This window comes from Nonomuraea purpurea, assembly GCF_042650645.1.
Classification (GTDB): Bacteria; Actinomycetota; Actinomycetes; order Streptosporangiales; family Streptosporangiaceae; genus Nonomuraea; species Nonomuraea purpurea.
Genome location: NZ_JBHSBI010000011.1, coordinates 110,757 through 336,570, shown reverse-complemented (window position 1 = coordinate 336,570; position 225,814 = coordinate 110,757). Strand labels below are relative to the sequence as shown.

The 225,814-nt window shown below is 69.6% G+C and carries 208 protein-coding genes and 3 pseudogenes (1 of these 211 running past the window's edge); 111 read left to right on the top strand and 100 right to left on the bottom strand.

The features are described from left to right. A partial coding sequence (locus ACFOY2_RS23620; RefSeq protein WP_379530252.1) for an ATP-binding protein occupies positions 1-395 on the top strand: 395 nt, incomplete at its 5' end. 349 nt (positions 396-744) lie between these two features. Here ACFOY2_RS23620 and ACFOY2_RS23615 read toward each other — a convergent pair. The 6 genes from ACFOY2_RS23615 to ACFOY2_RS23590 all read right to left on the bottom strand — a co-directional run bounded on the left by ACFOY2_RS23615 (position 745) and on the right by ACFOY2_RS23590 (position 8,765). Next, positions 745-1,908: a hypothetical protein gene (locus ACFOY2_RS23615; protein ID WP_379530251.1), complete on the bottom strand. Its 1,164-nt coding sequence runs from the start codon at positions 1,906-1,908 to the stop codon at positions 745-747. 15 nt (positions 1,909-1,923) lie between these two features. Further along, positions 1,924-3,969: a methyltransferase, FxLD system gene (fxlM, locus tag ACFOY2_RS23610; protein WP_379530250.1), complete on the bottom strand. Its 2,046-nt coding sequence runs from the start codon at positions 3,967-3,969 to the stop codon at positions 1,924-1,926. 45 nt (positions 3,970-4,014) lie between these two features. Next, complete coding sequence (locus ACFOY2_RS23605) at positions 4,015-5,076, bottom strand: lanthionine synthetase C family protein (protein WP_379530249.1); 1,062 nt, start codon at positions 5,074-5,076, stop codon at positions 4,015-4,017. Continuing rightward, on the bottom strand, positions 5,073-7,103 hold the full coding sequence (locus ACFOY2_RS23600; protein WP_379530258.1) for a lantibiotic dehydratase family protein: 2,031 nt from the start codon (positions 7,101-7,103) through the stop codon (positions 5,073-5,075). The genes ACFOY2_RS23605 and ACFOY2_RS23600 overlap by 4 nt, the downstream gene beginning before the upstream one ends. Positions 7,104-7,167: 64 nt before the next feature. Continuing rightward, positions 7,168-7,323 (bottom strand): FxLD family lanthipeptide, encoded by a 156-nt coding sequence (locus tag ACFOY2_RS23595; protein ID WP_379530248.1) that lies wholly within the window; start codon positions 7,321-7,323, stop codon positions 7,168-7,170. A 668-nt stretch (positions 7,324-7,991) separates the two neighbouring features. Then, positions 7,992-8,765, bottom strand: coding sequence for a TauD/TfdA family dioxygenase (locus ACFOY2_RS23590; RefSeq protein ID WP_379530247.1), 774 nt, complete (start codon positions 8,763-8,765; stop codon positions 7,992-7,994). A 155-nt stretch (positions 8,766-8,920) separates the two neighbouring features. Between ACFOY2_RS23590 and ACFOY2_RS23585 the strand changes: the two genes are divergently transcribed. From ACFOY2_RS23585 to ACFOY2_RS23565, 5 genes are all read left to right on the top strand, one after another. Further along, positions 8,921-9,334, top strand: a complete 414-nt coding sequence (locus tag ACFOY2_RS23585) for an NUDIX hydrolase (RefSeq protein ID WP_379530246.1) — start codon at positions 8,921-8,923, stop codon at positions 9,332-9,334. Between the two features lie 102 nt (positions 9,335-9,436). Beyond that, positions 9,437-10,579: a helix-turn-helix transcriptional regulator gene (locus ACFOY2_RS23580; RefSeq protein ID WP_379530245.1), complete on the top strand. Its 1,143-nt coding sequence runs from the start codon at positions 9,437-9,439 to the stop codon at positions 10,577-10,579. 121 nt (positions 10,580-10,700) lie between these two features. Then, the gene (locus ACFOY2_RS23575) at positions 10,701-11,429 is read left to right on the top strand and encodes an AAA family ATPase (RefSeq protein ID WP_379530244.1); all 729 of its coding nucleotides are present in this window, start codon (positions 10,701-10,703) and stop codon (positions 11,427-11,429) included. Between the two features lie 5 nt (positions 11,430-11,434). Further along, a complete protein-coding gene (locus ACFOY2_RS23570) occupies positions 11,435-11,617 on the top strand; it encodes a hypothetical protein (RefSeq protein ID WP_379530243.1) in 183 nt (60 codons plus the stop codon). Positions 11,618-11,623: 6 nt separating this feature from the next. Next, positions 11,624-12,169 (top strand): NUDIX hydrolase, encoded by a 546-nt coding sequence (locus ACFOY2_RS23565; RefSeq protein ID WP_379530242.1) that lies wholly within the window; start codon positions 11,624-11,626, stop codon positions 12,167-12,169. Between the two features lie 210 nt (positions 12,170-12,379). Here the strand turns inward: ACFOY2_RS23565 and ACFOY2_RS23560 are convergent, their stop codons facing one another. Then, positions 12,380-12,787 (bottom strand): PPOX class F420-dependent oxidoreductase, encoded by a 408-nt coding sequence (locus ACFOY2_RS23560; protein ID WP_379530241.1) that lies wholly within the window; start codon positions 12,785-12,787, stop codon positions 12,380-12,382. A gap of 364 nt (positions 12,788-13,151) precedes the next feature. On the opposite strand from ACFOY2_RS23560, the gene ACFOY2_RS23555 reads away from it, so the two are divergent. Continuing rightward, complete coding sequence (locus ACFOY2_RS23555) at positions 13,152-13,535, top strand: hypothetical protein (protein WP_379530240.1); 384 nt, start codon at positions 13,152-13,154, stop codon at positions 13,533-13,535. A 6-nt stretch (positions 13,536-13,541) separates the two neighbouring features. Further along, a complete protein-coding gene (locus tag ACFOY2_RS23550) occupies positions 13,542-13,841 on the top strand; it encodes a hypothetical protein (RefSeq protein WP_379530239.1) in 300 nt (99 codons plus the stop codon). 31 nt (positions 13,842-13,872) lie between these two features. On the opposite strand, the gene ACFOY2_RS23545 is transcribed toward ACFOY2_RS23550, so the two are convergent. After that, complete coding sequence (locus ACFOY2_RS23545) at positions 13,873-14,889, bottom strand: LacI family DNA-binding transcriptional regulator (protein ID WP_379530238.1); 1,017 nt, start codon at positions 14,887-14,889, stop codon at positions 13,873-13,875. Between the two features lie 189 nt (positions 14,890-15,078). On the opposite strand from ACFOY2_RS23545, the gene ACFOY2_RS23540 reads away from it, so the two are divergent. The 6 genes from ACFOY2_RS23540 (at position 15,079) to ACFOY2_RS23515 (ending at position 21,342) form a co-directional block, all read left to right on the top strand. Next, the gene (locus ACFOY2_RS23540) at positions 15,079-15,981 is read left to right on the top strand and encodes a carbohydrate ABC transporter permease (protein WP_379530237.1); all 903 of its coding nucleotides are present in this window, start codon (positions 15,079-15,081) and stop codon (positions 15,979-15,981) included. Beyond that, positions 15,978-16,787 (top strand): carbohydrate ABC transporter permease, encoded by an 810-nt coding sequence (locus tag ACFOY2_RS23535; protein ID WP_379530236.1) that lies wholly within the window; start codon positions 15,978-15,980, stop codon positions 16,785-16,787. Before ACFOY2_RS23540 ends, ACFOY2_RS23535 begins: the two co-directional genes overlap by 4 nt. After that, on the top strand, positions 16,784-18,199 hold the full coding sequence (locus ACFOY2_RS23530; protein WP_379530235.1) for a glycoside hydrolase family 43 protein: 1,416 nt from the start codon (positions 16,784-16,786) through the stop codon (positions 18,197-18,199). The genes ACFOY2_RS23535 and ACFOY2_RS23530 overlap by 4 nt, the downstream gene beginning before the upstream one ends. Next, complete coding sequence (locus tag ACFOY2_RS23525; RefSeq protein ID WP_379530234.1) at positions 18,196-19,479, top strand: ABC transporter substrate-binding protein; 1,284 nt, start codon at positions 18,196-18,198, stop codon at positions 19,477-19,479. The genes ACFOY2_RS23530 and ACFOY2_RS23525 overlap by 4 nt, the downstream gene beginning before the upstream one ends. A gap of 115 nt (positions 19,480-19,594) precedes the next feature. Then, complete coding sequence (locus tag ACFOY2_RS23520; protein WP_379530233.1) at positions 19,595-20,986, top strand: hypothetical protein; 1,392 nt, start codon at positions 19,595-19,597, stop codon at positions 20,984-20,986. A gap of 107 nt (positions 20,987-21,093) precedes the next feature. Further along, positions 21,094-21,342: a hypothetical protein gene (locus tag ACFOY2_RS23515; RefSeq protein WP_379530232.1), complete on the top strand. Its 249-nt coding sequence runs from the start codon at positions 21,094-21,096 to the stop codon at positions 21,340-21,342. A gap of 2 nt (positions 21,343-21,344) precedes the next feature. Here ACFOY2_RS23515 and ACFOY2_RS23510 read toward each other — a convergent pair whose 3' ends face one another. Next, a complete protein-coding gene (locus tag ACFOY2_RS23510) occupies positions 21,345-22,577 on the bottom strand; it encodes a S1C family serine protease (protein WP_379530231.1) in 1,233 nt (410 codons plus the stop codon). Positions 22,578-22,736: 159 nt separating this feature from the next. Next, positions 22,737-22,859, bottom strand: coding sequence for a hypothetical protein (locus ACFOY2_RS23505; protein ID WP_379530230.1), 123 nt, complete (start codon positions 22,857-22,859; stop codon positions 22,737-22,739). A 74-nt stretch (positions 22,860-22,933) separates the two neighbouring features. On the opposite strand from ACFOY2_RS23505, the gene ACFOY2_RS23500 reads away from it, so the two are divergent. Continuing rightward, the gene (locus tag ACFOY2_RS23500) at positions 22,934-23,413 is read left to right on the top strand and encodes a GbsR/MarR family transcriptional regulator (RefSeq protein ID WP_379530229.1); all 480 of its coding nucleotides are present in this window, start codon (positions 22,934-22,936) and stop codon (positions 23,411-23,413) included. Between the two features lie 12 nt (positions 23,414-23,425). Here ACFOY2_RS23500 and ACFOY2_RS23495 read toward each other — a convergent pair. Then, positions 23,426-23,605: pseudogene (locus ACFOY2_RS23495) on the bottom strand (response regulator transcription factor); the annotation flags it as partial. 214 nt (positions 23,606-23,819) lie between these two features. Here ACFOY2_RS23495 and ACFOY2_RS23490 point away from each other — a divergent pair. After that, the gene (locus ACFOY2_RS23490; RefSeq protein ID WP_379530228.1) at positions 23,820-25,052 is read left to right on the top strand and encodes a serine hydrolase domain-containing protein; all 1,233 of its coding nucleotides are present in this window, start codon (positions 23,820-23,822) and stop codon (positions 25,050-25,052) included. A gap of 123 nt (positions 25,053-25,175) precedes the next feature. Continuing rightward, positions 25,176-26,222, top strand: a complete 1,047-nt coding sequence (locus ACFOY2_RS23485) for a trypsin-like serine peptidase (RefSeq protein ID WP_379530227.1) — start codon at positions 25,176-25,178, stop codon at positions 26,220-26,222. An 82-nt stretch (positions 26,223-26,304) separates the two neighbouring features. On the opposite strand, the gene ACFOY2_RS23480 is transcribed toward ACFOY2_RS23485, so the two are convergent. From ACFOY2_RS23480 to ACFOY2_RS23465, 4 genes are read right to left on the bottom strand one after another with little or no spacing between them, the layout of a single operon-like run. Further along, complete coding sequence (locus ACFOY2_RS23480) at positions 26,305-27,150, bottom strand: carbohydrate ABC transporter permease (RefSeq protein ID WP_379530226.1); 846 nt, start codon at positions 27,148-27,150, stop codon at positions 26,305-26,307. After that, positions 27,143-28,183, bottom strand: a complete 1,041-nt coding sequence (locus tag ACFOY2_RS23475) for a carbohydrate ABC transporter permease (RefSeq protein WP_379530225.1) — start codon at positions 28,181-28,183, stop codon at positions 27,143-27,145. The genes ACFOY2_RS23480 and ACFOY2_RS23475 overlap by 8 nt, the downstream gene beginning before the upstream one ends. 40 nt (positions 28,184-28,223) lie before the next feature. Then, positions 28,224-29,471 (bottom strand): sugar ABC transporter substrate-binding protein, encoded by a 1,248-nt coding sequence (locus ACFOY2_RS23470; protein WP_379530224.1) that lies wholly within the window; start codon positions 29,469-29,471, stop codon positions 28,224-28,226. A 32-nt stretch (positions 29,472-29,503) separates the two neighbouring features. Next, the gene (locus tag ACFOY2_RS23465) at positions 29,504-30,556 is read right to left on the bottom strand and encodes a LacI family DNA-binding transcriptional regulator (RefSeq protein ID WP_379530223.1); all 1,053 of its coding nucleotides are present in this window, start codon (positions 30,554-30,556) and stop codon (positions 29,504-29,506) included. A 138-nt stretch (positions 30,557-30,694) separates the two neighbouring features. Here ACFOY2_RS23465 and ACFOY2_RS23460 point away from each other — a divergent pair, with 138 nt between their 5' ends. Then, a complete protein-coding gene (locus ACFOY2_RS23460; RefSeq protein WP_379530222.1) occupies positions 30,695-32,737 on the top strand; it encodes an amylo-alpha-1,6-glucosidase in 2,043 nt (680 codons plus the stop codon). Between the two features lie 8 nt (positions 32,738-32,745). Here ACFOY2_RS23460 and ACFOY2_RS23455 read toward each other — a convergent pair whose 3' ends face one another. From ACFOY2_RS23455 to ACFOY2_RS23425, 7 genes are all read right to left on the bottom strand, one after another. Further along, on the bottom strand, positions 32,746-33,288 hold the full coding sequence (locus ACFOY2_RS23455) for a hypothetical protein (RefSeq protein WP_379530221.1): 543 nt from the start codon (positions 33,286-33,288) through the stop codon (positions 32,746-32,748). Then, entirely contained in the window at positions 33,281-33,805 is a 525-nt protein-coding gene (locus ACFOY2_RS23450; RefSeq protein ID WP_379530220.1) for a hypothetical protein, read from the bottom strand. Before ACFOY2_RS23450 ends, ACFOY2_RS23455 begins: the two co-directional genes overlap by 8 nt. A 28-nt stretch (positions 33,806-33,833) precedes the next feature. Continuing rightward, complete coding sequence (locus ACFOY2_RS23445; protein WP_379530219.1) at positions 33,834-44,099, bottom strand: WXG100-like domain-containing protein; 10,266 nt, start codon at positions 44,097-44,099, stop codon at positions 33,834-33,836. A 10-nt stretch (positions 44,100-44,109) separates the two neighbouring features. Further along, positions 44,110-44,454, bottom strand: a complete 345-nt coding sequence (locus tag ACFOY2_RS23440; protein ID WP_379530218.1) for a hypothetical protein — start codon at positions 44,452-44,454, stop codon at positions 44,110-44,112. Next, positions 44,451-44,855, bottom strand: a complete 405-nt coding sequence (locus tag ACFOY2_RS23435; RefSeq protein WP_379530217.1) for a YbaB/EbfC family nucleoid-associated protein — start codon at positions 44,853-44,855, stop codon at positions 44,451-44,453. Before ACFOY2_RS23435 ends, ACFOY2_RS23440 begins: the two co-directional genes overlap by 4 nt. Positions 44,856-44,963: 108 nt before the next feature. Further along, entirely contained in the window at positions 44,964-45,359 is a 396-nt protein-coding gene (locus ACFOY2_RS23430) for a hypothetical protein (protein ID WP_379530216.1), read from the bottom strand. Continuing rightward, the gene (locus ACFOY2_RS23425; RefSeq protein ID WP_379530215.1) at positions 45,356-46,246 is read right to left on the bottom strand and encodes an SseB family protein; all 891 of its coding nucleotides are present in this window, start codon (positions 46,244-46,246) and stop codon (positions 45,356-45,358) included. The genes ACFOY2_RS23430 and ACFOY2_RS23425 overlap by 4 nt, the downstream gene beginning before the upstream one ends. Before the next feature lie 104 nt (positions 46,247-46,350). Here ACFOY2_RS23425 and sigJ point away from each other — a divergent pair, with 104 nt between their 5' ends. Both sigJ and qcrB read left to right on the top strand, forming a co-directional pair. After that, entirely contained in the window at positions 46,351-47,265 is a 915-nt protein-coding gene (sigJ, locus tag ACFOY2_RS23420) for an RNA polymerase sigma factor SigJ (RefSeq protein WP_379530214.1), read from the top strand. Beyond that, on the top strand, positions 47,262-48,905 hold the full coding sequence (gene qcrB / locus ACFOY2_RS23415) for a cytochrome bc1 complex cytochrome b subunit (protein WP_379530213.1): 1,644 nt from the start codon (positions 47,262-47,264) through the stop codon (positions 48,903-48,905). Before sigJ ends, qcrB begins: the two co-directional genes overlap by 4 nt. Before the next feature lie 57 nt (positions 48,906-48,962). On the opposite strand, the gene ACFOY2_RS23410 is transcribed toward qcrB, so the two are convergent. Then, complete coding sequence (locus ACFOY2_RS23410; RefSeq protein ID WP_379530212.1) at positions 48,963-49,481, bottom strand: hypothetical protein; 519 nt, start codon at positions 49,479-49,481, stop codon at positions 48,963-48,965. A gap of 414 nt (positions 49,482-49,895) precedes the next feature. On the opposite strand from ACFOY2_RS23410, the gene ACFOY2_RS23405 reads away from it, so the two are divergent. After that, positions 49,896-50,501, top strand: a complete 606-nt coding sequence (locus tag ACFOY2_RS23405) for a sigma factor-like helix-turn-helix DNA-binding protein (protein WP_379530211.1) — start codon at positions 49,896-49,898, stop codon at positions 50,499-50,501. Between the two features lie 58 nt (positions 50,502-50,559). Here ACFOY2_RS23405 and ACFOY2_RS23400 read toward each other — a convergent pair whose 3' ends face one another. The 3 genes from ACFOY2_RS23400 to ACFOY2_RS23390 all read right to left on the bottom strand — a co-directional run bounded on the left by ACFOY2_RS23400 (position 50,560) and on the right by ACFOY2_RS23390 (position 52,685). After that, on the bottom strand, positions 50,560-50,949 hold the full coding sequence (locus ACFOY2_RS23400; RefSeq protein ID WP_379530210.1) for a VOC family protein: 390 nt from the start codon (positions 50,947-50,949) through the stop codon (positions 50,560-50,562). Next, on the bottom strand, positions 50,949-51,833 hold the full coding sequence (locus ACFOY2_RS23395; RefSeq protein ID WP_379530209.1) for a sigma-70 family RNA polymerase sigma factor: 885 nt from the start codon (positions 51,831-51,833) through the stop codon (positions 50,949-50,951). Before ACFOY2_RS23395 ends, ACFOY2_RS23400 begins: the two co-directional genes overlap by 1 nt. Positions 51,834-52,523: 690 nt before the next feature. Continuing rightward, entirely contained in the window at positions 52,524-52,685 is a 162-nt protein-coding gene (locus tag ACFOY2_RS23390) for a hypothetical protein (RefSeq protein ID WP_379530208.1), read from the bottom strand. Positions 52,686-52,694: 9 nt separating this feature from the next. Here ACFOY2_RS23390 and ACFOY2_RS23385 point away from each other — a divergent pair, with 9 nt between their 5' ends. The 10 genes from ACFOY2_RS23385 (at position 52,695) to ACFOY2_RS23340 (ending at position 62,938) form a co-directional block, all read left to right on the top strand. Then, positions 52,695-53,504: a chromosome partitioning protein ParB gene (locus ACFOY2_RS23385; RefSeq protein ID WP_379530207.1), complete on the top strand. Its 810-nt coding sequence runs from the start codon at positions 52,695-52,697 to the stop codon at positions 53,502-53,504. A 94-nt stretch (positions 53,505-53,598) separates the two neighbouring features. Beyond that, entirely contained in the window at positions 53,599-54,087 is a 489-nt protein-coding gene (locus ACFOY2_RS23380; protein WP_379530257.1) for a PhzA/PhzB family protein, read from the top strand. A 65-nt stretch (positions 54,088-54,152) separates the two neighbouring features. Continuing rightward, entirely contained in the window at positions 54,153-55,325 is a 1,173-nt protein-coding gene (locus ACFOY2_RS23375) for a 3-deoxy-7-phosphoheptulonate synthase (RefSeq protein ID WP_379530206.1), read from the top strand. A 29-nt stretch (positions 55,326-55,354) separates the two neighbouring features. Next, the gene (locus ACFOY2_RS23370) at positions 55,355-55,978 is read left to right on the top strand and encodes an isochorismatase family protein (RefSeq protein WP_379530205.1); all 624 of its coding nucleotides are present in this window, start codon (positions 55,355-55,357) and stop codon (positions 55,976-55,978) included. A 59-nt stretch (positions 55,979-56,037) separates the two neighbouring features. Further along, positions 56,038-57,897: an anthranilate synthase family protein gene (locus tag ACFOY2_RS23365; RefSeq protein ID WP_379530204.1), complete on the top strand. Its 1,860-nt coding sequence runs from the start codon at positions 56,038-56,040 to the stop codon at positions 57,895-57,897. Continuing rightward, positions 57,894-58,745 (top strand): PhzF family phenazine biosynthesis protein, encoded by an 852-nt coding sequence (locus ACFOY2_RS23360; RefSeq protein WP_379530203.1) that lies wholly within the window; start codon positions 57,894-57,896, stop codon positions 58,743-58,745. The genes ACFOY2_RS23365 and ACFOY2_RS23360 overlap by 4 nt, the downstream gene beginning before the upstream one ends. 13 nt (positions 58,746-58,758) lie before the next feature. Beyond that, the gene (gene phzG, locus ACFOY2_RS23355) at positions 58,759-59,394 is read left to right on the top strand and encodes a phenazine biosynthesis FMN-dependent oxidase PhzG (protein ID WP_379530202.1); all 636 of its coding nucleotides are present in this window, start codon (positions 58,759-58,761) and stop codon (positions 59,392-59,394) included. 21 nt (positions 59,395-59,415) lie between these two features. Beyond that, positions 59,416-61,038: a flavin-containing monooxygenase gene (locus tag ACFOY2_RS23350; RefSeq protein ID WP_379530201.1), complete on the top strand. Its 1,623-nt coding sequence runs from the start codon at positions 59,416-59,418 to the stop codon at positions 61,036-61,038. Between the two features lie 248 nt (positions 61,039-61,286). After that, positions 61,287-61,613 carry an antibiotic biosynthesis monooxygenase family protein gene (locus tag ACFOY2_RS23345; protein WP_379530200.1) on the top strand — a complete coding sequence of 109 codons (327 nt, stop codon included), beginning with the start codon at positions 61,287-61,289 and terminating at the stop codon, positions 61,611-61,613. Positions 61,614-61,717: 104 nt separating this feature from the next. After that, positions 61,718-62,938 carry an FAD-dependent monooxygenase gene (locus ACFOY2_RS23340; protein WP_379530199.1) on the top strand — a complete coding sequence of 407 codons (1,221 nt, stop codon included), beginning with the start codon at positions 61,718-61,720 and terminating at the stop codon, positions 62,936-62,938. Here the strand turns inward: ACFOY2_RS23340 and ACFOY2_RS23335 are convergent. Next, positions 62,899-63,351: a phosphotransferase gene (locus tag ACFOY2_RS23335; RefSeq protein ID WP_379530198.1), complete on the bottom strand. Its 453-nt coding sequence runs from the start codon at positions 63,349-63,351 to the stop codon at positions 62,899-62,901. The genes ACFOY2_RS23340 and ACFOY2_RS23335 overlap by 40 nt on opposite strands. Positions 63,352-63,385: 34 nt before the next feature. Further along, entirely contained in the window at positions 63,386-64,564 is a 1,179-nt protein-coding gene (locus tag ACFOY2_RS23330; protein ID WP_379530197.1) for an ROK family protein, read from the bottom strand. On the opposite strand from ACFOY2_RS23330, the gene ACFOY2_RS23325 reads away from it, so the two are divergent. The 3 genes from ACFOY2_RS23325 (at position 64,517) to ACFOY2_RS23315 (ending at position 66,565) form a co-directional block, all read left to right on the top strand. Beyond that, positions 64,517-65,131 (top strand): TIM barrel protein, encoded by a 615-nt coding sequence (locus ACFOY2_RS23325; RefSeq protein ID WP_379530196.1) that lies wholly within the window; start codon positions 64,517-64,519, stop codon positions 65,129-65,131. The two genes, ACFOY2_RS23330 and ACFOY2_RS23325, sit on opposite strands and share 48 nt — an antisense overlap. Beyond that, positions 65,128-65,760: a nucleoside/nucleotide kinase family protein gene (locus ACFOY2_RS23320; protein WP_379530195.1), complete on the top strand. Its 633-nt coding sequence runs from the start codon at positions 65,128-65,130 to the stop codon at positions 65,758-65,760. The genes ACFOY2_RS23325 and ACFOY2_RS23320 overlap by 4 nt, the downstream gene beginning before the upstream one ends. 163 nt (positions 65,761-65,923) lie before the next feature. Then, entirely contained in the window at positions 65,924-66,565 is a 642-nt protein-coding gene (locus ACFOY2_RS23315; protein WP_379530194.1) for a TetR/AcrR family transcriptional regulator, read from the top strand. A 160-nt stretch (positions 66,566-66,725) separates the two neighbouring features. On the opposite strand, the gene ACFOY2_RS23310 is transcribed toward ACFOY2_RS23315, so the two are convergent. Together ACFOY2_RS23310 and ACFOY2_RS23305 are read right to left on the bottom strand one after the other, a co-directional pair. After that, positions 66,726-67,475 carry a class I SAM-dependent methyltransferase gene (locus tag ACFOY2_RS23310; protein ID WP_379530193.1) on the bottom strand — a complete coding sequence of 250 codons (750 nt, stop codon included), beginning with the start codon at positions 67,473-67,475 and terminating at the stop codon, positions 66,726-66,728. 49 nt (positions 67,476-67,524) lie between these two features. Next, positions 67,525-68,598 carry a 3-deoxy-7-phosphoheptulonate synthase gene (locus ACFOY2_RS23305; protein ID WP_379530192.1) on the bottom strand — a complete coding sequence of 358 codons (1,074 nt, stop codon included), beginning with the start codon at positions 68,596-68,598 and terminating at the stop codon, positions 67,525-67,527. Between the two features lie 438 nt (positions 68,599-69,036). On the opposite strand from ACFOY2_RS23305, the gene ACFOY2_RS23300 reads away from it, so the two are divergent. Both ACFOY2_RS23300 and ACFOY2_RS23295 read left to right on the top strand, forming a co-directional pair. Further along, the gene (locus ACFOY2_RS23300) at positions 69,037-71,130 is read left to right on the top strand and encodes a PQQ-dependent sugar dehydrogenase (RefSeq protein WP_379530191.1); all 2,094 of its coding nucleotides are present in this window, start codon (positions 69,037-69,039) and stop codon (positions 71,128-71,130) included. Positions 71,131-71,140: 10 nt separating this feature from the next. Further along, positions 71,141-72,037 carry a sugar phosphate isomerase/epimerase family protein gene (locus ACFOY2_RS23295; protein WP_379530190.1) on the top strand — a complete coding sequence of 299 codons (897 nt, stop codon included), beginning with the start codon at positions 71,141-71,143 and terminating at the stop codon, positions 72,035-72,037. 48 nt (positions 72,038-72,085) lie between these two features. Here the strand turns inward: ACFOY2_RS23295 and ACFOY2_RS23290 are convergent, their stop codons facing one another. The 4 genes from ACFOY2_RS23290 to ACFOY2_RS23275 all read right to left on the bottom strand — a co-directional run bounded on the left by ACFOY2_RS23290 (position 72,086) and on the right by ACFOY2_RS23275 (position 75,695). Beyond that, complete coding sequence (locus ACFOY2_RS23290; protein ID WP_379530189.1) at positions 72,086-72,613, bottom strand: hypothetical protein; 528 nt, start codon at positions 72,611-72,613, stop codon at positions 72,086-72,088. Between the two features lie 276 nt (positions 72,614-72,889). Then, positions 72,890-73,735, bottom strand: coding sequence for a protein phosphatase 2C domain-containing protein (locus ACFOY2_RS23285; protein WP_379530188.1), 846 nt, complete (start codon positions 73,733-73,735; stop codon positions 72,890-72,892). 44 nt (positions 73,736-73,779) lie between these two features. Next, complete coding sequence (locus ACFOY2_RS23280; protein ID WP_379530187.1) at positions 73,780-74,763, bottom strand: trypsin-like serine peptidase; 984 nt, start codon at positions 74,761-74,763, stop codon at positions 73,780-73,782. Between the two features lie 71 nt (positions 74,764-74,834). Continuing rightward, positions 74,835-75,695, bottom strand: a complete 861-nt coding sequence (locus ACFOY2_RS23275; protein ID WP_379530186.1) for a helix-turn-helix domain-containing protein — start codon at positions 75,693-75,695, stop codon at positions 74,835-74,837. Positions 75,696-75,945: 250 nt separating this feature from the next. Between ACFOY2_RS23275 and ACFOY2_RS23270 the strand changes: the two genes are divergently transcribed. Continuing rightward, on the top strand, positions 75,946-76,350 hold the full coding sequence (locus ACFOY2_RS23270; RefSeq protein ID WP_379530185.1) for a hypothetical protein: 405 nt from the start codon (positions 75,946-75,948) through the stop codon (positions 76,348-76,350). A gap of 34 nt (positions 76,351-76,384) precedes the next feature. On the opposite strand, the gene ACFOY2_RS23265 is transcribed toward ACFOY2_RS23270, so the two are convergent. Beyond that, on the bottom strand, positions 76,385-77,467 hold the full coding sequence (locus tag ACFOY2_RS23265) for a hypothetical protein (protein WP_379530184.1): 1,083 nt from the start codon (positions 77,465-77,467) through the stop codon (positions 76,385-76,387). 206 nt (positions 77,468-77,673) lie between these two features. Between ACFOY2_RS23265 and ACFOY2_RS23260 the strand changes: the two genes are divergently transcribed. From ACFOY2_RS23260 to ACFOY2_RS23245, 4 genes are all read left to right on the top strand, one after another. After that, the gene (locus tag ACFOY2_RS23260; protein ID WP_379530183.1) at positions 77,674-78,306 is read left to right on the top strand and encodes a class I SAM-dependent methyltransferase; all 633 of its coding nucleotides are present in this window, start codon (positions 77,674-77,676) and stop codon (positions 78,304-78,306) included. 206 nt (positions 78,307-78,512) lie between these two features. Continuing rightward, positions 78,513-79,619 (top strand): hypothetical protein, encoded by a 1,107-nt coding sequence (locus tag ACFOY2_RS23255; protein WP_379530182.1) that lies wholly within the window; start codon positions 78,513-78,515, stop codon positions 79,617-79,619. A gap of 106 nt (positions 79,620-79,725) precedes the next feature. Then, entirely contained in the window at positions 79,726-80,283 is a 558-nt protein-coding gene (locus tag ACFOY2_RS23250) for an RNA polymerase sigma factor (RefSeq protein WP_379530181.1), read from the top strand. Beyond that, positions 80,280-81,347, top strand: coding sequence for a CU044_5270 family protein (locus ACFOY2_RS23245; RefSeq protein WP_379530180.1), 1,068 nt, complete (start codon positions 80,280-80,282; stop codon positions 81,345-81,347). The genes ACFOY2_RS23250 and ACFOY2_RS23245 overlap by 4 nt, the downstream gene beginning before the upstream one ends. Positions 81,348-81,352: 5 nt before the next feature. Here the strand turns inward: ACFOY2_RS23245 and ACFOY2_RS23240 are convergent, their stop codons facing one another. Continuing rightward, a complete protein-coding gene (locus tag ACFOY2_RS23240; protein WP_379530179.1) occupies positions 81,353-82,063 on the bottom strand; it encodes a helix-turn-helix domain-containing protein in 711 nt (236 codons plus the stop codon). A 213-nt stretch (positions 82,064-82,276) separates the two neighbouring features. On the opposite strand from ACFOY2_RS23240, the gene ACFOY2_RS23235 reads away from it, so the two are divergent. The 3 genes from ACFOY2_RS23235 to ACFOY2_RS23225 all read left to right on the top strand — a co-directional run bounded on the left by ACFOY2_RS23235 (position 82,277) and on the right by ACFOY2_RS23225 (position 85,698). After that, on the top strand, positions 82,277-83,113 hold the full coding sequence (locus ACFOY2_RS23235) for an oxidoreductase (RefSeq protein WP_379530178.1): 837 nt from the start codon (positions 82,277-82,279) through the stop codon (positions 83,111-83,113). A 93-nt stretch (positions 83,114-83,206) separates the two neighbouring features. Then, complete coding sequence (locus ACFOY2_RS23230) at positions 83,207-84,100, top strand: ABC transporter ATP-binding protein (protein ID WP_379530177.1); 894 nt, start codon at positions 83,207-83,209, stop codon at positions 84,098-84,100. After that, complete coding sequence (locus ACFOY2_RS23225; RefSeq protein ID WP_379530176.1) at positions 84,097-85,698, top strand: ABC transporter permease; 1,602 nt, start codon at positions 84,097-84,099, stop codon at positions 85,696-85,698. Before ACFOY2_RS23230 ends, ACFOY2_RS23225 begins: the two co-directional genes overlap by 4 nt. Positions 85,699-85,716: 18 nt before the next feature. On the opposite strand, the gene ACFOY2_RS23220 is transcribed toward ACFOY2_RS23225, so the two are convergent. After that, entirely contained in the window at positions 85,717-86,718 is a 1,002-nt protein-coding gene (locus tag ACFOY2_RS23220; protein ID WP_379530175.1) for an NAD-dependent epimerase/dehydratase family protein, read from the bottom strand. A gap of 71 nt (positions 86,719-86,789) precedes the next feature. Then, on the bottom strand, positions 86,790-88,361 hold the full coding sequence (locus ACFOY2_RS23215; protein ID WP_379530174.1) for a choice-of-anchor I family protein: 1,572 nt from the start codon (positions 88,359-88,361) through the stop codon (positions 86,790-86,792). A 178-nt stretch (positions 88,362-88,539) separates the two neighbouring features. On the opposite strand from ACFOY2_RS23215, the gene ACFOY2_RS23210 reads away from it, so the two are divergent. Both ACFOY2_RS23210 and ACFOY2_RS23205 read left to right on the top strand, forming a co-directional pair. After that, positions 88,540-89,013, top strand: coding sequence for a GNAT family N-acetyltransferase (locus tag ACFOY2_RS23210; RefSeq protein ID WP_379530173.1), 474 nt, complete (start codon positions 88,540-88,542; stop codon positions 89,011-89,013). A gap of 13 nt (positions 89,014-89,026) precedes the next feature. Beyond that, positions 89,027-89,965 carry a GNAT family N-acetyltransferase gene (locus ACFOY2_RS23205; protein ID WP_379530172.1) on the top strand — a complete coding sequence of 313 codons (939 nt, stop codon included), beginning with the start codon at positions 89,027-89,029 and terminating at the stop codon, positions 89,963-89,965. Here the strand turns inward: ACFOY2_RS23205 and ACFOY2_RS23200 are convergent. The 4 genes from ACFOY2_RS23200 to ACFOY2_RS23185 form a co-directional block, all read right to left on the bottom strand. Then, positions 89,947-91,563, bottom strand: coding sequence for an alpha-amylase family glycosyl hydrolase (locus ACFOY2_RS23200; protein WP_379530171.1), 1,617 nt, complete (start codon positions 91,561-91,563; stop codon positions 89,947-89,949). The two genes, ACFOY2_RS23205 and ACFOY2_RS23200, sit on opposite strands and share 19 nt — an antisense overlap. Further along, positions 91,560-92,420: a carbohydrate ABC transporter permease gene (locus tag ACFOY2_RS23195; RefSeq protein WP_379530170.1), complete on the bottom strand. Its 861-nt coding sequence runs from the start codon at positions 92,418-92,420 to the stop codon at positions 91,560-91,562. Before ACFOY2_RS23195 ends, ACFOY2_RS23200 begins: the two co-directional genes overlap by 4 nt. Beyond that, positions 92,417-93,277, bottom strand: coding sequence for a carbohydrate ABC transporter permease (locus tag ACFOY2_RS23190; protein ID WP_379530169.1), 861 nt, complete (start codon positions 93,275-93,277; stop codon positions 92,417-92,419). The genes ACFOY2_RS23195 and ACFOY2_RS23190 overlap by 4 nt, the downstream gene beginning before the upstream one ends. 68 nt (positions 93,278-93,345) lie before the next feature. Next, positions 93,346-94,635, bottom strand: a complete 1,290-nt coding sequence (locus ACFOY2_RS23185; RefSeq protein WP_379530256.1) for an ABC transporter substrate-binding protein — start codon at positions 94,633-94,635, stop codon at positions 93,346-93,348. Positions 94,636-94,773: 138 nt separating this feature from the next. Between ACFOY2_RS23185 and ACFOY2_RS23180 the strand changes: the two genes are divergently transcribed. The 5 genes from ACFOY2_RS23180 (at position 94,774) to ACFOY2_RS23160 (ending at position 98,782) form a co-directional block, all read left to right on the top strand. Further along, entirely contained in the window at positions 94,774-95,490 is a 717-nt protein-coding gene (locus ACFOY2_RS23180) for a FadR/GntR family transcriptional regulator (RefSeq protein ID WP_379530168.1), read from the top strand. A 37-nt stretch (positions 95,491-95,527) separates the two neighbouring features. Then, the gene (locus tag ACFOY2_RS23175; RefSeq protein ID WP_379530167.1) at positions 95,528-96,586 is read left to right on the top strand and encodes a D-2-hydroxyacid dehydrogenase; all 1,059 of its coding nucleotides are present in this window, start codon (positions 95,528-95,530) and stop codon (positions 96,584-96,586) included. Positions 96,587-96,600: 14 nt separating this feature from the next. Further along, entirely contained in the window at positions 96,601-97,107 is a 507-nt protein-coding gene (locus ACFOY2_RS23170; protein WP_379530166.1) for a gluconokinase, read from the top strand. A gap of 112 nt (positions 97,108-97,219) precedes the next feature. Next, the gene (locus ACFOY2_RS23165; protein WP_379530165.1) at positions 97,220-97,516 is read left to right on the top strand and encodes a hypothetical protein; all 297 of its coding nucleotides are present in this window, start codon (positions 97,220-97,222) and stop codon (positions 97,514-97,516) included. Between the two features lie 81 nt (positions 97,517-97,597). Continuing rightward, complete coding sequence (locus ACFOY2_RS23160; protein ID WP_379530164.1) at positions 97,598-98,782, top strand: cytochrome P450 family protein; 1,185 nt, start codon at positions 97,598-97,600, stop codon at positions 98,780-98,782. Positions 98,783-98,793: 11 nt separating this feature from the next. Here the strand turns inward: ACFOY2_RS23160 and ACFOY2_RS23155 are convergent, their stop codons facing one another. The 4 genes from ACFOY2_RS23155 to ACFOY2_RS23140 all read right to left on the bottom strand — a co-directional run bounded on the left by ACFOY2_RS23155 (position 98,794) and on the right by ACFOY2_RS23140 (position 102,968). Next, positions 98,794-100,059 (bottom strand): GEVED domain-containing protein, encoded by a 1,266-nt coding sequence (locus tag ACFOY2_RS23155; protein WP_379530163.1) that lies wholly within the window; start codon positions 100,057-100,059, stop codon positions 98,794-98,796. Positions 100,060-100,095: 36 nt separating this feature from the next. Continuing rightward, a complete protein-coding gene (locus ACFOY2_RS23150; protein WP_379530162.1) occupies positions 100,096-101,295 on the bottom strand; it encodes an NAD(P)-binding domain-containing protein in 1,200 nt (399 codons plus the stop codon). 2 nt (positions 101,296-101,297) lie between these two features. After that, positions 101,298-102,458: a carboxylate--amine ligase gene (locus tag ACFOY2_RS23145; protein WP_379530161.1), complete on the bottom strand. Its 1,161-nt coding sequence runs from the start codon at positions 102,456-102,458 to the stop codon at positions 101,298-101,300. Between the two features lie 321 nt (positions 102,459-102,779). Beyond that, complete coding sequence (locus ACFOY2_RS23140) at positions 102,780-102,968, bottom strand: hypothetical protein (RefSeq protein ID WP_379530261.1); 189 nt, start codon at positions 102,966-102,968, stop codon at positions 102,780-102,782. Here ACFOY2_RS23140 and ACFOY2_RS23135 point away from each other — a divergent pair. Beyond that, positions 102,892-103,200: pseudogene (locus ACFOY2_RS23135) on the top strand (glycosyl hydrolase family 26); the annotation flags it as partial. The gene ACFOY2_RS23140 and the pseudogene ACFOY2_RS23135 sit on opposite strands and share 77 nt — an antisense overlap. Positions 103,201-103,466: 266 nt before the next feature. On the opposite strand, the gene ACFOY2_RS23130 reads toward ACFOY2_RS23135, so the two are convergent. The 9 genes from ACFOY2_RS23130 to ACFOY2_RS23090 form a co-directional block, all read right to left on the bottom strand. Then, on the bottom strand, positions 103,467-104,678 hold the full coding sequence (locus tag ACFOY2_RS23130) for a glycosyltransferase (RefSeq protein WP_379530160.1): 1,212 nt from the start codon (positions 104,676-104,678) through the stop codon (positions 103,467-103,469). Next, on the bottom strand, positions 104,669-105,793 hold the full coding sequence (locus ACFOY2_RS23125) for a GNAT family N-acetyltransferase (RefSeq protein ID WP_379530159.1): 1,125 nt from the start codon (positions 105,791-105,793) through the stop codon (positions 104,669-104,671). Before ACFOY2_RS23125 ends, ACFOY2_RS23130 begins: the two co-directional genes overlap by 10 nt. After that, entirely contained in the window at positions 105,790-106,365 is a 576-nt protein-coding gene (locus tag ACFOY2_RS23120) for a hypothetical protein (RefSeq protein ID WP_379530158.1), read from the bottom strand. The genes ACFOY2_RS23125 and ACFOY2_RS23120 overlap by 4 nt, the downstream gene beginning before the upstream one ends. Positions 106,366-106,367: 2 nt before the next feature. Next, positions 106,368-107,447, bottom strand: a complete 1,080-nt coding sequence (locus tag ACFOY2_RS23115) for a glycosyltransferase (protein ID WP_379530157.1) — start codon at positions 107,445-107,447, stop codon at positions 106,368-106,370. 11 nt (positions 107,448-107,458) lie between these two features. Beyond that, complete coding sequence (locus ACFOY2_RS23110; protein ID WP_379530156.1) at positions 107,459-108,160, bottom strand: polysaccharide deacetylase family protein; 702 nt, start codon at positions 108,158-108,160, stop codon at positions 107,459-107,461. After that, positions 108,157-109,632: a lipid II flippase MurJ gene (locus ACFOY2_RS23105; RefSeq protein WP_379530155.1), complete on the bottom strand. Its 1,476-nt coding sequence runs from the start codon at positions 109,630-109,632 to the stop codon at positions 108,157-108,159. The genes ACFOY2_RS23110 and ACFOY2_RS23105 overlap by 4 nt, the downstream gene beginning before the upstream one ends. After that, complete coding sequence (locus ACFOY2_RS23100) at positions 109,629-110,885, bottom strand: O-antigen ligase family protein (protein WP_379530154.1); 1,257 nt, start codon at positions 110,883-110,885, stop codon at positions 109,629-109,631. Before ACFOY2_RS23100 ends, ACFOY2_RS23105 begins: the two co-directional genes overlap by 4 nt. 2 nt (positions 110,886-110,887) lie before the next feature. Beyond that, positions 110,888-112,123: a sugar transferase gene (locus tag ACFOY2_RS23095; protein WP_379530153.1), complete on the bottom strand. Its 1,236-nt coding sequence runs from the start codon at positions 112,121-112,123 to the stop codon at positions 110,888-110,890. Between the two features lie 525 nt (positions 112,124-112,648). Next, positions 112,649-113,950, bottom strand: a complete 1,302-nt coding sequence (locus tag ACFOY2_RS23090; RefSeq protein WP_379530152.1) for an acyltransferase family protein — start codon at positions 113,948-113,950, stop codon at positions 112,649-112,651. Positions 113,951-114,205: 255 nt separating this feature from the next. On the opposite strand from ACFOY2_RS23090, the gene ACFOY2_RS23085 reads away from it, so the two are divergent. The 6 genes and pseudogenes from ACFOY2_RS23085 (at position 114,206) to ACFOY2_RS23060 (ending at position 117,957) form a co-directional block, all read left to right on the top strand. Continuing rightward, positions 114,206-114,328, top strand: coding sequence for a hypothetical protein (locus ACFOY2_RS23085; protein ID WP_379530151.1), 123 nt, complete (start codon positions 114,206-114,208; stop codon positions 114,326-114,328). A gap of 94 nt (positions 114,329-114,422) precedes the next feature. After that, positions 114,423-114,596 (top strand): annotated as a pseudogene (locus tag ACFOY2_RS23080) (LysR family transcriptional regulator); the annotation flags it as partial. Positions 114,597-114,807: 211 nt separating this feature from the next. Further along, on the top strand, positions 114,808-115,122 hold the full coding sequence (locus ACFOY2_RS23075; RefSeq protein ID WP_379530260.1) for a hypothetical protein: 315 nt from the start codon (positions 114,808-114,810) through the stop codon (positions 115,120-115,122). Between the two features lie 68 nt (positions 115,123-115,190). After that, complete coding sequence (locus tag ACFOY2_RS23070) at positions 115,191-115,586, top strand: hypothetical protein (protein WP_379530259.1); 396 nt, start codon at positions 115,191-115,193, stop codon at positions 115,584-115,586. Then, on the top strand, positions 115,583-116,764 hold the full coding sequence (locus ACFOY2_RS23065) for a hypothetical protein (protein WP_379530150.1): 1,182 nt from the start codon (positions 115,583-115,585) through the stop codon (positions 116,762-116,764). Before ACFOY2_RS23070 ends, ACFOY2_RS23065 begins: the two co-directional genes overlap by 4 nt. Next, the gene (locus tag ACFOY2_RS23060; protein WP_379530149.1) at positions 116,761-117,957 is read left to right on the top strand and encodes a hypothetical protein; all 1,197 of its coding nucleotides are present in this window, start codon (positions 116,761-116,763) and stop codon (positions 117,955-117,957) included. Before ACFOY2_RS23065 ends, ACFOY2_RS23060 begins: the two co-directional genes overlap by 4 nt. A gap of 60 nt (positions 117,958-118,017) precedes the next feature. On the opposite strand, the gene ACFOY2_RS23055 is transcribed toward ACFOY2_RS23060, so the two are convergent. From ACFOY2_RS23055 to ACFOY2_RS23035, 5 genes are all read right to left on the bottom strand, one after another. After that, entirely contained in the window at positions 118,018-118,341 is a 324-nt protein-coding gene (locus ACFOY2_RS23055) for a hypothetical protein (protein WP_379530148.1), read from the bottom strand. A 26-nt stretch (positions 118,342-118,367) separates the two neighbouring features. Further along, positions 118,368-118,745 carry a hypothetical protein gene (locus ACFOY2_RS23050; RefSeq protein ID WP_379530147.1) on the bottom strand — a complete coding sequence of 126 codons (378 nt, stop codon included), beginning with the start codon at positions 118,743-118,745 and terminating at the stop codon, positions 118,368-118,370. A 144-nt stretch (positions 118,746-118,889) separates the two neighbouring features. Continuing rightward, on the bottom strand, positions 118,890-120,386 hold the full coding sequence (locus tag ACFOY2_RS23045) for a PH domain-containing protein (RefSeq protein ID WP_379530146.1): 1,497 nt from the start codon (positions 120,384-120,386) through the stop codon (positions 118,890-118,892). Continuing rightward, complete coding sequence (locus tag ACFOY2_RS23040) at positions 120,383-120,862, bottom strand: PH domain-containing protein (RefSeq protein WP_379530255.1); 480 nt, start codon at positions 120,860-120,862, stop codon at positions 120,383-120,385. Before ACFOY2_RS23040 ends, ACFOY2_RS23045 begins: the two co-directional genes overlap by 4 nt. Before the next feature lie 8 nt (positions 120,863-120,870). Beyond that, positions 120,871-121,398 (bottom strand): hypothetical protein, encoded by a 528-nt coding sequence (locus tag ACFOY2_RS23035; RefSeq protein WP_379530145.1) that lies wholly within the window; start codon positions 121,396-121,398, stop codon positions 120,871-120,873. Positions 121,399-121,547: 149 nt separating this feature from the next. Between ACFOY2_RS23035 and ACFOY2_RS23030 the strand changes: the two genes are divergently transcribed. Together ACFOY2_RS23030 and ACFOY2_RS23025 are read left to right on the top strand one after the other, a co-directional pair. Beyond that, positions 121,548-122,780, top strand: coding sequence for a sensor histidine kinase (locus ACFOY2_RS23030; RefSeq protein WP_379530144.1), 1,233 nt, complete (start codon positions 121,548-121,550; stop codon positions 122,778-122,780). After that, positions 122,773-123,396 carry a response regulator gene (locus tag ACFOY2_RS23025; RefSeq protein ID WP_379530143.1) on the top strand — a complete coding sequence of 208 codons (624 nt, stop codon included), beginning with the start codon at positions 122,773-122,775 and terminating at the stop codon, positions 123,394-123,396. The genes ACFOY2_RS23030 and ACFOY2_RS23025 overlap by 8 nt, the downstream gene beginning before the upstream one ends. Before the next feature lie 46 nt (positions 123,397-123,442). Here ACFOY2_RS23025 and ACFOY2_RS23020 read toward each other — a convergent pair whose 3' ends face one another. Continuing rightward, positions 123,443-124,129, bottom strand: coding sequence for an SDR family oxidoreductase (locus ACFOY2_RS23020; protein ID WP_379530142.1), 687 nt, complete (start codon positions 124,127-124,129; stop codon positions 123,443-123,445). Positions 124,130-124,197: 68 nt separating this feature from the next. On the opposite strand from ACFOY2_RS23020, the gene ACFOY2_RS23015 reads away from it, so the two are divergent. The 7 genes from ACFOY2_RS23015 (at position 124,198) to ACFOY2_RS22985 (ending at position 131,411) form a co-directional block, all read left to right on the top strand. After that, positions 124,198-124,770 (top strand): TetR/AcrR family transcriptional regulator, encoded by a 573-nt coding sequence (locus ACFOY2_RS23015; RefSeq protein ID WP_379530141.1) that lies wholly within the window; start codon positions 124,198-124,200, stop codon positions 124,768-124,770. 125 nt (positions 124,771-124,895) lie between these two features. Further along, positions 124,896-125,291 carry a YciI family protein gene (locus ACFOY2_RS23010; protein WP_379530140.1) on the top strand — a complete coding sequence of 132 codons (396 nt, stop codon included), beginning with the start codon at positions 124,896-124,898 and terminating at the stop codon, positions 125,289-125,291. Positions 125,292-125,591: 300 nt separating this feature from the next. Continuing rightward, positions 125,592-127,094 carry an ABC transporter substrate-binding protein gene (locus ACFOY2_RS23005; protein ID WP_379530139.1) on the top strand — a complete coding sequence of 501 codons (1,503 nt, stop codon included), beginning with the start codon at positions 125,592-125,594 and terminating at the stop codon, positions 127,092-127,094. Then, complete coding sequence (locus tag ACFOY2_RS23000) at positions 127,091-128,035, top strand: ABC transporter permease (protein WP_379530138.1); 945 nt, start codon at positions 127,091-127,093, stop codon at positions 128,033-128,035. The genes ACFOY2_RS23005 and ACFOY2_RS23000 overlap by 4 nt, the downstream gene beginning before the upstream one ends. Before the next feature lie 2 nt (positions 128,036-128,037). After that, on the top strand, positions 128,038-128,907 hold the full coding sequence (locus tag ACFOY2_RS22995) for an ABC transporter permease (protein ID WP_379530137.1): 870 nt from the start codon (positions 128,038-128,040) through the stop codon (positions 128,905-128,907). A gap of 13 nt (positions 128,908-128,920) precedes the next feature. Next, entirely contained in the window at positions 128,921-129,718 is a 798-nt protein-coding gene (locus ACFOY2_RS22990; RefSeq protein ID WP_379530136.1) for a creatininase family protein, read from the top strand. Between the two features lie 25 nt (positions 129,719-129,743). Then, positions 129,744-131,411, top strand: a complete 1,668-nt coding sequence (locus tag ACFOY2_RS22985) for an ABC transporter ATP-binding protein (RefSeq protein WP_379530135.1) — start codon at positions 129,744-129,746, stop codon at positions 131,409-131,411. On the opposite strand, the gene ACFOY2_RS22980 is transcribed toward ACFOY2_RS22985, so the two are convergent. After that, positions 131,412-132,092: a GntR family transcriptional regulator gene (locus ACFOY2_RS22980; protein ID WP_379530134.1), complete on the bottom strand. Its 681-nt coding sequence runs from the start codon at positions 132,090-132,092 to the stop codon at positions 131,412-131,414. It abuts the gene before it with no gap. Positions 132,093-132,150: 58 nt separating this feature from the next. Between ACFOY2_RS22980 and ACFOY2_RS22975 the strand changes: the two genes are divergently transcribed. From ACFOY2_RS22975 to ACFOY2_RS22965, 3 genes are all read left to right on the top strand, one after another. Then, a complete protein-coding gene (locus tag ACFOY2_RS22975) occupies positions 132,151-132,894 on the top strand; it encodes an HpcH/HpaI aldolase family protein (protein ID WP_379530133.1) in 744 nt (247 codons plus the stop codon). A 9-nt stretch (positions 132,895-132,903) separates the two neighbouring features. Next, positions 132,904-133,713, top strand: a complete 810-nt coding sequence (gene nshR, locus ACFOY2_RS22970) for an NshR/TsnR family 23S rRNA methyltransferase (protein WP_379530132.1) — start codon at positions 132,904-132,906, stop codon at positions 133,711-133,713. Between the two features lie 322 nt (positions 133,714-134,035). Beyond that, the gene (locus ACFOY2_RS22965; protein WP_379530131.1) at positions 134,036-135,919 is read left to right on the top strand and encodes an exo-alpha-sialidase; all 1,884 of its coding nucleotides are present in this window, start codon (positions 134,036-134,038) and stop codon (positions 135,917-135,919) included. Between the two features lie 78 nt (positions 135,920-135,997). Here the strand turns inward: ACFOY2_RS22965 and ACFOY2_RS22960 are convergent, their stop codons facing one another. After that, positions 135,998-136,924 (bottom strand): dihydrodipicolinate synthase family protein, encoded by a 927-nt coding sequence (locus ACFOY2_RS22960; RefSeq protein WP_379530130.1) that lies wholly within the window; start codon positions 136,922-136,924, stop codon positions 135,998-136,000. A 176-nt stretch (positions 136,925-137,100) separates the two neighbouring features. On the opposite strand from ACFOY2_RS22960, the gene ACFOY2_RS22955 reads away from it, so the two are divergent. The 5 genes from ACFOY2_RS22955 to ACFOY2_RS22935 all read left to right on the top strand — a co-directional run bounded on the left by ACFOY2_RS22955 (position 137,101) and on the right by ACFOY2_RS22935 (position 141,186). Next, positions 137,101-137,787, top strand: coding sequence for a FadR/GntR family transcriptional regulator (locus ACFOY2_RS22955; protein WP_379530129.1), 687 nt, complete (start codon positions 137,101-137,103; stop codon positions 137,785-137,787). Between the two features lie 66 nt (positions 137,788-137,853). Continuing rightward, complete coding sequence (locus tag ACFOY2_RS22950; protein WP_379530128.1) at positions 137,854-138,360, top strand: PadR family transcriptional regulator; 507 nt, start codon at positions 137,854-137,856, stop codon at positions 138,358-138,360. Beyond that, positions 138,353-139,018: an ABC transporter ATP-binding protein gene (locus tag ACFOY2_RS22945; RefSeq protein ID WP_379530127.1), complete on the top strand. Its 666-nt coding sequence runs from the start codon at positions 138,353-138,355 to the stop codon at positions 139,016-139,018. The genes ACFOY2_RS22950 and ACFOY2_RS22945 overlap by 8 nt, the downstream gene beginning before the upstream one ends. Continuing rightward, positions 139,015-140,241: a hypothetical protein gene (locus tag ACFOY2_RS22940; RefSeq protein ID WP_379530126.1), complete on the top strand. Its 1,227-nt coding sequence runs from the start codon at positions 139,015-139,017 to the stop codon at positions 140,239-140,241. The genes ACFOY2_RS22945 and ACFOY2_RS22940 overlap by 4 nt, the downstream gene beginning before the upstream one ends. A gap of 180 nt (positions 140,242-140,421) precedes the next feature. Then, the gene (locus tag ACFOY2_RS22935) at positions 140,422-141,186 is read left to right on the top strand and encodes an SAM-dependent methyltransferase (RefSeq protein WP_379530125.1); all 765 of its coding nucleotides are present in this window, start codon (positions 140,422-140,424) and stop codon (positions 141,184-141,186) included. Here ACFOY2_RS22935 and ACFOY2_RS22930 read toward each other — a convergent pair. Genes ACFOY2_RS22930 through ACFOY2_RS22915 form a run of 4 tightly spaced genes read right to left on the bottom strand, consistent with a single transcriptional unit; the run spans position 141,162 to position 144,946 of the window. Further along, on the bottom strand, positions 141,162-141,812 hold the full coding sequence (locus ACFOY2_RS22930) for a GntR family transcriptional regulator (protein ID WP_379530124.1): 651 nt from the start codon (positions 141,810-141,812) through the stop codon (positions 141,162-141,164). The two genes, ACFOY2_RS22935 and ACFOY2_RS22930, sit on opposite strands and share 25 nt — an antisense overlap. Before the next feature lie 33 nt (positions 141,813-141,845). Continuing rightward, entirely contained in the window at positions 141,846-143,375 is a 1,530-nt protein-coding gene (locus tag ACFOY2_RS22925; RefSeq protein WP_379530123.1) for a tripartite tricarboxylate transporter permease, read from the bottom strand. A gap of 1 nt (position 143,376) precedes the next feature. Then, on the bottom strand, positions 143,377-143,883 hold the full coding sequence (locus ACFOY2_RS22920) for a tripartite tricarboxylate transporter TctB family protein (RefSeq protein ID WP_379530122.1): 507 nt from the start codon (positions 143,881-143,883) through the stop codon (positions 143,377-143,379). 58 nt (positions 143,884-143,941) lie between these two features. Continuing rightward, the gene (locus ACFOY2_RS22915) at positions 143,942-144,946 is read right to left on the bottom strand and encodes a Bug family tripartite tricarboxylate transporter substrate binding protein (RefSeq protein WP_379530121.1); all 1,005 of its coding nucleotides are present in this window, start codon (positions 144,944-144,946) and stop codon (positions 143,942-143,944) included. Between the two features lie 92 nt (positions 144,947-145,038). Between ACFOY2_RS22915 and tcuA the strand changes: the two genes are divergently transcribed. Together tcuA and ACFOY2_RS22905 are read left to right on the top strand one after the other, a co-directional pair. Then, entirely contained in the window at positions 145,039-146,532 is a 1,494-nt protein-coding gene (tcuA, locus tag ACFOY2_RS22910; RefSeq protein WP_379530120.1) for an FAD-dependent tricarballylate dehydrogenase TcuA, read from the top strand. A gap of 50 nt (positions 146,533-146,582) precedes the next feature. Continuing rightward, a complete protein-coding gene (locus tag ACFOY2_RS22905; protein ID WP_379530119.1) occupies positions 146,583-148,091 on the top strand; it encodes an MFS transporter in 1,509 nt (502 codons plus the stop codon). Here the strand turns inward: ACFOY2_RS22905 and ACFOY2_RS22900 are convergent. Then, positions 148,073-148,564 (bottom strand): SPW repeat protein, encoded by a 492-nt coding sequence (locus tag ACFOY2_RS22900; RefSeq protein WP_379530118.1) that lies wholly within the window; start codon positions 148,562-148,564, stop codon positions 148,073-148,075. The genes ACFOY2_RS22905 and ACFOY2_RS22900 overlap by 19 nt on opposite strands. Before the next feature lie 203 nt (positions 148,565-148,767). Between ACFOY2_RS22900 and ACFOY2_RS22895 the strand changes: the two genes are divergently transcribed. After that, positions 148,768-149,658, top strand: a complete 891-nt coding sequence (locus ACFOY2_RS22895; RefSeq protein ID WP_379530117.1) for a DMT family transporter — start codon at positions 148,768-148,770, stop codon at positions 149,656-149,658. Here ACFOY2_RS22895 and ctaD read toward each other — a convergent pair whose 3' ends face one another. Then, entirely contained in the window at positions 149,659-151,326 is a 1,668-nt protein-coding gene (ctaD, locus tag ACFOY2_RS22890; protein ID WP_379530116.1) for an aa3-type cytochrome oxidase subunit I, read from the bottom strand. Between the two features lie 101 nt (positions 151,327-151,427). Beyond that, positions 151,428-153,221: a thiamine pyrophosphate-requiring protein gene (locus ACFOY2_RS22885; protein WP_379530115.1), complete on the bottom strand. Its 1,794-nt coding sequence runs from the start codon at positions 153,219-153,221 to the stop codon at positions 151,428-151,430. Between the two features lie 120 nt (positions 153,222-153,341). On the opposite strand from ACFOY2_RS22885, the gene ACFOY2_RS22880 reads away from it, so the two are divergent. Continuing rightward, on the top strand, positions 153,342-154,418 hold the full coding sequence (locus ACFOY2_RS22880; RefSeq protein WP_379530114.1) for an enolase C-terminal domain-like protein: 1,077 nt from the start codon (positions 153,342-153,344) through the stop codon (positions 154,416-154,418). A 30-nt stretch (positions 154,419-154,448) separates the two neighbouring features. Here ACFOY2_RS22880 and ACFOY2_RS22875 read toward each other — a convergent pair whose 3' ends face one another. Continuing rightward, entirely contained in the window at positions 154,449-155,552 is a 1,104-nt protein-coding gene (locus ACFOY2_RS22875; protein WP_379530113.1) for a hypothetical protein, read from the bottom strand. Between the two features lie 305 nt (positions 155,553-155,857). Here ACFOY2_RS22875 and ACFOY2_RS22870 point away from each other — a divergent pair, with 305 nt between their 5' ends. Continuing rightward, positions 155,858-156,916 (top strand): hypothetical protein, encoded by a 1,059-nt coding sequence (locus ACFOY2_RS22870; protein ID WP_379530112.1) that lies wholly within the window; start codon positions 155,858-155,860, stop codon positions 156,914-156,916. Between the two features lie 39 nt (positions 156,917-156,955). Next, positions 156,956-158,656 carry an outer membrane protein assembly factor BamB family protein gene (locus tag ACFOY2_RS22865; RefSeq protein ID WP_379530111.1) on the top strand — a complete coding sequence of 567 codons (1,701 nt, stop codon included), beginning with the start codon at positions 156,956-156,958 and terminating at the stop codon, positions 158,654-158,656. A 34-nt stretch (positions 158,657-158,690) separates the two neighbouring features. Here the strand turns inward: ACFOY2_RS22865 and asnB are convergent, their stop codons facing one another. Beyond that, on the bottom strand, positions 158,691-160,541 hold the full coding sequence (asnB, locus tag ACFOY2_RS22860; protein ID WP_379530110.1) for an asparagine synthase (glutamine-hydrolyzing): 1,851 nt from the start codon (positions 160,539-160,541) through the stop codon (positions 158,691-158,693). 144 nt (positions 160,542-160,685) lie between these two features. On the opposite strand from asnB, the gene ACFOY2_RS22855 reads away from it, so the two are divergent. After that, entirely contained in the window at positions 160,686-161,912 is a 1,227-nt protein-coding gene (locus ACFOY2_RS22855) for an MFS transporter (protein WP_379530109.1), read from the top strand. Between the two features lie 8 nt (positions 161,913-161,920). On the opposite strand, the gene ACFOY2_RS22850 is transcribed toward ACFOY2_RS22855, so the two are convergent. Beyond that, positions 161,921-162,844, bottom strand: a complete 924-nt coding sequence (locus ACFOY2_RS22850; RefSeq protein WP_379530108.1) for an RNA polymerase sigma-70 factor — start codon at positions 162,842-162,844, stop codon at positions 161,921-161,923. A 231-nt stretch (positions 162,845-163,075) separates the two neighbouring features. Here ACFOY2_RS22850 and ACFOY2_RS22845 point away from each other — a divergent pair, with 231 nt between their 5' ends. After that, positions 163,076-163,816: an SDR family NAD(P)-dependent oxidoreductase gene (locus ACFOY2_RS22845; RefSeq protein WP_379530107.1), complete on the top strand. Its 741-nt coding sequence runs from the start codon at positions 163,076-163,078 to the stop codon at positions 163,814-163,816. Positions 163,817-163,852: 36 nt separating this feature from the next. On the opposite strand, the gene ACFOY2_RS22840 is transcribed toward ACFOY2_RS22845, so the two are convergent. Continuing rightward, positions 163,853-164,314 (bottom strand): nitroreductase/quinone reductase family protein, encoded by a 462-nt coding sequence (locus ACFOY2_RS22840; protein WP_379530106.1) that lies wholly within the window; start codon positions 164,312-164,314, stop codon positions 163,853-163,855. Positions 164,315-164,495: 181 nt separating this feature from the next. Between ACFOY2_RS22840 and ACFOY2_RS22835 the strand changes: the two genes are divergently transcribed. Continuing rightward, complete coding sequence (locus ACFOY2_RS22835) at positions 164,496-164,993, top strand: MarR family winged helix-turn-helix transcriptional regulator (protein WP_379530105.1); 498 nt, start codon at positions 164,496-164,498, stop codon at positions 164,991-164,993. A gap of 17 nt (positions 164,994-165,010) precedes the next feature. Here the strand turns inward: ACFOY2_RS22835 and ACFOY2_RS22830 are convergent, their stop codons facing one another. After that, a complete protein-coding gene (locus tag ACFOY2_RS22830) occupies positions 165,011-166,471 on the bottom strand; it encodes a class II fumarate hydratase (RefSeq protein ID WP_379530104.1) in 1,461 nt (486 codons plus the stop codon). Then, complete coding sequence (locus ACFOY2_RS22825) at positions 166,468-168,204, bottom strand: NAD-dependent malic enzyme (protein ID WP_379530103.1); 1,737 nt, start codon at positions 168,202-168,204, stop codon at positions 166,468-166,470. Before ACFOY2_RS22825 ends, ACFOY2_RS22830 begins: the two co-directional genes overlap by 4 nt. A 239-nt stretch (positions 168,205-168,443) precedes the next feature. Here ACFOY2_RS22825 and ACFOY2_RS22820 point away from each other — a divergent pair, with 239 nt between their 5' ends. Next, complete coding sequence (locus tag ACFOY2_RS22820) at positions 168,444-169,796, top strand: sensor histidine kinase (protein ID WP_379530102.1); 1,353 nt, start codon at positions 168,444-168,446, stop codon at positions 169,794-169,796. A gap of 13 nt (positions 169,797-169,809) precedes the next feature. Here the strand turns inward: ACFOY2_RS22820 and ACFOY2_RS22815 are convergent, their stop codons facing one another. The 3 genes from ACFOY2_RS22815 to ACFOY2_RS22805 all read right to left on the bottom strand — a co-directional run bounded on the left by ACFOY2_RS22815 (position 169,810) and on the right by ACFOY2_RS22805 (position 172,611). Further along, positions 169,810-171,069 (bottom strand): S8 family serine peptidase, encoded by a 1,260-nt coding sequence (locus tag ACFOY2_RS22815; RefSeq protein ID WP_379530101.1) that lies wholly within the window; start codon positions 171,067-171,069, stop codon positions 169,810-169,812. Beyond that, positions 171,066-171,926, bottom strand: a complete 861-nt coding sequence (locus ACFOY2_RS22810; RefSeq protein ID WP_379530100.1) for a hypothetical protein — start codon at positions 171,924-171,926, stop codon at positions 171,066-171,068. Before ACFOY2_RS22810 ends, ACFOY2_RS22815 begins: the two co-directional genes overlap by 4 nt. A gap of 76 nt (positions 171,927-172,002) precedes the next feature. Continuing rightward, positions 172,003-172,611 carry a TetR/AcrR family transcriptional regulator gene (locus ACFOY2_RS22805; protein ID WP_379530099.1) on the bottom strand — a complete coding sequence of 203 codons (609 nt, stop codon included), beginning with the start codon at positions 172,609-172,611 and terminating at the stop codon, positions 172,003-172,005. A 114-nt stretch (positions 172,612-172,725) separates the two neighbouring features. Between ACFOY2_RS22805 and ACFOY2_RS22800 the strand changes: the two genes are divergently transcribed. The 3 genes from ACFOY2_RS22800 (at position 172,726) to ACFOY2_RS22790 (ending at position 174,895) form a co-directional block, all read left to right on the top strand. Further along, a complete protein-coding gene (locus ACFOY2_RS22800; RefSeq protein ID WP_379530098.1) occupies positions 172,726-173,541 on the top strand; it encodes an SDR family NAD(P)-dependent oxidoreductase in 816 nt (271 codons plus the stop codon). 262 nt (positions 173,542-173,803) lie between these two features. Further along, entirely contained in the window at positions 173,804-174,304 is a 501-nt protein-coding gene (locus ACFOY2_RS22795) for a hypothetical protein (RefSeq protein WP_379530097.1), read from the top strand. A gap of 90 nt (positions 174,305-174,394) precedes the next feature. Continuing rightward, complete coding sequence (locus tag ACFOY2_RS22790) at positions 174,395-174,895, top strand: hypothetical protein (protein WP_379530096.1); 501 nt, start codon at positions 174,395-174,397, stop codon at positions 174,893-174,895. 8 nt (positions 174,896-174,903) lie between these two features. Here the strand turns inward: ACFOY2_RS22790 and ACFOY2_RS22785 are convergent, their stop codons facing one another. From ACFOY2_RS22785 to ACFOY2_RS22775, 3 genes are read right to left on the bottom strand one after another with little or no spacing between them, the layout of a single operon-like run. Next, entirely contained in the window at positions 174,904-175,563 is a 660-nt protein-coding gene (locus ACFOY2_RS22785) for a response regulator (protein WP_379530095.1), read from the bottom strand. Continuing rightward, the gene (locus tag ACFOY2_RS22780; RefSeq protein ID WP_379530094.1) at positions 175,560-176,714 is read right to left on the bottom strand and encodes a sensor histidine kinase; all 1,155 of its coding nucleotides are present in this window, start codon (positions 176,712-176,714) and stop codon (positions 175,560-175,562) included. The genes ACFOY2_RS22785 and ACFOY2_RS22780 overlap by 4 nt, the downstream gene beginning before the upstream one ends. Then, positions 176,711-176,860: a hypothetical protein gene (locus ACFOY2_RS22775; protein WP_379530093.1), complete on the bottom strand. Its 150-nt coding sequence runs from the start codon at positions 176,858-176,860 to the stop codon at positions 176,711-176,713. The genes ACFOY2_RS22780 and ACFOY2_RS22775 overlap by 4 nt, the downstream gene beginning before the upstream one ends. Before the next feature lie 381 nt (positions 176,861-177,241). Between ACFOY2_RS22775 and ACFOY2_RS22770 the strand changes: the two genes are divergently transcribed. After that, complete coding sequence (locus ACFOY2_RS22770; protein WP_379530092.1) at positions 177,242-178,156, top strand: alpha/beta fold hydrolase; 915 nt, start codon at positions 177,242-177,244, stop codon at positions 178,154-178,156. 407 nt (positions 178,157-178,563) lie between these two features. Continuing rightward, positions 178,564-179,067 (top strand): inclusion body family protein, encoded by a 504-nt coding sequence (locus ACFOY2_RS22765; RefSeq protein WP_379530091.1) that lies wholly within the window; start codon positions 178,564-178,566, stop codon positions 179,065-179,067. A gap of 144 nt (positions 179,068-179,211) precedes the next feature. On the opposite strand, the gene ACFOY2_RS22760 is transcribed toward ACFOY2_RS22765, so the two are convergent. The 4 genes from ACFOY2_RS22760 to ACFOY2_RS22745 form a co-directional block, all read right to left on the bottom strand. Then, complete coding sequence (locus ACFOY2_RS22760; protein ID WP_379530090.1) at positions 179,212-179,691, bottom strand: hypothetical protein; 480 nt, start codon at positions 179,689-179,691, stop codon at positions 179,212-179,214. Between the two features lie 272 nt (positions 179,692-179,963). Then, complete coding sequence (locus tag ACFOY2_RS22755) at positions 179,964-180,170, bottom strand: cold-shock protein (RefSeq protein WP_349447250.1); 207 nt, start codon at positions 180,168-180,170, stop codon at positions 179,964-179,966. 746 nt (positions 180,171-180,916) lie between these two features. Then, a complete protein-coding gene (locus tag ACFOY2_RS22750) occupies positions 180,917-181,255 on the bottom strand; it encodes an effector-associated constant component EACC1 (protein ID WP_379530089.1) in 339 nt (112 codons plus the stop codon). Positions 181,256-181,570: 315 nt separating this feature from the next. After that, positions 181,571-182,575, bottom strand: coding sequence for a LacI family DNA-binding transcriptional regulator (locus tag ACFOY2_RS22745; RefSeq protein WP_379530088.1), 1,005 nt, complete (start codon positions 182,573-182,575; stop codon positions 181,571-181,573). 246 nt (positions 182,576-182,821) lie between these two features. Here ACFOY2_RS22745 and ACFOY2_RS22740 point away from each other — a divergent pair, with 246 nt between their 5' ends. The 8 genes from ACFOY2_RS22740 (at position 182,822) to ACFOY2_RS22705 (ending at position 194,486) form a co-directional block, all read left to right on the top strand. Next, positions 182,822-186,022 carry a sugar-binding protein gene (locus ACFOY2_RS22740; protein ID WP_379530087.1) on the top strand — a complete coding sequence of 1,067 codons (3,201 nt, stop codon included), beginning with the start codon at positions 182,822-182,824 and terminating at the stop codon, positions 186,020-186,022. Between the two features lie 177 nt (positions 186,023-186,199). Continuing rightward, complete coding sequence (locus ACFOY2_RS22735) at positions 186,200-187,117, top strand: NAD-dependent epimerase/dehydratase family protein (RefSeq protein ID WP_379530086.1); 918 nt, start codon at positions 186,200-186,202, stop codon at positions 187,115-187,117. Next, complete coding sequence (locus ACFOY2_RS22730) at positions 187,114-188,379, top strand: enolase C-terminal domain-like protein (RefSeq protein WP_379530085.1); 1,266 nt, start codon at positions 187,114-187,116, stop codon at positions 188,377-188,379. The genes ACFOY2_RS22735 and ACFOY2_RS22730 overlap by 4 nt, the downstream gene beginning before the upstream one ends. Before the next feature lie 144 nt (positions 188,380-188,523). Next, the gene (locus tag ACFOY2_RS22725; RefSeq protein ID WP_379530084.1) at positions 188,524-189,780 is read left to right on the top strand and encodes an extracellular solute-binding protein; all 1,257 of its coding nucleotides are present in this window, start codon (positions 188,524-188,526) and stop codon (positions 189,778-189,780) included. A 76-nt stretch (positions 189,781-189,856) separates the two neighbouring features. Beyond that, positions 189,857-190,777, top strand: a complete 921-nt coding sequence (locus ACFOY2_RS22720) for a carbohydrate ABC transporter permease (protein WP_379530083.1) — start codon at positions 189,857-189,859, stop codon at positions 190,775-190,777. Beyond that, positions 190,774-191,694 carry a carbohydrate ABC transporter permease gene (locus ACFOY2_RS22715; RefSeq protein ID WP_379530082.1) on the top strand — a complete coding sequence of 307 codons (921 nt, stop codon included), beginning with the start codon at positions 190,774-190,776 and terminating at the stop codon, positions 191,692-191,694. Before ACFOY2_RS22720 ends, ACFOY2_RS22715 begins: the two co-directional genes overlap by 4 nt. Before the next feature lie 24 nt (positions 191,695-191,718). After that, entirely contained in the window at positions 191,719-192,876 is a 1,158-nt protein-coding gene (locus ACFOY2_RS22710; protein ID WP_379530081.1) for a glycoside hydrolase 5 family protein, read from the top strand. Continuing rightward, positions 192,873-194,486 carry an FAD-dependent oxidoreductase gene (locus ACFOY2_RS22705; protein ID WP_379530080.1) on the top strand — a complete coding sequence of 538 codons (1,614 nt, stop codon included), beginning with the start codon at positions 192,873-192,875 and terminating at the stop codon, positions 194,484-194,486. Before ACFOY2_RS22710 ends, ACFOY2_RS22705 begins: the two co-directional genes overlap by 4 nt. Positions 194,487-194,532: 46 nt before the next feature. On the opposite strand, the gene ACFOY2_RS22700 is transcribed toward ACFOY2_RS22705, so the two are convergent. After that, entirely contained in the window at positions 194,533-196,119 is a 1,587-nt protein-coding gene (locus ACFOY2_RS22700; protein WP_379530079.1) for an FAD-dependent oxidoreductase, read from the bottom strand. Positions 196,120-196,366: 247 nt separating this feature from the next. Between ACFOY2_RS22700 and ACFOY2_RS22695 the strand changes: the two genes are divergently transcribed. Together ACFOY2_RS22695 and ACFOY2_RS22690 are read left to right on the top strand one after the other, a co-directional pair. Beyond that, positions 196,367-197,086 carry a helix-turn-helix transcriptional regulator gene (locus tag ACFOY2_RS22695; protein ID WP_379530078.1) on the top strand — a complete coding sequence of 240 codons (720 nt, stop codon included), beginning with the start codon at positions 196,367-196,369 and terminating at the stop codon, positions 197,084-197,086. A gap of 237 nt (positions 197,087-197,323) precedes the next feature. Beyond that, entirely contained in the window at positions 197,324-198,283 is a 960-nt protein-coding gene (locus tag ACFOY2_RS22690) for a hypothetical protein (RefSeq protein WP_379530077.1), read from the top strand. Between the two features lie 9 nt (positions 198,284-198,292). On the opposite strand, the gene ACFOY2_RS22685 is transcribed toward ACFOY2_RS22690, so the two are convergent. After that, positions 198,293-198,886, bottom strand: coding sequence for an exonuclease domain-containing protein (locus ACFOY2_RS22685; RefSeq protein WP_379530076.1), 594 nt, complete (start codon positions 198,884-198,886; stop codon positions 198,293-198,295). Between the two features lie 208 nt (positions 198,887-199,094). Here ACFOY2_RS22685 and ACFOY2_RS22680 point away from each other — a divergent pair, with 208 nt between their 5' ends. The 8 genes from ACFOY2_RS22680 to ACFOY2_RS22645 all read left to right on the top strand — a co-directional run bounded on the left by ACFOY2_RS22680 (position 199,095) and on the right by ACFOY2_RS22645 (position 207,873). Further along, complete coding sequence (locus ACFOY2_RS22680; protein WP_357807616.1) at positions 199,095-199,418, top strand: CU044_2847 family protein; 324 nt, start codon at positions 199,095-199,097, stop codon at positions 199,416-199,418. Between the two features lie 70 nt (positions 199,419-199,488). Next, the gene (locus tag ACFOY2_RS22675) at positions 199,489-203,667 is read left to right on the top strand and encodes an nSTAND1 domain-containing NTPase (protein WP_379530075.1); all 4,179 of its coding nucleotides are present in this window, start codon (positions 199,489-199,491) and stop codon (positions 203,665-203,667) included. A gap of 192 nt (positions 203,668-203,859) precedes the next feature. Beyond that, positions 203,860-204,021, top strand: coding sequence for a hypothetical protein (locus ACFOY2_RS22670; protein ID WP_379530074.1), 162 nt, complete (start codon positions 203,860-203,862; stop codon positions 204,019-204,021). Positions 204,022-204,433: 412 nt separating this feature from the next. Further along, a complete protein-coding gene (locus ACFOY2_RS22665; RefSeq protein WP_379530073.1) occupies positions 204,434-204,595 on the top strand; it encodes a hypothetical protein in 162 nt (53 codons plus the stop codon). A gap of 77 nt (positions 204,596-204,672) precedes the next feature. Then, the gene (locus ACFOY2_RS22660; protein ID WP_379530072.1) at positions 204,673-205,188 is read left to right on the top strand and encodes a MauE/DoxX family redox-associated membrane protein; all 516 of its coding nucleotides are present in this window, start codon (positions 204,673-204,675) and stop codon (positions 205,186-205,188) included. Then, entirely contained in the window at positions 205,185-205,736 is a 552-nt protein-coding gene (locus ACFOY2_RS22655; RefSeq protein ID WP_379530071.1) for a TlpA family protein disulfide reductase, read from the top strand. The genes ACFOY2_RS22660 and ACFOY2_RS22655 overlap by 4 nt, the downstream gene beginning before the upstream one ends. Next, entirely contained in the window at positions 205,733-207,532 is a 1,800-nt protein-coding gene (locus ACFOY2_RS22650; RefSeq protein WP_379530070.1) for an ABC transporter ATP-binding protein, read from the top strand. The genes ACFOY2_RS22655 and ACFOY2_RS22650 overlap by 4 nt, the downstream gene beginning before the upstream one ends. Beyond that, positions 207,529-207,873 carry a S26 family signal peptidase gene (locus ACFOY2_RS22645; protein WP_379530069.1) on the top strand — a complete coding sequence of 115 codons (345 nt, stop codon included), beginning with the start codon at positions 207,529-207,531 and terminating at the stop codon, positions 207,871-207,873. Before ACFOY2_RS22650 ends, ACFOY2_RS22645 begins: the two co-directional genes overlap by 4 nt. Positions 207,874-207,879: 6 nt before the next feature. Here the strand turns inward: ACFOY2_RS22645 and ACFOY2_RS22640 are convergent, their stop codons facing one another. From ACFOY2_RS22640 to ACFOY2_RS22615, 6 genes are read right to left on the bottom strand one after another with little or no spacing between them, the layout of a single operon-like run. Further along, positions 207,880-209,919, bottom strand: coding sequence for a glycoside hydrolase family 6 protein (locus tag ACFOY2_RS22640; protein ID WP_379530068.1), 2,040 nt, complete (start codon positions 209,917-209,919; stop codon positions 207,880-207,882). Positions 209,920-209,953: 34 nt separating this feature from the next. Beyond that, the gene (locus ACFOY2_RS22635) at positions 209,954-211,120 is read right to left on the bottom strand and encodes a M20 metallopeptidase family protein (RefSeq protein ID WP_379530067.1); all 1,167 of its coding nucleotides are present in this window, start codon (positions 211,118-211,120) and stop codon (positions 209,954-209,956) included. Further along, positions 211,117-212,265 (bottom strand): amidohydrolase family protein, encoded by a 1,149-nt coding sequence (locus tag ACFOY2_RS22630; protein WP_379530066.1) that lies wholly within the window; start codon positions 212,263-212,265, stop codon positions 211,117-211,119. Before ACFOY2_RS22630 ends, ACFOY2_RS22635 begins: the two co-directional genes overlap by 4 nt. After that, a complete protein-coding gene (locus ACFOY2_RS22625; protein WP_379530065.1) occupies positions 212,255-213,550 on the bottom strand; it encodes a glutamine synthetase family protein in 1,296 nt (431 codons plus the stop codon). The genes ACFOY2_RS22630 and ACFOY2_RS22625 overlap by 11 nt, the downstream gene beginning before the upstream one ends. Before the next feature lie 29 nt (positions 213,551-213,579). Beyond that, positions 213,580-214,398 carry a carbon-nitrogen hydrolase family protein gene (locus tag ACFOY2_RS22620; RefSeq protein WP_379530064.1) on the bottom strand — a complete coding sequence of 273 codons (819 nt, stop codon included), beginning with the start codon at positions 214,396-214,398 and terminating at the stop codon, positions 213,580-213,582. Next, positions 214,395-217,289: an FAD-binding and (Fe-S)-binding domain-containing protein gene (locus tag ACFOY2_RS22615; RefSeq protein ID WP_379530063.1), complete on the bottom strand. Its 2,895-nt coding sequence runs from the start codon at positions 217,287-217,289 to the stop codon at positions 214,395-214,397. The genes ACFOY2_RS22620 and ACFOY2_RS22615 overlap by 4 nt, the downstream gene beginning before the upstream one ends. A gap of 137 nt (positions 217,290-217,426) precedes the next feature. Here ACFOY2_RS22615 and ACFOY2_RS22610 point away from each other — a divergent pair, with 137 nt between their 5' ends. Then, complete coding sequence (locus ACFOY2_RS22610) at positions 217,427-218,785, top strand: MFS transporter (protein WP_379530062.1); 1,359 nt, start codon at positions 217,427-217,429, stop codon at positions 218,783-218,785. Positions 218,786-218,828: 43 nt separating this feature from the next. After that, positions 218,829-219,503, top strand: coding sequence for a GntR family transcriptional regulator (locus tag ACFOY2_RS22605; RefSeq protein ID WP_379530061.1), 675 nt, complete (start codon positions 218,829-218,831; stop codon positions 219,501-219,503). A gap of 39 nt (positions 219,504-219,542) precedes the next feature. Here ACFOY2_RS22605 and ACFOY2_RS22600 read toward each other — a convergent pair whose 3' ends face one another. The 3 genes from ACFOY2_RS22600 to ACFOY2_RS22590 form a co-directional block, all read right to left on the bottom strand. Beyond that, on the bottom strand, positions 219,543-220,166 hold the full coding sequence (locus tag ACFOY2_RS22600; RefSeq protein WP_379530060.1) for a vitamin K epoxide reductase family protein: 624 nt from the start codon (positions 220,164-220,166) through the stop codon (positions 219,543-219,545). Next, entirely contained in the window at positions 220,147-220,887 is a 741-nt protein-coding gene (locus ACFOY2_RS22595) for a DsbA family protein (RefSeq protein ID WP_379530059.1), read from the bottom strand. The genes ACFOY2_RS22600 and ACFOY2_RS22595 overlap by 20 nt, the downstream gene beginning before the upstream one ends. Before the next feature lie 172 nt (positions 220,888-221,059). After that, the gene (locus ACFOY2_RS22590; protein WP_379530058.1) at positions 221,060-221,410 is read right to left on the bottom strand and encodes a hypothetical protein; all 351 of its coding nucleotides are present in this window, start codon (positions 221,408-221,410) and stop codon (positions 221,060-221,062) included. Between the two features lie 536 nt (positions 221,411-221,946). Between ACFOY2_RS22590 and ACFOY2_RS22585 the strand changes: the two genes are divergently transcribed. Further along, positions 221,947-222,711: a glycerophosphodiester phosphodiesterase gene (locus ACFOY2_RS22585; RefSeq protein ID WP_379530057.1), complete on the top strand. Its 765-nt coding sequence runs from the start codon at positions 221,947-221,949 to the stop codon at positions 222,709-222,711. Here the strand turns inward: ACFOY2_RS22585 and ACFOY2_RS22580 are convergent. The 3 genes from ACFOY2_RS22580 to ACFOY2_RS22570 all read right to left on the bottom strand — a co-directional run. Beyond that, positions 222,681-224,099, bottom strand: coding sequence for a hypothetical protein (locus ACFOY2_RS22580; RefSeq protein WP_379530056.1), 1,419 nt, complete (start codon positions 224,097-224,099; stop codon positions 222,681-222,683). The two genes, ACFOY2_RS22585 and ACFOY2_RS22580, sit on opposite strands and share 31 nt — an antisense overlap. A 184-nt stretch (positions 224,100-224,283) precedes the next feature. Continuing rightward, entirely contained in the window at positions 224,284-224,967 is a 684-nt protein-coding gene (locus ACFOY2_RS22575; protein WP_379530254.1) for a response regulator, read from the bottom strand. Further along, positions 224,960-225,814 carry the 3' portion of a sensor histidine kinase gene (locus tag ACFOY2_RS22570; RefSeq protein ID WP_379530055.1) on the bottom strand. The gene runs 327 nt beyond the window's last position, so the window shows 855 of its 1,182 coding nt (coding positions 328-1,182); the start codon falls outside the window, past its right edge; its stop codon occupies positions 224,960-224,962. Before ACFOY2_RS22570 ends, ACFOY2_RS22575 begins: the two co-directional genes overlap by 8 nt.

The window sequence follows — 225,814 nt, the reverse complement described above, 5'->3', positions numbered from 1 at the left end:
AGCCCGCTGCATTGAAAGGTGCACGGCGGGTTCGGGCCGGGGGCCACTGGAAAAGGACCTGCACCAGCAGACACCTCGCCAGTGGCCTACCGGTACTCGTGCACACCCGGTCAGGGCGGCCGGGCGGCCTGGTCACCGTGGAAGTGACGGCGATCAGCGACGCCCTGGCCCGTATCGAGGTGACCGATGAAGGAGCACCGACTGTTCCTCGCCCCCGCATGCCTGGTGACGATGACTGTCATGGGCGTGGGTTGAACATCGTCGAGTACGTGGCGATGAGGTGGGGGATGCGTCCGGAACCCCTCGGCTGGATGACGGTATGGGTCGAAGTGCTCACCACTGAGGAAGCCCCAATCCCGGTCATGGATGTCCCGCTCCTTGAATTGGAGGCGTGATGCCGCTAAGCCAGGAGGCCGCAAAGGCCGGAGGGGGCAGCCGAGGCGGCAAGCCGTCTCGTTGCGTCGGGCTTCATCCGGATCCACCGAAGCCCGCCTGTGATCGGTTGGAGTGGACTGTTCCGAATCGGGCTGTGGATGACGGCTGTGTCGTCATGCGGACTTGCTGCTGCGAAGGGATCTCGTACGAGTTGCGTCAAGCGGGCTGCTCGCAGTTCATACGTCGAGAGCGGACAGGGCGGCTCTCGATGATTGAGGACAGTGAACGCTGGCACGCCGGAGTCGCCATGGTGGGGTGGCGAGCCCTGCTGACGGGGGCATCTGCGATGAGGCGAGCACTGGTGACCTGTCAACGGGCAGAGCGACGGCGCGCATCTGGTTCCGACCGGCCATGAGCTGTCACCGAGGCCTGCGTGCCGAGCATGGCGCGCAAGCTGTCCTCGCCTTGACGGACTGCGGTGGTGAGGGTGTCCAAGTGAGCTGCTGGGAGGCTTCCTGCGCCGAGCCCCGAAGCGGCGAGCACGTCGGCGACTTGCTGTTCCTGCTGTGAGGTCAGGCGGGAGCGCACCCCGTGGTGTCCGAGGACGTCTCGGGCAGCGTAGGCGTCCGAGCAGGCCACGCCAATGACAGCGGACCGCAGGTCGGAGTCGTGTGCTGTGGGCCGGTCGGCAGTCAGATCGAGCGCGGTCAAGCTGAGCCGAACCCGGAAGGCCGCGGTCGTCGGTTCTGGGTCGGCGATCAGCGCAAGTACTTCCCGCACCGCGGGGTCCAGTGTGTTCTGTGATGTTGTCGAGGTCGGCGGTCGGCAGTAGATGCGCAAGATGGCGGCGACTGCGTTCTCCCAGGGCTCCGCGGGGATACTGGCGTCGATCATGTCGGCTGCTTGCTGGGGGAGGTTCTGTTCTACCAGCGACATGATCGTGATCTGGCGACCGTCGAGGAGTCGCTGACCGACGCCGCGGTGCGCGGCCATGGATTCGGCAGCCTCGGTCCAACGGCCAAGGCCGGCGAGGGCTCTGGCGCCGTCGACCAGCAGGGTAACCCACAGCTCCGTGCAGATCTTGCGGTGGTCTGCGGCGGTCTGGATCAATGGTGACAGGTCCACGTCGTGATCACGGATGACGGTGGTGCCGCGCTGCTGGGCGGCGCGGTACAACCGCTGAAGCACCGCGAAGGCGCCACCGCCGTCACCTTCGCGGATCAGGAGCCTGGCGATGTTGACCAGCGGCATCAGCGACATCACGGCGATGTCTTGGGTGAGGTTGCCTGCTTCGGTGAAGATCTTGTACTGCCGCCAGCACAGTTTGGCGGCCAGGTCGGGCATCCCGCTGTCGGAGGCGATGAGCGCGGCGAAGTTGAGGACGCCGCAGGCGCGGGCCACCCGCTGGGGGTGGTCCCCACCGGGCGTTTCGACGGTCAGCGCGGTGAGCTCTGCAATGCGCCTGTCCAGTGGAAGTCCGGGAGGTTTAGGTCGGCAGACCAGCGGGATACGACGGGCGATCGCAGGGTTCATCACGCTGCTCCCGTTCTACGGCCAGTCGATGACGAGTCGGCTGTTGGGCTTGTCGATGATGAAGCGTGGGTCGGCGGCCTTCACCAGGTCGCGGTGGTCGGCCGTGGCCATCCGGAAGCCGGGGGCGGGGGCGTCGTTGCCGTAGTCGCGATCCCATTCCTGGATTGCGGCGACGACCTGCTCGGCGAGGGAGGTGGCGCGCGGGCCGTGTCCGATGACGCCGATCTCCCAGAACCGGCCCTCGGCGTCATCGCCCTCGCGGATGGTGAGGTAGGCCAGGCTGTCGCCGTCGAGCGCGGCCATGGAACCCCACGCGAAGTGCGGGGTGAACCCGGGTCGCTGGCCGGGCATGCGGGACAGGCCGTTGGTCAGGACGCATGCCAGCCACAGGTAGACCCACTCCCAGGGCGAGCCCTGCCGGAACTTCACGCCCGTGTAGAGCTTGTGGGAGGGCTCGTCCAAGACGGTCCGCATCGCTTCCCGGTCGACGAGCTGCTCGCTGTAGGTCTCCAACCGGACGTTGCCCTCCCCGGCCATGGAGATCAGGGTGCGGACGTCGTCGCAGATGCCCTTGCGCAGCGGGACGAACGTGGCCATCTCGCAGGAGACGGTCTTCCAGGTCTGGCCGTCGCGCTCGAAGGCGAAAGAGCGGGAGATGCTGCCGCGGATCCGCATTGGGATGACCAGGCGGCCGCCCGGGGCCAGTTGCTCCAGCACGGGGAGGGGGACGTCGCCGGCGCCCACGGTGAACTGGATCCGGTCGAACGGGGCCTGCTCGGGGAGCCCGGCCGCGCCATCGGCCAGCAGCACGGTCACGTTCGACGCGTCAGCGGCCTGCAGGTGCTTGGTGGCGGTGTTGACGAGGTCGGTGTCGACGTCCACGGTCCACACGTGCCCGCGGGGGGCTACGAGCCGCGCGAGGAGGGCGGCGTTGTAGCCGGTGGCTGCTCCGGCCTCCAGAATCTTGTGGCCGGGCTGTGCGCCCAGTTGCTCCAGTTGGATGGCGACGATGGACGGCGCGGAGATACAGGAGATCATCTCTCCGTCCTGGTCGCGCTTGATCGACACGGCGTCATCGACGTAGGCCGCCTCGACGTCGGCGTCAGGGATGAACCGGTGGCGCTCGACTTCCCGGAAGGCGTTGATGATCGCGGGGGTGCGCAGGTGGTCGGAGCCGGTGAACGTTTCCACCATGGCATTGCGCAGGTCGGCGGGGCCGGTGGTCGTAGTGATGATGCTCTCCATCCTCTGGAAGGTAGGGGTTGCCGGTGCGGACTGGCTGGTAGACACGGCGGTCGGCTGGTCGTCTCCGAAGGCGACGTGCCAGCCCAGCCAGGCTGTGGCGGCCTGCTCGGCCACGGGTATGGCGGCGCGGTTGAAAGCGAAGATCGCGTGGTGGGCGAGGATGGCGCGCAGCCCTCGCCGGAGCTGTCCGCTGGTTGCGAGCCGGGCCAGGCGGCGGCCGGCTTCCTCGAAGGCGGCGACGCGGTCGCGCCAGCCAGGTTCGGTGGTGTCCCGCTTGGTGGCGTCGGCGTTCATGAGGCGCCGCATGGCGGCGATAGCCGACGCCTGGTGGGCCGTTTCGGGCGGGTTGACCGGCGGGCGGAGGCCCGCGATCTTCGCCCACACGTCGCCGATCTCGAACGGGTCGAGACCGGCCGCGCGGTGCATGGCGGACAGCAGCAGGATGCACCGCTCGCGGGCGTGCGGGCTGCCGGTCTCGGCCAAGGCCGCACGGCTGTCGGCGCAGAACACCTCATGGGCGATATCCATGCCTTCGGGGCCGCCGAACGCATCGGTCTCCGGCTCATAAATGCCGCCTGTCCACCCGGTCACCACCTGGTCGGCGACGAGCTGGTCGAGCAGGTCAGCGGCAGGCCAACCGGTGCGCAGCCGGAGCGTTCCTTCCTTGCGCAAGAAGTGGAAACGCTGCCCGGACAGCGCGAACGTCAGCGCGGCCGCGGCTTCCGGGCTCACGCCGGCATCGCCGGGAAAGCGGACGGTGGCGTGCCACCATTCCAGCTCACCGGGAAGCGGCAGGTCCTCGTCCTCGGAGTTCATTGTTCTCGTGTTCGCTCCTGCTCGGTCGAAGGTCGTGATGGCGGGTCAGTGGATTAACAAGGCGCGGGTCCAGCCCGTCATGTTGGAGCCCTCCAGCGCCAGGACCGCCCCGGCCCTCCCTTCCAAGAAGCCCGGCTTCGGTAGCGCGGCGATCCCCGCAGCCAGCCGCTGGTGGGTCTGCCAGATGGGTTCGGCGAACCGGCCGGGGGTGGGGCTGTCGGCTGCGATGGCGGTCGTGACGGTCAGCAGCCCGGCCCAGCCGTGGCAGAGGGAGGCGTCGGTGACTCGGCTCAGGCGGGCCGGGTCGGTGAGGGCGGCGATGGCGAGATCCTCGGCCTTCTGCCTGCGGGCGTCGTCGCCGAGCGCGAGCGCGGCCAGTTGCAGAGTGCGGGCGATGCCGGCGTATCCGTAGCACCAGGAGGGACGGAGGGGCGGCGGCTGCGGCTCGTCGGTGAGCAGGTGGCCCAGGGTGATCCAGTAGAAGGAGCCGAACTCCTCCAGCCAGGTCACGAACGCCTCGATCGCGGCGGCCTGGCCTTCCACCAGGATGCCGTGTCGGGTGGCGAGGGAGAGCAGTGCCAACGGGCCGGCGATGCCGTGTGCCACGCCGTTGTTCGCGTGGCCACCGGCGATCTCCTCATGCGAAGGGCTGTCCGGGGACCACCATCCGGGCAGGACCCGGGAATCGGCTGCGGCTGGGTCTGCCAGCGTCACCAGGTGGGCCAGCACCTCCGACAGCAGCGGCGACGGCGAGCCTGCGCGGGCAAGCAGCAGCGCTCCCAGCCCGGTGAGCCCCCGGATGAGGTCGATCTCCGCCAGCGTCGGAAGTTGCGCCGACTCTCGCCGCTGGCGGGCTGCTGCGAGGCGGGTGGTCACGACCTGGTCGACGGCTGCCTGGACGGTCCGGTTGGCGTGCCCGGCGCGGCCGAGCACGAACTCCAGCGCCGGAGCGCCGTGGAACAGGCAGGCGTTGGAGCCGGTGCTGACGCCGCCGGCGACCGCCTCGGTCAGTAGGGGCCGCGCTGCGGCGAGGTTGCCGCGCTCGATGTGCAGCAGCGCCCTCCCGAGCGCGCCCTCGGCCAGTGCCTGCGTCCTGGGCGGGCTCATCGGCTCGCCCTCACCGCGACGACGATGCTGTGTGCCCGCCCGCCGATCCACCCGTCCGCGTCCGGCGGCGGCGCGTCGTAGAGCACCGCGACGGGGGAGCTGCCCAGGCGCGTACGGAGCAGGTCCATGTCCATGTTCTGGGTGAGGTCCAGCAGCAGATGCTGATCGTCCATGGCCAGGAGCACACGGTCGGGCACCCCGGCTCGGTCGCGCCAGGCGTGCAGCCGCATCGCCCACTCATCCAGGGAGGCCGTCCGGCCGGGCAGGGTGCGGGCTCGTAGCTGCCAGCGGGTGGCGAGGAGGATGCTGCGCCGGTAGTGCAGCGCCGGGGTGAACGGCAGCGTCCACGCGGCGCCCCAGTCGAACCAGGTCACCTGCGGAGTCGCGGCACGGCTGATCTCGGCCAAGAACCGGACCAGCGGCGGCGTGAAGTTGTTCCACACGAAATTGATCGCTGTCGTCGTGAGCAGTTCCAGACGCTCCCCTGTGGCGGCCACCGCGAGGTAGAGGTGGCTGCCGCGCAGGCCCACGACCAGGTCGGAAGGGAAGAGCACCGTGTTGTCGCCGCCGCGGAACTCACCGACACTGACCAGCCTCGGTAGCACCTGCGGTGTGCGCGTGAGCAGGTCGGCCTCGATGCGGGAGGGATGGAACGACAACTGGGCCAGTGCCGCCACGGGATCAACAGTGGGAAGAGTCGCGTGTCCGGATGCGGTCTGCGGGAGCAGGTGCAGGAAGCGTCCTGTCATTGTGCCGGCCGCGCGTGAGACGGTGTGAACGCGGACGCGGAAGTCGCCCTGGTCGAGCGCTGGCAGCGAGCGGGCTTGGACCTGTGCGCACACCTCGAAGTGCGGAGCCAGGACGGTGGGCGGCTCGCCCGCGGCGGCCTCCAGCTCCTCGATGAGCGTCTCGGACAGGACCGCAGTTCGGCGGCCTTCGGTGGCGGCGTTCCCGGCGAGCTCCAGCAGCAGCCGATCGCGCCGCGACATCGGCCGTGGCGGCTCGGACACCGAACCGAACCCGTCAGGCAGGCCCAACCCGTTGTCGGGATCAACGAGCTGCTCCAGACCGACCTCGGCGCCCTCGCCCCACCGGGCGGCGAACTGCTCGACGTAGCGCCGCCATGCCCCGGTCCCGGCCGGACTGGTTGCGAGTCTGGCCAGTACGGTCGCCGCGGTTTCCATCTCGACCGCGACCGCATTCGGCAGGCAGACCTCCGCGTCCAGCCGTACATCCACGGACGCTGCCCGCTCGCGGGCACCCAAGGTGCCGGCGGGCAGGGCATCTGCCGGGTCGACGATCGTGGCGGCGGCACGCAGCGCCGACCGCAGCAGGCGTAGGCGCAGCAACTCCGAGAGGAACGCCGTCTGGCGGCGTTCCTCCACTTCCGGGAACTCTGCGGCGAGTTTGGCCACCAGCGCCGCGTGCCGGATGGGGGACTTGGCTGTGTGGAGCACGAGTGCCAACGCGGGAGTCAGCGCGAGGGAGAACTCCGACGAGCCCTCGGACGGGATGAATACGCGGCCACCGCGCACGTGCGCCAGGTTGTTGACGCACACCTCGACGTCCGCCATCAAGGCGCCGTCCGCCTCCCGCGCGCTGATCACCTTGTCCAGCGCGCGGGGGTCGGCTCGGGTGATGACCTCGTGCTCCTCCCGGACGAGCACGGCGGACGTCTCACCGAAGTCGACGAGGCAGACACCTGCGAACAGGCCGAACGGTGTGGACCGGTGCTCATACCTGATGGCGTACCGGGCGAGTGCGAGCGCGGCGCGACGCGCCCGGCGGGCGTTCGTCGATCGACCATCCAGGACTGCCTCCACCTGGCGGGCCAGGTCCGGGCTGGCATTGGAGACCGTGCGCCGGAAGGTGTCATCGGTCCAGATCGGGTCGAGCCAGGAACGCCACTGCTTGGTGGGTGCGTTGGGTCCTGGCCATTGCGGGAGGGCGGGGGCGGAAAGGTTCACCGCCGCGCGGAGCATCCCGGCGCCGGTGCGCCGGTACAGAGTCCGCCGTGACCGCGTCATCACGCACGCTCCGTTCCTGGGGGATGAGGAGGGCGCGGACCCGGGTGGGCCCGCGCCGCGCGGACTAGGAGGTCGTGCAGGCGCTCGGGCAGGAACTCCCACAGGTGTCGCCGGTGCTGCACAACAGCACCGTCTCCGCCGCCGGGGTGTTCTCGATGAAGGTGATGTCGAGGTCGAACGGGTCAACCGTGACGGTCTGCTCGATGGGCGGAGTGCTCATTTCCTGCTCCTTGTCCTGCGTTGGGGTTTCCTGACGTTGGGTTGCACACCGGCGGCCTTGGCCATGCGGGTTAGCCGCGCCGTCCTCTCCGTCTGAGGAAGGTGACGGGCTCCGGCCTCTCCCCGCCGCAGGTGCCCCGCGTAGTGCGACGGGGTGTTGAACGCCCCCTGGCGGCCCGGGGAAGACGGACAAGGGCACATCGAGGTGTTCGCATTCCCGGCCCAGCCGCCCAACCACGGCGAATCGGCCAGATTCGCGCAGTGGGAAGAGGACGACCGAGAAGTGGATCTCGCGGCCCACGGCCGGGTTGGTCCCCGTACGCGGGCCGCGAGATGAGTCGGCGCAGGCCCGAGGGAACGGAGAGTTCGGATGGTCGGCCCGCGCCGGAGTGCACGACCGTGGATGGCCTCGGCTACGGCCGGTCGCGCTGGGATGGCCTCGGCTACGGCCGGTAGCAGTCCCTGATCGACCGGCGAGGACGTTGCGCCACAGCTCGCGGAGGATGCTGCCCGTTACCGGGGCGTCCATGTCGTACGCCGGGAACGCCCTTAACTTCTGACTCCAGGGCTCCCACATCACCTGCCGGCGGTCGCCCCACGACTCCTGCAACTGCGCGGCCAGGAGTTGGTCTTTCTCCTCGCTCAGCACCTCGGTGGGGTTGTGGATCGTCATGCTGCTGCCCTCGCGTTGGGAGGCTGGAAGCCGAGCGGGAAATCATGGTCGGCCACGAGGTCGCCAAGGATCCGGTACATCAGTCGAGGTCCTTGGAAGCTTCGGCGTCCGTGCAGCATGCGCCAGTTGTCGAGCAGATAGCCTTGCCCACGCCGCAGCGGCAATTCCCGCACGTGTTTACTGATCACAGCGCGGAGGAGAGGTACGGCCTCAGCCGCAGGCTCAGTGAAATGTTCCAGGCCGTCTAGGCGAAGTCGAATCCTTATCCGCCCATCCAAGGTTGGCTCGAAAACCGACCCCCAATACCCAGGGTTACCGAACCGGACTGTGGCGGGCTCTTGCAGTGCTTGCAGCAGCCTCGGTGAGTGGGCGGCGAGATCCGAGTAGATGGCGGCCCCGTCCACTACGTAGGACTCGCCCCCGTGATCGGCGGGCAGGGCACACACCAGCATCAGGAACCTGGGTGGTTGGGCCAGCGCGGACGACTCGGTGTGTGGCTCCAGCTCCGCGGCCCCGAATCCAGCGTAGCCAAGCTGGCCAGCGACGGAACCGCGTTCGCTGATGATCGTGACACCGTCGGCGTCGGCGTCTCGATGCTCCCGTGGGGACAGCAGCCGACCGGCAAGGCTGACGACGGACTCGCGATCGTGGACACCATCGAAGGTGACCAGGCCGTCGCGCGCCAGGATCGCGGTAGCTCGCGTCACGGCAAGACCACTCGCCATGTTCACGTAGTGGCTGGCAAGAAAGGCATGGGTATTCAACGTCACCTCCGAATTCTCGGCCCGAAACTCGGCTTCAGCGTGAGGTAGGCCGCCCGGCGAGGGCAAGTGACAGATTGTCAACCCGGGAAAGCCGCACCGATCGTGGTTGGCAACCGTGTTAAGTTCCAGGCACAGACATCAACGGAAAGAGGTCACATCTGATGAGTTACCGCCCGCACGCATTCCCAGTGTCGGTGAAAGGCGTAATTGTCCGTGATGGCAAGGTTCTGCTTCTACGTAACGAACGTGATGAATGGGAGCTGCCCGGCGGAAAGCTTGAGCTCGGTGAAGATCCGCCCGCCCGTCTCGTGCGTGAGATCAGCGAAGAGGCCGGGTGGGATGCTCAGATCGGGCCGATCTTGGACTCCTGGCAGTACCACATCCGCGAAGGGGTCGATGTGTTGATCGTGACCTACGGCGCCACAGTCGATACCGACAAGCCGCCTGTGCTGAGCAATGAGCACAAGCAGGTCGGCATGTTCAGCGAACATGAGGTGGAGGGGCTGACGATGCCGCAAGGCTACAAGCGGTCGATCGCTGACTGGTTCTCCAGGCTGCGCGAATCTGTGAGGTAGCCCATGCTGTGTGCCTCGTGCGCGACGGTCGTCGATGACGGATGGAACGCCTCCAGGTTGTGCCCAGCCTGCCACGCCATCAGCGGCGCCCCGTTGCCCAGCATGACCGTTGTCGGCTCGCCTCTTTGGCTGTGGACCTCTCGGGCGGTGAGTTCGGCCGTGGCGTCGGGCAACCTTGCGGTCATCCTGAAGGCGTACCGAAGCGAGGCGGGGCTCACGCAGGCTGCACTGGCGTCCGTGTTGGGATATGACACGACCTACATCTCGATGCTCGAGAACGGACGTCGAGTCATTACCGACGTGCCGACCCTTCGGCGGGTGGCCTACCACCTTGGGCTTCCTCCCCATGTTCTCGGTGTCACTGATCACTCCGATGCCGACTTCATCTCCATGATCAAGTTCGCAGAGTCCACCATTCGTCTGGCTTCTGTGGCGCGCGAGTCAGGACACAGCGCAGAGGCCATCAACGAACTCTGGCCCCTCGTATGGCGGTTGGAAGCACGCCTTGCGCAGGGGCACGCTGACCATGCCGCCGTTCGGCTTCTCGGGCAAGCTCGCGCCATGCTCGGGGTGGCCCTTGGCGACGTCCTTCCTGAAGAGAACCTTGCCTCGGCGGCGCGATGGACCGGCCGTGCACTCGCCCTCGCCACCCGCCTCGACGACATCGATCTCCTCGTCCGCGCCCTTCGAGTACACGGCAATGAGCTCCGCAAGATCGGAAAGAAGCCGGCGGCGACTGTTCGACTTCAACGGGCCGCCGACGTCGCTCCAGCATCTGAACGCGGCGCGGTTCTCATCCCTCTTGCTCGTACGCTCGCCGAACTCGGCGACGTGGAGCAATTCGACATCGCGATTATCGGTCTACAACGCTTTGTGGACTCCAATCACGGCACTCCGCTGGTCAATTCCTTCGTCATGCGTGAAGTTCATCTGCGCGGCTTGCTTGTCACGGGCCGACTGCATGAGGCAATTCGCCTGGCAGAAGCGGACGTACCTGATGCAACAGGTGTCGCACCGCAATGGCAGACGATCGAACGGGTTACCGTCGCGGAGGTCTTCCGTGCGAGCGGCGACCAGGCGGCAGCATCTGAAGCTCTACTTCAGTCGATCGCCACCGCAGAGAGCACGCGTCTTCCTCATCAGATTCAACGAGCCATGCGAGCGGCGAGAGGGTCCCTCCCCGAAATTGAGGCTGCTGGCGCAGCAGCGCTCCGCCGCCTGCACCTCACGCTTCCAGCGGCCTGACGCTCTCGGCGGCTGCGCATATCCTCGACCGCGCCACCCGGAGCAATGACTACCCAGAGCTTGCCGACCCGGTACGCGCCCACGCTGCCCGGCTGATTCAGCCCGCAGGAAGGCCCTAGCAATGCTGCTCACTCATCTGACCGCCCGCCATCTTCCGACGGGATGGCCCGCCACTCTGGCTCCCATTCGCCATCTGGCAGAGCAACGCCTGAGGTTGACTGCCCCCGTTTCCTTCCTCGTCGGAGAGAACGGCTCGGGCAAGTCCACCATCATGGAAGCGATTGCCGATGTGGCCGGTGTCAACTCCACAGGCGGCAAGGCCGGCACCAAATACTCCAGCGCCGGACCCATGACCCCGCTGGGCGAGGTTCTCGATGTCGAACTCACCACGGCGGGGCTGCGTCTGCTCCACGGCCCGCGTCTCAAGCGGCGCGCGTTCTTCTTCCGTGCCGAAACGCTGTTCAACCTCGGGCAGAACGTGTCGGGCAGGTACGGATTCTGGGAAGAGGACCTGACAGAGCAGTCCCATGGTGAGGGGTTTTTCACGGTTCTTGAGCGCATGGTGAACGGGCCGGGGCTCTACCTGATGGACGAACCTGAAGCCGCGCTGTCGTTCCTGTCATGCGTACGCCTGATCGGCTTGATGCATCGCGTTGCGGACGAGGGCGGGCAGATCATTTGCGCCACCCATTCACCGATTCTTGCCAGTTTGCCGGGCGCGCAGATTATCGAACTCGGCGACCACGGTATGCGCACGACCGATTGGGAGAACCTGCAGTTGGTTGATCACTGGAGGCGCTTCCTGGCAAAACCGGATTTCTACCTGCGGCACGCATTGGATGACGACTGAGCGTCTTGCGCGACGTGACCCCCCGCCAGGTCGTCAAGGTCCTGCACGGCGCGTCGGTCGGCTCGTTCATCCTGCTGGTCCAGGCTGAAATCCTGGTCGCCCTCGCGTTGCTCGCCAGCAAAGCGCACGACCCGGGCATGTGGGAGGTTCCGCGAGAAGTCCGCCACCTGGCTTACCTACTTCCATGAGGGGCCATGACAGTGACCCGTGCGGAGATCAGCGCCGTCCTGGCGCGCTATCTCGCCGCCCATCCCGACCGCACCACCGACGTCCTCTCACTGACCGAGGCTCTCGAAACCACACACGCTCTGGCCTCACGCAAGACCTTTTCGCTGCATGTCACCTGCAGCGCTGCCGCCATCGACGCTGCCGGACGCGTCCTGATGATCCATCATCGGGCGCTGGACCGCTGGCTGTTGCCGGGTGGTCATATCGAACCCGAGGACCATTCCCTCTACGGCGCCGCCCTGCGCGAACTGGAGGAGGAGACCGGTATTCCCTGGCAACACGCTGTCTCCCCGCCCACACACGACGTCATCCCCGTGGACATCGACGTTCACGAGATCCCCGCCAACCCTGCCAAAGACGAGCCCGCCCATCTGCACGCCGACTTCCGGTTCGCCTTCTGGGTGAAGGACAGCGAGATTTCGCTCCAACTCGACGAGGTAACCGCGTTCGCCTGGCGTCCACCTGCCGATCTGCCGACCCCAAGGCTCGCGGCCGGCGTCGCCGCAGTCTGAGACTCGGGAGGGGCTGGCAGTTCACGGGTGGAGCGGTAGGACCGGCCGCAGCTGAGGCTTGCCTCGGTCTGTAGTCACCGCCGTCCCGACCAACCCCATCTCCTAACTGCCGGCCAGTCAAGGATGGTGTCGTGTTCCCCGCACCGCCTTTCCCGGTTGCCCACGTGCACGACTATCCTTGGCAGGCTGACATGCCCTCAGCGTTCCGTCTCAGGACGCGCTGCCCGCCGCCTTGTGCGGCGTCAGCCGGATTACCACCCGGACCACCTCCGCGGGCAGCGCCAGGTAATCTTCCCCAGCCCCCTCGCCTTCGTACTTCTCCGCCAACTTGACCGCCACCCGCCGCCCCACGTCCTCGCTCACAGTGGCCGTCCCCCGGAGCTCGACGTACTGCAAGGGGTCGGTGAGATCGAAGACGCACAAGCTCGCACGCGCGTCCCTGCTCAGGTTCCGCTCCTTACGCCGCCCGGCCTGGGAGGAGATGACCACTTCATCTCCCTCCCTGCCCACCCAGACGGCTGAGGTCTGGGGGCTCCCGTCGGGATTGATGGTGGCCAGGATGCCGACGTTGGGCGCGTCAAGAATCCTGCGCGCCGCCTCACTCAGAGAAACGCTCATGATCGCCACCTTCAATTTCCACCGACCCTGCTCATCCCTTCATGATCTACTAAAAGATCGTTTGGGAGTCTAGCCCGTGTGGCGCCGGGAAGACCAGCGAAGCCGGCGCACTATAAGGGGGCGGTGCTGGAGCGGATGATCAGGGTTGTGGGGAGTTCGGTGCGTGCGTGGGGCTTGTCGGCGAGCAGGGCGGCGCGAGGAGTCATCGTCGTGTTCGGCACGCGCACCATGCGCCGCTACAACCGGAAGTAGCGACGCGTTTTTTGCGCCGAGTTATCGTGACCCTTTCGAAGGCTTTCCATGATGACCCGCCATCCGGTGCTACCTTTCAGTGGATCATGTCGCGAGAATGGTGGGAAACGCATTGAAGGCATTCGTACGGATCGTCGCCGGCGTGGCGGTCGGGTGCTGCGTGCTGGCCCCGACCAGCGCGTCCGCCGCGCCGCCACCCAGCGAGAGTTCTCTGCTCACCGACTTGTTCGGCGCGGACCTCGGGACGGCGCTCAAGGCCCTTCCCGGCGTTTTCTGCGGCAATCGCCTGTTCGCCTACAACTCGCCGGCGCCCAATTCGCCGGTCAAGTGCGTGAATGGCGCGGAGAACAGCGGAAACTCCACCAACAGCGGGAACTACCACAATGAGGGAAATCCCATCAACAGTGGTAACTTCTCGAACAGCAACGGCTCGACCGACAGCAACAACGTCAACGGCGGCAACACCGCCAACGGCTCCCAGACTGTTTCCCGGTGACCGGCGATGAGGACCTTCAGGCGGCGAACCGGAGTGGTCACGGCGCAGCTCGTGCTGACGTTGTCGCTGGCACCGGCCTTTCCCGCGCCTGCGCACGCGATCCCCACGGACAACGGCAACTCCTGGAACAGCGGCAACTACCGCAGCAAGGGCCGGCAGGTGAACAGCGGCAACTTCGAGAACGCCAACGGCTCCGTGAACAGCGGCAACACCAGCGGCGGTAACAACGCCAACGGACCCCAATGCGTCGTCGAACGCAAGGCTTTCCTCAAGGGAGCCTGCTGGCGGAGGTGGCCGTTCAGGTAGAGGCCCCGAGGGCACGTCCCCGTGAAAGGTGTTACAAGGCCGCGGTGCTGGAGCGGACGATCAGGGTTGTGGGGAGTTCGGTGCGTGCGGGGGGCTCGTCGGCGAGCAGCGCGGCCAGGGCGGCGGCCCCCAGTTCGGGCCAGGGCTGACGAACCGTGGTCAGCACGGGTGTGAGGTGGGCCGCCGCCCACGAGTCGTCGTAGCCGACCACGCTGACGTCGTCGGGCACGCGTCGGCCGCGTTCGGCGAGCGCCTGGTAGACGCCCACCGCCATGGCGTCGGAGCAGGCGAAGACGGCGGTCGGCGGGTTGGGGAGTGCGGCGAACAGCGCCCGGGTGGCTCGCAGGGCGCTGTCCTTCTGGAAGTAGCCGCACACCTCCCACCGGGGGTCGACCCGCAGTCCGGCGGCGGCCATGGCCTGGCGGTAGCCGGTCAGCCGTTCGGCCGCGCACGGCACCCCAGGACGCCCGGTGACGATGGCGATGCGTTCGTGGCCGAGTCCGATGAGGTGGTCGGTGGCGGCCCTGGCGCCGGCCAGGTTGGCGGAGACGACCACGGGGAGTTCGCGGGGCGGTTTGCGGCGCGGGTCCACGGTCACGAAGGGGATCCCGTGGTCGGCCAGCCAGGTCCGCTGCGTGGCGGTCGGCGAGGTGCGGACGAGCAGGACGCCTGCGCTCTCGCGGGCGCCGATCCGGTCCAGCCATGCGGGTGGCGGCTGGCCGTTCTTGGTGCGGTCGACCACGGCGGAGACGACCAGGTCCACGCCCAGTCGCCAGGCCGCGTCCTCGACGCCGCCGAGGATGGCCAGCGCGTAGGGCGAGTCGAGCCCTTGCAGCATGACGTCCACCATGCTGCCCCGGGTGGGTTTGACCCGCTGACGGGGATAGCCGCGCCGTTCCAGCACTTCGGCGACCAGGCGGCGGGTGTGCGCGGAGACGTCGGAGCGGCCGTTGAGCGTCTTGGAAACGGTTGCAACCGACACGCCGGCCTCACGGGCGATCACCGCCAGTTTGGGCAGCGGCTGGGGCGGCGGCTCTGCGGCGGTCATGTCCCCACTTAACTCCGCCTGGCCAGGAAAAGACCAGGCCATAGCCTCGAAAATTTCGAAATTTCGGTGTTTGCCCTGATAGTGACGCTTGTCTCGTTCGCATGCCATTGACGTTGCGTTCGTGCTACCGCAACGTTTCCTGCAACCGATTGCAGGCTGCAACACGTACCACGCAGAGGAGTCGCCCACGTGGCCGTCGCTTCGGCGCATCCACCCCGCCGCAGACCGCGCTTGACGCCCTACCTGCTGATCGCCCCGTCATTGATCGCCATGCTCGGGTTCCTCGTCTACCCGATGGCCAGCGTCCTGTACTACAGCCTCCAGCACTACAACGTGACCAAGCCCTGGGACAACGGCTTCGCCGGCCTCGACAACTTCCGCAGGCTGCTGTTCGAGGACCCGATCTTCTGGCAGAGCCTCGGCTTCACCGCCCGCTGGGTGGTCGTCGAGGTCGTGCTGCAGTTGGTGCTGGGGCTGGCGCTCGCGTTGATCGTCAACGAGAGCTTCGTCGGCCGCGCGCTGTCGCGGGCGCTGGTCTTCTCGCCGTGGGCGGTCTCGGGCGTGCTGACCACCGCGATCTGGGTCCTGCTCTACAACCCGTTCACGGGGGTGTCGCGCTACCTCGCCGACCTGGGCCTCATCGAGTACGGGGCGGCACCGCTGGCCAACCCGGACACCGTCTTCTGGGCCGCGGTGCTGGCCGAGCTCTGGCGCGGGGTGCCGTTCTTCGCGATCCTGCTCCTGGCCGACCTGCAGTCGGTGTCGAAGGACCTGTACGAGGCCGCCGCCGTGGACGGCGCGAGCCGCCTGCGCAGGTTCTTCCACATCACCCTGCCCCACCTGAGGGACGCCATCATCCTGTCCACGCTGCTGCGCTCGGTGTGGGAGTTCAACAACGTGGACCTGCTCTACACCCTCACCGGCGGCGGCCCGGCCCACCAGACCACCACGCTCCCGCTGTACGTGGCCTCGCTGGCCGCCCAGTCGCACGACTTCGGCTACGCCACGGCGCTGACCACGGTGGCGTTCGGGGTCCTGACCTTCTTCTCCATCGTCTACCTGCGGCTGAGCAAGTTCGGGAGCAAGCCATGAGGGGCGCGAGCAGGTGGCAGATCTACCTTCCGCTGGCCCTGTACCTGCTGTTCACGCTGGTGCCGTTCTACTGGATGCTGGTCTTCGCGCTGCGGCCCAGGGGGTCGACGTCGATCGTCCCGTGGCCGATCACGTTCGAGCACTTCGACACGGTCTGGAATGGGATGGGGTTCGCTGTCTTCTTCCAGAACAGCCTGCTCGTCGGCATCGCCTCGCTGATCGCGACCACGGTCGTGGCGCTGGCCGGCGGGTACGCGCTGGCCCGCTACAGCTTCCGCGGCAAGGGCGCGTTCATGGTCGGGATGCTCTGCACGCAGTTCATCCCCGGCGCCCTCATGATCATCCCGCTGTTCGAGATCTTCAGGACGTTGTCGCTCACGAACTCGCTCTGGAGCCTCGTCGTCGCCGAGACGGTCTTCCAGCTCCCGCTCTCCCTGATCCTCATCAGCGGCTTCATCAGGAACATCCCGCAGGAGCTTGAGCAGGCGGCCTGGGTGGACGGCTGCGGCCGGCTGCGCGGCTTCCTGGCGATCGTGCTGCCGCTGCTGCGCCCGGCACTCGTCGCGGTCGGCTCGTTCGCCTTCATCCACAGCTGGAACAACTTCCTTTTCGCCCTCATGTTCATCAACGACCAGGAGAAATTCACCGTGCCCGTGGGCCTTGCCTACAACCTCGGCGAGAACAGCGTCGACTTCGGCGCCCTCGCCGCCGGCGGCGTCGTCGCCGCGCTGCCCGTCGTGATCGTCTTCGCCTTCATCCAGCGCTACCTCGTCCAGGGGATGTCGGCCGGGGCGGTGAAGGGATGAGCACCTACCGCAACCCCGTGCTGAACGCCGACTGGTCCGACCCCGACGTGATCCGCGTCGGCGAGGACTTCTACCTGACCGTCTCCACCTTCACCAAGGTGCCGGGGCTGCCGATCCTGCACTCGCGCGACCTGGTCAACTGGACGATCATCGGCCACGCCGTGACCAGCGGCTACGACGACGTGCGGCCGGGCTGCGGGGTGTGGGCGCCGTCGCTGCGCCACCACGACGGCCGGTTCTGGATCTTCTACGGCGACCCCGACGTCGGCATCTGCCAGGTCAGCGCCGCCGACCCTCGGGGCCCGTGGACGGCGCCGCACGTCGTCAAGCCTGGCCTGGGGCTCATCGACCCGTGCCCGCTGTGGGACGACGACGGGCAGGCGTACCTGGTGCACGGCTGGGCCAAGAGCCGCGCGGGCATCAACAACCGGCTCACCCTGCACCGCATGGCGCCGGACGCGAGCGCGGTGCTGGACGAGGGCGCGCTGGTCATCGACGCCGACCTGCTGCCGGGCTACCGCACGCTGGAGGGGCCCAAGCTGTACAAGCGCGACGGCACGTACTGGATCTTCGCGCCCGCGGGCGGCGTCGAGCAGGGCTGGCAGTCGGTGTTCCGGGCGGAGTCGATCTTCGGCCCGTACGAGGACCGGATCGTGCTGGAGCAGGGCGGCACCGACGTCAACGGCCCGCACCAGGGCGGCTGGGTGGACACCCCGTCAGGCGAGCACTGGTTCATGCACTTCCAGGACCGCGGACCCTACGGCAGGGTCGTCCACCTGCAGCCGATGGTGTGGAAGGACGGCTGGCCGGTGATGGGAGACGACGGCGAGCCTGTGGCCGAAGGCCCGGTGCCCGTCCCCGGTGGCGCGCCGGGCGAGCCCGCGACCTCCGACGACTTCGCCGGTCCCGGGCTCGGGCTGCAGTGGAGCTGGCAGGCCAACCCCGACAAGTCCTGGTGGGAACTGCGGGACGGGACGCTCCGCCTGACCTGTGTTCCCGGGCCGGAGGACCTCAGGGAGCGCGCGGCCGTGCTCGGTCAGCGGCTGCCCGGCGAGCCCTGCACGCTCACCACGACGCTCACCCTCGACGGCGACGGCCGCGCGGGAGTGGCCGTGATCGGCTTCACCGCGGCGAGCGTCGGGCTGGAGAGCACACCGGACGGGACCGTGCTGGTGTGCGGCGAGGCGGACCCGGTGCCCGTCGACGGGCCCGTCACCGTCGGCGCGCGGATCGGCGCGGGCGCGCTGGTCACCTTCCTGGCCGACACCGGGAGGGGCCTGCGCGAGATCGGCGCGCCCTTCCAGGCCACGCAGGGCCGGTGGGTCGGGGCGGTGCTCGGCCTGTTCGCCGCGGGGAGCGGAACCGGCCAGGCGATCTTCGACGGGTTCACCGTGCAGAAAGGAAGCCAATGAGACGACGTGTGCCCGCGCTGCTCCTGGCCGCCGCCGTACTGGCGGGATGCGGCTCGGACGCGGGCTCTGACGGCAGGACCGAAATCACCTTCTGGGACACCAACGCGGGCCCGGCCCGCACCCCCGTCTGGCAGCACGCCATCGCCGAGTTCGAGAAGGCGAACCCGACCATCAAGGTCAACTACGTCGGCGTGCCGATCGCGCAGGCGCCGCAGAAGATCGACACGGCCATCGCCGGCGGCGGCACCCCGGACGTGGCCGACGTCTCCACCTCGACGCTGGGCAAGCTGGTCGCCCAGAAGGCGCTCGAACCCGTGGACGAGCGCATCGCCGCCAGCCCGGCGCTGAACGGCAAGTTCAACCAGGCGCTCATGACGACGATCAAGAACGTGGTGCCGGACGGCAGGGCGTACATCGTCCCGACCTCCACCAACGCCGGCGCGTTCTGGTACCGCAAGGACTGGTTCGCGCAGGCGAAACTGGAGCCGCCCAGGACGTGGAGCGCGTTCTTCGCGGCCGTGGACAAGCTGACCGCGCCCGGTGAGAACCGTTTCGGCTTCACCATCCGCGGCGGCTCCGGCTCGATCGCCCAGATGCTGGAGGTCGTCTACGGCCAGTCGGGGATCACGGAGTTCTTCGACGCCTCGGGCAGGGCCACGATCAACGACCCGCGTAACGTGACGGCGTTGGAGAAGTACGCCGGGCTGTACAAGAAGAACACCCCGGAAGCCGATCTGCAGAACGACTACGTCAAGATGGTCGCCCAGTTCGACACGGCGGGCAGCATCGCCGTCATGCAGCACAACCTGGGCTCCTACCAGGACCACATCAAGGCGCTCGGCCCGGACAAGGTCGCCTCGTTCTCGGTGCCCAAGCCCGACGACGGGGCGCAGACCGTGCTGTCCAACCCGGTCGGCGGCGTCGGCGTCTTCTCGGCCAGTGAGCAGAAGGAGGCCGCGTTCAAGCTCGCCGAGTTCTTCGCCGCCAAGGACATGAACGGCTACATCGCCGAACAGACCGGGGTCATCCCTGCCAACGTCGATGTGCCGCCGTCCAAGGCGGCGCACATCACCGAGGCGCAGCGGGTGCTGAACGATCCGGCGACCAAGGTCGTGCAGATGCCCTACCACCTGCCGGAGTTCAACGAGATCACCAAGACGTGGTCGGAGCCGCTGTTCCAGAAGGTGCTGCTCGGTGAGCTGAGCGCCAAGGACTTCCTGGACCAGTTCGCGGCCAGGCTCACCGAGGCGCAGGCGGCGTACAAGAAGAGGCACGGCTGAGGGGGGGTCTGCCCCTTAGTAGCCGCTTCGCTACTAAGAGTTAGTATAGGTCAGGTTCGTGCATATACGCACATTGGCGGCCGCATGGCCGCCGATCACGCCAGGGGGCTGGAAAATGACCGACGAGACCCAGATTGACAAGACAGACCTCACCACGGTGGGCGGCGAGGACACCCTGCTGCACGCGCAGGACGATCCGGTGGCCGCCGCCGCGGTCGACTACGCCGTCGAGATCGAGCTGCTGGACGACTCCGCGCTGGTCGACTCCGGATGGACGGCGGCCAAGCGGGAGAGCGAGCGCCAGATCGCCGGGCTGCCCGCCGAGGAGCAGGAGCGCGTCCGCGCCCACCAGCGCGACCTGCGCGCCCAGGGCGCCGAGATCTGGCCGGTCCGCCGGTGGTGGGGTTTCGAGATCCACCTCAACGAGGCCGCCGCGCAGCGGACCGGAGAGCTCGCGCAGATCGTCGCCGAGACGGCGGGCGCCGTGCTGGGCACGTGGCTCACCCCGGTCATCGAGCGGTCGGTACGCGCCAAGTCCGGCTGGATCGCCTCCATCGCCCGCCCGTACGGCGTCCGCCTGGTCTCCCCCTGGACCGCGCCCGCCATGCTCGTCCCGACCCGCGAGGCCGGCAGGCCGGTCGGCGACGCCCGCCTCTACTGGGCGGTCTACGAGCCGGGCGAGGGCTGGAGCCAGGACCAGAGTTTCGTCGACCACTTCAGCGCCTCCAGCCCGGCCGTCACCGAGTTCCAGGGCAAGCTCTTCGTCGCCCACCGGGGCAACGTCGACGACGCCAGTCTGTGGTGGACGCTCTACGACGCCCAGGAGGGGTGGAGCGAGGACCAGCGCTTCCCCAAGCACTTCAGCCGCTCGGGCCCGGCGCTGGCGGTGTACGACGGCCAGCTCTTCTGCGTCCACCGCGGCAGCGGCGACGACGCCCTGTGGTGGACCCGGTGGGACGGCTCGTCCTGGAGCGCCGACTTCAGGCTGCCCCAGCACTTCAGCGCCGCCGCCCCGGCCCTGGCCGCCTACGACGGGCAGCTCTTCTGCGTGCACCGCGGCAGCGCCGGCGACGAGTCGCTGTGGTGGTCACGCTGGAACGGGCTGAGCTGGAGCTCTGACCAGCGCTTCCCGAGCCACTTCAGCCGTTCGGCGCCGGCGCTGGCCGCCTACCGGGGCCACCTCTACTGCGTGCACCGAGGCAGCGGCGACGACACCGCCCTGTGGTGGACGCGCTGGGACGGCTCGTCCTGGAGCCCCGACCAGAAGCTGCCCGGCCACTACAGCGCCGAGGGCCCCGCGCTGGCCGTCTTCAAGGACCAGCTCTTCTGCCTCCACCGAGGCGCCGTCGACCAGAGCCTATGGTGGACCAGCTTCGACGGCGTGAACTGGAGCCAGGACATGCGGCTGCCCGGCCACTTCAGCGCCGAGAGCCCCGCGATCATCGCCTACCGCGACAGGAACGCCACCCGCGACCAGCTTCTGTGCGTGCACCGGGGAGTGCGCTAACGGAACGAGGGGTGCCGGCCGGAGGGCCGGCACCCCTCGTGGTTTGGGGGCAGTCGCGCGGGTAGGGGAGCGGAGGCCACAGGACGACGTGGACGCAAGGAGCAGGAATGTCCCTCATCGACCGTGAATGCGTGCGTCAACTGCTGGCCTCACGACACCCCGACGCCACCCTGGTCTTCGTCCGCGGCGACTGCATCGTGATCCCGGCGGCCGAGGTGGACGACGCCCACAGGCGACTGGTCATCGCCCGCCGCGACGAGGTGGCGGCCCGCCTTCCCAAGGGCGATCTGACCGACCAGATCCTGGACGACCTGGCCAATCGGCTGGACAACGTCGCCAGGGACCTGGGCGGCTGACCTTACTTCTTCTCCAGCATGGTGACGGTCACGGTGTTCGTCTTGCCGTCGCGCATGTAGGTCACCTGCACCTGCTGGCCGACCTTGTACCCGCGTACCTGTCCGACGACGGTGTCGCCGCCCCCGACCGGCGTGTTGCCGAGCTTGGTGATCAGGTCGCCCTGCTTCAGCCCGGCCTTCTCGGCGGGGCTGCCCGCGGTCACCTGGCGGATCAGCGCGCCCGGCACGTCCCCGGCGGCGTCGGTGACGCTCACCCCGAGGAAGGCGTGGCTCACCTTCCCCTTGCTGATGAGCTGGTCGGAGACCTGCTTGGCGGTGTTCACCGGGATGGCGAAGCCGAGGTTGACGCCGTCGGCCGCGATCGCGCTGTTGATGCCGACCAGTTCGCCGGCGGCGTTGACCAGGGCGCCGCCTGAGTTGCCCGGGTTGATCGCCGCGTCGGTCTGGATCATGCCGCCGAGCGTGGTCGTCTCGGGCGCCTGCTCCTGTCTGCCGCCCCAGCCCGGCGGGAGCTGCTGCTGGTTCGGGCCGCCGCCGGCGGTCACGGTGCGGTCGAGCGCGCTGATGATGCCCGACGTCACCGTCCCGTCCAGGCCGAGCGGGCTGCCGATGGCCAGCACGTCGTCACCGACCTTGAGCCCGTCACTGTCGCCCAGCGTCACCTTGGCCAGCCCCGACACCCCTTCCGTCTTGATGACGGCCAGGTCGGTGGCCGGGTCGGTGCCCACCACGGTCGCCTTGGCCGTCTTGCCGTCGTTGAACTTCACCGTCAACTGGCCGTTCTGCCCGGCCACCACGTGGTTGTTGGTGAGGATCAGACCGTCCTCCGACAGCACCACGCCCGAGCCCTCGCCGCTCTGCCCCTGGATCATCACGACCGACGGCTGCACCTTCTCCGCCACCTGCGCGACCGTGAGCTGGTCGGACGCCGTCCTGAACACCGGGCTGGGCGTGCTCGCGGTGGCGGTGACCGCCGGCGCCGGGCTGCCCGCACCCGCCAGGTACGCGCCCATGGCCCCGCCGCCCAGCGCCGCCACCGACAGGGCGGCCACGGCGGCCAGCGCGAGCCCGGTGATCGCCTTCTTGGTCAGCAGGAAGCCCGTCCGCGGCGGCGGGGGCGGCGGAGGGGGCGTGATCGTCGGGAGCGGCCGGGTGAAGCCTCCGGCGCTGGGCGGGGTGTCGCCGAACTGGCTCCAGCCGCCGGCGTTCTGCTCGCGAGGCTCGTTGGCGTCCATGTCATCTCCTGGTGTTCGCGGTGACACCAGAGTGGTCAACCGGAGGTAAATCCCGGCTAAGCCCGAGGTCCTCGCACCCCGCACCCGCTGACACCGGCCTTATCACCCCTGGAAGAGCCCGATCATGGTGAGAAAAATTCGCTGAAGGCGAACAAGGATCTACGGCCGGGGATCCCCATCCTCCAGGTAGCGCAGGACGGCGGCGACGCGGCGGTCCCACTCGTCGGCGCCGGGTTCGGGCTGATCGCGCTGGGCTGCGCGGCCGCCCTGGTCAGCCGGCACTACCGCGCGCGTAATTCGGATGGGCAGATGACCTCAATCTCTCACAAATGAGCTACGCTACGTCAACTACATACTTGACGGAGTTGGCGGTGATGGGGCCGAAGGAGAGCGAGTTCGTCGACCGGATGGGGCTGTACTATGAGCGGCTCGGCGGCACACGGACGATGGGGCGCATGTACGCCTGGCTGATGATCTGCGATCCGCCCCACCAGTCGCTCACCGAGCTGGCCGGCGAGCTCGGGGTGAGCAAGACCGCGATCAGCACGGTAGCCAGGCAACTGGAGTCCGGCGGGATGATCGAGCGCGTCCCCGCGCCGGGCCGCCAGCACCACTACCGCATCGTCTCCGGCGGATGGGCGCAGGTTCTGCAGGTTCGGCTCGTGGAGGTGCGCAACCTCGTCGAGACGCTCGACCTCGGGCTGGCGGTCCTCGACGACAGCCTGCCCGAACAGCGGGCGCGGCTGGAGGAGACGAGAGACTTCTTCGCCTTCTCCAACCTCGACGGCATGGAACTGCTCAAACGCTGGGAGGAGCACCGCAAGAACCAGGACTGACCCGCCCGAACTCTACTGTCCAGGCACGGTCAGGCCGCTCTCGTAGGCGGCGATCACCGCCTGGACCCGGTCGCGGAGCCCGAGCTTGCTCAGCACGTTGCTGACGTGGGTCTTGACGGTGTGCTCGCTGACCACCATGGCCCGCGCGATCTCGGCGTTGGACAGGCCGCGCGCGATCAGCCGCAGCGTCTGAGACGAGCGCGGGGGCGGCGATGAAGGCGACGCGGGAGTCCATGGGGGACATCGTCGGGCTCGGGAGAGGCGCGGGACATCGCCGGTACGGGTGATCTCCGGACTCGCTCGCGAGAACGAGAAGAAATCGGTCGCAACGGCGATCCGCCGGACGGAAGGCGATCGCCACGATGGTGCATCGTCCGATCGACCGGCTCCCATCTGGAGACCTCTCATGAAACCGACCCTGGCCTGTCTCGCCCTCGCCGTCACCATGGTGATCACGCCTTCGACCGCCGCGCCCGCCAAGGCCCGCACACTCACCCCGGCGCCCACCCCCGCCTCCTGCCCGCCCCCGCAGGGCGTCAAGCCGGATCCCGACGCGCCGATCCCGCCGATCAACGAGGCGGCGCTGGAGAAGTCCATCGCGAAGCTGCCGGCGGCCGACGCCACCGCCGCGCTCGTCCGCGTGGGCGGGAGCAAGGGCTCGTGGCGGGGCGTGACCGGCGTGGCCGACCTCACCACCCAGCGCAAGGCCTCCGAGGACGTACGCTTCCGCGCGGGCAGCGTGACCAAGATCTTCACCACCGCGGTCGTGCTGCAACTCGTCGCCGAGGGCGAGCTCTCGCTCGACGACACCGTCCAGGACCACCTGCCGAACCTGCTGCCCGACACCTACCCGAAGGTCCGCGTCGGCCAGCTGCTGAACCACACCAGCGGCCTCCCGTCGCCCGGCCTGCCGAACTCGTTCGAGTATGCCTACAGGACCCGGTTCAAGGTCTGGACGCCACGCGAGTACGTCGCGCTGGCCGTGGAGGAGAACCCGATCGAGTTCACGCCCGGCACCGAACAGCAGTACCTGAACATCAACACGTTCGTGGCCGGCCTGTTGATCGAGAAGGTCACGGGGCGTTCGTACGAGCAGGAGGTCACCACCAGGATCCTGCGCCCGGCCGGCATGAGTGACAGCTACCTGCCCGGCCGGTCGACGCGCGCCCGGGGGCCGCACCACAAGGGCTACCAGTCGGTGCCCGCCGGGTTCGACAACGCCATCCCCTATGGCGAGGGCCACGTGGTGGACATGACCGACTCCAGCGTCACCTCCACCTGGGCCTCGGGCGACCTCATCTCGACGGCCGCCGACCTGGAGAAGTTCGTCAAGGCGCTGTTCTCCGGCAAGGTCGTGCCGTCCGCGCAGCTCGAAGCGATGTTCACCGTCCCCGACGTGATGATGCACGACGAGTGCGGCAACCAGCCGGCTGTCTACACTTCTGGCCTGAGCCGGATGGTGCTGCCCGGCGGGATCGTCGCCTTCGGCAAGACCGGCGCCCGCTACGGGTACGCGGCCGGCGTGGGGGTCACCCGCGACCTGAGCAGGACGCTGGTGTACTCCGTCAACTCCACCGACGCCAAGGCCTCCGGTCAGAACCAGCGCACCCTGGGCATCGCGCTGGCCGCCTTCTCCTGACGTTTCCCCAGGGTGAACGGGGTGAGGCTCGGTCCCGCCATATCAGTATTCGCATGAATTGAGGAAGAAGGACATCCCCGTACGTACCTCTCAACGGCAGATTCCGGTATCGGGAGGTAGTAAATGCACCGCAGAGTCGCCCTGATCCCCGCCGTCGCGCTCGCCGTGGCGGGCGCCCTGGTCTCCCCTTCGGGCCCCGCCCAGGCCAGCGCGTGGAACGGTCTCGACCCCAGGCCCGTCGGGTGGTCGGCCACCGACTCCTGGTCGCAACGGAGAACGGTCTCGAACTACTGGACGTCGCAGCGCATGCTGGCGGCGCAACCGCTGTCGGTGCCTCGGCCGAGACGCACCGCCCAGTCGGCGCCGAGCCGGGGCAACCCGTGGGCCGTCCGCGGCGCCTCGTTCACCAGACAGAGCCAGGGCACCGCGTGGTCGGCCCGGCCCACCAAACCCAGCACGTCCCTGCAGGCGGTGGTGCCCAACAGCCCCGGCCTGCGCTGGACGGACGGCGGCGCCGTCGTGCGCACCGCCGGGCGCGTGTTCTTCACCACCGCGGAGGGCGGCAACGCCTCCTGTTCGGGCACGGCCGTGACCAGCGCCAACGAGAGCGTCGTGATCACCGCGGGGCACTGCGTGAAGCTGAACGGCGCCTCCCACCGCAACTGGGTGTTCGTGCCCGGCTTCGACAACGGCCAGCGGCCGTTCGGCACCTGGGTGGCCACCCGGCTGCTGACCACGCAGCAGTGGAACGCCAACGAGGACATCAACTTCGACATCGCCGCCGCCGTGGTCGCGCCGCTGCAGGGCAGGACGCTGACCGACGTCGTCGGCGGGCAGGGAGTGGCCTTCAACCAGCCCAGACGGGCGCAGATGTTCTCCTTCGGCTATCCGGCGGCCGAGCCGTTCGACGGTTCGCGGCTGATCTACTGCAGCGGGCAGACCTTCGACGACACCCTGATGAGCAGGGACCTGGGGCTGCGCTGCAACATGACCGGCGGGTCCAGCGGCGGCCCGTGGTTCCAGGGTTTCGACGAGTCCACCGGCATGGGCTGGGTGAACTCGGTCAACAGCTTCAAGTACGACCAGGACCAGCGGTTCATGTTCGGCCCGTTCTTCGGCAACGACGCGATGGCCGTCTTCAGGGCCGCCCAGAACGCCGACGCGGCCTGACCCTCTCCACGAGACGCCCCATCGCCCATGCCTCGGCCGGCTACCACCTGCGCCAGCCCGCCGAGGCACGGAGCGTACGGGCTCAGCCCTTCTCGGAGCCCTCGTTGGCGCCGCGGACGAAATAGCGCTGGAACACCACGAACATGACCGCCACCGGGATCGTGGCCAGCACCGCGGCCCCCAGCTTGAGCGGATACTGCGTGCCCTTGCCGAGCGACCCGCTCACCAGGTCAGCCAGCCCGCGCGGCAGCGTGAACAGCGCCGGGTCCTGCACCGCCACGAGGCTGTGCGGGAACTCGTTCCAGGAGCTCTGGAAGGAGATGATGGTGAGCGTCAGCAGCGCGGGCCGGGCCATCGGCAGCACCACGGACCAGTACGTACGGAAGACGCCCGCGCCGTCGATCCGCGCGGCCTCCTCGACGCTGACCGGCACCGACTCGAAGAACTGCTTCATGATGAAGACCCCGGCGGCGTCGGCGATCACCGGCAGGATCAGCGCGGTGTAGCTGTCGTAGATCCCGAGCTGGTTCAGCACCAGGAACTTCGGGATGAACAGCACCACGCCCGGCACCGCGATGATCGCCACGATCGCCGAGAAGAGCGCCCGCCGCCCGGCGAAGCGCAGCCGGGCCAGCGCGTAGCCCGCCATCGAGTCGAGCAGCACCCGGCCGACCGTGATGATCACGGTCACCAGCAGTGAGTTGCCCAGCCACAGCGGCAGGTCGGTGCCGAGGAACACCTGCTCGTAGCCGCCGAGGGAGACCGGGTCGGGGATGGGCGACAGGGGGTTGGCCGCCGCGTTCGGCTCGGTCTTGAACGAGGTCGCGATCTGGATCACGAACGGATACAGGAAGACCAGCGCGAAGAAGACCAGCACGAAGTAGCCGGCGAACGTGGAGGCCAAGGATCGGGGGTCGTTCCTAGCCATGGCGGAGCCTCCTCCCGTTCCTTTCCCGCATCACCCACCGCTGGATCAGGGTCAGCACCATGATGATGGCGAACAACACGAACGAGATCGCGGTGCCGGAGCCGTACTCGAAGCTGCGGAACGCGGTCTGGTACGACAGGAACGCCGGCGTGAGCGTGGTCTTGGCCGGGTTGCCCTGGCTCATCACGTACACCTGGTCGAACACATGCCAGGTCGAGATGATCCCCAGCGTGAGCACCAGGAAGAGTGCGGGCTTGAGCAGTGGCAGCGTCACGTGGCGGAAGACCTGCCGGCGGCCCGCCCCGTCCAGCATGGCGGCCTCCTCCAGCGTGACGGGGATGTCCTGCAGCGCGGCCAGGAACATGATCATGAACGTGCCCGACGTCGTCCAGACGATCAGGGCGATGATCGTCATCATCGCCACGCTCGGGCCCGACAGCCACTCCCACCACGACAACCCGAACGGCCCGCCGCCGGTCAGCAGGTCGGGCGGCGCCTCGGGATCGACCAGGCCGACCGAGCCGAGCAGCAGGTGCAGGACGCCCCGCGAGTCGGCGAACCACTGCGGCCCGTCGATCCCGAACAGGTTCAGCAGCCCGTTCACCGTGCCGGAGTTGGCGAAGACGAACAGGAACACCACGCTGACCGCGACCGAGCTGGTCACCGAGGGGAAGAAGAACGCGGCGCGGAAGAACGTCCTGCCCCGCAGCAGCCTGGCGTTGACGATCAACGCCAGGCCGAGCGCCAGCACGGTCTGGGCGGGCACCACGATGGCCACGAAGTAGATGTTGTTGCGGACGCTGGTCATGAAGTCCTGCCTGGCCAGCCCCTCCTCGGTGAACAGGCGGGTGTAGTTGTCCACGCCCACGAACGGCACGTCGCCTTTGAACGGGCTGCCCTGCCCGTTCCAGTCGGTCAGGCTCACCCAGAACGCCATGAGGATCGGCGCCAGCACGAACAGCCCGAGGACGATCACGACGGGCGCCACGAACAGCCAGCCGGCGACGTTCTGGCGTGATTCGCGCCCGCTCATGAACCCTCCTTCGTCGGGCTCATGACTTCGACTAGCTCGGTCATGATGTGCCGAGCGCGGCCTGGATGTTCTTCTGCGTGCGCTGCAGCAAAGTCTTGGGCGCGGTCGAGCTCAGCTTCTGCAGACTCGTGTCGAGGTCGACCAGGACGCTGTCCATCTTGGGGGCGTTCACCGGGCCCTGGGCGTAGTCGGCGCCGTTGACGAAGGGCACGTCGTCGGGGAACGCGCCGGTGTAGGCGCTCTTGGCCGACTGGCGCGAGGGCATGACGCCGAACGCCTTGGCGAACGTCATCTGCTGGTCCGCCTTCGTCATCGCCTCGACGAAGGAGATCGCCTGCTCCTTGTTGCGGCTCTTGGCCGAGATGCCCCAGCAGTTCGTGAACGACAACGTCCCCTTGCCCTTGGGCCCCGCGGGCAGCTCGTGGACGGTGTACTTGACGTCGGGGAAGTCGGCCTGGAGCGCGCCCTTGATCCAGTTGCCCTCGATGGTCATCGCGGCCTTGCCCTTGCCGAACGCCTCGCCGCCCCATTCCGCGTCGAGCTGGTTGGGGAACTTGGCCAGCCCGGCCGTCACCAGCGAGCGCACATAGTCGAGGGCCGCCAGGTTCTCCGGGCTGTCGGCGGTGGCCTGCTTGCCGTCGGGGCTGGTCAGCCAGCCTCCGGCCTGGACCATGAACACGCCCATGCGGTCGCGGGTCGGGCCGATCGCCAGCGGCGTGACGTCCTTGCCCTTGAGCTTCTCGCTCACGGCCTTGAGCTCGTCCCACGTGGTCGGCACGTCGGCCTCGCTCAGCCCGGCCTTGGTCCACAGCTCCTGGTTGACGATCAGGGCCAGCGTGGAGAAGTCCTTGGGGGCGCAGTAGAACTTGCCGTCGTAGGTGAACGCGGTGCGCAGGCTCGGGTAGAAGTCGTCGGGCTGGCTGATCTTGTCGCCATACGGTTCCAGCGCGCCGACGCTGGCGTAGTCGGCCAGGCGGGAGGCGTCCACGTAGAAGACGTCCGGCGGGTTGTCGCCGGCGAAGGCCTGGCCGAGCTGCTGGGCCAGGTCCTGCGCGGGCGTCACCGTCGCGCCCGCGCCCGACTGCGCGGACCACGTCTGGGCGGCCTGCTTGACCGCGGCGGTCTCCGCTTCGCCGGAGGAGCCGATGAGGATCTGCAGGGTGACCTGGCCGCCGCTCTGCTGAGGCGGTGCGGCGTTGTCGTCGAACCCGCTGCCGCAGGCCGACAGCAGGAGAGAGGTGGAGACGAGGGAGCTGAGTGCCGCGACGCGGCGGGTTCGTGACGTCATGGGAGTGGTCCTGTTCTCGCGTTGGGGGGTGGTTATGCCGACTGGCGGATGGTGAGTGAGGGGGGCAGTAGCACGTGCGCCTGCTCGGAAGGGCTGCCCTCGGCGTCAGGGCTTCGCATGGCGTCGGGGTTCTCCAAGGCGCGGGCGAGCAGGTCGACGCAGGCCGCGGCGGCTTCGGCGAGCGGCTGGTGCACGCTGGTCAGGCCGGCGGCCGTGGCGGCAGGGGTGTCATCGAAGCCGATCACGGCGACGGGCCGCTCGCCCTCATGAGAGCGGGCCGCCTGCAGAGCGCCCAGGGCGAGGGAGTCGCTCGCGCACACCAGGGCGGTCGGGGCGGCGGTGCGCAGCAGGTCACGGGCGGCGCTCTCCCCGGACTCGATGCCGTCCTCGACCGAACGCAGCAGCGCGTCGAGATCGCCCGCGCCGCCGGTCTCCGAGCCGAGGGCCGTGAACGTGCGGGCCCAGCCCGCGCGCCGGTCGTCGCCCACACCGGAGCCGGACGGCCAGCCGATGAAGCCGATCCGCCGGTGCCCGGCGGCGAGCAGGTGGCGGGTGGCCGCCTCCGTGCCCGAGGCTCCGTCCACGTCCACCCACGGATGGCGGGCGTCGGGCAGGTGGCTCCAGGGGCGGCCGAAGGCGACGAAGGGCAGCCCGCGCTCCAGCAGCCAGGACGTGCGGATGTCGTCGTGGTGCGTGGCGGTCAGGACGAAGGCGTCCGGCTTGTACGAGCCGAGCAGATCCTCGTATGTCGCGATCTCCGCACGGTCGTCGGCGGCGGTGTAGAGCAGGACCCGGTACCCCTCGTGGGCCGCCGTCTCGGTCAGGCCGTGCAGGAACCGGTCGAGCACCGACCCGCTGATGCCGTCGCCGCCGGGGTCGATGCGGATGGCGATCAGACGGGAGCGGCCGGTGCGCATCTGGCGGGCGGCCTGGTTGGCGCGGTAGCCGAGCCGCTCGATCACTTCCAGGACGTGCCGGCGAGTCTCCTCGCGGACGACTTCTGGGCTGTTGAGCGTGTTGGACACCGTCTGCCGTGACACGCCCGCGGCTCTTGCTACGTCGGTGATCGTCACCTTGTCCGCCATGCATGCCTTTCGTGGGGGTTGAACGTTCAAAGTCTGGTAGGGCATGATTTGATCGTTCAAAGTAAATGAAGTGTTTCAAAACCTGCACCTCCGGCCTCGTCCTGTCAAGACCCGGCGGTGTGACAAGAGGAGGTCGTTGTGCTTCAGCCGCTGTTGCACGATCTGGTCAGCACCGTGATGGCGCCGGCCGCTGCGCTGAGCGACGCCGACGGCCAGATCCGCCCGGCCGGCGTGCAGGGGTTGTTCTGCGCGGACCGTCGGGTGTTGTCACAGGCCCGGCTACTGGTCGACGGGCGCGAACCGGAGGCCGTGGGACACGCGCCCGTCGAGGCGGGCCGAGACAGGTTCGTGTCGCTGGCCCGCTGGCTCGGCGACCGCTCGGCCGATCCCACCGTCCGGCTTGATCGCCTTCGCGAGCTGAGCCCGTACGGGATGCGCGAGCACCTGGAGATCATCTCCACCGCCTCCGCCACGGTGACGGCCACGGTCACGCTGGAGCTGGCCTGCGACTTCGCGGAGATCGAAGCCGTCAAGGGTGGCAACTCCGCCACCCCCATCACGCCCACCGCCCCCGCTCCCGGGGAGCTGGTCTGGAGCTCGGGTCCCACCCACGTGACCGTCACCTCGGCACCGGCCGCCGCGGAAGTGGAGGCCGGGGGCGGGCGGTTGAGGTGGCAGGTGAGCCTGCCCCCGCGCGGCCGGGTGAGGTTGTCATGGGACGTGGCGGTCTCCGACTCCGCCACCGTCGTCGTCCCGCCCTCGGCCCCGCTCGAATGGAGCACCCCGCGCGTCACCGCGGACGACCGCCGCATCAACAGGCTGATGGAGCGTTCCCTGGAGGATCTTCGTTCGCTGCGCCTGGCCGAGCCGGCCGAGCCGGGCGACACGTTCCTCGGCGCGGGCGCCCCCTGGTTCCTGACCCTGTTCGGCCGCGACAGCATCTGGGCGGCACGCATGCTGCTCCCCCTGGGCACCCGGCTGGCCGCGGGCACCCTGCGCGTCCTGGCCCGCCGCCAGGGCAGCCGCCTCGACCCGCACACCGGCGAGGCCCCGGGCAAGATCATGCACGAGCTGCGGCGCAGCGCGTTCGACCTGGCGGGTCAGGATCGCCGGCTGCCCGCCGCCTACTACGGCACCATCGACGCCACCCTCCTGTGGATCAGCCTGCTGCACGACGCCTGGCGCTGGGGCCTGCCCGCCTCAGAGGTGGCGCCGCTGCTTCCCAACCTGGAGGCCGCGCTGGGCTGGCTCGCCGACCACGCCGACCCGGACGGGGACGGGTTCATCGAGTACATCGACACCGACGGCCGCGGCCTGGCGAACCAGGGCTGGAAGGACTCGGGCGACTCGGTCCGCTTCCACGACGGCCGCCTGGCCGAGCCGCCGATCGCGCTGGTGGAGGTGCAGGGCTATGCCCACCAGGCCGCCCTGCACGGGGCCGCGCTGCTGGACGCCTTCGACCGGCCGGGCGCCGCCCGCTGGCGCGAGTACGCAGGTGCGCTGGCCGAACGTTTCCGCGCCGCGTTCTGGGTCGAGGGGCCTCAAGGAGGGTTTCCCGCGCTCGCCCTCGACCGCGACAAACGCCCCGTGAACTCTCTGACCAGCAACATCGGCCACCTGCTCGGCACCGGCCTGCTGTCGAAGGAGGAGTCGGCCCAGATCGCCGCCCTGCTGGCGGCACCGGACATGGCGGAGGGCTTCGGGCTGCGGACGATGTCGTCACGCGAGGGCGGCTTCAGCCCGCTGTCCTACCACTGCGGCTCCGTCTGGCCGCACGACACGGCCATCGTGATCGCGGGGCTGGCCAGGGAGGGCTTCGACGAGCAGGCGGCGACCCTCGCGGAAGGGCTGCTGGCGGCGGCGGAATCGTTCGGTTACCGGCTTCCCGAGCTGTATGCGGGTGACGCCCGCGACCACATGAGCCGCACGGTGGCCTACCCCGCCGCCTGCCGCCCCCAAGCCTGGTCGGCCGCCGCCGCGGTCACCATCGCCCAGGCCGCCCTCGGCGTCTACCCGGACGTCCCCGCGGGCCATGTCGAGCTGCGTCCCCTGGCGGGCGCGCCCCTGGGGGCGCTGACGGTGGGCGGGCTGCGGGTGGCCGGCACGGAGATCGAGGCGAGCGTCGACCACGATGGTGCTGCCACGCTCACGGGCCTCCCGGAGGGCCTGCGCCCGCGCTGAGCGGCGGGTTAAGAGTCGCTGTGGAGGCGCAGGAAGTCGTCGAGTCCGCGGCGGTACAGGGCGAGGTCGTTTTCCAGCTTCGCCCTGGTGAGCCGCTCGGGCTCCGACTCCCGCAGAGACCTGCCCATCTCGCTCCAGAACGCGTCAGGGGGCAGCTCGGCGTAGTCGGGGGAGAAGAACTTCAGCGCCTCCGCCACGGCATCGGCGGCGAAGCGCCAGTCGGCCGCGACGCCCTCGAACCGCTCGGCGTCGGAGTGCTCTTGCGCAGCGTAGAACAGTCCGCCCTCCAGCGCCCTGTTCGCGTACGTGGCGGCGATGAGCACCCACTGCCCAGGGTCGATCAGCTCGGACAGGCCGGTGCCGAAGACGACCCCCTCCTCCTGCGCCGCGACCTCCGCCTCGTAGGGGACGAGGACCTGCGAGCCGCGAAGGCTCACCAGCCAGCCGTCCTGCTCCCGCGTGACCTCCGCATCGCCCGAGGCGCCCTCCGCCACCAGGTCGAAGTGGACGAACGCCTCCACCATCGAACGGGCCAGACCGCGCTCAGACATGCCGGGCCGCCAGATCCTGGTAGGTGTCCCTGACGATCAGCAGCCGGGCGAGATCGAAGCGGCCGGGCTCATCGGCCCGCATCCGCTGCCCCACCTCGGACCAGAACCCGTCGTCGGGCACCGTGTCCGCCCCCGGCGGCACGAACTTGACGGCCTCCTCGACGGCCGCGGTCGCCACGTTCAGCGCGCGCTTGGCCTCGGCCTGGTCGTCCACCGGCACGTTGCCCGCCGTCAGGTCGGCCACCTGCAACCACTCGCCGGCGTCGAGCAACTCGGACGGCTCCGCCCCGCCGAACGTCGGATAGCCCGCGGGCGCCACGGGACGTTCGGGCAGCCCGAACACGAACTCCCTGTCTTTCCCGCAGTCGTCGCAGGCGCCGAAGTAGCGGTTGACCAGCTCACCCTCCACGCTGACCAGCCCGCTCCTCCAGGTCGTCTCCGCCGACCCGCAGGCGCACGGGTGCAGGTCGAGATAGAGATGCGCCTCGTCCCTCGTCCGCGCCACCGCGAATGCCATAGTCGTCCACTCCCCTCAGAACTCCCCATCATGCCGGAACGCGCAACCCCGCACCCGGTTGCCGTTCCTCGCCTCGGCCACACCGGCACGGCTCGTCGGCCGGGCACCGGCACTCCTCCGGCGGGAACCAGCCGGTCGTGTTCGCCTGGTCGCGCAGGCGCTTGAAGATCGCGGGCCAGTCGCGGGGGCGGTGGCCGTTCGCGAGCGTGGTGAGCTCGGCGGCCACCGGCTGCGGGATGAGCGGCCACACCTCGGGGCCGGCGGTGGTGAGCAGGTCGAACAGCACGCCGAGCCGCGCGGGCCGCTGCGTCGCGGTGGCCGAACGCACCTGGCGCATCGCCTCGTTCAGCTCGGCCAGCCTCTCGTGGGGGGCGCTCGGCGTGCCCAGCGCCTCGGCGACCGCCCGCGCGGCCGTGGCGGCGGCGGCCCGCTCGTTCGCGCCGATTGTGCGGCGGCCGTCCACCTCGAAGGTCAGCATGCCCGGCGAGGCGGGCCCGGCCTGGTCCGCCCGCACCTCGACGGGGATGGGAGCGCGGCCGGGAAGCACGATGTCCATGAGGCCCGCCCCGTACGCGTGGACCCTGGCGCCCATGAGCGCCGCGCCGCGTTCGAACGCCGTGGCGGCGGCGGCCTCCGGCAGCGTCGCCCAGCCGCGGATCGCGGTGACCTCGGCGGGGGAGAGCTCCCCCGCCCTGGCCAACGCCAGCAACTTCGCCGCCGACCCGGCCTGACCGGGCGCCAGCCCGGCCCGCTCGGCCACGACCCGCAACGCGTCCCCGTCGGTTCGTGTGGCGATCAGGCCGCGCAGCCGCGCGAGTGTCGCCGCGTCGGATGTCTCAGGCCCGGACAGCCGGTCCGCCAGGGTCGCCGCGTGTGCGGCGATCTGCTCGGCCACCGCGATCATCGCCTCGGTCCCGCCGCTCACGGGGACGTTGAGCGCGAGGCGGCCCCGCTCACGCGAGCCGACCGTCACCCCCGCCCCGTCGGGGCCCTCGGACAGCGCCAGCGTGAACGCCACGCCGCCCCTGCTCACCGTGAACTCCCGCGCGGCCCCCGGCACCGGGGTCACCTCGGCGACACCGGCGACGTCCGCCAGCCTGTCGAGCCCGGCCGCCGACGTGTCCAGCCCCGCGGAGGGGCTGCCGCTGAGCAACCGCGCGAGCCGGCTCTGCGGCTGTTCGGGGGCCGGCGCGCGCGGGCCGGTGCCCCATGGGGGCGGCGGCGGGGTGTGGCCGCGCCGCTCGATGTCGGAGGCGATGGCGTCGATCGCGTCCGCCAGGCGTGCCCTGGTGGCCTGGTCGCCGGCCGCGCGCCACTTGCGTGACAGGTGGGCGTGCTCGTTCAGACGGGGCATCAGGCAGTGGTCGGTGCCCTCGGAGACGGACGGCCTGATCACGCCCTGCGGCGCGCCGGCCGCCGTCGCGACCGCGGCCTGCGTGGCGTGCGAGAGCTCGTGCACCATGACCGAGGAGACGACGTCCGGATGCGTACGCCCCCAGATCCGCAGCAGGTGCGGGTCGTCGGGCGTGCCCGCCCGGATCTCGGTGGCGGCGTTGAGCCCGTCGCCGGGGTCCTCGATGAGCACCCGGAGGTGCTGGTCGGGCGCGCCGGGAACCTGGAGCGTCAGCGCGTTCCCCTTGCCCCAGGCCATGTGCGCGGCGGCGCCGCCCAGGTCGGCGGCGGAGACGTCCTGGGCGCGCAGCTCGTCCAAGGTCAGGTCGGAAACCTCGGCGGGCCGCCCCGACCTGCTGAAAGGCGTCCCCTCGATCGCGGGGGAGGGCGCGGAGGTCGTGGTGCCCTGAGCGACGCTGCCGCCCACTGTCGGGATCGCCTGCTGCTGCTCGGCGGGCCAGGCCGGCTTGCCGGGGTCCACCGTGTTGGGGCCAAGCTCGGCCGTGACCTGGTCGGTGAACGTGCCGGGCACGCCGGAGTTCATGAAGACGTCGCGCAGGTCGAGGCCGGCCTGCTCGGCCGCGTCGAGCAGGCCGGGGGGCAGGGTGGCGAACGCCTCGGCGAACCCGCCGTCGATTTCCTCGCTGCGCAGGGACCCGTCAGGGGCGGCCAGGAAACGGTGGACGCCGTCCGCCTCGCGCACCGCCACCCGGGCCACCACGCCCTTTTCGCGCGCGGCCAGGAGCGCGTCCCGCAGGATCTGGATCAAGCCCTGGCGCCCACGGGCGGGGGCGAAGGCGACCGTCGGCCAGGCGGGGTCGCTCGGGGGAGCGAGCCGCACGTTCGCCTCCATCCGCGACTTCAGCTCCTCGATCTCCTCGGCGAAGAGCGTCACGTCCACCTCGCCGCTGGTCGCGTTCAGCATGCGGACGGGGTCGCCGACGGGGTGCTCGTTGCCGTCGCGCAGCCGCGCCACATGCTGGAAGGTGAGGTCGTAGTCCACCCGGAGCCGGACGGTGTAGGCCTTGCCCTTCTCGAGCTTGGTGAGTTCGCGGCGCGCTCCGTGGTGGTCGGTCACGCTCCCGCCCGTCTGCTCGCCGATGCGCACGCCGGCGTCAATGCCGAGTTCGGTGCTCTTGTAACTGCCGCCCGCGCCGACGGGCAGCGTGCGGCTTCGTGAGACGGTCGTGTTCTGCGCGTCGGACTTCCTGTCGACCTCGCCCTTCTCCGCCTCGAACGGCCCGGCCACGATCGTCAGGTCCGACAGCCGGGCCTTGATGCCGACCTCGGTGCCCTGGTCCTTGAACTTCTGCCTGGCCGCCCGCACGACGACTTCGCCGGTCGGCGTCGCCATCCGCTCGAAGGCGGTCAGCAGGGCCGACGCGGACAGTCGTTTGACCAGCTCGGCCCGGCGCTCCTGGACCGCGTGCGCGCCCAGCATCTTCGTGAGCTGAGCGGTGACGATCTCGTAGAGGCTGGGCCTGTCCGCGTGCTCCCACAGCGACTCGGGGAAGTGGCCGGGGTGCAGCTCGACCTGCCGGTGGTCGGGCACGGTCTGGACGGGCCCGGGATCCTCGCCGACGGGCCGGATCATGCCGGTCGGGATGCGCCGGATGAGCTCGGCACGGTATTCGACCCGCGTGACGGACCGGGATCTGTGCCGTATCGCGTGGACCAGGCCCGGGACCCTCCCCCCGCGCACCGGCCTGCGCTCGACCTCGATGACCAGCCTCGGGGTCTGCTGGACCCGGTTGAGGCCGTTGAACACCGCCAGCCGCTGCAGCCGCGTCCCCTGCCGGTTGACCGAGCCGGAGAACCCCCGCCCCCGGTCGGTGGACACGCCTCCTCCGCCGCCGTACTCCTGGCCGGCGCCGCTGTAGTCCAGGCCCGCCGAGTAGGAGCCGTTGTAGGACTCGGAGTGGGAACGATCGTTGTAGCGGTAGTGCTGGACGATGACTCCGGCCTGCGAGGTGTGCGTCAGGAACGTGCCCATGCGCGAGTCCGCGGGGTCGTCGTACTCCAGCCGCGCCCTGACGATCACCTCCTCGGCCTGCGACCCCTGCGGACCGGCCTGCACGTGGTACGACTTCTCGTAGCCGCGCGCCGACCACATGTCGACGACGTGGATCTTCGCGGCGTCGTCGGAGAAGTCGACGTCCAGCTCGTCCGCCAGGGTCGGGCTGGCGGTCAGGGCGTCGGGCGCCGCGGCGCGCACGGCGTTCGTCACGGCGTCGATCACGTCGACGTCGTTTCCCTGGTTGTCGGTCAGGGTGAGCGACTCTATCGAGCTGATGCTCCCGCCCCGGTCGTACGACGGCGCCAGAACGACCTGCCTGGCCCTGTCGAGCAGTTCGCTCGCCTTGGTCAGCGTCCTGGCGAGGTGCAGGCCCGCGGGTTCGTGCGGGCCGGTGGCGGGCCTGCCGCCGAGCCCGGTCACCTCCTTGAGCTTTTCGAGCAGGACCTCCGGGGTGTGCCGGGCGGCGTACCCGGCGTTCTTGCCCGCCTGGGCCACGTCCTTGAGGTACTGCTGGACCAGGGGGACCGCCAGGCTGGCGTCGAGGGTCAGGCTGCCGTTGACGAAGCGTTCGATCGCGTCCGCCACCAGGGGGCCGGGCAGTTTGATCTCGCCCTGGGAGTACATCAGCAGCGCGTCGTACTCGGGCAGCGCGAACAGCGCGGTACCCTGCGCCGAGTCGGGCCTGCCCTCACCGGTGGAGATGCGCGCCCCGACCGGCGGCGTCCCCCACTTGCTGCCTTCCGCGCCGGTGAGCAGGAGGTCCACGGGGGCGCGCAGGATGTACTGGCGGCCGTGCTCGATCGTCAACTCCTCGGTGCCCCAGATGTCGAGGATCGAGGTGGACTCCGAGCTGCTGCCCGACCGGGACGGCAGAGAGAGCGAGCCACCGTCGGTGCTCGTTCCGCCGTCGTCGAGGTCGGTGACGTTCATGGAGGCGCCGACGGACACGCCACTCGAGCCGCCCCAGGACACGCCGGCGCTGCCGAGCCCGAACAGGATGTTGCCGTTGACCTGGTCGACGATCCCGAGCACCTCGGCCTCGCCCACCTCGCCCCGAACAGACAGCTCCGACCGGCCGGGCCGCATGCCCTCGGCGCTGATCGCGAGCTTGCTGGTGAACAGCTTCCGCAGCAGCTTGGGGTGGGCGACGAGGTTGCGCACGCTCAGGAACGCCGCGAGCGCCGCGTACGCCGTGGAGCCTTGCTTCATCCCTCTCGGCAGGATCTTTTCTGCTTTGGGGAGGAGGCCGTTCATGTCCATGTGCAGGAGCCGGGCCCTGGACAGGAGCTTCTTGGACATCTTGCCCAAGGGTTCCGGCTGGCTCAGGAGCGCCGACGAGCTGTCCGGCGGCAGGAAGTCGGCGGCGAACAGCAGCTTCGCCGACTGCTTCGCCGACCCCTTGTCGGACGTCAGTCGCGTGGTCTCGCCGTTGTGGAGGAGATCGACCCGCAGGACGTGGGAGACCGAGAAGATCGCGACCGGGCCGGTGCTCTCCTGCAGCGTCACCACGTTGACGGTGCCGCCGACGCTGGAGCCTGCCGTACGGGTACGGTTGCCGCCGCCGTTGACGCCGGCCTCGTGCGACAGGCCGTCGTTGCCTTCGTCGGGGCCGTCGCTCTCGCTCACCGACGCGTTGCCGCCGTACGTCCTCGACCTGCCGATGCCCCGGGCCGAGGTGTCGGAGCCGATGTCGAGGTTGACCACCGTCTTGCTGGTGCTGTGCCCGATGTAGCGGGGGTTCGTGAAGTCCTGCTCCAGCGATATGCGCAGGGTGTAGTGCTCGGGGGCACGGTTGCGGCCCTGCACCGTGAGGTCGAGGGGGATGCCCTCCTGCGCCAGCGTGTCGTAGGCGGACCTGATGCGGTGCTCCGAGAGCTGCTCGGTGACCTCCTGCAGGTTGAGGATCTGGCTGGCCCTGGTCAGCGGGTCGGAGGAGTACTGCGGGACGCCGTTGACGGTCGTCGGGATGATGCCGCGCTCCGCCAGCCCGTCCAGCACCTGCCGCCGGACGTCGTCGAGCCCCGCGATCTCATCGACCAGAGCGGGTCCCGCGCCGCGCATCTGGCCGGGGCCGTCGCCGAGCCACACGGGCAGCTCGGCCTTGCGCCCCGGCGGCGGGCCGGGGTCGGGGTCGCCGCGCAGCACCTGATTCCCGTCGGCGTCGAGCAGCGGCTGACCGTTCTTCTCGATCAGCGCGGCGCGGTCGACGTCCAGGCCGAAGCGGTAGGCGTCCGACTCCCGCATGTCGGCCATCGCTTCGCTGCGGATGGGCGCCAGCGTGACGGGAGACTTGCCGATGATCTCCACGGTGTACGTGGTCTCCAGGACGAGCCGGTAGCTCTGCTGGTGGCCCGTCTGCCTGTGCACGCTCGGGTGGATGGCCTGCTTGTTGGCGGTGGCCGCATACGACCGCGACGCCGACCTGGAGCCCTTGACCCGAGGGCCGATATTGGGCGCGTAGTCGCCCGGCCCGTTCACCCCCGCCAGCATGGGAGCGTTGACCCCGGCCGAGACGTTCAGCTCCGCCGATCCCGACGTCGAGGCACCGCCCGGCATCGCGGCGACGTCGACCAGCACCTCCTCTCCCCACACGTCGGCCGTCGGCGCGCCCTGCGGCGTGCTCTCCTCGAGCACGACCCTGGTCTTGGCGCTGACCCGCGCGTGCGGCCGGCCGTCCTTGAGGATGACGCGTGTGATGCCCTCGTTGACCGCGGCGCGCATCCGGTGGGGGTGCTCGTCGGTGACGAACTTGCGTAGCTGGTCCCGCGGCACCGAGCCGATCTGCGTGTACTCCGCGCCGAGCTCCCGCGCGAGCGTGTCGAGCGCCTCCTCAAGGCCGGTCATGCCGGTGAGGACGTGGTTGGGCATCTCGGGGTTGCGCTTGTCGGCGGCGATCCGGACCAGATCGTTCGGCGCGGCGTCGGTGAAGGCGTGCGAGATCCACACCCGCTGCCCCGAGACGTCGCCGGGCGTGCCCGAGTTCACCGTGGTCTCCTGCTGCCAGCCCTCGGCCCGCCGTGTGCGGATGTCGACGGTCCACGTCGCGGCGGCGTCGAACAGCAGCGACTCGCTGCGGTTGTCGGTGACCGAGCCGCCCTGCGCGTACATGCCGCCCCCGCCGGTGGCCGAGGAGTTGCGTCCGCTGGCGATGCCGATGCCCACCCCCAGCAGCTCCATGGCCGCCCTGCTCATCCCACCCTCGGCCAGGAACTGGGCCAGCACGCCGGTGTTGAACCCGCGCGACCTGCCGAAGCTGCCGGACTCGGTGGCGGTGGCCGAACGGCCCGTCGTGAAGAACGTGCCGATCATCATCTCCGACGCCTTGACGGCCGGGTCGAGCACCTCGACCAGGTCGGAGAGGGAGAGCCTGATCCGCAGCTCCGCCGCCGAGCTCCCCTCGCCGACCCGCAGCACGACGCCGTCAGGGGCCACGACCTTGTGGAAGTCGCCCCGCAGGGCCCGCTCCAGCTCCTCGGCGGTGAACCTGTACGGGACCTCGTTGTTTTCCAGGATGCCGTTGACGGTGTCGGTGAGCCTGTTCAGGTGGGCGAGCCGGCCCGTCGGCATGGTCGTGGACAGGATGATGTCCTGCGGCAGCACCTCTTTCAGCGCCTTCAGGTACGCCTCGTGGCGCTGCCTGGCGCGGTCCACCAGCGACGCGGCGATGGAGGCCATGCTGACCTCGCCGTACTGGGCAGGCCGGCCGGCCTGCCGCATCGCCGCGAGCAGCCGCTCGTACGCCTCCCGCGCCTGCGTCGCCTGCGGCTTCACGGCCTCGTAGGCGTCGGCGATCCTGGTGTGCCGCGCCTGCGTGTCGGCATGCTTGCGGACGTCCTCCCGGGCCTTGCGGGCCCGCTCCGAACTGCCCTGGTCGTGCTGGCCCTGCGCCTTGTCGGCCGCCTCCTCCGCCGTGCGGGCCTCGTCGGCCGCCGCCTGCGCGCCGGCCCGCTTCGAGGCGACCTGCGCGTCGATGGCCTGCTCCGCCCGCCGGAGGGCCTCGATGATCGTCTCCACCTGCTCGGCGGTCGGCGGGCCTGTAGGGACGGGAGGGGCGTGGGCGGGGCGTACGGCCTGGGTGGGCACCCAGGGCGGCAGCGGCGGGGTCTGGCCGCGTTTGCGCAACTGACGGGACAGGCCGTCGATGTCGATGGCGAGCAGGCGCTTTTCCTGCATCGTCTGGGCCCGGCGCCAGTTGTCCGCCAGGTACGCCATCTCGTTCACCTGGGCGGCCACACACGCGTCCTGCGTGGCCCGCCTGCTGTTCCGCCTGCGCCGCAGGAACCCCTGCGGCGCGTCCCCGGCGGTGGCCGCCAGCTCCTGCAGGGCATGGCTGATCTCGTGCAGCCACACCCTGGTGAGCTGGTCGTCGGCGACGCGCGGGTTGAAGTGCACCAGGTGGGCGTTGTCCGGGTCCGCGCCCGTCCTGAGATCGGTCTTGCCCATCAGGTTCGAGGACAGGCCGCCGACGACCGGGCGGAAGTGGTGGGTGCCGTTCGTCTTCGTGCGCACGATCAGCGTGCCGTCCGCCTTCGACCAGGTGAGGTCGGTGACCTCCCCGTAGATGAAGTGGTCGGGGCTCAGCCCGGCCACCGCGTTCTGCAACGCGTCGAGCGCCACATCGGAGCCCTGGCGGCCGTCGGTCACGTACCGGGTCCCGGGGACCGGGTTGGAGGTGACCGTGCCGGGCCTGCTCGTGTGCGCGGGGGGCCGGTCGGGCGCCGTGCCCGTCTGGGAGACCAGCAGCATGGCGGTCGCCTCCGCCCGCAGGTTCGCGACATTCTGGACCTGCATGGCGCGGGTGATCAGCGCCGCGCGGATGCGGGCCATCCTGGCCGCCGTGATCGTGTGCACGGAGCGGCCGGAGACGATGAGGACGTCGCCTTTCGAGCCGATCACCGAATCAGGGAAGTCCGTGGACAGCGCGGCGATCAGCGCGTCGCGGGCACGGGTGACGGCGGTCGCCGGGTCCGCTGCCGGGGCGGTGGACATGGTCGGCGAGGTGGCGATCGAGGTCCTGGTGGCGTCGTCGGGGGCCGTCGCCTGGTCGGCGGTGGCACTTGGGCGGTCGGGGGCGTCGGCGCGGTCCTGCGTCCCGTTCTGGTCGCCCTGCTGCCCCTGATCCGGCGGCGTAGTGCTGTCGTCGGGCCGTGTGGCGCTGCCGTCGGGCTGCGTGGCGGTGTCGTCGGCGCGGGTGCGGTCCGGTTGTGTGGTGGGGTCGTTCGGCTGTGTGGCGGTGTCGTCCGTGCGGGTGCCGTCTGGTTGTGCGGTGGGGTCGTTTGGTTGCGTGGTCGTGTCGTCCGTGCGGGTGGCGTTCGGTTGTGCGGCGGGGGTGTCGTCCGTGCGGGTGGCGTTCGGTTGTGTGGCGGGGGTGTCGTCCGCGCGGTTGTCGTCGGGCTGGGTGGTGGGCCGGTCGGGGCGCCTGGTCGTACCCGGATCGTCGCCAGAAGGAGCCGGTGTGGCATCCTGCTCGGGTCTTGGGGACGCGTCGTCGGGCTGCCGGTTCTGGTCGTCGCGGTTCGGTGAGCCGGTGCCGCGTCGCTGCGACGAGTCGATGTCCGGTACGCCGCCCCCGGTGCGGTTCGTCCCGGAGGCTCCCGAGGAGGACGTTCCGCCGCCGGTTCGCGCGGGCTCCGGTACCCGCGTGGATGCCGCCGACTGCCCGCCGTCGCCGTTCGGGCCGCCGCCGGACGGGTTCTGGCCCGTCGTGTTCGGGGGCGGGTCGCCTCCCGCCCGTCCTGCGTCGGTACGCGCGGCGGCGTCGTACGCGCCGGCGAGCGAGGAGACCGGATGGCGCAGCGCGCTGTAGACGTCGGGACTGAACGGGCTGATCGACCCGGTGCGCCCGGCACCGCCCATGAACCCGCCCAGCATGGAGTCGACCGTGAACGGGTTCTGCCACTGGCCGTAGACCACGCCGTTGGCGATGAAGCTGCCGGCAGGGGAGGCGATCATGTTGGTCGTGCCGGTGGTCAGGGCCCGGCCCGCGAATCCGGGCACCCGGCTGGTGATCCGCGACACGGGCCCGGCGAGCTGGGTGCCGATGACCGCGCCCGTGCCCGCGCCGATGATCGCGGCCCCGGACTTCTGCCAGTCCCACTCCTGCCGGGTGCCCATCTTGATCTGCTGGTACTGGGCGTAGGCGTCGATGAAGAACTCTTCGCCGATCTCCTCGATGAGCTCCCGCCCGATCGACGAGCCCAGCAGCCGTGCGATGGCGCCGCGCCCGGTGGCCCCGCTGAGGGCGGTCACCCTGGCCAGCTGGGTCGCCCCGAGCTGTCTGCCCCCCAACGTCATGAGCCTGACGAGGATGCGGGTGATGGCCGCGCGGGCGGCCGCCGCGTACGGGCCGATGATCGCGGTCGAGGACCCGGCGGTGAAGAAGGAGACGAGCAGCGCGATGGAGATGGCGATGACCGTGATCCAGAAGGCCACGTTGATGGCGATCTTGGAGTACTGGGTCTCGACGGCGAAGTCGTTGGCCTGCTGCGAGTAGGCCTGGGCGTTGCCGGACACGCCGGTGATCCCGCCCTCCTGGCCGTACAGCAGCCTGGCCCTGTTGACGAACTCGCCCGCGGGGGGCGAGTTCCAGCCGGTCACGAGGACGCGCGCGGCCGCGCCCGCGCGCGGCGTGGAGTCGCTCGCGCCCGCGGCCAGCGCCTGGTACGCGACCGCCAGGCCCGACAGGCCGCTCTCGCTGGCCTCGGGCCATTTCTGCCCGGCCGACAACATCGGGATCAGCCACCGCTCGACCCAGTCGGGCATGGCCTCGGTCGCCCAGGCCGGGAGCTCGTCGAAGTCGATGACGACCGCGGGCTGCGCGCTCGCCTGGCCGCCGGCAGGCTGGTCGGTGACCCCGTGGACGCCGGAACCGCCGGTGATCGTCACGCTTCGGGCCTCACCCCTGTCCCGGCCACATGGCTCTGAACTGGGCGGTCATGTCGGCGTCCGTCTGCAGGGTGTTGTCGACGGACTGGCGTACTCGGTCGCCCGCGTCGATGATCTCCTTGGCGAGCTGGGCGCACTGGGTGAGCATCTGGTTCGGGCCGTCGTCGCGGAAGTGGGCGTTGTAGAAGGCGCTCCCCTCGGCGCCGGTGCCCCATGGCGCGGTCGCCAGCGCCTCCTCGACCCGGGCGATCAGCGTCGCCGAGTCTCGATCGAGGTCATCCGCCATCACGGACCATTGGGAGATGCCCCGGTCCACGATGGGCTTGATGATCTCCGTACCGTCCCAGAGTCTCATCCGTTGCCCTCCATCCGGTTGGCGAGCTGTTCCAGCACGGCGTCGATGTCGCCGTCGAGGTGTGCCTGGAGTTCCGCACGGGGGACCACCGGCTCGAAGATCTCCAGGACGCGTTGCTGAGCCTTGGCCGTCGCCCGCTGGGCTGTGTCGGTGATGACGTCCGCGAGGTGCCGTGCGTCGGGCCGCCGGTAGATGCGCGGGTCGAGGTCGAGCCTGACGAGTTCGCCGCGCGCGCTGACCGTCACCGACACCAGGCCGTCACGCGAGGTCTCGGTGATCTGGACCGTTCTGGCCTGCGCGTAGAGTTCGGGGCCTCGGTCCTGGATCTCGCGGAACATGTCGCGCAGCTCGTCGGTGTATGCCCTCATCGCCGCCGCGTCGGGCCGGTCGGGCGATTCCATGACATACCACTCCCAGAAGCTGTCGCGCCTGCCTCTTACGCCACTTCCGTGTTACTAGCTAGTTTCTGTCACATGAACGGCAGTAGACAAGAGGGTGGTTCAAAGTTGTTATTTCCCGACATGTGCAGATACGGAGTGTTCACGTAGATCGTTTGCCTCTGTCCGCGGTACCCAGATGCGGTACACACCCCGCTCGACCCGCTCCAGCCCGAGCTCGGTCGCGGTGAGCGCCGAGGCGCCCAGATATTCGAGCAGCAGGTGCCCGTCGCGCTCGTCGTGCACCTGGAACCGTTCGCCCCGCCAGTCGCACACCGTCGTCACGAAGTCCAGGGCCGCGCACTCCTCCGCGGGAACCGTACGGACGTGGCAGCCCGGCTCGACCTCCTCGAAACCGTCCGCCGGCTCGGGGCGGCGCAGCCGTACCCACAGCTCAAGGGAGTGCGGCTCGGGGCTGGCCACATAGTCCGCGCCCTGCCAGCGCGCCCGGTAGAAATGCAGGCTCATGCGGACCGCCTTTCGACCAGCAGCCAGCGCCGCAGGTCGCCGTGGTAGATCGCGCGCCGGTGCTCGGCGCCCTCGATGGTGAGCTCCCAGATCTCCGCACCGTGCGGCAGGCTCACGCCGTACACCTTGTACTCGCGGATGACGTGGTCGACGTTCGGCACCAGGCCCAGCCCGACGAACGGCGGCTCCTCGATCACCCACCCCGCCACCGCCGCCCGGCTCTCCTCGTCGACCCCGCCGTAGGGGGTGCGGTAGAGGTCGAGGCCGACGGGACGCCAGCGCAGGATGTTCAGCGAGCCGCTCTCAGCGATCATGTCCGGCTGACCGAGCGCCGCCGCCAGGACGGCGGGCGTGGCGATGTGCGAAACGTCCAGGGCGTGGTGGCAGTAGCCGGACACCCTCGGCTCGCCACCGGTCAGCAGGTCGCTCACGGCGGTGGGGGAGAGCAGCTTCTGCACCGCCGGCACCCCCGACTCGGGGTCGAGCACGAGGTCCACCGTCAGGGTGGGCACCGCCAGCCTGGCCACCGTCCCCGACTCCAGCATGAACGCCGTCGCCAGCCCCGGATTGATCGCCAGCCCCCAACGCGGGTCCGGCCATCCGGCGGCCAGCTCCACCAGGGAAGCGATGCGGCAGTGCGTGGCGACACCGCCCGTGGACAGCCGCATCGCCTCGACGGAGGTGAAGGCGAGCAGCCAGGTCCGCTCGGAGTCGCCGGCCGTCGCCCACGCGGGCGCCTCCGTCCCCGCGGCCGCCGCGGCGGTGATCGGCAGCGACAGGTCGGCGTGGCGCAACAGGCTCAGTCCCCAGGACTCCTGGCCATCCGCACGGGCCGCGCACAACCGCTCCTCGAACGGCGTGGCCGGATGTTGATCACTCAATGTCATCCGCTCAGTCTGCCCCCTCTCCCCGGCCCTCACCGTGCGGGATGTCACGTCTCGGTCGTGGAGGACGTCTCTATTAGGGAGGGGAGACGACAAGGAGGGCGGATATGCCGGCAGCGACCGAAGCGGAGGCCATGGAGGTCGCGGATTTCGAAAAGCACCGCGAGCTGATGTTCGGAGTGGCGTACCGGGTGCTCGGCAGTGTGGCCGACGCCGAGGACGTCGTTCAGGAGTCATGGCTGAGGTGGAGCCGCGTCGACCACGACTGGGTCGTCGACCCGCAGTCCTTTCTCGTCCAGGTGGTGACCAGGCTCTCGCTCGACCGGCTGCGCCGGGCCAAAGCGAGGAGGGAGGCGTACGTGGGTCCTTGGCTCCCCGAGCCGTTGCCGACCGGGCTCGAACTGGAGGAGGGCGCCGAGCTGGCCGACTCGGTGTCGATGGCGATGATGGTGGTGCTGGAGACGCTTTCGCCGCTGGAACGGGTGGTGTTCGTGCTGCGGGAGGCGTTCCAGTTCTCCTTCGCCGAGATCGCCGGCATTCTCGGCCGTTCCGAGACGGCGGTGCGACAGCTCGCCCGCCGTGCCCGATCGCACGTACGCGACCGCCGCCTCCGTTTCCACCAGGACCGAAGGGTCTGCAGGCAGGTGACGGAGCGGTTTCTGGCGGCCTGCCTGGGCGCCGACCTCGACGGGCTGCTCAACCTGCTCGCCCCCGACGTGACGGTGTGGGTCGACGGGAACGGCCGCCGCGGCGCGGCCAAGACCCCCGTCCAGGGCGCGGCCAAGGTCAGCCGCCTGCTGGTGCACGGACTGCGCCGGGTGCTGGGGCCGCAGGCCGCCGGGCTGGGCGGCGGGACGATCGCCGAGGTCAACGGCGGGCCGGCGGCGCTGATCGTCGCCGAGGGCAAGCTGCTCGCCGTGCTCGTGGTCGACGTCGATCGTGTCAGCGATCGGGTGTCGAAGGTCTGGATCATCGCGAACGAGGACAAGCTCGGGAGCGTCGAAGAAGGGGGACGTGCGTGAGTCAGCTGACCGAGGTCCCGAAGGCCGTCGCCCGGCCGTCGAGCTTCCTGGATCAGCGTCTGGGCGGGGCGAACTTTCTCAAGCGCAACATGCGCAAGATCTTTCCCGACCATTGGTCGTTCCTGCTGGGCGAGATCGCGCTCTACTCGTTCATCATCCTTTTGCTGACGGGAACGTTCCTAACGTTATGGTTCAAGCCGAGCATGGGGGAGATTGCGTACGACGGCTCGTACGCGCCGTTGAACGGCGTCATGATGTCGGAGGCCTACGCGTCGTCGCTGGAGATCAGCTTCGACGTGCGCGGCGGCCTGTTGGTCCGGCAGATGCACCACTGGGCGGCCCTGCTGTTCATCGCCGGGATGATGGCCCACTCGCTGCGGGTGTTCTTCACCGGCGCCTACCGCAAGCCACGCGAGCTCAACTGGCTCATCGGCGTCCTGCTGCTCACGCTGGCGCTGTTCGAGGGCCTGACCGGCTATTCGCTGCCCGACGACCTGCTGTCCGGCGCCGGCCTGCGGGTCACCGAGGGTGTGGTGATCTCGCTGCCGCTGGTGGGCTCGTACATCAGGTTCTTCCTGTTCGGCGGGGAGTATCCGGGCGATGAGGTGATCTCCCGCTTCTACTCGATCCACATCCTGCTCCTGCCCGGCATCATCCTGGCGCTGGTGTTGGCGCACCTGGTGCTCATGTGGGTGCAGAAGCACACGCAGATGCCCGGAAAGGGGCGTACTAATAAGAACGTTGTGGGCGGGCCGTTCTACCCGGCCTTCATGGCCAAGGCGGGCGCGTTCTTCCTGTTCACGCTGGGCGTCGTCGCGGGGCTGGCCACGTTCACGCAGATCAACCCGATCTGGCTGTACGGGCCCTACACGCCCGCGGACATCTCCGCCGGCTCCCAGCCCGACTTCTACCTGGCCTTCCTCGAAGGCGCGCTGCGCATCATGCCGTCGTGGGAGATCAACCTCTTCGGCACCGGTCACGCGGGTACCCTGCCGCTGAGCGTGATCATCCCGGCCCTGGTGCCGCTGGGGATCATCGTGGTGGGCATGGCGCTCTACCCGTTCGCCGAACGCTGGATCACCGGCGACAACCGCGAGCACCACATCGCCGACCGGCCGCGCAACAACCCCCACCGCACCTCGATCGGCATGTCGGCCATCGTGTTCTACGGCGTGCTGTGGCTGTTCGGCGCCAACGACGAACTCTCCACGACCTTCCACATCAGCCTGAACGTCACCACGTACGCGGGCCGGGTGCTGATCTTCCTGGCACCGTCGCTGGCCTACATCATCACCTACCGTGTCTGCCTCGGGCTTCAGCGCAGCGACACCCGGCTCGTGGCGCACGGGGTGGAGACCGGCGTGATCAAGCGGCTGCCGCACGGCGAGTTCGTCGAGGTGCACGCGCCGATGGCGGAGGACATCGAGGCCCACATCCGAGGCAAGGAGCCCGTGCCGATGCTCGCGAACGGCGACAACGGCTCGGGCGTTCCGCCGAAGGGTGTGCGCGGGCCGCTGGGCCGGCTGCGGGGCCGCATGGCCAGGGCCTACGGGGGAGAGAAGGTCCCACTCGAACCCGTCTCCGCAGAGGAGGACGTGCCTGTCGGCGCGGGCGGCGAGGGACGCCGTCTGACGCCCTGAGGGGGTGGCGCCGGCGGGCCTTCGGACCCCGGCCCGCCGGTGCCGCGCCCAGGAGCCTCAGTGCGGCGGCTCCTGGTCAGTGGCGGGCGGCGTCACGGCCACCGGGCGGATCTCGCTGAACAGCGTGAGCGTCGCAGGCCGCAGGCGCCGCCGTGCGTGCTCCGGCCAGCGCAGGCGTACGGACGGGAACACCGACTCCAGCACGATCTTGAGGTAGCGCACGGACCGCCCGGAGGGGACCTTCGCGCAGAGACCGGACACGGGCGCCATGGTGTGCCGCCGTCCGAGCCGCAGCCGGGCGGACCCGCTGACGTACGACCCGTCGTGGTCGAGGTCCACCGACTCCCACACCAGCGCGGGCTCCTCCTCCGCACGCAGCCAGGCGGGTGGGACGGTCAGGGGGAGCCGCAGCCTGAACCCGGCCAGCGACCCGCCCGCGCCCAGGTAGAACGAACCCTCGAACGAGGACAGCTCGTGCAGCGCCAGGGCGCGCGTCGACACCAGCGCCTCGCTGGCGCTCATGTCGATGCGCCAGGCGTGCGGATCGGTGGAGGAGGCGTTCGGCAGGGGTGCCAAGAGAACTCACCTCATGCGTGTGAAGTCCGGTCTCTGTAAGGAAGACGCACCGTGCGCCGCGGACGTGACATCGAGGATGTGACGCGGCACATGTCACATTCGCCGGGCGGGGCGCGTCTTCCCTACAGGAGCGGTGCTCGGGCGTCTGTGCCCGCGGGCACCGGCGGTGTTACATTTCGATCGATGAGGAGCACGTGGAAACCATCCACGTTGAGCACCCGCCCGGGCTCCCCTCTCCGAATCCCGGCGATCCACCGGGCGGCAGAGCACACCGCGAGCATGTCGACAAGATGCCGGCGCCCCGATGTCACGGGCGGGGAGCGTACGAGGCAACATCACTGCTCCAGTGCGGCCGCCTGGCGGCACGCATCCATCGCAGGTCATCGGATCGGAGACACACCAGCGGGAGGGCGCATGGGGGTAGGGGATCCTTCGGACCGGACGGGCGAGGAATGGCGGGGGCAGGACGACGAGGACGACGCGGCCGCGCAGGCCTTCCGTCAGCACGAGAACCTGCTGTACTCGATGGCCCACAGCATGCTCGGCGACCACGACGAGGCCCAGGCGGTCGTACGCGAGACACGCGCCCACTGGCTGGCCCAGTCGAGCGCCCACCCGTCCAGGTCGCCCACCGGGCTGGTCCGCCTGGCCACCGTGCTGGCGCTGGCCCGCCTGCGTACCGCTCAGTCCAACGGCGAGTCGCACCTCGGCCCGTGGCTGCCGGAACCGCTCAGGGACGAGCCCGAGCTGGTCCTGGCCGAATCGGTGTCGGCGGGCATCTCCGCGGTGTTCGACGTCCTCGACGCCGACAAGCGCATCGTGTTCCTGCTACGCCATGCCTTCGGGCTTCCTTACGCCGACATCGCCGCGATGATCGGCCGCCCGGAGCGCAACGTACGGCAGCTCGACACCGAGGCCCAGGCCCGGGTCCGCTGCGAGGTGTGGCCCCCGAGGTACGGCCAGCCGCCCAGGAAACGGCGGGCCCACCGGCGGCCGGGGTCGCCCGCGGAAGAGTCGTGAGCCGCCCGCTCGGGGCCCCGTGCAACTGTGGAACGCGCCCAGTTGCACGCCTTCGTCGTCAGCGCTCCGTCAGGCCGTACAGGTTGCCGTCGGCGTCGGCGATCTGCGCCCACCTGCTGCCCTCGCGCCACGGCGTGGCCTGCGGCGCCACGACGATCTCGACGCCGCGGGCGCGCAGGCCGGCACACGTGCCGTCGAGGTCGTCGCAGTCGAACCAGCCGTGGGTCATCCGGCCGGCCCGCTCGCGCAGCATCTCCAGCAGGGCGGGTTCGACGGCGGCCAGCGCGACGCAGGTCTCGGCGCCCGGCGGCCGGACCTCGACCCAGCGCCGGTCCGCGCCGTAGGGCAGGTCGGCCGTCAGCTCGAAGCCGAGCGCCTCGGTCAGGAATTCCAGGGTCCTGCTCTGGTCGCTGACGTAGAGCACCGACAGCCTGGGGTTGGTGATCATCACGCTCCTTCCGGTAGGGCGAGTTCGAGACCGCGCAGGCGGGCCGGCTCGCCGATGACCTCGATGGCGGTGATGCGATCGTCGTCGATGGTGAGGCGCAGCACCAGCCGTAGCCGTCCGAGTGGCGCGACGGCGATGGCGAGGGCGCCGTCGACGAGGATCGGCCGCGCGAAGTGGGCCCGGCCGGAGTTGGCCAGCGTCTCCTGCGTGAGGCGGTGGGCGCCGCGGATCTCCAGCTCTTCCCCCGGGCGGGTGGAGACGTCGCTTCTGCGGACCACGTCGGGGGCGAGCACCGCCAGCAGCCCCTCCAGGTCGCCGGCGCGGGAGGCGGCGAGGAAGGCGTCGACGACCTCGCGCCGGCGGGTGAAGTCGGCGGCCGAGACGACGGCCGTGCCGTGGACGCGCTGACGGGCGCGGCTGGCGAGCTTCTTGGTGGCGGCCGTCGAGCGTTCGACGATCTCGGCGATCTCCTCGAACGGCACCGCGAACAGGTCGTGCAGGACGAAGGCGACGCGCTCGGCGGGCGCCAGCGTGTCGAGGACGACGAGCAGGGCGAGCCCCACGGAGTCGGCCAGCACCGCCTCGTCGGCCGGGTCGGTCGCCGGGTCGGGCGGCGCGAGCTTGTCGAGTTCGGCCAGGTCGGCGAATTCCTCGCCACGTCGTCGCTGTGAACGCAGCATGTCGAGGCAGATTCGTGAGACGATCTTCGTGAGCCATGCGTTCAGATTGGTCACGCCCTCGGCGCCGGCCCTGCTGGCGCGCAACCATGCCTCCTGCACTGCGTCTTCCGCCTCGTCGGCCGAGCCGAGCATGCGGTACGCGACGTCGCGCAGCCTGCCGCGGGAGCGGTCGAAGCGTTGGGCCAACTCGGCCTGAGTGTCCATCGGTCACCTTTCGTCGAGGCCGTACGTCCTATCTGTAGGGCGCGAACCGACAGAGGATTGACAAGGGGACGGGCATGTCCGTACTCATAGGTAGCCACATGGCCAACGACGGCGCTATCGAGACGGTGTTTGCGCCCGTGAAGACGGAGCAACCGGGGGACCTTCGATATGCATACTATCGTCGCACCGCCCGCACCACGCGACCACTTGACCGGCGTGGTCACCACGGTGTCCGCGCGTGAGCCTGCCCTGCCCGCGACCTGGCACGCCCACCGGGCGTTGATCAGAAGGGCCCGAGGCCAGGCGCCGGTGGCGCGTCCTCCGCCGATGCGCGGTGATCCAGGACCTCCGCCGTCAACCAGCCAGACCGGCTCACCGTCCAGGCCGCAAGAGGGATCACTCACCCCACGGCCCGCGACTCTTCTTCTGCCATTGACCTTTTCAATGGCTGTTCTTCATGATTCCTCGGCAGAATCCGCCGCATCCGGCCCGGGTCATGAACGTTTTTCGCCCGGCGCGCCCCCCATCGACATCCGAGCCATTCGCTCTGGAACTCGATGCGATTCGGAATCTAAGCTGACGCTCGACGCCTCCCCGTGAAGAATTCACCCCTGTCCTTATTCCTTTGTTAAGGAAGGCTCTGCTGTGACGCTTCACACCGCCGCCGAAGCTGATCGAAATGTCGCGACTTCACTGCCCGGTGCGGTTGACCTGCTGCACGAATTGCCGCAGGAAGTCGTTCCCATTCGGGATCTTTTTCCCGCACTCTCCCCGCGTGAGAGGCGTGAGGACCCGGCGCACGTCCGCCTGCTGGCGGAAAATGAGGCGAGTGCCGAACCGCTGCTCGTGCACCGTCCGACGATGAGAGTGATCGACGGCATGCACCGCTTACGCGCGGCCGTGCTGCGGGGCCGGACAGCCGTCTGCGTGCGGTTCTTCGACGGCACCGAGGCCGACGCTTTCGTGCTCTCGGTCCAGCTCAACGTCCGGCACGGGCTGCCGTTGACGCTGGACGAGCGCAAGGCCGCGGCCCAGCGGATCATCGGCTCGCATCCGCACTGGTCGGACCGGGCGATCGCCGAGCGCACCGGGCTGAGCGCCAAGACCGTGGGCAAGGTGCGCAGGCTGGCCGGCCAGGCCTCGCACCTGCCCAGCAGGCTCGGGCGCGACGGCAGGTCCAGGCCGGTCAGCAGCATCGACGCCCGCCGCAGCGCGGCCGCCATGCTGGCCGCCAACTCCGAGATCTCCCTGCGTGAGCTGTCACGCAAGACCGGCCTGTCCGTCGGCACCGTCAGGGACGTCCGCGACAGGGTCGGCCGAGGCCAGGACCCCGTTCCTGAACGGCTGCGCGGCGAGGAGGACCCCGCACCGCAGGCCCGGCGGCGCGCGGAGGCCCACCGGCCGCAGCACGACGCCGCCGCCGTGGCGGAGACGTCGTTGCTGATCAGGAAGCTCACCCGCGACCCGTCGCTGCGCGCCACGGAGACCGGACGGCTGCTGCTGCGCATGCTGCTGACCACCGAGGTGGCCGCGGCCCACCGCGCGCAGATCGCCGAGGCGGTGCCCACGCATTGCGCGCCGCTCATTCGCGCCGCCCTGCTCAGATTCTGCGAGGACCTGAAAGGTCTCGCGCACATGATGCCGCCACAGCGCGAACAATCCCTGCGCTAGTCGTTTATCAACGCAAATCCACGGCAGAGTTTCTTCTGCCTGCACCGGGACGTGGAATATCGTGCACCAGTCCGTAAGCAACGGAGGGTTCGTGATGGAAGACACCGAGCACTACCCCGGAAACAGCACGGACGCCGCGCTCAGAAAGAAGAACCGAGCGACGGTGGAAAAGTACATGAACACCAGGGGACAAGAACGCCTGCGGCGGCACCTGCTCTTCACCGAGGACGGCGTCGGCGGCCTCTGGACGAATGACACCGGCCGGCCGATCGCCATTCGCGGCCGCGACCGGCTCGGCGAGCACGCGGTCTGGTCGCTGCAGTGCTTCCCCGACTGGGTCTGGTACAACATCGAGATCTTCGAGACCCAGGACCCGAACGTCTTCTGGGTCGAGTGCGACGGCACGGGCCTCATCCGCTTCCCCGGATACCCCGAGGGCCACTACCACAACCACTTCCTGCACTCCTTCCACCTGGAGGACGGCCAGATCAAGCTGCAGCGGGAGTTCATGAACCCGAACGAGCAGCTACGCGCGCTGGGGATCCCGATCCCGGAGATCAAGCGCGAGGGAATCCCGACCTGATCCAGGCGGGCGCCCGAGGACGGCACCCGGGCGATGACCATAGACGCCTAACCAATGGAGAGATCGTGGACTACGTCATGCCCGACATCCGGCTGAGCACCGCCGTTCAGCAGCCGGAATGGAGCGACCTGGAACAGGTGGAGCGCGTGGGCAGGGTGCTCGCCTCGCGCCCCGCGCTGGTACGCGCCGCCGACGTGCGGACCCTGCGCTCCCTCCTCGCCGAGGTCGCGGCGGGGAAGTCCCTGGTCGTGCAGGCAGGGGACTGCGCGGAGAACCCGGAGGACTGCACGCAGGAGCACGTCAGCCGCAAGACGGCGGCGCTCGACATATTCGCGGGCGCGCTCAAGATGGTCACCCGCAAACCGGTGCTCAGGGTGGGGCGCATCGGCGGCCAGTTCGCCAAGCCGCGCTCCAACCCCACGGAGAAGGTCGGCGACCTGACCCTCCCGGTGTTCCGCGGTCACCTGGTCAACGGCCCCGAGCCGACGCAGGAGAGCAGGCAGGCCGATCCGCTGCGCATCCTCACCGGTTACATGGCGGCCGGCGACATCATGGAGCACCTGGGCTGGCGCGGCGCGTTCAGCCGGCCGGCCGGCGACCCGCCGGTGTGGACCAGCCATGAGGCGCTGCTGCTCGACTACGAGGTGCCCATGCTGCGGCGGGACCCGACGGGGACGCTCATCCTCGGCTCCACCCACTGGCCGTGGATCGGCGAGCGCACCAGGCAGGTGAACGGCGCGCACGTCACCATGCTGGCCGAGGTCGCCAACCCGGTCGCCTGCAAGGTGGGCCCGAAGATGACCAAGGACGAGCTGCTCGCCCTGTGCGATCGGCTCGACCCGGAACGCGAGCCCGGCCGGCTCACCCTGATCGCCAGGATGGGCGCGGACACGGTGGGCTACGCGCTGCCGCCGCTGGTCGAGACCGTGCGCTCGGAGGGGCACCCGGTCATCTGGCTGTGCGACCCGATGCACGCCAACACGGTCGTCACCCCAGACGGCCACAAGACCCGCCTGGTGCCGGCCGTCATGCGGGAGGTACGCGAGTTCGTGGCCGCGGTCGAGTCGGCCTCCGGCGTGGCCGGCGGCCTGCACCTGGAGACCACGCCGGACGACGTCACCGAGTGCGCCACGGACGAGAGCGACTTCGCCCAGGTGGGCGAGCGCTACACGAGTTTCTGCGACCCGCGGCTCACCCTGTGGCAGGCGGTCTCCGTGATCTCCGCCTGGGGCGGCTGACCCGCATCACCCGACCAGAAAGGACGGCCATGCCCGGCATCCCGGCAATCGAGCCGTATTCGCTCTTCACCGCGGGCGACCTGCCGCGCAACACCGCTCAATGGACCCCCGACCCCGATCGCGCGGTCCTGCTCATCCACGACATGCAGCGTTACTTCGTCGGCTTCTTCCCCGAGGCGATGCGCGAGGAGCTCGTCGGCAACGTCGCGCACGTCCGCGGGCGTGCCGCCGCGCTCGGCGTCCCGGTGGGCTACACGGCCCAGCCCGGCGACATGACCCCCGAGGAACGGGGCCTGCTCAAGGACTTCTGGGGGCCGGGCATGCGCCGCGCCCCCGCCGACCGGCTGGTGGTCGACGAGCTGGCCCCCGCGCCCGGCGACTGGATGTTCACCAAGTGGCGCTACAGCGCGTTCTTCCGCTCCGACCTGCTGGAGCGCATCCGGGCGAGCGGGCGCGACCAGCTCGTCGTGTGCGGCGTGTACGCGCACGTCGGCGTCCTGATGACGGCGATCGACGCGTTCACTAACGACCTGGAGACCTTCCTGGTCGCCGACGCCGTCGCCGACTTCACCCCGGCCTACCACCGGCTGGCCCTCGAATACGCGGCCGAGCGCTGCGCCCTCCTCGTCACCGCCAAGGAGGTGTTCCCATGACCGAGCTTGTCGAGGTCATCAGTAAGCAGGGGGAACATGAGCCCGACGAAGGAGGGCTCATGATCGATCTGTTAGGGGAGGTGCTGGAGTTACGCCCGGCGGCGTTCGCGCTGCTGCACCGCCCGGAGGTCACCGGCCCCGACACGCTGGACGTCGTGGTCGGAGAGGTCTCCCACGTGAGCGAGCTTGCGGACCTGCCGCTCCCCGACCGGGAGGGCGCCGGGCACGACCTGCTGGCGATCATCCCGTACCGGCAGATCCGCGAGCGCGGCTTCGTCTACGCCGACGAGGACGCCCCGCTGATCGCGATGACGATCACCGCACAGCAGACGATCCCCGTGCGGGAGGCCGTGGCCAGGATCCCCGACCAGGCCATCACGGTCTCTGACGGGCACTTCGACGTCGGAGACGACGACTACGCCGAGATCGTCCGCAGGGTGATCAAGGAGGCGATCGGCGAGGGGGAGGGCGCCAACTTCGTCATCAAGCGCTCCTTCGTCACCGACATCAGCGACTACACGCCGCGCCGCGCGCTGGCCTTCTTCCGGCGGCTGCTGGAGATCGAGTCGAGCGCGTACTGGACGTTCGTCATCCACACCGGGGAGCGCACGTTCGTCGGGGCCACGCCGGAGCGGCACATCACGCTGCGCGACGGCCTGGCGACCATGAACCCGATCAGCGGCACCTACCGCTACCCGCCCTCGGGCCCCGCGCTGCCCGACGTCATGGACTTCCTCGCCGACCGCAAGGAGTCGGAGGAGCTCTACATGGTCCTGGACGAAGAGCTCAAGATGATGACCAGGATCTGCGAGCTGGGCGTGCGGGTGCAGGGGCCGAGGCTGAAGGAGATGGCGCGACTGGCCCACACCGAGTACTTCATCGAGGGCGACACCGACTGGGACGTACGCGACATCCTGCGCGAGACGATGTTCGCCCCGACGGTCACCGGCAGCCCGCTGGAGAACGCCTGCCGCGTCATCGCCCGGCACGAGCCGCACGGGCGCGGCTACTACAGCGGTGTCGCCGCCCTCATCGGACGCGACGCGTCGGGCGGGCGCACCCTCGACTCCTCCATCCTCATCCGCACGGCCGACATCGACGCCTCGGGCAGGACCCGCATCGGCGTCGGCGCGACCCTCGTCCGTCACTCCGACCCGGCCTCGGAGGTCGCCGAGACCCACGCCAAGGCCGCCGGCCTGCTCGCGGCGCTGGAGACGCCGTCCACCACCAGGCTGGGCACGCACCCTCGGGTACGCGACGCGCTGAGCAGGCGCAACGCCACCATCGCGGGCTTCTGGCTGGGCGAGGGCCAGGACAGCGCGGCGGCGCGGCCCGCGCTGGCGGGCTGCCGCACGCTGATCGTCGACGCCGAGGACACCTTCACCTCGATGCTCGACCACCAGCTCCGCACCATGGACATGCGGGTGACCGTTCGCCGCTACGACGAGGTGTCCTCCCTCGACGGCTACGACTTCGTGGTGCTCGGCCCAGGCCCCGGCGATCCGCGCGACCTCCGGCACACGAAGATCGCCTATCTGCGGTCGGCCGCCGACACCCTGCTGGCCGCGCGCCGCCCGTTCCTGGCGGTCTGCCTGAGCCACCAGGTGCTGTCCACGCGGCTCGGGTTCGAGCTGCGCCGCAAGGAGGAGCCGAACCAGGGCGTCCAGAAGGAGATCGACCTGTTCGGCAGGGCCGAACGGGTGGGCTTCTACAACACCTTCGCCGCCCGCGCCGCCGCCGGCGCGAGCGTCGTGGACGGCGTGGGCGAGGTGGAGATCTGCCACGACCCGGCGACGGGGGAGGTGCACGCGCTGCGCGGGCCGCGCTTCTCCTCCATCCAGTTCCACGCCGAGTCGGTGCTCACCCAGAACGGCCCGCGCATTCTCGCCTCCCTCATCGAAAGGGCGCTGGCCGCATGATCACCATGGACGCCACGCACGAGTACGTGGTGGTCGACTCCTTCACCGACACGCCGCTGCGCGGCAACCCGGTCGCGGTCTTCTTCGAGGCCGACGACCTGGACGCCGAGCGCATGCAGAGCATCGGCAAGGAGATGAACCTGTCGGAGGTCACGTTCGTCCTGCGGCCCAAGCTCGGGGGAGAGGCGCACATCCGCATCTTCACGCCGGTCAACGAGCTGCCGTTCGCCGGGCACCCGCTGCTGGGCACCGCGATCGCGCTCGGCGAGCGGCTCGGCAGGGACCGGCTGCGGCTGGAGACCGCGATGGGCGTCATCGACTTCGAGGTGACGCGCGCGGGCGGGCGGGTCGCGGCCCGGATGGAGCAGCCGATCCCGACCTGGGAGCGGTTCGGGCGGGCGGAGGAGCTGCTGGCCGCGCTCGGCATCGAGGGCTCCGAGCTGCCCGTGGAGATCTACACCAACGGCCCCAGGCACGTGTTCGTGGGGCTGGAGAGCCTGGAGGCGCTCTCCCGGGTCAACCCCGACCACCGGGCACTGGCCGCCTTCCCCGACATGGCGACCAACTGCATTGCGGGGTCGGGGACGAACTGGCGCAACCGCATGTTCTCGCCCGCCTATGGCGTGACCGAGGACGCGGCGACGGGCTCGGCCGCCGGTCCGATCGCCGTCCACCTCGCCCGTCACGGGCGTGCCGAGTACGGCCAGTGGATCGACATCCTCCAGGGCGTCGAGATGGGCCGTCCCTCGCTGATGCGGGCCCGCGCCGAAGGAGCCCGCGACCGCGTCACGTCCGTGCGCGTCGAGGGCGCGGGCGTCACCGTCGCCCGCGGCGTGATCTACGTCTGACGGAGGCCCCGACGTGAGCAGCAGATTCGAAAGCCTGACCGGCCTGACGGACCGGTCGTTCCCCGAGTACGACACCCCGCCCGCGGAGCCGCTCGGCCTGGTGCGCGCCTGGATCAAGGCGGCCACCGAGGCCGGCGTGCGTGAGCCGCTGGCGCTCGCGCTGGCCACGGCCGACAGGCGCGGGCACGCCTCCACCCGCATGGTCGCCGTCGTGGACGTCTCCGCGCGCGGCGTGATCTTCACCACCCACAGCACCAGCCAGAAGGGAAGGGAGATCGCCGAGACCGGCTGGGGCTCCGGCGTCCTGTACTGGCGCGAGACCGGCCAGCAGCTCATCGTGTCGGGGCCCGTCGGGCAGCTGCCCGAGCCGGAGTCCGACCTGCTGTGGGCCGCCCGCCCCACGCCGCTGCACGCCATGACGACGGTGTCACGGCAGAGCGAGCCCCTGCGCGACCCCGGCGGGCTGCTGAGCGAGGCCGAACTGCTCGCGGCCGACGAGGTGCCGCTGCCCCGCCCCGTCCGCTTCGCCGGCTACTGCCTGGAGCCGGCCTCGGTGGAGTTCTGGTCGGCGGCGGCCAGCAGGCTGCACCGCCGGCTGCGTTACGACAAGACCGCCACGGGCTGGCGAACCACCCGCCTGCAGCCCTGAAGAAACGCGAAGGAGTCACTTGTGACCGGCAAGCGCACGATCGATTTCGACGCCATCGTCATCGGAGCCGGCATCGCCGGCATCTACATGCTCCACAAGCTCCGCAACGAGCTCGGGCTGACGGTCCGGGCGTTCGACAAGGCCGCGGGCATCGGCGGCACCTGGTACTGGAACCGCTACCCGGGCGCCATGTCGGACGTCGAGGGCTTCGTCTACCGGTATTCGTTCGACAAGGAGATGCTCCAGGAGTACGGCTGGAACACCAAGTACATCCCGCAGAAGCAGATCCTGGCCTACCTGCAGGCCGTGGTCGACCGGCACGACCTGGGCCGCGACATCCAGCTCGACACGGCCATCGAGTCGGCCGTCCACGACGAGGACACCGGCACCTGGACCGTCGTCACCGGCGACGGCGAGCGGTTCACCGCCCGCTACCTGGTCACCGCGCTCGGCCCGCTGTCGTCGCGCACCTTCCCCGACATCAAGGGCCGCGACGACTTCCGTGGCCGGCTCGTCCACACCGGCGCCTGGCCCGACGATCTGGACATCACCGGCAAGCGGGTCGGCGTCATCGGCACCGGCTCGACCGGCACCCAGTTCATCTGCACCGCCGCCAAGCTGGCCGGGCACCTGACGGTGTTCCAGCGCTCCGCGCAGTACTGCGTGCCGTCCGGCAACGGCCCGCTGAGCGACGAGCACCTCGCCGAAATCCGCGCGAACTACGACAAGATCTGGGACCAGGCCCGCCACTCGCGGGTCGCGTGTGGCTTCGAGGAGAGCGACACCCCCGCGATGAGCGTCTCCCCCGAGGAGCGCCGCCGGTTATTCCAGGCGGCCTGGGACCGTGGCAACGGCTTCCGCTTCATGTTCGGGACGTTCTCCGACATCGCCACCGACCCGGCCGCCAACGAGGCCGCCTCCGACTTCATCAAGTCGAAGATCAAGGAAATCGTGAAGGATCCGGAGACGGCGCGCAAGCTCATGCCGACGGAGCTGTACGCCAAGCGCCCCATCTGCAACGAGGGCTACTACGAGAGCTACAACCGCGACAACGTCACCCTGGTCAGCATCAAGGAGAACCCGATCAGGGAGATGACCCCGACCGGCGTGGTCACCGAGGACGGCGTGGAGCACGAACTGGACGTCCTGGTGTTCGCGACCGGGTTCGAGGCCGTGGACGGCAGCTACAAGGTGATGGACATCCGCGGGCGCGACGGCCGCGGGCTCGGCGAGTGCTGGAAGGACGGGGCCACCGCCTACCTCGGCGTGGCCACCCCCGGCTTCCCCAACCTGTTCATGGTCCTCGGCCCGAACAGCGCCTTCAGCAACCTGCCGCCGTGCATCGAGACCCAGGTCGAGTGGATCGGCGAGCTCATCGGGGCGGCGGAGGCCGGCGGCACGGTGGCCGTCGAGGCGACCAAGGAGGCCGAGGAGGAGTGGACGGCGCTCTGCCGGAGCCTGGCCGACTACACCCTGTTCCCGAAGGTCGCCTCCTGGATCTTCGGGGCCAACATCCCCGGCAAGAAGAGCACGGTCATGTTCTACTTCGCCGGCCTGGGGGCCTACCGGGAGAAGCTGCGCGAGGTGGCCGACGCCGGCTATGACGGCTTCGTCCTGCGCCAGGGGTCGTCCGCCGCGGCCTGATGTCACCTTTGCCGCGCCCGCGGCGTCTTAATGAGTGAGGGGCGTGTCGCGGCCCGCGATAAAGCGCGCCCCTCACCGTTATTTCGCCGATGGCGGCGTTTTTCGCTGCCTCAAGCCGGGCGCGTTTGCGCAGGTCAGCCTGCCGACGTGCTATTTGGCGCGCAAAAAAGAATGTCATCTAACATATCTCGAATAGCTTCACCGAAATGCTTGACTATTTTGCGCTCAAGCTGGATAGCATGAGCGACATGACTGATACTGTGATTCGCGTCGAAGACCAGATCGCCACTGTGATCAACGTCTTCGACGTCGACCCGGCCAAGCAGCAGGAGCTCGTCGAAATCCTCAAGGAGGGCGCGGAAAAGGTCTTCAAGGGCCGGCCCGGCTTCATCTCGGTCAACCTTCTCGCCAGCGCCGACGGCACCAGAGTCGTCAATTACGCGCAGTGGCGCAGCCCGGACGACGTCAAGGCCACACTGGCCGACCCCGAGGCGCAGATTTACGCGAAGAAGGCCGGCGAAATCGCCAAGGCGTCGCCGCACCCGTACCGGGTGGTCGCCACCTACCACGCCTGAGCCGGCAGGCGGAAAGACAACAGACCTCGCCCCGCTGACCTCGATCAGCGGGGCGGAATCCCGCAAGGCACGGACGCGCACGGCAAGGAAGCAGGACAGTCGCCATGACCAGTGCCACCACCGCAGACATCGTGATCGCCGGAGCCGGGATCGGCGGACTCAGCGCCGCCCTGGCCCTGCACGCCCGTGGGATCAAGTCGACCGTGCTGGAAGCCGCCGGCGAGATCCGGCCTCTCGGGGTCGGCATCAACATCCAGCCGGCGGCGATCGCCTGCCTGACCGGGCTCGGGCTCGGCCAGGCGCTGGCGGCCACCGGCATCCCCACCCGCGAGCACCGCTACCTCGACCACCTCGGCGCCACGTTATGGACAGAGTCGAGGGGCATCGCGGCCGGGCACCCGTTCCCGCAGTACTCCATCCACCGAGGCGAACTGCAACTGCTGCTGCTCGACGCGGTCCGCACCCGCCTCGGGGCCGGCGCGGTCCGCACCGGCACCCGGCTGCACACCTACGAGCAGAGCCGCGACGGCGTCCGCGTCCACGCGCACGACCGCGACAGCGGCTCCAGTGTCACCTTCCACGCCGCCGCCCTGATAGGCGCGGACGGCCTGCACTCGGCCGTGCGCTCACGCCTGCACCCCGGCAAGGCCGGGCTGAACGGGGCGGGCGTGCAGATGTGGCGCGGCCTGACCGAACTGGACGGCTTCCTCGACGGCCGCACCATGATCCTGGCCAACGACGAGAACGCCACCCGCCTGGTCGCCTACCCCATCTCGGCCCGGTACGCCGAACGCGGCAAGGCCCTGCTCAACTGGGTGCTGCTGGTCTCCATGGGCTCGCCGGGCCCGGCCGCCGAGGCCGCCTGGGACCTGCCGGGCGTCATCGACGACATCCTCCCGTACCTGGCCGACTGGGACTTCGGCTGGTTCGACGTCCGCGACGCGCTCGCGCGCAGCGGCCAGATCCTGCGTTACCCGATGGTCGACCGCGAGCCTCTGGAGCACTGGGGGCAGGGGCGCGTCACCCTGCTCGGCGACGCCGCCCACCTCATGTACCCGATCGGGGCCAACGGCGCCTCCCAGGCCATCATCGACGCCGCCGCCCTGGCCGACGCGCTCGACGGAAGCGCCGACGTGGCGGACGCGCTGGAGCGCTACGAGAACGTCCGACGGCCGGCCACGAACGCGATCGTGCAGGCCAACAGGAAGATGGACAGCGCGGAACGGGTCGCGGCAGCCGGGGCCGAGACCGACAGGACGACCGCCCTGGCCACCATCACCGCCGACTACCGCGCCACCGTAGAACACCGCCCCACCCCCGCCTGACGAGCACCCCCCTCGCCTTCCGCCCGCTGCAGGCGTCCCGGTGGAAGGCCGGTCCGCCGGTGACGTGATCGGCCGGCCCCCGTGGCCAGCAGTTCGGCGTACCGCGCCGCCACCGCCTCGGCCGTGGCGACGTCCGCGAACGCCTCCAGCGGCTCTCCAGGAACCCGGCTGAGCACCAGGTACTCCTCGCCGCCCGACTCCAACGGCCGGGGGACGGGGACGCCGAGATCGCCGAGCCCGGCCAGCAGCCGCAGCACGGCCGCCCGCTCCGGCAGCCGGGTCGCCGCCGCGGGGGTGCGCGGCAGGCACACGACCCGATCCGGGCCGACCACCACCTGGTGGAACTGCCCACGGCGGACGGCGAGCCGCTCGGGCTCGACGTCCGGGAACCACCGATCCAGGATGTTCCTCACCTCACCAGCATGGCGGTGGTGCCGGGGACGATCGTCATCTTTGAGCGCGGCCCCTGATCAGGCCGTCGATCCGGTCCGGGGCGAAGACGGTGTCGGTGACGAGCCTGGCGAGCCCGTGCACGCCGGCCCGGTCCCCAAGGGTGCTCGGCACGATGCTGAGGTTGCGGGTGGCCAGCGGCAGCGAACGCCCGTACACCGACTGCCGGACGCTGGCGAACAGCACGTCGTCGATGGCCGCGAGCTGCCCGCCGACGACGACCTTGCGCGGGTTGAGGATGTTGACGATGTCGCTGATCGCGGTGCCGACGATCCCCGCGGCCCGCTTCACGACGCGGATGGTGTCGGGGTTGCCGGCGTGCGCCTGGCGGACGACGTCGTTGACGGAGCGCACCTCGTGCCCCAGTTCGCGCAGGTCGCGCACCATGGCCCAGCCGCCCGCGTACGCCTCCACGCACCCGGTGTTGCCGCACCGGCACACGGGCGGGTCGCTCACCCCTGCGGCGGCGAGCGGGATGTGTCCCACGTCGCCGGCAGCGCCGTCGGAGCCCCGGTAGATGCGCCCGTCCACGATGAGGCCTGTGCCGATGCCGGTGCCGATCTTCACGAACACGATGTTGGGCGTCTCGGGGTGGGTGAGCCGGTGCTCGCCGAACGCCATCGCGTTGACGTCCTTGTCGACGACGACGGGGCAGTCGTAACGGCCGGCGAAGTGGCCGGCGATGTCGAAGTCGTGCCAGCCGGTCATGATGGGCGGGTTCACCGCGCGCCCGCTGGCGGCGTCCACCGGGCCGGGCACGCTGAGGCCGATGCCCAGCACCTCGGAGCGCGGGTGGCCGGCCAGCAGTTCGGCGAAGCGGTCGGTCACCTGGTCGAGCACCTTGACGGGGCCGTCGGTGATGTCGATGGGGACGTGCCGCTCGTCCAGGACGCCCGCGACGGCGTCGGCGAGCGCGACCCGCATGCCGGTCGCGCCGGTGTCGGCGACCAGGACGACGCCGCGGTGCCGGTTGACGTCGAAGCGGTCGGCGGGCCGGCCGCCCGTGTTGGCGTCCTGGGAGGACGGGACGATCAGCGCGTGGCCGAGCAGCGCCTCGACGCGCTGGTTGACGGCGGTGCGGGACAGCCCGGCCAGCCGGGCCACCTCCGTCTTGGTGAGCCCGTCGGGATGCGACCGGAACAGCGCGAACACCGCCCCAGGACTGTCCTTCGACACCCGACCGACCTCCCCTTCCTGTACAGCGCCCTGGGCAAGTACGGGCGCCCCGTCTCCACGCGCGGCCGGGCGAACGCCGTGTCCGTGCTGCGCCGCCTGGCGGAGCACGCCGCCGCGCAGGGGGTCACGCTGGGCCTGGAGGTGTGCAATCGTTACGAGACGAACGTGGTCAACACCGCGCGCGAGGCGCTCCGGCTGGCCGACGACGTCGGCGCCGACAACGTGGTCGTGCACCTCGACACGTACCACATGAACATCGAGGAGGACGATCTGATCAGGCCGGTCCTGGAGGTGGGCGAGCGGCTCGGCTACGTGCACGTCGGCGAGAACCACCGCGGCTTCCTCGGCTCGGGTCACCTCGACCTCACCGGCTTCTTCCACGCCCTGGCCGACGTCGGCTACCGGGGCCCCGTCACGTTCGAGTCCTTCTCCTCCGCGGTGGTCGCGCCGGGGCTCTCCGGCGATCTGGCCATCTGGCGCGACCTGTGGACCGACGGCGCCGCGCTCGCCGACCACGCCCGGCGCTACCTGACCGCCGCGCTCGCCGTCAGCGGGGGCGTCAGGTGAGCGGAGACGAGCTGCTCCAGCGCGTCCGGGGGCTGGCCGCGACCGGCGAACGGGTCGTGGTCGGCATCGCGGGCTGTCCGGGTGCGGGCAAGTCGACGCTGGCCGGATGGCTGGTCGAGCGCCTGAGCGCGGCGGGGCTGCCGGCCGTGTGGGTGCCGATGGACGGCTTCCACCTGGCCGACGTCGAGCTCGAACGCCTCGGCAGGCTGGGGCGCAAGGGCGCCATCGACACCTTCGACGCCCACGGCTACCTGGCGCTGCTGCGCCGCCTGCGCGCCGAGACCGCCACCGTCGTCTACGCGCCCTCCTTCGACCGCGACATCGAGCAGCCGATCGCGGGCGCCATCGCCGTGCCGCCGGCCGCGCGGGTCGTCGTCAGCGAGGGAAACTACCTGCTGGCCGCCGACGAACCGTGGCGGCAGGTCAGGCAGGCCATGACCGAGGTCTGGTACGCCGAGGTCGACGACCGCGTCCGGCTGGAGCGCCTCACCAGGCGGCACGTCGAGTTCGGCAAGAGCCCCGATCAGGCCGCGCGCTGGGTCGCCGAGGTCGACGAGCCCAACGCCGTGGCCATCCGCGCCACCCGGGCGGGCGCCGACCTGCTGGTCGACCTGGACCGGCGCCGGTGAGCGGCATCCCGGCCGGGACCAGGACCAGGTTGACGCCCACGATCGTGGTCGCGAAGCCGATGGCGGCGATGCCGCTGATCCGGGAGAAGCGCATGGTGGTGCCTCCAATGCTTTTACGAGCCATATATTCATTATAAGTAGCGTAAGCACTTAGAGTACAACCATGGGTGCTGAGGTGAGCCGGCGCCGTTACGACTCGTTGCGCCGTACGACGCAGGCGCTGGAGACGCGGGCCGAGATCGCCCGCGCCGCGCGCCGGCTCTTCGTCGAGCGCGGCTGGGCGGCGACGACCGTGCGCGACGTGGCGCGCGAGGCCGGGGTCTCCGTGCCGACGGTCTACTCGGTGTACGGGAACAAGACCGGCCTGACCAGGGCGCTGGCCGACGCCGCCGACCTGTCGGCCGACCCGGCGCAGCAGCTCGCCGAGCTGGAGTCGGCCGAGGCCGACCCCGGACGGCAGCTCGCCGCGATGGCCGGCTTCGACCGGCGGCTGTACGAGCGCGCCGGAGATGTCATCACGCTGCTGCGCGAGGCCGCCCGCAGCGAACCCGAGCTGGCCTCCGTCTACCGCGAGGGCCGCAGGCGGGCCGACGAGACCCGCGTGGCGGTCTTCTCCTCCTGGCCCGACGGCACCCTGCGCCCGGGGCTCGACGTGCCCGGCGCGGTCGACGTGTACGCGGGGCTGTGCAGCATCGACGTCTACACCACGTTCACGGCCGAGCGCGGCTGGCCGCCCGAGCGCGTCGAACAGTGGTGGAGCCAGGCCCTGGCCCGCGAACTGCTGGGCTGCGACCCTTCCCGTTGATCGGGCGGGCCGGCCGGTCGGCTCGATAGCGTGATCACGCGGGGAGGTTGTGGTGCACGAGATCGACTTCCGGCTGCTCGGGCCTGTCTGCGTCCGGCGGGACGGCAGGTCTCTGGGGCCGGCCACCGCTCAGCAGCGTTCCGTCCTGGCCATGCCAGATCTAGTCCGCCCGGCGGGCGAGGGTGAGTTCGGTGGTGAAGGTCATGTCCACGCCGTCGCCCAGCAGGGAGGCCAGGTCGCGCAGCAGCGCCTCGCGCGCGTCGTGGTCCATGATCCGGTAGGCGGAGACGGAGCGGACCAGATCCAGGTAGCGGTCTGCTTCGTACCGGTCGGTGTGGGTGTAGAGGCGGGTCTCCAGGTCGGTGAAGCGGGGGTCGCCGGCCAGTTCGTCCGCGGGAGGCTCGGGCCGACCAGGCTTGGGCCGGTGCAGGCTGGAGCTCGACACGCCGTAGCGGCCGTCCACGTCGGCGAGGGCGGTGAGCAGTTCGGGGTCGGTGACGCCGTAGTTGTTCCAGAAGAGCGCCACGGCCCCCGAGGGCGTCAGGGCGGCGTGGGCCAGGTCCCAGCGCCTGTCCCGGTCCACCCAGTGCCAGGCCTGGGCGCAATAGAGCAGGGCGAACGCCCGGTCGGGCACGTAGTCCTCGAAAATCCCGCTCTCGACCCTGACTTCCGGGCACTTCGCCCGCAGTGTGGCGGCCATCCTGGCGTCGGGCTCGACGCAGGTCAGGTCCACGCCGCGGGCCGCGAAACCCGCCGTGGCCTTGCCCGTCCCCGCGCCGACCTCCAGCACCGGGCCGGAGGGCGCGTAACCGAGCACGTCGGTGACGAGCTGATCAGGGTAGCCGGGCCGGGCCGACTCGTACTGATCGACTGCCTCTCCGAACACCACGTTTCTGCGGCGGTCCACCATTTCGTCTCCTCCACCTGGTCAGGGCGCCCGGCCGCCCACCTTCAGCTTGCTAGCCGTTCGCCTGCCGCTCGTTGTCCCGCCTCGACCGTACGGCCGTCGCCAGGACGTCGAGCAGTCGTTCCGTCTCGTCCCAGCCCACGCAGGCGTCGGTGATGCTCTGCCCGTAGGTCAGGCCCGCGCGCGGCCCCGGCTCCTGCCGGCCGGGCACCAGGAAACTCTCCAGCATCAGCCCGGCGATGCCGGTCTCGCCGCCGGCGATGCGGGCAGCCACCTCGTCGACCACCGCCGCCTGCCGGACGTGGTCCTTGCCGCTGTTGCCGTGGCTGGCGTCCACGATCAGCCGCCGCGGCCGCTCGGCCTTGGCCAGCAGGGTGAGGGCGTCGCGGACGGAGTCGGGGTCGTAGTTGGGGCCGCGCCGGCCGCCGCGCAGGATCACGTGACAGTCGGGGTTGCCCGTGGTCGTCACCACCGAGGCGCGGCCTTCGTCGTCGATGCCGAAGAAGACCTGCGGGTGGGAGGAGGCCATCACCCCGTCGATCGCGACCTGCACGTCGCCGTCCGTGGCGTTCTTGAACCCGACCGGCATGGACAGGCCCGAGGTGAGCTGGCGGTGCACCTGGCTCTCCGGCGTGCGCGCGCCGATCGCGCCCCAGGTGACGGCGTCGGCGATGTACTGCGGGCTGGTGGGTTCGAGGAACTCGCAGCCGACGGGCAGGCCCGTGCTCAGCACGTCGAGGAGCACGGTACGCGCCATGCGCAGGCCGCGCCGCACGTCGTGGCCGCCGTCGATGTCGGGGTCGTTGATCAGGCCCTTCCAGCCGATGGTCGTGCGCGGCTTTTCGAAGTAGACCCGCATGACCACCAGCAGGGCGTCACCCAGGTCGCGGGTGGCCTCGGCCAGGCGGCGGGCGTAATCGAGGGCCGCCTCCGGGTCGTGCACGGAGCACGGCCCGACGACGAGCAGCAGCCGGTCGTCGTCTCCGGTCAGCACGTCGCGTACGGCGCGGCGGCTCGCGGCCACCAGCGCCTCGCGTTCCTCCCCGAGCGGCTGCTCATTGCGCAGATCGATCGGCGTGGGCAGGGCTTCGAAGGAGGTGATGCGCAGATCGCCAGTCGCGGTCATGGGCTCGTGTGTCCTTTGCGTTCAGCGGCGGTACGGCCCACGCCCAGACAATCCGGAGCCGCCCGCCTAAATGACGAAAAGCAGAGACGGATCGTCTCTGCTTTGTGGCTCCGGATGATCAGGAAGTCAGCGCATGTGACCCTCGGCCCCACCCGGAGCCTGCACATAGCGCCAAAATCGACTGATCAGCATGATGCGGACGTTATCAGGCGGACGGCCACTTCTCCAAATCCGGCCCCCGTTCGAGCTCCGCCGTTCAGTGATCCCGGCCGCGTACGCCTCGGGCCCGAGCGGGCGACGGACGACCTCACTTAGTCCGATCATCCGCGAAAGATGCTCGATCAACCGTGATTAGGCCCTCCTCGATCGGCGTAACTCGGGTTACATTCACGTTACTTTGCCCTCTCTTATCCCCCCGAGTAGACCGAAGGGAGAGGCATGAGAGCGCGAACCGCAATCGTGGCCTTGACCGTCGCGGCGATCCTCATGCCGGCGGCCGTCGCACAGGCATCCGAGACGGCCGCCCCGCCGCCCGAAAGTGACTTCCAGAAGGTGACGCTCAACGACAACCCGGGCGAGCCCATGGACCTGGCGGTGTTACCGGATTCAAGGGTCCTGCACACCACCCGCAAGGGCGAGGTCTGGCTGCACGACCCGAAGACCGGCCTCAACACCCTGGCCGCCCGGCTGAACGTCTACCAGCACGACGAGGAGGGCCTGCAGAGCATCGCCCTCAGCCCCGGCTTCGGCAAGGGCCCCAAGAAGGACGACTGGGTCTACCTCTACTACTCCCCGCCGCTCAACACCCCCGTCGACGACCCGGCGACGCCCGACGTCAACGAGGGCGACGCCCCGTTGACCGGCACCCCGCAGGACTTCGCGCCCTTCAAGGGGCTGATCAGGCTCTCGCGGTTCCGCCTGACGGGAAACACCATCGACCTGCGGACCGAGCAGCGCGTCCTCGACGTGCCGGTCGACCGGGGCATCTGCTGCCACGTCGGCGGCGACATCGTCTTCGACGCCGCGGGCAACCTCTACCTGTCGACCGGCGACGACACCAACCCGTTCTCCTCCGACGGCTTCACCCCCATCGACGAGCGGACCGACAGGAACCCGGCGTTCGACGCCCAGCGCAGCGCCGGCAACACCAACGACCTGCGCGGCAAGATCCTGCGCGTCAACGTGCGGGCCGACGGGTCCTACTCGATCCCGCGCGGCAACCTCTTCCCACCAGGCACGCAGGGAACCCGGCCGGAGATCTACGCGATGGGCCTGCGCAACCCGTTCCGCATCGAGATCAAGCGGTCCACCGGGGAGCTCTACGTCGGAGACTACTCGCCCGACGCGCGCGAGGCCGACCCGCAGCGCGGTCCTTCGGGCACCGGCAAGTGGACGGTCGTCCGCAAGGCGGGCAACTACGGCTGGCCGTACTGCGCGACGGCGCGGCTCCCGTACGTCGACTACGACTTCGCGACCAGTACGTCGGGCCAGGCGTTCGACTGCGCCGCGCCCGTCAACGACTCGCCGCACAACACCGGCCGGCGCGCGCTGCCACCGGTCGTCCAGCCGGACGTGTGGTACTCCTACGGGCAGTCGGCGGAGTTCCCGCAGCTCGGCACCGGCGGCATCGGCCCGATGGGCGGCCCCGCCTACTCCTACGACCCGCGTAACGCCCACGCCCGGGGCTCCGTGGCCTGGCCCAAGTACTACGACGGCGTCCCGCTCTTCTACGAGTGGACCCGCGACTACGTCAAGGCGTTCCGCCGCGACGGGCAGATCGAGGACGTGCTGCCCTCCTTCGTCTTCGACAACCCGATGGACATGGAGTTCGGCCCTGACGGCGCGCTCTACGTGCTGGAGTACGGCGACGGCTTCTTCCAGGAGAACCCGGACGCCCAGCTCTCGCGGATCGACTACATCGGCAACACCGGCAACCACACGCCCATCCCGGCCGCCGCGGCGTCGGTGACCGCCGGGCACGCGCCGCTCACCGTCCGGTTCACCAGCACGGGAACCACCGACCCCGACGGCGACAGGATCCGCTACGCCTGGGACTTCGACGCCGACGGCCGGGTCGACTCCCGCAGCCCCGAGGCGACCTACACCTTCCAGCGCAACGGCCTCTACAACGCCACGCTGCGCGTCACCGACGACGACGGCAAGTCCGCGGCGACGTCGGTGCGGGTCGTGGTCGGCAACGCCGCACCCGTCGTCGAACTGGTCAAGCCCGCGCAAGGGCAGGCGTTCTCCTTCGGGGACGTCGTCGAGTTCGAGGTACGCATCACCGACGACCAGCCGGTGAACTGCGCCAACGTGACCGTGGACTACGTGCTCGGCCACGACGAGCACGGCCATCCGCAGACCACCGCCCGCGGCTGCACGGGCTCCATCCAGACCACCGAGCCCAGCGGACACGACCCGGACACCGACAACCTCAGCGGCGTCTTCGTCGCCACCTACACCGACCCCGGCGCCGCCGACCTGCCGCCGCTGAGCGGCAGCGACGAGGTCGCGCTCAAGCCCACCCGATAGGAGAACCCCCATGTGTTACGGCTACGGCCCCAGCAGGCGCTCCCTGCTCGCCGCGGGCCTCGGCCTGGGCGCGGCCGCCATCGCCGCCGCGTCCCCCGCCGCGGCCGCCGCCACGCCGCACCACCCAGGCAAGAAGCGCATCCCGCGCGACCAGATCAGCATCCAGATCTACTCGGTACGCGACGACCTCGCCCAGAACTACGACGCCACCCTCTCCTACCTCGCCGAGATCGGCTACCCGAAGGTCGAGCTGGCGCTCGGCTACTTCGGCCGCACCGCGCAGCAACTGCGGGCCTTCCTCGACGGGCTCGGCATCCGCTCCACCTCCAGCCACGACGGCATCAGCCCCGACGACGCCGCCCTGGACACGAAGATCTCCAACGCGCTGACCCTCGGACAGTCCTACATCGTCGTCCCCTACCTCAACTCCACCAGCCTCGACGAGTGGAAGGGCTGGGCCGAGCGGATGAACGTCGAGGCCGCCGCCGCCCGCTCCGCCGGGCTCCGGTACGGCTACCACAACCACGCCCACGAGTTCACCACCGACCTCGGCGGCGGCAAGACGCCCTGGGACGTGCTGACGTCCGAGCTGGACCCGCGCCTGGTCCACCTGGAGATCGACCTCTACTGGGCGGTCACCGGCGGCGTCGGCCGCGGCGCCTCCGACCCGGTGGGCTTCGCGCTCAACGTCATCCGCCGGGCGCCGCAGCGCGTCCTGCAGTTCCACGTCAAGGACCGCCACCTCGACGGCGACATGGCCGACCTCGGAACCGGAACCATCGACTTCCGGCGGATCTTCGACAAACACCAGGTCAAGGAGTACATCGTCGAGAACGACACCCCCGACGTGACGCCCAGGCGCACGGCGGAGGTCGGCTACAGCTACCTGCGCAAACTGCGCTACTGAGCCCCGCACCGCCGCTCCCGGCCCCTCCTCCCAGGGCCGGGAGCGTGCTCAGGCCGGGCGCGCCACCACGGTTCGCCAGCCGAAGGCGACGGCGCCGGTCAGGAGAACCAGACCCGACAGCACGCCGCTGATGATCGGCACCCAGGCCACGGCGGACGTCGAGGCCAGGACGAGCCCGGCGGTCCCGAGCAGGGTGAGGACCACGCCCGGGACGGCGATGCTGCGGTCCTTCCAGATCGGCGCCAGCGCGATGAAGTGCACACCGACCACGAACGCCACCCAGGCCACGTTGGTCTGCTCGGGGCGTCCCCAGGCGGTCAGCAGCCGGATGCCGCCGAAGAGCAGGAGCGCCTCGGCGGCGACCACGACGAGGTAGCCGCGGCTGAACATGGCCGGTCGCGCACCCTCGGCCTGCCCCTGTTCGCGGGCGGTGAAGAACCACATGGCGACGACGCCCGCGGCGGCCAGGCAGGCGGCTGCCCGCAGAAGGAGAACGGTCGTGGTGTTCAGCGGGCTCTGGGCGTTGAGGACGACGAAGACCGCGCCGAAGACCGCGCCGACCAGCAATCCAGTCATTCGTTGCGCGCAACTCGCGGCCCGCGCGGGCGGCCTGCGCGATCTGCTGCCTGACGTGGTCGCTGTCCTCCAGCCGTTCGACGTCGACGGGGAGGCCGCGCAGCTCGCTCACCACCTCTTCCAGCCGATGGGCAAGCCGGGCCAACGACACGCTCTCGTCCACACGCCTCCTTCGCCGGCTCCGCACCCCGCAGCTTACGATGCGGTGGTCGTGAGGCGCGTGTGCAGGTGGCGGCCTGGCGGACCAGTTCGGTTTCGCGGGGCCTGCCCGCGCGATCACAGCTCCACGTACACGCCCGCCACGTCGTCGTGCCGCTTGCCGCGGGGGAACTCCTCGCCCTCGGGGTCGGCGTGCTCGCTCGCCCGCACCTGCGCGAGCAGCGTGTTCAGCCCCTCCTCCCGAACCAGGGAGAGCAACGCGGGAAAGTCGCCCAATCCGAAGACTTCCGTCCATCGGGTGGCCCCGTCGGTCAGCGCCGCGGCGTCGGTGACGTCGGCGCGCGGGGTGAGGCCCGTGACGGCCCGGCCGGCCACGTCCGGGTCGGCGGCCACGGTGAAGAAGCCGCCCTCCGCGTTGCGCAGCGCGGTCACCGCCCCGACGTAGGCGTGTACGGCCGCCTCGGACTCCGCGGTGCCCGGGGCCAGGGCTTTCACCCGCTCGCGCAGCGCCCGCAGGTCAGGGCGGAGCCGGAGTACGGTCAGCCGGGTGTCAAGGACGGGGGTGATCGTGCCGTCCTTGCCGCCGAGCAGGATGGCGGCGTCGGAGAGCACCAGGTGTTCGACCCGCTCCTCGTCCCAGCGCAGCAGCGCCGCCGTGGCCTGGGGTGTGCGTTTGTGCGACAGGTCGCAGCCTGGCCCGTGGGCGGCGGCCGTACGCGTGATCGCCTCGGACAGACAGGCGGCCAGGTCCCACTCCCGGCGTGACCCGGCCAGCTCCACGAGCGCGCCGCCGAGCCGCGCGGTGAACCACGGCACGTCGTGCGCGCATCCGGTGTCGCCGTCGGCCGGGGGCGTGACGCCGTCGAGCACCACGGCCACGCCCCCGTCCGCCAGAACCACGGCCGCGTAGTCCTCGTTGGGATCTTCCTGCGACGCCGGCCTGGCGACGATGTCGATGCGCATGATCCCCAGTATGCAATCCCGCGCTTGACGGACCCCGAGCCGGCTCAGGCGGCCTCGGCCGCGCGGAAGGTCTTGAGCGCCTCGGGGCCGAAGTAGGCGCCGTAGCTGGTCGTGGAGTTGCGCAGCGCGTGGGTGGAGATCACGTGCCCTGAGCCGACGCGCTTGTCGAAGTCCTGGAACCACGGCCCGCCGCTGGAGCCGCCGCCCATGTCGCACACCAGCGCGTACTTCATGCCGTACGCCGGGGTCGCCGGCTTGCCGCCGCAGTACTGCAGGGTCTTGCCGCCGTTGCCGTTGTTCGGGTAGCCGAGCAGCAGGTTGGCCGTGCCCTCGGCGCGGGAGTTGAACCTGATGCCCTGCCCGCCCACGGCCTGCAGAGGGGTCTTGCCGTTCACCGGCTTGACGACCAGCATGCCGAAGTCGAGCGGCGGCTGGTGGGCGCCGTCCTTGTAGTAGCCGGACCAGATGAAGGAGGTGCGCGCCACGAACTTGCCGTACGGCGCCGTGCCGTTCTTGTAGGCGGGCACGAAGGCCAGGTTGCTGCTCCAGCGGCCGTCGTTGTCGATCAACGCGTGCCCGACGGTCACGATGACGTCCCCGCCGGCGCTGGTCACGACGGTTCCCGAGGCCACGAAGTCCTGGCCGTTGCCGCCCGTCCCGAACACCTTGCCCGCCGTCTTGGCGATGAGACCACCGCCGTTCCAGGTCTGCTGTTCGGCCACAGCAGGGCCGAACGGGACTCGCGCCGGGTAAGTTGCCGGGGTGGGGGCGATGTTCACCTGATTGCCGATCGCGTACGGCGTCGCCTTCTTGGTCGTGGCGTCCGCAGTGTCGGCGGGGGCGGTCAGCGGCTGCGCGGCGCGCATCCGCTCCGGCGTCCAGTAGTCGCCGCCGGCGGCGAACTTCGCCGGGACGTGGTGCGCCAGCGGCCGGTCCTGCGCCGTCTCGCCCGGCGGCTCGGCGGTGGCGGCGTGGGCGCCCAGCCCGAGCGTCAGAGTGGTCAAGCCGGCGATGGCCAGGATACGCATGAAACCTCCGTGACAAATGTGGCGGAAGATGACTTACCACACATATGGCCAAAGGAGGCAATCGCGGCCGTTCAGGCGCAGACGGGCAAGCTCGGATGGTCGTTCGTACGGACGGCGGGGAGCCACGCGTGACCGCCGGGCACGTCGTGGAGCAGCACCCGGAACCAGCGGGTCGTGCCCACACCCGTCTCGTCCTCGACACGGTCGCCGTCGTAGAGGACGCAGTCGGCCTTCAGGACGTCGCCGTGCCACACACGATGCTCCACGACGTTGCCGGCGGCGTACTTCTGCCGTGGATCGCGGGCCAGGCCCAGGCTGCAGGCGGGCGGCCGTTCCGCACGGCTCCCGCAGTCGCCCTCGACGTTGTGGACGCGTACCGAGGCCACGGTCGCGGCACCGGGTTCGTTCTCCACGATGGACGGGGGCTGCTCGGAGTCCGATCTGAGAAGGGCGAAGGCCGTGGCGCCCGCGACGGCGAGAACGGCGGCGGCCACGGCGGCCACCAGGCCCCTCCGACGCGGCCGGCCGTCCGCCACGGGAGGAGGCTCAGGCACATCGGCGACCGACCCCGCACCAGACGGGCTCCCATCAGACGGGTTCTCGCCGGACGGGCTTCTCGCGGGCGGGTGCTCATCGGACGGGGCTTCGTCGTCCTGTTCTTCAGGGGGCGTGGCGGGGTCGGACCGGGCGACGTCGGCCAGCGCCCACAGCCGGTGCAGCTCGCGTAACTCCTCACCGGTGGCGCCGCACGCCTTGGCGAAGGTGTGCACCGCCCCGTACGTGGCCGGCACCTTGGCCCCGGAACAGTAGCGGTGCAGGCTCGAACGGCTGATCCCGGTCTGCGCGGCCAGCGCCTCGTAACTCGTCCCCGCGCGTTCTTTCAGCATCCGCAACCGGGCCGCGAACCGTTCGATCTCATCTGTCTGCGTCATGACTTCCCTCGCCGCTCGGTCATGAGCCGCCCGCCCAGCCGGCACCGCCGCCACCACACGCATCCCACCCGCGTCCCAGCAGCTCAGTCAGACGTGCAGCTCGCAATGGACAGTCGTCTCCCAGCATCCCATCGAAGCCGGATTCCTTGCCACCGGCGGCGGCCCCTTGCCAGCGTCGTGCCTGTCGCCGGCGCGGCACCGAGCCACGGGGGCCGGTGCCGCCGGGACGTTCATCCCAGAGGGGGAATCCATGCCAGGAAAGACCAGAGCGGGCATCGTGTCGGCGGTGCTCGTCGCGGCCATGGCGGTGCCCGTGGTCGCGATGACGACGGCGCCCGCCCAGGCCACCACGGCCATGGCGTGCGAGTTGCACCTCGGCAAGACGAGCAAGAGCGGCAAGTCCATCGTCGGCTTCGGCAGCCAGTCGCGTGACTGCGGGACGCGCGGCAAGTCCACGCTGGTCATCCAGCGCAGCCGCTGGTACGGGTGGGAGGATCTGGCCAGTAAGACGGTGACCGGGTCGGGGTACGACGGCTACGTCCGCTACAACTGCTCGGGCGCGGGCACCCACACCTACCGCACCATCCACGTCGGCCGGACGATCGGCGGCAGCCCCAAGTTCAAGGAGTCGAACCGGATCCGCGTCTCCTGCTGACCCGCGGGCCCCTCAGCCTGACCGCTCCGCTCTCTCAAGGCAGTCGCTCGCCGTGAACGGTCGCCTCGTGCCGGATCTCCGCGAGGAACTCTTCGGTGAGGTGTTGCCGCCGCGGATCCTCCACGTACAGGAGCCAGCACCCGCGGATGCCGCACAGCAGGTTCTCGAGGAGGTCGAGAGCGGGACGGGCGGGGTTGAGCGGGGTGATGGGGAGGAAGACGGAGTCGAGATCGAGGTCGGGATCATCGGCGTGGGCCGTCGCGATGATCTGCTCTAAGGCGCTGATGCGGTGTTTGGTCTCCGTGATGCCGCGCAGATGTCCGTCGGCGATGTGAAGGGCGTGCCGGATCATCGGCATGACCGCCTGGCGGGGCCGGACGCCCGCGACCATCGCCGTGATGACCTGGCTGAGGCTTTCGTGCGCGTGCGGTTTGGCGTTCTCGGCCTGGGCCACGACCTGCGCGGGGGCAAGTCCGGTACGGCGTGAGGTGGCGATGGCCGCCGCGTGCAGCCAGTGCGCGGCGGCGATGGCGGCCGCGGCCGGGTCGAACTCGGTGAACAGCGTCCGCGCGCCGAAGGGGTTCTGACGGAGCTGGACGTCCGCCTGGGCGGTGTGGAGGGGAGAGGCGTCCTCGCGGCTGAGGGTGACGGCCTGCTGGGCGCGTTCTGTCAGATCGCCGCGTTCGGCCCGTTCGACGGCGGCCAGCTCGGCGTCCACGTCGACGGAGATGCGGGCGGTGAGCTCGGGCGCGCCGAGGTCGTGCAGGGCGCGGCCGACGCGGTGGGCGTAGTCCTCGACCATGGTGTCGCAGGTGGTGAGCGAGCCGTTCGCGGGCAGGTGCGGGGCGATCAGGGCGTCGGCGACGACGATGAACGCATCACGCTCCCGCTGCCGCCGCATCCCGATCCTGCTCGCCCCGCCGCTCTGGTCGACGGAGCTGGCGGGGTGGGTGTAGCAGCGCCAGCAGGCATGGGACAGATCAGTCAGGGTGGTGGCCAGCCGCATGGAGTCGGGTGAACGGGGCAGCTCGGCCACATCGGTGGCGATGTCACCGAACCCTGTGCCCCAGTTGGCCATGAGCACGTTGCGGGCTTGATCGACGGCATACCGTGTCACAGAGGCTCCTTGGCAGGGGGTAGGGAGCGCGGTGCGCATGCTCAGGATGCTGGATCCACGGCCCGCGTGGAGCCCTTTTGGTTTAGTTGCGCGTCCCCTGATCAGCGCTTTCGCCGGAATTGCGAGGTAATTTCGCCCCCCGGAGTTCCCGTCGGGAACCGTCTGCGGCGCTTGACGCGCGCGGGGCCGCGCATCAACATCGTCGAATGCCCTTCAACCACAACGACCACTACCACGGCCAGTTACTGCGGCAGGTCCCGAACGGCTGCCGCAAGGCGCTGGACGTCGGCTGTGGCACCGGGGAGTTCGCCCGACGGCTCGCCGCGAAGGGGATCGACGTCGACGCCATCGACGCCTCGGAAGAAGCCCTCGAAACGGCGCGGGCTCGATCCGCCGGCCACACCGTCGACTACCGCCACGCGGACGTCACCACCATCGACCTGCCCGGCGGTCACTACGACTACATCTCGTGTCTGGCCAGCATCCACCACGTGCCGTTCGAGACGGTCGCCGCGCTGCGGGAGGCCCTGTCGCCCGACGGCGTCCTGGCGATCCTCGGCTGCTACCGCGAAAGCTGGCCCGCCGACCTCCCGGTGAGCCTGGCCGCCGTTCCCGCGAACGCGGCCGCGCGGCTCGCCGTCGCCGCGTGGGAAAAGGGCTCGGCGGCGGCCGGCGCAGGTCGGACGCGGCTTCATGGGCCGATGGACGCCCCGGCCATGGGACCCTCCATGACGCTCGCCGAGGTCAGGAGGGAAGCGGCCCGGCTGCTCCCGGGATGCGGCGTCCGTCGCCGGCTCTTCTGGCGCTACCTCCTCGTGTACCGAAACAGCCCGATCTGAGTGGTCGGCGCGGGAACTTGGCCGGACGAGGATGGTGAATACGTTTCATTTGCCGACAAAGCGCTGGTCAGCGGGCTGAGAACTCCGTCAAAAAGCCTCCACACGGGCTGAGGATCCAGCATTCTGAGCATGGCCGTCCTCCACGCGTGGCCACGGCCTGAGCATGGCTTTCACCTGCTCATTCCCCCCCCGTTGAAGGAGTCTGCGTGACTCGCTATGCCATAGACCGCGCCGGCAACACCCTCATCGCTCAGTGGAGCACCGGCAGCGGCAACAGTGCGGCCATCGTGGCCGACCTCCCACGGCATCTTCTCCTTCGCGAAGTGATGCCCCTGGCCGCCAGTCTGACCGAACTGTCCCAGGTCTGCTGGCGCTGCTACACCCACCCCGCCAGCGCCGCCGACCACTACGGACCGGACAGCCTGCGCTCACAGCGAGAGCGAGAGCGCGAACGCGAGGCCCTCGTCCACGTCCTCCCCGCCATGACCACCTCCAGGGGAGCGGCCAAGGGGTTCACGACCAACGTCGAACGGGCCGCCCACGCCACCGGCCACATCCTGCGCACGCTCGACGCCCCCGAACTCACCGTTGACGTCGTCACCGAGGTCGGCATCGAACTGGCCGCCATCGAACAGGCCGAACTCGGCGACCTGTCCGAACGCGCCCAGCAGGCCGTGGTCCTCACCCGTGAGGACGTCTCGCCCCTCCAGCTCTCCCAGGCCGACACCCTGCTGCGCCGCCAGCCTCTCGGCAGCCCGGAGCTGTTCACCCAGATCGATCCGACGGCCGCCGCCATCGCCGCCGCCCACTGGCTGCACGCCGCGGTCACCATCGCCGCACAGCGCACCGGCACGCATCCCGCCCAGGTCGTGGCCGCGGCCGACCGGCACGACAAACCCCATGTCGTAACGTGCCTCACCGACCTCATGGGGGCCATCACCGCCGGCGGCCGGCCCCGGGATGCCGTCATGTCCCTGATCCGGCACGCCCTGGACGTCGCCGAGGGGCACACGCGCGGCATCGACGACCTCCGCCACCGCATCACCACGGCCGAGAAGACCATTGAGAAGGCCCGCGTCGACCACCCCGACCTCGGCCTCACCCCCGACACCGTCGACATCTCCCTCACTCCGCTCGACCCGTCCCGCCCCGCCCCCGACCTCCTCGAAAACCTGCTGAACGGCATCCAGAGTTGCTGGCGCCTCTACCGGCAGCACGACGGCGGCGGCGACACCCGCCAGGATGAACTCCGCGAAACATTCCTGACCGCGCTCCGGCAGGAGGCCGCCACCCGCCACGACCACCTGCTGTAGCACCCGGATCACGATTTTCCTTCACACGATTTTCCTTCAAAGGTGTAAGAATCAGCGCCCTCCGCTCACTTCCCTCCTGAAAGTGCACATAGGGGAAGGAAGGACTGTGATCAAACCTGATCCCCGTGACCGGTTCACCGCCTTGTACGACTCCAGCTATTCGAGTGTGTACGCGTACGCGGTCAGCCGGGTGGGGCGGCAGCTCGCGGAGGAGGTGGCGAGTGAGACGTTCTGTGTCGCGTGGCGGCGCATCGGCGACGTGCCGGACAACGCGCTTCCGTGGCTGCTCGGCGTCGCCCGCAACGTCCTGCGCGAGTCGTACAGGGAAGAGGCGCGGCGCCGGTCGCTGGAGAGCGAGCTGGCGTCCTGGGGCGCGGGCGAGGAGTTCGTGGCGGGCGACATCGCCGAGTCGGTGACCGAGAGGCTGGCCATCCTGCGGGGGCTCGCCACGTTGTCCGACGCCGATCGTGAAGTGCTCACGCTGGTCTCCTGGCACGGCCTGCGGGCCGCCGACGCGGCAGAGGTCGTCGGTTGCTCCACCGCCGCCTTCTTCGTCCGGCTGCATCGTGCCCGGCGCAGGTTGGAACGCGCGATGACGGCAGAGCGCGAAGAGAGCACCGGCGTCGTCCGACCACCGATCCCAGCAGAGGAGTCCGTACGATGAAGTCTGACCTGATGAAGACGCTGGCCGAGGCCCGCCCCGCGTCGCTCGAACCCGCCGACGACCCGGACCGGATGGAACGGATCATCGCCGCCGCGACCGCGCGGCCGTCCGAGGCCATGCCCCCTCGCCGAAGCAGCCGGAGCCGTCGGAGCCGCATGAGGACGGTTTGGGTGATGGGAGCGGTGGCCGCGGGTGTCGTGGCGGCCGTGACCCTGATCCCGGACGGCGGCCGGTCCGCCGATCCGGCGGCGCGCGGCCTGCTGCTCGCCGCCGCCGAGCAGACGATCAACGAGCCCGCCTCGACGGGCCGGTATTGGCACACCAAGGGAGTGAACGTGGGCGGCTTCCGGCCGAGCGACAGGTCTCATGGCGTGTGCCGCGACGAGACCTGGGTGGCGCGGTCGCCGCAGGACCCGAGCTGGTGGGTCGTCAACGACTGGACCAGGATGGACGCCGTCAAGGGCGCCCCACCTCCCCCGAAGGGCGGTTTCAGCTCGGATCAGGCCCACTTCGCGTGTAACCGGGGAACGAAGGGGATCAGCAACGACAAGAACACCACCCCGTACGCCGTGCGGCTGAACAACTTCGCCGAACCGGGGTCGAGCTGGCCGAACGTCAACGGCAAACCGGTCTCCGTCGAGGACATCGAACGCCTGCCGACCGAGCCTGAGGAGTTGAAGGAGACCCTGATCCGCTGGCAGGTCCCTTCGGCCAAGCAGGACGAGATCCTGTTCGACCAGGCGGCCGAGCTGCTGCTGGACCTGCCGACCCCCGCCCCGGTCCGGGCCGCGCTGTTCCGGCTGCTGGCCGACCTGCCGGGGGTGCGCTCGCTCGGAGACGTACGCGATCCGCTGGGCCGTGCCGCGACCGGGGTCGCGCTGCGTGAGTGCGAGTCCCGCTACGGCGCCGAGTCGCGGATCCTGTTCGACAAGGGCACCGGGCGACTGCTGTCGCTCGCCAAGTCCGTCGGGGAGCAGGGGTGCGCGGACCTTCGACCGGCGGGTTGGAGCGCCGTTCTGACCTCCGGTTGGACCGACGAAACCCCCAAGGTCCCCGCGGACTGACCGGATCAGGGGCCCTCGTCGTTGGCGTAGAAGGCCCGGCGGTAGTGTTCTGCCGCCGCGGCCATGTCGGAGCTGAGCAGGTCGAAGAAACGGCTGGCGGTCTTGAGCCGGACGCCGGCCGGGCTCTGGCGCCCCACGGTGTCGACGCCTTCGCGGATGATGTCCGCCCACAGCGCCATCGACTGGGTGCCCACGATCCACGCCCGGTACCAGACCTCGTCGTCGACGAGGTAGCGTTCGCGGCGGTTGTCGCGTTCGCGTCTGACGAGCCCGACCCGTTCGAGCCAGCCGACGCCCTTGGAGACCGACGCTGGGCTGACCTGCAGCCGCTCGGTCAGGTCGGCGACGGTCAGGTTGCCGGTGTCGCTGGTGAACAGGCAGAACAGCACCCGTGAGGCCATCGTCGGCAGCCCGGGCGACATGAACTCGGTGAACCTGCGCTCGAACTCGCGCATGGCCAGGGGGTCACGCCCGACGACGTCCTCGGTGGCGGGCGCGCCCGGCAGCGCGCTCGGGCGTCGGCGGGCGCGCCAGCCGGCCGCCTGCTGCGCCCTGGCCGCGCGATAGCCGTGCGGGCCGCCGTTGCGGGCGATCTCGCGGCCGATGGTCGACCTCGGCCGCTCAAGACGGCGGGCGATCTCGGCATAGGTGAGACCCTCCGCCAGCCCTTCGGCGATCTTGCGGCGGTCGTCGTACGTCAGGTGGCCTCCCGGCATGCGCCCTCCCTCGTCGCGCACGCATCAGTATGCCGCCGGGCGTCGTCAATTGCGACAGGCAGGCGGAGCTTGTTGCATTTGCCAGCACGGTCGTTGCGCCAGTTTATCCACTTCTACCTGCGGAAACAGATTCTTCTCCTTGCCGAATCCGTGAACGCATCCGTAGCGTTTCCTGACGCGTGAACGAAGAGCGCTCACGCGGAGGGAACCGAAATGACCCAGCCAACTGACATGGCCGCCAAAGTATGCCTCGTCACCGGCGCCTCATCCGGCATCGGCCACGCCACCGCGCTTGAACTCCTGCGCGCGGGACACATCGTGTACGGCGTCGCGCGGCGCACGCACCTGATGGAGGCGATCCGCGAAGCGGGCGGTCACGCCCTGCCGATGGACGTGACCGTGGAAGAGGACCTCCAGCGGGTCGTCCGTACCATCCTGGAGGCACACCAGCGGATCGACGTCCTGGTGAACAACGCGGGAGCCGTCGTGCACGGCTCGGTCGAGGAAACGCCGCTGCGGATGGCGCGGGACGAGTTCGAGGTCAACCTGTTCGCACCGGCCCGGCTGGTCCAGCTCGTCCTGCCGGGGATGCGGGAGCGGCGCTCGGGCACGATCGTCAACGTGTCCTCGATCGGCGGCGAGCTCGCCTTCCCGCTCGGCGCCTGGTACTACGCCTCCAAGCACGCCCTGGAGGCGTTCTCCGACACGCTGCGCATGGAGACCGGGCAGTTCGGCATCGACGTCGTCGTCATCCAGCCCGGCATCATCAAGACAGATTTCGAGGCGGGGACCGCCCGGCAACTGCGGGAGATCTCCGGAAGCGGGCCGTACGGGAAGATGGCCGAGGCCATGGCGGGCGCGGCCGAGACGCCGGCGGACGACAGCCCGGCCTCCGACCCCGGCGTCGTCGCGACGGCGATCAGGCAGGCCGTCGAGTCTGACCGGCCGCAGACCCGCTACGTCGTGGGCCGGCAGGCCGAAGCCCTCCTGCGGCTCAACGACTCCCTCACCGACCGCGAGTGGGACGCGCGGATCACCGGCCTGGCGTGAGCCGTCCGCGCGTCGCCGCCTCAACCCGTCGAGGAGATCCAGGGTCGTCTCCTCGCCGTGCCCAATGAGACCCGCAGCACTTCGGAGAAACCCATGACCCCTGCAATCGCCATTTCCGGGCTCGTCAAGGCCTACGGGCCGGCGCGTGCCCTCGACGGACTCGACCTGACCGTGGCCGCCGGACAGGTGCACGGCTTTCTCGGCCCGAACGGGGCGGGCAAGAGCACCACCATCCGCGTCCTGCTCGGTCTGATCCGGGCCACCTCCGGCAGCGCCAGGTTGCTGGGCGGCGACCCGTGGGCCGACGCCGTCGCGTTGCACCGGCGGCTGGCGTACGTGCCGGGCGACGTGGAGCTGTGGCCCAACCTCACCGGCGGCGAGTCCATCGACGTGCTCGGCCGGTTGCGCGGCGGGCTCGACGCCAGGCGCAAGAGCGAGCTGATCGAGCGTTTCGAGCTCGATCCGAAGAAGAAGGCGCGAACCTACTCCAAGGGCAACCGCCAGAAGGTCGCCCTGGTCGCGGCCCTGTCCGCCGACGTGGAGCTGCTGATCCTCGACGAGCCCACGAGCGGGCTCGACCCGCTGATGGAGGCGGTGTTCCAGCAGGTCGTGGCCGAGGCCAAGGCCGACGGCCGGACCATCCTGCTGTCCAGCCACATCCTCGCCCAGGTCGAAACCCTCGCCGACCGGATCACCATCATCAGGGACGGAAAGGCCGTGGAGTCGGGGACGCTGGCGCAGATGCGGCACCTGACCAGGACCACGATCGTGGCCGAGACCGTCACCCCGGTCACCGGCCTCGACCAGTTGCCCGGGGTCCACAACGTGAAGGAAGAGCGTGGCGGCGTGCGGTTCGGCGTGGACGCCGAACACCTCGACGCCGCCGTCAGGCACCTCACCAGGTTCGGCATCCATTCGCTGGTCAGCCACCCGCCGACGCTGGAGGAGCTCATGCTCCGCCACTACACGCGCCAGGAGGCGGCGTGATCCGCGACTTGTCGAGATTGGCGGCGGGCCATCTGACCGGCACCGGCGCCATGGTGCGGCTGGCGCTGCGTCGCGACCGGATCAAGCTCACCATCTGGCTGGTCGCCATCGCGGCCCTCGTCCCGCGTTTCTACAGCGCGGCCGTGACGTCGGTCGTCCCGACGCCCCAGGCCCTGGCCGACGCCTCGCAGATGATCCAGGTCTCCTTCATGCGGGTGCTCGCCGGGCCGCTGTTCGGCGAGGTCGACACGCGCAGCTACTTCCTGGCCGCCTACTGGGTCGAATTCCTGCTCGCCGCCGCGATCATGAACATTCTGCTCGTCACCCGGCACACCCGGGCGGAAGAGCAGACGGGCCGGGCCGAGCTCATCAGGGCGGCCGTCGTGGGCCGGCACGCCCAGCTCACGGCGGCGCTGATCGTCGCCCTGATCGGCAATGCCGCGCTCGCGGTCCTCACCGCCGCCGCGTCGCTCGGCATCGGGTTCCCCGCAGGCGGCGCGCTGCTGTTCGGCGTCTCGCTCGCCGCGATCGGGATGGTGTTCGCCGCGGTCACCGCGGTCACCGCCCAGGTCACCGAGCACACCAGGGGGGCCAGCGGGCTCGCGGGCATCGTGCTCACCGTGGCGTGGCTGCTTCGTGGCGCGGGAGCGTTGCAGGGGCACGAGGGCGGTCCGTTGTTCTGGTTGTCCCCGATCGGCTGGTCACAGCAGACCCGGGTGCTGGCCGACGAGCGCTGGTGGCCGCTCGGCCTGTCCGTGCTGTTCGCCGGGCTGCTGGTCGTGGGGGCCTACTCCCTGGCGAGCCGGAGGGATCTCGGCGCCTCGTTGGTGGCCCCGCGTCCAGGCCCGGCCGCGGCGCCCTCGTGGTTGCGTTCGCCGTACACGCTCGCGCTGCGGCTGCAGCGGGGGGCGATCGCGGGGTGGGGAGCCGCGTTCCTGGCCATCGGCCTCGTCCTGGGCGGCATGACCGGCGGAATGGAGAACGTCGATCTGCCCATCTTCTCCGCCGACGCGGACTTCGGGCGGGCCTGGCTCAGCCTCATGGTGTTCACCGGGTCGCTCTACACCGGCGTCTTCGCGGTCCTGGCCGTCATGCGGCTCAGGGCGGAGGAGGTGCGCGGCAGGATCGGTCCCGTGCTGGCGGGGCCGACGGGCAGACCGGCGTGGTTCTGGTCGTCGCTGCTGGTCATCGCGCTCGCCGTGGTCGTCCTGCCGGCGGTGTATGGCGCGGGGCTCGGCCTCGGCGCCGCCGCGTCGACCGGCGACCTCGGCCTCCTGGGTGAGGTCATCTGGTCCAGCCTGCTGCGCGTCCCGGAGGTGCTGGTGCTGCTCGCCGTCCCCGCCGCGCTGTTCGGGCTCGCCCCGCGGGCCATGGGCGCGGGCTGGGCCGTGCTCGTCTACGGCGGGATGGTCCAGATCCTGGGGCCCAACCTGGGCCTGCCGGGATGGCTGATCAACACCTCGGTGCTGTCCCACCTGCCCTGGCACCCGTTGGGGAGCTTCGCCCCTGTGGCCACGGCGGTGCTGTCGGCCATCGCCGCGGTGCTGACGATCCTCGGTCTGTACGGCCTGCGCCGCCGCGACCTCGCCACCGGCTGACTCGTGATTCCCGCGTCGTCAACGGGGGCGGCGCGGGCCGAGGGCGTCGAGCAGTTCGTGCTCGCGCTGGGCGCTGAGGCCGGCCCGCCGGGCCCGGTCCAGGCCCTGTTCGCGTTCCCAGCGCAGCGTGTCGGCCAGCAGCTCCGCACGGGGGCGGTGGCGGAGCCCGGCGGCGCGCGCCGCGGACCCGTTCCTGGCCGAGAACCCCTCCCAGCCCGGTTCGACCAGCCACATCGGCAGCGACTCCTGGCCCATGTAACCGGCGACGCCGTTGGCCAGCAGCCAGTCCGAGCCGGCGGCGACCACCGGTCCGGTGTGCCCGCCGGCGGTGCGGGACGACTCGATCCACTCTCCCAGCGAAACGACCGGGCCGACGGCGTCGTAGGTGCCGGTGTTCCCCTTCTCCGCGGCGTCGAGCAGCCAGGCGGCGAGGTCGCGTACGTCGACGGCCTGCGTCGGCATGGCCGGTGCGTCGGGTACCAGCATCGGCCCGTGCGGGTCACGTGCGGCGCGGGCCACCCAGTAGCCGGAGCGCCCGCTGTGATCACCTGGGCCGCCGATGAGACCGGCGCGGGCGATGAGCAGGCGGTCGCCGACGACGGCCGTCGACGCCTGCTCGCAGGCGACCTTGGCCTCTCCGTACGACGTTCGGTCGACCTCGCTGAGGCCGGTCGGAGCGAGGAGCGCGCCGGACTCGTCCGCGTCCGGCGTCGCGTGGGAGGCGTAGGCGCTGACGGAGGAGACGTACGTCCAGTGCCCGGCCCTGCCGCCCAGCGCGTCGAGCGCCCCGCGCACGAAACCGGGCTGCCACGACACCTCGACGACCGCGTCCCATTCGCGATCGAGCAGCGGTTCGTAGGCCGAAGGAGCGCGCCGGTCGGCGGCCACCAGCCGCGCCCCGTCCGCGACCTGCCCGCTTTCGCCGCGGGCGAGGCACGTCACCCGATGGCCGCGCTCAATCGCCTGCCGGGACACCTCGCGACCCAGCCACGCGGTCCCGCCCAGCACCAAAACGTCCATTTCACCACTCAAGCACGCGAACGCCGCGAATCCGGCCAGGTTCGCTCACGGTGGACCTGGCCGGACGCGGATCAGCGGACCTCGTAGATGGCGGTGGTCCCGCTCACCTCGTTGCCCACGATCAGCAGCGGCTTGTGCGTCGGGCTGTCGCCCGCGGGCACGAAGAAGACGCCCTCGGGGCCGACGTCGCCCGCGGTCCCCTTCTCGACCGAGCCCGCGAAGTCACGGGTGTTGAGGTAGTCGGCCAGGACCGGGCGACGAGGGTCGGTCACGTCGTAGGCGACCACGCCGCCGACCCGCTCGAGTCCGGCGAAGGCGTACGTCCGCCCGCGCACCTGACCCACCGTGACGCCCTCGGGCTCGGGGCCCTTGTTGTCGCTGCGGCTGTCGAAGGAGTCGTTCTCCTCGTGGTCGGCGTTGAACTGCTTGGGCAGCTCACGGGCGATCAACCGCTCCAGCTCGTCGCCCGAGTCCCAGACCAGCGCGCCCGTCGCGGAGCGCACGGAGATCGAACGGCCGCCGAAGGCGTGCAGCTCCGTGTAGGCGCCCGAGGCGTCCTTCGGCGAGTCCGTGGCCACGGTGAGGCGGCCCAGCTCGGCGTCCTTCTTCAGCTCTGCGGCGTTCGGGAACGCCTCGGACGACAGGGTCAGGTCCTTCACCCGCGCCTCGTCGCTGTAGCAGTCCCAGTCACGGCCGTCGCCCTCGTTGGCGGTCACCAGGTACGTCTGCCCGCGCGAGCGGAAGTGCGCGATCCCGTCGGGCATGTACATGCCCTTGACGCCAGTACGCGGACGGATGTCGATTTTTCCGTCCTTGTCGGAGGCGTCCATGCCCACCTTGCCGAAGTCCTTCAACCCCAGCGGCACGATCCGCTCGACCTTGGCCCGATCGAGATCGACGATCGCCACCGCGTTGTTCTCCTGCAGCGTCACCCACGCCGTGTCGCCGGACACGGTGACGTACTCCGGCTCCAGGTCGCGCGACACCGGCGCGTCAGGACCGGAGAGCCGCACACCCGCCGCCCGCAGCTCGTCGGCCCGGTCGTCGAACGCCCGGAAGTCGGCGGTGCGCACGGTGCCGCGCGCCACGTCGATGATGCTCACCGACCCCTCCGGGTCGTCGACGGCGCCCGCGCAGTACGACTCGGGCTCGCCCTCGTTCGCGACGACCAGCCGGCGCCCGTCCTCGGTGAAGGTCACCATGTCGGGCAGCGCCCCGACGCGGAACTCCTTGAGCTTCTTGCCGGAACGCGCCTGGAAGAGCGAGACCTTGCCCTGGTCGCTCTTCTTGGCCGCCTGCTCGGCGACGGCCACCAGGCCCTTGCTCACGGCGACGCTGTTCGCCCCGGGGGCGGCCAGGGAGGTGACGCGCCTGGGCTTGCGCGGGTCGCGGATGTCGAGGACGTCCACCGTCCCGGCCTGCGCGTTGACCACGAAGGCCCGCTTGGTGGCGGGGTCGTACGAAGCGATCTCCGAGGCGCCGGTGCCGACGGAGCCGGTCGAGAACCGGCCGAGGAAGGCCAGGCTGACTCCCTTGTTCCCGTTGCCCTGCGACGTCGCCGCCTGGGCGGGGGTGGCGAGCAGGGCGACTGAGAGAGCGGCGCAGGCGGCCGCGGTTACTCGGAAGGCTTGTGAGTGGTGCATGCGCCGATCGTGGCCGTATCCAGTGACCATTTAAGCTCCGGAAGGTGGATATATGGTGAATTGCACCTGGTAAGACCCTCGTCCGCGCAGCTCAGAGCCAACGAGCAAACGCTTGGTGGATTGAGTGTAATCGGCCCCTGATCGCCCGCGCACCCCCTGACGTCCTACGGTGGGCCTCGTGGAACGCATCGAGACCCCGGACGTCGTCCTCGTGCCGTTACGGGTGGAGCACGCCGCTGAGATGGCCGGCGTACTGTCCGACCCGGCCCTGCACACCTTCACCGGCGGCGCCCCGCTCACCCCGGAGGAGTTGCGCGCCCGCTACGAACGTCTGGTGGCCGGGCCACCGGGCTGGCGCAACTGGGTCGTCAGGGTGCGCGAGGAGGATCGTCTGGTCGGCTACGTGCAGGCCACGATCGACGGCGAGGTCGCCGAGGTCGCGTGGGTGATCGGGACGCCGTGGCAGGGGCGCGGGCTGGCCACCGCGTCGGCCAGGGCCCTGGTCGGGTGGCTCACGAGCCAGGGCATCGCGACGATCCGCGCCCACGTCCACCCCGACCACACCGCATCGGCCGCCGTCGCCGCCGCGGCCGGCCTGCGACCCACGAACATCCGGCACGACGGCGAGGTGCGCTGGGAAACCGTCGCATGAGCAGGAGTAGATCATGAACGTGAACTGGGGGCCGCTCACCGCGCACGACGCGTCGGCCTGGGCCGAGTTTGCCGCCGCCGTCGAGACCGGCAGGCGCGTCACCGTGGAGCAGATGGCGGAGCGCCTGGCCAATCCGCTGCTCGACCTGCCGGAGGGCACGCTCGCCGCCAGGCAGGGCGATCGGATCGTCGCGCTCGGGCTGGTCCCGGTCAGGCCGATGGCGGATCCCGTCCACGTGATGGAACTGTGGGGCGGCGGCGTGCACCCCGGTCACCGCAGGCGTGGGTACGGCAGGCGGATCCTCGACTGGTCGCTCAGAACCGCGCCCGCGATGCACGAAAGGCACTATCCAGGCAAGCCTCTCCATCTTCACCTGCACGTCGAAGCCGGCAACCACGACCTGGCCAAGCTCGCCGACGAGACGGGGTTCACACCCGCCCGCGTCTTCCAACAGATGCGGCGCGATTTGACCGTCCCCGTCCCGCCGCCGAGGGTTCCCGCCAGGGTCGCGATCGTCCCCTGGACGCCGGAGCTCGACGAACGGGTTCGCGCGGTGCGCAACGCCGCCTTCCTCAACCACTGGGGCAGCACGCGGCAGACCCCGGAGAGCTGGCAGCGCCTCATCACCGGCACGGCCGCCTTCCGCCCCGAGGGCTCGTTCCTGGCGATGGCGGAAGGGAACGCCGTGGGCTGCCTGGTGACCCACCACACGCAGACGGCGGCCGGCGTGGACGAGGCCTGGATCCAGATCGTCGCGACGCTGGGGGAGTGGCGCGGCAAGGGCGTGGCGAGCGCACTGATCGCACACGCTCTGACCACGTTCAGGACCCAGGGGTACGGGACGGCGGCGCTCAGCGTCGACGTCGAGAACGGGACCGGCGCGGTCGCGGTCTACGAGCGTGCCGGATTCGTTACCTTCAAGTCCGTCGCTACCTACGTGAACGTCCTCTGAGCATCGCCAACCAGGAGTCGTGCTTCGAAGGGTGCGAGGGTGACCGTGCCCGTCAGCCGGTCTCGTTCGGTTGAATGCGACGACCAGCGCGTACTCCTGGAACCGTCGAACTCGATCGTCTGGTCGTGGTCGGAAAGGTTCACCGCCACGAGAACGGAGTCCTCGCCGTCGCCGCGCAGGTAGGTCAGATGGTCCGGATGCGCGGAGAGCACGGTGGTGCCGCCCTGGCGCAGGGCGGCGAGCTCTCGCCGGAGCGTCAGGAGTTCTTTGACGAGGCGGAGCACCGAGCGCGGGTCGCGTTCTTGGCGTTCGACGCTGAACCGTCCCGCCCACGCGGGTATCGGAAGCCAGGGTTCGACGTCGTCGGCGCAGAATCCGGCGTGCGCCGGTTTTTCGCACCATGGCATGGGCATCCGCTGCGGGTCGCGGCCGAGTCCGAGGCCGGGGGCGCGTAGTTCGGCGCAGTCGCGGGCGTGCGCGCTGTCGACCGGGGCGTCGGGGAGACCGAGTTCGTCGCCGTAGTAGAGCGTCGGCGTCCCTTGGAGCGTGAGCAGCAGTGCCAACGCGCCGGGAACGCGTTCCGCCCCGATTCTGCTGGCGAGACGGGACCTGTCGTGGTTGCTCAGCACCCAGTTGGGGTGCGAGCGGGACGGGAGCGCGGCGTGGTAGCGCCGGATGAGGTCCGCCAGATCGACGCCGTTCCATGGGGCGTCGATGAGGGAGAAGTTCATCGCGATGTCCAGCCCGCGCTCGCCGAGGGCGGCGACGCGTTCGAGCTTGAGATGGAGTTCGCCCATCAGCATCCGGTCGTCGTACTCCTCGGCGACCGTGTGCATTTTCGCCAGGAGGCCCGGTAGTTCGGGTTGGTCGGCGGTGTACTTCTGGACCTGCCGGACGGTCGTGTGGGCGGCCGCGCCGCCGATCTCGAACGACTCGCCGCCGTCGTCCATCGGGTTGTCGCGCAGCCGCGCGTCCTTGATGAGCCGCCACACCGCGTCCACGCGGAATCCGTCGACGCCGCGGTCGAGCCAGAACCTCATCACGTCGAACATCGCCTGCTGGACGTCCGGGTTGCGCCAGTTCAGGCTCGGCTGTTCCGGCAGATGGGCGTGGTAGTAGTACTGTCCGGTCGGCTCGTGGAAGGTCCAGGAGGGGCCGCCGAAGGCGGAGGCCCAGTTGTTGGGCGGGCCGCCGCCGGGCTTCGGATCGTGCCAGAGGTACCAGTCGCGGTGCGCGCTGTCACGACCCGACAGCGCGTCGCGGAACCACGGGTGCTCGCTGGAGGTGTGCTGGGGCACGTAGTCGAGCACGACGCGGAGCCCTCGCGCGTGCGCCCCCCGGACGACCCGGTCGAAGGTGGCCAGATCACCGAACGGCGCCCCGATCTCGGTGTAGCCGGACACGTCGTAACCGAAGTCCAGCAGCGGTGAGGCGTAGACCGGGCTCAGCCAGATCGCGGTCACGCCGAGTGCCGCGATGTAGTCCAGGCGCCGCTCCACGCCCCGCAGGTCGCCGAATCCATCGGCGTCCCCGTCCTGGAACGACGGCACGTACACCTGGTAGAAAACGCCTTCGCGCCACCACTGTCCGGTGCTCATCCCTTCACCGCCCCTGCCGTGAGGCCGGACACGATCTTCTTCTGGAAGATCAGGACCAGCAGGATGAGCGGGATCGAGATGATCACGGATGCGGCGCTGATCGTGCCGAGCGGCTGTTCGTACTCGCTCGCGCCCGTGAAGAAGGCGATGGCGACGGGGACGGTGCGGGCCTCGGGGCCGTACGTCAGCGTGGCCGCGAGCAGGAACTCGTTCCACGCGAAAATGAACGCCAGGATGCCCACGGTGGCGATGCCGGGCGCGGCGAGCGGGAGGATGACCTTGTAATAAGCCTGGAACGGCGACGTGCCGTCGATGTAGGCCGCCTCTTCGAGCTCCACGGGGATCTCTTTGAAGAAGGACACGAGGGTGTAGATCGACAACGGCAGCGTGAACGTCAGGTAGGGGATGATCAGCCCGACGAGCGTGTTGTAGAGCCCGAGGTCGTTCCAGAGCGAGAACATCGGCGCGGCGATCGCGATGCCGGGGAAAGTCGTCACCGACAGCACGATGCTCAGGATGAGGAACTTGCCGCGCATCTTGAGCCGCGCCAGCGGATAGGCGGCGAACGAGGCGACGGCGAGCGCGAGAATGGTCGTCGTCGCCGCCACGATGAGGGAATTACCGAGGGCCTGCAGGAAGTCGCCGTCGCTGAGGACCGCCTGGTAGTTCTCGAAAGTGGGGTTCGGCGGGGTGAGACTCGCCTTCGACAGATCGGGCCCGGTCTTCAACGAGGTGTTGATGAGCCAGTAAAGCGGCACGAGCGAGAACACCATGACGACGGCGACGGCACACCAGACCAGCGGGTTGTGCTCCGCGCCGCGCCGGGGTCGCCGCCGGCCGGCGGCCGCGTTCCTCATCGCGAACCTCCCTTGACGACCGATCGGATATTGCCGCCGGCGAAGCGGATATAGAGAAAGGACACGAACATGACGAAGACGAACGTGAGGATCGACACCGCCGACCCCTCACCGATCAACTGGTTGCCGCGCAGGGTCTGGTAGGCCAGCACGGACATCGTCTCCGTTCCGTACGCGCCACGGGTCAGCACGAACGGCAGGTCGAAAACGCGCAGCGCGTCGAGCGTGCGGAAAATCATCGCCAGCGCGATCGCGGGCCAGAGCAGCGGCAGCGTGATGCTCCTGAAGTGACGGAAAGCACCGGCGCCGTCGATCTGCGAGGCCTCGCGCAACTCCGCGGGAATGACCTGGAGCCCGGCGAGCACCAGAAGCGAGACGAACGGCGCCGTCTTCCAGACGTCCGCCAGGATCACCACCGTCATCGCGTATCCGCTCTGCCCCAGCCAGACCACACCGGTGTCGGTGAGGCCGAGCGAGCTGAGCATCGTGGAGACGAGACCCAGGTCAGGGTCGAAGATGGTCCGCCACGTGATGGCGCTCACGACCGTCAGAATCGCGTAGGGGAGCAACACGACACTGCGCAGCAGCGTCCTGAACCTGAACGCGATGTTCAGCAGGAGTGCCATTCCGATGCCGATGAGCAATTCCAGCGGGACCGAGATGGCGGTGAACAGGAAGGTGTTTCCCACGGCTTCCCACCACGCCGGCGAGGTGAGCTGCTCGATGTAATTGTTCAGGCCGACAGAGCGGGAGAGCCCGGGGGTGATGACGCTGTACTGGTGCAGCGAAAGCCAGATCGCGTACAGCACGGGATATCCGGCGACGCCGGCCATGAGGATCAGGGCGGGGGCTACCATCCGCCCTGCGAGGCGGCTCTCGCTAGACGCGGAGTGCCGCCTCGAGGATCGGAGAAACGACATCGGTATCAGAACGTCCTCAGGGCGTTGGCGACCTTGTCGGCCATCTGCGTCGCCCCTGCCTGCGGAGCCACCTCTCCGGAGAGCACCTTTCCGACGGTCTGGTAGATCGCCTGCGAGATCTGCGGGTAGACGGGTGACACCGGCCGGGACTTCGCGCTGGTCAGCGCCTTCAACAGCTCCTGCGAGAACGGCATGGCCTTCTTGACCGCCTCGGAGTCGTAGGCCGCGGCCACGGCGGGGGCGAGCGCGTTGTCGGCGGCGATCCGCTCCTGCCAGGCGTCGCCGGTCATGAAGTCGACCATCGCCAGGGCGCCCGCCTGGTTCTTGGAGAACGTGCTGACGGCGACGTTGCTGCCGCCGAGCACGCCGACGCCGTTGCCCGCCGTCTTCCAACCGGGGAGCGGCATCACGGCGAACTTGTCGGCGATGTCCGACTTCTGGCCGGCGGCGTAGGCGTAGGGGTAGTTCCGCATCGTCGAACCGGCGCCGGACTCGAAGGCGAGACGGGTGGCGTCCTCGTCGTACGTCAGCACCGCCTTCGGCGCGGCGCCCTTGTCGATGCCGTTGCGCATGAACGTCAGCACCTCGACCGTCGTGGGTGAGTTGACGGCGACCTCGCCCTTGTCGTTCAGCACTTGGCCGCCCGCGCTGTAGAGCAGTTCGAGGAAGCTGACGGTGAGCGACTCGCTCTGCGAGGCCTGGTAGAGGAATCCCTTCTTGGCGTCCGTCTCACCGTAGGAGTAGAGCTGCTGCCAGGTCTGCGGCGGCTTTGTCTGGTCGGTGCGGTAGTAGAGCAGACCCGTGTTCGAGTAGAACGGGACGCCCCAGTATTTGTCCTTGTAGAGCAGCGTTTCCGCGGTGGACGGGATGAGCTTGCCGAGCTTGGCGTCGATGACTTTGCTCATGTCCGCGAGCCAGCCCTGGGCGGCCAGTTGCGCCGTCCAGACCACGTCCAGCCGGAAAACGTCGCACTGGTTTGACTTCGTCTGCATGCGCTGCGTGATCTGCTGCAGTTGGTCGTCGGCCGACGCGCCCAGTTCCACGTAATTGGCCGTCGTCCCCGGGTGCGCCTTATTGAAGGCCGCCATCGTCGCCTTCCAGACGCCCGACGAGTCGGTCGGCCCGCAAACCGTGATATTGCCCTTCGCCGACTTGGCCAGCGCGGGATCGAGTGGCGCACTACTGGCGACGGTGTCCGAGTTCTGGGCGTCGGAACACGCAGTAAGCGCTACGGCCAGCGCCGATACCGCGCCGATTACCGTGACGGCACGGAGCAGACGTCGTTGTGTCAACATCATTGCCGCTTTCTCTGGTTGCTTCTGGGCTATGTCGTCGTTGCGCCACGAATCGAGTAGGCCCGGGGGTTTGCTGCTGCGGCGAATTCTCGCTAGAATCCGAATAATCCTATTTGTAGGATGAATGGAGTAGATCACATGATCGAACCTCGTGTCAAGGTGACCAGGAGGAACCTGTCGGCCTCGATCGCCGACGACCTGCTGTTCAAGATCAAGAGCGGCCAGTATCCGCCGGGCTCGAAGGTCCCCGGCGAGAAGGAGCTCATGGCCGCTTACGGGGTCGGCCGCAACACCGTGCGCGAGGCCGTCCAGTCGCTTGTGACCATGGGGTATCTCGACGTCCGCCCCCGCGTCGGAGCGAGGGTCACCTCTGTCCCCGTCGAGGCGGCGGTCGAGGCGGCGGCCATCTCGGCATTACTGGCGGGGGAGGCCGTTGGAGACATCTATGAGTTGCGCCGTGTGCTGGAAACCGAGATCGCCGAACGTGCGGCGACCGAGGCGACCCCCGCCGACCTTGACGCGATCAGGCTCGCCCTCGAAGACTATGAACGCGCCCACCGCGACGGCCACGGCGCCTACCGCGCCGACGTGGCCTTTCACGCGGCCCTGGCGGTCGCGAGCCACAACGTGGCCTTCCGCAACGTGCTCGAAGGCGTGGGCGATCTGCTGCTGAACGCGCGTCAGGTGACCGACCGCCTGCCCGGCGCGATCTCGCTGGCGCTGAAGGAACACACCGAGATTCTGCGCGCGGTCGAACAGCGCGACCCCGAGAAGGCGCGTCACGCGATGAAGGTTCACATGGTGACTTCCGTGGAGGCGTGGAAACGTGCGCAGCGGCTCTTCGTCGAGAGCTGATTCGAGTGATGACGAGAAAACGACTGAGGAACAATTCTTGCCCGGCCAGAAAAACCTTCGCGTAGCTGTCGCCAACCCTCTTCACGAGGAGTCCCGCCGGCTCATCACAGAACGCGAACCGCGAATCACCCTGCTGAACGACCCCTCGCTGCTCCCGCCCGCACGGCACATCGCGGACTTCTCCGGCGATCCCGAATTCCGCCGGAGCCCTGAACAGCAGAGAAAATTCGAAGCCCTTCTCGATTCGGCCGACGCGCTGCTCGGCATCCCCGACGTCGATCCCGCGGCATTGGCCAGAACGGTGCGGTCGAATCCGCGTCTGCGCTGGGTGCACACGACCTCCGCCGGCGGCGGTCAACAGGTCGGGAAAGCCGGGCTGAGCCCGTCGGAACTCCGACGGGTCACCTTCACCACCTCCGCCGGGGTGCACGGGGCGTCGCTGTCGGAGTTCGTGCTGCTGGGCATTCTCTGCGGCGCCAAAGACCTCCCCCTGCTGTTGCGGCTGAAAAGCCGGCGCCAATGGAGCCAACGGTGGATGTCGCGTCAGGTCTCCCGGCAGAAGGCGCTGATCCTCGGCTTCGGCGGGATCGGCAGGGCCGTCGCCCGCTCTCTTACGGCGCTCGGCATGCACGTCACGGCCACCTCGCGCCACGCCGACGCCAAACACCCCGACGTCGACCGGTTCGTGAGCCTCGATGAACTGCCCGAGGTCATCGGCGAGATGGACGCGGTCGTGTGCGCGCTGCCGGGCACCGACCTGACGAGAGGCATCGTCGACGGACGACTGCTCGCCCAGGTCAAACCCGGTGCCACCTTCGTCAACGTGGGCCGAGGCAGCGTGGTCGACGAAGCGGCTCTCGTCGCGGCGCTGGAGGACGGGCGCATCGGTTTCGCGGCACTCGACGTGTTCGAGGTCGAACCGCTGCCCGAGGCGAGCCCGCTCTGGACGTTGCCGAACGTCCTGATCAGCCCGCACACCGCGGCCCTCGCCGTCGACGAGGAGACGGCCGTCGCCGAGCTGTTCGCCGACAACGCCACCCGCCTGCTCGACGGGGAGCCGCTCATGAACGTCGTCGACACCGTCGAGTTCTACTAGACCGAGGAGGCGGATTGCGACCGCTGGTTGTCGTGATGGGTGTGTCCGGATCAGGGAAGTCCACCGTCGGCCGCCTGCTCGCCGAGCGGCTGCGGGTGGACTTCATCGACGGCGACGACCTTCATCCGCCCGCCAACGTGGCCAAGATGGCGTCGGGCGTCCCGCTCACGGACGACGACCGTCTGCCGTGGCTCGTGGCGGTCGGAGGCGTCCTGGCCGACTCGCGAACGCAAGGGGCGGTGGTCGCGTGCTCGGCACTCAAACGGAAGTACCGCGAGACCATCCTCGCCGCGGCTCCGGGCGCGTTGTTCGTCGAACTCCACGCCGCCCCCGGCCTCATCGCCCGCCGCATGGAGGCACGCACAGGACACTTCATGCCGGGGGCCCTGCTCGACTCCCAGATGCGCACCCTCGAACCCCTGGCGGCCGACGAACCGGGGTTCCGCGTGGACAACACCCGTGAGCCGGAGAAACTGGTGCCGGAAATCCTGTCGCTGCTGGCACCGCGGAACGGCCGCTGATCAGGGCGTGGAACGATGCGTGTTCGTCCGGCGGTAAGGGGATGCTTCCTTGACCGCCAGGACGGCCCGGGTGTGATGTCGGTGTGGAAAGCATGGACCTCGGGAGGTACCCGTGATGCGTCTACCCGCGCCCGGCGAACCCCTGCCGCACACCTACACCAGGTTCCGCGACGCGGGGCCGGTGGTCCCCGTGGCACTTCCCCGCGGCGTCAGAGCCTGGGCGGTGACCACCGACGCCCTGGTACGCGAGGTCCTGAGCGGCGACGGCAAGGCGAACGTAGCCCTGTCCAGGCTCTTCGGGCGGCTGCCCGGGATCAGGGCGGCGCTCTCCCTCGACGACGTCCCGTACTCGCCGTCCTTCCTCAGTTACGGCCCTCTGTCGATCCCGGTCCTGCTCGGCATTCGGTGAGGTCATCCTGAGCGACTCGCGCGTTGCCGCGCGCGCTCGAATCGGGATACTGTGACCATCCGAATGATGGGAGCATTTGAAATGGCAGGAATTCCGGAGATCGACCTCACGGACATGGCTGTGATCACTGACCCCTTCACCGCATACGGCGCGGTCAGGGAGCAGTCGCCGCTGGCACGGATCACGGCCCCCGGCATACCGCCCATGTGGGTGCTGACCAGGAACGAAGGGGCCAGAGCGCTGCTCGGCGACCCCAGGTTCGAGATCAGGTCGGACAGCTTCATGCGCCCGGACGTGCCCGAGGACTACCGGCCGTACCTGAAGACCATGTCCGAGATGGAAGGGCGCGAGCACCTGCGGCTGCGCAGGCTGGTGGCCCCGGCTTTCACACCGCGTCACCTCGCGCGTTTCCGCCCGCGCATCGAGGCGATCGTGGACCGGCTGCTCGACGACCTCCCCGACGGCGACCCCGTCGACCTCCTTGAGCACCTCGCGCGCCCGCTTCCTATCGACGTGATCTGCGAACTCGTCGGCATCCCGGAAAGCAGCCGGCCGCGCTGGCGTGAGTCAGGCCCCGCCGTACTCGCCCTGGCGGGAGACGAGTTCGCCAAGGCGATGACCGGCATCGTGAACGACGCCAAGGAGACGGTGGCGCAGCGCCGCGCGGAGCCGGCCGACGACCTGCTGTCCGACCTGGTCCGCACCCACGACGAGGACGGCGACAGGCTCAGCGACACCGAACTGGTCACGATGGTCTGGCTGCTGGTGCTGGCGGGGCAGACGCCGGTCAACTTCATCGCCAACGCCGTGCACGCGCTGCTCACCCACCCCGACCAGCTCGCCATCCTGCGCGCCGACCCGTCACTCGCGCCGCGCGCCGTCGAGGAACTGCTGCGCTGGTGCGGCCCCGGGCTGCTGGCGATCCCGCGCTACGCCGTCCAGGACGCCGAGCTCTACGGCACGCGCATCCCGGCGGGCGACCGCGTCACGGTCTCGCTGGCGGCGGCCAACAGGGATCCCCGGGCCTTCCCCGACCCCGGCACGCTCGACCTCACCCGCGAGCCGGGCCCCCACCTCGCCTTCGCCCACGGCCCGCACTTCTGCCTGGGCGCCATGACCGCGCGGGCGCAGACCGAGGTGGCGCTCACGGCGCTGCTCGACCGCTTCCCAGACCTCGCGCTCGCCGCGGACCCCGAGGAGATCCGCGCCCCCGACCCCGGCACCTGGCGGCTGACCGCGCTCCCCCTGACCCGCGGTCATGGCTGACCTGCCACCGTTCAGCTCGCGGGCTTGACCGTGCTCTCCGCCTGGACGAGCTGGACAAGCTGGACCTGATGGTCTTCGACCTCGCCGCTGTCAGCCCATCCCGTCGGCAAAGCCGTCCCATTCGCGTCGGCGGCGAGGCGAAGCCGCATCCAGGTGGGCCCGGTCTGCAGCGTCTGCGGCACCGGCCAGTTCAGCTCGACGGTGGAGGCGTCCTTGGCGACGTTGGCGACGCTTCGCTCGGTGGCGTCGAAGCGCCCGTTGCGGTCGAAGTCAATCCAGCCGGCGACAGAGGCCGCCGATCCGGCCGTGACGGGTATCTTCACCGTGAAGTTCCCGCCGGCGCTGGTGATCGGCACCGGCGAGCCGGTCAGCGCGTCGTCGTCATCGGTGTCGGAGGGGAGCGCGCGCGGCGTCAGGCTGACCGCGTAGCGATGGTCGGCGGTCACGGACTTGCCCAGGTAGGAGTCGCTGATCGCGTGGGAGGCCGCGCCGTACGTGGCGGGCGCGTCGGAGTCGTCCTCGGTCAGAGACAGCTTGACCGCGGCCCACAGTTGCGGGCTCATCCCGATGATCCCGTGACGCACGTCGCGCGCCCGCAGTTTGACGGTGAACGAGGTGACGGTGCCGTTCACCTTGGCCGTGCCGCAGGTGTAAACGACCCCGCAGGTGGTGGTTTTGGCGAGGTAGACCCGTTCCGGCTCGATCGAGTCGGCCGTGACCCGGTAGCCGGGGAAGCCGGCCGCCGCGGAGAAGGCGGGCTTGGCGGGTGTCCCGCTGACCAGGTCGATGGCGGGCCAGAAGTCGTCGCGGCGGCCCGTCGCGTCTCCCGACGAGCCGCCCATGCCGAAGATGTGAAGAAGCGGATCACGGACCGGCCTGGTGAAGGTGAACGTGAGCGTGGCGACGTCGCCCCAGCCGCCGGGCTTGACGGTGAAGTTCTCGTACAGGTCGACGAATCCCGCCGTCACTTTGGCGTTGGCGGGAAAAAGATACTCGTCGTCGGGCGCCAGCGGGTTGGCGGGCAGCACGGCGGCGGAGGCCACGCGTGACTTTCCGAGCATCGTCTTGCTGACGGTCACGCTCACGCCGGACGGAGTCAGCCCCACGGCCGTCGCCGCCGAGTTGGTGAAGGCCGACGACCCGCCGTCCGCGGGCGCGGCGAGCCCGGGAAGCCCGGCGGACGCCGGCGACTCGCCGTCGGCACGTGCGGTGAGCACGAGCCCGGGAACGCTGGCGGACGCCAGCGCCGTGCAGACCAGTATTTTGCGAAAAGCCATTCTTGCTGCCCCCGAAGTTGGTTTGCCGAGTCCAGGTCAGGATCGGCGCAGGCGGCCCACGAGCCCCCTCGTCACGCGGCGCGCGGCGAAGTCGCAGCCGAACACGAACCGCATGGCGGGTCCGAACGTCGGCGCCGCCGCGAGCCCGACCAGGTGAAGCCCAGGGACGGACGTCTCGAAGGTGCGGCTGAGCCGTGGCCTGGGGCCGGAGGCCGCCACCGCGCGCCGCAGGTTCTCGTGAAGCACCCCGATCCGCCCCACGTCCACCCGGTAGCCGGTCGCCGCGATGACATGCTCGGTCTCCAGCGTCGTCGTCGATCCTGAGCCGTCCCGCAGGTGCAGCCGGACCCCGTCGCGGTACTCGGAGGCCGTCAGCCGAGTGCCCAGGGTCACCGCGACGGAGCCGTGGAACCGTTCCCTCAGCCACCAGGACCCGGCGGGGCCGAGGGTGGTGCGCACGATGTGGCTGCGGGCCGCCTTCGGCAGGTATCTGACCGCGCCCGGTATCCGTGACCACGCCACCGACGGCCAGCCGGTGCCGAGCCCTGAGCGGGGGGCGAGCATGCGGGACATGACCGGGCGGCGTTCGACAGGAACGGTGTTCCAGGCCAGCGCGTTCGCGCGGGCGACGACCCGGACGCTCGCCCCCGCCTCCGCCAGCAGTGTCGCCGTCTCCAGCGCGGACTGCCCCGCGCCCACCACGGTCACGTCCCGTCCGGAGAAGCCGCTCAGTTCGTGGTGGTCGCAGCTGTGCGTGGCCGCCTCGGGCGGCAACCCCGCCAGGGCGCCGGGACGATGCGAGAACGGCAGGAAGCCCAGCGCGAGCACGGCCGTCCTGGCCAGGACGCAGGCCCCTGACGCCAGCGTGAGCGCGAACATCCCGTCTTCCATGCCGATGTTCGTCACCTCCGACTCGTCCAGAGCCGGGCCGACCGCTCGCATGTGGAACCACTTGCCGTAGGCGACGAACTTCTCGACGGGCACCGGCTCCCCATACGCATATCGATGGAAGGCGTCGAGGCCGTGCCGCCGGTCCGGGTCGCCGATATGGGACGCGTCCGGTTCCGATTTCAGCAGCATTCCTTGGGGCATGTGGTATTCCCACGCGCGCATCGGTTTGCCGAATATCCGTGTGTCCAGGCCGGCGTCCAACGCGTGAGCCGCGACGGAGAGCCCGTAGGGGCCGGCGCCGACAATCGCCACATCAATGACCGGGGTATGCAAATTTTCCTCCATTGTCAGACCCGTGGCCGGGTCAGTCGGGTAAAAGCGCGTTTTATCGTTTGCCCGGCCATGGCCAGGAAAGGGCCGGGGTCGTCGGCCGACAACCAGGCGAGTTCGTCGGCGGTGCACAGGGCGCGCAGGCTCTTCGGGCCCGAGGTGAGAAGGTCGTAGTTCTCCACCACGTACGTCCTGCCGTGGCCGGCTCGCCCCCGTACCGCCCGCCGGCCTGACAGGTGCAGGTGCGCGGCCCGCACCAGGTCCATGCCGCTGCCGTCGCTGAAGAGCCGGAACTGGGCGCCGAGCCTGGGGTTGAAGTCGAGCAGGTAGTAGGCGTCCTTGGCCGCGTCGTGGCGGAAGTCGATGTCCAGCACCCCGCTGTATCCCAGCGTCGCCGCCAGTTCGCGTGCCGTGCTCTCCACCACGGGGTTGGGCAGCCATCGTCCGTAGGTGGTGAGCCCGCTGCCCCGCGGGTAGGCACGTTCCTTGCGTCCCGCCCCGTCGTACAGGCAGCGCGAGTTCTCGTCGAAGTAGCCGTGGAAGAACCAGTCAGAGCGCCGCCCGCCGGGCACGAACCGCTGGAACAGCAGGTCGCCGGCCTCCACGTGCCGGAGCAGGTGGGTCACCTGGTGGGCCTGCCGCACCATGCTGGTGTTGCGCAGCCCGATGCCGGCGGGCAGGAGCCAGGGCTGCGCCCACTTGGCGACCAGGGGCAGCCCGAAGTCGGCCACCGCGTCCCTGGCGTCGCCTTCACTGGTGATCAGGCGGGTCTCCGGCTGGGCGATCCCGAGCGAGGAGCACAGGTGCGACAGCAGGTGCTTGTCGGCGAGCGTACGCGGCAGTTCTGGCGCTTGGTCGGGTATGAGGTAGTACGGGCGTAGATCAGTGGCATGCTCCGCTATGGCGATGGCGCCCGCGTCGTCCAGCGCCAGCAGGACCGCCGGGCGGCCGATGCTCTCGGCCACCTGGATAAGGGCCTTGACGACGTCCCGATCGCGGGGCCAGGCGTGGTTCCGCGTCAGGTATTTGGAATGGGACGTCGGCTCGTGCCCGCCCTCGATAAGACCGTGCACCTCCACGCCGGCCCTGCCGAGTGAACGAATGGCGCCGAGCGTCCCGTGGTGAAAGATATTGGAGTCCAGCCGCAGCACGAGCGCCGGGACCGTGCAATCGAGCATGATTTTACGTCCTACTCCTTCGCGGAACCCTATGAATCAGGCAAGTCGCGAGTCGCATGTCAGGATTGCCGTCGTCCGGGTATAGGAAGTGGGGAAAAGCGGCACTTGGGGATATGCGATGGTGGCGAGAAAAACCTTTCTGCACTGTTCGCTCGCGGTGGCCACCGGTTCGGTGGCGGCGTTGCTCGGCCTCAGCGATCAGCTCTACGTCCCGCGTCAGGACGCGGCGCTGGGCGTTTTCCTCGCCTCGGACTGGCGCGGACCCTGGCACATGCCGAGCTTCGAGTCGTGGCTCAGCGGCGAGGTGACGGTGGGGCGCACCTACCTGCCCGGTGACAACTGGGAGTCGGTCCAGGGAAGCGCGTTCATCCTCGACCCCTGGACGCGCTGGCGATCCGCCCACCCGGGCCGGATCCTGGCGTTGAACGTGCCGATGGTCGCCCCGAACGAGGGCGGAATGCCCGACGACGCCGTGTCCCAGCAGCTCAGCGCGGGCGCGAGCGGCGCCAACGACCACCACTACCGGCAACTCGCCTCGAAGCTGGTCTCCTCCGGAGCCGGCGACACGATCATCGTGCTCGGCTGGGAGATGAACGGCACGACCTACTCCAGCCGGTGCGCGCCCAACCCCGAGGCGTGGAAGCAGTACTGGCGGCGCATCGTGACGGTCATGCGCGACACGCCCGGCCAGCGTTTCCTGTTCGACTTCGCCCCCAACCGGGGACTCGACGCCATTCCCTGGACGCAGTGCTACCCGGGCGACGACGCGGTCGACATCATCGGCATGGACAGCTACGACCAGGGGCCGGGGCACGAGTTCTCCGACTACGTCGACCAGCCGTACGGCCTGCGGGCCCAGGCCGACTTCGCGACCGTGCACGGCAAACCCATGTCCTTCCCGGAATGGGGGCTCTTCCGCAACGGCGACCGTCCCGCCTTCGTGCGCGAGATGCTCGACTGGATCGGCAGTCACAACGTGCTCTATCACTCGATCTCCGATTACTGTCCTCATGGCGTCTGGCAGTGCCCGTCGAATCCGCGTTCGTCGGAGATGTTCCGCAAACGGCTGCGTGCGCACGAGCCCCCGGCCACGACGCCCCTGCCCGTCCCGTTCGCGCCGCCCAGCAGCTCAAGCGTCTGCTCGGCCAGCGCGTCCAGCGCGTCGCCCACGTCCAGCGAGCCCGCCAGCGCGGCGGCGGCCGCGCCTTCCGCGGCGGCCAGCCCGGGTTGCCCGAGCCTGAGCAGCAGCGCCTCGGCCAGCGCGGCGCCGTCTTCCGGCGCGACGACCGCGCCGACGTCCGAGGTCACCAGTTCGGTGATCCCCGAGACCGCGCAGGCGACCAGCGACCTGCCGGTGGCCAGCGCCTCCAGCGCGGTGAGCGGCAACCCCTCCCAGCGCGAGGGCAACACCACCACGTCGGAGGCGACGTACCAGGACCGGACGTCGGCCACGGCGCCGGCGAAGTGAACGCCCGGCACGGCGCGGGCCCGCAACGCGGGCAGCATCGGGCCGTCGCCGACGACGACCAGCCGGGCCCGCGCGTTACGGGCGGCGACCCGTTCCCACGCCGACAGCAGCACGTCCTGGCCCTTCTGGCGGGTGACCCTGCCGACGCAGACGGCCAGCGGAGTCGTCTCCTCGACGCCGTGCCCGGCGCGGGCCGCCGCGCGCTCCTCCGGCCCCGCGGGGGTGAAGCGGCGCAGGTCCACGCCGTTGCGCACCACCACGAGGGCGCCTGACACGCCGTGCCGTCCCGCCAGCGCGGCCTCGCCCTCGCCGACGCAGATCACCCGGTCGGCCCAGCGCGCGGCCAGCCGTTCCCAGGCCAGCGCCGCCACGGCGACGGGGCCGCGGGCGGCCAGCCAGGACCAGCCGTGCGGCTGGAAGATCGTGGGCACGCCTCCTCTGAGCGCGAGCCGGCCCGCGAGCCCGGCCTTGGAGGAGTGCAGGTGCACCACGTCCGGGCCGAAATCGCGGACGATCCGCCGCAGCCGTGCCGCCCGTCCGACGTCGGCGACCCCCGGCGCGCGGCCGGCCGTCCAGTCGAGCCGGGGCACGCCCAGGCGCTCCAGCTCATCGGCCAGCGGGCCGGTGCGCGGGCAGGCGACCGCGACCCGCCAGCCTCGCCGAGCCTGATCGGCGGCGGCCGTGGCCACGTACGCCCCCACGCCGCCGTCCACCGGCTGCGTGACGTGCAGGACACTCGGCGTCAACGCCATGCCGAAACCCTCTCCACCAGATGCGGGAAGCGCCGCTTCACCAGCTCCCGGCCGGCGGCGCGCATGCTCTCGCCGGTCGCGTAGACGGCGGCTCTGGCACCGCGCCCGAGCATCACGCGCTGGTTCACGACGGCCTCGCATCCGTACTTCGTCTTGTACGGCTCGTCCCCGCGCAGCATGCTGAGCACGGGTTTGCCCAGCCGGTGGGCCTCGGCGAGGTTCTGCCGCAACATCATGGTCAGAACGTCGACCTCGGTGCGCAGATCCGGATGGACCCCGTACAGGTAGCCGCCCACGAAGTCCTTGCCGATCAGCGAGAAGTCGCACGCCAGCAGCCGCCCGCGCAGGCGGTACTCCCACAACACCGCGTGCTTCTGGCCCACCAGCCACTGCGCGGCTCTGGCCAGGTGCTCCATGAATCGCGGCTGCGTGTGATGGACGTTGATGGCCCGGCTCTGCCACTGCATGGCGTGCAGGCGCAGCAGCTCGGCCACCGCGCGTTCGACTCCGTCGGCGTCGACGGCCACCACTGACAGGTCAACCGTGTCGAGCTTGCGCATCCCCGTGCGCAGCCGGCGTGCCCGAGGCCCGTGGAGTTCGGCGAGCACCTGCTCAAGGGGCCGGCCGGGCAGTTGGAGACAGGTGGAGGAGGGCCGGGTCCAGGCCAGGCCGTCCCAGAGGTCGGCCAGCCGGCGGACCGCCGAGCCGGGCCGCGCCTCGGGCAGGTCGATCACGTCCCAGCCCGGCTGGGCGAGCATTCTGGCCCGCAGCTCGCGCAGGCCCGCGTCCCCCTCGGAGTCGTCCACCACGATGTCCGTGAAGTCCGACTGGTCCCCGCCGACGGGTGTCAGCACCCGGCAGCCCAGCCGGTGCTCCAGCCTGAACGGCGCGGCCGCGACCAGCCGCCCGTCCCGGCGTGCCAGGAACACGCGCAGCCGTCCCGGGGTTCCGTAGCCGTGCCACCAGGAGCAGATCCAGCCGTACGACTGGAACGGGGTGGCGATCGAGCTGCGCGCGTACAGATCCGCCCATTCCGCCGACAGCGCGGCCAGTTCCTCGCTCTTCTTGGCGACCCGCAGAGTGAGCCGCGAGGAGCGTGAGGTGGTGGTGCTCACGCCTGCGCCCCGCTCAACGCGGGCGCCGATTCGCGCCGGGTTTCCTGGCGGGCCGGCGTCGCGGCCAGGCGGATGATGCCGGCCACCAGGGCCGCTCCGCCGGCGCCGAGGGCCATGCTGAGCGGCAGCGCGGGCGTCGCGGGATACATCGGCGGCGCCGCGCTGGCGAAGGAGGCCAGCCGGACGCGAGTGTCGGTGGTGTGGGCGTTGGCGTAGGCGATGAGCGTGCCTGCCGCCCGGTTGACGCGGTCGGCCGCCTGCCATCCGTTGGCTCCCGTGGAGCTGAGCCGCAGCAGCGGAGTGTCCGGCGAGGCCGCCACGCTCAAGGCGTCCTGCTCGGCCTTCTCACTGGAGAGCAGGCCGGGATGGGCGGAGATGCGGGCGTAGGCGGCGGCGAAGTCGGCCGCCTGCGCCGGGTCGCCGCCCGCCACCACCACGACGTAGGCGTCGGCGGCGTAGACGACATCCCTGGTCAGCGTCCACACGATCCCGGCGGACATGCCGAGCGTCAGCGACAACGGCAGCCACCAGCGTATGAGCAGGCCGGTGATCCGGGTCCATGTCCATGTCATCGTTACTTCTCCATGGGTGCGGCGCCCAGCAGGCGCGTGTAGAGCGACTCCAGTTGCTCCGCCTGACGGCGGATGTCATAGACGCGGACGGCGTCGGGAGGAGGCAGCCGGCCGGGCGGACGGGCGGCCAGGACCTCCAGCTCGTCGGCGAGCCCGTCCTGCGTGACCCGTCGTGCTCCCGGAGCCGACCCCGGCGGCAGGTCGTCGATGGCCGGGCAGGTGCCGTACAGGACCGGCAGGCCGCAGGCCAGCGCCTCGACGACGGCCAGGCCGAACGTCTCCTCCACCGAGGGCGCGGCCAGCACGTCCATCGCCGACAGCAGGCCCCGCACGTCGAGCGACTCGCCCACGAAGATCACCTGGCGTTCCACGCCCAGCGAGCGGGCCAGCTCCCGCAGGCGAGGCTCGCACGAACCCGAGCCCACCAGCAGCAAAGCCGCGCCTTCGAGCCGTGGCAGCGTCTCGACCAGCAGGTCGAAGCGCTTGCCCGGCTCCAGGCGGCCGACCCCGCCGATCACGAACGCGTCCTCGGCCAGGCCCAGCCGCTCCCGGGTGGAGCGGCGCAGGGCGGGGTCGAAGCCGAACGCCGCCCGGTCGACGCCGTTGGGGATCACCACGATGCGGTCACGGGGGATGCCCCATTTCGACAGCCGGTCGGCGACGGACGGCGAGACCGCCACGGTGAGGTCTCCGAGCAGCTCACTGGCCAGGTACAGCGCCCTGATGGGGCGGGACAGGCGGCGTCCCTCGATGTGCTCGTGCCCGATCGAGTGTTCGGTCGCCACTATCGCCGGCACATTCGCCAGCCGCGCCGCCAGCCTGCCGTACACGCAGGCCCGGTACAGGTGGGCGTGCACCACCTCGTAGCGGTGCTTGCGCATGAGCCGGGCCAGCCGGCCGACGGCGCGCAGGTCCCTGTTGCCGCGCATGCCGATGTGGTGGATGGGCACGCCCGTGCGCTCGATGGCGTCCGCGACCACGCCGTGCCCGGTGAGCACCGCCACCTCGCATCGGGCCCGCAGATGCGGCAGCAGGCAGCGCAACTGCTGCTCCGCGCCGCCCGCCGCCAGACCGGTGATCACGTGAAGAACCCTCACCGAGCCCACCGGACCCGGTGACGCGTCCACTTGGCGCGCAGCCGCAGCGGGCCGTCGCGGTCGCCGACGTAGGTACGCGGCAGCGCGTGAGTGCCGCTGTGCTCGGACTTCCAGATCGCGCAGGCGTAGGAGTAGCCCGCCCGGCGGACGGCGGCCACCTCACGGGCGGCGGCGTGCCCGTACGGGTAGCAGAATCCGCTCACCTGCTCGCCGAGCACGTTCTCCAGCGTCGCCTTGCTGGTGGCCGCCTCGTGCCAGAGCTCGGCCTCGCTCAGCTCGACCAGCGAGCGGTGCCCGGCCGAGTGGGAGCCGATCTCCATGCCCTGCTCGGCGGCCCAGCGTAGGCCGTCGGCGTCCATGAGCGGCTTGCGCGGCGCGTCGGCGTCCCAGACGTTGTGCTCGCCGAGCAGCTCGGAGACCACGAAGACCGTCGCCGTGAACCGGTGCCGCAGCAGGGCGGGCACGACCTCGGTGATGAAGTCGTCGTACCCGTCGTCGAAGGTGAGCCCGACCAGGCCGCGGGTGCCGCCCTCGGCCTGGGCGCGCAGGAGTTCGCGCATCGAGACACCGGTCAGGCCGCGTTCGGCCAGCCAGCGGAGCTGCTGGGCGAAGCGGCCGGGGGAGACGGTGATCTGGAACGGGTCGTCGTCGTACTTGTCCACGGAGTGGTACATGAGCACGAGAGGCATGGCGGTCATGCGCGAGCTCGCATCCTGATGGTTCCCTTCCACGCCGCGACGGCGCAGAATGTGGCGGCGATCGCGGTGCCGGCCAGCGCCAGCCGGACGGGCTCCGGCAGGTTCGCCGTCAGCGTCCGCGTTCCCCATCCGGCTCCGGCGGAGGCCGTGGCCGCCAGCAGCAGAGCCCCGAGCGGCGCGCTCGTCGCGCGCAGCGGCAGGGCGATGACCCGCCTGCGCAGCCCGGCGAGCAGCATCGCGGCGGTCAGCGTGATCCCGGCCGCGTTGGCGGCGGCGATCCCGATGACCCCCCACGACGGGCGGGCCAGCAGGACCGTCGCGGCCAGCCCGGCGGCCATCGCGAGGGTCGGGTACCAGGAGGCGCGGGCGTCGCAGAAGAAGACGCGGCACACCACCCCGACCACGGCCTGGCCGAGCAGCCCCAGCGCGTACACCCGCATGATCCGCGCGGTGGCGACGGTGTCGGCCTCGGTGAAGGCGCCGTACTGCAGCAGGACGGCCACGACGTCCTGAGCACAGACGAGCAGCGCCGCGGTGGCGAGCAGCACGATCGCCGAGGCGCTGACGAGGTCGTCGGCCATCCTCCTGCGTGCCTGCTCGGCCTCGCCGGCGGCGACGGCGCGGGCCAGATGCGGGAAGCTCACCGTCGCCACGACCAGCGACAGGACCATCGGCACCTGGGCGATCTTCTGGGCGTAGTTGAGGTGGGAGATCGACCCCTCGGCCAGCGACGAGCCGACGTGCCTTTCGACGAAGACCTGGCACTGGCGGGCCAGGGTGAAGACCGCGACCGGCAGGAACACGCCCACCGCCGGCGACACGCCGCGCCCAGGCCGGCGGGGCGGCCAGAAGCGCCGCAGGAACGCCGGGGCCTGGACGAGTACCATGCCGACGCCGCCGGCGGCCACCCCCACGGCCGCCGCGTAGGCGCCCTGGTCCCGCAGCGCCCACACGCAGGTGATGATCCCCAGGTTGTAGGCGATGTAGATGGCGGCCGGCGGCGCGAAAGCCTGGTGAGCGCGTAGCGCCGCGCTCAGGTAGCCGGCCACCCCGAACGTCAGGATCGTGACCGAGGCCACGCGCATGCAATCGACGGCGAGGTCGCCCTTCGGGATGCCGGGGGCGAGCACGTCGACCAGCCACGGCGCGCCGGCGGCGGTCAGCGCGCTCACCGTCACGAGCGTGAGGCACAGGTACGGCATCGTCGACGACACCAGGGCCCGAGGGTCGTCCCCGGCCTCCATCGCCCGGCTGAACAGCGGGACCAGCACGAAGGCCATCGCCCCTTCGATCAGCAGGGGCGCGGCGGTCTCCGGGATCGTCCAGGCGACGAGGAAGGCGTCGGTGCTGGCGTCCGCGCCGAACAGCCTGCCCAGCAGCAGATCGCGGCAGAAACCGAGCAGCGAGCCGAGCGCGATGAGCACGGCGGTGACGCTGATGGCCTTGGACGTGGGCGAGGTGGCCGTGGTCATCGCAGCGCTCCCCGGAGGGGGGTGGGCGCCAGCACTTCGGGCCGGGCGACCAGCGTCAGCACCAGCCCCAGGACGACGGACATGACCGGCGTCGCGGGGCCGCCGATGTCGCCGTAGGCGAAGGCGATGATCTGCCAGGTCAGCAGCCCGACCGCGGTCAGCGTGCGGCCCCGCACGGCCCACCGGGCCATGCACGCCAGGAACGTTCCAAAAGCCGCCAGCCCGAGCAGGCCCTGCTCGCTCAGCGTCAGCAGGTACATGTTGTGCGGGGAAAGCAGCGGCTGGCGCCGGTAGCCGTTGACCGGGTCGTCGGTGTCGCTGCCGGTCGACAGGCCGATGGGCGCGTACGTGTCGCGCAACCGCGCGAACCTGCGCGGGCCGACCCCGGTCAGCGGACGGTCCAGCCACATGTTCGTGGCAGCGAGCCACAGGTGGTACCGGTCGTTCACCGACTGATCGGGCTGCGTGGCGGCGGAGGTGATCGAGGTCACCCGCCGCTCCAGCAGGTCCGACCCCGTGCCAGGGCCGAGGGCCAGCGCGACGGCCGCGACGGCGCCGAGCAGGACCACCCGGGCGGCGAGCGCGCGGTTGCGCAGGAACAGCACGGCCAGTGACGCGCCGAGCAGCGCGAGCCAGGCGCCGCGGCTGAGCGACAGGGCGAGCGGGACGCAGAGCAGGGCGGCGCCTCCGAGCGCGGCGGCACGGGCCCGCCCCCGCAGGGCCAGGCCGACGCTCAGCAGGATGATCGTTCCGTAGCCGACGACGTTCGCCATGCCCATGACGTCGAGCGCGCCGAACGTGCCGACGGCCCGTACCGGCTCGCCCGCGTAGGACGCGCCGTTGCCGGTGAGCACCTGAACGCAGCCGACCAGTCCCTGCAGCGCCGCCACCCCGACGAGCGACCCACCCACGATCAGGATGTCGGTACGGTCGCGCACCGTCGCCAGGACGGCCAGCGGAACGAGCACGAACACCTGGACGTACCTGACGTAGCCCGGCAGGCTGACCAGCGCGTCAGGCGAGGCCAGCGTCGCGATGGCGACCGCGCCCGCGACAGGCGCGAGCACCAGGACGCGGGCGGGCAGCGTGGCCGGCTTGACGATCAGGACGGCGATCGCGACCAGCACGACCGAGGCGAGGTCGGCGGCCGTCACCTGCACTGCGGCCGACAGGTCCCCACGTACCGAAGGAACGCAGGAGAGCAGCACCGTGAGGGCGGCCGCCAGGCTGGGCCGCGGATTCAGTACGCGCATGTCTATCTGCCGCCCAGCCGGAGCAGCGCCCCCAACGTCCGCAACATGATCTTGAGGTCCGTCCGAAGAGTCCAGTCGTCGATGTAGTGGTTGTCGAAGCGGGCGCGGTCCTGTATCGAGGTGTCGCCGCGCAGCCCGTGGATCTGGGCCCAGCCGGTGATCCCGATCGGCATGCGGTGCCGCAGGGCGTAGCCGGGAATGGTCCTGGAGAACTTCTTCACGAAGTGCGGGCGTTCCGGGCGCGGGCCGACGATGCTCATGCCGCCCTTGAGAACGTTCCAAAACTGCGGAAGCTCGTCGAGCGACGTCTTGCGCAGCAGCCTGCCGACCGGGCCGACCCGGTTGTCGTGGGCGATGCTCCACAAGGTCGCGGACTCGTGCGCGTCGGCGGGCTTCAGCGTCCTGATTTTGATCACCTCGATCGACTGGCCCAGGTAGCCCACGCGGCGCTGCCTGAACAGCGCCCCCGAGCCGACCTCGTGGCGGATCAGCATCGCGCAGATCGCCAGGATCGGGGCGGTGAGGACGAGGCCGGTCAGCGCGACCGAGATGTCGAGCGCCCGCTTCAACGGCCAGGAGATCCTGCTCTGCGCCTCGGGGCGCATCCGCAGGAGCGGGAAGCTGCGGACGTGCTCGCGCAGCGTGACGAAGTCGACGATCACCTCGCCCAGGTCGGGTGCGAGGAACACCTCGCAGCCCAGCGCCCGCGCCGTTCTCGCGACCGACTGCTGCCCCTGCCCGGTGATGACCACCGCGCGCACCCCGTGTGACTGGACGACGTGGGCGACGTCTTCGACGCGGCCCAGAACGGGCAGGAACAACTGCTCGTCGTCGGCCTCGTCGAGAAAGCCCAAGGGAAGCAGGCCGTACTCGGGATAGCTGAGCAGGTTCGTGGCCAGTTCGCGGCCGTGGGCGCAGGCGCTGATCACCAGCGCGGGCGCCGCTCGTCCGCGCCGGCGTGCCCTGCGCAGCGCGTAGTAGAGGACGCTCCTGCAGCATACGGCGAGAAAGGTGAACAACACCGCGCTCAGCGCGACCACGGCGAGCGACGCCGCTTCCCAGAACGCGGCGAGCGCGGCCACGAGGCCGGACCCGGCGAGCCAGAACCCGCGATCCAGGCTGGAAGGCAGGACTCGTGGGGTGTACACGCGGCCGAGGCCGTTGACCGCGACGACCAGGACCGCTGCGAGCCCGATTCGCGGTATTTCCTGTCCAGCACTGGCCGCAGTGAACGTCATGCACATGAGGTCGACGCCGACCAGGCTGAAGGGCTGGACCGCCCCCCAGAGTCTCGACCCCTGGTGACCTGACCGCCTGCTGACCTGGCGGTCGTCCCTAACACTTACAGCCACTGTTTCTCCGGATAGAGCTAGTTTGACCAGACGCGCTGATCTGGCCCATCTAAACAGTCGATAGTCACCTTTCCGGCAATTTTTCTCTGTATAGACGTAAGGCGGCGCTATTCCTACGTAATACGCGAACAACTACCCCAACGAAACCTTGATCGTAGCTGTGCGTCCTACGGAAATCGAGAACATGCAGGGTTGAAGTCTTGCGTGGCCACGCAAGATTTCATTGGTCGGTCATTGGTGATGTGAATGCCGTTCCCGGGTTTGGGTTCGGATTCGGGTGCGGAGCGCAGGAAGCCGCAATTGGGCACGATCTCCATAAGGCCGATCGCGTCCCGGGGACGATCGTCGCATCGGGGGCCGGTTCGACCCGGGGGCGATCATGCGCAGATCGCCCGTCCGGAACGATTCGGGTCAGACGGTTGCCTCGCGCCGGCTTCGAGAGACCGAGCGAGCCAGGCGGCGGCCGAGGTCCTGGGCCGGCCGCTCGATGAACCGGTAGGTCAGGGCGGAGGAGGCGACCACCACGGCCAGCAGCGCCGCGTACCACGCGATTCGCGCGGGAAGGGAGACCAAGGCGGGGTCGGGGACTATCCGGCGCAGGACCTGGATCGCGAGGGGGTGCAGCAGATAGACGGAGTAGCTGATCAGCCCGAGGCGTACGAGGAAGCCCGGCATGGCGGCTGAACGCAGCAGGCGGCCGGCCACGAAGGTCAGCCAGGCCAGCGCCACGGCGGCCGACCAGCTCCACCTGAACGCCAGCGCCTGCTCCTCGGACATGCCCCAGCCGGGGCCGAACCAGATCGCGGCGCCGATCGACACGACGGGCACCAGGCCGATCATCCAGCTCGCCGTCCTCCGGCGGAGCTGCCCCTGGTCCAGCCGGTAGAGCGCCGTCCCGGCGAACATGGTGGACAGGATGGCAAGACTTTGCCACGCGCCTATCCGGCTGTTGACCGCAAGCAACACGATCGCCAGGACGGCCACGGCGGCCGCGCCGCACAGCCGTACCCGATGACCGCCGAGGAGGATGGCAGCCAGCCCTGCGACCAGCACGACGGTCGTGACCAGCACGACGACGTCACCGCCGAACGCACGCGACAGGGCGCCGGCCGGAAGCGCACCGCCCACCAGCACACCCGCCATCGCCAAGGTGAGCGTCCCGGTGGTGCTCACGCGGCGCGGCCACAGAACGAAGATCGCGGTCACCAGCAGGTAGAAGATCATCTCGTACGACAGCGTCCAGAACACGTTGACGACGCTGACCACCTGAAGGAAGTCCTGGAGCATCGTCAGATGGGCGATGCCCGACACGACGGGGTTGTCGCTCAACTGGCCGGGCAGCGTCAGGTACACCTGAACGAGCCCGAACACGGTGGCGGTGATCGCCACCACGATCCACAGGGGATAGATGCGGAACAGGCGGCTGATCCAGAAGCCGGAGACGCTGCCGCGCCGTTCGAGTGAGGCGGGGACCACGTAGCCGCTGACGATGAAGAACACCATGACGCCGTACTGGCCGAAGTCGAACCATGGGCTGACGCTTGTGCGGACCTCGGGGAAGAGCGGATCCAGCAGGTGCTCGAACAGCACGGCGAGCACCGCGACGCCACGCAGGGCGTCCAGCCAGGTATGTCGGCCGGCAGGCGCGGACGCCTGCCTTGGAACCTCGGCCTGCGGCCCGCCGCCTTCCCGTGCGGCCAGGTGGATAGACATATTTGTCACGCTATGGGGTCAACCTGAGTGAACGCTTAGAGTAAACCCAGCCGGACCACGCGGACGACCCACCGACTCTTCCTGCGGGCGACCCCGGACGTCAACCGACTTGGTGAAGAAACCACCCGCTGTTCACCCGCCATGAAGGCAGCGAGGGACGGGTGCGCGTGCGTTCCCGGAGGCCGACCCGGAGCCGAGGGCGGCGCTTCACGACCGATTACGGGCCGCGCCGGCCGTGGCGAACCCGGCGCCCGCATGGTGGCGCTCGTCTCGCTGCTGGCCGCCCTCGATCCGGTGGGCGAACTCGTGGCGAGGGCGTTCAAGCAGGCTGCCGGACAGGGCGTCGCCAGGTCGGCGGGTGGCGCGGCCTGGCAATGAGAAAGTCGGCTTTTTATGACAAAGCACCGTATATAAAGAATGACTCCCACGCTCGGCTCCGATATCGGACGATGGAGCAAGGGAGGGGGCGTTCATGGAGCTAAGGCATTTTCGCTATTTCGTAGCGGTGGCCGAGGAGGGGAGCTTCACCCGGGCGGCGGTCCGTCTGCACGTGTCGCAACCCACACTGAGCCAGCAGGTGCGGGAGCTGGAGCAGCGGGTGGGCGCGACGCTGCTCGTCCGCGATCCGGCGGGCACCCGGCTCACCGCCGCGGGCGAAGCGTTCTACGACCGGATCAAGACCGTGCTGAACGCGGTGGAGGAGGCGGCCAGGACGGCCAGGCACGTGGCGGGGGCAGAGGAGGGCGCCTTTCGGGTCGGGGTCTCCTTACCTCTCCCTGACGAACTGCATTTCTCGGTGCTCAGCGCCTTCGCCGCGGCGTATCCGAGGGTGCGGACGAGCTGGCGGCAGGTGGGCCGTGCCCGAGCGGGTCATGCGCTGGTGGCACATGCACGAGCAGCGCCATGGAGAGGGGCCCCGCCTGTCCGGCGAGCCTGGCGGCACCCCCGACGAGCTGCTGATCGCCGTACGCATGAACCGCGTGCTCTGCCCGGGCCCCTACAACTACAAGGACACCCCACTGCCTTCGGGCATCCGCATGGTCGAGGTCACCGGCCTGTCCTCGGCGACGGTCGTCGCGGTACGGCGGATTCACGACAACGGCGGGCTGGCCGAGGCGTTCTGCCGGCTTGCCGCGCGCACCGCCGGCGAGGTCGCGTTCCTGCGCCGATAGGCGTGGCCAATAGGCGTATTGGCAATGGGACTTCGACAGGTGCCGCACGGCGACCCGATGCTGAGGACGTGGATCCGTTCATGGTGGCCGCCGGCTCGGCGGTGGTGGGGGCGATGGCCTCCGAGGGGTGGAACGACGCGCGGACAGCCATTGCCGCGCTCTGGCGCAAGGCACACCCCGAGCGGGTGCCCGCGATCGAGGCGGACCTCGAAGAGGTGCGCGCGGAGGTGCTGGCCGCGCGGAAGGCCGAGGATCGGCAGACGGAGGAGGAACTGGCCGTGGAGTGGCGCCGTCGCCTTGGGCGTCTGATCGCGGCCGATCCGAAGGCGGCGGAAGAGCTGCGTCGCATCGTGGACGGGCTCACCCCGCCGACCGGCGGCGCTCCCACCGTCATGATCGCCAACGCGTCGGGCCGTGCCAGGCTGTTCCAGTCGGGCGGGGACATCAACGTCCGCGGGCGATGACCGCACCCTCCAACGCGCCGAGGGACGAGCCGCGGACGGAACTGAAGCTGGAAGCCAGGGCCTCCGGCTGGGCGCGGATCTACCAGGCGGCACGCGACCTGTACGTCACCGTCGTCAACCTGCCCCGCAGCCTCACCGTCTCGCTGGTCACGTTGATCGTCGGGTCGATGGTGGCGGGCGTGGCCTGGTTCGTCGTGGGCGTGGTCCTTCCGCAGTACGCGCCGACGTACAAGACGCAGTTCCTGATCGACGCGACCACCGCCCCGGCCGACATCGCCAAGTCGCTCATGACCGTCATGGGCTCCGCCGGCGACCGGGACGCGCTGGCGCTGCGCAGCTTCGGCGGCCGGTGCGGCGCGGAGGACAACACGGCGCAGCTCGTGTCCTTCGGCACCGGCAACCGGCGGGAGATCGAGGCGGCGGCGGGCAAAGTACGGGCCGGGGGCGAGAACACGCTGCTGCGCGGCATCGTCGCGGCGGTCGAGGATTTCACCACGCCCTTCGCGCAGCGCGCCAAGCAGGTCAACCGCGTCATCGTGATCAGTAACCACGGCGCCGACGCCTGCGACACCGACACCGCCTTCGTGGAGCGCGAGATCCGCGAGCGGGTCGCGTCGGCGGGGCTGAGCATCCAGTTCCGCGTGGTCGGCTACCAGGTTCCCCGAGGCCGGCGCGGAGGGCTGGAGGGCATCGCGGCCGCCTCCGGCGCCCCGGCGCCGCTGTACGCGAGCACGCGGGCGCAGCTGGACGCCGCCCTCGACTGGTTCGCCAACGTCGAGCCCGTGCTGGACAACGCTACGCGCACCATCAACACGCTCAACGCCAACGTCGCCAGGATCGAGACCGCGCTGAAAGCCGTCCGGGACGGCAGGCAGGACGTCGCCGCACGCGAGCTCAACCAGGCGGGAACGGCCGACGTCGACACCGAACTGGACGACCTCGCGGGCCGCGCCAAGACCCCCGCCGCCCGCGACCTCCACACGCGGGCCGCTGACCTGCGCACTCACCAGAAGCGCCTGCTCGACGGCGCCCTGCGGGTGCTGGACGCCGCGCGCTCAGGCTCGCCGCCCACGCTCGCCCCGCTCGAAAGAGCCACCACGGACTACAACGACAAGGTCAGGCGCATGAACGACGCACTCACGGCGCTGCGCGCCACGGCCCCGGCGAGCAGCTCATGACCACGACGGCCAAGCCCCGCAAGTCCCGCAGGACGGCGGTCGTGGTCGTCGTGCTCCTGCTCGTCCTGGCCGGGATCGCTTACTACGTCTATCTCGCCATTCCCGAGCAGCGCACGGCGTTCCTCGTGGACACCTCGCAGAGCAAGGTCGCCGTCGGCGAGATCGCCTCCTCGGTCGGATCGGCCGCGCGGAACGCCGGTGACCGCGACGCCGTCTCGTTGCGCAGGTTCGGCGGCAGCTGCGGGGCCGCCGACAACACGGCCGAACTCGTGAGCAGCGCCACGGGGAGCGGCGCGCAGGTCGCCTCGGCGGCGCGGACGTTGTCGTCGGCGGGCAAGGCCACCCTGGAGAGCGGCGTGCTCGCGACCATCGACGACTTCTCCGGCTTCTACCCCTTCCGAGGTCTGCGCCGTAACCGCATCGTCGTGGTGACCAGCCACGGCACCGACGGCTGCGCCCGCGACCAGAGCGCCGCCATGAAGGCGATCCGCGAGCGCGTGGCCGCCGCCGGACTGACGCTGGAGTTCCGTTTCGTCGGGTTCCACGTTCCCGACGAGCAGCGTGACGAACTCCAGGCGTTGGCCGGCGCCACCGGCGCGCCCGAGCCGCGCTTCGTCCGCTCTCCTGAAGAGTTGAACGTGGCCCTTCGTGAGCTGGTGATCCCCGACTTCGGCCTGGCCAAGCCCGTGCAACTCCCCTCGGAGCCGGAGCCGACGCCGACCAAGAAGGCCAAGGAGCACGAGTTCGTGGTCGCCCTCATGACGGGCTGGGGCGTCGCGGTCACCGGCGCGCCGGTCGAGTGCGCCACCACGACCGGCGCGACCCCGCACCAGTGCCGCTTCCGCCTGGCCGAAGGCGACCACGTCAGCCTCGTCGCCAAGATCTCGGGCCCCGACCCCAACCCGATGCGCGGCCAGAACAACCCCAACTACCGGCCGAACAACACACCCTTCTGGTACGGCTGCGACGAGGGGCCGAGGTCACGCACCTGCACGGTGACCATGAACCGCGAACGCCTGGCGAAGGCCGCGGCCACGTCCGGCGACGCGCCCTCGACCTCGATGGTGGCCTGCGTGACCACCCAGGACCCGGCCGCCGCCGCGCTCGCGATGACGTGCGCCGGCGTCACCGGCGCGCCCCCGCCGCCGATCCCCACGGTCACCTACGCCGACGGCTCCGTCGGCGACGGCTGATCGCGGGCGGCGGGGTCCCCCGTCGCCTCAGTCGTCCCTCTTCGTCCTCGTCATCCCACCTCAGGCGCTGCCGCCGCCCTGCTTGCCCCAGCCCGTCAGGGTGTCGGTGAGCGGGCATGCGACCTGCGCGGTGGAGCCCGCGCTGGTCCAGGGTGATTCGAACCATTTGTCCTTGTACCACTTGCTGGTGCAGAGGGCGATCGCCTTGAACGGTCCGGTCGTGCGGCAGTGAACATGCACCTCGGCCGGTCGCCAGTCGGTGTGCGGGGTGATGGTGCAGTCGGCGGCGGCCACCGTGGACGCCTGAGCCGCGGTGAGCGGTGCGGCGCCGAGCATGATGGCGGCCCCCGTCAGCGCCACCACCTTTGTCGCCAGTTTCATCATCGTCAGACCCTTCGTGAATGGGGAAGTCACCAGCGAAGACCCAGCCGCGCCCATCCGCCGATCGCCCGCCCCGCGTCGAGCGTGGGCACACCGGCCCGGACGTTCCTGCACACCCACGACCGAGGCGGGTCACTGTGGACGAATTCCGCCGAGCAGACCTTGCCGCCGTCGATGTAGAGGTTCCAGCGGCTGAGAACGGGCGTGGTCCCGCTCACGTCGACGTCGATCGAGATCGTTCCGCCGGGGAAGCGGGTCGGGTAGAGGTCCATCGTGCACCACGGCTCGCCGCCACTGGTCGAGGGGCAGTACTTCGTCCCTCCGGCGGCCTGGGCCGGCGCGGCCAGAGTGGCCACGACGGCGGTGCCCGCCACGGCGGTCGTCACCAACCTGCGTAGGAGTCGCATACGGCGGTCTCCTTTCTGAAAACCGTTTGCCGAACAGCCTGAGTATGGCAATCGCATTCAGTCCGAAAACAGGTCGGCAACCGGGCATTCATAGGGCATTCAACGGCTTCGGAAAAGGCCATTGATGCGACGCGGTTCGAATCTTTACCGCTCCCACTCGACGAACGGCGCGAGCAGCCGGGGGACCGCGGTCTCGGCCAGCGTCAGCCCCTGGGCGACGGACACGTCGCGGACCCTGTAGACGCCGTCTCCCGCGGACGTGGTGGCTCCGAGGGTGAGCAGGCCGGCGCGGCGCTGGAACGGCGAGCGGGTGATGGTCCAGCCGATGATCCCATCCCGCCGCAGGACGACAGTGCGGCGGGCGAAGGCCCCGTACGTGGCGGTGAGATAGCGGCCGCGCATTCCGTGACCGAGCGCGCGGTAGGCCCCGTACGCGAAGGCCGTGAGGATCGGCACGAGCACCAGGCCGGTGACCCAGCCGGTGGTGACGAGCGCGGGGCCGAGCCACAGTCCGAGGGCGGCGGGGACGGCGGCGATCAGGACCGCCGCCGTCAGCGCCCGGCTGACCCTCCTGCGCAGGGCGGCACGGGGATGCGACGCCAGACCGTCCCCGGCGAGCAGTTCCCCCTCCTGCAGCACGTCGGCGGCGACCATCAGGGCTTCTGAACGCGGGACCGGCGGGGTCAGGGCGCGACGCCTGCGGTTCTCCTCACGATCGCCCAGACCGCTGGTGACGGCGTTCAGCCTGGCGCCCCTGGCCCAGCGCAGCGGGATCGGCTCGACCAGTTCGACGCCGCGCAGCCGGCTCTCCTCCATGCTCACCGAGCGGGTGGCCAGCAGGCCGCGGCGGATCCGCAGGACCCCGCCCTCCCCGCGACGCAACTCGTATCCACTCCAGCTCTCGATGAAGGCGGCCGTCGAGCAGACCACACCGAGGGCGACGAGGGAGAGCACGGCCAGCAGAACGCCGTACCAGAGCGGGACGGAACCGAAGCGGTGGATCAGGTCCTTGACGACGCCGAGTTCGAGAGGGTCGATCTTCATCTCGCGCAGCACACGGTAGACGGTGCCCGCCGCGGCCAGAACGCCGCCGACTCCCCAGACGGTGAGCGGGGCGTACCGCAACCAGGAGCGGTCGAGCGCGCTGATGAGGCCGTCGCTGTCCGGTACGGCGGGAGACGTCCCGCGCGCTTCGATGATCCGGCGGCGCAACTCGGCGGCGTCCGCCGTGGTGATGCCGTCCAGCCGGAGCCCACGGACGGCGGAGCCGCCCTGTCCACCCGTGTCGATCCTGAGCGTGGTGAGCCCGAAGACGCGATGCAGCGGATTGGCGGTCAGGTCGACGCTGCGGACGCGGGCGATCGGCACCGAGTGCCGGCTGCGGAAGAGCAGGCCCGAGCTGAGCTCGAACCGGCCGTCCGTGATGCGGTAGCGGGTGGTCACGAACCGCGACACCCCGAGGCCGCCGACGACCAGGCAGGTGAAGAACAGCGAAGCGAGGGTGATGAGAACCTGGAGGTTCGTCTCGCCACCGGTGACGAGCAGGCTGACCAGGAACATGGCCAGCGGGGCGGCCAGCACGCCCAGGTTGACGATGACGAGCCGGCCGCTCAGCCGCCCCGCGGTGCTTCGGGACGTCATGCGGCGTCCCCCGGTACGGCCTGGGTGCGATGCGTCAGGTACGCCACCAACTCGTCGCCGACCTTGTGGTCGAGCCCTTTGATGTGGACCGCGGAGGAGGAGGCGGTGGTGACGGTGATGCCGGAGAGCCCGAACATCTGCTGCAACGGGCCGCGCAGCGTGTCGACGGTCTGGACGCGCGAGAGCGGAACGACCCGCCACTGCTGCCAGAGCCAGCCGGAGGCCGCGTAGACCGCCTCGTCGGTGACCTCCCAGCGGTGCACCCGGTAGCGCCAGGACGGCATGACGGCCATGTAGAGCAGGCCGGGGACGAGAGAGATCAGGGTGAACCACATGAACAGCTCACGGGTGGGCGGGATCGAGGCCCACAGGATCGCGAAGGTGAGGGGCAGGGGGAGGGCGAACACCGCGGACTGCGCGGTCCACCAGCCGATCGCGCGGTTGCCGACACGATTGCGGGGCGGCCGAAGCCTCATCGTGTTGTTCACCGGGCCACCTCGGTCCTGCCGGCCGCCGACGTGAGCTTGCGCATCTTGGACATGAGCACGGTGGTCCGGGTCAGAACCATGGCCAGCGCCATGAAGACGAAGGTGTTGGCGTAGGTGTCCGGCCCGCTGATCTTGTAGTCGATGGAGAAACGGACCAGGTCTTCGGTGAACCAGTGCTCGGCGCCGTACGCGAACACGACACGTCCGGCCGACACCACGATCCACACCAGCGCGTAGCCGATCCCGCCGGTCGTGAAGATCTCACCCGACTCACGACGCTGGGCGGGCAGCAACGCACCGGCGATCAGCCCGCAGATCAACCCGGTGCCGATTCCCACGAGTTGCAACGACAGGTCATTTCCCTGCGTCGGCAGGGAATGGACGAAGATTGCGATGACGACGGCCACGGCGAACACCGACCGCAACATGCGCATCGTGGTGACGCGGCGGTGTCCGAGATCGGTTGCCAGAATGACGAGCAGAATGGTTCCGCTCGCGATGAGGGCAGCAACGAACTGACTCATTCGGGGGATTCTCCACATCGTTTTTCGCGCGTTTTTCTTGCTGCTTGAAACGCTAGGGAAACGGCGCGCGTGGCGAGACGACCGAATGGCTGGTCCTGGTTGTCAACCGATCAGTGGACACGGTGTGCGAGGGTGGTACGACTGTTGGCGTGCGAGAACGACCTCAGGCAGACGAGGGGCAGGCCGGAGCCGAGCCGCGTACCGGCTGGTTCGGCCTGTGGGACGGCTTCTTCGCCGTCTCCTACCTGCTCACATCGGTGCTGCTGTTCATCTCCGACGACTCCCAGATCTCCCACTCCATCGCGATCGGCGCGCTGACGCTGATCGTGCCGTGGTACGCCGGGCTCGGCCGCCGCTTGATGATCAACCACCTGTACGGGCCGAGGAATGTGGTCTTCGCGCTCGGGCTGGTGCTGCTGTTCTGCCTCACCACGGCGTTCGGCCTCATCGGCGCCTTCGCGTTGTTCGCCGTGGCCCCCATGCTGATCATGAGCCTGCCGCTGACGCGGGCGGTCGTCCTGCTGGCGCTGGTCCACCTGTTCCCGCTGGTGGTGGTGTGGGTCAGGAGCGAGGAGTTCGGGAGCGGCGGCTGGGGCGCGGTGCCCATCTCGTTGCTGAGCTTCGCGCTGACGATCCTGCTCGGACTGTGGATCAAACGGGTGACCCGCCAGAGCAAGGAGCGCGGCGAGCTCATCGAGGAGCTGCGGCGCAGCAGGGAACGCGTGGCCAGGCTCTCCCACGAGGCGGGCATCTCGGCCGAGCGGGAACGGCTCTCCCAGGAGATCCACGACACCCTCGCCCAGAGCCTGACCAGCATCATCAGCCTGGTCCAGGCGGCGGAGTCGAACGTGCGCGACGCGCCGGACCAGGCGACCAAACATCTGGCGCGAGCCGGGCAGGTGGCCAGGGAGTCTCTGGCCGAGGCCCGTGGCTTCGTCGCGGCCCTGGCCCCGCCCACCCTGCGCGAGGGCTCTCTGATTCAGGCCGTCCGCAGGCAGGCCGACGGCCTGGTCGCCGAGACGGGGCTGGACGTGCGGACCTCGATTCACGGCGAAGAGGAACCCCTGCCGATGCCCGTCAACGTCGTCCTGCTGCGGTCGGTGCAGGAGGCGATCGCCAACGTGCGCAAGCACGCCGCGCGGGCTCGAACGGTGGACGTGGAGGTGACCTTCGAGGAGGAGACCGTGCGCCTGCTGATCCGTGACGACGGCGAGGGGTTCACGCCCGACGACACGCACAAAGGGTACGGATTACGTGGCATGCGCGCCCGGGTGGCGGAGATCAACGGGACCGTGACCGTCGACAGCCGCCCGGGCCAGGGCACCGTCGTCGAGGTGCACGTTCCCGTGGCGGTCGCGAGCAAGGAGGCGGCGGGTGGCTGAGATCAAGGTGCTGCTGGCCGACGACCACCCGGTCGTCCGTGAGGGCCTCATCGCCATGCTGGAGTCGGCCGACGACATCACCGTCGTCGGGGAGGCCGGCTCGGGGGAGGAGGCGGTCGTCCAGGCGGGGGCGCTGCGGCCGGACATCATCCTGCTCGACCTGCGCATGGGCGGCATGGACGGCGTCACGGCCACCGAACACATCCTGCGCCGGCTGCCGGGCAGCAAAGTCATCATCGTGACCACGTACGAGGACGACACCGACATCCTGCGCGCGGTGGAGGCGGGCGCGGCCGGCTACCTGCTGAAAGGCAGTTCGCGGCAGGAGTTGATCGGCGCGGTCAGGAGCGCCGCCCGAGGGGAGACCGTGCTCACCCCGTCCCTGGCCGGCAAACTCTTCCGCGCCAGGGGTTCCGGGCAGCCGGCTCTGTCCGAGCGCGAGTGCGAGGTGCTCCGCCTGGTCAGCCGGGGGCTGACCAATGCGGAGATCGGCAGCCGGCTGTTCATCAGCGAGGCCACCGTCAAGACCTATCTGCTCCGCTCCTTCAAGAAACTCGGTGTCTCGGATCGCACGGCGGCGGTGATGACGGCGATCGAACGCGGCCTGCTGTCCTGACGTGGGCTGATGGCCCGGCCACCGTGGGTGGGTGGCCGGGCGTCTGTCAGGCGACGGTGAACCCGCCGTCCACCGGCAGGATCGAGCCGGTGACGTACGAGGCCCCGATCAGGTACGAGATGGCCTGGGCCACGTCCTGCCCGCGTCCGACGCGACCGGCCGGGATCATCCCCGAGAGCGAGGCGAACTGGGCCTGCCGCTGCTCCTCCGGCAGGAACGACCACCAGGCCGTGTCCACCACGCCGGGCGAGACGGCGTTGACCCGCACGGGGGCGAGTTCGGCGGCCAGCGGCGACACGATCCGCTCGATCGCCCCGTTCACGGCGGCCAAGGTGAACGTTCCCGGGAGACCGGCGCGCGCGCTCGACGCGGAGACCATGGTGACGGAGCCGGTCACGCCGGCGCGCTGAACGGCGAACAGGTACGGGAACAGCTTGCCGTCGAACGCCGCACGCACGTCGGCCAGATCGGTGTCCGCGAGCGGCCCGATGCCGACGGCGCCGGGGCTGAAGGCGAGCACCAGGTGGTCGAACTCGCCGATCCGGCCGAAGAAGGCGGCCACCTCCTCCTGCGAGGTGGCGTCCACCTGCTCGGCCGCCGCCACGCCGCTCTTGGCCGCAGCCAGCTTCTCCGGGTCGCGTCCGGTGACGATCACCTCGGCGCCCTCGTCGGTCAGCAGGCGCGCGGTGGCCAGGCCGATGCCGGACGTGCCACCCATGATCACAACACGCATGTCCATCCTCTTTCTAGACGTTTGGTCTCGTTTTTATCCGAGACGTCGAGTCTTGTAAAGTGGCTTACATGACGGACGACCGGCGGCTGGGACGGCCCCGCAGCGAGGCCACACGCAAGGCGATCCTCGTCGCGGCCCTGGAGGAACTGGACGAACGCGGCTATGCCGCCCTGACGATCGACGGCATCGCGCGCCGCGCCGGATGCGGCAAGCAGACCATCTACCGCTGGTGGCCGTCCAAGGCCGACGTCGTCCTCGAAGCCCTGCTCGAACGGGCCGACACGACCATCGCGATCCCGGACGAAGGCTCGCTCTCCGACGACCTGCTGGCATTCCTGACCGCCACGTTCCGCCAGCGCGGGCAGCGTCCCACCCTGATCGGCCTCATGGCGCACGCACTGCTCGACCCGGTCTTCGCGACGGAGTTCAAGGAGAAGTTCCTGTTCAAGCGGCGCGCCGCCCTGCGGGTCATCCTGGACCGGGCGGCGGCCCGCGGCGAGATCGCCGCCGACGCGGACATCGAACTGCTCATGGACGTGGTCTACGGCGTACTGTGGTACCGCCTGCTGCTCGATCACGCCCCCCTGGACGAACCAGCCGGGAACCGGCTCGCGACACTCCTCGTCCGGGCGGCCCGTTAGCTTCTTCCTCGGTTTGTTCGGCGCCATCGCGAGCGGACCGACCTGACGTTCGTCGCCGGGATCGTGGCGATTTGGAGCTTGCTGTCGCTACTGTCGCTGAATCTGTGCCGTCGCACGTTCCGCCGGTGAAGAAAGGCATTGTCACGATGCGCTATCTGGTCACGCTCAAGGTCACCGCCCAGCCTGACGGCCCGCCGCCGGCCGACCTCATGGAGGCCATCTTCAAGCTGGGCCAGGAGGCCACGGAGGCCGGGGCACTGCTCGACAACAGCGGCCTGGCCCCCAGTTCCGAGGGCGCGCGGATCGAGGTGAGCGGCGGCGGGCTGACCGTCAGCGACGGCCCGTTCTCCGAGGCCAAGGAACTGATCAGCTACGCACTGTATGAGGTCAGGACCAAGGAGGAGGCCATCGAGTGGGCCTCCCGCTTCGTCAAACTGCACCGCGACCTGTGGCCGGGCTGGGAGGGCGAGACCGACGTGCTGCGCCTGTTCGGTCCCGAGGACTTCGCCCCACCGGCCTGACCGTCACCACATCCGGCCGGACACCGCGTTCGGCGCACGAGGCGGAAACGACCACATGACGAACCACCGCATTTTTGTCGGGCGTATATCTTAAATTCGGCTGGGCCGCAACCGTTGACCCCTGGTGTGAACCCCATGTATACATGCGCCATACCTGATGGATCCCCGATGCGAAGTCTCAGTGCCAGGCCCTGACGAGGCGGAGATGTCATGGCAGTGATCAGCAGGCGAGGTTTTCTCGCCGGAAGCGTAGCCACGCTGGGGGCCTCGGCCCTGACGGCCTGTGGCAGCCCAGCGACCTTGCCCGAATCGATGCAGGCCATCCGCCCGGGCGGCGGTGGCCCGAACCGTGGTGGCGTCCTGTATTTCGGCCTGTCCACTGACCCGGCCAACCTGGACCCGCACCTGACCAGCGGCAGCGCCTCCGACTATCTGCGCCAGCTCGCCTACAACGGGCTGGTCCAGTACGACGGAGCCGGAGAGATCATCGGCGACCTCGCGACCGAGTTCGGCTGGGCCGACGAGCTGACGTACCGGGTCAAGCTGCGCTCGGGGGTCAGCTTCCACGACGGGTCCACGATGACGGCCGACGACGTGGTCTTCTCCTTCCGCCGCATGATGGACAAGGCGACCGCGGCGGCGTCGGCGCCGCTGCTCGACCAGGTGGCCTCCGTCGAGGCGCCCGACGCCACCACCGTGGTGTTCAGGTTCAAGCAGCCCGACGTGGCCTTCCCCTTCGCCCTGGCCGCGCCCACCACCAACATCGTCTCCAGGAAGTGGATCGAGTCGGGGGCCAACACCAAGACGCAGGTCATGGGGACGGGCCCGTTCAAGTTCGTGGAGCGCATCCCTGGGGTGAGCACCACGTTCGTCCGGTTCGAGAACTACTTCGAGTCCGGCCTGCCGTACCTGAACGGGATCGTCTTCCAGCCGATGGGCGACGACTACGCCCGCGTGACGGCGCTGCGCACGGCGACCGTGGACATGATCGACTACGTCCCCGCCACCCACGTCGGCGTCATCTCCGAGAACCCGAGGTTGCGGTTCGTCTCCGACAAGACCTTCGGGTTCGGCTTCGTCGGCTTCGTGACCAGCCGGCGTCCCTTCGACGACGTACGCGTCCGCAAGGCCATCGCGATGTCGATCAACCGGCAGTCGGTCCTGGACACCGCGTTGCTCGGGCACGGCAGCCCGATGGACGGCGCGATGATGTCGGAGACGTTCGCCCCGTACGCGCCCCAGCTCGCCGGCTCCATGCCCTACGACCCGGAACAGGCCAGATTCCTGCTCAAACAGGCCGGGCAGGAGGGCCTGACGCTGCCGGTGGTGACCACCAGCTCGTACTCGGTCATCGCCAGGCCCGCGCAGGCGATGCTGCCCGGCCTGCGCGCGGCCGGCATCAACGTGAACCTCACCCAGCAGGAGTGGCTGACCTTCCGCTCCAGCGTGTCGACCAAGGTCTTCCCCGTCCACTCCTGGGGGACGGCGCCCAAGTTCGGCGATCCCGCCTCGCTCGGCGACTTCATCAGCAGCACCGGCACCTTCGCCAAGAACCTCGACTTCGCCGACGACAAGATCGACGAGCTGCTGACCCAGGCACGCAGGAGCTCCGACCAGAGCCTGCGTAACGAGATCTACCTCGACGTCGAGAAACGGGCCCTGGAGCTGGTCCCGATGACCTACACCATCCGCCGCGAACAGGGCGAGGCCCACTACAACCACGTCAAGGGCTACGAGCACCCCCCGAAGGGCGCCTGGACCGCCACAGCCCTGCGCCGGACCTGGATGGAGAAGACGACGTGAGGCGTTTCCTGGCCAAGCGGTTCGCCCAGGCGATCCTGCAACTGCTCCTCGTCGGAACCATCGTGTTCTTCCTGGTCCGGCTCATCCCCGGCGATCCGGCCAGGGCGGTGCTCGGCGACGCGGCCACCGACGAGCAGATCGCCGCCACCCGGGCCGCGATGCACCTCGAAGAGCCGTTCTTCAGCCAGTTCATCGGGTTCTGGACCCGGTTGTTCCAGGGCGACCTCGGCACCTCGCTGATCAGCGGCCGCCCGGTCATGCAGGACCTGCCGTCCCGGATCGGCAACTCGCTGGAGCTCGTGCTCATCGCGCTGGCGATCTCGCTGGTGGTCGGCATCGTCCTGGGCAGGATCGCCGCCACGCGCGCCGACAAGCCGGCGGACCACGCGCTGGTCGCCGGGTCGATCTTCGGGATCTCCCTGCCCGTGTTCGTGATCGGCACCCTGCTGCTGCTGGTGTTCGCGTTCGTCATCCCGATCCTGCCGCCGCGCCGGTTCGCCTCGCCGTTCGAGGATCCGCTCGCCCACCTGCAGATCCTCATCCTGCCCGTGGCCACGTTGACGGCGGCCTCGTGCGCGGTGGTGACGAGGATGACCAGGGCGTCGATGCTGGAAACGCTCAACGCCGACTACGTCCGCACGGCACGGGCGAAGGGCCTGGTCGAAAAGCGCGTCATCAACCGGCACGCGCTGCGCACGGCGCTGCTCGCCGTCGTCTCCGCGACGACGGTCGAACTGACGACGCTGATCGGGAGTACGGTCCTGGTCGAGACCATCTTCGGGTGGCCGGGGATGAGCTCCCTGCTCATGAACGCCGTGGGACAGCGTGACTATCCCGTCATCCAGGCCGTCGTCCTCGCCGCGGCCACCATCGTCATCCTGGTCAACCTGGTCGGAGACCTGGTCGTCAGGGCACTCGACCCCCGGGCGGAGGACAACTGATCATGGCCACCGTGTTGTCAGACGCGCCTGCGATCAAGAGCACCGACAAGAGGACCTTCCTGCGGCGCATGCTGGCCAACCGCAGGACGTCCATCGCGGGCGCCTTCCTGCTGCTGGTCGCGCTCGTCACCGTGTTCGCCAGGCTCATCGCGCCCCACGACTATCGCGACATCGTCGGCAAGCCGCTGACCTCGGCCTCGACGCTCGGCATCGACGACTTCGGGCGCGACGTCCTGTCGCGCCTGCTGGTCGGGCTGCAGGTCTCGCTCGGGGTGGCGCTGTCGGCGGTGCTGGTGGCGGCGGTCATCGGGGTCGCGCTCGGGCTCGTGGCCGGGTACGTCGGCCGCTGGGCCTCGACGATCATCATGCGCGGCATCGACGTCCTGCTGAGCTTCCCGCCGATCGTGCTGGCCATCGCCGTCGTGGCGATCATGGGCCCTGCCCTGGTGAACGTCGTCCTGGTGATCGGCGTCCTGTACATCCCGAGGTTCACCAGGATCGTCTACACCCAGGTGCTGGCCATCAGGAACCTGGAGTACGTCGAAGCCTCGAAGATCATGGGCGCGCGGCCCGCGGGAATCCTCGCCGGGACGATCCTGCCGAACGTGGCGGCGCCCATCATCGTCCAGTTGAGCCTGTCGGTGAGCTTCGCCATCCAGATGGAGGCCGGGCTGAGCTTCCTCGGTCTCGGCGCGCAGCCGCCGCTGCCCTCGCTCGGGACGATGGTCGGCGCGGGCCGCGACTTCCTGGAGGTCCAGCCGACGCTGCTGCTCTACCCGTCCGTGCTCATCATCCTCGTCGTCCTCGCGCTCAACGTGTTCGGGGACGGCATGCGCGACCTGCTTGACCCGCGCCGCCGTGGCACCAACTGAAAGGAACGCATTCATGACCCTCCCTTCCACCCACAGGCTCGGCGAGCTGTCCTGGACCCAGGTCAAGGAGCTGGCGGAACGGGACCCGATCATCCTGTTGCCGATCGGCGCGGTCGAGCAGCACGGCCCGCACCTGCCGATCCACGAGGACTCCATCGTGGCGGAATGGGTGGCCGACAAGCTGGCCAAGGAGAACGGGTGCTATGTCGCGCCCGCCCTCAACTACGGGCACTCCGGTGTCTTCCGCGGCTTCAACGGCAACCTGTCCCTGAGCCAGGCGACGCTGCGCGCCGTCACGTACGAGATCATCGAGGCGCTGGTGCAGTCCGGCTTCCGGCGCGTCATCATCGTCAACAACAACGGCGGCAACGTCGGGCCCGTCATCGACGCCGGCCTGCAGGCACGCCGTGACCTGGGCGTGCTCGTCGGCCACCTGTATCCGTGGCAGCTCGGCTACGCCCTCATGCGGGATGTGTACGAGGACCCGGCCAAGGCGTACGGCCACGGCGCGGAGCCCGAGCACTCCGCGATGCTCGCGATCTTCCCCGACCAGGTGCAGAGCGATCTGGCCGCCCCGGGCGGCCTGGAGTCGAGCAGCGGCTGGACGCCGACGAGCTACACGGAGGCCGCCATTCCCGGGCACGACGTGCGCGGCACCGTGCTGTGGGACTTCTCCGAGGTGAGCCCGACCGGCTGCACCGGCGACGTGAGCCTCGGCAGCGCGAAGACGGGCGAGATCTGGATCGAGCGGGTGATCGGATTCTGCTCCGCCTACATACAGGAATACGACAGGAACACCTCGGCTGAGTGACCCTGCGGCAGCATTGGGGAGACGCATGACAACCGGCACGAGTCCCGCGGAGCCGATCCTCTCGGTCGATCAGCTCTCGGTGGACTTCCAGATCGGGGGCGAGTGGGTCCCCGCCGTGAAAGACGTCAGTTTCACGGTCGCCAAGGGTGAGGTGGTGGCGCTCGTCGGGGAATCCGGCTCGGGCAAGTCCGTCAGCTCGATGTCGGTGCTCGGGCTGCTGGCGAAGAACTCGCGCCGCCGTGGCAGCATCCGGTACGGCGACACCGAGCTGCTCGGCCTCGGCGAGGAGGCCCTGCGCGCCATCCGCGGTAAGCGGATCGCGATGATCTTCCAGGAGCCGATGACCGCGCTGAACCCGGTCTACACCATCGGCGAGCAGATCATCGAGGCGATCCAGTGCCACGAGCGCGTGCCGGCCGCCGAGGCCCGCGCGCGCACGCTGGAGCTGCTGAAGAAGGTCGGCATCCCCGATCCGGAGTCGCGGATCGGCAGCTACCCGCACCAGCTCTCCGGCGGCCAGCGGCAGCGGGCGATGATCGCGATGGCGATCTCCGGCTCGCCTGAGATCATCATCGCCGACGAGCCGACCACGGCCCTCGACGTCACGGTGCAGGCGGAGATCCTGGAACTGCTGCGCCGCCTGCAGAAGGACCTCGGCTCGGCGGCCGTGGTCATCACCCATGACATGGGCGTGGTCGCCGACCTGGCCGACCGGGTGGTGGTGATGCGGCAGGGCGAGGTCGTGGAGGAGGCCCCGGTCGCCCGGCTGTTCGCAGACCCGCAGCACGAGTACACCCGCAAGCTGCTGTCCGCGGTGCCCCGTCGCGGGCAGGCCGAACCGGCGCCGTCCGGCACGGCCGCCGACACGACGCAGGAACCCACGCTCCGGGTCACCGGCCTCCAGGTCGAGTACCCGGGACGGCTCGGCCGCAAAGGGTTCAAAGCCGTGCACGACATCAGCTTCGACATCGGCAAGGGCAAGGTCCTCGGCCTGGTGGGCGAGTCGGGCTCGGGCAAGTCCACGATCGGCAGGGCCATCGTCGGGCTGGTGCGCGCCACGTCCGGCACGATCGAGATCTGCGGACGTGAGGTGACCGGGCTGGGCGCCAAAGAGCTGCGCGGGTTCCGCAGGAAGTACTCGATGGTCTTCCAGGACCCGGGCTCCTCGCTCGACCCGCGCCGGTCCATCGGCGACTCGATCGCCGCCCCGATGATCATCAACCGGTACGCGGAACGCGCCGTCGTCCGCAAGCGGGTGCTGGAGCTGCTTGAGCAGGTCGAGCTGCCAGGGAACTGGGCCGACAGGTTCCCGCACGAGTTGTCGGGCGGTCAGCGGCAGCGCGTCGGGATCGCCCGCGCGCTGGCGCTGGAGCCCGAGCTGCTCATCGCCGACGAGCCCACCTCGGCGCTGGACGTCTCCGTGCAGGCCACCGTGCTGCGGCTGTTCCAGGAGCTGCAGGACAGGCTCGGTTTCTCCTGTCTGTTCATCAGCCACGACCTGGGCGTGGTCGAGCTGCTCTCGCACGACGTCGCCGTCCTGCAGCACGGGCGGATGGTCGAACACGGCCCGGCCCGCGAGGTGCTGAACGACCCCCAGACCGACTACACCAGGAGGCTGGTCGCGGCGGCGCCGGTGCCCGACCCCGTTGAGCAGGCCGAGCGCCGCGAGCTGTGGCGGGCGATCTCCAGGTGATCACCTCAGGTGGGAGATCACCCGCTGGTCGGGCCGCAGATGGTTGCGCAGGGTGCGCTCGGCGGTGTCGAAGTCGTGCATGGTCAAGGCGGCGAGCAGGGCGCGGTGTTCGGGGTTGATGACCGCCAGCCGGTCGGGGCGCGCCGCCACGGCGCTGACCCCGATCCGCTGGTGCCGCGGCTGGAGGCTGCTGAACAGGTCGATCAGGACGGTGTTGCCCGTCGCCCTGATGAACGCGAAGTGGAAGAAGAAGTCCATCTTGGCGTGCTCGGCGATCGCGTCGCGGTCGCCCGCTCTGCACCGCGCCACCATGTCAGGGGCCTCCATGAGGTCCAGATGCGCGGACAGCTCCTGCGGGATGTCGGTCTTCTTATCGCACAGGATGCCGAAGCCGTGGATTTCGAGAACCTGCCGCATCTCGTACGTCTCGAACAACTCGGCCGCCGTCACGCCGCGCACCTGGGCGCCGCGCCTGGGCAGCAGGTCGATGTACTTCTCCGCCGCCAGACGCTGGAACGCCTCGCGGACGGGAGTGCGCGACACGCCGGCCTCGTCGCAGACCAGCTTCTCCTCCAGGAAGGATCCCTCGGGAAACCGGCCGCCGAGAATCGCCTCCCGCGTCCAGCGATAGGCACGCTCTCCGGCGGTCGCCGCCGGCGAGGTGTCCGGTTCCCAGCTCATGCCACCCCTCACATCGTATGTATACACAGTGTATACTAATACCTAGAAGGAGTATCCCTTGCAGGACAAGCGAGACCGTCGGTACGCAGCCTGGTTGTCCGGTCCGAGTTTCGCCACCGCCGAGATCGTGGCCGACCTCGGCTACGGCGCGGTGGTCCTCGACATCGAACACGGCTCGTTCGACCTGGCCGACCTTGAGCGCTTCATCCCGTTCCTGCGCGGCCTCGGCCTGGAGGTGCTGGCCAAGGTGCTCGGGCCCGAGCGGGGCCCGATCCAGCAGGCCCTCGACTTCGGCGCCACCGCCGTCGTCGTGCCCCACATCGAGAGCGCCGCGCACGCCGCCGCCATCTGCGCCTTCGGAAAGTTCCCCCCGCTGGGCGACAGGAGCTTCGCGGGCGGACGGACGGCACGGTACGGCGGATTCGACGACGAGTGGGTCGCCCGCCAGGATCGCGAAACCCGCGTCTACCCCATGATCGAGGACGCCGGGGCCATCGAGCAGATCGACGACATCCTCGCCCTGCCCACGGTCGACGGCGTCTTCATCGGCCCCAGCGACCTGTCCATCCGCCGCGGCCGGGGCGCCTACACGCGCTCGGCGGAGGACTTCGCCGACCTCAGGATCGTGGCGGACGCGGCCCGCGCCGCGGGCAAGCCCTGGGTGCTGCCCGCGTGGTCGCCGCAGGAGAAGGCGTTCGCGCTGGAGAACGGCGCCGACCAACTCGTCCTGACCATGGAGCACGGTGCCATCATGGCCGGTTTCAAGGCCGCGCTCGACCAGACCCGCGAACTCGGCCGCTAGAATCGACCCATGACAGAGTTGGACACTATCGTAAATATCTCTGATCCTGCGGTGCAAAGAATTATCGATGTCACCAGGAGTTCGAGGTCCAGCATAAAGACCGTACTGATTGAGGACGTCGAGCCTCTCACGCAGTGCATCAGGGTCGGGGTGGATTTCGTCGAGATATACAGTAGTTCGGAAAGTCCAATCTCTGATGAACTGCTCGCGTTGTGCAGGAGCCGCGACATACCGGTCCGTCTCATGGACTCGTCGATCGTCAACCAGTTGTTCAAGGGAGAGCGGAAGGCCAAGACGTTCGGCATCGCGCGCGTCCCCCGCCCGGCCAAGTTCGGCGACATCGCGGACGGGGGCGGTGACGTCGTCATTCTTGACGGAGTGAAGATCGTCGGCAACATCGGCGCGATCGTGCGGACCTCGCTCGCCCTCGGAGCTTCGGGAATCATCCTCGTCGACAGCGACCTCACCAGCATCGCCGACCGGCGTTTGCTGAGAGCCAGCCGAGGCTATGTCTTCTCACTTCCCATCGTCCTGTCCAGCCGCGAGAACGCAATGGCCTTCATTCGCGACCGCGGCATGCCGCTGATGGTGCTCGAAGCCGACGGCGAACTCGAAGTCAAAGACCTCGGCGACAACGACGACCAGTTGGCCCTGCTGTTCGGCAGCGAAAAAGGCGGCCCTTCCGACCTGTTCAGGGAGGCGTCCTCGACCTCGGTTTCCATTCCGATGATCAGCTCAACCGAATCCCTTAATGTCTCGGTTTCCGTAGGCATCGCGCTGCATGCGCGAATTCGCAGAAACTTCGCAGTCAAGCGGTGAATTGCTCGCGCCCCCGGCTCCAGGGGGAGACGCGAGGCCGGCCCGCGTGATGCCGTGCCGGCTCGTCTGGGTCAGGCCCTCGACGCGGGCTGCAAACACCCGATCCAAGCCCTTGACGGGGCTTCAGCACGTGCGCGCCCCGGAGGCGGCGTGCCGGCGACAGCCGAGCCTGGAGGGCCAGGTCGCCTGCCCCGCACCGGTTCTGGCACCGGGAAAGACTGCTCCAAGTCGGGCAAACATTCTACGTTCACCATCTATTTAACATAGGACGTTGGACGTAGGATGTCCCCTCGTAATCTTCTCCTGCAGGAAGGGCGAGGACATGCACGATGGTCATCCCCCGGAGGGCCGTGCCCGGCGCCGCCGGGTGGGCGTCGTACTGGCGTTCGCCGGCTTACTCGTCAGCGTGCTCGGCGCGCCGGCGACGGCGGAAACCTTCGAAGCCGCACCGTTCGTGGACGAGCAGGTGCTCTACAAACAGGGCGACTTCGGATACGGCTGCTTCCGGATCCCCGCCGTGGTGCGGGCCACGAACGGCATGCTCCTGGCCTTCGCCGAGGGACGGGTGAAGGATTGCGGCGACGACGAGGACATCGACCTCGTGCTGCGCCGCTCCGCCGACGGCGGGCGGACCTGGGGACCGCTGCAGGTGGTCTCGGAGGGCAACGGCACGACTCACGGCAACCCGGTGCCGATCGTCGACGAGAGTTCCGGCCGGGTCGTGCTGGTGAGCACCCGCAACGGTGCGGAGCCGTGCCCGAACGGTTGTGACCGCGACCCCTGGGTGCAGTTCAGTGACGACCACGGGGGGACCTGGTCGGCCGCCAGGGAGATGACCGAGGGCAAGCGTCCTGAGTGGAACTTCTGGTACGCCACCGGCCCGATGCACGGCATCCAGCTCAAGCAGGGCCCGAACGCCGGCCGGCTGGTCGTCGGGGCGAGTTTCGAAAGCTGGGATCGGGTCGGCAAGCACGTCTACGGCACGCACCTGCTCTACAGCGACGACAGCGGGGTGACCTGGAACATCGGCGCCGAGACGTCCCGCGACGACGGCACGGTCATCGCCCAGGAGGTCACCGTCGTCGAGCTGACCGACGGGCGCATCTACGCCTCGGCCCGCGAGCGCGGCACCGACGAGGGCAGCCGGGCGTACGCGACCAGCAGCGACGGCGGCCAGACGTGGGACGAGCCGTTCCGTACCATGCCGGCGCTGGCGACGACCGATATCCAGGCGTCGCTGCTGCGCTTCAGCGAAGAGCGCCTCCTTTTCTCCGCGCCGATGCACCCGGGCGCCCGGGAGGCGATGGGGATCCGGTCGTCCTACGACGAGGGGGACCGCTTCGAGACCTGGGAGGAGGGCAAGGTCTTCTACTGGGGGCCGTCGGCGTACTCGGACATGGTGCGTCTGGACGGCGACGAGGCGGCCCTGATGTACGAGGCCGGCACCATCACGCCGTATGAGCAGATCAGGTTCGCGCGGTTCAACGAGGCGTACCTGGAGACGCCGAACGGCACTCCGCCCGGCATCCCAGGACCTCCGGCGCCCGGCCCGACGACGCCGGACAGTTCGCCGTATCGCAACCAGGCGTATGTCCGCGGCGGCGCGCAGACCACCGACGGGCGGTTCGGCAACGGGCTGGCCCTGGACCGGGTGGACGACCGGGTGGAGGTGCCGTTCAACGACTCCATCGACCTCGGCGCGAAGGACTTCACGCTGACCTCCTGGTTCCGGTACTCGGACCGGGCCGGGGCGCACACGATCCTCTGGTTCCACCGGGTGAACAGGGGCACCAACCCGCCGGCGCTGTGGCTACGGGCCGAACCGGCCAGCAACCGCATCCGGGCGGTCCTGTCCGTCGACCGGTACAACGTGACCGTGCAGTCGCCGAGCGCATACAACGACGGGCAGTGGCACTTCGTGACGCTCCAGCGGGTACGCGGCGAACTGCGGCTCCTGGTGGACGGCGTGCAGGTCTCGGCGGCGGCGGCGCCGGCCGGTTCGGTGACCCTCGGCAAGGAGTTCGGGCTCGAGGGAATCCACGTCGGGCAGCGGATGGACGGTGTGGACCGCTTCCGCGGGACGCTGGACGAGGTCCGCGTCTACCGGCGCGCCCTCACCGACGCCGAGCTGAACCTGGTCCGAGAGCGGAACCTCCCGATCGGCGGACAGCTCGCGCTGCGGCTGCCGTTCGACCGCGTCAGCTGAGGAGATATGGACCGCCATGCGATGGCGCTCGCGGGCGCCATCGCATGGATCACCGGCAGGCCAAGGACGTCCTACGTCCTACGGGAAAAGCTCGGGCAGTTGTGTTCGGGCCACTGGCCTGAGCCGGACGGCGAGCGAAGCGTCGACCGAGTCGTACGGCCACCGGACCCGGGTGCCGATGTCGGCCCAGCCGCCGAGATGGGCCAGGAACTTGTCCAGCGCGGCGTTGGCGTACCCGCCGCGCTGGAGCGGCTGGACATGCGCGGCGAAGAACTCGTGGATCCGCCGCTCCACGTCGAGCGCGGCATCGGGTCGCGCGACCATCATCCGCTGCCAGGCCATGGCGCCGGCCGGGCTGAGAGCGGCGATGTTCGAGTAGGAGCCGGCGGCGCCGTGCCGCCGTCCTGTCGCCAGGTCGTGACCGGCGACGAAGACGGCGAGGTCGGCCGCGTGGCGCCGCATCTCCGCGTACCACGGCGCGTCACCGCCGGCGACCTTGATCCCGATGACCGAGGGAACCTCGCGGCTGATCACCGGATACAGGTCGGCCGGCACCTGCGTCTTGGCGTGCGGCGGGTTGTACAGCACGAGCGGCACCGGGTCGGCGGCGGCCGCGACGCGGGCCAGGAAACTCACCACCTCGCCGCGCGACAGCGGCAACCAGTCCGGCAGCGTCACCTGGATCGCGCCGGGACGGAGCGCCCGCGCGCGGGTCACCCTGGCCAGGCAGGTCTGCGCGCTCATGTGAGCCGCGCCGATCTGGAACGGCAGCCCGTGCCGTTCGCACCGCTCGGCCAGCAACGCGTTGACACGGTCGTACTCGTCCTCGCCGAGCGTGTGGAACTCGCCCGCGGTGCCGTGCGCGTACAGGCCGTCGAGCCCAACGGCGACGAGCACGTCCAGCGCCGCCTCAAGACGTGCCCAGTCGATCGAGTCGTCGTCCCGGATGGGCAGCAGGACCGTGCCCCAGGTGCCGCCGAGCGCCCCCGGCGTTAATGTCTCCATGCCGTCCCACCATCCGATCGGTACACGTAGGACATCCTATGTCGGCGGGCGAACAAGCGATGTCGGCCCGGTGGGCCGTCTGTGTCCTCGGCGTAAACTTTCCTTCCCTCGGCTGGCCTTCCTGGACAGAGAGGTGGGATGTTTGAAGCAAGGTCTTCGAGGAGTCTGGAGGCGGCATGCGTACAGGTGACGGCGCGTCGCTTCGGGAGCGCATCGTCGCCCTGATCCACGAGCGCGGGCTGGTCCCCGGGTCGCCGATGCCGACCGAAGTGCAGTTGATGGAGCTGCTCGGGGCGAGCCGCAACAGCGTCCGCGAAGCCATACGGGCTCTGCAGGCGCTGGGCATCGTCGAGATCCGGCACGGACATGGGACGTTCGTCGGGCACGCGCCGCTCGACGCACTGACCCCGTCGTTCGCCTTCCGGGTGCGTTCCGGGCCGGGCGGGATCCGCGCGCTGCACGATCTGGTCGAGGTCCGCGAGCTGCTCGAGAGCGGGCTGATCGGCCAGGTGGCCCAGAACACCAGCGGCCCCCGGCTCGCCGCGTTGGAGGCCCTGGCCCATGGCATGGATCGGGACCCGGAAGCCGATCGGGCCTTCCACGCGCTGCTGTACGAGTCGTGCGGCAACGAACTGGTGCTGCAGCTGATCGGCCTGTTCTGGGACGTCTACCACGAGGTCGAGCCGACGCTCGGCCCGCCGGAGGAACGAACCGCGGAGATCACCGTCAACCACCGCCGGATCGTGGCGGCGCTTCGCGCTCGGGACGCCGAGGCCGCCCAAGAGGCGATGCGCCTGCACTTCCGCGACGTCAAGGCGCGCATCGCGCGCGCGGCGGCCCGGCCGTCCCCCGCGCCGACCTGACCGACGGCAGCGAGGCTTTCTGGACGCCGTTGTCCGCGACTATTCATTGAATGTATAGTCGCGATCATGTCAACCGGTCATGTGCTGCTCGGCTTCCTCGCCGAGCGCCCGAAGCACGGCTACGAGCTCAAGAAAGAGCACGATCACCGTCTCGCCGGGGCCAAGCCGCTGGCGTACGGACAGGTCTATGCCACCCTGCAACGCCTGGAGCGCGACGGCCTGGCGGAGGCGGCCGAGACGCAGCAGGAGGGCGGCCCCGAGCGCACCCTGTACGCGATCACCGACGGCGGCCGGGCGGAGCTGGAGCGGTGGCTGAACACCGTCGAGCCGTCGGCGCCGTACGTCGCCAGCCCCTTGTTCGCCCGGGTCGCCGTCGCGGGGAAGGCCGCCGACGGCTATCTCGTACGGCAACGCGAGGCGCACCTGACCCGCATGCGGGAGCTGACCGCCGAGAAGGCGTCCGGCGCGCCCGCCCAGGTGCTGGCGGCCGACTACGCGCTCCAGCACCTTGACGCCGACCTGCGCTGGATCGAGACCGCGCTCGCGCGGATGAAGGAGGACAACAATGCTTGAGGCCAGGGGCCTGGGCAAGTCGTTCGGCCAGACCAGGGTACTGAACGAGGTCTCCCTGGAGATCGCGGAGGGCGAGATCGTCGCTGTCACGGGGCCGAGCGGCGCGGGCAAGTCGACGTTGCTGCACTGCCTGGCCGGGGTGATCCGGCCGGAGTCCGGCGAGGTCGTCCTGGACGGCAGGCGGATCGACACGCTGCCCGAGGCGGAGTTGACCAAACTGCGGCGCGAGAACTTCGGTGTCGTCTTCCAGTTCGGCGAGCTGGTGCCCGAGCTGACCGCGGCGGAGAACGTCGCGCTGCCGATGCTGTTCAACCGGCACGGCAGGCAGGAGGCGATGAGCGTCGCGGCGGAGTGGCTGGCCCGGCTGGAGGTGTCCGACTGCGCCGACCAGCGCACTGGTGAGCTGTCCGGGGGGCAGCGGCAGCGGGTGGCCGTCGCGCGGGCGCTGGTGAGCGGTCCGCGCGTGGTCTTCGCCGACGAACCCACCGGAGCACTGGACACGCTCGGCGGCGAGCAGGTGATGAACGCGCTGCTCGGCGCGGCCCGCAGCAGCCGTACCGCCGTCGTCCTGGTCACCCACGACAACCGGGTGGCCGCCTACGCCGACCGGGAGATCGCCCTGCGCGACGGAGCGGTGCTGGCAGGGGTGGACCGGTGATCGCCGTGCTGCGGATGCTGAACAGGGGACGCTCGCGGGCCGAGCGGGTACGCGCCCGGCTGGTCGCCGCGGGCGCGGCGGTGGCGACGTTCCTGGTCTGCACGGCCGTCAGCCTGGCGGACTACAAGGACGAGGGCGGCTCGCTGACGGGGCTCGGCCTGGCCCTGCTGGCCGTGCCGATCGGCGGCCTGGTCCACCAGGCCAACCGGCTGGCCTCGGCCACCAGGGAGCGGCGGCTGGCCGCCCTGCGACTGGCGGGGGCGACGCCGGGTGACGTGCGGCGGCTGGGGGCCATGGAAGGAGGCTCGCTGGCAGTGGGCGGCTCGTTGGGCGGCGGCGCGCTCTACGTGGTCACCCATCTCGCAGGGCCGCTGCCGCAGGTGCCGGTGGTCGTGGCTTTGGTGACGCTCGGCGGGGTCCTGTCGGGGGCACGCGCCGGGCGGCACGTCGTCGCCTCGCCACTGGGTGTGGCTCGCCGTGCACGCGTGCGGGGGCCGCGTGTGCGGGACCTGCTCCTGCTCGCGGCGGGTGTCGGCCTCTTCGTTCTCGGAGCCGTGAAGAAGGGCGATTTCCCGCTCGCCGGTCCGTACGGGTCCGCGGTGTCCGTGGCGGCCGGCCTGGTCCTGCTGCTGTTCGGCGTGACCCTGACCACGACCTGGATGATCAGGGGGTACGCCCGCTGGGCCGGTCGGCGGGCCCGGTCGGCGGAGGCGCTGCTGGCCGCGCGGCTGGTCGAGGCGGATCCGCGGGCGTGGGCCAGGGCCCTGGCAGTGGTGAGCCTGACGGTGTTCTTCGGCGCGGCGGCCGGGGCCCAGCAGGCAGGTGTCGGCTACTCCCAGGGGCACGCGCTGTTGGACGTCGCGCTCCTGGTGGCCCTGGCGACCTCGGCGGTCGCTCTGGTGGTGCACCAGGCGGAGGAACTGATCGACCTTCGCCGCTCGTTCGCCGCGCTGGCCGCTTCCGGGGTGCCGGAGCGGGCGCTGGGCGGGGTGCTCGTGCGGCAGGCGGTCATCGCCGCGCTGCCGGTCTGCGTGGTGGCGGCCGTCTCGGGGGTTGCGGTGGTGGTCCTGACCCTGACGGACGTCTACCAAGTCCAGTGGCTCGGTTGGGCGGTTGCCAGGGCTGTGGCCATGGCGGGCGTCGGGGTGCTCGCCGCGGTGCTCGTCGCCCTGGCGGCACGTCCCCTGTTGCGTGGCGCACTCGTTTTCGAGACGCGGGCATGACCACGGTCAGAACCAGATGATCATCTGCCCGTGTGAGCGGGTCCAGGCGAGCGGCTTCCCGTCGTAGATCTCGGCGATGGTCATGGTTCAAGCAGTACCAATCCGTCAGCTCGGGCGGTAGCCGAGGGCCGAGTGATATTGGGTGGACCCGGGGGCCGTGCCGTTGCCAGGATGAGGCCTATGTCATTGCGCTATCACGAGATCGCCGAGGCCAATCATCGGATACTCAACCCGCTGACCGATCCCAAACTGGACCTTCTCGGCCAGGTGACGAGGTTGCGGCCGGGCATGCGGCTGCTGGACCTCGCGTGCGGCAAGGGGGAGATGTTGTGCCGGTGGGCACGTGACCACGGGATCGAGGGCGTCGGGGTGGACCTCAGCGAGGTGTTCCTCACAGCCGCAGGGGAGAGGGCTGCGGAACTGGGGGTCGGCGAGCGGGTGCGGTTCGAGCGCGGCGAGGCGGCCGCGTTCGCGAAGGAGCAGGCCGGGTCCGGATACGACGTGGTGTCGTGCCTCGGGGCCACGTGGATCGGCGACGGTCTGCGCGGCACGATCGAGTTGATGCTTCCCGCGCTGCGGGAGGGCGGCGTGCTGCTGGTCGGCGAGCCGTACTGGATCTCGGAGCCGCCGCGGGAGGCCTTCGACGTGCTGGGGTTCGGACGCGAGGAGTTCGGCACGCTCGGCGAGACGCTGGAGCGGCTGGAGTCGTGCGGGGTCGAACTGGTCGAGATGGTGATGGCCGACCACGACTCCTGGGACCGTTACATGGCCTCCCAGTGGTGGACCCTCAGCGACTGGCTGGCGGCCAATCCCGGGGACGCGGAGGCGGCCGAGATCCGTGCGTTTCTCGACCGTTCGCGCAGGTCGCACCTCATGTACGGCAGGCAGTACCTCGGCTCGGGGGTGTTCGTGCTGCGCCGTCAGGCGGTCGTGTCGTCCCCGTAGATGCGCAGCCGGAGCTCGCGCGCCTTGGTCATGTGCTCGCGGGCCAGCTCGTACGCGCGGTCGGCGTCGCGGTTCTCGATCGCGTCGATGATCTGCGCGTGTTCGGCGATGGCTTCTTCCCAGCGTCCCGGCATCGACAGCGTCGTCCAGGGGTAGCGGGTGAGATGGCTGTTGAGCCGGGTGAGCAGGTCGACGATGGTGCCGTTGTGGCTGGCCGCCCAGATCGCCTCGTGCACCGCCCGGTTGGCCTCGGCCATCGCCGCGGGGTCAGAGGTCGGCGTGGCGGTCATCGCCTTCTGCGCACGGTTGAGGCGAACGAGGTCGAAGTCGGTGCGGCGCTGGGCCGCGCCTGCGGCTGCCGTGGCCTCGAGCGCGATCCGCGCCTCGTAGATCTCCAGGATCTCCTCGGGGCTGCGGGTGCGCACCCGCATGCCGCGGTCCGCGCGCTCGACCAGGCCGTCCTGCTGGAGCCGGCGCAGCGCTTCCCTGACGGGGGTACGGCTGGTGCCGTATCGCTCGGCGAGCGTGATCTCCACGAGGGCCGCCCCCGGCGCCAGGGTGCCGTCGACGATCTCGGCGCGTAGCCGGTCGTAGACCTCGGACAGGGAGTCCTCCTCACATCGCATCCGCTCGGGAGCCGAGCATACCGTTGTATGCAGTCACTTGGACTCCGAACCGTCCGTCGTGGCGGTGCCCGCGAGCGTGCTGCGGCGTTTGCGTACCACCGGCAGCAGCACCGGGACGACCAGCGACAACACCGCCACGACCCAGAGAACGACGGTGATCGGGCCGGAGACCAGGATGGACAGGTCGCCCTCGGACAGGACGAGGGCGCGGCGCAGTTGCTGCTCGGCGATCGGCCCGAGGATCAGCCCCACCACGGCGGGGGCCAGGGGGATGCCCGCCTCCCGCATGAGCAGTCCGAGCAGCCCGAGGACGCACAGGACGATCAGGTCCGTCGTGGTGCCACCTGCGGCGTAGGCGCCGAGGGCGGCGAACATGAGCACGGCGGCGTAGATCGCGTAGGGCGGGATGGTGAGCAACCTGGCCCACACCTTCGCCAGCGGCAGGTTGAGCAGCAGCAACATCACGTTGCCGACATACAGGCTGGCGATCAGCGTCCACACCAGCGGCCCGGACTCCTCGAACAGCGCGGGCCCGGGTTGCAGGCCGTAGGACTGGAACGCGGTGAGGATCACCGCCGCGGTGGCCGAGGTCGGCAGCCCGATCGTCAGCAGCGGCACGAGCACCCCGGCCGCGGCCGCGTTGTTGGCGGCCTCGGGCCCGGCGACCCCCTCGATCGCGCCCCGTCCGAACTCGTGACGGTGCCGCGACAGCCGTTTCTCCGTCGTGTAGCTGAGGAACGTCGGGATCTCGGCGCCGCCCGCCGGCAGGCTGCCGATCGGGAAGCCGAGCGCGGTGCCGCGCAGCCAGGCCGGCCAGGACCGGCGCAGGTCCGAGCGGGACAGCAGGGCCCGCCCGCGCACCGGCTGCACGGTGGAGTGCCCGATTCCGGTCATGACGCGGGAGAAGGTCTCGCCCAGCGCGAACAGGGCGACCACGACGATGACCACGTCGATGCCGTCGAGCAGGGAGTCCACACCGAACGTCAACCTGGGCTGCCCGGTCTGGGAGTCGATGCCGATCAACCCGATGGTCAGGCCCACCAGGAGCCCGGCCATGCCCTTGAGCAGGTTCGGCCCCAGCAGCGCGCTCACCGTGGTGAAGGCGACCGCCATCAGGGCGACGTACTCGGGCGGCCCGAAGCTGGTGGCGAAGCCGGCGACGGCCGGAGCCAGGAACGTCAGGCCGACGGTGCCGATCGTGCCGGCCACGAAGCTGCCGATCGCGGCCGTGGCCAGCGCCGAGGCCGCACGTCCCGCCCGTGCCATCTTGTTCCCCTCGATCGCCGCGATGATCGAGGCGCTCTCTCCGGGGGTGTTGAGCAGAATCGAGGTGGTCGACCCGCCGTACATGCCGCCGTAGTAGATGCCGGCGAACAGGATGAGCGCGCTGGAGGCCTCCAGCCGGAACGTGATCGGCAGCAGCAGCGCCACGGTGAGAGCGGGACCGATGCCGGGCAGCACGCCGACCGCCGTCCCGATGGTGACCCCGATCAGCGCCCACAGCAGGTGCATCGGGGTCAGCGCACCGGCGAAGCCCTCCAGGAGGAGCGTGATCTGCTCCATGTCAGAACCCCCAAGGTCCGGTGGGCAGGGTGAGCCCGATGAGCCGGTCGAAGGTCACGAAGGCGAGCGCCGCGAGCGACCATCCGCAGGCGTAGAGCCGCCAGCCGTGCGGCGCCCCGAGCAGCAGGGCCGTGGCGACGAAGAGGACGGCCGAGCCGACCACGTAGCCGACGACCGGCAGCAGCAGGGCGAAGGCCACGAGGACGCCGGCCAGCGCCCCCACCTTCAGTGCGGCACGGCCGCGCATCGCTCGTTCGCGGGTCGCCGACGTAGAGCGCAGTTCCCGCAAGGAGCGCAGCACCAGCCAGAATCCGGTGAGCCCGAGCAGTACGCCCAGCGCGAGCGGCGCCGCCGCGGGGCCCATCGCTCCGGCGTCGGGCAGCCCGCGCGCGTCCACGATCATCACCGGCCCGGCCACCACCATGAGGCCGCCGAAGATCAATGAGCTCAGCGCGGCCCTTCGGTCACGGCCCGGATCCGGCTCATGCTCAGCGGAGTCAACAGTCATGAGGCCTCCTTCGTCGGCCTCATGTTTCCTTGTTCACTGATGACCTCGACAAGCTCGGTCATGACCGTCCCAATCCGATCTCCTTGAGAATCTGCGCCACCCGGCTCTGCTCCGACCGGATGAACTCCTCGAACTCCGGACCGGCCAGGGTGGCATCGCCCCAGCCTCGGTCGGCGAGCGCCGCCTTCCACTCCTTCGTGCGCGTCATGTCGAGCAGCATCTGCTCCAGCGCGCTCTCCTGCTCGGGAGTGATCCCTTTCGGCGCGACGACGCCGCGCCAGTTCTGCAACTCCACATCGAGTCCCGTCTCGCGCAGCGTCGGCACGTCCGGCAGCGCGGGCAGCCGGCTGGGGCTGGACACCGCCAGCGCCCGGACCTGCCCGGACCTGATCTGCGGCATGATCTCGGAGACCCCGGAGATGCCGATGGTCGAGCGGCCGGAGAGCAGGGTGGTCAGGGCCTCGCCGCCACCGGAGTGGGCCACGTAGCTCACCTTGGCCGGGTCGACGCCGACGGCCTTCGCCGTCAGCCCGGCGAGGATCTGCTCGACCCCGCCGGCCGAGCCGCCGGAGATCGACACGGCGGGCAGATCGTCCCGCATCGCCTCGGCCACCGCTTTCATGTCTTTGAGCGGGGAGTTCGCGGCGGCGACCACGACCTGATAGTCGGTCGTGAGCCGGATCAGCGGGACGGTCTCGTCGAGCGAGTGCGGCGACTCGTTGGTCTCGATCGCGCCGATCATGATGAGGCCGGTCGCCATGAGCTGGCTGGGGTCGCCCTGCAGCCGTACGAACTGGCTGAGGCCGATCGTGCCACCCGCGCCGGCGACGTTGTACACCTCGCTGCGGCCGACCAGGTCGCGCAGCGCCGCCTGCATCTCCCGCGCGGTCTGGTCCCATCCGCCGCCCGGTGCCGCGGGCGCCATGATCCGCAACTGCCTGCCGTCGAGGGCTTGGGCGACCAAGGTGTCGGCGCGTTCGTCGTCCGCCGGAGCGGTCACGATGAGCGCGCCGGTGGAGAGCAGTGCGGCCACCAGCGCGGCCCACCGCCTGATTGCAGTCATCGAATCCTCACCGCTCCCCGGATCCCGTTGTCAGGCCATGTGGTGTACGACTGTATACACTCACATGCAATTGAGAACAAGACCTGGAGGGCATGATGCGACGCGACAGTCGGGCAGCAGAAGACGATGTCTACGACGTGGTGGTGGTCGGCGGCGGCAACGCCGGGTTCAGCGCCGCGCACGCCGCCGCCGAGCGCGGCCGCCGCGTTCTGCTGCTGGAGAGGGGCCCGGCGGAGGAGGCGGGCGGGAACAGCTACTACACTGCGGGAGCGTTCCGCGTCGCGCACGACGGCCTCGGCGATCTCGCGGACCTCCTCGACCCCGACGCGCGGCATGCCGCCACCGTGCTCCCCTCCTACCCGGCAGCGGACTTCGCGGTCGACATGGCCAGGGTCACCGATGATCGCAACGACAAGGCGCTCACCGAGGTGCTGATCGGCGAGAGCGCCGGGACACTGCGCTGGCTGCACGGCAAGGGACTGCGGTTCCGGCTGATGTACGAGCGGCAGGCCTACCCCGACGGCGAGGACCGGCACGTCTTCTGGGGCGGGCTGGCCGTCGGCAGCACCGGCGGCGGCAAAGGACTGATCGAACAGCACACCCGGGCGGCACGGCAGGCCGGGGTGGAGCTCCGCTACGGCGTGCGGGCACGCGAGCTCACGCTCGACGAGGGACGCCTGTCCGGGGTGAGGTGGCAGGACGTGGAGGGCCGCGACGGCGCGGTCCGCGCGGAATCGGTGGTGCTGGCGGCCGGCGGCTTCGAGGCCGACGCGGACATGCGCCGCGACCACCTGGGCGAGGGCTGGCAGCGGGCGAAGGTCCGCGGCACGCCGTACAACACCGGCGACATGCTCGCCGCGGCGATCGCCGTCGGCGCGGGGACGCACGGCGACTGGAGCACCTGCCACAGCGTCGCCTGGGACGCCTGGCACGAAGACAACCAGAGCAATCGCGAGCTCACCAACCAGCTCACCCGTGGCGGCTACCCGCTGGGCATCGTCGTCAACGCCGACGGGCGGCGCTTCCTCGACGAGGGCGCCGACTTCCGCAACCTCACCTACGCCAAGTACGGCGCGCGCATCCTCGCGCAGCCGGGCGGCGTGGCCTTCCAGCTCTTCGACGCCACCACCCGGACGCGGCTGCGGGCCGAGGAGTACGACATGCCCGGCGCGTCGGTCGTGATCGGGAACACGCTCGACGACCTGGCCGAGGGGATGGGCGTCGACGCGGCGGCGCTGCGCGGGACCGTCGCGGAGTTCAACGCGTCGATCGACCGGACGACCCCGCTCGACCTGTCCGTGCTCGACGGCCGCGCGGCCGCCGCGACACCGCCGAAGTCGAACTGGGCCGTCCCGCTTGAGCGGCCGCCGTACTACGCCTTCCCTGTGACCTGCGGCATCACCTTCACCTTCGGCGGCCTGCACGCCGACACCCACGGCCGGGTCCTCGACGGCGCCGGCGAGCCGATCGCCGGTCTGTTCGTCTGCGGGGAGATGCTGGGCGGCCTGTTCAGCGGCAACTACCCGGGCGGCACCGGGCTGACGTCCGGCGCGGTCTTCGGACGCCGGGCAGGCTCACTGGCCTGACATGGCAGCACTGCTCTCGTTTCGGGTATAGAGCAGTGGGAGAGACGTCGATGTCCGCGTATTCGGGGGATGAGCGGCACCGCTTGATGCACGCGGTGCTCGATTGGGCCGCACGAAGAACGATGATCGTGGTGGGAGGCCCCGCACGATTTCGGGTCATCGCCATGCTCGCCTGCGTTCTCGCGCTGGTCGCCGCCGACCAGGGAACCATCGGGGCGGTGGGGCCGCAGATCAAGCAGTCCCTGGGCATCACCAACACCGAGCTCGGATCCCTGAGCGCCGTGACCGCCGCGGCCGGGGCCCTGGCCGTCCTGCCCATCGGCGTCCTGACAGACCGGGTGCGCCGGGTGCGGTTCCTGACCGTCTGCGTCGGTTTGTGGAGCGTGGCCATGCTGTTGGGCGGCCTGGCCGATTCGCTCACGTGGCTGCTGCTCTCCCGGGCCGCGCTCGGGGCGCTGACCGCCGCGGGCGGGCCCACGGTCGTCTCGCTCGTCGGCGACTTCTTCCCCGCGGCGGAACGGGCCAGGATCTACGGCTTCATCCTGGGCGGTGAGATGCTCGGCGTCGGCTTCGGCCTGGTGGTGGGGGGCGCTCTCGCGGAGCTGGTGTCGTGGCGCGCGGCGTTCTGGTTCCTCGCGCTCCTGGGAGTCGTCTTCGCCTTCGTCATCGCCCGCAAGCTGCCAGAACCCAAGCGGGGCGGCCAGAGCCGGCTGTTTCCCGGGGCGCGCACCATGAAGCCCAAACCGGCCGGCGAGGAGCGCGGCGGCGCGGGGCGGGAACACGACGACGCCGCGCGTCGCGCGGTGCGCCGTCGCGGGATCGGCCCCGACCCGGCGTTGGTGCTCCGCCGTGACCCCGTACGCATGCCCCTGTGGCAGGCGACGCGGTACGTGCTACGTATCAGGACGAACGTCGTGTTGATCGTCGCCTCGGTGATCGGCTATTTCTTCTTCGCCGGTCTGCGGACCTTCGCCGTCGTCTTCATCGGCGAGCAGTACGGCATCGGCCAGGCCGCGCTGACCGGCCTGATCCCTCTCATCGGCCTCGGCGCTCTGCTGGGAGTGCTCAGCGGAGGGCGCGTCGCCGACAGGTTGACCCGTCGCGGGTACATCAGCGCTCGCATGGTGGTTCCAGCGGTCGCCTATGTCACCGCGGCGGTCTTCTTCGTCCCCGGGCTGCTCACCACGTCGATGGCGATCGCGCTGCCGTTCCTGTTCGTCGCGGCCGCGTCCTTGTCGGCGGCCAACCCGCCGCTGGACGCCGCCCGCCTGGACGTCGTCCACTTCCGGCTCTGGGGACGCGCGGAGAGCGTCCGCACGTTCCTGCGCGTGGGCGCGGAAGCCGTCGCCCCGCTGACCTTCGGCCTGCTGGCCGACGCCCTCGGCCCGGACGGCACGACCAGCGGGCAGGGGTTGCGGGACGCCTTCCTGATCATGCTGGTGCCCCTGGCGGCGAACGCGGTCGTGCTTCTGCGCGGCAGAAACTCCTATCCGCGCGACGTGGCCACGGCCGCCGCCTCCGAACGTCTGACGGGCGCCGATCACAGACGGGTTCGATAGTCACCGTCGCCGCCGGCCGGGTGTACCCGGCGCCCGCGGGTGGGCTCCCGTCCGAGCGCGGCGCACGCCAAGCCGGTCACGAGGATGACCGCTCCCGTGATGACGTTGTTGACGATCGCGGAGAGACCGCCTGTGTGCGGAGACAGCACCCACGGCGCGATGATGGTCCAGACCCCGATGATCGGCAGGACCCAGGCCAGACCGTGGATGCGGCCGTTGGCCGATGCGATTCCGGCCGCCAGCAGGGCCACCGCTATCCCGGTGACCAGGTTGTTGACGGTCAGGTTCGTGCGGCCGAAGAGGCCTGCCACCCAAGGTGAGATGGCCAGGTAGAGCCCGCTCAGAAAGGCGAGCCCGCTGACCGACTGCCCCGATGGCTGCTGTACCGCCCAGTCGTAGCGGGCGCGTAGCGCGGCGATGTCGGGATGCTGCGCTATGTCGGAAGTAGTCGGGCGCGTTGGCTGCTCAGCCATGTTGCACACCACCTTTCTCCTCTCGCGCAGAGGAGCGTTCACTGGTCCCATGCCCGCCTCGCCATTCCAACACCCCTGCTCAGGTAAACGTCTCTCTAGATCGTCGTACAACGGCGTGTCATGACACCTCGCAGCTGATCGGCCCTGCTCGGAGGAGAGCCGCATTTTCGGACCGGCTACTCTGAAGACATCGGGGATATTCAGTGATCGTCACCGTGATTTTGGGGCTGGCGGCGGCGGCCCTGCTCGGGGTGGGGTTCGTGGCCCAGCAGCACGCGGCCTACGCCGAGCCCCTCAAGGACATGCTGCGGGTGCGCCTGCTGCTCGACCTGGTCCGCAAGCCGCTGTGGCTGAGTGGCATCGGGGCGATGATCTGCGGCCAGATACTCGGCGCGCTGGCCTTGCAGCGCGCCGACGTGTCGCGTGTCGAGCCTCTCTTCGCGACCAACCTCATCTTCGCCCTCGCTGTGGCGGCCGCCGTGTACCGGGAGCCGCTCGGCGGGCGGGAGTGGCTGGGGGCGGTGCTGGTCAGCGGGGGAGTGGCGGCGTTCCTGGTGTTCGGACAGCCGTACGGCGGCAGGGTGCCCGAGTCCGTCTCGGTCGTCTGGCTGGCCATGATCCTCATACTGGTGCTGGCGGCCGGGCTGGTGCTGGCGGCGGTACGGGTCGTGCTGCCGGCCAAGGCGATGCTGCTGGCAGCGGCCGCGGGCATGCTGTTCGGAGTTCAGGACGTGCTGACCCGCGACTCCCTGGTCAGGCTGAGTCTGCCGGGGCACGGGCCGGGCGCGCTGGTGGTGAGCTGGCAGCCGTACACGCTGTTCGTGATCGCGCTGCTCGGGATTCTGCTCAACCAGAGCGCCTTCGACGCCGCCCCGCTGCGCATCTCCCTGCCCGCCATGACCGCGGCCGAGCCGGTCATCGGGATCGTGCTGGGGGTGGCGATCCTCGGAGAGCGCCTGCGCGTCGACCCCATCGCCCTGGCGGGCGAGGTCGCGGGCCTGATGGCGATGGTGGCGGGCATCATCATGCTGGGCCGCTCGCCCTTCCTGGCCAAAACCGAGCAGGGCTCCTACCGGCGTCCGGACAGAAGGTAGTCACGCGGGCGGGATCTCCGTCTGCGGTTCGGCGGGCAGTTGCGGCCTTTTGGTGTACGGGTGGTGCAGGTCGAAGGCCGGGCGTTCGCTGCGGATGCGGGGCAGGGAGGTGAAGTTGTGCCGTGGCGGCGGGCAGGACGTGGCCCACTCCAGGGAGTTCCCGAAGCCCCACGGGTCGTCGACGGTCACTTTGGGGGCGTGGCGGGCGGTCCAGTAGACGTTGTAGAGGAACACCAGGGTCGAGGCCCCGAGCAGGAACGCGCCCGCCGAGGAGATCGTGTTGAGCGTGGTGAATCCGTCGGCCGCGCTGTAGTCGGCGTAGCGGCGCGGGAAGCCGAGCATGCCGAGCCAGTGCTGGACGAGGAACGTGGTGTGGAACCCGATGAACAGCGGCCAGAAGTGCAGCTTGCCCAGTTTGTCGTTGAGCATCCTGCCGGTCATCTTCGGCCACCAGAAGTAGAAGCCGGCGAACATCGCGAAGACCACGGTGCCGAAGACCACGTAGTGGAAGTGGGCGACGACGAAGTAGGTGTCGCTGATGTGGAAGTCGAGCGGCGGTGAGGCGAGGATGACGCCGGTGAGGCCGCCGAACAGGAACGTCACGAGGAAGCCGACGGAGAACAACATCGGCGTCTCGAAGGACAGGTGACCGCGCCACATGGTGCCGGTCCAGTTGAAGAACTTCACCCCGGTCGGCACGGCGATGAGGAACGTCATGAGCGAGAAGAACGGCAGGAGCACCTGTCCGGTGACGAACATGTGGTGGGCCCACACGGTCATCGACAGTCCCGCGATGGCGATGGTGGCGCTGATCATGCCGATGTAGCCGAAGAGCGGTTTGCGGCTGAACACCGGGATCACCTCGGTGATGATGCCGAAGAACGGCAGCGCGATGATGTAGACCTCGGGGTGGCCGAAGAACCAGAACAGGTGCTGCCACAGGATCGCGCCGCCGCTGTTGGCGTCGAAGACGTGGGTGCCGACCTTGCGGTCAAGCTCCAGCACCAGCAGCGCCGCCGCCAGCACCGGGAACGCGATCAGCACCATCATGCTGGTCAGCAGGGTGTTCCAGGTGAAGATCGGCATCCGGAACATGGTCATGCCCGGCGCCCGCATGCAGAAGATGGTGGTGATGAAGTTGACGGAGGTGAGGATGGTGCCCAGCCCGCTGAGCGCCAGCCCCATGATCCACAGGTCGGCGCCGACGTTGGGGCTGAACTCCAGCGTGGACAGCGGCGTGTAGCCGGTCCAGCCGAAAGGGGCGGCTCCGCCGGGCACGAGGAAGCCGCCGACCGCCATGAGCCCGCCGAACAGGAACAACCAGTACCCCACCATGTTCAGACGGGGGAAGGCGACGTCCGGGGCGCCGATCTGCAGGGGCATGATGAAGTTGGCGAACCCGCCGAAGAGCGGGGTCGCGAACAGCAGCAGCATGATCGTGCCGTGGATGCTGAAGAGCTGGTTGAACTGCTCCGCCGTGACGAACTGCAGCCCAGGAGTGATCAGCTCGGCGCGGATCATCATCGCCATGACCCCGGCCAGCATGAAGAACACGAAGGTGGTCGAGAGGTAGAGGTAGGCGATCACCTTGTGGTTGGTGGTGGACAGCCACGAAACGATCAGCCGCCCGGTCCTCGTCGGCTCCGGCTGCTGCTCGATCCTGGTCACGGCGTGTCCTCCCGACGGCTGCCGGGGGGACACGAATCGGACTTCCCTCTCCGCCGTATGCGTAATCGATCCGGAGTCCTAGAAGCCGGTCATGTCGCGGATCAGCGGTTGCCCCGGGCGAACAGCTCCTGTGCCTTGGTCTTGAGCCCCTTCTTGACCACGCCGAACGCGTCGGGGTCGCCCTTGATGATGGCCTCGGCAGCGTCCTTGATCTGCGCGAACTCCGCGTGCGGCGGAATCGGCGGGATGTCGGGATCGCAGTGCACGTCCAGGACGACGGGCCGGTCGGCGGCCAGGGCGCGGTCCCAGGCCGGGCCGATCGCCTCGGGCTTTTCGACCTCGATGCCCTCCAGGTCCAGTGAGCGGGCGAACGCGGCATAGGACACGTCCGGCAGCGTCTGGGACTCCTCGAACTTCGGCGCGCCGCCCATGGCCCGCAACTCCCAGGTGACCTGGTTCAGGTCGTTGTTGTGCAGGACCGCCACGATCAGGCGCGGGTCGGCCCACTGCGAGGAGTACCGCTTGATCGTGATGAGCTCGGCCAGCCCGTTCATCTGCATGGCGCCGTCGCCGACGAAGGCGATGACCGGCCGGTCGGGGTGGCCGAGCTTCGCGCCGATCGCGTACGGGACGCCAGAACCCATGGTCGCCAGGTTCCCCGACAACGAACCGCGGACCTCGTCGCGGATCTTCAGGTCACGCGCGTACCAGTTCGCGGCCGAGCCGGAGTCGGCGGTCACGATGGCGTTGCCGGGCAGCCGGGAGTTCAGCTCCCAGAACAGCAGCATCGGGTTGATCGGGTCGGCCTCCACCTTGGCCTGCCGTTCGACCGTGTCCCACCAGCGTGAGAGGTTCTGCTCGACGGTGCGGCGCCAGGAGCGGTCCTGCTGCCGGTTCAGGCGCGGGATCAGCGCCCGCAGCGTCTCGGCGGCGTCGCCGACGAGGTTGACCTCGGTCGGGTAGCGCATGCCGATCATGCGGCCGTCGACGTCGATCTGCACCCCGCGCGCCTCGCCGAAGGGCGGCAGGAACTGCGTGTAGGGGAAGTTGGATCCGACGATCAGCAGCGTGTCGCAGTCGCGCATGAGCTCGTAGGAGGGCCGGGTGCCGAGCAGGCCGATGGCCCCGGTGACGTACGGCAGGTCGTCGGGCAGGACGTCCTTGCCGAGCAGCGCCTTGGCCACGCCGGCCCCGGTGAGCTCGGCGACCTGCATGACCTCGGTGGCGGCCGAGCGGGCGCCCTGGCCGACCAGGATCGCCACCTTCGATCCTGCGTTGAGGACGCCGGCCGCGCGCTCGATCGCCTCGTCCGGCGCGCGGGTCACCGGCGGCGTGTAGCCGGGCGCCGACGACGGCACGTTCTTGAAGGCGTGGGCGGGCGGCTCGTATGCCTCCTCCTGCAGGTCAGAGGGGATGATCACGGCGGTGGGGGCGCGTTCCGCGATGGCGATGCGCATCGCGCGGTCGATGAGGTTGGGCAGTTGCGCCGGGACGGTCGCCATCTGCACGTAGGCGCTGGCGACGTCCTTGAACAGGGTGAGCAGGTCCACTTCCTGCTGGTAGTTGCCGCCCATGGCGCTGCGGGCGGTCTGGCCGACGATCGCCACGACCGGGACGTGGTCGAGTTTGGCGTCGTAGAGGCCGTTCAGCAGGTGGATCGCGCCGGGCCCGCTGGTGGCCAGGCACACTCCGGGTTTTCCGGTGAACTTGGCGTATCCGACCGCCTCGAACGCTGACATTTCCTCGTGCCGGGACTGGACGAAGCGCGGGCAGTCGTCGGCGCGTCCCAGTGCCGCGATGATCCCGTTGATGCCGTCGCCCGGATATCCGAACAGGTGATCCACATTCCACTGACGCAGACGCAGCAGCAGGTAGTCCCCAACGGTAGGAGCCATGACCGGTTCCTTTCTGCGATAGTGGCCTTTTGTCAGGCCCTGCCCGGGACACACGATTGAAACCGGCCACCCGGGTAGGCGATCCGGTATGTCCGCAACGCTCCACCTCGCGGAGCTGCTGTGATCCGGCTCGCCGCCTCCGCCTACACGATCCCCACGGACGCGCCCGAGGCCGACGGCACCCTGACGTGGGCCTCGACCACGCTCGTCCTCGTCGAGGCGAGCTTCGAGGCCACCACCGGCATCGGCTGGACGTACGGACCGGCGGCCATCACCCAGACGATCGCCGACCTGCTCGCGCCGGCGGTCCACGGCATCGGCGTGCTGGACCCGCCCGCCGCGCACGAGCGGATGCGCCGCGCGGTCCGCAACGCCGGCCGTCCCGGCATGTGCTCCATGGCGATCTCGGCGGTCGACTGCGCGCTGTGGGACCTGAAGGCGCGGCGGCTCAGGCTCCCGCTGCACCGCCTGCTCGGCGCCGTGACGGAGGAGGTGCCCGTGTACGGCTCCGGCGGCTTCACGACGTACGACGCGACACGACTGCGCGAACAACTCGGCCACTGGACCGGCGAAAAGGGCATCCCCCGCGTCAAGATCAAGATCGGTGAGGCGTGGGGAACGCGGGAGGCCCGGGATCTCGAACGCCTGTGGATCGCGCGCGACGTCATCGGCGCGGACGCCGAACTGTACGCCGACGCGAACGGCGCCTACAACGCCAAGCAGGCCATCCGGGTCGCCGAGGAGGCCCCCGGCCTGCGGTGGCTGGAAGAGCCGGTGTCCTCCGACGACCTGGCGGGGCTGCGCACCGTGCGCGACGCGGTGACCTGCGAGGTGGCGGCCGGCGAGTACGGCTATGACCTGCCGTACTTCACCCGGCTGATCGACGCCGTCGACTGCCCCCAGGCCGACGTGACGCGGGTCGGCGGGATCACCGAGTTCACGCGCGTCGCCGCCCTCGCCCGTGCCCACGGCCGGGACCTGTCCTCACACTGCGCCCCGCACCTGCACGTCGCGGCCATGACGGCCATCCCGAACGCCCGTCACATCGAGTGGTTCCACGACCACGTCCGCGTCGAGTCGATGCTCTTCGACGGCGTGCTCGACCCGTCCGGCGGATCCGTGCGACCCCGGGAGGACGCGCCAGGGCTCGGCCTGGAGTTCCGCCGCAAGGACGCGGAGGCGTATCGGGTCGCATGAACGCGCCGCGCTGGGACGATCCCGCGGACGCTAGAGCACGCCCCTGTGGGCCGCTTCCTTCCTGACCGCGGTGAGGAAGCTTTGGCGGAGTTGTTCGTGTCCCTCGGTGCTGGTGCTGGGGCGCTTGATGTCGGCGTGGTGCTGGTAGACCTGCCAGCAGGTGTGGATGCCGTGCAGAAGGTTGCCGAGCAGATCGGGGGCGGGCCTGGCGGGGTTGAGCGGGGTGAGGGGCAGGTGGATGGTGTCGGGGTCGAGGTCGAGTTCGGGGTGGTTGGCGTGGGCCTTCTCGATGAGTTCCTCGGCGGCGGTCAGGCGCTGCCGGACGTCGGTGATGCCGCGCAGGTGGCCCTCGGCGATGTGGAGGGCGTTGCGGATCAGCGGCATGACCACGTGACGGGGGCGTCCGCCGGCGCTGATGACCGCGGTGATGTCGGAAAGGCTCTCGACGGCGAGGGGCTTGCCGGGCTGCTCGGCGCTGGCGACGATCTTGAATGGATGCATGGCGGTGTGCTGGGCGGTGATGGTGACCGCGGCATGGAACCAGTGGGCGGCGGCCACGGCGGCCGCGGTGGCGTCGATCTGGGTGCGGAGTGCCTCGCAGCCGAAGGGCTGGGCGTGCAGGAGGGTGTCGGCTTGGGACACCTGCAGGGGCGAGGCGTCCTCGCGGCTGAGCGCGACGGCCTGCTCGGCCCGTCCGGACAGGTCGCCGAGTTCGGCTTGTTCGACGGCGGCCAGTTCGGCGGCGACGTCGGTGCTGACGGCGGTGGCGAACTGGGGGGTGTCGAGCGTGTGCAGGGTGCGGGCGACGGCGTGGGCGGCCTGCTCGACCTTGGTGCTGATCGGCTCGTTGGCGGGTCGCTCGGCAGCGGTCAGGGTGGGCAGGACGGTGGCGAAGGCGTCGCGTTCCTGTCGCCGGTGCCGTCCGAGGCTAGGGGGGCCGTGCTGGTCGGCGGGGTGGGTGTAGGAGCGCCAGCAGGTGTGGGAGAGGTGGGTCAGGCCGGCGGCGAGCCGCAGCGCGTTCTGGGGCGGGATCTCGTGGGGGAGTTCGGCTACTACGGTGGCGGTGTCGCCGATGCCGGTGCTCCATTGGGCGATGAGCGTGTTGCGGGCGCGGTCGATGGCATACCGAGTCACTGAGGACCTCTTCAAGTACGGGGGAACTGAAAGAAGCGAGGGCCATGCTCAGGATGCTGGATCTACCGTCGGCGTGACGTCCTTTTTACCATTGTTGCGCGCCCCTGATCAGCGCTTTTGCCCGGAGAAGTGGCGTAACTCCTCCCCGCCGTTGACTGAGAAGCGCCGTTTGCCCCGCCGTCTCCGTTTCAGCGTGTTTTCAGCGCCGTTTCAGGCCCCAGGACTACTGTTTTTCCTTCGGCAACCGGCCCTTTAACGATGTGTAGGGTTTCATGTCTCTGCTTTGGCTGATCATCGTCCTTTCGGTGGTCGCCCTCATCACTTTCGCGATCAATCCGGGGCTCGGCCGGAAGATTTTCATCTGGAAGCGTTCCCGCTCGGACGCGCCGCAGCCGAGCGAGGGCCGGCTTGAGACCGCCCGGTGGTGGTCGATCGCGGCGCTGATCGTCCTGGCCGTCGGGTTGTTCCTGTACAACGACTCCGTCACGCAGGATCCCGCTCGGCTCGCGGCCATGGAGGAGCAACAGCGGCAGAAACAACGTGCCGCGGAGCAGGCGGAGCGCGACAAGGAAACCGAGCAGGCGATCAAAGACGATAAAGCGCGCGAACTGGGCGTTGAGCCGGGCCCCGACGAGCTCAGCGGCAGGATCGTCGGCTACAGCGCCGACAGCGACAAGAGCTCCATGACCGTGATCTATACGGTCTCGAGGTGCCCGGGTCTGCAGCGGCAGACGATGGACGAGAGCGCGGATCAGATCAAGGTGCGCATCGTTGAGGAGCTCCGCTGTGTGGACGACCTACCGGACACGTCCGTGCCCAAGATCGGCGTTTTCCGGCTCGACGCACCAGCCGGCCTCCGGAAGATCACCCTCTGGGATGGGGCCGAGATCCCCAGGTGTGACGCCGACCCGGAGCGGGCGAAAGCCTGCGACGTCCGCGCGCGGGAACGCGACTCCAAGATCAAGAAGGGTGAGATCCGCGAGCTCAGACTGAAGCCCGAGTCGGATCGGCTCTCCGGGCGCATCATCGGCTACAGGCACCCGGCCGACGGCTACGGCAACGTCGAGGACCGCACGCTGACCATCATTTACACGGTGTCGCCATGCACTTTCCGCGGCGGCAACGCGGTCGAGGAGAAGGCCGGTGAGGTGGTGGTCCGCGTCTTCGAGGAAAAGGAGCGGGGTGGTGAACGCCTCGACGGCGAGTGCGCGAACCGGGCCGACGACGAGGCCCGTCCACAACGGACGTCCATCTACCTCGACGAGCCGCTCGGCGATCGGCGGCCGGTCGTCCGCGGTGGAGGCGAGATCCCCAAGTGTGACGCTGATCCGCGTCGGAAGAGGCAATGTGCTGCCGTCAAATGATCTCAGCAGGACGTACGGCGGCGCGTTGGCAGGATCTCCATGACACACCTCGACAGTGATCGCGCCGGGCTCCCGGTCAGGATGGGCATGCGCTGGGGATGGTTCGGAACAGGGCTCGTGATCGCCGGCGTGGTGGCAGCCGGGTGGGGTCACGCCCTGCGCCGGACCTTGGTCGAAGAGCCATCGGGCGGGATGAACTTCGGGCTCGTCGTGGCAGCCGGAACGCTGGTGGCGCTGGCGGTCGCGCTGGTCCGTCTCGCTCGTATGGCGGCCCGTCCCGAGCAGAGCCTCTATTTGGACGCGTTGGCCTCCGTGATCGCGCGGGTCATCCTGGCGGCGGTGGTCGTCGGCCCGTTCGCCCTGTACGGCCTGGTCCGCTTGCGGCGAAGCTTCGCCGGTGGGCTGCCCGAGCCTGGTGACGTCCTCTTCGGCATCGGCATGACGTTCGTAGCGGCCGGGCTCTTCGTGCTGGGCAGGACCGCCGCCGACCTCACCACCTGGTCACTGGGGAGCCTGTGCGCGGGGCTGCTCACCGTGGCGGCCGTGGCGCAGATGGGCCTGGTGGCCGCTGTGAGGTTGCCGGTCGAGGCCGTCACCGTGGCCAGGACCACCCCGGCCGCGACGCCCGTCATGGTGAGCAAGGTCGCCTGGCAGTGGCGACCGCCGGACGGCGGATACGTCCGGGAGGCGGTGGCCGCGGGAGGGCACGTGGTCGTACGCGTGTCCGACGGCGTCGTGGCCCTCGACCCCGCCACCGGCCGCGAACGCTGGCACTACCGCCGTCCGGGAGCGGCGTCGTCGGCGCTCATGGCCGCCCCGGACGGCGGCATGGTGGCGGTGGAGTTCGGCCCGCGGTGGGAAGCGCAGCAGGCCAGGGAACGGCAGGTGATGCTGAACGCGTACACCGGCGAGGTCCGTTCCGAGCGGGCCGGCAGGGCGCGCTGGCCCGCCACTCTCACCTCGTACGGTTTCGTCACGTCCCACGACGACGACACGGTGGTCGGGTGGGGCCTGCTGGACGCCGAAGAGCCCGCCTGGTCGTACCGTCTGCCCAGGGGATGCAGCGCCGATGAATTTCGCTCCACCTTGCCGGGGGCCTGGCATGTGGGCCTTCGTGACGTGGTCGCCCTGCCCGCACTGTGCGGCAAGAACGCCGTGGTGATCGCCCTGAACCCCCAGAACGGGGATGAAGTGTGGCGATATGAGCGACCGTGGCCCTACGACGTGTTCAGCAACATCGAGGCCGGCTCCTCGGCGGACGGTCACACCCTGTGGGTGAAGCTCAACGACGACGACGCGGACGGGATCAAGTATCTGGCCCTGGCGCAGGACACCGGGCAGGAGGTGTTCCCCGCCCGGCCCGGGTTCCCGCGGTTCGACGCCGACGGCTACCTGACGGTGGTGAAGGAGGGCGGGCGGGAGACGTACCGCTGGGAAATGTACGGCGGCGGCGGGCTGAAGACAGCCGAAATGCCCACGCACGGGTCCGTCCCGGCGGGACTGGGGGACGACCTCCCGCTCAAGGACGGCGTCCTCGTGGCGAACGCGACGGTCAACGCGGCCACGGTGACCATCAAGACGGATGTGGCCGCCTGGGGCACGACCCAACCCAGGAGCATCACCTTCGACATGGGCTACCGCCGGATCGCCGGCAAATTCCGGTCGACAAACCTGTTACCGGTCGCGGGTTCGGTTGTGATCGTCTTCAAAGAGGGTGACACGGTCACCGGCCTCAGGTAGAAGCGCGCTATCTGTCGAAGCCGCACCCCACGGCTCAGAGGACGATCTCCACCTGGTAGTTCCTCAGCCATGCGTCGAGTTGCAGCATGTGCTCCAGCGGGGAACGGTTGGCGGGGACGCTGGTCTCGCCCACAGGCCGGTCGACCGCCGCCCACGCCTTGTCCGGGTCGATCAGTCTGGCGCAGGGCGGGTCGTCCCGCCGCAGCAGCGCCCGCGCCTCGTCCTTCAGCGCCCGCTCGTACGCCGGGTCCTGGGTGGCCGGGTACGGGCTCTTCACGCGCCGGAGCACGGCCTCGGGCAGCAGGTCGGCGGCGGCCGCGCGCAGCAGGCTCTTCTCCCGCCCGTCGAAGGTCTTGACCGCCCACGGGGTGTTGAAGACGTACTGGACCAGCCGGTGGTCGCAGAACGGCACCCGGACCTCCAGCCCGACGGCCATGCTCATCCGGTCCTTGCGGTCGAGCAGGATCTGTACGAACCGGGTGAGGTTCAGGTAACTGATCTCGCGCATCCGCCGCTCGTGCCCGTGCTCGCCGGGCAGCCTGGGCACCTCGGCGAGCGCCTGCCGGTAGCGTTCGTCCTGGTAGCGGGGGAGGTCGAGGACGCGCGCCGCCTCGTCGGCGAGCAGTCGCTCCACCCCGGTGTGGTCGGCGGGGAACCCGCCGGCGAGCCACGGGAAGGTGTCGGCCCCGACCGACTCGGGGTCGTGGAACCACCGGTAGCCGCCGAACACCTCGTCGGCCGACTCCCCTGACAGCGCTACCGTCGAGTGCTCCCTGATCGCCCGGAACAGCAGGTAGAGCGAGCTGTCCATGTCGCCGATGCCGATCGGCAGGTCACGGGCGCCCAGCACGGCGGCGCGCACGGCCGCTTTCATCAGCTCCGCCGAGTCGAGCACGATGTCGGTGTGGTCGGCGCCGACGTGGCGGGCCAGCTCGTGCACGTACGGCGTGTCGGGCGTCGAACGGGTGAGATCGGGCTTGAAGTGCTCGGCGTAGCCGGCGAAGTCGACGGCGAACGAGCGGACGGTGCCATGCCCCTGCTCCCGCAGGTGCTTGGCGGCGAGCGCGGTGATCGTGCTGGAGTCGAGGCCGCCGGACAACAGCGCGCATCGCGGCACGTCGCTGATGAGCTGGCGGGTGACGATGTCGTCCAGCAGGTCGCGTACGGTCTTGACCGTGAGGTCGATGTCGTCCGGGTGCTCGTGGGATTCGAGCTGCCAGTAGCGGCGCTTGACGATGCCGTCGCGGCTCACCCGTACGAGCTGGCCGGGGCGGACCTCGTACATGCCGCGGAAGATCGCCTGCTCCGGCGTCTTGACGAACGCCATCAGCTCGCGCAGCCCGTCGGCGTCGACCACGCGCCGGGCGAGCGGGTTGGCGAGGATCGCCTTCGGTTCCGAGCCGAACAGCACGCCGTGCGGCGTCGGGTAGTAGTACAGCGGTTTGATGCCCATACGGTCGCGGACCAGCAGCAACTGCTCGCGCAGGGCGTCCCAGACGGCGAAGGCGTACATGCCGTTGAGGTGGCCGGCGAGGTCCTCGCCCCACTCGACGTAGGCGCGCAGGACGACCTCCGTGTCGCTCTGGGTGCGGAAGCGGTGACCTCGGGCGGTCAGCTCCGCGCGCAGTTCGCGGTAGTTGTACACCTCACCGCTGTAGGTGAGGACGGCCGGCGGACGCCCTTCCTCGTCGGTGACCATCGGCTGGCGGCCGCCCGAGAGGTCGATGATCGCGAGCCTGCGGTGGCCGATGGCGGCGTGCGGCGCCGTCCAGAGCCCTTCGTCGTCGGGGCCGCGGCAGGCCATCGTGTCCGTCATGGCCTGCGCGGTCTCCTTGGCTTCCCGCAGGTCCCGCTCGAAGTCCACCCATCCGCATATGCCACACATGTCAATTCCCCCGACCGGCTATGCTGCCCGCCTTGGGAGAAATATCCATCAAATGTGACATTTGTCGCAATTTCTCTTGAGTGTCCTCGGTGAGAAGCGTGATCCGGGGGCCGACGCCCTGCTCGGCCTGTAACGTCTGCGTGTGTGAGCGACTACGCAGCGTCACTTTCCGTCGAGGGGAGGTCCCGGCGCCGGTGGGTCGTGTTGCTGCTCTGCTGGGCCTCGCTCACCATGACCTCCGTCGACCGCTCCACGTGGGGGCCCGCGTCGCTGCAGGCGGGCGCGGCGCTGGGGGTGTCGCTGGCAGGGCTGGGGGCGTTCGCGACCGCGTACTACGTCGGGTACGTGCTGTCCAACGTCGGCGGCGGGCTGCTCGGCGACCGGATCGGGAGCCGGGTCGTGCTGTCGGGGTCGCTGTTCACGGCAGGCGGGTTCATGGTGGCGTTCGGATCCGTGTCCTCAGCCGGGGCGGGGATCGCGGTGCAGGCGCTGATCGGGCTCTGCGCGGGGGCCGACTTCGCGGCCGGCGTCAAGCTCATCGCCTCCTGGTTCGGGGAGCGGGAACGCGGGCTGGCGATGGGCGTGTTCACGATGGCCTCCTCCCTCGGCACGATGATCGCCAACGCGGTCGTGCCCCGGCTGATCCAGGCGTACGACTGGCGGTCCTCCTACCACCTGTTCGGGGTCGTGTCGATGGGGCTCGCCCTGCTCTGCCTGGCGCTGCTGCGCGACCGGCGCGAGCTGTCGGTACGGCTGCCGCCGCTGCGCGGCCTGGTTCGCGACCGTGACCTGATGCTGCTCGGCCTGGCCGGCTTCGGCGGGCTGTGGGGCACGTACGGGTTCGTGACCTGGTCCAACACCCTCATGGTCAGGGGGCACGGGATCGACCCGGTGGCGGCGGGGACCGTGGTCGTGGTGTTCGCGGCGGCGGGCGCGGTGGGCAAGCCGGTCATCGGCCTGGCCACGGACCTGGCAGGACGAGGGCGCAAATGGCCGGCGGTCGCGGTGCTGGTGGCCTTCGCGGGCTGCCTGCTGGTGTTCGGCGGCATGGAGTCGGAGTCGGCGTTCCTGGCGATGGCGGCGGTCGCGGGGCTGGGGGCCTACCTGTACTCGCCGCTGCTGGTCGCCATGGTGCCAGGGCTGTCGGGAACCGCGCTGGCGGGCTCGGCGGCGGGCGCGATGAACGCGCTGGCACAGTTGGGCAGCGTCACCGTGCCTGTCGTGGTGGGGGCGATCTACCAGGTCACCGGCTCGTTCTCCGCCGCCTTCGCGACCCTGGCCGCGGGCCCGCTCGTGGGCGCCGTGGTGTTGTCGTTCGTCCGAGAAGCAGGAACCGCGGGCCGCCCCTCCCCGCAGGGCGTCGGCGCGTGACGGACCAGCTATCCCGTGGGGCGGCGTGCCCGTCTTACCTCGCGGTCGATTGCCCAGGCGTCCGCCACTGGGCCCATGTGCCCGAGCTTGTCGGGGTTGATCACCGCGTGGATCGTCTGGATCCGCCCGTCGAGTACATCGAGCGCCAGAGTGTGGAGCACCCTGCCGTCCCGGTCGCGGAAGATCGCGCCCGGTTGGCCGTTGAGCTCGTGCGGCTCGCCCGTCACCCCGATCAGGGCCATCCGGGGGAAGGCGGAGGCGAGCAGCCGGGCCACGTTCCGGGCGCCGACGAGGACCTTGGCCAGTTGCGGGGCCTTGCCGCCGCCGTCGCCGACCATCGACACGTCGGCGGCCAGCAGGTTCCGCAGGCCGACGACGTCGCCTTCGCGGAGGGCGTCGAAGAATTGCGACGCCAGTTCTTCCCGCTCTTTGCGGTCCGCGGCGAAACGGGGCCGGCCCGCGGCCATGTGGCGTCGCGCCCGTACCGCCAACTGGCGGCACGCCGCCTCCGAGCGTCCCACGGCGGACGCGACCTCGGGAAAGCCGAAGTCGAACACCTCGCGCAGCACGAAGACCGCTCGTTCGAGCGGGGACAGCCGCTCCAGCAGCACCAGGGCGGCCGTCGACACCGAGTCGGCCAGCTCCGCCGCCTGCTCCGGGTTCTGGTACGGGTCGGCGAGCAGCGGCTCGGGCAGCCACGGTCCGACGTACTTCTCCCGCCGGACGCGGGCCGAACGCAGCACGTCGATGGAGATCCGGGCCACCGTGGCCGACAGGAATGCCTTGGCCGACGTGGGCTCGGCCGGGGCGGCCTCGAAGCGCAGCCAGGTCTCCTGGACCGCGTCCTCGGCCTCACTCACGCTGCCCAGAATCCGGTAGGCGACCGAGAACAACAGCGGCCGCAGCTCCTGGAACTCCTCGGCCCTGCTCATCCCTTGGAACCCCTGAACTCCCGCTCGGCCTCGGTGTCTGAGAAGCCGCGCCCCTCGGCCCGTTCAGAACCGGCGGCGATCCGCAGCGAGAGGTTCATCATCCGCTCCTTGATCGATGATTGCCCGCACCCTCAAGACGAGACAGCCACCCCGCCAGTGACATCTCCGCCTTGATTGTGAGGCTACTCACACCGTGTCACAGCGCCATCGGCGCCTCTCGTCTCAGGGAGCATGACGCATTCGGAACAGACCTCGGTGTTGATCACCGGAGGCAACAAGGGGCTCGGTTTTGAGTCGGCCAGGCGGCTCGGGGAACGGGGATGGACGGTCTTCCTCGGCTCACGCGACGAAGGCCGGGGACAGGCGGCCGCCGACAAGCTGACCGCCGGCGGCGCGAACGTGGTCATGGTCCCGCTGGACGTGACCTCGGAGGAGTCCGTGACGGACGCCGTACGGCTCGTCCGTGAGCACACCGACCGGCTGGACGTGCTGATCAACAACGCCGGCGTGGGAAGGGCCGTCGCGCCGGCGGAGGCGACGGCTGACGAGGTTCACTCCGTCTACGACACCAACGTGTACGGACCGGTCAGGGTCACGCACGCGTTCCTTCCCCTGCTGCGGGCGGCGGACAATCCGCGGGTGGTGATGGTGTCCAGCGCCGTCGGCACCTTCGCGGTCGTGACCGATCCGGAACAGCCCGCCTCGAAACTGCACGAGCTCGCCTACAGCTCGTCGAAAGCGGCGCTGAACATGATCACCGTCCGGTACGCCCAGGCGCTCCCGGAGATCAAGTTCAACCTGATCACTCCCGGAGAAGTCGTCAACCACAAGTTCACCGCCACCGACATGAACCATCACACCGGCGAGTTGACGGTCACCGAGGGCACCGACCCGATCGTCAAGCTCGCGACGATCGACGCCGACGGGCCGACCGGGATCTTCATCGATCGCCTCGGCCCCATCGCCTGGTGACCATCGCCCTTGACGTCGGGACGCCCTGAGCCTGGGTCAGGCGGGGCGGGGTGCCAGACGGATGACGGGCAGTTCCCGGTCGGTCTTGTCCTGGTAGGAGGTGAAACGGGGGGCGGCGGTGGTGATCTGCTGCCACGCCTGGTCGCGCTCGGCTCCGTGGAGTTGTTCGGGGGTGACGGGGATGGTGCGGCCGTCGACCTCGATGGTGACCTTGTCGGGGTGGGCGGCGAGGTTGTAGTACCAGCCGGGATTGCCGGTGGCGCCCATCGCGGAGGCGACGATCACGTAGCTGCCGTCCTGGCCGGGAAACCAGCCGACCGGGTTCTTGCGTTCGGCTCCGCTCTTGGCGCCCACGGTGATGAGGATCAGGGCGTTGAATCCCATCATCTGACCGCCCCTGCGGCGGATCCGCCGGGCCATGATCCGGTTCATCAGCCGGAACAACGGTCCTGACGGCTGGCGGGTGCCGTGGGTGCCCTTGCGGGTGCTGAAGCTCATGTGCTCACCAATTCCCGATAGGCTCTGATTGCCTGTTCGAACAAGTAAATACCGTAACCCATTCCCGGCCTCGCGCGACCTGCGCCACCATTCCCCCACGCGTAGGGAGGCCCGCGCGCACGGCCTGGCGGTAGACTCATGCCTGTCTGAGCATCTATCAACGGGCTGGGAGGTGACCCGCGTGAGCAGGCCGAAGGACCCCGGCGCCGCCGACATGGTGTGCGCGCCGCTGCCCGCATCGGTCCAGGCGGGGCCGATGAATCACGCGATCGTCCGCGTGGCACGCCTGCACCGCATGCTCGCCGCCCAGCTCCTGCGTCGCGTCGGCCTGCATCCCGCCCAGGAACTGGTGCTGATGCAACTGTGGGACCACGGCCCCCAGCGTCAGATCGACCTCGTCCGGATGCTCGGTTCCGACGCCGCCACCATGACCCGCACCATCCAGCGTCTGGAGCACGCCGGGTTCGTCCGCCGCAGGCCCAGCCCCACCGACAAACGCGCCACCATCATCGAGGCCACCCCCGCCGGCCGAGCCGTCCGCCGGCAGATCGAGGACATCTGGACCGAACTCGAAACCGCCACCGCCGCGGGCCTCACCCCCGACCAGCAGTCCGAAGCCCTCAAAGTCCTGCGGCAGATCGAAGACAGCCTCGCCCGCGCCGCCTCTTCCTCCATCTGAGATCTCCCGGCTGTTCGTCAGCGCCGGGTGCCGCCGTCGGGACTGGGCACTCCCGGCCGGGTGAGGCGTTCGGGATCGACGATCTTGTCGTAGAGGTCCGCGCTGATGCCGCACTGGAGTGCGGCGTCCTTGAGGGCCAGGCCCTTGTCGAGGGCGTAGTGGGCGATGCGGGCGGCCTGGTCGTAACCGACGACGGGGCTGAGCGCGGTCACCATCATGATCGAGTGGTCGATGTTGTGGTGCAGCTTCTCCGTGTTCAGCCGGGCCCCTTCGACCAGGTAGGTGCGGAAGTGGTCCATCATGTCGGCCAGGATGCGCGCTGAGTGCAGCACGTTCCTGATGATCACCGGACGGAAGGCGTTCAGCTCGAAATTGCCCTCCGCGCCGGCCATCGAGACGGCGCTGTCATTGCCCGCCACCTGGATGGCGACCATCAGCATGGCCTCGGCCTGGGTCGGGTTGACCTTGCCTGGCATGATGGACGACCCGGGCTCGTTGGACGGCAGGATCAGCTCATGCAGTCCGGTACGCGGCCCGGAGCCCAGCCAGCGCAGGTCGTTGGCGAACTTGAAGAGCGGCGTGGCCAGGGCGCGCAGCGCCGCGGATGCGCGTACCAGGTCGTCGCAGGAGGCCTGGGCGGCGAAGGAGTTGGGCGCGCTGGTGAAGGGTCGCCCGGTGAGCTCGGCGATCTTCGCGGCCACCTCCTGCCCGAAGCCGGGCGGCGCGTTCAGCCCGGTGCCGACCGCAGTGCCGCCGATCGCCAGCCGGAACAGTCCGCCACGAGTACGTTCGAGATGGTCCATCGCATCGGTGAGCTGGGCCGCGTAGCCGGACCACTCCTGGCCGACGGTCAGCGGGGTGGCGTCCTCCAGATGGGTGCGGCCGATCTTGACCACGTGCTTCCACTCGCGACTCTTGCGGGCGGCGGCGTCGCGCAGCCGGGAGACGGCGGGCAGCACGTGATCGTCGATGGCCTCGGCGGCGGCGATGTGCATCGCGGTGACGAAGGTGTCGTTGGACGACTGGCCCATGTTCACGTGGTCATTGGGATGCACGGGGTCCTTGCTGCCCAGCCGCCCGCCCACCAGCTGGATCGCCCGGTTGGAGATCACCTCGTTGACGTTCATGTTGGACTGGGTGCCCGAGCCGGTCTGCCAGACGTACAGGGGGAACTCACTGTCGAGCTCGCCGCGGATGATCTCGTCGGAGACCCGGCTGATCAGGTCGGCCTGCCATTGGGGCAGACGGCCTGCGCGGGCGTTGACGATCGCGGCCGCCTTCTTGATGTAGCCGTAGGCGTGGTAGACGGCCTTGGGCATGCGGTCGTCGCCGATGTCGAAGTGGATCAGCGACCGCTGGGTCTGGGCGCCCCAGTAGTGCTCGGCCGGGACCTTGATCTCGCCGAGGGAGTCGCTCTCCGTCCGGGTGCCGGTGGCGTGCAGCCCGATCGGCACGTCGCGGACGTGGGGCGCGCTCATCGCCCGTTCCCGTGGACGGGGCGGTACTTCGGCTGCCACATGGCGTCCTGGACCTGCTGGATCGTGTCGCGCAGCGTGGTACGGGCCAGGTGTTCCTCGGCTGCCCGGTTGGCGACGGCGACGGCGACCGTGGCCGATACCTCGCGCAGATTGTCCACCTGGGGCAGCAGCGAGGCGCCTGCGGCCGAGACGTCGACCAGGCCCCCGACGGCTTCCGCTGCCGCCTGGAACATGCCGGGGCTGACCCGGCGCGCCCGCGAGACCACCACGCCCAGCCCCAGCCCCGGGTACAGCAGGGCGTTGTTGGCCTGGGCGATGGCGTAGGTGACGCCGTCGTAGGTGATCGGCTCGACCGGGATGCCGGTGGCGATCAGGGCGCGGCCCTCGGTCCAGCGGATGAGGTCGGCGGGCATCGCCTCGATCCGCTCGGTCGGGTTGGAGATCGGGAAGATGATCGGCCGTTCGACCCCTGCGGCCATCGTGCGCACGATCTTCTCGGTGAACGCGCCGTGCGCGGTGGAGGTGCCCAGCAGCATCGTCGGCTTGACCCGGTCGACGACCTCGGCCAGCGAGATGCCACGCTCGCCCCGGGGCCAGCCGGTGACCTCGTCCCGGGGACGGGCGTAGGGCCGCTGGAAGTCGCGCAGGTCGGTCATGTCGTCGATGAGCAGGCCCTGCTTGTCGATGGGCCAGATCCGCCGGGTCGCGGTGTCGTGGTCCAGGCCGTCGCGGATCATCGCGTCGCGCAGTTGGTCGGCGTTGCCGATGCCGGCGGTGCCGGCGCCGAAGATGACGATCCGCTGGTCCCGCATCGGCGTTCCTGACACGCGGACGGCGCTGAGCATGGCGGCCAGCACGATCGCGCCGGTGCCCTGCATGTCGTCGTTGAAGGTGCAGATGCGCCCGGTGTACTTCTCCAGGATCCGCCGGGCGTTGGACGGGCCGAAGTCCTCCCAGTGCAGCAGGGCGCCGGGGAACATCCGGGTGGCCGTGGTGACGTAGGCGTCGATGAAGTCGTCGTAGCGCCGGCCCCGCACCCGGGAGTGCCGGTTGCCGACGTAGGCGATGTCGTTGAGCAGCGCCTCGTTGTCGGTGCCGACGTCGAGGGCGACCGGGATGACCCGGGCGGGGTCGATGCCCGCCGCGGCCGTGTAGACGGCCAGCTTGCCGGCGGCGATCCCGGCGCCGCCGCCCACCCCCCAGTCGCCGATGCCGAGGATCTGCTCCGCGTCCGAGGCCACGATCAGATCGACGTCGTCCGGGCTCAGCTCCAGGTTCTTGAACGCCCGCTCGATCCCGCCCGGGTCGTCGATGGACAGGTACACGCCTCTCGGACGGCGGTACTGGTAACTGTAGGTTCTGATCGCCTCGGCCACCGTCGGGTCGTAGACGATGGGCAACATCTCGCGCAGGTGATCGCTCAGGAGCCGGTAGTACAGCACTTCGTTACGATCCCGCAGCGCCTCCAAGTAGACGTTCTTGAGCAGGTTCGTCGACTGTGCCCGTACCTGCACATACACCCGCCGCACCTGCTCCTCCAGGGTCTCGACCACCGGTGGCAGCAGGCCCTCCAGGCCCAGCTCCGCCCGCTCCTGCGAGGAGAAGGCCGTGCCCTTGTTCAGCAGCGGCTCCCGCAGCACCGCCAGCCCCCGCAGCGACGTCACGTAGCTGCCGTCAGGCTGTTCGGCGAACATCAGGCTCGGCAGATCCGGCTTCCTCTTCCCAGGCGACATGGTCGTCCCCTTTCTGAGCAGCGCTCGGCCCGGAACTCCCTGCCCATGCCATGGGCGCGGATGCCGAGCTTCAGTCAGGACCATCCCTCATGCCGACAAAAGGCCCATTGCGGACCCCAGCCTGCCGAAGCGATGGATCCGGATATTTGCTCTTTCCTGGCGATGAATCTCCCCGTTGCTGGCTAGAGATGGGACGAGGGGACCTTACGGGGGTGCCCGATCACGAAGGATGATCAGAGGTGAGCCGGTGGCGCGGCTGTTCGATCCGGGCTCGCCTGGCCATCGTGGCCGGCGTGGTGATGGCGCTCATCTGTGCGGCCGTGGCGGCATTCGTGTTGGTGTCGGTCCGGGCGGCGACGGTCCAGGATCGGCAGGATCAGCTCTTCTCCCACGCCGTGGAACTGGGCAGGCACCTGCGCCACAGTGACGCCTCCTCCCTGGTCGCCTCCGTGCGGGGGCAGGCGCTTCAGGTGTTCGACCCCTCGGGCGTCATGGTCGCGGCCACGCCCAGCATGGCGGGCAAGCCGCCGATGACCACCTTGCGTCCCGACCCCGACGCCTACGCCACCGCCACCTCCTGCGACCGCCGGCTGTTCGGCGGCGGGTGCGCGATCGTGATCGCCTACCCCGTCCACCGCTCCGACGGGGTGTGGCAGCTCGACCTCGCCGTCCCGGACGTTCCCTGGTACGTCAAGACCGCCCTGGTGGTTCCGCTGGCGGTCGGCGGGCTGCTGCTGATCGGGGCCGGCGCCATGGGCAGCTACCGGATCGTGGGCAAGACCCTTCAGCCGGTGAGCGCGATCACCAGCAACCTGGCCAGGATCACCGCCAGCGACCTCGGCCCCCGGGTGCCGGTGCCCGCCTACCGCGACGAGCTGCGGGACCTGGCCGAGACCGCGAACCGGACCCTGGATCGGGCCCAGTCGGCGGTCGAACAGCAACTCCGCTTCGCCTCTGACGCCTCCCACGACCTGCGCAGCCCGCTGACCGCCATGCGGGCCAGGATCGAGGAGGCGCTGATGTATCCGGAGGACACCGACTGGCCGCAGGCCGGGCACGCGCTGCTGGAGAGCGTGGATCGGATGCAGGCGCTGGTCGGCGATCTGCTGGAGGTGGCCAGGCTGGACGCGGGCGTCACCGGCCGCCACGAGGTGATCAACCTGAGCGAGTTGGTGCGGTGCGAGCTGGACCGGCGCCCGGCCAAGGCCGCCCTGCGACACTGTCTGACCCCCATGGTGGTGGTGGACGGCGAGCGGATCAAGCTGGCCCGGCTGCTGAGCAACCTGCTGGACAACGCCGAACGGCACGCCGCTTCCGCCGTCACCGTGACCCTGACCCTCGCCGACGGCGTCGCGGCGCTGGAGGTGTGCGATGACGGCGAGGGCGTCGCCCCCGAGTTGCGGGAGGTCATCTTCCAGCGGTTCGCGCGCCTGGAGGCGTCCCGGATCAGGGACGTCGGCGGCACCGGGCTCGGGTTGCCGATCGCCCGGCAGATCGCCGAGACCCACGGCGGCACCCTGACCGCCGAAGACAGTCCGCGCGGCGCCCGGTTCGTGCTACGCCTGCCCGCCCACGGGACCGAACCTTCCTGAAGGCTCCGGCGGCTCATCCCATGTTTCTTGGTGGGCCATAAGGCGCTGCCTGCCCGAATGCGCCGTCCGCCGGGCGGCCGGGTGCGGGGCGCGCGCGTGGCCGGCGCATCAGCAGCGCCGCGCCGAGCAGGAACAGCAGCCCCACTCCTGCGGCCCCGCCGCCCACGGTCACGAAGCCCATGTCGATCGGCGGGTTGGTGCTCGCTGAGGCGACCGGTCCGCCGCCGAAGTACTCCTTCCCCTTGTACGGGGCCGCTGCGATCTTGGCATCCTTGGCGGCGCCTGCCGCCTGCACCGCCGCCGCCGCGTCGATCAGCCCGAACCCGAGGAACACGTTGTAGCCTCCCGCCGGCTTCTTGGCGGTCCGAATCAGGATGTCGCGCACCTGCCGGGGCGTCAGGTCGGGATTGCGGGACAACATCAGTGCCGCGGTGCCCGCCGCGAGCGCGCAGGCGGGGGAGGTGCCCTCTCCCGTCCGGTAGCCGCCGCGGTTATTGGCGAAGTAAATGTCCACGCCGGGTGCGCTGATCGTGTTGTACGTGTGCACCTGGGAGAAGTCCGCCCGCTTGCCGTCGGGTCCCGTCGCCGCCACCGCGATCACTCCCGGGTGCGCGGCCGGGTAGGCGACGACGTTGTTCGCGTCGACCTCCAGCGGGTCGGTGGATCCGCCGTTGCCCGCGCTGGCCATCAGGATGACGCCCTTGCCGAGGGCGTAGTCGACGGCCGCGGCCGTGGTGTCGTCGTAGGCGTCGCCCAGGTTCCACTCGTCGGTGCCGAGGGACATGGAGATCACTCTGGCGCCCTTGTCGACGGCGTATCGGATGCCCTTGGCCAGCGCGTTGCCCCTTTTGAGGCTCTCCTCGTCGGCGGCGATGCGGCCGGACTTGGTGGCGGCCTCCGCGCGCTTGCGTGCCGGGTCCTCATGGTCCCAGATCACCCGTACCGAGAGCACCTGCGCCTGGGGGGCGACCCGCAGCACGCTGGAGGCCATGGAGGTGCCGTGCGCGCCCCAGTACGACTGCCCCGGCCGTGCGCCTCCGCCGATGAAGTCGGGGCCGCTCGTCACCCGTCCGCGGAATTCCGGATGGTCCTCCATGACCCCGCTGTCCAGGACCGCGACGGTGATCCCCTTGCCCTGCCCGAGCCGCTGCGCGGCGGGCACCTTCATGGCCTGCTGTTCCCAGCCCCGCGGCGCCTCGGCCAAGGCTGGCGTGGAGGTGGCCGCGACCAGGCCGGCGACGAGCGCGGCCGTGCGGGCCAACCTGCGGATCATGATCCTGCCTTCCGGGTTTCGGCGTTCAGCCGGGTGGCGAGGCTTTCCGCGAGCCCTTGGGCGGTGTGCGCCCACGCCGCGCGGTCCTCCTTCTGCGGGAACGCTCTCTTGCCCCACGGTTCCGGCAGCCGTCCTGGCCTGCGGCCGTCCGCCGGTCCCGTGGTGACCGCCACGAATATGGGCGCCTCCCCGGTGATCCGGCCGCCGTTGCCGGTGCGCGCGGAGTCGTTCCACTGGGTGCCGGGCGCGGCCAGGGCGCGCACCGTGTGGTCCGGCTTCTCCTGCGCATCATCCACGATTTCCTGCAGATCGCTGCGGGCACGAGCATCGCGGAAGGCGACCAGCGCCACGGTGGCGGCCGTCCCTCCGGTGTCGTCCACGTACGTGGCGCGCATGGCCGCCACGCAGCCCCGGTCGGCGGCCTCCCGGGCCAGCGCGCCGGAGAGCGCCGCCTTGCAGGAGGTGTCGGTGGAGATCGCGGCTCTGGTCCAGCCGCGCTCGTCGTTCGGGATGCGATATCCCTTGTCGGGGTGCTCCCGGCCGAGCTGCGGCGGGAACAGCGTCTCGACGGGCACGTTACGCCACAGTTGTCTGGAGTACTCAGGGTTGTGGATGGTCTGTTGGCTGTTGGAGTAGGCGTGCGCGATGAGCGCGCCGCCGCCGAGCACGGCCAGCAGGCCGAAGCCCGCGACGACCAACCCCACGGCGACCCGCCAGGCGCTGCGCGCGGGCCGCGCCGGCGGCTGTGGCTGCTGGTATTGGTGCTGGTAGGGGCCCGGCGCGTAGGGGTGGGGATGCCCGGCGGGCGGCTGAGGGGGATGGGGCCCCGGCCCGGAGCCGGACGGGGGGTACATCATCGTCTCTCCTGCCGTACGAGCCGGTCGGACCCGCTGGTCGATTTGTGCCTTCTGACCTTATCGGTCCGCGGGTGCGTCAAGAACGTCTGCCTTCCGGCCGCATGGCCTTGAGGAAGACGTCGACGAGGGTGTCGGCGTACTGCGGGGTCAGAGGGCCGGAGCGGAGCAGCCAGCGCTGGTAGAGGGGGGCGTACAGCAGCTCGAGCGCCAGGTCGAGGTCGGCGTCCGCGGCGAGCTGCCCGGCCCGCTGCGCACTGCGCAGCCGGGTCTTCTTGGCCTCGTCCAGCGGATCGGCCAGCTTCTCGCGATACTGGGCGGCCAGGGCGGGGTCGTTGATGATCTCGGTGTTGAGCGCGCGGATCGGCCCCTCGAACGCCGGGTCGGCGAACTCGGCCACCGTCGCCCGCATCACTGCCTTGAGATCGGTCTCCACATCGCCCGTGTCGGGCAGCGCCGTGCTCAGCTCGGGCCCGGTCTCGCTCAGGGCCAGGAAGGCGTCGAAGATCACCGCGCCCTTGGACGACCACCAGCGGTAGATGGTCTGTTTCCCCACGCCGGCCCGGGCCGCGATGGCCTCGATGGTCAGCTTGGCGTATCCGACCTCGGAGATCAGCTCGCGGGCGGCGGTGAGGATGGCCTGCCGGGAGCGCTCGCTGCGGCGGGTGGGGTTGGGCTGCTTGACCATGCCCGGGATTGTATCACCAATATGAGACGAGACGTTCCGTCTTGACAGTCGGTTTGGCGAGACGTACCGTCTTGTCTCGCCACAGAGGAACCTGAACAGGAGGAGGTGGAGCCCATGAGCCGGGTGTGGTTCATCACGGGTGCGTCGCGAGGTCTGGGCCGGGCGTTCGCGGAGGCGGCGCTGCAGGCGGGGGACCGTGTCGTCGGGGCCGCGCGGAACGTCGAGCCGCTCGCCGACCTTGCCCAGAAATATCCCGACAAACTAGTACGGCTGCCGCTTGACGTCTGCGACCGCGCGGCCGTGTTCGAGGGCGTGGACCGTGCGGCGGCGGCCTTCGGCAGGCTCGACATCGTGCTCAACAACGCCGGCGGCATGCTGCTGGGCATGGTGGAGGAGGCGACGGAAGAGCAGATCAGGGCCCACTTCGACGTCAACCTCTTCGGCGCGCTCTGGGTCACCCAGGCCGTGATCCCGCACCTGCGGGCCCAAGGCTCCGGGCACATCCTGCAGGTCACGACGATGGGCACCGGCGGTGGTTTCCCGATGGTCGGCCTGTACGCGGCCGGCAAGTCGGCGCTCGACTCGGTCTCCGAGGCCGTGGCGATGGAGACCGAGCAGTTCGGCGTCAAGCTCACCATCGTCCAGATGGGCGGCTACGACACCGGCCTGTTCACCGCGGGCACCACGGCGACGACACCCGACCCGCGCTACCAGGAGCTGCGCGACAAGCTGACCGAGATGTGGGGCGACGACGCCGGTCCCGCCCCGAGCGCGGCGGCTCCCGTGATCATGGAGTTGGTCGACCTGCCGGAGCCGCCCCGGCGTCTCATCGTCGGAAGCGCGTCCTTCGATATCGTGCGGCAGGACCTTGAGGCCCGAACGGCGCAATACCGCGCCTGGGAAAGCCTCAGCCGTAAGGCGCCCGGATGAACATAGCCGATCACCCTACGTGAGAAAGCTTCTGGAAGGGCGCCTTATCGCGTGCATGTCAGGGTTTTCGACCTGCCCTTCAGTAAACCTTCTGACCTGGGGATTCTATTTGTCCTAATGGCGTTGGACATTGTTTGGACGGCTGGATAAAGCGAATGTGTTGCCGCTGCCGGAAATCGGCGTCCACAGTAGTGGTATTCCCGGCCGGCAGGCGAACAGAATCGCCTCGCCTGGTCATCTGGGAATTTCGAAAGGAGATCCTATGTTCGGACGAAAAGGTATCGCAGGAGCGGCTCTCGTCCTCGGGGTGGCGGCGGCGCAACTCGTCGCAGGGTTACCCGCGTCGGCGCAGGCGGAGGCGAGCGCCGCCGCCGCGCCGGGCTGGTCGGCGAAATCGTATCTGAGGATGGGTTACCACGACCGCTGCAAAGGCTGGTCCAGGATCAAGGTCCCGTACAAGAGCGGCAACCGCATCACGACCAGCCGGCAGGTCCACTGCGAGAAAGGCGAGTGGGGTAGGCAGGCCGTGATCAAGACGACCCTGGAGCAGTACCGGGGGCTCGGCATCTGGCGGACGAAGGCCACCTCGACGGTGAAGAAGGGCAGGGCGGCGTTCACCGTGACGACGTCCCCTTCATGGAAGTGCTCGGGCGGTAGCCAGCTCTACCGCAACCAGACGAAGGTCCATCTCTACTCGGTCCTGCGCGGCAGCAAGGCGGTCACCCTGTACCAGCGCACGCAGGAGCGCCGGATCCGGTGTTGATCCCGGGCCGGGATCCGGCCCGGCCGAACGTCCGCCCTTGGCGCCCGAGACAGCGTCAAGGGCCTTCTTCCCGAAGGAGCTGAACGGCGGATGGGATCGCGTGGAAGACACGTCCTGGTGTGGAGCGGGGGTGCGGCGGTCGTCGCCCTCCTGCTGTGGACGACGGTCTCGGCGGCGGCGGAGGAGCCGTACGCGGAGGTCAAGAAGCAGTACATCGCCGCGGTCGACGCGGTGTGCGAACAGGCGTTCCAGCAGTCGGAACTCCACCAGCAGGAACCCGCGAACCTGGGCGAGGAGGCGGACGAACTGCGCCGCGTGGCCCAGTCGATGAGCGGGACCGTCACCGCGATAGAGGCGATCGAGCCTCCCGCCCGCGACGCGCCGCGGGTGCGGGAGGGCTTCTTCACACCGGCCAGGGCGCTGGCCGCGAGCCTGCGCGACCTCAGCGGACGTGCGGACGCGGCGCTGCGCGCGGGCAAGGAGGACGAGGCGGCCAGAGCGGTGGAGCAGTCCTTGGAGCCCGACGAGAACGAGAAGGCGCTGCGCTCCTTCGCGGCCGCGTACGGCTTCAGGACCTGCGCGGGTGAGTGACGGCCGCCTCAGGTCACCAGGCCCCTGCGGTAGGCGTACACCACCGCCTGCACGCGGTCACGCAGGTCGAGCTTGGTGAGGATGCGCGACACGTACGTCTTGACGGTCTCCTGGCTGATCACCAACGTCGCGGCGATCTCGCTGTTGGACAGGCCGTTGGCGATGAGGCGCAGCACCTCCAGTTCGCGCGGGGTCAGCGCGACGTCGTCCGGCGTGCCCTGGGCGGGACGGATCCGGGCCGCGTACCTGCCGACGAGCTGCCGCGTCACCTCGGGGGCCAGCAGCGCGGCCCCCATCGCGACGGTGCGGATTCCGTGCAGCAACTGCGCCGGCGGGGCGTCCTTGAGCAGGAACCCGCTCGCCCCCGCGCGCAGCGCCTCGTAGACGTACTCGTCCAGGTTGAACGTCGTCACCACGAGCACCTTGACGGGATTGGCCACCCCCGCGCCGGCCAGCAGGCGGGTCGCCTCGATGCCGTCGAGGACCGGCATCCGCACGTCCATCACCACCATGTCGGGGTTCACCCGGCGGGCGAGGTCGACCGCGGCGCGACCGTCCCCGCACTCGCCCACCACCTCGAGGTCGGGCTGCGCGTCGATGATCGTCGCGAACCCGGTGCGGATCAGCGGTTGGTCGTCGCAGATCAGGACTCGGACCGGTGCGCTCATGACGGGCTCCCCGCGGGGATGTACGCCCGTACGACGAAGCCGCCGTCCGCCCGCCGGTCCGCGCTGAACTCGCCGCCCAGCGCGTCGACCCGCTGGCGGAGCCCGGCCAGGCCCCGCCCGCTCCCGCCGGGGGAGCGGCTTCGCGAGCCGGAACCGTCGGTGCTGACCTCCACGGTGATCTCCTTTTCGCCATGGCGCACGCGGACCTCGGTGCGGCTGCCATGGGCGTATTTGAGGGCGTTCGTCAGGGCTTCCTGTACGACCCTATAGGCGACGATCTCGGCGCTGCCGATCGAGTCGGCGGGTCTGCCCTCCTCGGCGAACTCCACCGGCTGCCCGGCCTGCCGGGTCTGCTCCACGAGCGTGCGCAGGTCGCCGGCGGCCGGGGACCTGCCGTCGGTGTCGTGGTCGGGGTTGAGCAGGTCGAGCAGGTGCCGCAGATCGGTGATGGCCCGCCGGCCGGTGTCGGTGATGGCGCCCAGGGTCGCGTCGAGACGATCGGGTACGGCCGTCAGGTAGCGTGCCGCCTCGGCCTGCACGACCATCGCCGTCACATGGTGGGTCACGACGTCGTGGAGTTCGCGGGCGATGCGGGTGCGTTCGGCGGTGCGGGTGGCCTCGGCGACGCGGAGGCGGTGTTCGGCCTCGGCGACTCGGGTGGAGCGCAGCCAGGACCCGATGCACCACGTCGCGGCCAGCATCACGTAGAACGTGACGAATCCATCCAGGCCCTCGGTCGAGCCGAGCTGGTCGAGCGCGACCGCCAGCGCCACATACGCGGCGGATAGGACGGCCACGGCGGTGCGCCGGTGGCGTTCCAGATGGGCGCCCGCGCTCAGCAGCGCGAAGGCTATCGCGCTGCCCGCGACCATGTGGTAGCTGAGGAGTTCGGCGATGACGAAGCCGAGCGAGACCAGGATGAGGGAGACGGCCGGCCACCGCCGGCGTACGGCGAGGGGGAGGCATTCCAGGGCGAGAATCACGGCGGCCAGCGCGTCGAAGGGACGCCCAGGAAGGTCGCCGACCTGCGTCTCCTGGCCGCGGAGCACCGGCAGGAACGAGGCGATGATGAGCAGCAGCGCGAGCGGGAAGTCCCGTACCGTGACGTCACACCGCTGCCACAGGTCGGGGACGCGGCGAAGGTCGATCACCGGGAGAGCGTAGCGGTCGTGCCGGCCAGGGTGCCGCGCCGGCGAGGGACCAGGGTGAGAAGCGGATTCCCCCGCACCGCACCCACGCCCATGCCGCCGATGAGGGCGACCGCGGCGACGGCCACCAACTGCTTCAACAGTCGCATGACGACTCCTTCTGAGCTTCCGCGACCGGAGCGGCGCGGCTGGCGAAACGTTAAGGAATCGACGGCCCCCGAAGCGTCACCGCACGGTGGACACTCGCCGGTAGCTCGCACGGGGGACAAACCATTTCTGCCCGCGCCGGCCGCCTCGACGTGCTGGTCAAGGGACAGCCGGTGGCGCGCCACTCCTGGCACGGCGATCGCGATCCTGCCCGACCGGCCTGCACCGGCGGTGCCCTGGTGACCGTTGGGCGAGGCCGTCCCTTGTCCCCCGTGCGAGCTACCGGCGAATGTCCACCATGTGGTGACGATTCCGGAGCTCTCGATTCCATAGCGTTACGGCCATAGCCACTGCGCTCCGGCCGCTCGGCATAAATTCGCTCATTGGAGGACATCGTGTTCCGCAGGATCAAGGCAACCGTCCTGACCGCACTGTGCTGCACCGTGATCGGTGCGGGACTCGCCGGTTGTGAGGCCGACTCGACGGACGACTGGGACCCCTTCGCCTCCACTACGCGGAAAGCCGATGCCGACCTGATCACCGGAACCAAGAAGATCGATGTCGGGGGCCGATCGGTGAACGTGTCCTGTTCCGGCGACCCGGAGAAGGGCAAGCCGGTCATCATGCTGATGCACGGAGGGGGCGACGGGCTGGACAAGATGGCCGCCATCCAGAAGACGCTGAGCCAGAAGAACCGGGTCTGCTCCTACGACCGGCTCGGCGCGGGCGCGAGCGACCAGCCGGACGGCCCGCAGACCTTCGCCGGCACTGGGAAGGTTCTGACCGGGGTGCTCGACCGCGTCGCCGGTGACGGCCCGGTCGTCCTGGCCGGGCACTCGCTGGGCGGGCTGATCGCCGCCAGGTACGCCCCCGACCATCAGGACAGGGTCAAGGGGCTGGTCCTGCTGGACACCACGTCACCCACCATGGTCGAGGACATCACGAAGGCGATCCCTGAGTCCGCCACGGGCCCTGCGGCCGAGGTGCGCGCACAGAACCTCGCGATCTTCCAGGGAAAGAACCCGGAGAAGCTCGCCATCACCGATGGGAAGGTGCGTTCTGCCGGGAACATCCCGGTGGAGGTGATCCAGCATGGGAAGCAGTACCTCGCGGCCGTCCCCCAGTACGGGCCGCGTCTGGAGCAGGCGTGGACCGCGGGCCAGCGCAAGTGGCTTGAACTGTCCGGCAGCAGCAAGCTGAGCACGGCCAAGAACAGCGGGCACTACGTCTACGTCGACGAGCCTGATGTCGCCGTCCAGGCCATTGAGCGCGTCACCTCGCAGGCGAACGGTGGATGATCGTACTTCACCCAAGGATTCCTCCCCGAGTATTCGCATGCCACTTAAATGTCTTTCGGCAGGCGCGGAACTCGCGATATGTAATCAAGCCGGAGGCGAACGCCCCGGTAATGCACATCTGTCTTACCTGCCACATCTGTTCGGGGCGGGGTGCCGTTCTCTTGGTCCCCCGGACGCGTCCCGGCTGCTCATCGCGTCGGCGTGAAGTGTTACGGGATAACACGATCTTTTTATGTCACAATATGCGCTCTTGACAACACTTCACGGAAAACATCATGGTAGAGGCGTTCGCCCAGCGGCCTTCGAGATGCGTGCGCCACCGATCGACCGCATAGACGGTCGAGTCGTGGTCGCTGGATTCTGGACTACGGTCTGTTTTTGTCCGCCACGACAGGGAGAGTTTCTGTATGTCGGAATTCATCAACGTCCTCATCGCCATCGATGCGGAAACCATTCTCGGAAGGTTCGGCAAGAACAACGACCCGAACAGCCCGACGTCGATCCCCGACAGCAGCAACCTGATCTACATGACCACCCGGCAGAACCAGCTCGGAAGCACTCCGGGCAGCGAACTGACAGTCAACGCCTCCCCGATGGACATCATCAGGTGGCGTGAGACGACGCTATCGCTGAACTCCGAGTACACCGGCATCCTCTACAGGTTCAACGCCCTGTCAGGACAGAACCTGATCAGCTCCCCCATAGCAAGGTCGGTGGTTCTCAACGAGCCGCTGCCGAACAGTCAGGACCCGTTGAATCCCAGCACCCAGAAAATCAACAGCTACTACTGGGAGTGCGAGGTCCTGGACACGGGGACGGTCACCTACAACTTCAGTTTCATGATTCTCAACCACAAGGGCGAGAAGCAGGGTTACTACTACTGGGACCCCTTCATCAATATTCAGCCCTGACAGAGCCGGTGCGCCGGCCTTGAGGTCGTACTGACCCTGCCGGCCGGCAACCCCTGAGCCACCGAGCGGCCTTCACCCAGAAAGTGCTCCCGAACTCGGATTGAGTTCGGGAGCACTTTCTAGGCTCGGTGCAAGGAAGGGTCGCTAGCTGCAATTGCCCCAGCTGGAACGACCGGTACCCCAAATTGGTCCGCCACCGAGCGTCTGGATCGATGACCACCACTTGACGCACGTGCCCGCCGCGTAGGCGCTGACAGCCGCGTAATGGGCGTATTGCCCGCTGTCAGATACAGGGTTCTTGCCCTGGCGCTCCAAAATGGCCTCCGTGAAGCCGGTGACGCCGTGCGCCTGACCGACCCTCTTGGTGACCACACAGTTTTCCTGATATTGACCGTTCCACAACAGGTAGCCGGTTGCCAGGGTGATGTTGTTTCTCCGGTCGGGGATATCGGCCCAGTCGAGCACCGAATAGCTGCCGTTCGGCCAGCCACACCCCTGCTCAGAAGTGACAACGGAGCTCAGGTCGTGGGCCGAGGCGGGAGAGGCCGCAAACATGGTCGAGGCGAGCGCAAGACCGAGGGCCACACCGGTGCGTTGGAGTATGCGCCGGTACGTGCGGGGCATGGCGGGTCCTTTCGGGAACGATACGTCGACACTCCGGCAGGGACTGCCGCCGGATGTGGCTGAATTCGTCCGCCAGCCTAGATTCAGTATGCTGCCGCGTGCGCGCGCTGTCCTTGACGCAGCGTCCACAGTTTCTTGACGCTCGGTCCACTCCGGGAGTTGTTCCGCCTCGGCGAGCGAGCAGCTTCGTTCCGCAGGGCGACGACCTTGGGGTGGAACGAGAACAGGGCCCGCCCCAAGGGGGCGGGCCCTGCCTCATGGCGCGTACCAGATCAGGCGGGGACGATGTTCTCCGCCTGCGGGCCCTTCTGGCCCTGGACGACGTCGAAGGACACCTTCTGCCCCTCGGTCAGCTCGCGGTAGCCGCCGTTGGAGACGATGTTGGAGTAGTGGGCGAAGACGTCGGCGCCGCCGCCGTCCTGCGCGATGAAGCCGAAGCCCTTTTCAGAGTTGAACCACTTGACGGTTCCGGTAGCCATGCCGATCTCCTTCAGAAATGTGCAGGGAACTGGAGAATTCACTCCGTGTGAATTCTCGTGTCGCCGCGATGAGCCCATCCGGAGAAGACCGGTAAACTGAAAACGCGCCTGACGATCATGTCTGTCAGGCGCGCATGAAGTCACTATGGGTGCCATAACTGCAACGCCCGGCAGCCTATCACACATGTGGCGCTCTCTTGTAATGGAGAGCCGTGGCAACCTGGTCTCCCTGGCGAACATGCAGGCGCCGCTCCAGCCCGTTTCACGTGCAGGTGGCCCCTGATGTGCGCGTTCGGGTGGTCGGCGACAAGGATGATGTCCATCGCCTCCCTCTCTGCGCCAGATACCGACCAGCACTCCCAATCTCGACATTGCGCCTGCCGACAATGTCATTCGCGCAGGTCATGCCGTCCCGCCACCGTTTGGGCGGGGCTGGTCAGGGCTGCGGTTCGTGGTCCACGATCGGGACCGGACGTCGGGGAAGATCCTTGAATCCGTCGCCAAATGTTGCCGGCAACTTCAGGTGGATGACACTGGGCGGGGCCCAGGTCCGACAGCCGGGTTGCCTTCGCGCCCCCGCTACCCTCCCGCGGATGAAGATCCTCGGATGGGGAGAGCTCTCGGGGGTGGTACGGGCCCCTGTGGCTGGGGCGGTCTGGGGGTGGCGCTGGGATGCCGCTGTCCAAGCCATGGCGGAATGAGCAGGCCCGCCGGCAGGAGGGCTGGGGGCGGGAACGGTCGAGGGGTCAGGGAGTCTCGTCGTCGCCGAGCACCTCCCGGAGCAGGTTCTTGAGGTTTCCGGCTTCCAACTCCACGGTGCGCTCCCCGTCCGAGACGGTGACCATGACGTCGCTGCGACGGGTGCGCAGCCAGGTGTCCAACGCTCGTGACAGGGCAGGTCCGGCCCCGCTGGAGCCCAGCAGCGCGGTGATCAGCTCGACCGCGTCCCCGGGTTCCTCCTGGCCGATCTCTTTCTGCGCCGGGCTGACCTCACCGCGCAGAAGTTCCTCGTCCTGGAGCCACCCCCAGAACGCGGCCAGTTCCTCGACTGCGTCCGCGCCGGCGATGCGAATCCGTACGTCCACGTCCCGCCCTTCTCACTGTATTGCTCCGACAGGGCGGCTTTTGCAGACATGAGCACCCTTGATACATATCCCAAAGCCAGAGTCGACTATTACTGGTAATTGCTGTTCGACAGACCTGTCAGATAAAGATGATCACGATCTCGCGGACCCGACACCCGCGTCGCCGCCGCTTCTGCCGCAGCGACGCCGAGGAACATCATCGAAAGCCCCACCATCAGTCGTGCCCTCCCACGTGGATGAGCCCAGGATGGCAAACAAGATCTATGGGCCGTCTATGGATCGCCTATGGGCCGATCCAGGCCGGTCACAAGCGCGTCAGGACGACGGGCCGAGTACGAGTGCGGGGGAGACGTAGTGTTCGCCCGGGGCGCGGTCGTCGGCGAGAACGTTCGCGGCGGCGAGTTGTCCCAGGGTCCTGAGTTCGAGGTCGATTGTCGTCAGCCGCCGGACCCCTTGATCGACGATGATGCCCTCCCAGTTGTCGACTCCGACAACCGCCAGGTCTTGGGGGACGCGCAGGCCCTTGGCCTCACAGACGTTGAGCACCCCGTGGGCGATGTGGTCGTTGCCGCAGAACACCGCGTCGACCTTCGTTCCGGAGTCGAGCAATTCCCGCATGGCTCTGACTCCCGACCCTTCGGTCCAGGAGCCATGACGTGTCGGGGCGACGGGGCGGAGCCCGGCCTCCTTCAGCGCGGTGAGCATGCCGCGCTCTCGCAGGCGTACGGCGATACTCGAAGGATCGCCGGTGAGGTGGGCGATGTGCGTGCGCCCGCGTTCGATCAAATGGCGAGTGGCGAGAGCTCCCGCGCCTTCGTTGTCGGGCAGGTAGACGACGTCTTCGGGATGGTCGGAGGCCGCGAAAGCGTATGTCACCGGCACGGTGAAATGGTGGGTGATCGACGGTGATCGGCGCTCGTGTCCGTCCCCTATGACGATGAGTCCGTCAATTCTGCGGGCCTGGAACTGGCGGATGCTTTCGGTTATCTCGCGATGGACGAGAACGTCTTCGTCGAAGACGAGGGCGGCTTGTTGAAGCCTCCCGAGTTGCAGGACCGCGCCGATCACCACTGGCCCGGAAAACGTACTCGCCGCCCGGTGGGTGAGTACACCGATCGTGCGGCTGCGGCCCAGCGCGAAGGAACGCGCGAGCGCATTTGGCCTGAAGTCGAGGCGTTCTGCGACGGCGAGTACCCGCGCACGCGTCGCCTCGGAAATCCGGTCCGTTCCGTTGAGCACTTTCGAGGCAGTCGAGAGTGACACTCCTGCAATCGCAGCCACATCACTCAGCCGAACACTGCCCTTGCGGTTGGACGGCACTGGCCGATTGTACCCAAGGCGCGTGAATGACCGGCTCCCCCCTCGCGGACGGCTCCGGCGCCCGAACGCGGGACGCCGTGTCGTTCGGAAAGTGCGCCTTGACAGCGACCTCGGCGGACGCACACACTGCGCCCAGTGCGAAAACGGTTTCGCAACAGGTGGCGTCGTCGTCCAGTGAGGAGAGCGAGCATGTCTACTGGCTCCACCCCCGCACGCCGATTGACGGGGAGTCCATTACGGAGACGGGTGCTTTCCTGGCTTGCCGGGGTCGGCGTAGCCGTGACGGCACTCGTCGCACCGACCGCATCAGCCCAGGCCGCACCGGGCGACGTCGTACTCGGAGACTTCGAGAACGGCGTGACCCCGTGGTTCACGGCGACCAGCGGCAGCACGACCGCGTCGCTGGCCGTGACCTCAGAAGCGCCGGCGAGCGGCAGCGGCGCCGCCCGTCTCGAAGTGAACGCGCCCAACGGGACGGCGGAGCTGGCGCGCGGTGTCCCCTCGATCGATGCTCGCTCCCTGACCTTCGCCCTGCGCAGCGCCAAGCTGAAGGGCATCGTCGTCCGGATGATCGACAGCACCGGGCAGGCACACCAGCAGACTGTCCCGCTCATTCCCGGATCGCAGTGGCAGAGGCTCACCGTCGACGACTTCGCCCCGGCCGGAGCGCCGGAGTACATCCATTGGGGCGGTGCGAACGACGGTGTCTGGCATGGCCCACTGACCCATCTGTCGCTCCTGGTCGACGCCTTCCGCGTCGTCAACGGCCCGGCCGCGACGATGGACGTCGACGACGTGACCGTGCGGGGCCCCGCGCCCGACCTCGCGATCGTTCCGACGACGACCGGCAACGCGTTCACCACCGGGCAGGAGGTGTCGTTCGGCATTCAGAGCGCGGCGAGATCCTTGGAGTGGACCGTACGCGACGTCGACAACGCCGTGGTGACCTCTGGCGCGAAGGAAACCTCGGAGCTGGGGGGCAAGCTGGCCCTCGGCAAACTGCCCACCGGCTGGTACGCGGTCGACCTCGTGGCCGTGCAGCCTGACGGCCGCCGCGTCGCGGGCGGCACCGACGTGTCGGTGCTGCCCGCATCCGACGCCCGCGAGGAACGCATCGGCGTCGCGACGCATTACGGGCAGGCCTGGTCGCCCGACACGATCCCGCTCATCGCCGACGCGGGAGTCGGCTTCGCCCGGGACGAGGCCTATTGGGCCCAGGCGGAGAAGGTCAAGGGCACGATCGACTTCCCCGCGAAGGTGGAGGCGTACACCGCCGCGCTGTCGAAGAACAAACTCGAGTTCTTCGACATCCTCGCCTACGGCAACAACCTCTACCACGAAGGCGAGGCGCCGGCCACGCAGGCCGGACGTGACGCCTTCGCGAACTACGCCGACGTCTCGGTCGCCACGTTCGGGACGGACGACACCTTCTACGAGGTGTGGAACGAGTGGAACCTGCGCGACAGGAACGGGCCTGCCGGCGCGACCGCGCAGAACTACGCGGCGCTGCTGGCGACGACCGCCGATCGTGTCCGCGCGGCTCATCCGAACGCGCTGCTGGCCGGCCCGGCGCTGGCCCCGATGGACGAATGGTCCACATGGGTGGACGACTTCATCGCCGCCGGCGGCCTCGACGACCTCGACGCTTTCACCACGCACCCCTACGACTTCGGCGCCGAGCCGGAGGCGTTCATGAACCACGTCGGCGTGATCCGCGCGAAACTCGACGCCGCCGGGCACCGCGACATGCCGATCTGGCTCAGCGAGCACGGATGGCACACCTCCGACACGCCGCTCGGAGCCGACGAGAAGTCGCAGGCGCGCAATCTCTCACGTGCGCAACTGCTGGCTCTCGGCAAGGGGATCGGCCGGTACACCGTCTACGACTTCAAGGACGACGGCACCGACCCGAAGAATCCCGAGCACCGCTTCGGAATGATCAGGAACGAGAACGACCCCCGAGGGGCGTACACCCCGAAGCCGGCCTTCGTCGCGCAGGGCGTCCTGACCCGCCAGACCGACAACCGTGAGGTCCGGCAGGTGCCGGCCCTCGGCGCCGGCCGCTACGGCGTGGAGTTCGGCGCCCGTCCCGGCGAGCCCGCCGCGACCCGCATGCAGGCCCTGTGGGCGCTGAAGCCGGAGACCTGGAGCATCGAGGCGGCGGGCGAGGTCACGGTGACCGACCTGTACGGCGCCCGGGCGACACTGCGGCCGGACGCCGGCGGCCGGGTCCACGTCGCCGTCGGCGAGGATCCGGTTTACCTCACCGGAGAACTGGGTGAGGTGCACGCGCAGTCGCCGTACTCGCTCACGGTCGACAAGGCCATCGAGGATCTCGCGCCCTCGGCCAAGTGGACGGTCACCGCCGGTGACCGGGCGCTGGAGGTGTCCCTGCGAACCGACACCGGCACGACGTCGGCGGATGTGCCGCAGGGCGAGACCCGGTCCGTGGCCGTCACACTGCCGGCGGCAGGTGTGGGCACGCGTACCTGGACCGCCGAGGTCCGCGAGGGCGATCGCACGGTCGGGCTTCTCGCGGCAACCGCCGACGTCGTATCCCGGCTCGGGCTCACCGGCACGCACGCGCTCAACGCCTCCGGTGCCGGCCTGCTGCGGCTCACTCTCGTGAACCGCGGCGCGGAACCCGTCAAACTGGACGGGATCAACTGGACCGTGGGCTCGTCGAGCGGCTGGTCCCTGCCCGGCACGAGTGTCGCGGGGAACGGCAGTGTCTCCGTCGACGTGCCGCTGCCCGAGCTCGGTGCCTGGTCTGCCACGGCCGTGGGCGACGCGACCGTCACCGCGCGCGGAACCCTCGTCGACGCGGATCCGGTCGATGTGCCGTTCCGCCCCGTGAAGGTGGACGGCAAGGTCGACAAGGGCGTATCCGCCCTTCCCGCGCAGACGCTCGGCGCGGCCGAGCAGGTCATCGCCGGCTGGGCGGGCAATGAGGATCACAGCGGCCGTCTCTGGCTCACCCACGACACCGAACGCCTGTACCTGACCGCTGTGATCACCGACAACGTGCACGCCCAGCCCGCGCGGGCCACGAACATCTGGCAGGGCGACAGCGTTCAGCTCGGCGTGACGCCAGGATGGCCCGGCGAAGGCGCCGTACCGATCAGTGAGCTCGGCACGGCTCTTACGGGCGCCGGTCCGGTGGATCTCGCGCGCTGGTTGCCCGCGAACGCCACGACCGAGGGGCTCGCGTCGGCGGTCAGGCGTGACGAAGCCGCGAAGACGACCACGTACGAGGTGTCCGTCCCGTTCAGCGCGATCGGGGTGAACCGCGCCGACAGGATCCTTTCCGCGACCGTGGCCGTCAACGAGAACGACGGCACCGGCCGGCGCGGATGGAGCACGTGGGGCAAGGGCGTGGCGGAGTCGAAAGACCCCGCGAAGTTCCGGCCGCTGCGCCTGCTGGCGGCCACCGCGGGCCGCGTGTAGGGGCCGTTCCGGGTTCGCCTCAGCAGGGCGAACCCGGAACGCGCAGGAGGAAAGGCCCGCCGGCCGGAATCCCGTGGCCGATCCGGAATAACGCGGCAATTGACACGCTCCGCGATCATATGGTGTTCTACGAAAGCGGTTTCGCAAACAGCTTTGCTGAGATCTTTAGGACTGCTCTTGACTGATTCCGCCTCGCCCGTGAAGCCCGCGCGCGTGCTGGTCACCGGTGCCGACGGCACCATCGGCCGGCCGGTTGTGCAGGCGTTGCTGACCGCGGGCATCTCTGTGACGGCACTCTCGACCACCTGGTCGGCGCCGTCATTGGCTGACCGGGTGTTCACCGGTGACGCCGCTGACGAGAACCTTGTACGACGGGCGTTCAAGGACGCCGACGCCGTCGTGCACCTTGCCGCGATAGCGCACCCCGGCCTGGGAACGGCGCGCGAGGTCTTCGTGGGCAACACCTCGGCCACCTTCACCGTGCTCGACGTCGCCGGCGAACTCGGCGTTCGCCGCGCGGTCATCGCGAGCTCGATCAACGCGTTCGGCGTGCCCTTCAACCGGCACGATCTCACTCCCGCCTACTACCCGCTCGACGAGTTGTCACCGGTCGCGCATGACGATGCCTACTCCCTGTCCAAGTGGGTCGATGAGCAGACCGGGGCCTGGGCGTACAGCCGCTGGGGCATCACGGTGATCGCGCTGCGATTCCCTCTCGTGCGTGACCTTCCCGAGCTGCGGGCGTTCGCCGCGCGCCTGAGCCAGAACCCGGTCGAGCAGGCACGTCTCGCCCGGGAAGGTTGGGCGTATCTGGCGATGGCGGACGCGGTGGACGCGGTGCTGCGCGGGCTGACGCGGCCGGTCTCAGGGATGCACACCCTGTTGCTGGCCGCGGAGGACACCATCGTGGGGGAGCCGACCGACCTCCTGCTCGACCGCTTCGCCTCAGCGAGCGAACGTCGCAGGAACTTCCCCGGCCGCACCGCCCCGATCGACACCTCCGCTGCCCGCCGCGTCCTCGGATGGATTCCCCGGCACCGGCTCGGAGACCCGAGCGGCCCGATCAACGCGACCTTTCTGGAGAGGCCGGCATGAGCGACAACACCACCGCATTCGCACAGCCGTGGGAAGCGCCTGACGACGTGCGCATCACGGACGTCCGGGCCATCGCCACCGCCCCCGAAGGCATCCCGCTTCTCGTGGTGAAGGTGACCACCAGCGACGACGGTCTTTACGGGCTCGGCTGTGCCACGTACACACAGCGGTGGCGTGCGGTCGCCTCCTACGTCGAGGACCATCTCGCCAGGCTCGTCATCGGGCGCTATCCCGGCGACATCGAAGACCTGGTGCGGCTGGCACGCTTCTCCGGCTACTGGCGTGAAGGGCCGGTGGGCAACAACGCGATCTCCGGGCTCGACCAGGCGTTGTGGGACATCGCCGGCAAACGAGCGGGAAGACCCGTTCACGAGCTGCTGGGCGGCAAGGTCCGTGCCGCCGCCGACACCTACCTGCACGCGGGCGGGGCGTCGATCGCGGAGACCCTTGAGCAGGCCGAGCGCCTCCGCGAAGCCGGGCTGCGGCATATCAGGCTCCAGCTCGGCCAGTCGGGCCGCGGCACCTACGGCGCTCCTCCGACGAGCGAAATCTCCGACAAGTCCGCGCCGTACCCAGGTGGCTGGCGCGTGTCAGAGTACCTGCAGCGGACGCCGGAGCTGTTCGCGGCCGCCCGTGAGCGCTTCGGTGACGAGATCGAGCTGCTTCACGACGTTCACTCTCGTCTGACGCCGAAGCAGGCGATCGTTCTCGCGCGCGCGCTCGAACCTTATCGGCTCTTCTTCCTTGAGGACGTCATCGCCCCCGAGCACTGGGATCGTCTGCCGGAGGTGCGCGCCGCCTCGCCGGTACCGATCGCGGTCGGTGAGCTGACGACGTCGATGACCGATGCCGCGCGCCTGGTCCTGGGAGGCGGCGTGGACTTCATCCGCTCACACGTGTCGGACATAGGCGGGTTGACCGCCGCGCGCAAGATCGCCGCGGCGGCCGAGCTCGTCGGCGTCCGTACGGCCTGGCATGGTCCGGGCGACACCTCGCCGATCGGCGCCGCCGCCAACGTCGCACTCGACGTGACGAGCCCGGCGTTCGGCATCCAGGAAGGACACCTGTACAGCCAAGCCGTGCACGAGGTGTTCCCGGGAACACTGCGCATCGAGAACGGCTGGCTTCGCCCGAACGAAAGCCCCGGCTGGGGGATCGACCTCGACGAATCCGCCGCCGCCCGCCACCCCGCGGGGCTGTCGGGCCACGATGCCTGGGCTGCCCGCGTCCGAGGACTGGACGGAGGACTCATCGCCCCCTGACCGCAATGACACCAGCACACAGTACTGAGGAGACTCATGCCCCCCACAAAAGTCCGAACGTTTGCTGCCGCCCTCAGTGCCAGTGCCGCGGCGTTCGCCCTCACTTCGGGCTGTGCCGGCGAGAGCACGTCGCAGCCCGGCTCCGTGTCCATCACCGTCGCCGGTCAGCCCACCCAGGAAAAGCCCGATCAGCTCAAGGCGTTCCAACGTAAGATTTCCGACTTCACCCAGGCCAACCCCGGCATCAAGGTCACCGGGGACGAATCCGAGTTCGACGTGAACACCTTCCAGGCGCTGGTCGCCGGGGGGCAACTCCCCACGGTGTTCTACGTGCCGTTCACCGAGATGCAGGGGATCATCGCCCGGCAACAGGCCGCAGACATCACCGGCCACATCGGCGCCGACTCGGCCGTCAAGCGGATCAACCCATCGATCGTGAAGGTCGCCACAAGCCAGGAAAACAAGATCTACGGCGTTCCCGTGCAGGCTTACAGCATGGGGCTGCTGTACAACCGCGCCCTGTTCACCAAGGCCGGTCTCGACCCCGACGCGCCGCCGAAGACCTGGGACGAGGTGCGGGCCGCCGCGAAGACCATCAAGGCCAAGGCCGGCGCACAGGGCTTCGGAGCCATGACCAAGGACAACACCGGAGGCTGGGCGCTCACGACCATGAGCTACGCCTACGGAAGCAAGATCCAGTCGGACGACGGCAAGCAGGCCGGCCTCAACAACAACGCCACCCGCGGCGCGCTCGAGTTCTACCGCTCCCTGCGCTGGCAGGACGACGCCTTCGGGTCCAACTTCCTCGTCGGATACGACGACAGCATGAGTGCTCTGGCCAGCGGCAAAGTCGGCATGGTCGTGCAAGGCGCGGACACGTACACGACGATTGTCCAGTCTCTCGGGATGAAGCCGGACGACTTCGGCCTCGCCCCGCTGCCGCAGGCGCCCGGCGGTCTCGGCACCCTGGGCGGCGGGTCCGTGGCCATCATCAACCCCCGGGCCTCGGCGGAGGAGATCAAGGCCGCACTCAAGTGGATCGACTTCTCCTGGTTCAACAAATACACCAACGAACAAGCGGCTGTCGCGGACGCCAAGGCCGTCGCCGCCGACAAACTGCCGGTAGGCGCGCCGGTGCTCCCGCTCTTCGACCAGGCCACCACCGACCGGTATCTGACGTGGGTGAAGGATTACGTCAACGTGCCGCGCGAGCACTTCACGGCCTACTTCGACTCGGCCAAGAGCCTGCCGCTCGTGCCCGAACCGGCAGCGAAGGCGCAGGAGACGTACGGAATCCTCGACAACGTCGTGCAGGCGGTGTTGACGCGGCGAGACGCCGACATCACCGCCCTGCTCGATGACGCTCAGAAGAAGGTCCAGACCGCGATCGACGCGGGCTGAACCGTCGTTTCCCGTCGCGCCGGAGAGAACGACCGGCGCGACGGGGCCGACAGTGCAGAAAGGCGCTTCCGAAACGATGACGGACGCAATCATCACCCCGAAGTCAGGGCGTTCGCGCCGTGTCGCGCGCTGGGTCCGCGGCGGCGGAGCCTCGACACTGATCTTCTTCATTCCGCTTCTTGTGTCATTCGGGCTGTTCTCGTGGTGGCCGATCCTCCGCTCCCTGCTGCTCAGCCTGCAGCGGACGAACTTTCTCACCTCCGAGTGGGTCGGGCTCGACAACTTCGCCCGCGTCCTGCAGGACCCTCTCCTGTTGACCGCGGTGTGGAACACGGTGTGGTTCTCGGTGCTGGCCTTCGCGATCGGGTTCCCTGTTCCGGTACTTCTCGCGGTTTTCATCGCCGAGTTGCGGCGCGGGCGGAAGATCGCATCCGTCCTCGTCTACCTGCCGGTGATCTTCCCTCCGGTCGTCGCCGTGCTGCTGTGGAAGGCGTTCTTCGACCCCAGCTCCCAGGGAGTGTTCAACTCCGTTCTGAGCTGGTTCAACCTGGGCCCTGTCGCCTGGCTGAACGACGGCGATCTGGCCATGCCGTCGATCGTGCTGCAGGCGACGTGGGCGTCGTTCGGCACCGCGACGATCATCTATCTGGCGACGCTGATGAGCATCCAGACCGAGCTGTACGACGCGGCCGAAGCCGACGGCGCGGGGGCGTTCCGCCGGTTCTGGCACATCACCCTTCCCCAGATGCGCACAGTCCTTCTCGTGATGCTCCTGCTCCAGGTCATCGGCACGTTCCAGGTCTTCACCGAGCCGTACATCATGACGAACGGCGGCCCGGAGAACCGAACCGTCACGATCTTGATGCTCATTTACCGTTACGCGTTCATCTCGGGTGACTACGGCCGGGCCACTGCCTTGAGCATCCTGCTCGCGCTCGTCCTGTCGGCCCTATCCGCCGTGTATCTCTCGGTGACCAGACGCTGGAGCACCTCATGACCACCGCAACCACCAGCCGAAGCCGGGCCGAGCAGGAACCGTCCGAGCGCGGCATCCTCTCCTTCCTCGACCGTCGCAGGCCCGTCGTCCGCGCCGCGGTCGGGGTGATCGGAACGCTCGTCCTTGCCGGCCTTGCGATTCTGTGCGCCGGCCCGCTCTTCTGGCTCTTCAAAGCCGCGACGTCGACCACCACCGAGACGCTGTCGGCGCCGTTCTCCCTCTGGCCCAGCGGCATCCACTGGGATTCCTTCGTTCAGGTGTGGACGCGCGTCGACTTCGCCCGATACTTCTGGAACACGCTCGAGCTCATGGCCGGGTCGCTGTGCTTGGGGCTGCTGGTCGCGACGACCGGCGGCTACGGTCTGGCCGTTCTGCGGCCGAAGTACGCCAAGGCCGTGTTCGCGGCGATCCTCGCCACCCTGTTCATCCCCGGCGTGATCTCCCTGGTGGCGCTCTACCTGACCGTCATCGACATTCCGCTCGTTCACGTCAGTCTGCTGGGCTCGATGTGGGCGGTCTGGCTCCCATCCTCGGCCAACGCCGTCAACGTGCTGCTCATGCAGCGGTTCTTCGCCAACATCCCCCGCGAACTCTTCAACGCGGCCCGCATCGACGGAGCAGGACCCTTCAGGATGTTCTTCTCCATCGTCCTGCCGATGTCACGCCCGATCATCGGCGTCGTCAGCCTCCTGACGCTCGTCGCCTCCTACAAAGAGTTCCTCTGGCCGCTGCTCGTCCTGCCGAACCCGCAGGACCAACCGATATCGGTCGCGCTGCCGAGGCTGCAGAGCTCAATCGACTTCTCACAGTTCATGGCCGCGCTCTTCATCTCGGTCATCATCCCCGTCGGCCTCTTCCTCGTCCTCCAGCGCCAGTTCCTGCAGGCGGCAGGCAACGCCGGCGCGCTCAAGGGCTGAGCCCACCCCGTACGAAGGACATCGATGCCCCATTTCGACTTACCCATCGACGAGAACCGCACGGGCGTGAGCGCGCGTTTCGGGGTCAACTATCTGCCTCGGGAGAACTGGTGGTACGCCTGGGCGGAAGACGACGACACGTTCGCGGAAGATCTCCACCAGATCGCCTCGCTCGGGTTCGACCACGTCCGCGTGCAGTGCCTGTGGCCGCTCTTCCAACCCAGCCCGTCGTGGGTGTCACCGCGAGCGCTGCGCCGTCTCGTCCACCTGCTCGACCGTGCGGCGGAGAACGGACTGGACGTCTGCGTTACCGTGCTGGACGGCTGGCTGAGCGGCTTCGACTTCCGGCCGTCCTGGTTGAAGGACGTCGATCCTTTCACCGACACCGAAGCCGTCACCGCCGCGGAACTACTCGTCGGCGCAGTCTCGCGTGCGGTCGAAGGCCACCCGGCGTTGTGGTGCGTCGACGTCGCGAACGAACCCAACGTCCTCATGAAGCACCTCAAGGCGGGGGAAGGCGAGGCGTGGGCCGCGCGGATGGTGCGCGCCGCGCGTTCGGCCTGCGCGCCGGTCACCGTGGGAGTCGACCATGTGCCGTGGATGAGCGACGACGCCCCGATCGGCCGGGCATTCCTCGCCGACACGTGCGATCTCATTCCGGTGCACGCCTGGCCGTACTTCACCGGCGCCCTGGCCAGGGTCGGAGAAGAGCGCGCCTGGGCCATTCCCGACTATCTCGCTCAGGTCGCCCGCGCGACTCCGGGTGCCGCGGACAAGCCGGTGTGGATCCAGGAGGTCGGGGTTTCGGAGCTCTGGCTCACGGACGTGGCGGTGGAGGACTTCGCCGAGCGGATGTTGCGGCGCGCCGCCGCGATACCCGGACTGGGCGCCGTGACCTGGTGGGCGTCCCACGACATCAGCCGCCGCTTCACGGGCTTCGACGAACTCGAGTACGGCTTGGGCCTCATAGATGCGCAAGGGCGGACGAAACCAATCGGATCGCGGGTGGCCGAGGTGGTCGCGGAACTGCGTGACCGGCCACGCGGACAGCCGGCAACGGAGCCGACGATCGTGCTGCCCGCCGGACGGGCACCTGACATCGCCTTCGCCGAAGACTGGTTCGCAACGATGGAGACGACCGCCGGACCCGCAATCGTCCATGGATCAAGGGGTATGTCATGAGCAAGCGCGCACTTCAGACGGACCTTCTGGTCGTCGGCGGAGGGCTTGGGGGAGTCGCCGCCGCGTTGACCGCGGCGCGCCTCGGTATCCGCGTGGTGCTCGCCGAGCGGTCGGACTGGCTCGGCGGCCAGCTGACCACGCAGGCGGTTCCGCCGGACGAGCACCGGTGGATCGAGAGCGAGCTCGGATCAGCCTCCTACCGCGAGCTCCGCGAGACCATCCGCGCCCACTACCGCCGCCTCTATCCCCTTACACCGGACGCGGCCGTGGACCCGCGGCTGAATCCGGGCCGAGGCAACGTCTCGGCGCTGTGTCACGAACCGAGAGTGGGGGCGCTGGCGATCGAGGAGCTGTTGTCTCCTCACCTCGCCTCGGGAGCGATCACCGTGCTGTGTGAACACGACGTGGTGAACGTGGAGCGTCGTGATCGCCAGATCACCGGCGTACGCCTGCGCGGCCGGGGTGGCGACACCGTCGATGTGACCGCCCGCCTCGTGGCCGACGCGACCGAAGAAGGCGACCTCCTTGAGCAGGCCGGCCTGTTCCACACGATCGGGGCGGAGTCGCACGACGAGACCGGCGAGTTGCATGCGCCGGTGGAGCCGGATCCACGAGACCAGCAGGCGGTCACCTGGTGCGTGGCGCTCGAATATCGCGAAGGCGAAGACCACACCATCGACAGGCCCGCCGGCTACGAACACTGGCGCGACACCGTCGACCCGCGATGGCCCGGCCCGCAACTGTCCTGGAAGGACATCGTGCCCGACACGGGGGAGGTGCGGTGGCGGCCGCTGTTCGCCCACTCGCCGGAACACGCGGTCCACACCGGGGCCGACGACCTGTGGCACTACCGTCGCATCCTGTCGCGGCACAACCTCGACCCGAGCTTTCCCGGTGGCGAGATCACGCTGGCGAACTGGCCGCAGATCGACTACTGGGAGCGTCCACTGCTCGGTGTGAGCCCGCAGGAGCGCGAGGAGGCGCTGGCGGAGGCACGGTCCCTCACGCGCAGCTTCGTCTACTGGATGCAAACCGAAGCCCCACGCCATGACGGCGGCACCGGCTACCCGGAACTGCGCCCCAGGGGCGATGTCATGGGCACCTCAGACGGTTTGGCGAAGGATGCCTACATCCGCGAATCACGCCGGATCCGCCCCCTGTTCCAGGTGACCGAGGCGCACATCGGGGTCGAGATGCGGGGGCCCGGCGTGGGAAGCGCCCTTTTCGACGACACCGTCGGCATCGGCCACTACCGCATCGATCTGCACCCCAGCACGGCTGGAAGAGGCTACGTCGACATCGACTGCTTCCCCTTCCAGATCCCGCTAGGAGCCCTCATCCCGGTCGACGCCGACAACCTCGTCGCCGCGAACAAGAACATCGGCACCACCCACATCGCCAACGGCGCCTACCGGTTGCACCCGGTCGAATGGTCTATCGGCGAGGCGGTCGGCGCTCTGGCGGCCCAAGTCGCCGAGACGGCACAGACACCGGCGCGACTCCGGGCCGATCCGACGAGCCTGCACCGCCTGCAACGACGTCTTCGTGACGAACTCGGCGTCACTCTCGAATGGCCCGATGACATCCGCACCGGTCGATCCACGAGCTGAGCGGCGTCTTTCCGGCACACCGGACGGGGCCCGCACGGCGGGCCGTTCATCCGGTGGGCTCGGACTCCTGGGGGCTGGGGCTCCAGGCAAGGACCTGGCCTCTCTCGGTGATGCGTTTGCGCAGCTGCTCGGTGTCGATGTCCTGAACGGCGACACGATCGCGGATCGCCGCCGTCGCCGCGACGGCGGCCGACTCCGCGAGAACGCAGAAGACGGGCTCCATGCGCGTGGCCGCATACGCGATGTGCGTCGCCGACAGGCACACGGGCACGAGCAGATTTCCGCAGTCGCTCTTGTGCGGGGTGATGGCACGGTAGGGAACGGGATACGGCCGGCCCGTTCCCATGTGTCCGCCGATGAACATGTCCCCCTCGGTCGCCACCCCGAGTCGCCCTGTCGAGGGATCGTGACGAGCGATGCGCCGAGCGGGGTACACATCCACACCGAAGAGGGCGAGCCCGATGGCATCGGAAGGATCAGTTTGGTTCAGCACATCCGAGTGGGTGAGGAGGTACCGGCCTTTGAGCCGCCGGGACGCCCGTACATACAGCTGGTGCGGCCACCCACCGGTCTCAGGGAAGACGTCGGCGTCCAGGCCGTACGCGGCCGTCTCCCGGCGGAACTCCTCGGGCACCTCCGGGTGGGTCGAGAGGAAGTGGTGCAGGCCACGTAGGTAGTCGATGTGGTGGCGCCAGATCCGCGATCGGACGTTCCAGTCGCCGTCCTGGTAGTCGTGGCTCACGCCGACGGGCGCGTTCGTGACGAGAGAGGCTCGCTGGTAGTTGTATTCACCTGAGTTGAGCCAGCCGGGAAATATGTCCCGGAGTCTGGCCAGCTGGTCATCAGTGCTCTTACTTGTGGACTTGATGTGCTCGACGTAGCGGCGGACCAGCTCGAACGTGTCCGGCGAGTAGCTCTCCGGCGCGGTGATCGCCGCCTTGTGCCGCATGTCAGCCGTCAGATAGAAGCGGAAGTTGTATGCCTGCGTGTAGCCGTCCGCCGAGCCGATCGGCAATCTGTGGTCCTCGTCGATGAGCGGGATGAGCCCACTGGTGCTGTCGCCTGGAACGACATAGGGGTCGATCGGCGTCCAGTTCGTGATTTGCCCGACACCGGCCAGCGGCTCGCCGAACGCCTGGCGCGATTCGCGCCCGGTCCGATAGGGAACACCCGCGAGAGCCATCAGGTCGCCCTCATAAGAAGCGTCGACGAAAATCGAAGCCGACACGCCGCAAGGCTCTCCCGGTTCGGCTGCAGGCGAGGGGACTCCCCATTCGTCCGGCGGCGCGGACTCAAGCTGGATGGTGTCGATACGCTCACCGTTCCGCGTCACCGAAAGAACACGGTGCTCGAAAATCACGGTGATGCCGGCATCGGCGACCCACTCGTGGAACCCGCGCACGATGTCCGGGGGATGGTTCCCGAATCGGAAGACCACATCCTTCGTCAGGCCGCCCACCGCCTCGGGAAGTGGGCAGTCCTGCAGTGGTTTGATCCCCGCGCCCAGCATTCCGCCCAGCAGGCGACCTGGCTCGACGAGTATGACGGACGCGCCCTCCTGATGTGCCGTGACGGCGGCGACACAGCCTGCGGGCGTTCCCCCGTACACACAAATATCGGCCCTCAGTTCCATCGATTCCGTCCCGTCGAAGCGTTGGTCGCACGCGGTGCACCGAGATCCTTCGAGCCGGTGGACCGCAGGGTCTTCACATCCTTTCCGGCTGCGTTGGCCTGCGGAATGGCCGTTTCGGCCGAGGCCATGCACATTTTTGAGGGGAGATCAAAGGATGCCCGCAGATGGTCCGAGCCTTGACGGCTACGTTCTGGCGCCCCGGCGCCCCCACTTCAGCCTCGGTTCCGACACGTACGAGGGATGGTGCATGCTGCTACCCCGGAACGGGGCGTTCGCCTACGAGGTCGAGGAGACAGCGGCGTCCAGAAACGGATGTAGATGTGTGGGGGAGGCGGGACTTCGAGGCGAAGCGCGTTTCGGCGATGTGGTCATCAGCCCACCCGGCAGCACACTACGGCGACGGATGCGCGCGCCGACGTCGTTCTTCTTCGCGCGATTCCTGACCGTTCTGGAGCCGCCGATCGGCTGCAGCCGATTGCGCGACGTCGACCGGCTGCGCGCCAATCTCGCACTTCTCGAATCCACGCAATCCACTGCCGAAGAAGGTCGTCAAGGGCTGGAAGCCGACATGGTCGTGGCCCATGTGATCAACGATGTCCTCATAGCCGTACATCGGGAAAGGGCGCGTGCGGGCACGCGTGAGGATGCCCTGGTGCGCAAGGCGATCGCCTTCATCCTCGATGACTTCACCTCGCCGGATCTTTCGCTCGGTGACCTCGCGCGAACGCTGGGCGTCAGCCCTTCGCTGCTCTCGCGACGCTTCCGCGACGTTCGAGGCGTCACGCCGATCCAGTACCTTCGCGGCGTCAGGTTGCGCAGAGCACGGGAGCTGCTGACCGGGACCGACTTCACCCTGCAGAACATCGCCGAACGGTGCGGGTATCGCAGTGCGTTCTATCTCAGCCGGGTCTTCAAAGCCGGCACTGGTCAGTCGCCTTCTGAATACCGCGCGGGAAGCCGCGTTTGAGCAGTGCGCTCCGATGCGCCGCGTGGCGGCCCCACCGCTCGGGCCGTGAGCGGCAGGGCCGGGGCGCATCAGCGGCTTGATGGGCCTTATCTTCCGTACGACACCTCATGCTGTCAAGGGTGGGTTTTCTTGTGATAATTCGTATTAGCGTCTTGACGCAGCATTCCGCTGGGAGCGAGCGTGTGAATTCGCACCACGACGCAGCGTGAAGGAGTCGAATTGCACACTCCCCACCAATTGATCCGACGTCGGACCGTGTTGCTGGGCGGGGCGGCGGGCGTGGCCGCGGGCCTGGGTCTCGGACCGCCCGCGAACGCGGCGGCCGGCCCGGCCGGGATGCCGACCTACCGGTATCTGCGCGACGCGCTGGCCCTGCCGCTCAGCCACAACCCGACGGGGGAGTTCATCTTCCCCTGTATCAGAGGCGTGTACGACAAGCTGAGCGATCCCCGAGCGCGCTACTACCTCTACTACGCCCCTCACGAGAACCCTGGCGGCATCTGCGTGGCCTTCGCCGACTCCCTGGCAGGCCCCTTCGACGACTACTCGGGCAACCCGACCATCGACAACCGCCTGCCGACCACCACGGTCTCCCACGTGTCCTCACCTCACGTGACCTGGGACGCCGCCACCCGGCAGTTCTTCTGCTACTTCCACGGCGAGAACTTCACCACGCGCGTGGCCCGCTCCACCGACGGCATCACCTTCACCAACGAGACCCCGATCCTGAGCACCCGCCTGGTGCCCGGCACCTCCGAGACCTCCTACGCGCGGGTCTTCGAGCATCGGCTGCCCGGCCGGAACAACAAGTACGTGATGATCTTCATGGGGCTGCGCAACGGCCGTCGCATCTTCTACGGCTGGTCGCCCAACGGCTGGGACGGCTGGCAGTTCAGCGCGACCCCGCTGGTGAACCCCGAACCCGACGGCGTGACCGACATCTCCGGCGCCACCCTCGTCAAGCGCAACGGAACGACCTACGTGGCCTATCACGGCAACGACGGCAGGATGCGGATCACCGAGGTCGGCAACAACTTCGACAGGGAGACGCACCTCGGCGTCTTCCACTCCCCGATCTCCTCGGACAACGGCAGAGTGGCAGCGCCGTCGTTCGGCACCCAGAACGGCGTCGAGTACATGTTCTACGAGGCAGGGCCGCGACTGAACGCCCGCATCTGCATCGCGCGGGCGGTCTGACTCACGAGGTCAGAGGCAACCCTCTGGCAGGGTGGCCCCGGCGCCGCAGAGGTGCCTGAGCGCTGCGGCGATCGAGTAACAGTCGAAGAGCGCTGAATGCTCTTTGCCTGCCATGGGTTGGGGCAGGCCGAGCGCCTGCCACAGGCGACCGGAATTAGCCGCTGCGGTCTTCGGCGCATGAGTGTTCAACCAGGGCCGGATATTCAGGAAGTCGGCGGAGAGAATGCTGTTCTTGATCTCTTCTCCGCGGAATCGCGCCCAGCCGACGTTCTCTCCGAGTACGACCATGTCGTTGCCGTAGGAGAGCACAGTCTGGTCCTGGCAGAATCCCAGGAAGTCGCCGAGAGCCGCAGCAGGAGGGAGGCCGTTCTGGTCCACTGCTTCCTGCTTGATGCCGGTAAGATCAGTAAAAAATGCGGACAATTTCGGATTGGCTACCGGCCGCACCAGAACTTCGTACTCTTCGACGATGGAAAAGTCTTCTCTTAAACGCAGAGCGCCGATCTGCACAATCTCGCGAAGCTGCCCCGGGCCCGACCAGTCCTCCTCAAGCGCTCCAGGCCATGATGTGAACTCAAGGTCGAATACAACAAAGGTTGACAAGCTATCTTTCCCTAGTTCTGTGCGCGCGAGTTGCCGCTCGGGAGTCTACTAGCCCCGCCGTGGCCCTGGAGAGCTGCGATCCATGCGAGGTGGAGCGAATCGAGGCGCGCTGGGTTCACGTCGTGCTCAGATGGTTCCCGGGAAAGCCGGGGAGCTGGGACGGCACCGCTGGTGCCGCGGCTCTTCCCATCAGACGGGAGCGTGCTCGATGCGTGTGGTGGAACTGCCGGTCGGCGAGGAAGGCCACGTCGTCAAGGTGGAGGTTCAGGACAGGGACGGCGATGCGCCGGTCCGTGTCGGCCGGGCCGGGCGCGTGGTCGGCCGCGCGTCCCGGTCGTTCGGCGAGATGCTCGACACCATTCGCCCGGTGGCCGAGAAGTTCGTCGCCAGTTTCGGCGACCTGGCGCAGACGCCGGATGAGATCACGGTGGAGTTCGGGATCGCACTCTCCGCCGAGGCTGATGTGGTGATCGCCAGCACCGCCACGGAAGCCAACTTCTCCGTGACTTTGTCGTGGAAAGGCAAACCGTGAGGAGCGGTCTCTGGCCATACTCCTGTCAGGAGCCTGACGTGAGATCTGGCGGGCGGAAAGTCACGGGGTCATGGTGCGACGCAGTGGGGATGATGTGCTCAAACGCGCCACACTGCGTGTCCGCGGCCCGGATGGGCTGATCGCCGGCGCGGGGTTTCTGATCGGCGCCGACAGGGCCGTCACGTGCGCCCATGTGGTCTCCGGCGCGCTGGGTCTGTCATCGACGGATTCGCTCGATCCCGGCACCCGGATCAGTCTGGACCTGCCGTTCATCCGGCCGATGCCGTCATCTGTCACGGCCTGTGTCGAGGCGTGGGTCCCCCCGGCTGACGACGAGAGCGGAGACATCGCCATCCTGCGGCTGGACACCGCGATATCCGGCGCCCGCCCGGTCCTCATGGTGGATGCCGATGACCTCTGGCACCACCGGGTGCACATACCAGGCTTCCCCGAAGGGCTGGCGGACGGGGGCTGGCACGACGGGCGGGCGCTTGGGCCCACGGGGCAGGGATGGGTGCAGCTTGACAGGCCGTCCGGCGTCCCGCTCACCGGAGGTTTCAGCGGGAGCCCGGTATGGGATGAGGAACTCGGCGGCGTGGTCGGCATGGTGGTGGCCGCCCAGCGTGGCGGTTCGCGGCAAGGGTTCTTCATTCCCACGCGCACGGTGAAAGAGGCTGTGCCGTCCGTCCAGGACCTGATAGACCCGCAATCGCCGTTCCGAGGGCTGTCCGCCTTCTCCCCTGACGATGAGGAGGTCTTCTTCGGACGTGAGAGCGAGACCGAGGATGTCGTACGTCTTGTCCACGCGCAACCGCGGGTCACATTGGTCGGACCGTCGGGGTGCGGTAAGTCCTCGCTGGCGCTGGCGGGCGTGGTGCCGGCGTTGCGGCAGGCCGCGTACGAGGTCGTCGTCGTCCGGCCGTCCATCGGACGTTCCCTGGTATCTGCGCTCAGTGCCGAACTGTCCGCACATTTGCCTCCCGGGCTGGCAGGCGTAGAGGTGGGGCGGCAGGGACTGGCCGAGGTCGCGCCGCTGGTCCTGCGCGGCTCCCGGGCCGAACGGTTGCTCGTCGTGGTCGACCAGGCCGAGGAGCTGCTCGTCTGCTCTCCCGAGGAGGCGCAGTGCGCCGCTGAGGTGTTGTTCCCCGACCGGCCGCCGGATGAGGTGTGCGTGCTGCTCACGTTGCGGGCTGATTTCCTGGAGGCGGGGTTGTCCCATCCCGCGCTGGGGAGCGGGCTGGGCAGTGCCGTCTACGCGCTCAATCCCATGCGCCGTGAGCAGTTGAAGAAGGTCATCGAACGACCGCTCGCCGCCATTCCGGCTGTCGCGTACGCCCCGATGCTCGTCGAGAAGATGCTGGACGACGCGGGGAACGAGCCGGGCGCACTCCCGCTTCTGGGCTTCGTGCTGGAGAAGTTGTGGCAGGAGCGGTGGCATGGGCGGATCTCCTTCGAGGCCTACCTGGAACTCGGCGGTGTACGCGGGGCGCTGGCCGAAGAAGCCGAGAGGATCTGGCACGAATGCGTTCCCGAATCGCACGAGAGCGCAGGACGGGCACTGCTGACCCAGCTCGTGCGGGTGTCGCCGGGCAGTGAGGCGCCCCTGCGGCGGGTGGTGCCACATGCGGACGTGGCGCAGGATCAGTGGCCGATCGTCCGGGCGCTCGCGGACCGGCGCCTGCTCGTGGTGGGCAGGGATGCGGACCGGGGCGAGACCGTGGAACTGGCCCACGAGGCGCTGACCGTCGAATGGCCACGACTTGCCGGGCAGGTGACGGCGGACCGCAAGTTCCTGGAATGGCGTGCCGTGCTGAACGACGACATCGAGCGCTGGAAGGAGACCGGCGAGACCGTGGAGCGGCTGCCCAGAGCTGACGCACTGGCAGAGGCCGAGAAGTGGTTGACCGGTCGGCAGACGGATCTGAACACGGTGGAGCGCGATTATCTGGAACGGGGACGCCGCTACGAACGCCGCAGGTCGTCGACGAAACGTGTCTGGTGGGTGCTGGCGGTCGCGGTCGTGACCGGGCTGGCCGTCCTGACGACGACGGTGATCGTCCAGGGACGGGTCAGCGAGGATCGGGCGGCCGAGGCGCGGTCGAGAGCGCTGGCGAGAACAGCGTCCGATCTGGCCGGACGAGATCCCCAGCTTTCCGCGATGCTGGCGATCGAGGCGGTTCATTCGTCGCCGACCTGGGAGGCGCGTAACCAGTTGCTCCAGCGGTACGTCGAGCATCGGGACACGACGGCGATCGCGTCGGGGGCGTTGGGCTTGTTGGCCGAGGCGGACGCGAGCGCCGACGGACGAGTGGTTCTCGTCACTACGGACTCGCGTACGGCAACGCTCTACGTCCGTTCGGAGCAGGGCGACTACCGGCTCCGGCACCTGCCTGACAGAGGGGGCGCCAGCCAGCCCGCCGTGTCGTCCGACGGCGCTCTCATCGCGTACGCCCTCGACGACGGCAGCATGGTGTGGCACAGCGTCGATCCGGACAATGGACGGCCGTTGGACGACGGGCACACGCTCTCGCGGCAGAAACGCGAGAAACCCGAAGGCTTCCCCGCCCGGGGAGCCGACGTCATACCGTCCGGCGACGACGGGTGGATCGTGACCACCGGGCCGGACACGGTGGTGCTGCAGTCCCTGGGCGTGACGGCTCCCGAGCAGGCATGGACGATCGGCTTCGACGCCAAGTCGGTACGTTTCGGCCCTGACGAAAAGACCCTCGTGGCGCTCAGCGACGGCGGGCTCTGGGTGCTCACGAGCGTCGGCGAGCAGTTGTGGAGGACGGTGAACCTCAAGCGGCTCGGCAAGGCGGACGGCCTGCGGGTCTCGGGCGACGGCACGAGCGCGGTGACCTGCGCGAACTCGGGCAGCGGTGCCGTGTACACGGCGCTGCGGCTGCCCGGCGGGACGCAGCAGGGGCGGTATCGAAGTGCGATTCCGTGTCGCGACTTCACTGTGGACGTCTCCGGGCGACACGCGATGATTTTGGAACGATCCGGCTGGGGGCTGGTCGACCTGCGGCAGGGCTCGCGCCTGTCGTCAACGTGGATCGAGGCGCAGGAGGAACCGAGCCCGCTCGCCTTGGTCGACGCGCCGGGCTCTCCCGCATTTCTGACCATGTCCCGCACCACCGTAGTTCGCACCTCGCTGAGAAACCGGGAAGAACGGTCTGGCGAACCGGAGTTGCTGCGCGACGGGCGCAGAATGATCGCTCAGGCCGAGGGCGGCAAGAAACTTCGGGTGAGCGAAACCGGCGGGGCGCAACGGACGATCGCCGAGGTGGACCGGGCCACGACCGCGTCCGGCCTGGACGCCTACGGCAAGCCCGCGGTGAGCCATGACGAACGTCATGTCGTCGACCCGGTGGCCGCCGACAAACTGGTCGTGCGTACTCTTCCCTCGCTCGACACCGTCACCCACATCACCTCGGCCATGCCACCACGCGACAGCGCGGGGGACACGGAACGACTGACCTTCTTCTTCCTCAAGAACGGCGACCTGCTGACGCTCGCGGGGAGACGGCTGGAACGCTGGGATGTCAGGACGGGACGGCGCAAGAGCGGTTATGACCTGACGGGACCCGGTTCCAGCGTTGGGGAAATACAACCCAGCCCATGGAACTCCGACCATCTCCTGGTAGCCGTGAGAGGGCGGGGCTACATTCACACCATCGATCTGAGGACCGGCAAGGAGGTCGACGGGCGGCGGATGCAGACGGGGCCGGGCACCATCGAGGGATTCACCTTCGACCCCACCAACAGGTATCTGCTGGTGTTCCGCTCCGGCGGGCTGCCGGAGGTATGGCTCAGCCAGCCGCTGAAGAAGCTGCTCGGCCCGCTGCGGTCGCTTTCGGAGAACAGCGGCGGTGCCGGTCAGCGGACGTTCTCCATGTTCGTCGAGCAACAGCACAAGCTGTTCCTGATCAGCGACAAGGAGATCCACATCTACGGGCTGCCCGTCGCCGAAGACGATGACGGGCACGACGGGGTGACCTACGACGGCACCTACACCTTCGGCCTGGTTCAGGAGTTCTTCGGCGTCTCGGCCGACGGCAGAACACTTCTGCGATTGAGGGCCGGGGACGGGACGGAAGGATACGTCACCGATGTGTTGCCGCTGGACGTGTCGGCATGGGAGCGGCGAGTGTGCGAGGTACTGGGACGCGACCTGACCGACGATGACCGCAAGCAGGTGCCGGTCGGCTTGCCCGCCCAGATCTGCCCTCGTCCGCCGCTTCCATAGACACATCGTCAAGAAGATGTGGACTGTCTGCTAACGACATTCCGCAGGGATCACGGCAGCCTTGTCGGCACCGCCAGGGGAGTACGATATTCCGGCCAAACTCGGACGGTGCGGTAATTGCCGTGACCAGGGCGCCGGAATCACTGGATCTTCTGGTCGGCGTCCACGTTGTTGGTCACGGAAGGAGTTGGAATGAAGCGACTCGTGCAACGAACGGGTGAGCGGCTCGTCGGAATGGTGCTGCCGAAGGTGGAAGCCGGTGCATGCGTGCCGGAACACGGCCAGTGTTGCAAGAAGGGTTACCGCTTCAGCTGCACCGGCGGTTGCAACTCGGTCTCGTCCACCTGCAAGTAAACACGCACTGAACGGAGCGGCCGGCGGGGACGCCACCGCATGCCCCGCCGGACCGACTTGGCCAATATCTTTTGTGCCGTTCAGTGGGCGCCGGTCGGCGGTGCCTCATATACGCATCAACCAATCTCCGAGATGGGATTTGGAAACACTGTGGCAGCCGTGCGCATGGATCCCGCATGGATTCCGCATGGACCCCATGGATAACCACCCGTACCCACAGCCGCATAGAACTTCTTGATTCACAGGTCTTGACTCTTGATGGGAATCAGGGCAATTTTGTCGACGCCGCCAGGGGGCAATAGCGCGGTGTTCTGGTCAAACCCGGACGGTGCGGTACTTGCCGTGGCCGGGAGGCCGGAATTACTGGTTCCTCTGGTCGGCGTCCGCGTAGTTGGTCATGGAAGGAGCTGGAATGAAGCGACTCGCGCAGCGAACGGGTGAGCGGCTCGTCGGAATGGTGCTGCCGAAGGTGGAAGCCGGTGCGTGCGTGCCGGAGAACGGCCAGTGTTGCAAGAAGGGTTACCGCTTCAACTGCAACGGCCTCTGCAGCTCCAAATCGACCAGCTGCAAGTAAGACACACACTGATCGGAGCGGCCGGCGGGGACGCCACCGCGTGCCCCGCCGGCCACCGAATCCGTCCGGAGGCTGCCGTGCTCGACCTGCTCGCTCGCGTGCTGCTCGCCGTCGTCTTCTTCGCGGCGGTAGTGGGGAAGACGCGTTCCCGGCAGGGGTTCGCCGAGTTCCGCGACTCGGTCGCGGCGATCGGGCCACGGTGGCTGCCCGCCGGTCCTGCCGCAGGCACGGTCGTTGCGGGGGAGGCCGCCACCGTGGTGCTGCTCGCCGTCCCCGGCACGCGGCCGGCCGGCTACGCCCTGGCGGCCGTGCTCCTCATCCTGTTCTGCGCCGGCATCGCCCGGGCGGTCCTCGCCAGGCAGTCCGTGCGCTGCCAGTGCTTCGGCGCGGGCGGCGGCCTGCTCGGCCCGCAGCACCTCGTCCGCAACGGCCTGCTGGTCGCCGTCGCCGTCGCCGGCGTGATCGCCGGTGACGTGCCCATGTCCGCCCCGGCCATGCTGGTCGCTCTGGTCACCGGAGCGTTCCTCGGCCTGCTCACGACCCGCTGGGAGGACGTCGCCTTCCTCCTCGTTCCCGCCGGGAGGAAGCGTTGACCCTGCTCACCACCGCCGTCGTCCTGCTCGCCGTCGTGGGTGCGGTGCACCTGCTGTTCACGTTCGGGCTGGTCGCGCGGATCCGCGAGCTCAGCGAACTGCAGCAGCACGGCGGCGGCGGTCACGCCCACAACACGCATGTGCCGAGGCCCGGCACGGTCGTCCGCCCGTTCTCGGTCACCGGCACCGACGGCGCCGCGATCACCGAGGCCGATCTCGACGGCCCGGTCCAGGTCGGGTTCTTCCAGGTCGGCTGCGGGCCGTGCCGGATGTTGTCCGACGCGCTCGTCACCGCCCCGCCGGCCGCCCGGTTCGTCTCCATTGTGCACGGTGACCAGGACGCCCCCGACGCAACCGCGCGGCAGGTCGCCAAGCTCGGCGCCCTCGGCCGGGTCGCGGTCATCGGCGTCGACGATCCCGTGCTGACCGCGTTCGAGGTCGTCGCGTTCCCGACGCTGCTGCACACGCACAGCGGCGTGGTGACCGCGTCCGGCACCCGGCTCGACGACTTCGCGGATGTCACCGGCGCCCCGACGCAGGTGGCATGACCCGATCCGCCTCCCGCGCGGGCGTGGCGGCGCTCGCGCTGCCGTTCCGGTCCGCGCCGGTGAGCGCCACCACCACCCTGGCGCTCACCGTGTTCGCGGGTGCCGCGCCCGCGACCGGGGCATGGCTGACGAGGCTGCTGGTCGACGAGCTCACCTCGGGTGCGGCGAGCACGGGCCGGGCGGTGTTCCTGGCCATCGCTTCTGCGATCGCCGGCGGGCTCGCCATCGCCCTGCTCTACCTCGCCGGCCACCTCGGTGAAGTGGTCCGGCACCGCGTCACGCTGACTGTGGAGAGCCGGCTGTTCCAGCGGGTCGCCACCCTGCCGGGACTGCGGCACATCGAGGATCCCGCCTTCCACGACCGGCTGCGGCTCGCCGAGCAGGCCGCGCAGGAAGCGCCCGGCACGGTCTCGCAGTTCGCGCAGGAGCTGGTCCGCTCAGTGGTACTGCTCACCAGCTTCGCGGGTGCGTTGCTGGTGGTGTGGCCGCCGATGACCCTGTTGCTGCTCGCATCGGTGGTGGTCGCCGTGCTCGCCAGGCTGGCGACCGCGCGGCGCGAGGCGGCCACCGAGGAGGCGTGGGTGGCCACCGACCGACGCCGCCTGTTCTACCGGGCCCTGCTCACCGACGTGCGTGCCGCCAAGGAGATCCGGCTGTTCGGCCTCGGCACGCTGCTGCACACCAGGATGATCGACTCGCTGGCGACGGTCTCGCACGCACGGCTGTCCGCGGCACGCCGGGGCACGCTGGTGCAGAGCGGGCTCGCGCTGCTCGGCGCCGCCGTCACCGGAGTGGGCACGGTCGTGGTCGCCACGAACGTCGTCACCGGCGGTTCGTCGGTCGGAGACCTGGTGCTGTTCCTCGGTGCGGTGGCCGGCGTGCAGACCGGGCTGTCCGCCGTGGTGCTCCAACTCGGCGAGGCAGGACGCGCGGTGCGGCTGTTCGGGCACTACCTCGACGTCCTCGACACCGGCGACGACCTGCCGGCCGGCACGGGCACGCCGCCTTCGCCGGCGACCATCGAGCTGCGGGACGTCTGGTTCCGTTACGGCGAGGACGGTCCGTGGGTGCTGCGCGGAGTGAACCTGACCATCCCCGCCGACGCCGCCGTGGGGCTCGTCGGCGTCAACGGCGCGGGCAAGAGCACGCTGGTGAAACTGCTGTGCCGGTTCTACGACCCGCAGCGCGGCACGATCACCTGGGGCGGTGTGGACCTCCGCGAGCTGGACGTCGCGGCACTGCGCGCCCGGATCGGTGTGGTGTTCCAGGAGTTCATGACCTACGACCTGAGCGCGGCGGAGAACATCGGCATCGGGCAGGTCCGTCAGCTCGACGACCGGTCGCGGATCGTCGCGGCCGCGCGGGCGGCGCGTGCCGACGACACGGTGGCGGCACTGCCCAACGGCTACGACACCGTGCTGTCCAGGACGCACACGGACGATGGCGACCGGGCCGGTGTGACGCTGTCCGGTGGGCAGTGGCAGCGGGTGGCCCTGGCCCGTTGCCTGATGCGCACCGACGCCGAGCTGATCGTGCTCGACGAGCCGACCTCGGGGCTGGACGCCGAGGGTGAGCACCGTGTGCACAGCACCCTGCGCCGGCACGCGCAGGGCCGTACCCGGCTGCTGATCTCCCATCGGATGTCCGCGCTGCGCGGCGCGGAACTGATCGTCACGCTCGTCGACGGCCGGATCGCCGAGCGGGGCAGTCACGACGAGCTGATGGACGCGGACGGCGAGTACGCCCGGCTGTTCCGCCTCCAGGCCGACGGCTACCAGGATGCGAGGGTGCGATGATCGGATGGTTCAGGGTGATCGTGCGGGGCAACAGCATGTCGCCCACCCTGCGGGACGGCCAGCGCCTGCTCGCGCGGAGGCTGCGCCGCGACCCCCGACGCCGCGAGGTGATCGTGTTCCGGGTGGCGGACGAGCAACTGCCGCACCGGATCAAGCGAGTCGTCGCGGTCGCCGGTGACCCGCTGCCCGACTGGCTCGTCCCGGCCCTGCCGGACATGTCACACGTGCCGGCCGACCATGTCGCGGTCGCCGGGGACAACACCACACGCTCGCAGGACTCCCGCCAGCTGGGCCTGATCGCCTGCCGCGACATCCTGGGCGCCGTCCCCGGTGCGAGGTGACGCCGGTCAGGGCGTCAGTGGTGGGACGGCGTTGCGGGCGCGTTCAAGGGCCTGGTCGGGCCACCACTGGCCGGCGGCAGGGGTGACGATGCCGTACGCCGGGTCCGCCGGTCCGAAGGTGCCGCGTGTGCAGCGGCCGTTGGAGTAGCCGGGGGTGTTGAGCCATAACAACGCGTCGGCGAGAGGGGTCCCTGTGCCGGTGGTCGGGCGGGTGCCCGCTCCCCTGCCGGGTGGATTGCACCATTCGTCCGGAGTGGGGAAGCGGCCAGGCGGCGGCTGCCATTCGCCCAGGCCGTTGCGGCTGGTGTCGATGACGAAGTGGGGCAGGCCGGGCGCGTCATCCGGGATCGCGGCGAGCTCTGCCTCACCGCACGAGACGGCCTTCAGATGGACGCACCTGGCCAACTTCGAGGCGTACGTCAGCGACTGCCCGGTCGGGCGGTAGCCGACCGCGTTGACGTAGAAGCCGTCGGCGCGTGCGGCGTTCGCGTTGACCAGCCGTTCGGCCATCTGCGTGAACGCGGGCCAGCCCGGCACGCCGCCGTCGAGGTAGACGGCGGTGCGGGCCAGCCCGGTGAGCGTCTCGACGGCGTAGGAAAGGTCGGCGTAACGCCGCACGGCGGCTTTCCCGTCCTGCGGGCATTCCGGGCTCCCGGGCATCCGGGTCAGGGAGTTCGGTTCCAGGGCGACGACGGCGGGGCGGTCGCCGATGCCCTCGGCGACGGCGTTGATCCACCCTCGGTAGGCGCCGGTGTCGGGGGCGCCGCCGTTCCAGCAGTCGCGGCCCGGGATGTTGTTGGTGACGAACACCGGGACGGTCGCCTGCCGATGCGCCTGTGTGACCGCCTCGCGTACGGTGCGAGTGACGTCCGCGGGCGAGTTGCCGGCCAGCCACATCGATTGGGGGATGCGGGACAGTGCGCGCATGAGCGCGGCGTCGGAGGGCCTGCCCTGCGCGGCCCACGTCCGCGCCTGTCGCGCCGCTTCGGTGTCCGGCTGAGTGTAGAAGCGCACCCCGTCGGCGAGCAGGGGGTTCGCACCGGGAAGTGGCCGTGCGTCCACGGGAGGCGCAGGAGGACGGTTCGCGGTCGTCTGGGAGGTGACGATCGCACCGGCCGCCAGCAGCAGGGTCGCCGTGAGGCCGCCCCACACCAGTCTGCCGTGCCCGCGCCGCACCGGCGGGGCGGGAAGCCGTACCGTCGTGGCTCCGGCCCCGAGCGCGTCCACGAGTTCCTCGGCCGTCGGGCGGGCCGCCGGATCCTTGCTGAGCGCCCGCCGCACCAGCTCGGAGAGCACGCGGTCGAACTCGGGCAGCACAGGGTCCTCGTGGACCACCCGGTACAGCACGTCATGACCGGCCCCGGAACCGAACGGCGGCCGCCCGGCCGCCGCGAACACCATCACGCCGCCCCACGCGAACACGTCGGAGGCGGAGGACGTCGACCCGAGCACCTGCTCGGGAGCCATGAACGCCGGCGTGCCCATCCTGGTGACGGACAGGGTGGTCGAGTCGGCCGTGTACGCCAGGCCGAAGTCGATGACCTTGGGCCCGACGGGCGACAGCAGCACGTTCGACGGCTTGAGGTCGCGGTGGACGACGCCTGCCGCGTGGATCGCACGCAGCGCGACCGCGATGCTCATGGCGAGCCCTTCGAGCTCCGAGCCCGACATCGGGCCCCGCCGACTGACGGCGGCCAGGAGCGTGGGCCCCGGCACGTACTCCGTCACGACGTAGGCGAGGTCGCCGTCGAGGTCGGCCTCGATCACGGCGGCCGTGGAGAAGCGGGCGACCCGCCGCATGGTCATGACCTCGCGGCGGAAGCGCCGCCGGAACGCCGGGTCGGCGGCGAGGTGCTGGTGGATCACCTTGATCGCCACCGGGGTGCGTGCCCGGGTCTCGGCCAGGTACACCACGCCCATCCCGCCCGAGCCGAGTCGCCGGATGACGCGATGGCCGCCGATCAGCGCCGGGTCGCCACCGGGCCTGATCGCCGTCTCGTCGTGCGTAATGCCGTGTGCCATCCGCCCGCCCGTCCCGTTGGACACCTGCTCGGGGGTACGGCTGCCGCGTCGCCCGGGTTCAGATGTACAGGTCTGCGGCGGCCAGGTAGCCGGCGAGCATGGCATGGGCGACGTCGCGGATGCGTTCGTCGGGCGGCAGGAACGTCGGCGAGTGCAGTTGCTCGGTGCCGCCGTGCGTGCCCACGAACAACATCAGTGAGGGCTTGCGCTCCGAGAAGTAGGAGAAGTCGTCCGCGCCCGCGGACCGCAGATCGGAGGCGACCTTCAGCCCGAGCGCGCCGAGCAGCGGCTGGGTGGCGGCGGTCAGCGTCGCGTCGTTGTCGAGCACGGGCTCGCCACGGGTGATCTCGACCTCCGCGGCGCAGCCGTGCGCCGTGGCCACCAGGGTGGCGACGTCCACGAGCCGCTCGTGGACGACCTCGCGGTCGGCCGTGCGCATCGCGCGTATCGTGCCGCGTGCCGTGGCGGAGCCGGGCACGACGTTCGCCGCCGTCCCGGCGGCCAGGGTCGTGACGCTCAGCACGACGGAGGACATGGGGTCGATCTCGCGACTCACCAGGCTCTGGAGGGCGACGACGACGTGGGCCAGCGTGACGACGGGATCGCGCGTGAGATGCGGGTAGGCCGCGTGGCCGCCACGGCCGCGGACCGTCACCGTGAACTCGTCGGCCGAGGCGTTGACGCCGCCGGGCGTGCAGGCGACGGTTCCGGCGGCGAGCAGCGGCTGGACGTGGGCCCCGATGGCCGCCCTGCACTGCTCCCGCTCCAGGATCCCGTCCTCGGCGATGTCCCGCGCGCCGGAGGGATACGTCTCCTCGCGCGGTTGCAGGACGGCGAGCAGCGGGGCGGGGCCGCCCACCCGGTCCACGGCCCGGGCGAGGGCGACCAGCGCGGCCAGGTGCACGTCATGGCCGCAGGCGTGCATGACGCCGGGGTGCTCTGATTCCCAGGGCACGCCGGTCTCCTCGTGCACCGCGAGGGCGTCGAGTTCACCGCGCACGGCGATGGCCGGGCCGGGACCGCCCACGCGGACCACGGCTCCGGTGCCGGCGACCTCGGTGTGGCCGTGACGGCTGGGCAGTGCGGCGAGAACCAGATCGCGGGCCGCGGCTTCGGTGCCGGACAGGTGAGGCCGCGCATGGAGCCGGTGGCGTAGCTCGACGGCGCCGTCCAGCTCCCGTTCGAGCTCGGTCGCGAGCGTGCGGATGGTGTCGCCGGTGCTCATGCGCCGTCCGCCAGGCCATAGACCCGCCGCGCGTTGTCGCGTCCGATCATGCGCGCGACCCGGATCGCGTCGTCGACGGCCCATTCGCCGCTTTCGACCCACGGCGCCAGCGTGCGCAGCATGCCGCGCCGCCACAACAGCGCGCCGAGGTGGTGCAGTTCGGGCGGACCCCAGGCGTCGGAGGAGAAGAGGATCTTGGCGAATGGGGCCAGCTCCAGCGACTCGGCCACCACGGCGTCGGAGCGCATGCCGGTGTAGTTCACGCCGAGTCCGACGTCGAAGTAGACGTGCGGGAAGACCTGGGCCAGATAGCCGGCGTTGCGCTGGAAGGGGTAACAGTGCAGCAGGAGCAGGTCGACTCCGTGCGGCCGCACGCTCTTGATGAACCGGGTGAGCAGCAGCGGGTCGCAGCGGTGCAGTTCCACGTCGGGGTCGCCGTACCCGGCGTGCAACTGGATCGGCAGCCCGCGGTCGACCCCGGACCACAGGCCGAACCGGAGCAGCACCGGGTCGGTGACGCGGACCTCCCCCGTCTTCTCGCACTGCGCCAGCCACTGCCCCGCCGCCGCGGCGACCTCGGCATCGGTCGGCCGCTCTGGGTCGAAGTCGAAGCCGAAGCGGTAGGCGACGATGCTCTTGAGGCCGACCGCGTCGGCTGTCCGCCGGGCGAGGGTCTCGCGGAACCGCTCGGGGAGGTCGGCGGCGGCCACGCCACCGCGCGCCACGTCCTCCAGCACGGCCTCCAGCCGGATGACCTCGTCGACGCGGCGCCCGGAGGCCCGGGCCATGCCGTCGATGCCGAGGATCTCCTCTCCCTTGTAGCCGGTCTCCAGCAGGTAGTGGTCGATTCCCGACGCCGTGAGCAGTCTGCGGGTGACCTCAGCGGTCCCCAGTTCCCCGCGCCTGGCCAGATATGCCTCCGGGGACGCGTGCGGGTCGAGCCCGAGTACCGGCGCGCACCAGCGGCGCACCGCGAATCCGACCTGCGAGTCGAACTGCGTCATCCACGGCGGGATCGGGCGGTCGGACTCGGTGAGCATCAGCTCCAGCCCGGCGCGGTCGACGTCGCCGCGCAGCGCGCCGTGGACGTGGTGGTCCACGAGGGGCAGCTCCTCGATCGCCTCCGTCAGGGAATCAGTAGACATCGGAGACCTTCCGGATGCGTGCGGCGTCGTCCAGGCCGTCGAGTTGCGCGAGTTCGGACCGCTTGACCGACAGATGGGTCGCGAGGAGCCGAGGGTCGAACCACGCCCGGACGACGTCGTCCGCTTCGAGTGCGTCCAGGGCCGCTTCGAGTGATGAGGGGAGGGCGGGGACACCGGCGAGCGCCGATTCGTCGGTGTCCTCCGGCCACACGGCAGGCTCGTCGTAGGCGTGCGTCAGGCCCTCCAGCCCGGCCCGGATGAGGACACCCAGAGCCAGCCAGGGGTTGGCGGTGGCGTCCGCCGCGCGGTACTCGAGGTTGAACTGCGCGGCCGGATCGGCTCCTGCGAGCTGTGTCGTGGGGCAGATCCGCAGCAGCGATTCCCGGTTGCGCTCGGCCAGGAACACCCCGCCGGCGCTCCAGCGGTGGGGCGTCAGCCGGAGGAAGGAGACCGGGCTCGGCGCCGTCCAGGCGGTCAGCGCCGGTGCGTGGCGCAGGATGCCGGCGGAGAACCGGGCGCCGAGCGCCGAGAGCCCGCCAGGACGTGACGGGTCGAACAGGACGGGACGGCCCTCGGCGTCACGCAGACTCAGGTGGACGTGGACGCCGTTGCCCACCCCGTCGGAGGACAGGAGGGGCGAGAAGCTGACCGGCAGACCGCGACGGCGGGCGAGGTCACGCACCAGCTCCTTGAGCAGGACGGCCCGATCGGCGGCGACCATCGCGGTAGCGGGACGCAGGGTGATCTCGAACTGGCCGTCCCCGTATTCCGGGAGCCAGTTCTCCGGTTCCAGCCCGGCCTGTTGCAGGAGCCGTACGAGGTCCGAGCCGAAGGGCTCCGCCTCGCGGAAGCGCCGCAGGGAGAAGGGCCGGCTCGCGGGCAGCCCGCCGAGGACGAACTCGTGCTCCATCGAGGCGACCACCTCGAGCCCGGTGCGCTCGCGCAGCTCCTCGATCGCGCCGCGCAGGAAGGTGCGGGGACAGCAGGGCCAGGGGTCTCCGTCGGGCAGGGTCTGGTCGGCGAGGTAGAGCCGGAGACCGGGAACCTCTCCCTCTGCCGGGATGTCGACCCCGGTGGCCGGATCGGGGATCAGCCGCAGGTCGCCCGTCGAACCGAAGACGTTGTCGGGCGCGATCGGGTCGAACGCGGAGATCGCGAGGTTGGCCGGGACCCATCCGGTGCCGGTGCGCAGAACGGAGCCGTGGTCCGAGGAGGGAACGGCACGCCCACGCACGTGGCCGGCCAGATCGCAGGTCGCGACGAAGACGGTGGCGAGGTCGTCCATGGGGGGCTCCTCGTGCGGTGCCATGGTCCTTATGCCCGGTCGCCGGCGGGCCGGGCGGAGCCGAGCCGTCGCAGGGACAGCAGCGGGAGCCGTTCACGCACCGCGGTGAGGCGGTCCTTGTCCAGCGTGACGACGACCAGGCCGTCATCCTCGTGCAGACCCGCGATCGCCACGCCCATGGGGTCGACGGCCAGCGAGCGGCCGGTGAAGACCGGCGGGGACTGGTTCGCCGACAGGACGTAGCAGGTGTTCTCGACCGCGCGGGCGTGGCAGAAGATCGCGTGGTGGTCCTCCTTGACCGGCCCGGACGTCCACGCGGTGGGATGCAGGATCACCTCGGCGCCGGCGTCGGCGAGGGTGCGGACCAGCTCGGGGAAGCGCAGGTCGAAGCAGGTGACGATGCCGAAGCGCCAGCCGTCGACGTCGAAGACGACACCGAGGTTCTCCTCGGCGACCTCACCGGGGAGAACCTTGTCCGATTCCTTCCAGCCGAGCGCGTCGAACAGGTGGAGCTTGCGGTAGACGGCCAGGATCCCGCCGTCCGGGCCGATGGCGACCTCGACGTTGTAGACCCGCTTCGGGTCCGGGCTCGGCTCGTAGACGCCCACCACGAGCGCCAGTTCGTGTCGCCGGGCGAGCGCCGACAGCGCCTGGACGAATTCGCCGTCGAGCGGCTCTGCGATGTCGGCGAAGGACTCCACGTCCGCCGCCGGGTTGTACATGGCCAGTTCCGGGCAGAGCAGCAGCCGCGCGCCGGCGGCGGCGGCCTCGCCTGCGGCCCGGCGGATGGCCTCCAGATTCTCCGCCTTGTCCTGACTTGCTGTGATTTGAGCGAGGGCGACCTTCATCCTGTTTCTCCTGGGGAGTTCGTGGTGGCGGAGTGTGTCTCGTCATGTGACAGGGCGCGGTGCAGCACTTCGGCCAGGTGGGTGCCGTCGCGCCGGGTGCCCTGCGCGATCTGGGTGCGGCACGAGAAGCCGTCGGCCAGCACGAGCGTGTCCTGGCCTGCCGCTTCGACCGCCGGGTAGAGCTGCCGCTCGGCACAGGACTGGGACACCTCCCAGTGGCCGGGCTCGAACCCGAAGTTCCCTGCCAGCCCGCAACACCCGGCGGTGAGCACCCGGGTGCGGACGCCGAGGCGTTCCAGGACCTCCCGGTCCGGGTCGTAGGACCCCTTCGCCTCCTGGTGGCAGTGCACCTGGGAGATCGCGTCGGTGTCGATCCGGCCGAAGGGCCAGGGCCCTTCGTGCCGCGCGACCAGTTCCGCGAGGGTCACCACCTGGGTCTTCAGGCGGGCGGCGCGGGGATCGTCCGGGAGGAGTTCGTGTGCCTCGTCACGGAGCATGACCGTACAGGACGGTTCGAGCCCGACGATCGGCAGGTTGTCGTCCAGGGCGTCGAGGGAGCGGCGCAGGACGGCCCGTGCGCGGGTCAGCTGACCCGTGGAGTGCCAGGTGAGCCCGCAGCAGACCGGGCCGTCCGGCAACCGGACGTCGTAGCCGAGTGCCTCCAGCACCTCGACGGCGGCCCGGCCGACCTCGGGGGAGTGGTAGCTGGTGAAGGTGTCGGGCCACAACATGACCGAGGGCCTGTCGCCGGAGGGCCGCGGCGCGCGGCGGCGGAACCAGCGCGGGAAGTTCCGGCCGGCGAAGGTGATCAGGTCCCGCCGAGGTTCGGTCCCCGCGGCCCGTTTGGCGAGGGCGGAGATCCACGGCCGGGCCAGCAGCGCGTTGACCAGCCTCGGGACTGCGGGCACCGCCGTCACGAGCCGGGACCAGACGGGCAGCCAGCCGATCGAGTAGTGCGTCCTCGGCCGCAGCCGGCCGGCGTAGTGGTGGTGCAGGAATTCCGACTTGTACGTCGCCATGTCCACGTTCACCGGGCACTCGCCGGCGCACGCCTTGCAGGAAAGGCACAGGTCGAGGGCGTCACGCACCTCGGTCGAGCGCCAGCCGTCCTCGATGTGACCGCCGCGGAGCATCTCGCCCAGGACCCGGGCCCGGCCGCGCGTGGAGTGCACTTCGTCGTGCGTGGCACGGAAGGACGGGCACATCGCCCCGGTCTCGCCGAGCGAGCGGCACGCGCCCACCCCGACACACCGGTTGACGGCGCTCGCGAACGATCCGCCGTCCCGGGCGAGGGCGTGGACGGGCGTGAGCGGCAGGGAAGCGCGCCCTGACCCCGGCCGGATGTCGTCGTCGAGCGGACGGGGGTCGACGACGATCCCGGGGTTGAGCGTGGAGTCCGGGTCGAAGACCGATTTGAACGCGCCGAAGGCGGTCCGCAGCTCCGGCGAGTACATGACCTCCAGCAGTTCGGACCGGGCCCGGCCGTCCCCGTGTTCCCCCGACACGGAACCGCCGTGGGCGGTGACCAGTTGCGCCGCCGCTTCGATGAAGCGCCGGTAGGCGGCGGCCCCGCTCTCCTTCGTGAAGTCAAACGACAACCTCAGATGGACGCATCCCTCGCCGAAGTGGCCGAAGGGGACGCCGCGCAGCCCGTGCTCGGCCATGAGGTCGTAGAGGTCGCGCAGATATCCGGCCAACCGGTCCGGCGGCACCGCGGAGTCCTCCCAGCCCGGCCACGCCGAGCCGCCGTCGGCGCCACGGGTGACGATTCCCGCCCCGGCCTCGCGGATCCACCACAGGTCACGGACCTGCGCCGGGTCGTCGGTGACCAGACGCGTCAGGCCGGAGCACCGGCCGGCCGCGGTGCGCGCCAGCGCGTGCCCGGCGGCGAGGGCCGCGCCCGGCGAGTCGCCGCCGACCTCGCAGTACAGCCAGGCACCGCCCTCGGGGAGCGCGCCTCCCGCGTCGGCCCGGCCGGGCCGCGACCGCAGGGCGGCGAGGAGGTCGTCCGCCATGCCCTCGACGGTCAGGGCGCCCTCGGCAGCCAGGAAGGGGGCGAGTTCGGCCGCGGCGAAGACGTCCGGCAGGCCCAGGACGACCAGGGCCCTGGCCGGGGGCACGGGGACCAGCCGGACCGTCGCCTCCCCGACGAGCCCGCACGTGCCCTCCGTGCCGACCAGGGCCTTGGCCACGTCGAAGCCGCGCTCGGGCAGGAGGTGGTGCAGTCCGAAACCGGAGACCTGCCGGGCGAAGCGGCCCAGTTCGGTGCGCAGCACGCCCAGGTGCCGGTCGCGCAGCCGGGTCAGCCGCAGGTCGGTGTCCGGGTCGCCGCTGCTGCCGCGCCGGGCATCGAGCCATCGTCCGTCCGGGAGCAGCGTGCGCAGCGCCAGAACGTTGTCGGCGGTGGTCCCCCACGCGACGGAGTGCGACCCGCAGGCGTTGTTGCCGATCATCCCGCCGATGGTGCAGCGGGCGTGGGTGGAGGGATCGGGGCCGAACGTCAGGCCGTACGGGGCCGCCGCGGCACGGAGGTCGTCGAGCACCACCCCGGACTGGACCACCGCCGTCCGGGCGTCCGGGTCGAGTGACACGATGCGGTTGAGGTGGCGCGAGGTGTCGACGACGATGCCGTCGCCCATGGCGTTGCCCGCGATGGAGGTGCCGCCGCCCCGTGCCGTGATCGGAATCCCGCAGTCCCGTGCGACGGCGACCACCCGTTCGAGCTCCTCGAACGAGCGGGGCTCGGCGACCGCGGCGGGCACCGCACGGTAGATCGACGCGTCGGAGGTGTAGGCGGCCCGGGTCGTGGCGTCGGTGCGGACGATCTCTCCCAGCTCCGCCCGGAGCCGCCTGCGCAGCGCGGCGCCGGTCGAACCCGTGCGTGTGCTCAATGGAGCGACCCCCTTGAAATTCGGTCAGTCAGGAGTAATCTTCCGGGCCAGTTGCATGTAACGTAGCATGCAACCCCCGTCCCCCCGCAGCTCTCTCGCCGTTCCCGTTCCAAGGGCGCGGTCCAGGAGGCCCCACCATGACATTCCCCTCGCCGCCATCAGCTACGTCCGCCGTCGCGGCACGGACGCACCGCAAGGTCTTCTGGCGCCTGATACCCCTGCTGGCCCTGTGCTACTTCATCGGTTACATCGACCGCGCGAACATCAGCTTCGCCCGCGCAGGATTGACCGAGAGCTTCGGGATGAGCGCCGCCGCCTTCGGTTTCGCGGCGGGGATCTTCTTCCTCGGCTACGCGCTCTTCGAGGTCCCGAGCAACCTGGCGCTGAACAAGTACGGCGCCCGCAAGTGGATCACCCGGATCATGATCAGCTGGGGCGTCATGACGGTCGCCATCGGCTTCGTCACCGGCCCGACCGGGCTGTACATCTTCCGCTTCCTGCTCGGCGTGGCGGAGGCGGGATTCTTCCCCGGCATCATCCTCTACCTGTCCCTGTGGTTCCCCAACGCCATCCGGGCCCGGATGACGGGCATCTTCATGCTCTCCATCCCGATCGCCTCCGCGTTCGGCAGCATCATCAACGGCCAGATCCTGCAGTGGTTCGACGGCACGCTCGGCCTGGAGGGCTGGCGCTGGATGTTCCTGCTGGGCGGCATCGCGGCCGTCATCCTGGGGTTCGTGGTCTACTTCGTCCTCATCGACTCGCCCGAGAAGGCGCGCTGGCTCGACGCCGAGGAGCGCGACTGGCTCGTCACCACGCTGGCGGCCGAACGCGCGGAACGGGCGGAGCGCGCGCCGAGTGGAGCATGGGCGGTCTTCCGCGACAAGCGCGTGCTGCTGCTGGCCCTGATCTACTTCCTGATCCAGTTCGGCGGATACCCGCTGATCTTCTGGATGCCGTCGATCATCGCAGATCTCGGTTCCGGCCTGTCGCCGATGCAGCTCGGCCTCGTGGCGGCGGTCCCGTACACCCTCGCGGGCATCGTGGTCTTCGCCATGGCGCGGCGCTTCTCCCGCCGTGACGACCAGGTGGCCCACATCGTCGTACCGCTCGTGGTCGCGGTGCTGGCGTTCGCCGTCACCATGGCCGTCCTGGGGCACCCGCTGATCGCCTTCGCCGCGATCACGATCGCGACCATGGCCTCCATGCCGGCCACCCCGATGTTCTGGTCGCTGCCCACCTTCTACTTGAGCGGCGTCGCCGCGGCGAGCGGCATCGCCCTGATCAACTCGGTGGGCAGCATCGCCGGCTTCCTGAGTCCCTACGCCTTCGGCTGGATCAAGGACCTCTCGGGCAGTGACACAATCTCCATCGGGGTGCTCGTGCCGGTGAACCTGGCTGCCGCACTGGTGCTGATCGGCTTCCGGATCCATCATCGCCGACGGGCTGCGAGTGCCGCGGAGGGATCTGGACGAATCGCCTCTCCGGCAGACTAGGGCGTCGGGGGTCACCCCAACTCAAGGACGAAGGGCGGCGTACATGGGTGCTGTGCAGCGGCCTCCGAGCAAGACCGACGAGCTGACCATCAAGATCCGGGATGCGATCCGCCGGGGCGAGCTCGCCAGAGGGGCCTTGTACTCCGCCGAGGAACTGGGCCGGCGCTTCGGAGTCTCGCGTACGCCGGTGAGGGAGAGCCTGCTCCGCCTCGCCGACGCGAACCTCGTCAGGATCGAGCGCAACCGGGGCGTGTGGATCGTCGGCAGCACCCCCGACGACGTGCAGGAGATCTTCACGCTCCGCCTCCTGCTCGAACCGCCGGCCACGCGGCGGGCGGCCGGCCTGATGACTCCGTCGGACGTCGCGGCCCTCATGGAGACGCTGGAGCAGATGCGCCGGCGCCGCAACGACCCGGAGGAGTTCTTCGCCGCCGACCGCCGTTTCCACGACCTGATCCTCCGGGCCGCCAAGAACAGCCGGCTGTCGAACTACGTGGCGTCCCTGCGCGACATCATCTCGCTCCAGGGCACACGAACCGTCCCCGCGGCCCGCACGGCCGACCAGATCGTCGTGGAGCACACCGCCGTCGCCGAGGCGCTCGCCGCGGGCGACGGCGGTGCCGCGGCGGACCGGATGCGCTCCCACCTGCTCAGTACCGCCGCCCTGCTTCTCGGCGAGGACAACGACCTCCTGGCCGGGCTGGACTGGCCCGTCTGACCCCGTGTACGGCGAGCCGCCCTTCCTCGTCACGGCCGCTCACAGCAAGGTGCTCCAGTAGGACCAGAAACGCACGCCGATCAGGGTGACGACGGCGAGGAACCAGACGGTGAGCGGCACGGTGTGGTAGTCGGTGAGCGTCCGGGCCAGTGGGAGGTTGCGCGCGACCAGGTTGCGCAGGGTGACGTACCAGAAGATCGGCACCGTCACGGCCCACACGACCATGCAGTACGGGCACAGCGCCCCGATCGTGTAGAGACTCTGGACGATCAGCCAGTGCACCAGCACGACGCCGGCCGTGACACCGACCTGCAGGCCGAGCCAGAACCAGGGCCGGAACCGGGCCCCCGCCAGGAGCGCGGCGCCGACCGTGGTGACGATCGCGAAGCCGGCGATGCCCAGCAGCGGGTTGGGGAAGCCGAAGATCTCGGCCTGCGGCGTACGCATGATCGACCCGCACGACAGCACCGGATTGATGCTGCAGCTCGGCACATAGGCCGGGTTCTCCAGCAGCGCGATCTTCTCGATCGTCAGGACGAACGCGGCGATCAGCCCGACCCCGCCGCCGATCAGCAGCAGCCGGGGCAGAAGGCGTGGGAAAGGCGCTGTCGCGGGGAGGGCGTCGTCCGAGATCGGCACGGTGTTACTGGGCGAGAGCCGCATCGATGGCCGCCTTGAATTCGTCGGAGTCACGGGGTTCGATCTTCTTGCCGTTGAGGAAGAACGTCGGGGTGCCCTGCACGCCCAGCGCCTCGCCGTCGGCGGCGTCCTTCTTCACCCGCGCCAGCGTGGCCGGGTCGTCGTACGCCTTGTCCCAGGCGGCCATGTCCAACCCCAACCCCTGGGCCATCCCGCGGAAGAACGTGTCGGCGGGCGCCTGCTTTTCGGCCCACTGGGTCTGCGTCTGGTACATCTGCTGGTACATCGCATCGAACTTGCCCTGCTGGGCGGACGCCTCCACGGCCCGCGCGGCGCGCTCGGCGTTGAAGTGGCTGCTGATCGGGAAGTAACGGGCGACGAAGGTGACCTTCCCCGCGTACGTCTTGCGTAGCTGCTCCACCACGGGGAAGTAGGCGCGGCAGCCCTCGCATTCGAAATCGAGGAACTCCACGAGCGTCACCTTGCCGTCGGCGGCGGTCTGCAGCCGGTGGCTGTCGGGGCGCACGACCTGCGGGGGACCCGCCGCCGCGTTCGCGCCCGTCCTGTCCGCGCCGGATCCCATGCTGCCGATCGCCAGCCATACGCCTGCCACCACGGCGAACACGCCGATCACGGCGACCGAGGCCATGACGTTCCTCCTGCGGGCCGAACGTCGTTTCTCCTGTTCCCGCATGGCTTCGACCTTGGCCCGCCGGGCGTCGGTCCGATCTTGTTGTTTCGACACCTGTAGCTCCTGTCCTGGTGAAAGTGAATTTCTACGGAATGTAGAAGATGGGGGGTGTTCGCACGTGATCGCGTGGAATTCGTCCGTGCGCGTGGGACCGAGCGAAGGGCAGCAGGAAACGACCCGTGTCAGTCGGGGTGTCAGGACCTACCGATTCGCTCGACTGTTCCTGTCAGCAGCGGAAGACCTGGAGAACGGGAGACAGTGCCCCGCTCTGTTGTCTGCGCGGCCCGTATGGCGGATCCTCGGCCTGCTTGACGGCGACGAGCGCGTGAGTCACGGGCGTGAACGTCACCAAGCCCGATGGGCTCTTGTCCTTGAGGGCTTGATCGGCCTGCTGGCGGTCACGGACCCAGGCGTGGTCGAACGTCTCCTCCGCCTGCGGGCGATGATCGCAGGGGAGTGTCGCACCCGCGGCCACTGGTGCCGGCTCGTTCGCTGAGGAAGCTCCGTTGGACAGGAGCAGGATGGCGAGCAGGGCCAGGGCCAGCGCCGCCAGAGCGCTCTGGGCCGGCTTGGTCACTCGCGCCCTCCCCCTGATCCTCAATGCCGATACGTCGCCGAGAGGATCACACAGTAGTCGGTGTCGGATAAAGCCAACGAAAGGGGCCGGCTGCTCGCTCTGTGTCGCTTGTTCAGCTGAACATTTATTCAAATGTTTAAGCGCACCGTGACGTGTCAACTACTCATTGTAGAAGTTGGCAGCTCTGATGCCAGCACCTGGCCATCCCGTTCGCCTGGTTCCCAGCCGGATAGAGCGACTCATCCAGGAGGGCAACGCGCATGACGATCCCGCACCGATTCCCCATCACCAATGGCCTGGCCACCACCCTCAAAGGATCGCCGAGCCTGACTGGCTCCGTCCCCGCGGGGACGCCTCGCGGTGCCTGCTACCTGCTCCCCGCCGCCCGGTCCTGCACCACCGGATAGTCGATGAGCCTCTCCCACCGTTCCCGGCCGCGCGAACCGGCCGGGAACCGCCTTCACACCGTGTCGTCCGCCCCGCGCGTATGGCAGGCGATCGTCCGTCGGCCGGCTGCCGTGCACTGGCCATTGCGCATGGTGTTTTCGCTGGTGCTGCCGGTGTTCGTGCTCACCGGCCCGACGCTGCCGGCCGGTGCGGCGAGCGGACGCTGCCGAGTGCCGGCCCTCATAGCCCACCGCGGCTATCCGCCATCGGGATCGGAGAACACCCTCACCTCACTGCGCCGGGCCGTGGCGGCCGGCGCCCACCGCCTGGAGATCGACATCCGCTTCAGCCGTGATCATCACCCGGTGCTGATGCACGACGCCACGGTCGATCGCACCACCGACGGCAGCGGCCGGGTCGCGGCTCTGACGCTGGCCCGGCTGCGTGCTCTGCGCGGCGCCGACCGGCTCCCGCCACCCACCCTGGATGAGGCGCTGAAGCTCCTGCGCGGCCACGTCACACAGGTGCTGATCGATCTCAAAGTCGTGCCCGACAGTGCCGACCGCCGTCGGCTGGCCGCGGCCTACGCCCGTCATCGGGCCTACCGCTGGGCGCCGCTGATGTCGTTTCAGCCCGAGGCGCTGAAGCGGATGGTCCTCCCGCCGCGGTCGCGAGGGCTGCTGGCCCGTTCTGCTCCGCCCCCCTCGCTCGCCCGCCGCTACGCCTTCGTGGCGGTTCGCGACGACCAGCTCACCCGATCCCGGGTGCGCGCCTACCAGGCTGCCGGCGTGCCGGTTTACGCCTGGACGCCCAACACCTATTCAGCCTGGCGGCGCCTGGCCCGCGATGGCGTCGACGGCATCGTCACCGACAAAAGCGTCGGCTACCGCAAATGGGCCGGCACCATCTGCTGACGGACACCCACGGCGGGGGCGGGGATGACGGCGCGCACCTTGCCGCCCGCGCTGTGTTGGGGCGGCTCGGCCGCGCGCTCGATCCGCACGTGGCCGAGGCGGTGGCGGGTCAGCAGTTCGCTGAGCCGGGTCTCAGTGGTGTGCCACAGGGTCTCGGGGTCGACGCCGGACGCCGGGAGCAGTCGCAGCCGCAGCGCGGCGGGGCCGGTCTGGACGATCTGGAACAACTCCAGGCCGGGCACCGCCTCCAGCAGTGTGGCCAGCGGCAGCGGGGCCAAGGTGACCGGCGTCCCGTCCGGGCCGGCGAAGGTGAGCAGGTCGGCGGCGCGCCCCTGAACGCGCAGGGCAGGGCCGGGGCTGCCGCACGGGCACGGGTCGGGCCGCATGACGACCGCGTCGCCCAGGTCGTAGCGCAGGATCGGCTGGACGTGGTTGGCCAGGTTGGTCAGCAGCACGGTGTGGGAGGGCTCGCCCGGCGGCACGGGACGGTACTGCTCATCGACCGGTTCGACGATGGCCCAGTCGGCGTTGACGTGCAACCAGCCCGCGGCGCAGCCGTAGCTGAGGAACGGACATTCGTTGGCGGCGTAGCTGGTGCGCACCTTCGCCCCGCCCAGGGCGCGGCTGATGCGTGCGTGCTCCGGGAGCGGCAGGCCCTCGGCGGTCAGGATGACCAGGGCCGGGTTGATGCGCAGCCGTCCGGCTTCGGCCGCTCCGGCCAGCAGGGCGCCGACGCTGGCGTACGGCGCGAGCACCGCCGGGCGGAAGGCGTTCAGCGCCTCGACCAGTTCCTCCAGCGGCTGGTGCACGCTGAAGGCGGCCGCGCGGGAGCGGCCGCGCAGCCGGGCGGCCGCCACCGTGGAGGCGAAATGCCCGCCCTCGGGCACGACCAGCGCCATGCGCCCGCCCCCGGCCGCGATCCGGGCGACGTCCTGGACGGTCAGCCAGCCGGTCAGCATGCGTGCCATCATCGCGCCGGTCACTGCGGCCGCATGGGCGTCCTGCAGGAAGATGCCGTGCGTGCCGGTGGTGCCGGAGGTCGTGGTCAGCGTGTAGCGGCCGGCGAAGGGACGGCCGATCGTGGCGGGGTCGTCGGCGAAGGCGCGCGCCTTGTCCAGGGTGACGGCGGGGTCGGTGACCCAGTCGTCGAAGGCGGCCATCAGCCGGCTCTTGTCGGTGACCGGCAACGCGGCCGGCTCGCCGACTCCGGCGGGCACGCCCCGCTCCTTGTAGAGGTCGCGGTAGTAGGGCGAGTGGGTGCGCGCGTGCGCGACGAGCGCGGCCAGCCGGGCCCGCTGCCGACCGGCCATCACCCGCCGGCCGCCCCGCTTGGCCGCCCAGGCGTCGGCCAGCATCCGCATGGCCGACAACTTCGCTGCGAGTGTCATCGCCTTGCCTGCCTGTCCTGGCTCGCCGAGACACAGCGGCCACCATCAGAATCAATCGCCATACTACGATGATATCTTGATTTCGTCATGCATATATAAGGCCGCCGTCGCCCACGCCACGGCCCGGCGCGTCCTGGCCGATCATTAAGCTCCTGGGACGTCTTCGGGGCCAGCCGCGCGGGCCCTATGAGGCGTCGTGGACGACCAGGGCCAGCTGGACGCGGTTGTCCAGGCCCGCCTTGGTCAGGATGCGGGAGATGTAGCCCTTGACCGTGCCCACGCTCATGTGCAGCTCGCCGGCGATGACGGCGTTGGTCTTGCCCTGGCCGACCGCGAGTGCCACCTCCCGCTCGCGGTCACTGAGCGCCGACAGCACCCGCCGGGCGTCGGCCTGCCGCTGGTCGTCCTCCTCGGGAAGCAAGTGGGCGATCAGCCGCCGGGTGACGCTCGGCGACAGGCTGGGCTCGCCGGCGGCGACGCGCCGGATCGCCTCGACGATTCCCTCGGGGGGCGTGTCCTTCAGCAGGAACCCGCTGGCTCCCGCGCGCAGCGCACGGAACACGTGCTCGTCGGCGTCGAACGTGGTCAGGATGATGACCTCCGGCGCGTCCCGGCGGGCGCGCAGCCTGCGGGTCGCGTCGATGCCGTCGACGCCGGCCATCCGGATGTCCATCAGCACCACGTCGGGGGAGTGCTCGCCGACCGCGGCCTGGACCTGCGCGCCGTCGGCCACCGCGCCCACCACCTGGAGGGCGGGCGCGCCCTTGAGCATCAGCGTCAGCCCGGCGCGGACGAGCGCGTCGTCGTCGACGATGAGCACCCGGATCGCGGCCGACGCACCCCCGGGCCCGCTCACCGGCTCACGCATGGGGTCGCTCACGTGGCCATGGTAGCCGCGCCGCCAGCCGGAACCCGGCGTCGTCGGTGTGTCCCCGCTCCAGGCGTCCGCCCGCCAGCGAGACCCGTTCCTCCAGCCCGGCCAGTCCGGCTCCGGCCCCGGTCGTGGCCAGCCCCGTCGCCTCCCGTCCGGCGGGCAGCGGGTTGCGCACCTCGATCGTCAGCTCGCCGCCGGCCGCGCCGGAGACCACGACGGTGACGGGCCGGCCGGGCGCGTGCTTGCGCGCGTTGGTCAGCCCCTCCTGCACGACGCGGTACGCGGTGCGCCGGGTCGTCTCCGGCAGGTCGGCGAAGCGTACGTCGTGCTCGTGCAGCTCGATGCGCATCCCGGCCCGCCGCGACTCCTCCACCAGTGGTGCGAGCCCGGTCAGCGGGAGCTCGGCCGACGGGCTCTCACGCAGCACGGAGATGACCGCGCGCAACTCCTGCAGGGCCTCGTGGACGTTGGTCCGGATCACCCCGGCCGCCTCGGCGACCTCGTCCGGCCTGGCGCCGGCGTTGAACTCCAGCGCCCCGGCGTGCACCGCCAGCAGCGACAGCCGGTGGGCGAGCACGTCGTGCATCTCGCGGGCGATGCCGAGACGTTCGGCGCGGCGGGCCTCCTCCGCGCGCTGCCGCTGGTCGGCTTCGGCGCGGCGGGCCCGTTCCGCCAGTGACGCCAGCAGCTCCCGCCGGGTCCTGGCCAGGATGCCCCAGCCGGTGATCGCCCCGCCGAACAGCACGGCGACCAGCGCCCACACCGGGTACGGCGCCAGCCCGGGCGGACGCCAGGCGAACCTGATCAGCGTCGCCGCCACCCAGGCCACTCCCACCGCGAC

What these genes read in the sequence shown, in the direction of transcription:
- ACFOY2_RS23615 (WP_379530251.1), bottom strand. Translation starts at nt 1,908, where the DNA reads ATGAACCCTGCGATCGCCCGTCGTATCCCGCTGGTCTGCCGACCTAAA.
- fxlM (WP_379530250.1), bottom strand. Translation starts at nt 3,969, where the DNA reads ATGAACTCCGAGGACGAGGACCTGCCGCTTCCCGGTGAGCTGGAATGG.
- ACFOY2_RS23605 (WP_379530249.1), bottom strand. Translation starts at nt 5,076, where the DNA reads ATGAGCCCGCCCAGGACGCAGGCACTGGCCGAGGGCGCGCTCGGGAGG.
- ACFOY2_RS23600 (WP_379530258.1), bottom strand. Translation starts at nt 7,103, where the DNA reads ATGACGCGGTCACGGCGGACTCTGTACCGGCGCACCGGCGCCGGGATG.
- ACFOY2_RS23595 (WP_379530248.1), bottom strand. Translation starts at nt 7,323, where the DNA reads ATGAGCACTCCGCCCATCGAGCAGACCGTCACGGTTGACCCGTTCGAC.
- ACFOY2_RS23585 (WP_379530246.1), top strand. Translation starts at nt 8,921, where the DNA reads ATGAGTTACCGCCCGCACGCATTCCCAGTGTCGGTGAAAGGCGTAATT.
- ACFOY2_RS23580 (WP_379530245.1), top strand. Translation starts at nt 9,437, where the DNA reads ATGACCGTTGTCGGCTCGCCTCTTTGGCTGTGGACCTCTCGGGCGGTG.
- ACFOY2_RS23575 (WP_379530244.1), top strand. Translation starts at nt 10,701, where the DNA reads ATGCTGCTCACTCATCTGACCGCCCGCCATCTTCCGACGGGATGGCCC.
- ACFOY2_RS23565 (WP_379530242.1), top strand. Translation starts at nt 11,624, where the DNA reads ATGACAGTGACCCGTGCGGAGATCAGCGCCGTCCTGGCGCGCTATCTC.
- ACFOY2_RS23560 (WP_379530241.1), bottom strand. Translation starts at nt 12,787, where the DNA reads ATGAGCGTTTCTCTGAGTGAGGCGGCGCGCAGGATTCTTGACGCGCCC.
- ACFOY2_RS23550 (WP_379530239.1), top strand. Translation starts at nt 13,542, where the DNA reads ATGAGGACCTTCAGGCGGCGAACCGGAGTGGTCACGGCGCAGCTCGTG.
- ACFOY2_RS23545 (WP_379530238.1), bottom strand. Translation starts at nt 14,889, where the DNA reads ATGACCGCCGCAGAGCCGCCGCCCCAGCCGCTGCCCAAACTGGCGGTG.
- ACFOY2_RS23535 (WP_379530236.1), top strand. Translation starts at nt 15,978, where the DNA reads ATGAGGGGCGCGAGCAGGTGGCAGATCTACCTTCCGCTGGCCCTGTAC.
- ACFOY2_RS23530 (WP_379530235.1), top strand. Translation starts at nt 16,784, where the DNA reads ATGAGCACCTACCGCAACCCCGTGCTGAACGCCGACTGGTCCGACCCC.
- ACFOY2_RS23525 (WP_379530234.1), top strand. Translation starts at nt 18,196, where the DNA reads ATGAGACGACGTGTGCCCGCGCTGCTCCTGGCCGCCGCCGTACTGGCG.
- ACFOY2_RS23520 (WP_379530233.1), top strand. Translation starts at nt 19,595, where the DNA reads ATGACCGACGAGACCCAGATTGACAAGACAGACCTCACCACGGTGGGC.
- ACFOY2_RS23515 (WP_379530232.1), top strand. Translation starts at nt 21,094, where the DNA reads ATGTCCCTCATCGACCGTGAATGCGTGCGTCAACTGCTGGCCTCACGA.
- ACFOY2_RS23510 (WP_379530231.1), bottom strand. Translation starts at nt 22,577, where the DNA reads ATGGACGCCAACGAGCCTCGCGAGCAGAACGCCGGCGGCTGGAGCCAG.
- ACFOY2_RS23490 (WP_379530228.1), top strand. Translation starts at nt 23,820, where the DNA reads ATGAAACCGACCCTGGCCTGTCTCGCCCTCGCCGTCACCATGGTGATC.
- ACFOY2_RS23485 (WP_379530227.1), top strand. Translation starts at nt 25,176, where the DNA reads ATGCACCGCAGAGTCGCCCTGATCCCCGCCGTCGCGCTCGCCGTGGCG.
- ACFOY2_RS23480 (WP_379530226.1), bottom strand. Translation starts at nt 27,150, where the DNA reads ATGGCTAGGAACGACCCCCGATCCTTGGCCTCCACGTTCGCCGGCTAC.
- ACFOY2_RS23475 (WP_379530225.1), bottom strand. Translation starts at nt 28,183, where the DNA reads ATGAGCGGGCGCGAATCACGCCAGAACGTCGCCGGCTGGCTGTTCGTG.
- ACFOY2_RS23470 (WP_379530224.1), bottom strand. Translation starts at nt 29,471, where the DNA reads ATGACGTCACGAACCCGCCGCGTCGCGGCACTCAGCTCCCTCGTCTCC.
- ACFOY2_RS23465 (WP_379530223.1), bottom strand. Translation starts at nt 30,556, where the DNA reads ATGGCGGACAAGGTGACGATCACCGACGTAGCAAGAGCCGCGGGCGTG.
- ACFOY2_RS23455 (WP_379530221.1), bottom strand. Translation starts at nt 33,288, where the DNA reads ATGTCTGAGCGCGGTCTGGCCCGTTCGATGGTGGAGGCGTTCGTCCAC.
- ACFOY2_RS23450 (WP_379530220.1), bottom strand. Translation starts at nt 33,805, where the DNA reads ATGGCATTCGCGGTGGCGCGGACGAGGGACGAGGCGCATCTCTATCTC.
- ACFOY2_RS23440 (WP_379530218.1), bottom strand. Translation starts at nt 44,454, where the DNA reads ATGAGACTCTGGGACGGTACGGAGATCATCAAGCCCATCGTGGACCGG.
- ACFOY2_RS23435 (WP_379530217.1), bottom strand. Translation starts at nt 44,855, where the DNA reads ATGGAATCGCCCGACCGGCCCGACGCGGCGGCGATGAGGGCATACACC.
- ACFOY2_RS23430 (WP_379530216.1), bottom strand. Translation starts at nt 45,359, where the DNA reads ATGAGCCTGCATTTCTACCGGGCGCGCTGGCAGGGCGCGGACTATGTG.
- ACFOY2_RS23425 (WP_379530215.1), bottom strand. Translation starts at nt 46,246, where the DNA reads ATGACATTGAGTGATCAACATCCGGCCACGCCGTTCGAGGAGCGGTTG.
- sigJ (WP_379530214.1), top strand. Translation starts at nt 46,351, where the DNA reads ATGCCGGCAGCGACCGAAGCGGAGGCCATGGAGGTCGCGGATTTCGAA.
- ACFOY2_RS23405 (WP_379530211.1), top strand. Translation starts at nt 49,896, where the DNA reads ATGGGGGTAGGGGATCCTTCGGACCGGACGGGCGAGGAATGGCGGGGG.
- ACFOY2_RS23400 (WP_379530210.1), bottom strand. Translation starts at nt 50,949, where the DNA reads ATGATCACCAACCCCAGGCTGTCGGTGCTCTACGTCAGCGACCAGAGC.
- ACFOY2_RS23395 (WP_379530209.1), bottom strand. Translation starts at nt 51,833, where the DNA reads ATGGACACTCAGGCCGAGTTGGCCCAACGCTTCGACCGCTCCCGCGGC.
- ACFOY2_RS23385 (WP_379530207.1), top strand. Translation starts at nt 52,695, where the DNA reads ATGAGAGTGATCGACGGCATGCACCGCTTACGCGCGGCCGTGCTGCGG.
- ACFOY2_RS23380 (WP_379530257.1), top strand. Translation starts at nt 53,599, where the DNA reads ATGGAAGACACCGAGCACTACCCCGGAAACAGCACGGACGCCGCGCTC.
- ACFOY2_RS23370 (WP_379530205.1), top strand. Translation starts at nt 55,355, where the DNA reads ATGCCCGGCATCCCGGCAATCGAGCCGTATTCGCTCTTCACCGCGGGC.
- ACFOY2_RS23365 (WP_379530204.1), top strand. Translation starts at nt 56,038, where the DNA reads ATGATCGATCTGTTAGGGGAGGTGCTGGAGTTACGCCCGGCGGCGTTC.
- ACFOY2_RS23360 (WP_379530203.1), top strand. Translation starts at nt 57,894, where the DNA reads ATGATCACCATGGACGCCACGCACGAGTACGTGGTGGTCGACTCCTTC.
- ACFOY2_RS23345 (WP_379530200.1), top strand. Translation starts at nt 61,287, where the DNA reads ATGACTGATACTGTGATTCGCGTCGAAGACCAGATCGCCACTGTGATC.
- ACFOY2_RS23340 (WP_379530199.1), top strand. Translation starts at nt 61,718, where the DNA reads ATGACCAGTGCCACCACCGCAGACATCGTGATCGCCGGAGCCGGGATC.
- ACFOY2_RS23325 (WP_379530196.1), top strand. Translation starts at nt 64,517, where the DNA reads ATGCGACCGGAACAGCGCGAACACCGCCCCAGGACTGTCCTTCGACAC.
- ACFOY2_RS23315 (WP_379530194.1), top strand. Translation starts at nt 65,924, where the DNA reads ATGGGTGCTGAGGTGAGCCGGCGCCGTTACGACTCGTTGCGCCGTACG.
- ACFOY2_RS23310 (WP_379530193.1), bottom strand. Translation starts at nt 67,475, where the DNA reads ATGGTGGACCGCCGCAGAAACGTGGTGTTCGGAGAGGCAGTCGATCAG.
- ACFOY2_RS23305 (WP_379530192.1), bottom strand. Translation starts at nt 68,598, where the DNA reads ATGACCGCGACTGGCGATCTGCGCATCACCTCCTTCGAAGCCCTGCCC.
- ACFOY2_RS23300 (WP_379530191.1), top strand. Translation starts at nt 69,037, where the DNA reads ATGAGAGCGCGAACCGCAATCGTGGCCTTGACCGTCGCGGCGATCCTC.
- ACFOY2_RS23295 (WP_379530190.1), top strand. Translation starts at nt 71,141, where the DNA reads ATGTGTTACGGCTACGGCCCCAGCAGGCGCTCCCTGCTCGCCGCGGGC.
- ACFOY2_RS23290 (WP_379530189.1), bottom strand. Translation starts at nt 72,613, where the DNA reads ATGACTGGATTGCTGGTCGGCGCGGTCTTCGGCGCGGTCTTCGTCGTC.
- ACFOY2_RS23285 (WP_379530188.1), bottom strand. Translation starts at nt 73,735, where the DNA reads ATGCGCATCGACATCGTCGCCAGGCCGGCGTCGCAGGAAGATCCCAAC.
- ACFOY2_RS23280 (WP_379530187.1), bottom strand. Translation starts at nt 74,763, where the DNA reads ATGCGTATCCTGGCCATCGCCGGCTTGACCACTCTGACGCTCGGGCTG.
- ACFOY2_RS23275 (WP_379530186.1), bottom strand. Translation starts at nt 75,695, where the DNA reads ATGACGCAGACAGATGAGATCGAACGGTTCGCGGCCCGGTTGCGGATG.
- ACFOY2_RS23270 (WP_379530185.1), top strand. Translation starts at nt 75,946, where the DNA reads ATGCCAGGAAAGACCAGAGCGGGCATCGTGTCGGCGGTGCTCGTCGCG.
- ACFOY2_RS23260 (WP_379530183.1), top strand. Translation starts at nt 77,674, where the DNA reads ATGCCCTTCAACCACAACGACCACTACCACGGCCAGTTACTGCGGCAG.
- ACFOY2_RS23245 (WP_379530180.1), top strand. Translation starts at nt 80,280, where the DNA reads ATGAAGTCTGACCTGATGAAGACGCTGGCCGAGGCCCGCCCCGCGTCG.
- ACFOY2_RS23240 (WP_379530179.1), bottom strand. Translation starts at nt 82,063, where the DNA reads ATGCCGGGAGGCCACCTGACGTACGACGACCGCCGCAAGATCGCCGAA.
- ACFOY2_RS23235 (WP_379530178.1), top strand. Translation starts at nt 82,277, where the DNA reads ATGACCCAGCCAACTGACATGGCCGCCAAAGTATGCCTCGTCACCGGC.
- ACFOY2_RS23230 (WP_379530177.1), top strand. Translation starts at nt 83,207, where the DNA reads ATGACCCCTGCAATCGCCATTTCCGGGCTCGTCAAGGCCTACGGGCCG.
- ACFOY2_RS23220 (WP_379530175.1), bottom strand. Translation starts at nt 86,718, where the DNA reads ATGGACGTTTTGGTGCTGGGCGGGACCGCGTGGCTGGGTCGCGAGGTG.
- ACFOY2_RS23215 (WP_379530174.1), bottom strand. Translation starts at nt 88,361, where the DNA reads ATGCACCACTCACAAGCCTTCCGAGTAACCGCGGCCGCCTGCGCCGCT.
- ACFOY2_RS23205 (WP_379530172.1), top strand. Translation starts at nt 89,027, where the DNA reads ATGAACGTGAACTGGGGGCCGCTCACCGCGCACGACGCGTCGGCCTGG.
- ACFOY2_RS23200 (WP_379530171.1), bottom strand. Translation starts at nt 91,563, where the DNA reads ATGAGCACCGGACAGTGGTGGCGCGAAGGCGTTTTCTACCAGGTGTAC.
- ACFOY2_RS23195 (WP_379530170.1), bottom strand. Translation starts at nt 92,420, where the DNA reads ATGAGGAACGCGGCCGCCGGCCGGCGGCGACCCCGGCGCGGCGCGGAG.
- ACFOY2_RS23190 (WP_379530169.1), bottom strand. Translation starts at nt 93,277, where the DNA reads ATGGTAGCCCCCGCCCTGATCCTCATGGCCGGCGTCGCCGGATATCCC.
- ACFOY2_RS23185 (WP_379530256.1), bottom strand. Translation starts at nt 94,635, where the DNA reads ATGTTGACACAACGACGTCTGCTCCGTGCCGTCACGGTAATCGGCGCG.
- ACFOY2_RS23180 (WP_379530168.1), top strand. Translation starts at nt 94,774, where the DNA reads ATGATCGAACCTCGTGTCAAGGTGACCAGGAGGAACCTGTCGGCCTCG.
- ACFOY2_RS23160 (WP_379530164.1), top strand. Translation starts at nt 97,598, where the DNA reads ATGGCAGGAATTCCGGAGATCGACCTCACGGACATGGCTGTGATCACT.
- ACFOY2_RS23155 (WP_379530163.1), bottom strand. Translation starts at nt 100,059, where the DNA reads ATGGCTTTTCGCAAAATACTGGTCTGCACGGCGCTGGCGTCCGCCAGC.
- ACFOY2_RS23150 (WP_379530162.1), bottom strand. Translation starts at nt 101,295, where the DNA reads ATGGAGGAAAATTTGCATACCCCGGTCATTGATGTGGCGATTGTCGGC.
- ACFOY2_RS23145 (WP_379530161.1), bottom strand. Translation starts at nt 102,458, where the DNA reads ATGCTCGATTGCACGGTCCCGGCGCTCGTGCTGCGGCTGGACTCCAAT.
- ACFOY2_RS23130 (WP_379530160.1), bottom strand. Translation starts at nt 104,678, where the DNA reads ATGGCGTTGACGCCGAGTGTCCTGCACGTCACGCAGCCGGTGGACGGC.
- ACFOY2_RS23120 (WP_379530158.1), bottom strand. Translation starts at nt 106,365, where the DNA reads ATGACATGGACATGGACCCGGATCACCGGCCTGCTCATACGCTGGTGG.
- ACFOY2_RS23110 (WP_379530156.1), bottom strand. Translation starts at nt 108,160, where the DNA reads ATGACCGCCATGCCTCTCGTGCTCATGTACCACTCCGTGGACAAGTAC.
- ACFOY2_RS23105 (WP_379530155.1), bottom strand. Translation starts at nt 109,632, where the DNA reads ATGACCACGGCCACCTCGCCCACGTCCAAGGCCATCAGCGTCACCGCC.
- ACFOY2_RS23100 (WP_379530154.1), bottom strand. Translation starts at nt 110,885, where the DNA reads ATGCGCGTACTGAATCCGCGGCCCAGCCTGGCGGCCGCCCTCACGGTG.
- ACFOY2_RS23095 (WP_379530153.1), bottom strand. Translation starts at nt 112,123, where the DNA reads ATGACGTTCACTGCGGCCAGTGCTGGACAGGAAATACCGCGAATCGGG.
- ACFOY2_RS23090 (WP_379530152.1), bottom strand. Translation starts at nt 113,950, where the DNA reads ATGTCTATCCACCTGGCCGCACGGGAAGGCGGCGGGCCGCAGGCCGAG.
- ACFOY2_RS23085 (WP_379530151.1), top strand. Translation starts at nt 114,206, where the DNA reads ATGGTGGCGCTCGTCTCGCTGCTGGCCGCCCTCGATCCGGTGGGCGAA.
- ACFOY2_RS23065 (WP_379530150.1), top strand. Translation starts at nt 115,583, where the DNA reads ATGACCGCACCCTCCAACGCGCCGAGGGACGAGCCGCGGACGGAACTG.
- ACFOY2_RS23060 (WP_379530149.1), top strand. Translation starts at nt 116,761, where the DNA reads ATGACCACGACGGCCAAGCCCCGCAAGTCCCGCAGGACGGCGGTCGTG.
- ACFOY2_RS23055 (WP_379530148.1), bottom strand. Translation starts at nt 118,341, where the DNA reads ATGATGAAACTGGCGACAAAGGTGGTGGCGCTGACGGGGGCCGCCATC.
- ACFOY2_RS23050 (WP_379530147.1), bottom strand. Translation starts at nt 118,745, where the DNA reads ATGCGACTCCTACGCAGGTTGGTGACGACCGCCGTGGCGGGCACCGCC.
- ACFOY2_RS23045 (WP_379530146.1), bottom strand. Translation starts at nt 120,386, where the DNA reads ATGACGTCCCGAAGCACCGCGGGGCGGCTGAGCGGCCGGCTCGTCATC.
- ACFOY2_RS23040 (WP_379530255.1), bottom strand. Translation starts at nt 120,862, where the DNA reads ATGAGGCTTCGGCCGCCCCGCAATCGTGTCGGCAACCGCGCGATCGGC.
- ACFOY2_RS23035 (WP_379530145.1), bottom strand. Translation starts at nt 121,398, where the DNA reads ATGAGTCAGTTCGTTGCTGCCCTCATCGCGAGCGGAACCATTCTGCTC.
- ACFOY2_RS23020 (WP_379530142.1), bottom strand. Translation starts at nt 124,129, where the DNA reads ATGCGTGTTGTGATCATGGGTGGCACGTCCGGCATCGGCCTGGCCACC.
- ACFOY2_RS23015 (WP_379530141.1), top strand. Translation starts at nt 124,198, where the DNA reads ATGACGGACGACCGGCGGCTGGGACGGCCCCGCAGCGAGGCCACACGC.
- ACFOY2_RS22995 (WP_379530137.1), top strand. Translation starts at nt 128,038, where the DNA reads ATGGCCACCGTGTTGTCAGACGCGCCTGCGATCAAGAGCACCGACAAG.
- ACFOY2_RS22990 (WP_379530136.1), top strand. Translation starts at nt 128,921, where the DNA reads ATGACCCTCCCTTCCACCCACAGGCTCGGCGAGCTGTCCTGGACCCAG.
- ACFOY2_RS22985 (WP_379530135.1), top strand. Translation starts at nt 129,744, where the DNA reads ATGACAACCGGCACGAGTCCCGCGGAGCCGATCCTCTCGGTCGATCAG.
- ACFOY2_RS22980 (WP_379530134.1), bottom strand. Translation starts at nt 132,092, where the DNA reads ATGAGCTGGGAACCGGACACCTCGCCGGCGGCGACCGCCGGAGAGCGT.
- nshR (WP_379530132.1), top strand. Translation starts at nt 132,904, where the DNA reads ATGACAGAGTTGGACACTATCGTAAATATCTCTGATCCTGCGGTGCAA.
- ACFOY2_RS22965 (WP_379530131.1), top strand. Translation starts at nt 134,036, where the DNA reads ATGCACGATGGTCATCCCCCGGAGGGCCGTGCCCGGCGCCGCCGGGTG.
- ACFOY2_RS22960 (WP_379530130.1), bottom strand. Translation starts at nt 136,924, where the DNA reads ATGGAGACATTAACGCCGGGGGCGCTCGGCGGCACCTGGGGCACGGTC.
- ACFOY2_RS22955 (WP_379530129.1), top strand. Translation starts at nt 137,101, where the DNA reads ATGCGTACAGGTGACGGCGCGTCGCTTCGGGAGCGCATCGTCGCCCTG.
- ACFOY2_RS22950 (WP_379530128.1), top strand. Translation starts at nt 137,854, where the DNA reads ATGTCAACCGGTCATGTGCTGCTCGGCTTCCTCGCCGAGCGCCCGAAG.
- ACFOY2_RS22945 (WP_379530127.1), top strand. Translation starts at nt 138,353, where the DNA reads ATGCTTGAGGCCAGGGGCCTGGGCAAGTCGTTCGGCCAGACCAGGGTA.
- ACFOY2_RS22935 (WP_379530125.1), top strand. Translation starts at nt 140,422, where the DNA reads ATGTCATTGCGCTATCACGAGATCGCCGAGGCCAATCATCGGATACTC.
- ACFOY2_RS22930 (WP_379530124.1), bottom strand. Translation starts at nt 141,812, where the DNA reads ATGCGATGTGAGGAGGACTCCCTGTCCGAGGTCTACGACCGGCTACGC.
- ACFOY2_RS22925 (WP_379530123.1), bottom strand. Translation starts at nt 143,375, where the DNA reads ATGGAGCAGATCACGCTCCTCCTGGAGGGCTTCGCCGGTGCGCTGACC.
- ACFOY2_RS22920 (WP_379530122.1), bottom strand. Translation starts at nt 143,883, where the DNA reads ATGACTGTTGACTCCGCTGAGCATGAGCCGGATCCGGGCCGTGACCGA.
- ACFOY2_RS22915 (WP_379530121.1), bottom strand. Translation starts at nt 144,946, where the DNA reads ATGACTGCAATCAGGCGGTGGGCCGCGCTGGTGGCCGCACTGCTCTCC.
- tcuA (WP_379530120.1), top strand. Translation starts at nt 145,039, where the DNA reads ATGATGCGACGCGACAGTCGGGCAGCAGAAGACGATGTCTACGACGTG.
- ACFOY2_RS22905 (WP_379530119.1), top strand. Translation starts at nt 146,583, where the DNA reads ATGTCCGCGTATTCGGGGGATGAGCGGCACCGCTTGATGCACGCGGTG.
- ACFOY2_RS22900 (WP_379530118.1), bottom strand. Translation starts at nt 148,564, where the DNA reads ATGGCTGAGCAGCCAACGCGCCCGACTACTTCCGACATAGCGCAGCAT.
- ACFOY2_RS22885 (WP_379530115.1), bottom strand. Translation starts at nt 153,221, where the DNA reads ATGGCTCCTACCGTTGGGGACTACCTGCTGCTGCGTCTGCGTCAGTGG.
- ACFOY2_RS22865 (WP_379530111.1), top strand. Translation starts at nt 156,956, where the DNA reads ATGACACACCTCGACAGTGATCGCGCCGGGCTCCCGGTCAGGATGGGC.
- asnB (WP_379530110.1), bottom strand. Translation starts at nt 160,541, where the DNA reads ATGTGTGGCATATGCGGATGGGTGGACTTCGAGCGGGACCTGCGGGAA.
- ACFOY2_RS22850 (WP_379530108.1), bottom strand. Translation starts at nt 162,844, where the DNA reads ATGAGCAGGGCCGAGGAGTTCCAGGAGCTGCGGCCGCTGTTGTTCTCG.
- ACFOY2_RS22845 (WP_379530107.1), top strand. Translation starts at nt 163,076, where the DNA reads ATGACGCATTCGGAACAGACCTCGGTGTTGATCACCGGAGGCAACAAG.
- ACFOY2_RS22840 (WP_379530106.1), bottom strand. Translation starts at nt 164,314, where the DNA reads ATGAGCTTCAGCACCCGCAAGGGCACCCACGGCACCCGCCAGCCGTCA.
- ACFOY2_RS22830 (WP_379530104.1), bottom strand. Translation starts at nt 166,471, where the DNA reads ATGAGCGCGCCCCACGTCCGCGACGTGCCGATCGGGCTGCACGCCACC.
- ACFOY2_RS22825 (WP_379530103.1), bottom strand. Translation starts at nt 168,204, where the DNA reads ATGTCGCCTGGGAAGAGGAAGCCGGATCTGCCGAGCCTGATGTTCGCC.
- ACFOY2_RS22815 (WP_379530101.1), bottom strand. Translation starts at nt 171,069, where the DNA reads ATGATCCGCAGGTTGGCCCGCACGGCCGCGCTCGTCGCCGGCCTGGTC.
- ACFOY2_RS22810 (WP_379530100.1), bottom strand. Translation starts at nt 171,926, where the DNA reads ATGATGTACCCCCCGTCCGGCTCCGGGCCGGGGCCCCATCCCCCTCAG.
- ACFOY2_RS22805 (WP_379530099.1), bottom strand. Translation starts at nt 172,611, where the DNA reads ATGGTCAAGCAGCCCAACCCCACCCGCCGCAGCGAGCGCTCCCGGCAG.
- ACFOY2_RS22800 (WP_379530098.1), top strand. Translation starts at nt 172,726, where the DNA reads ATGAGCCGGGTGTGGTTCATCACGGGTGCGTCGCGAGGTCTGGGCCGG.
- ACFOY2_RS22795 (WP_379530097.1), top strand. Translation starts at nt 173,804, where the DNA reads ATGTTCGGACGAAAAGGTATCGCAGGAGCGGCTCTCGTCCTCGGGGTG.
- ACFOY2_RS22790 (WP_379530096.1), top strand. Translation starts at nt 174,395, where the DNA reads ATGGGATCGCGTGGAAGACACGTCCTGGTGTGGAGCGGGGGTGCGGCG.
- ACFOY2_RS22785 (WP_379530095.1), bottom strand. Translation starts at nt 175,563, where the DNA reads ATGAGCGCACCGGTCCGAGTCCTGATCTGCGACGACCAACCGCTGATC.
- ACFOY2_RS22775 (WP_379530093.1), bottom strand. Translation starts at nt 176,860, where the DNA reads ATGCGACTGTTGAAGCAGTTGGTGGCCGTCGCCGCGGTCGCCCTCATC.
- ACFOY2_RS22765 (WP_379530091.1), top strand. Translation starts at nt 178,564, where the DNA reads ATGTCGGAATTCATCAACGTCCTCATCGCCATCGATGCGGAAACCATT.
- ACFOY2_RS22760 (WP_379530090.1), bottom strand. Translation starts at nt 179,691, where the DNA reads ATGCCCCGCACGTACCGGCGCATACTCCAACGCACCGGTGTGGCCCTC.
- ACFOY2_RS22755 (WP_349447250.1), bottom strand. Translation starts at nt 180,170, where the DNA reads ATGGCTACCGGAACCGTCAAGTGGTTCAACTCTGAAAAGGGCTTCGGC.
- ACFOY2_RS22730 (WP_379530085.1), top strand. Translation starts at nt 187,114, where the DNA reads ATGAGCGACAACACCACCGCATTCGCACAGCCGTGGGAAGCGCCTGAC.
- ACFOY2_RS22720 (WP_379530083.1), top strand. Translation starts at nt 189,857, where the DNA reads ATGACGGACGCAATCATCACCCCGAAGTCAGGGCGTTCGCGCCGTGTC.
- ACFOY2_RS22715 (WP_379530082.1), top strand. Translation starts at nt 190,774, where the DNA reads ATGACCACCGCAACCACCAGCCGAAGCCGGGCCGAGCAGGAACCGTCC.
- ACFOY2_RS22710 (WP_379530081.1), top strand. Translation starts at nt 191,719, where the DNA reads ATGCCCCATTTCGACTTACCCATCGACGAGAACCGCACGGGCGTGAGC.
- ACFOY2_RS22705 (WP_379530080.1), top strand. Translation starts at nt 192,873, where the DNA reads ATGAGCAAGCGCGCACTTCAGACGGACCTTCTGGTCGTCGGCGGAGGG.
- ACFOY2_RS22700 (WP_379530079.1), bottom strand. Translation starts at nt 196,119, where the DNA reads ATGGAACTGAGGGCCGATATTTGTGTGTACGGGGGAACGCCCGCAGGC.
- ACFOY2_RS22695 (WP_379530078.1), top strand. Translation starts at nt 196,367, where the DNA reads ATGCTGCTACCCCGGAACGGGGCGTTCGCCTACGAGGTCGAGGAGACA.
- ACFOY2_RS22680 (WP_357807616.1), top strand. Translation starts at nt 199,095, where the DNA reads ATGCGTGTGGTGGAACTGCCGGTCGGCGAGGAAGGCCACGTCGTCAAG.
- ACFOY2_RS22675 (WP_379530075.1), top strand. Translation starts at nt 199,489, where the DNA reads ATGGTGCGACGCAGTGGGGATGATGTGCTCAAACGCGCCACACTGCGT.
- ACFOY2_RS22670 (WP_379530074.1), top strand. Translation starts at nt 203,860, where the DNA reads ATGAAGCGACTCGTGCAACGAACGGGTGAGCGGCTCGTCGGAATGGTG.
- ACFOY2_RS22665 (WP_379530073.1), top strand. Translation starts at nt 204,434, where the DNA reads ATGAAGCGACTCGCGCAGCGAACGGGTGAGCGGCTCGTCGGAATGGTG.
- ACFOY2_RS22650 (WP_379530070.1), top strand. Translation starts at nt 205,733, where the DNA reads ATGACCCGATCCGCCTCCCGCGCGGGCGTGGCGGCGCTCGCGCTGCCG.
- ACFOY2_RS22645 (WP_379530069.1), top strand. Translation starts at nt 207,529, where the DNA reads ATGATCGGATGGTTCAGGGTGATCGTGCGGGGCAACAGCATGTCGCCC.
- ACFOY2_RS22635 (WP_379530067.1), bottom strand. Translation starts at nt 211,120, where the DNA reads ATGAGCACCGGCGACACCATCCGCACGCTCGCGACCGAGCTCGAACGG.
- ACFOY2_RS22630 (WP_379530066.1), bottom strand. Translation starts at nt 212,265, where the DNA reads ATGTCTACTGATTCCCTGACGGAGGCGATCGAGGAGCTGCCCCTCGTG.
- ACFOY2_RS22625 (WP_379530065.1), bottom strand. Translation starts at nt 213,550, where the DNA reads ATGGACGACCTCGCCACCGTCTTCGTCGCGACCTGCGATCTGGCCGGC.
- ACFOY2_RS22620 (WP_379530064.1), bottom strand. Translation starts at nt 214,398, where the DNA reads ATGAAGGTCGCCCTCGCTCAAATCACAGCAAGTCAGGACAAGGCGGAG.
- ACFOY2_RS22610 (WP_379530062.1), top strand. Translation starts at nt 217,427, where the DNA reads ATGACATTCCCCTCGCCGCCATCAGCTACGTCCGCCGTCGCGGCACGG.
- ACFOY2_RS22605 (WP_379530061.1), top strand. Translation starts at nt 218,829, where the DNA reads ATGGGTGCTGTGCAGCGGCCTCCGAGCAAGACCGACGAGCTGACCATC.
- ACFOY2_RS22600 (WP_379530060.1), bottom strand. Translation starts at nt 220,166, where the DNA reads ATGCGGCTCTCGCCCAGTAACACCGTGCCGATCTCGGACGACGCCCTC.
- ACFOY2_RS22585 (WP_379530057.1), top strand. Translation starts at nt 221,947, where the DNA reads ATGGTGTTTTCGCTGGTGCTGCCGGTGTTCGTGCTCACCGGCCCGACG.
- ACFOY2_RS22580 (WP_379530056.1), bottom strand. Translation starts at nt 224,099, where the DNA reads ATGACACTCGCAGCGAAGTTGTCGGCCATGCGGATGCTGGCCGACGCC.
- ACFOY2_RS22575 (WP_379530254.1), bottom strand. Translation starts at nt 224,967, where the DNA reads ATGCGTGAGCCGGTGAGCGGGCCCGGGGGTGCGTCGGCCGCGATCCGG.